General features: G+C 60.1%; 162 protein-coding genes, 1 tRNA gene, 1 other RNA gene, 4 pseudogenes and 1 riboswitch (2 of these 169 only partly in view). Of the genes and pseudogenes, 100 read left to right on the top strand and 68 right to left on the bottom strand.

What is annotated here, in order from left to right; genetic code table 11:
- The 3 genes from B3C38_RS09105 to B3C38_RS09095 form a co-directional block, all read right to left on the bottom strand.
- Positions 1–471, bottom strand: the start of a protein-coding gene (locus tag B3C38_RS09105) for a YeiH family protein (protein WP_055211841.1). The gene continues 600 nt to the left of window position 1, outside the view; 471 of the gene's 1,071 nt are visible here — the first part of the coding sequence; its start codon is at positions 469–471; the stop codon falls past the left edge of the window.
- 212 nt (positions 472–683) lie between these two features.
- The gene (locus B3C38_RS09100) at positions 684–1,571 is read right to left on the bottom strand and encodes a LysR family transcriptional regulator (protein ID WP_286726776.1); all 888 of its coding nucleotides are present in this window, start codon (positions 1,569–1,571) and stop codon (positions 684–686) included.
- A 44-nt stretch (positions 1,572–1,615) separates the two neighbouring features.
- Complete coding sequence (locus tag B3C38_RS09095) at positions 1,616–2,647, bottom strand: DHH family phosphoesterase (protein WP_018695716.1); 1,032 nt, start codon at positions 2,645–2,647, stop codon at positions 1,616–1,618.
- Between the two features lie 157 nt (positions 2,648–2,804).
- On the opposite strand from B3C38_RS09095, the gene B3C38_RS09090 reads away from it, so the two are divergent.
- The gene (locus B3C38_RS09090; RefSeq protein ID WP_286726772.1) at positions 2,805–4,847 is read left to right on the top strand and encodes a beta-L-arabinofuranosidase domain-containing protein; all 2,043 of its coding nucleotides are present in this window, start codon (positions 2,805–2,807) and stop codon (positions 4,845–4,847) included.
- Between the two features lie 363 nt (positions 4,848–5,210).
- The gene (locus tag B3C38_RS09085) at positions 5,211–7,082 is read left to right on the top strand and encodes an ABC-F family ATP-binding cassette domain-containing protein (protein ID WP_286726770.1); all 1,872 of its coding nucleotides are present in this window, start codon (positions 5,211–5,213) and stop codon (positions 7,080–7,082) included.
- A gap of 109 nt (positions 7,083–7,191) precedes the next feature.
- Here the strand turns inward: B3C38_RS09085 and B3C38_RS09080 are convergent, their stop codons facing one another.
- The 4 genes from B3C38_RS09080 to B3C38_RS09065 form a co-directional block, all read right to left on the bottom strand.
- Positions 7,192–7,971, bottom strand: coding sequence for a DUF4886 domain-containing protein (locus B3C38_RS09080; RefSeq protein WP_055211852.1), 780 nt, complete (start codon positions 7,969–7,971; stop codon positions 7,192–7,194).
- Between the two features lie 192 nt (positions 7,972–8,163).
- A complete protein-coding gene (gene nth / locus B3C38_RS09075; protein WP_032134722.1) occupies positions 8,164–8,814 on the bottom strand; it encodes an endonuclease III in 651 nt (216 codons plus the stop codon).
- Entirely contained in the window at positions 8,811–9,743 is a 933-nt protein-coding gene (locus B3C38_RS09070) for a glycosyltransferase (RefSeq protein WP_286726769.1), read from the bottom strand. Before B3C38_RS09070 ends, nth begins: the two co-directional genes overlap by 4 nt.
- Before the next feature lie 7 nt (positions 9,744–9,750).
- Entirely contained in the window at positions 9,751–12,288 is a 2,538-nt protein-coding gene (locus B3C38_RS09065) for an ATP-dependent helicase (protein ID WP_286726768.1), read from the bottom strand.
- 485 nt (positions 12,289–12,773) lie between these two features.
- Between B3C38_RS09065 and B3C38_RS09060 the strand changes: the two genes are divergently transcribed.
- The 6 genes from B3C38_RS09060 (at position 12,774) to B3C38_RS09035 (ending at position 18,630) form a co-directional block, all read left to right on the top strand.
- A complete protein-coding gene (locus B3C38_RS09060) occupies positions 12,774–13,772 on the top strand; it encodes an AAA family ATPase (protein WP_032134717.1) in 999 nt (332 codons plus the stop codon).
- 2 nt (positions 13,773–13,774) lie between these two features.
- Positions 13,775–14,659, top strand: a complete 885-nt coding sequence (locus tag B3C38_RS09055) for a DUF58 domain-containing protein (protein ID WP_217728786.1) — start codon at positions 13,775–13,777, stop codon at positions 14,657–14,659.
- Positions 14,656–15,630 (top strand): hypothetical protein, encoded by a 975-nt coding sequence (locus tag B3C38_RS09050; RefSeq protein ID WP_117507329.1) that lies wholly within the window; start codon positions 14,656–14,658, stop codon positions 15,628–15,630. Before B3C38_RS09055 ends, B3C38_RS09050 begins: the two co-directional genes overlap by 4 nt.
- A 12-nt stretch (positions 15,631–15,642) precedes the next feature.
- Positions 15,643–16,437 (top strand): tetratricopeptide repeat protein, encoded by a 795-nt coding sequence (locus tag B3C38_RS09045; protein ID WP_286726765.1) that lies wholly within the window; start codon positions 15,643–15,645, stop codon positions 16,435–16,437.
- 12 nt (positions 16,438–16,449) lie between these two features.
- Positions 16,450–17,442: a vWA domain-containing protein gene (locus B3C38_RS09040; RefSeq protein ID WP_286726763.1), complete on the top strand. Its 993-nt coding sequence runs from the start codon at positions 16,450–16,452 to the stop codon at positions 17,440–17,442.
- A gap of 162 nt (positions 17,443–17,604) precedes the next feature.
- Positions 17,605–18,630, top strand: a complete 1,026-nt coding sequence (locus B3C38_RS09035; protein WP_117507326.1) for a vWA domain-containing protein — start codon at positions 17,605–17,607, stop codon at positions 18,628–18,630.
- Positions 18,631–19,101: 471 nt separating this feature from the next.
- On the opposite strand, the gene B3C38_RS09030 is transcribed toward B3C38_RS09035, so the two are convergent.
- The 7 genes from B3C38_RS09030 to B3C38_RS09000 form a co-directional block, all read right to left on the bottom strand.
- Positions 19,102–21,162: a family 20 glycosylhydrolase gene (locus B3C38_RS09030; RefSeq protein WP_286726761.1), complete on the bottom strand. Its 2,061-nt coding sequence runs from the start codon at positions 21,160–21,162 to the stop codon at positions 19,102–19,104.
- A gap of 367 nt (positions 21,163–21,529) precedes the next feature.
- A complete protein-coding gene (locus B3C38_RS09025) occupies positions 21,530–22,687 on the bottom strand; it encodes a DUF1735 and LamG domain-containing protein (protein WP_286726759.1) in 1,158 nt (385 codons plus the stop codon).
- Positions 22,688–22,705: 18 nt separating this feature from the next.
- Positions 22,706–24,613, bottom strand: a complete 1,908-nt coding sequence (locus B3C38_RS09020; protein ID WP_286726758.1) for a glycoside hydrolase family 18 — start codon at positions 24,611–24,613, stop codon at positions 22,706–22,708.
- A 23-nt stretch (positions 24,614–24,636) separates the two neighbouring features.
- A complete protein-coding gene (locus B3C38_RS09015; protein WP_237957179.1) occupies positions 24,637–26,193 on the bottom strand; it encodes a SusD/RagB family nutrient-binding outer membrane lipoprotein in 1,557 nt (518 codons plus the stop codon).
- A gap of 12 nt (positions 26,194–26,205) precedes the next feature.
- On the bottom strand, positions 26,206–29,568 hold the full coding sequence (locus tag B3C38_RS09010; RefSeq protein ID WP_286726755.1) for a SusC/RagA family TonB-linked outer membrane protein: 3,363 nt from the start codon (positions 29,566–29,568) through the stop codon (positions 26,206–26,208).
- Positions 29,569–29,692: 124 nt separating this feature from the next.
- Positions 29,693–30,694 carry a FecR family protein gene (locus B3C38_RS09005; protein WP_055211867.1) on the bottom strand — a complete coding sequence of 334 codons (1,002 nt, stop codon included), beginning with the start codon at positions 30,692–30,694 and terminating at the stop codon, positions 29,693–29,695.
- 82 nt (positions 30,695–30,776) lie between these two features.
- Complete coding sequence (locus B3C38_RS09000) at positions 30,777–31,373, bottom strand: RNA polymerase sigma-70 factor (RefSeq protein ID WP_237957185.1); 597 nt, start codon at positions 31,371–31,373, stop codon at positions 30,777–30,779.
- Between the two features lie 383 nt (positions 31,374–31,756).
- Here B3C38_RS09000 and rnpB point away from each other — a divergent pair.
- Together rnpB and B3C38_RS08990 are read left to right on the top strand one after the other, a co-directional pair.
- Positions 31,757–32,132: RNase P RNA component class A (rnpB, locus tag B3C38_RS08995), an RNA gene on the top strand.
- 181 nt (positions 32,133–32,313) lie between these two features.
- Positions 32,314–33,789, top strand: a complete 1,476-nt coding sequence (locus B3C38_RS08990; protein WP_022333228.1) for a DHA2 family efflux MFS transporter permease subunit — start codon at positions 32,314–32,316, stop codon at positions 33,787–33,789.
- A 166-nt stretch (positions 33,790–33,955) separates the two neighbouring features.
- Here the strand turns inward: B3C38_RS08990 and B3C38_RS08985 are convergent, their stop codons facing one another.
- The gene (locus B3C38_RS08985) at positions 33,956–35,218 is read right to left on the bottom strand and encodes an anaerobic sulfatase-maturation protein (RefSeq protein ID WP_286726752.1); all 1,263 of its coding nucleotides are present in this window, start codon (positions 35,216–35,218) and stop codon (positions 33,956–33,958) included.
- 175 nt (positions 35,219–35,393) lie between these two features.
- On the opposite strand from B3C38_RS08985, the gene B3C38_RS08980 reads away from it, so the two are divergent.
- From B3C38_RS08980 to B3C38_RS08880, 21 genes are all read left to right on the top strand, one after another.
- Positions 35,394–36,518, top strand: a complete 1,125-nt coding sequence (locus B3C38_RS08980; protein WP_286726750.1) for an aldose epimerase family protein — start codon at positions 35,394–35,396, stop codon at positions 36,516–36,518.
- 187 nt (positions 36,519–36,705) lie between these two features.
- On the top strand, positions 36,706–38,229 hold the full coding sequence (locus B3C38_RS08975; RefSeq protein WP_286726749.1) for an HAL/PAL/TAL family ammonia-lyase: 1,524 nt from the start codon (positions 36,706–36,708) through the stop codon (positions 38,227–38,229).
- Between the two features lie 98 nt (positions 38,230–38,327).
- Positions 38,328–39,068, top strand: coding sequence for a 3-oxoacyl-ACP reductase FabG (gene fabG / locus B3C38_RS08970; protein WP_286726747.1), 741 nt, complete (start codon positions 38,328–38,330; stop codon positions 39,066–39,068).
- A 4-nt stretch (positions 39,069–39,072) separates the two neighbouring features.
- Positions 39,073–40,296: a beta-ketoacyl synthase N-terminal-like domain-containing protein gene (locus B3C38_RS08965; protein ID WP_276637573.1), complete on the top strand. Its 1,224-nt coding sequence runs from the start codon at positions 39,073–39,075 to the stop codon at positions 40,294–40,296.
- Positions 40,297–40,310: 14 nt separating this feature from the next.
- Positions 40,311–40,559 (top strand): phosphopantetheine-binding protein, encoded by a 249-nt coding sequence (locus tag B3C38_RS08960; protein ID WP_022333234.1) that lies wholly within the window; start codon positions 40,311–40,313, stop codon positions 40,557–40,559.
- On the top strand, positions 40,549–41,430 hold the full coding sequence (locus B3C38_RS08955) for an acyltransferase (RefSeq protein ID WP_276637571.1): 882 nt from the start codon (positions 40,549–40,551) through the stop codon (positions 41,428–41,430). Before B3C38_RS08960 ends, B3C38_RS08955 begins: the two co-directional genes overlap by 11 nt.
- The gene (locus B3C38_RS08950; RefSeq protein WP_286726832.1) at positions 41,427–42,785 is read left to right on the top strand and encodes a lipid biosynthesis B12-binding/radical SAM protein; all 1,359 of its coding nucleotides are present in this window, start codon (positions 41,427–41,429) and stop codon (positions 42,783–42,785) included. The genes B3C38_RS08955 and B3C38_RS08950 overlap by 4 nt, the downstream gene beginning before the upstream one ends.
- The gene (locus tag B3C38_RS08945) at positions 42,761–43,201 is read left to right on the top strand and encodes a hypothetical protein (RefSeq protein ID WP_022333237.1); all 441 of its coding nucleotides are present in this window, start codon (positions 42,761–42,763) and stop codon (positions 43,199–43,201) included. The genes B3C38_RS08950 and B3C38_RS08945 overlap by 25 nt, the downstream gene beginning before the upstream one ends.
- Positions 43,201–43,644, top strand: coding sequence for an acyl-CoA thioesterase (locus B3C38_RS08940; RefSeq protein WP_022333238.1), 444 nt, complete (start codon positions 43,201–43,203; stop codon positions 43,642–43,644). The genes B3C38_RS08945 and B3C38_RS08940 overlap by 1 nt, the downstream gene beginning before the upstream one ends.
- Complete coding sequence (locus B3C38_RS08935; RefSeq protein ID WP_286726744.1) at positions 43,617–45,770, top strand: phosphopantetheine-binding protein; 2,154 nt, start codon at positions 43,617–43,619, stop codon at positions 45,768–45,770. The genes B3C38_RS08940 and B3C38_RS08935 overlap by 28 nt, the downstream gene beginning before the upstream one ends.
- Complete coding sequence (locus B3C38_RS08930) at positions 45,767–46,930, top strand: beta-ketoacyl-[acyl-carrier-protein] synthase family protein (protein WP_286726743.1); 1,164 nt, start codon at positions 45,767–45,769, stop codon at positions 46,928–46,930. The genes B3C38_RS08935 and B3C38_RS08930 overlap by 4 nt, the downstream gene beginning before the upstream one ends.
- Positions 46,927–47,946, top strand: a complete 1,020-nt coding sequence (locus tag B3C38_RS08925; protein WP_022333241.1) for a beta-ketoacyl synthase chain length factor — start codon at positions 46,927–46,929, stop codon at positions 47,944–47,946. The genes B3C38_RS08930 and B3C38_RS08925 overlap by 4 nt, the downstream gene beginning before the upstream one ends.
- Positions 47,937–48,623 carry a polysaccharide deacetylase family protein gene (locus B3C38_RS08920; RefSeq protein ID WP_022333242.1) on the top strand — a complete coding sequence of 229 codons (687 nt, stop codon included), beginning with the start codon at positions 47,937–47,939 and terminating at the stop codon, positions 48,621–48,623. The genes B3C38_RS08925 and B3C38_RS08920 overlap by 10 nt, the downstream gene beginning before the upstream one ends.
- Positions 48,620–49,237: a LolA family protein gene (locus B3C38_RS08915; RefSeq protein WP_032134694.1), complete on the top strand. Its 618-nt coding sequence runs from the start codon at positions 48,620–48,622 to the stop codon at positions 49,235–49,237. Before B3C38_RS08920 ends, B3C38_RS08915 begins: the two co-directional genes overlap by 4 nt.
- A gap of 17 nt (positions 49,238–49,254) precedes the next feature.
- Positions 49,255–49,623 (top strand): beta-hydroxyacyl-ACP dehydratase, encoded by a 369-nt coding sequence (locus B3C38_RS08910; RefSeq protein ID WP_055211890.1) that lies wholly within the window; start codon positions 49,255–49,257, stop codon positions 49,621–49,623.
- A complete protein-coding gene (locus B3C38_RS08905) occupies positions 49,620–50,777 on the top strand; it encodes a DUF2062 domain-containing protein (protein WP_055211892.1) in 1,158 nt (385 codons plus the stop codon). Before B3C38_RS08910 ends, B3C38_RS08905 begins: the two co-directional genes overlap by 4 nt.
- Entirely contained in the window at positions 50,770–54,642 is a 3,873-nt protein-coding gene (locus B3C38_RS08900; protein ID WP_286726740.1) for a trifunctional MMPL family transporter/lysophospholipid acyltransferase/class I SAM-dependent methyltransferase, read from the top strand. The genes B3C38_RS08905 and B3C38_RS08900 overlap by 8 nt, the downstream gene beginning before the upstream one ends.
- A 1-nt stretch (position 54,643) precedes the next feature.
- Positions 54,644–56,140 (top strand): phytoene desaturase family protein, encoded by a 1,497-nt coding sequence (locus B3C38_RS08895; RefSeq protein WP_286726738.1) that lies wholly within the window; start codon positions 54,644–54,646, stop codon positions 56,138–56,140.
- Complete coding sequence (locus B3C38_RS08890) at positions 56,137–57,795, top strand: C45 family autoproteolytic acyltransferase/hydolase (RefSeq protein ID WP_286726737.1); 1,659 nt, start codon at positions 56,137–56,139, stop codon at positions 57,793–57,795. Before B3C38_RS08895 ends, B3C38_RS08890 begins: the two co-directional genes overlap by 4 nt.
- Positions 57,792–59,099, top strand: a complete 1,308-nt coding sequence (locus tag B3C38_RS08885; RefSeq protein ID WP_286726736.1) for a phenylacetate--CoA ligase family protein — start codon at positions 57,792–57,794, stop codon at positions 59,097–59,099. The genes B3C38_RS08890 and B3C38_RS08885 overlap by 4 nt, the downstream gene beginning before the upstream one ends.
- A gap of 9 nt (positions 59,100–59,108) precedes the next feature.
- The gene (locus B3C38_RS08880; protein ID WP_286726734.1) at positions 59,109–59,681 is read left to right on the top strand and encodes a hypothetical protein; all 573 of its coding nucleotides are present in this window, start codon (positions 59,109–59,111) and stop codon (positions 59,679–59,681) included.
- Positions 59,682–59,828: 147 nt separating this feature from the next.
- Here the strand turns inward: B3C38_RS08880 and B3C38_RS08875 are convergent, their stop codons facing one another.
- The 7 genes from B3C38_RS08875 to B3C38_RS08845 all read right to left on the bottom strand — a co-directional run bounded on the left by B3C38_RS08875 (position 59,829) and on the right by B3C38_RS08845 (position 73,217).
- Positions 59,829–61,175, bottom strand: coding sequence for a glycoside hydrolase family 140 protein (locus tag B3C38_RS08875; protein WP_286726732.1), 1,347 nt, complete (start codon positions 61,173–61,175; stop codon positions 59,829–59,831).
- A gap of 178 nt (positions 61,176–61,353) precedes the next feature.
- A complete protein-coding gene (locus tag B3C38_RS08870; RefSeq protein ID WP_286726731.1) occupies positions 61,354–61,887 on the bottom strand; it encodes a hypothetical protein in 534 nt (177 codons plus the stop codon).
- Positions 61,888–61,905: 18 nt separating this feature from the next.
- Positions 61,906–63,564, bottom strand: coding sequence for a RagB/SusD family nutrient uptake outer membrane protein (locus B3C38_RS08865; protein WP_286726730.1), 1,659 nt, complete (start codon positions 63,562–63,564; stop codon positions 61,906–61,908).
- A gap of 26 nt (positions 63,565–63,590) precedes the next feature.
- Positions 63,591–66,413 (bottom strand): SusC/RagA family TonB-linked outer membrane protein, encoded by a 2,823-nt coding sequence (locus B3C38_RS08860; protein ID WP_286726728.1) that lies wholly within the window; start codon positions 66,411–66,413, stop codon positions 63,591–63,593.
- 56 nt (positions 66,414–66,469) lie between these two features.
- Positions 66,470–68,239, bottom strand: coding sequence for a RagB/SusD family nutrient uptake outer membrane protein (locus tag B3C38_RS08855; protein ID WP_022333254.1), 1,770 nt, complete (start codon positions 68,237–68,239; stop codon positions 66,470–66,472).
- Positions 68,240–68,250: 11 nt separating this feature from the next.
- Positions 68,251–71,553, bottom strand: a complete 3,303-nt coding sequence (locus B3C38_RS08850) for a SusC/RagA family TonB-linked outer membrane protein (RefSeq protein WP_286726727.1) — start codon at positions 71,551–71,553, stop codon at positions 68,251–68,253.
- Positions 71,554–71,807: 254 nt separating this feature from the next.
- Positions 71,808–73,217 carry a cellulase family glycosylhydrolase gene (locus B3C38_RS08845; RefSeq protein ID WP_286726726.1) on the bottom strand — a complete coding sequence of 470 codons (1,410 nt, stop codon included), beginning with the start codon at positions 73,215–73,217 and terminating at the stop codon, positions 71,808–71,810.
- Between the two features lie 214 nt (positions 73,218–73,431).
- Here B3C38_RS08845 and B3C38_RS08840 point away from each other — a divergent pair, with 214 nt between their 5' ends.
- The 6 genes from B3C38_RS08840 (at position 73,432) to B3C38_RS08815 (ending at position 87,929) form a co-directional block, all read left to right on the top strand.
- The gene (locus tag B3C38_RS08840; protein ID WP_286726725.1) at positions 73,432–76,701 is read left to right on the top strand and encodes a glycoside hydrolase family 2 TIM barrel-domain containing protein; all 3,270 of its coding nucleotides are present in this window, start codon (positions 73,432–73,434) and stop codon (positions 76,699–76,701) included.
- Positions 76,702–76,704: 3 nt separating this feature from the next.
- Positions 76,705–78,714, top strand: coding sequence for a beta-galactosidase trimerization domain-containing protein (locus tag B3C38_RS08835; RefSeq protein ID WP_286726723.1), 2,010 nt, complete (start codon positions 76,705–76,707; stop codon positions 78,712–78,714).
- 45 nt (positions 78,715–78,759) lie between these two features.
- Positions 78,760–82,812, top strand: a complete 4,053-nt coding sequence (locus B3C38_RS08830; RefSeq protein WP_286726722.1) for a hybrid sensor histidine kinase/response regulator transcription factor — start codon at positions 78,760–78,762, stop codon at positions 82,810–82,812.
- Positions 82,813–83,034: 222 nt separating this feature from the next.
- On the top strand, positions 83,035–83,757 hold the full coding sequence (locus B3C38_RS08825; RefSeq protein ID WP_286726721.1) for a hypothetical protein: 723 nt from the start codon (positions 83,035–83,037) through the stop codon (positions 83,755–83,757).
- A gap of 15 nt (positions 83,758–83,772) precedes the next feature.
- Complete coding sequence (locus tag B3C38_RS08820; RefSeq protein WP_278734523.1) at positions 83,773–86,034, top strand: hypothetical protein; 2,262 nt, start codon at positions 83,773–83,775, stop codon at positions 86,032–86,034.
- A gap of 92 nt (positions 86,035–86,126) precedes the next feature.
- A complete protein-coding gene (locus B3C38_RS08815; RefSeq protein ID WP_286726720.1) occupies positions 86,127–87,929 on the top strand; it encodes a hypothetical protein in 1,803 nt (600 codons plus the stop codon).
- Positions 87,930–88,120: 191 nt separating this feature from the next.
- Here B3C38_RS08815 and B3C38_RS08810 read toward each other — a convergent pair whose 3' ends face one another.
- From B3C38_RS08810 to B3C38_RS08780, 7 genes are all read right to left on the bottom strand, one after another.
- Positions 88,121–89,755 (bottom strand): DUF6377 domain-containing protein, encoded by a 1,635-nt coding sequence (locus tag B3C38_RS08810; protein ID WP_286726719.1) that lies wholly within the window; start codon positions 89,753–89,755, stop codon positions 88,121–88,123.
- A gap of 95 nt (positions 89,756–89,850) precedes the next feature.
- On the bottom strand, positions 89,851–92,091 hold the full coding sequence (locus B3C38_RS08805) for a TIM-barrel domain-containing protein (RefSeq protein WP_286726718.1): 2,241 nt from the start codon (positions 92,089–92,091) through the stop codon (positions 89,851–89,853).
- Between the two features lie 76 nt (positions 92,092–92,167).
- Positions 92,168–93,673: a calcineurin-like phosphoesterase C-terminal domain-containing protein gene (locus tag B3C38_RS08800; protein WP_195665069.1), complete on the bottom strand. Its 1,506-nt coding sequence runs from the start codon at positions 93,671–93,673 to the stop codon at positions 92,168–92,170.
- Between the two features lie 73 nt (positions 93,674–93,746).
- Positions 93,747–95,432: a RagB/SusD family nutrient uptake outer membrane protein gene (locus tag B3C38_RS08795; RefSeq protein WP_022332254.1), complete on the bottom strand. Its 1,686-nt coding sequence runs from the start codon at positions 95,430–95,432 to the stop codon at positions 93,747–93,749.
- 19 nt (positions 95,433–95,451) lie between these two features.
- Positions 95,452–98,439 (bottom strand): SusC/RagA family TonB-linked outer membrane protein, encoded by a 2,988-nt coding sequence (locus tag B3C38_RS08790; RefSeq protein WP_286726717.1) that lies wholly within the window; start codon positions 98,437–98,439, stop codon positions 95,452–95,454.
- 42 nt (positions 98,440–98,481) lie between these two features.
- On the bottom strand, positions 98,482–100,026 hold the full coding sequence (locus B3C38_RS08785) for a BACON domain-containing protein (RefSeq protein WP_286726716.1): 1,545 nt from the start codon (positions 100,024–100,026) through the stop codon (positions 98,482–98,484).
- 30 nt (positions 100,027–100,056) lie between these two features.
- A complete protein-coding gene (locus B3C38_RS08780; protein WP_286726715.1) occupies positions 100,057–101,040 on the bottom strand; it encodes a BACON domain-containing protein in 984 nt (327 codons plus the stop codon).
- Between the two features lie 582 nt (positions 101,041–101,622).
- On the opposite strand from B3C38_RS08780, the gene B3C38_RS08775 reads away from it, so the two are divergent.
- The 11 genes from B3C38_RS08775 to B3C38_RS08725 all read left to right on the top strand — a co-directional run bounded on the left by B3C38_RS08775 (position 101,623) and on the right by B3C38_RS08725 (position 114,005).
- The gene (locus B3C38_RS08775) at positions 101,623–102,060 is read left to right on the top strand and encodes a DUF1893 domain-containing protein (RefSeq protein WP_286726714.1); all 438 of its coding nucleotides are present in this window, start codon (positions 101,623–101,625) and stop codon (positions 102,058–102,060) included.
- Positions 102,061–102,064: 4 nt separating this feature from the next.
- Complete coding sequence (locus B3C38_RS08770) at positions 102,065–103,981, top strand: TonB-dependent receptor (protein ID WP_286726713.1); 1,917 nt, start codon at positions 102,065–102,067, stop codon at positions 103,979–103,981.
- A gap of 45 nt (positions 103,982–104,026) precedes the next feature.
- Positions 104,027–104,539, top strand: coding sequence for a hypothetical protein (locus tag B3C38_RS08765; protein WP_055211930.1), 513 nt, complete (start codon positions 104,027–104,029; stop codon positions 104,537–104,539).
- 12 nt (positions 104,540–104,551) lie between these two features.
- A complete protein-coding gene (locus tag B3C38_RS08760; protein ID WP_286726712.1) occupies positions 104,552–105,520 on the top strand; it encodes a DUF362 domain-containing protein in 969 nt (322 codons plus the stop codon).
- A gap of 1 nt (position 105,521) precedes the next feature.
- Positions 105,522–106,670: an aldo/keto reductase gene (locus B3C38_RS08755; RefSeq protein WP_055201659.1), complete on the top strand. Its 1,149-nt coding sequence runs from the start codon at positions 105,522–105,524 to the stop codon at positions 106,668–106,670.
- Between the two features lies 1 nt (position 106,671).
- Positions 106,672–108,786 (top strand): Tex family protein, encoded by a 2,115-nt coding sequence (locus B3C38_RS08750; protein ID WP_286726711.1) that lies wholly within the window; start codon positions 106,672–106,674, stop codon positions 108,784–108,786.
- 166 nt (positions 108,787–108,952) lie between these two features.
- Positions 108,953–109,149: riboswitch (cobalamin riboswitch) on the top strand.
- Between the two features lie 140 nt (positions 109,150–109,289).
- A complete protein-coding gene (nrdD, locus tag B3C38_RS08745; RefSeq protein WP_286726710.1) occupies positions 109,290–111,383 on the top strand; it encodes an anaerobic ribonucleoside-triphosphate reductase in 2,094 nt (697 codons plus the stop codon).
- Positions 111,384–111,390: 7 nt separating this feature from the next.
- Positions 111,391–111,861, top strand: coding sequence for an anaerobic ribonucleoside-triphosphate reductase activating protein (gene nrdG / locus B3C38_RS08740; RefSeq protein ID WP_130064426.1), 471 nt, complete (start codon positions 111,391–111,393; stop codon positions 111,859–111,861).
- Positions 111,862–111,996: 135 nt separating this feature from the next.
- The gene (locus tag B3C38_RS08735) at positions 111,997–112,764 is read left to right on the top strand and encodes a threonine/serine ThrE exporter family protein (protein WP_117507282.1); all 768 of its coding nucleotides are present in this window, start codon (positions 111,997–111,999) and stop codon (positions 112,762–112,764) included.
- Entirely contained in the window at positions 112,761–113,264 is a 504-nt protein-coding gene (locus B3C38_RS08730) for a threonine/serine exporter family protein (protein ID WP_018695638.1), read from the top strand. Before B3C38_RS08735 ends, B3C38_RS08730 begins: the two co-directional genes overlap by 4 nt.
- Before the next feature lie 6 nt (positions 113,265–113,270).
- Positions 113,271–114,005 (top strand): DUF6064 family protein, encoded by a 735-nt coding sequence (locus tag B3C38_RS08725; RefSeq protein ID WP_286726709.1) that lies wholly within the window; start codon positions 113,271–113,273, stop codon positions 114,003–114,005.
- Positions 114,006–114,194: 189 nt separating this feature from the next.
- Here the strand turns inward: B3C38_RS08725 and B3C38_RS08720 are convergent.
- A pseudogene (locus tag B3C38_RS08720) lies at positions 114,195–115,171 on the bottom strand (nucleotidyltransferase domain-containing protein).
- Between the two features lie 454 nt (positions 115,172–115,625).
- On the opposite strand from B3C38_RS08720, the gene B3C38_RS08715 reads away from it, so the two are divergent.
- Entirely contained in the window at positions 115,626–116,240 is a 615-nt protein-coding gene (locus B3C38_RS08715; RefSeq protein ID WP_022332240.1) for a hypothetical protein, read from the top strand.
- 179 nt (positions 116,241–116,419) lie between these two features.
- Here the strand turns inward: B3C38_RS08715 and B3C38_RS08710 are convergent.
- Positions 116,420–116,490 (bottom strand) — tRNA-Cys (locus B3C38_RS08710).
- Between the two features lie 217 nt (positions 116,491–116,707).
- On the opposite strand from B3C38_RS08710, the gene dprA reads away from it, so the two are divergent.
- From dprA to B3C38_RS08675, 7 genes are all read left to right on the top strand, one after another.
- On the top strand, positions 116,708–117,811 hold the full coding sequence (gene dprA / locus B3C38_RS08705) for a DNA-processing protein DprA (protein WP_022332239.1): 1,104 nt from the start codon (positions 116,708–116,710) through the stop codon (positions 117,809–117,811).
- On the top strand, positions 117,808–118,617 hold the full coding sequence (locus B3C38_RS08700; protein WP_286726708.1) for a TatD family hydrolase: 810 nt from the start codon (positions 117,808–117,810) through the stop codon (positions 118,615–118,617). Before dprA ends, B3C38_RS08700 begins: the two co-directional genes overlap by 4 nt.
- A 17-nt stretch (positions 118,618–118,634) precedes the next feature.
- Complete coding sequence (locus B3C38_RS08695; protein ID WP_018695608.1) at positions 118,635–119,663, top strand: asparaginase; 1,029 nt, start codon at positions 118,635–118,637, stop codon at positions 119,661–119,663.
- Positions 119,664–120,030: 367 nt separating this feature from the next.
- Positions 120,031–120,768: a MotA/TolQ/ExbB proton channel family protein gene (locus tag B3C38_RS08690; protein ID WP_022332236.1), complete on the top strand. Its 738-nt coding sequence runs from the start codon at positions 120,031–120,033 to the stop codon at positions 120,766–120,768.
- Between the two features lie 32 nt (positions 120,769–120,800).
- Positions 120,801–121,220, top strand: coding sequence for a hypothetical protein (locus B3C38_RS08685; protein WP_018695606.1), 420 nt, complete (start codon positions 120,801–120,803; stop codon positions 121,218–121,220).
- Between the two features lie 9 nt (positions 121,221–121,229).
- Positions 121,230–121,835 carry an ExbD/TolR family protein gene (locus B3C38_RS08680; protein WP_022332235.1) on the top strand — a complete coding sequence of 202 codons (606 nt, stop codon included), beginning with the start codon at positions 121,230–121,232 and terminating at the stop codon, positions 121,833–121,835.
- A gap of 3 nt (positions 121,836–121,838) precedes the next feature.
- Positions 121,839–122,309 carry an ExbD/TolR family protein gene (locus B3C38_RS08675; RefSeq protein WP_022332234.1) on the top strand — a complete coding sequence of 157 codons (471 nt, stop codon included), beginning with the start codon at positions 121,839–121,841 and terminating at the stop codon, positions 122,307–122,309.
- A gap of 211 nt (positions 122,310–122,520) precedes the next feature.
- Here the strand turns inward: B3C38_RS08675 and B3C38_RS08670 are convergent, their stop codons facing one another.
- On the bottom strand, positions 122,521–123,120 hold the full coding sequence (locus tag B3C38_RS08670) for a ribonuclease HII (RefSeq protein WP_286726707.1): 600 nt from the start codon (positions 123,118–123,120) through the stop codon (positions 122,521–122,523).
- A gap of 69 nt (positions 123,121–123,189) precedes the next feature.
- On the opposite strand from B3C38_RS08670, the gene B3C38_RS08665 reads away from it, so the two are divergent.
- From B3C38_RS08665 to B3C38_RS08640, 6 genes are all read left to right on the top strand, one after another.
- Entirely contained in the window at positions 123,190–124,182 is a 993-nt protein-coding gene (locus B3C38_RS08665; RefSeq protein ID WP_286726706.1) for a hypothetical protein, read from the top strand.
- 149 nt (positions 124,183–124,331) lie between these two features.
- Positions 124,332–125,249, top strand: a complete 918-nt coding sequence (locus B3C38_RS08660; RefSeq protein WP_055211950.1) for a helix-turn-helix domain-containing protein — start codon at positions 124,332–124,334, stop codon at positions 125,247–125,249.
- A 468-nt stretch (positions 125,250–125,717) separates the two neighbouring features.
- Positions 125,718–126,599: a lipoyl synthase gene (lipA, locus tag B3C38_RS08655; protein WP_018695598.1), complete on the top strand. Its 882-nt coding sequence runs from the start codon at positions 125,718–125,720 to the stop codon at positions 126,597–126,599.
- Positions 126,488–127,702 carry a lipoyl(octanoyl) transferase LipB gene (lipB, locus tag B3C38_RS08650; RefSeq protein WP_414630902.1) on the top strand — a complete coding sequence of 405 codons (1,215 nt, stop codon included), beginning with the start codon at positions 126,488–126,490 and terminating at the stop codon, positions 127,700–127,702. Before lipA ends, lipB begins: the two co-directional genes overlap by 112 nt.
- 8 nt (positions 127,703–127,710) lie before the next feature.
- Positions 127,711–129,477: a single-stranded-DNA-specific exonuclease RecJ gene (gene recJ / locus B3C38_RS08645; RefSeq protein ID WP_055201670.1), complete on the top strand. Its 1,767-nt coding sequence runs from the start codon at positions 127,711–127,713 to the stop codon at positions 129,475–129,477.
- Between the two features lie 89 nt (positions 129,478–129,566).
- Entirely contained in the window at positions 129,567–132,716 is a 3,150-nt protein-coding gene (locus tag B3C38_RS08640) for an ATP-binding protein (protein ID WP_286726704.1), read from the top strand.
- Between the two features lie 56 nt (positions 132,717–132,772).
- On the opposite strand, the gene B3C38_RS08635 is transcribed toward B3C38_RS08640, so the two are convergent.
- A complete protein-coding gene (locus tag B3C38_RS08635) occupies positions 132,773–133,303 on the bottom strand; it encodes a nitroreductase family protein (protein ID WP_022332226.1) in 531 nt (176 codons plus the stop codon).
- Between the two features lie 226 nt (positions 133,304–133,529).
- On the opposite strand from B3C38_RS08635, the gene B3C38_RS08630 reads away from it, so the two are divergent.
- The 4 genes from B3C38_RS08630 to folE all read left to right on the top strand — a co-directional run bounded on the left by B3C38_RS08630 (position 133,530) and on the right by folE (position 136,648).
- On the top strand, positions 133,530–134,306 hold the full coding sequence (locus B3C38_RS08630; RefSeq protein WP_022332225.1) for a hypothetical protein: 777 nt from the start codon (positions 133,530–133,532) through the stop codon (positions 134,304–134,306).
- 43 nt (positions 134,307–134,349) lie between these two features.
- The gene (locus B3C38_RS08625; RefSeq protein ID WP_022332224.1) at positions 134,350–135,189 is read left to right on the top strand and encodes an HAD family hydrolase; all 840 of its coding nucleotides are present in this window, start codon (positions 134,350–134,352) and stop codon (positions 135,187–135,189) included.
- A gap of 107 nt (positions 135,190–135,296) precedes the next feature.
- Positions 135,297–135,878, top strand: coding sequence for an RdgB/HAM1 family non-canonical purine NTP pyrophosphatase (gene rdgB / locus B3C38_RS08620; RefSeq protein WP_022332223.1), 582 nt, complete (start codon positions 135,297–135,299; stop codon positions 135,876–135,878).
- 161 nt (positions 135,879–136,039) lie between these two features.
- Positions 136,040–136,648, top strand: coding sequence for a GTP cyclohydrolase I FolE (folE, locus tag B3C38_RS08615; protein ID WP_117507269.1), 609 nt, complete (start codon positions 136,040–136,042; stop codon positions 136,646–136,648).
- Between the two features lie 74 nt (positions 136,649–136,722).
- Here folE and B3C38_RS08610 read toward each other — a convergent pair whose 3' ends face one another.
- The gene (locus tag B3C38_RS08610; RefSeq protein WP_022332698.1) at positions 136,723–139,056 is read right to left on the bottom strand and encodes a PAS domain-containing protein; all 2,334 of its coding nucleotides are present in this window, start codon (positions 139,054–139,056) and stop codon (positions 136,723–136,725) included.
- 410 nt (positions 139,057–139,466) lie between these two features.
- Between B3C38_RS08610 and B3C38_RS08605 the strand changes: the two genes are divergently transcribed.
- From B3C38_RS08605 to B3C38_RS08595, 3 genes are all read left to right on the top strand, one after another.
- Entirely contained in the window at positions 139,467–140,108 is a 642-nt protein-coding gene (locus B3C38_RS08605) for a DUF4136 domain-containing protein (RefSeq protein ID WP_022332699.1), read from the top strand.
- A 25-nt stretch (positions 140,109–140,133) separates the two neighbouring features.
- Positions 140,134–140,766, top strand: a complete 633-nt coding sequence (locus B3C38_RS08600; RefSeq protein ID WP_055201676.1) for an outer membrane beta-barrel protein — start codon at positions 140,134–140,136, stop codon at positions 140,764–140,766.
- Between the two features lie 318 nt (positions 140,767–141,084).
- The gene (locus B3C38_RS08595; RefSeq protein WP_022332701.1) at positions 141,085–141,855 is read left to right on the top strand and encodes a class I SAM-dependent methyltransferase; all 771 of its coding nucleotides are present in this window, start codon (positions 141,085–141,087) and stop codon (positions 141,853–141,855) included.
- 78 nt (positions 141,856–141,933) lie between these two features.
- Here B3C38_RS08595 and B3C38_RS08590 read toward each other — a convergent pair whose 3' ends face one another.
- Complete coding sequence (locus tag B3C38_RS08590; protein WP_278808408.1) at positions 141,934–143,304, bottom strand: cellulase family glycosylhydrolase; 1,371 nt, start codon at positions 143,302–143,304, stop codon at positions 141,934–141,936.
- Positions 143,305–143,656: 352 nt separating this feature from the next.
- Here B3C38_RS08590 and B3C38_RS12615 point away from each other — a divergent pair.
- The 5 genes and pseudogenes from B3C38_RS12615 to B3C38_RS08570 form a co-directional block, all read left to right on the top strand.
- A pseudogene (locus B3C38_RS12615) lies at positions 143,657–144,910 on the top strand (glycoside hydrolase 5 family protein); the annotation flags it as partial.
- A 3-nt stretch (positions 144,911–144,913) separates the two neighbouring features.
- Complete coding sequence (locus B3C38_RS12610) at positions 144,914–145,999, top strand: glycoside hydrolase family 26 protein (protein ID WP_414630904.1); 1,086 nt, start codon at positions 144,914–144,916, stop codon at positions 145,997–145,999.
- Between the two features lie 27 nt (positions 146,000–146,026).
- The gene (locus B3C38_RS08580) at positions 146,027–147,193 is read left to right on the top strand and encodes a glycosidase related protein (RefSeq protein WP_022332704.1); all 1,167 of its coding nucleotides are present in this window, start codon (positions 146,027–146,029) and stop codon (positions 147,191–147,193) included.
- Position 147,194: 1 nt separating this feature from the next.
- Positions 147,195–148,613: an MFS transporter gene (locus tag B3C38_RS08575; RefSeq protein ID WP_022332705.1), complete on the top strand. Its 1,419-nt coding sequence runs from the start codon at positions 147,195–147,197 to the stop codon at positions 148,611–148,613.
- Positions 148,614–148,615: 2 nt separating this feature from the next.
- On the top strand, positions 148,616–149,827 hold the full coding sequence (locus B3C38_RS08570; RefSeq protein ID WP_022332706.1) for an AGE family epimerase/isomerase: 1,212 nt from the start codon (positions 148,616–148,618) through the stop codon (positions 149,825–149,827).
- A gap of 184 nt (positions 149,828–150,011) precedes the next feature.
- Here B3C38_RS08570 and B3C38_RS08565 read toward each other — a convergent pair whose 3' ends face one another.
- From B3C38_RS08565 to B3C38_RS08520, 10 genes are all read right to left on the bottom strand, one after another.
- Entirely contained in the window at positions 150,012–152,870 is a 2,859-nt protein-coding gene (locus tag B3C38_RS08565) for a glycoside hydrolase family 2 protein (protein ID WP_232045705.1), read from the bottom strand.
- 7 nt (positions 152,871–152,877) lie between these two features.
- Positions 152,878–154,542, bottom strand: a complete 1,665-nt coding sequence (locus tag B3C38_RS08560; protein ID WP_022332708.1) for a cellulase family glycosylhydrolase — start codon at positions 154,540–154,542, stop codon at positions 152,878–152,880.
- A 71-nt stretch (positions 154,543–154,613) separates the two neighbouring features.
- Positions 154,614–155,168 carry a DUF1735 domain-containing protein gene (locus B3C38_RS08555; protein ID WP_022332709.1) on the bottom strand — a complete coding sequence of 185 codons (555 nt, stop codon included), beginning with the start codon at positions 155,166–155,168 and terminating at the stop codon, positions 154,614–154,616.
- Positions 155,169–155,195: 27 nt separating this feature from the next.
- Positions 155,196–156,866, bottom strand: a complete 1,671-nt coding sequence (locus tag B3C38_RS08550) for a RagB/SusD family nutrient uptake outer membrane protein (protein ID WP_022332710.1) — start codon at positions 156,864–156,866, stop codon at positions 155,196–155,198.
- A 19-nt stretch (positions 156,867–156,885) separates the two neighbouring features.
- Complete coding sequence (locus B3C38_RS08545) at positions 156,886–159,762, bottom strand: SusC/RagA family TonB-linked outer membrane protein (protein ID WP_022332711.1); 2,877 nt, start codon at positions 159,760–159,762, stop codon at positions 156,886–156,888.
- Between the two features lie 36 nt (positions 159,763–159,798).
- A complete protein-coding gene (locus tag B3C38_RS08540; protein ID WP_022332712.1) occupies positions 159,799–161,640 on the bottom strand; it encodes a RagB/SusD family nutrient uptake outer membrane protein in 1,842 nt (613 codons plus the stop codon).
- 13 nt (positions 161,641–161,653) lie between these two features.
- Positions 161,654–164,938, bottom strand: coding sequence for a SusC/RagA family TonB-linked outer membrane protein (locus tag B3C38_RS08535; protein ID WP_022332713.1), 3,285 nt, complete (start codon positions 164,936–164,938; stop codon positions 161,654–161,656).
- A 35-nt stretch (positions 164,939–164,973) separates the two neighbouring features.
- Complete coding sequence (locus tag B3C38_RS08530; protein WP_022332714.1) at positions 164,974–166,251, bottom strand: glycoside hydrolase family 26 protein; 1,278 nt, start codon at positions 166,249–166,251, stop codon at positions 164,974–164,976.
- A 13-nt stretch (positions 166,252–166,264) separates the two neighbouring features.
- Positions 166,265–167,275, bottom strand: a complete 1,011-nt coding sequence (locus B3C38_RS08525) for a hypothetical protein (protein WP_022332715.1) — start codon at positions 167,273–167,275, stop codon at positions 166,265–166,267.
- 189 nt (positions 167,276–167,464) lie between these two features.
- Positions 167,465–168,343 carry a helix-turn-helix domain-containing protein gene (locus tag B3C38_RS08520; RefSeq protein WP_117507258.1) on the bottom strand — a complete coding sequence of 293 codons (879 nt, stop codon included), beginning with the start codon at positions 168,341–168,343 and terminating at the stop codon, positions 167,465–167,467.
- A 309-nt stretch (positions 168,344–168,652) separates the two neighbouring features.
- Between B3C38_RS08520 and B3C38_RS08515 the strand changes: the two are divergent.
- The 6 genes and pseudogenes from B3C38_RS08515 to B3C38_RS08495 all read left to right on the top strand — a co-directional run.
- A pseudogene (locus B3C38_RS08515) lies at positions 168,653–169,747 on the top strand (carboxylesterase/lipase family protein); the annotation flags it as partial.
- A 165-nt stretch (positions 169,748–169,912) separates the two neighbouring features.
- The gene (locus B3C38_RS12605) at positions 169,913–170,299 is read left to right on the top strand and encodes a carboxylesterase family protein (protein WP_390128125.1); all 387 of its coding nucleotides are present in this window, start codon (positions 169,913–169,915) and stop codon (positions 170,297–170,299) included.
- Between the two features lie 13 nt (positions 170,300–170,312).
- Positions 170,313–171,785, top strand: coding sequence for a glycoside hydrolase family 30 protein (locus B3C38_RS08510; RefSeq protein ID WP_286726691.1), 1,473 nt, complete (start codon positions 170,313–170,315; stop codon positions 171,783–171,785).
- Positions 171,773–172,927, top strand: a complete 1,155-nt coding sequence (locus tag B3C38_RS08505; protein WP_022332720.1) for an esterase — start codon at positions 171,773–171,775, stop codon at positions 172,925–172,927. The genes B3C38_RS08510 and B3C38_RS08505 overlap by 13 nt, the downstream gene beginning before the upstream one ends.
- Positions 172,928–172,948: 21 nt before the next feature.
- Positions 172,949–174,082 carry a glycoside hydrolase family 26 protein gene (locus B3C38_RS08500; RefSeq protein ID WP_022332721.1) on the top strand — a complete coding sequence of 378 codons (1,134 nt, stop codon included), beginning with the start codon at positions 172,949–172,951 and terminating at the stop codon, positions 174,080–174,082.
- 6 nt (positions 174,083–174,088) lie between these two features.
- A complete protein-coding gene (locus B3C38_RS08495; RefSeq protein ID WP_022332722.1) occupies positions 174,089–175,225 on the top strand; it encodes a glycosyl hydrolase in 1,137 nt (378 codons plus the stop codon).
- 67 nt (positions 175,226–175,292) lie between these two features.
- On the opposite strand, the gene B3C38_RS08490 is transcribed toward B3C38_RS08495, so the two are convergent.
- From B3C38_RS08490 to B3C38_RS08480, 3 genes are all read right to left on the bottom strand, one after another.
- A complete protein-coding gene (locus B3C38_RS08490) occupies positions 175,293–176,297 on the bottom strand; it encodes an aldo/keto reductase (protein ID WP_286726688.1) in 1,005 nt (334 codons plus the stop codon).
- Between the two features lie 228 nt (positions 176,298–176,525).
- Positions 176,526–179,399, bottom strand: coding sequence for a DNA polymerase I (polA, locus tag B3C38_RS08485; RefSeq protein WP_276656456.1), 2,874 nt, complete (start codon positions 179,397–179,399; stop codon positions 176,526–176,528).
- Positions 179,400–179,524: 125 nt separating this feature from the next.
- Complete coding sequence (locus tag B3C38_RS08480; RefSeq protein WP_174760541.1) at positions 179,525–179,977, bottom strand: 6-pyruvoyl trahydropterin synthase family protein; 453 nt, start codon at positions 179,975–179,977, stop codon at positions 179,525–179,527.
- A 200-nt stretch (positions 179,978–180,177) separates the two neighbouring features.
- On the opposite strand from B3C38_RS08480, the gene B3C38_RS08475 reads away from it, so the two are divergent.
- Entirely contained in the window at positions 180,178–181,176 is a 999-nt protein-coding gene (locus tag B3C38_RS08475; protein WP_276656454.1) for an AraC family transcriptional regulator, read from the top strand.
- A 93-nt stretch (positions 181,177–181,269) separates the two neighbouring features.
- Here the strand turns inward: B3C38_RS08475 and sppA are convergent, their stop codons facing one another.
- Positions 181,270–183,048: a signal peptide peptidase SppA gene (gene sppA, locus B3C38_RS08470; protein WP_276790720.1), complete on the bottom strand. Its 1,779-nt coding sequence runs from the start codon at positions 183,046–183,048 to the stop codon at positions 181,270–181,272.
- A 177-nt stretch (positions 183,049–183,225) separates the two neighbouring features.
- Between sppA and B3C38_RS08465 the strand changes: the two genes are divergently transcribed.
- The 5 genes from B3C38_RS08465 (at position 183,226) to B3C38_RS08445 (ending at position 191,088) form a co-directional block, all read left to right on the top strand.
- Entirely contained in the window at positions 183,226–184,278 is a 1,053-nt protein-coding gene (locus tag B3C38_RS08465) for an Mrp/NBP35 family ATP-binding protein (protein WP_022332728.1), read from the top strand.
- Positions 184,279–184,654: 376 nt separating this feature from the next.
- Positions 184,655–185,596 carry a quinolinate synthase NadA gene (gene nadA, locus B3C38_RS08460; RefSeq protein ID WP_286726683.1) on the top strand — a complete coding sequence of 314 codons (942 nt, stop codon included), beginning with the start codon at positions 184,655–184,657 and terminating at the stop codon, positions 185,594–185,596.
- Between the two features lie 10 nt (positions 185,597–185,606).
- The gene (locus B3C38_RS08455) at positions 185,607–187,721 is read left to right on the top strand and encodes a S46 family peptidase (protein WP_286726681.1); all 2,115 of its coding nucleotides are present in this window, start codon (positions 185,607–185,609) and stop codon (positions 187,719–187,721) included.
- A 220-nt stretch (positions 187,722–187,941) separates the two neighbouring features.
- Positions 187,942–189,984, top strand: coding sequence for a methionine--tRNA ligase (gene metG / locus B3C38_RS08450; RefSeq protein WP_286726679.1), 2,043 nt, complete (start codon positions 187,942–187,944; stop codon positions 189,982–189,984).
- 90 nt (positions 189,985–190,074) lie between these two features.
- A complete protein-coding gene (locus B3C38_RS08445) occupies positions 190,075–191,088 on the top strand; it encodes a branched-chain amino acid aminotransferase (RefSeq protein WP_022332733.1) in 1,014 nt (337 codons plus the stop codon).
- A 96-nt stretch (positions 191,089–191,184) separates the two neighbouring features.
- Here the strand turns inward: B3C38_RS08445 and mnmG are convergent, their stop codons facing one another.
- Genes mnmG through ybeY form a run of 3 tightly spaced genes read right to left on the bottom strand, consistent with a single transcriptional unit; the run spans position 191,185 to position 194,421 of the window.
- Positions 191,185–193,068: a tRNA uridine-5-carboxymethylaminomethyl(34) synthesis enzyme MnmG gene (mnmG, locus tag B3C38_RS08440; protein ID WP_022332734.1), complete on the bottom strand. Its 1,884-nt coding sequence runs from the start codon at positions 193,066–193,068 to the stop codon at positions 191,185–191,187.
- A complete protein-coding gene (locus B3C38_RS08435; protein WP_022332735.1) occupies positions 193,065–193,973 on the bottom strand; it encodes a hypothetical protein in 909 nt (302 codons plus the stop codon). The genes mnmG and B3C38_RS08435 overlap by 4 nt, the downstream gene beginning before the upstream one ends.
- 4 nt (positions 193,974–193,977) lie before the next feature.
- Complete coding sequence (gene ybeY / locus B3C38_RS08430) at positions 193,978–194,421, bottom strand: rRNA maturation RNase YbeY (protein ID WP_117507242.1); 444 nt, start codon at positions 194,419–194,421, stop codon at positions 193,978–193,980.
- 371 nt (positions 194,422–194,792) lie between these two features.
- Between ybeY and B3C38_RS08425 the strand changes: the two genes are divergently transcribed.
- Positions 194,793–195,587, top strand: a complete 795-nt coding sequence (locus tag B3C38_RS08425) for a fibronectin type III domain-containing protein (protein WP_286726677.1) — start codon at positions 194,793–194,795, stop codon at positions 195,585–195,587.
- A 314-nt stretch (positions 195,588–195,901) separates the two neighbouring features.
- Here B3C38_RS08425 and B3C38_RS08420 read toward each other — a convergent pair whose 3' ends face one another.
- Genes B3C38_RS08420 through pheS form a run of 3 tightly spaced genes read right to left on the bottom strand, consistent with a single transcriptional unit; the run spans position 195,902 to position 199,848 of the window.
- The gene (locus B3C38_RS08420) at positions 195,902–197,026 is read right to left on the bottom strand and encodes a murein hydrolase activator EnvC family protein (RefSeq protein ID WP_022332738.1); all 1,125 of its coding nucleotides are present in this window, start codon (positions 197,024–197,026) and stop codon (positions 195,902–195,904) included.
- A gap of 5 nt (positions 197,027–197,031) precedes the next feature.
- Positions 197,032–198,810, bottom strand: a complete 1,779-nt coding sequence (locus tag B3C38_RS08415; protein WP_286726676.1) for a tetratricopeptide repeat protein — start codon at positions 198,808–198,810, stop codon at positions 197,032–197,034.
- A 12-nt stretch (positions 198,811–198,822) separates the two neighbouring features.
- A complete protein-coding gene (gene pheS / locus B3C38_RS08410) occupies positions 198,823–199,848 on the bottom strand; it encodes a phenylalanine--tRNA ligase subunit alpha (RefSeq protein ID WP_055211974.1) in 1,026 nt (341 codons plus the stop codon).
- A gap of 84 nt (positions 199,849–199,932) precedes the next feature.
- Between pheS and B3C38_RS08405 the strand changes: the two genes are divergently transcribed.
- The 9 genes and pseudogenes from B3C38_RS08405 to B3C38_RS08365 all read left to right on the top strand — a co-directional run bounded on the left by B3C38_RS08405 (position 199,933) and on the right by B3C38_RS08365 (position 212,949).
- The gene (locus tag B3C38_RS08405) at positions 199,933–202,260 is read left to right on the top strand and encodes a patatin-like phospholipase family protein (RefSeq protein WP_055201691.1); all 2,328 of its coding nucleotides are present in this window, start codon (positions 199,933–199,935) and stop codon (positions 202,258–202,260) included.
- Between the two features lie 132 nt (positions 202,261–202,392).
- Positions 202,393–203,655: a phosphoglycerate kinase gene (locus tag B3C38_RS08400; RefSeq protein WP_022332742.1), complete on the top strand. Its 1,263-nt coding sequence runs from the start codon at positions 202,393–202,395 to the stop codon at positions 203,653–203,655.
- 89 nt (positions 203,656–203,744) lie between these two features.
- Positions 203,745–205,775, top strand: a pseudogene (locus B3C38_RS08395) (M13 family metallopeptidase).
- Positions 205,776–205,951: 176 nt separating this feature from the next.
- A complete protein-coding gene (locus tag B3C38_RS08390; protein WP_022332744.1) occupies positions 205,952–206,872 on the top strand; it encodes an ABC transporter ATP-binding protein in 921 nt (306 codons plus the stop codon).
- Between the two features lie 6 nt (positions 206,873–206,878).
- Positions 206,879–207,049 (top strand): hypothetical protein, encoded by a 171-nt coding sequence (locus B3C38_RS08385; RefSeq protein WP_022332745.1) that lies wholly within the window; start codon positions 206,879–206,881, stop codon positions 207,047–207,049.
- 4 nt (positions 207,050–207,053) lie between these two features.
- Positions 207,054–208,373, top strand: a complete 1,320-nt coding sequence (locus B3C38_RS08380; protein ID WP_032134602.1) for an ABC transporter permease — start codon at positions 207,054–207,056, stop codon at positions 208,371–208,373.
- Positions 208,374–208,599: 226 nt separating this feature from the next.
- Complete coding sequence (locus B3C38_RS08375; protein ID WP_022332748.1) at positions 208,600–211,089, top strand: hybrid sensor histidine kinase/response regulator; 2,490 nt, start codon at positions 208,600–208,602, stop codon at positions 211,087–211,089.
- A 2-nt stretch (positions 211,090–211,091) separates the two neighbouring features.
- The gene (locus B3C38_RS08370; RefSeq protein WP_286726670.1) at positions 211,092–212,444 is read left to right on the top strand and encodes a sigma-54-dependent transcriptional regulator; all 1,353 of its coding nucleotides are present in this window, start codon (positions 211,092–211,094) and stop codon (positions 212,442–212,444) included.
- Positions 212,445–212,682: 238 nt separating this feature from the next.
- A complete protein-coding gene (locus B3C38_RS08365; protein WP_018695547.1) occupies positions 212,683–212,949 on the top strand; it encodes a hypothetical protein in 267 nt (88 codons plus the stop codon).
- A 179-nt stretch (positions 212,950–213,128) separates the two neighbouring features.
- Here the strand turns inward: B3C38_RS08365 and B3C38_RS08360 are convergent, their stop codons facing one another.
- Positions 213,129–213,602 carry an Lrp/AsnC family transcriptional regulator gene (locus B3C38_RS08360; RefSeq protein WP_286726667.1) on the bottom strand — a complete coding sequence of 158 codons (474 nt, stop codon included), beginning with the start codon at positions 213,600–213,602 and terminating at the stop codon, positions 213,129–213,131.
- An 11-nt stretch (positions 213,603–213,613) separates the two neighbouring features.
- Positions 213,614–214,801, bottom strand: coding sequence for a glycine C-acetyltransferase (kbl, locus tag B3C38_RS08355; protein ID WP_117507238.1), 1,188 nt, complete (start codon positions 214,799–214,801; stop codon positions 213,614–213,616).
- Positions 214,802–215,141: 340 nt separating this feature from the next.
- On the opposite strand from kbl, the gene galE reads away from it, so the two are divergent.
- Positions 215,142–216,170, top strand: a complete 1,029-nt coding sequence (gene galE, locus B3C38_RS08350) for a UDP-glucose 4-epimerase GalE (protein ID WP_055211997.1) — start codon at positions 215,142–215,144, stop codon at positions 216,168–216,170.
- A gap of 85 nt (positions 216,171–216,255) precedes the next feature.
- Here galE and B3C38_RS08345 read toward each other — a convergent pair whose 3' ends face one another.
- Genes B3C38_RS08345 through B3C38_RS08335 form a run of 3 tightly spaced genes read right to left on the bottom strand, consistent with a single transcriptional unit; the run spans position 216,256 to position 218,811 of the window.
- Positions 216,256–217,914, bottom strand: coding sequence for a GIN domain-containing protein (locus B3C38_RS08345; protein WP_286726663.1), 1,659 nt, complete (start codon positions 217,912–217,914; stop codon positions 216,256–216,258).
- A 13-nt stretch (positions 217,915–217,927) separates the two neighbouring features.
- Positions 217,928–218,254, bottom strand: coding sequence for a hypothetical protein (locus B3C38_RS08340; protein WP_055212002.1), 327 nt, complete (start codon positions 218,252–218,254; stop codon positions 217,928–217,930).
- Positions 218,251–218,811, bottom strand: a complete 561-nt coding sequence (locus tag B3C38_RS08335) for an RNA polymerase sigma factor (protein ID WP_286726661.1) — start codon at positions 218,809–218,811, stop codon at positions 218,251–218,253. Before B3C38_RS08335 ends, B3C38_RS08340 begins: the two co-directional genes overlap by 4 nt.
- Before the next feature lie 207 nt (positions 218,812–219,018).
- Between B3C38_RS08335 and B3C38_RS08330 the strand changes: the two genes are divergently transcribed.
- Both B3C38_RS08330 and pth read left to right on the top strand, forming a co-directional pair.
- On the top strand, positions 219,019–219,588 hold the full coding sequence (locus B3C38_RS08330) for a 50S ribosomal protein L25/general stress protein Ctc (protein WP_286726660.1): 570 nt from the start codon (positions 219,019–219,021) through the stop codon (positions 219,586–219,588).
- Between the two features lie 10 nt (positions 219,589–219,598).
- On the top strand, positions 219,599–220,162 hold the full coding sequence (gene pth / locus B3C38_RS08325; protein ID WP_286726659.1) for an aminoacyl-tRNA hydrolase: 564 nt from the start codon (positions 219,599–219,601) through the stop codon (positions 220,160–220,162).
- Between the two features lie 283 nt (positions 220,163–220,445).
- Here the strand turns inward: pth and B3C38_RS08320 are convergent, their stop codons facing one another.
- The 8 genes from B3C38_RS08320 to rsmH are packed head-to-tail and all read right to left on the bottom strand — an operon-like array spanning position 220,446 to position 230,040.
- Positions 220,446–220,841 carry an RNA-binding S4 domain-containing protein gene (locus B3C38_RS08320; protein WP_055201792.1) on the bottom strand — a complete coding sequence of 132 codons (396 nt, stop codon included), beginning with the start codon at positions 220,839–220,841 and terminating at the stop codon, positions 220,446–220,448.
- A 7-nt stretch (positions 220,842–220,848) separates the two neighbouring features.
- Positions 220,849–222,264 (bottom strand): FtsW/RodA/SpoVE family cell cycle protein, encoded by a 1,416-nt coding sequence (locus B3C38_RS08315; protein ID WP_256166162.1) that lies wholly within the window; start codon positions 222,262–222,264, stop codon positions 220,849–220,851.
- Positions 222,265–222,268: 4 nt separating this feature from the next.
- A complete protein-coding gene (murD, locus tag B3C38_RS08310) occupies positions 222,269–223,618 on the bottom strand; it encodes a UDP-N-acetylmuramoyl-L-alanine--D-glutamate ligase (RefSeq protein ID WP_022332760.1) in 1,350 nt (449 codons plus the stop codon).
- Between the two features lie 2 nt (positions 223,619–223,620).
- Positions 223,621–224,865, bottom strand: coding sequence for a phospho-N-acetylmuramoyl-pentapeptide-transferase (gene mraY, locus B3C38_RS08305; protein ID WP_022332761.1), 1,245 nt, complete (start codon positions 224,863–224,865; stop codon positions 223,621–223,623).
- A gap of 16 nt (positions 224,866–224,881) precedes the next feature.
- The gene (locus B3C38_RS08300) at positions 224,882–226,339 is read right to left on the bottom strand and encodes a UDP-N-acetylmuramoyl-L-alanyl-D-glutamate--2,6-diaminopimelate ligase (protein WP_022332762.1); all 1,458 of its coding nucleotides are present in this window, start codon (positions 226,337–226,339) and stop codon (positions 224,882–224,884) included.
- Between the two features lies 1 nt (position 226,340).
- Positions 226,341–228,608, bottom strand: coding sequence for a penicillin-binding protein (locus tag B3C38_RS08295; RefSeq protein WP_286726651.1), 2,268 nt, complete (start codon positions 228,606–228,608; stop codon positions 226,341–226,343).
- A 6-nt stretch (positions 228,609–228,614) separates the two neighbouring features.
- Complete coding sequence (locus B3C38_RS08290; protein WP_286726650.1) at positions 228,615–229,130, bottom strand: FtsL-like putative cell division protein; 516 nt, start codon at positions 229,128–229,130, stop codon at positions 228,615–228,617.
- Between the two features lie 7 nt (positions 229,131–229,137).
- The gene (gene rsmH / locus B3C38_RS08285) at positions 229,138–230,040 is read right to left on the bottom strand and encodes a 16S rRNA (cytosine(1402)-N(4))-methyltransferase RsmH (protein WP_018695529.1); all 903 of its coding nucleotides are present in this window, start codon (positions 230,038–230,040) and stop codon (positions 229,138–229,140) included.
- Between the two features lie 93 nt (positions 230,041–230,133).
- On the opposite strand from rsmH, the gene B3C38_RS08280 reads away from it, so the two are divergent.
- Positions 230,134–230,686, top strand: partial view of an acyltransferase gene (locus tag B3C38_RS08280; protein ID WP_026318304.1) — the 5' portion only. 281 nt of this gene lie beyond the right edge of the window; the window shows 553 of its 834 coding nt (coding positions 1–553); its start codon is at positions 230,134–230,136; its stop codon lies beyond the right edge, outside the window.

The raw sequence follows: 230,686 nt of genomic DNA, 5'->3' as shown, positions 1-230,686 counted from the left end.
GGCGGTTTTGTACCCCTCGCATTTCACGACCGGCTCGGCACCCAGCACGGCCGCCGCGCCGCAGATGGCACTGCCCGTCGAGGTCATCAGCGCCGTGTCGCGGTCGATCTTCAGCAGGCGTCCCAGCAGGACGCCGCCCAGGATCGTGACCGTCACGACGACCAGGTCGACCGCGACGGCCGGAATACCCACGGCGGCCACCTCGGAGAGCGTCAGGCGGAACCCGTAGAGGATAATGCCCCAGCGCAGCACCTGCTTGGTACAGAACCTGATACCGGGCACCCACGTTTCGGGCAGTTTGTTGCGCAGGCTGTTGGCATAGAGCATGCCCAGCACGATGCCGACGATCAGCGGGCTGAACGAAAGTTTCTTTACGAGGGGGAACCCGGCGATGTAGAATGCCGCGAACGAGAACAGGACGATCAGCAGAATCCCGTGCAGGGTATTCGCCCTGTTACCTTTTTTCAACATATCCTTCGTGTTTTTTTAAGAAGCCGTTATAACTTTTCCTTTGTTTCGCCGACAAAGATCGCATCTTTTGGCGGGATATGGAACAAGAACCGGTTATCCTACATAACCATAAGTTATAACGCAAACTGCAGCCGCGCAGCGATGCCCGAAAATGGAAACGGGAACGGGATGCGGGAACAGAATACGAAAACGGGAACGGGATGCCCGCCGGGTCAGCGGTCGGCCCGGGCGAAATCGACGAACTGCCGGACAAGCCGGGCAGGTTCGGCCTCGGGATGCACGAACACGAAGTCGCGCGTGAGCGCCAGGGAGTCGACATCGACGATACGCAGCGTACCGCTGCGCAGCTCGTCCACGACCGAAATCACCGACAGGATGGCCATGGCGTCGCTGTTGCGCACGAATGCCTTGATCCCCTCGGTCGAACCGAGGCGCATCACCACGTTCAGTTCCGGGATGCGGATCCCGGCCTTGCCGAGTGCCGTCTTGATGACTTCGAGCGTCCCCGACCCGCCCTCGCGCAGCACGAGGGGAATCTGCCGTAAACAGTCGGGCGTCACGGCATCCGTCCGCGCATAGGGGCCGCCCGTACGTGCGACCAACACCAGTTCGTCGGGCGCGAAGAGCGTATAGTGCAACCCCTGCCGGCGGCTGAGGCTCTCGACCATCCCCAGGTCGATGCTGCGCCCGCACAGTGCCTGTTCGACCTGGTCGCTGTTACCCGACATCATCGAGACCCGCACGCCGGGGAAGCGCGTGGTGAAGCGGGCGAGGATCGGCGGCAGGAGGTATTGGGCGATGGTCGTGCTGGCACCGAGGCGCAGTTCGCCCTCGACCGCACTCGCGCAGAGGCTCATCTCATACTCCATGCGGCGGTAGTCGCCGGCCAGCCGTTCGGCGCAGGCCAGCAGGGTCTCGCCGGCCGGGGTCAGCTCCAGGCGGCTGCCGCGACGGACGAAGAGTTGCGTCTTATAACGGGATTCGAGCTCACCGACATGCTTGCTGACGGCGGGCTGGGAAATGAACAACTGCTCGGCAGTCCGGGTGAAACTGAGCGTCCGGGCCGCGGTGATGAAAACTTTAAGTCGGAAATCGTCCATAACTTTCGTAGGTTATCGGCGCAAGGCCACCAGCCATAGCGTCCTCAACCCAGATGCCCGTCTTGGGCGAACTCCTTTACCGACTTGATATAGTGGTCGATAGTCTCCTGCATCGAAACGAACGATTTACCTCCCGCGGCATTCTTGTGGCCGCCGCCGTTGAAGTACTTGCGGGCGAAGAGGTTGACGTCGACATCTCCGCGCGAACGTAAGCTCACGCGGATGAACTTGCGGTGGGCCAGGAACATGGCCGACATCTTCATCTTCTTGATCGTCAGCGCGTAGTTCACGAAACCCTCGCTGTCGCCCTGCTGGAACTGGAAACGGCGCATTTCGTTCTCCATCAGCGACATATAGGCCACCGTCCCGTCCTGGATGATCTCCATCTTGCGGTTGATGACATAGCCGAACAATCGTGCGCGGCCTTCGGTATAGGCGTTATAGACGTTGTTGTGTATCTCGGGGATGCTGATGCCCTTCTCGACCAGCACCGCCACGGCGCGGAACAGCTCCGGCGTGAGGAACGAGTAGGCGAAGTTGCCCGTGTCAGTCATGATGCCCACGTAGAGCGCCTCGGCCATCTGCCGCGTAATGGCATCGGTGCCGAACAGCGCTTCGATGATGCTGTATACGAGGAAACAGGTGCTCGACGAATCGGGATACGAGAACGAGAGGTCGAAATGCCCGTCGGGCGAAAGGTGGTGGTCGATCAGCACGCGGCGCGCCGTGGTGTTGGCCTCGATCGTATCGCTCAGGATTTCGAGCCGCGACACGGCGTTGAAGTCGAGGCAGAAGAGCAGGTCGGCCTCGGCGATGGCGCGCACGGCATCGCCCGCAGTGTCGTTCTTGAAGACCACGACCTGGCCGATACCCGGCATCCAGTCGAGAAAATAGGGGTATTTGTTCGGGACGATGCACGTCACCTCGTGTCCCATTCCCCGCAGCACCTCGGCCCATGCGAGCGAAGAACCCACGGCATCGCCGTCGGGATTGGTATGGGCGACAATCACGATCTTCCGGTTTGCCGGGGCGAGAAGTTCCCTGAGGGATTCGATACGCTCTTTCGATAGCTCCATTTCAGCCTTGCTTCACATTGGTGATACTGGGCAAAGGTAGCAAAAAAGAGGGAGATAACAAACCGCGCCCGCCGATGCATACTGAATTTGCACATTTGCATACACCCCGCAGCCGGGAATTTCGTTAATTTTGTTCCGGCTAACCAAAACCGTACGTATGAAAAAACTTATCCACCTGCTCCTGGCAAGCCTGCTCCTGGCAGGCCTGCTCCTGGTAACGACCGCCGCGACGGCCGCGGCACCCTATGCCAACAACCGCGCCCCGCTGCGCGAAAAGCCCTTCGTAAAACTTCCGCTGGGCGCCATCCGCGCCGAAGGATGGCTCCGCGACCAGTTGCAGCGCCAGGCCGACGGGCTGACGGGGCACCTCGATTCGGTCTACCCCGAAGTGATGGGCCCGCGCAACGGCTGGCTGGGCGGCGACGGCGACGTCTGGGAACGCGGCCCCTATTGGATCGACGGGCTGCTGCCGCTGGCCTATATCCTCGGCGACGAACGGCTGATCGAAAAGACCCGCCCCTGGGTCGAGTGGGCGCTCGGCAGCCGGCAGCCCGACGGCTATTTCGGCCCGGCGGAAGACCGTCCGTTCGAAAGCCCGGCCATACAGCGCGACAACGCCCGCGACTGGTGGCCCAAGATGGTCATGCTCAAGGTGCTGCAACAATACTACTCGGCGACGGGCGACGAGCGCGTCATCGAACTGATGAGCGCCTATTTCCGTTACCAGCTGCGCGAGCTTCCGAAGACCCCGCTGGGGCACTGGACTTTCTGGGGCGAACAGCGCGGCGGCGACAACCTGGGCATCGTCTACTGGCTTTACAACATCACGGGCGACGAATTCCTGCTGGAGCTGGGCGACCTGATCCACCGGCAGACGCTCGACTGGACGGGCATCCTCGCCGGCGGGGAGGTGATCCCGACGCCCTTCTCGCTGCACTGCGTGAACCTCGCGCAGGGGATCAAGGAGCCGGTGGTCTACTACCAGCGCAGCAACGACCCGGCGCATGTGGCGGCCGTGAAGAAAGGCTTCGAGGACATACGCCGCTACATCGGCCTGCCGACGGGGTTGTACGGGGGCGACGAGGCGCTGCACGGCGCCGCCCCGACGCAGGGTTCGGAGCTTTGCACGGCCGTGGAGATGATGTACTCGCTGGAGGAGATGGCCGAAATCACGGGCGACGTGCAGTTCGCCGACCATCTGGAGCGCGTGGCGTTCAACGCCCTGCCCACGCAGGCCACGGACGCCTATGACGCCCGCCAGTACTACCAGCAGGTCAACCAGGTGATGATTACCGACCACCGCCGCAATTTCGAGCAGAGCCACGACGGCACGGACATCCTCTACGGCCTGCTGACGGGCTATGCCTGCTGCACGTCGAACATGCACCAGGGATGGCCCAAGTTCACGCAAAACCTGTGGTATGCCACCCACGACGGCGGGCTGGCCGCGATGGTCTATTCGCCCTGCAACGTCACGGCCGAAGTGGCCGACGGCGTACGGGTGACGATCGCCGAGCGGACGCAATACCCCTTCGACGAGCAGATACGCTTCGAGATAAAGATCGACGGCCGCAAGGTGAAAACGGCCCAGTTCCCGCTCCGCCTGCGCATCCCCGGCTGGTGCGAAGGGGCGACCGTGGCGGTGAACGGTCAGGCCGTGGCAACGCCCGCCGGGGGCTCCGTGGCGGAGGTGCGCCGCACGTGGCGCACGGGCGACGTGGTGACGCTCCGCCTGCCGATGGAGGTCGCCGTCAGCCGCTGGTACGAACGCTCGGCCGTCGTCGAGCGCGGGCCGCTGGTCTACTCGCTGCGCATCGGCGAAAAATGGTCGAAAGTCCGCAACCCCGGCAAGCAGATCTACGGCCCATGGTATTACGAAGTGCGGCCGACGACCCCGTGGAACTACACGCTCTTCGAGGAGGACGTCCGCCCCGAACGCATTGCGGAGGCATTCAGGGTCGAGCGGCGCGACATCGGCGACACCTATCCGTGGACGCTGGAAAACGCCCCGGTGGAGATCAAGGCGCGCGGGCGCAGGCTCGACGAATGGGTACTCTACCAGGAGAGCGCCGGCCCCCAGCCGTACAGCACCAACGAGACCGCCAATCCCGCCGAAGAGATCACGCTGATCCCCTACGGCTGCACGACGCTGCGCATCACCGAGTTCCCCCTGACGCGCGACCTGCGCAAGAACTGGTAGTGCGCCCGAAAGGCAGGGCGGGGAAAAGATAGTGTCTGGAAACGGGTGTCCGGGAAAGCGGATGCCGCGGGGAGGGATCCGATGCCGGGGAAAGCACCGTGACGGGAACCCGCAACCCGGAAGAAGGGAGGTTGACGGAAGAAAGGGAACCGCCCGGAAAGCATGGCGCCGGGAGGGACAGCACAACGTTTCCGGGGGGAAGTCCGGCAACGAGAAACGGCGCACGAGGGGATATGACCGTCGGGCGCCGTCCTTTTTTCGGGGAGGGGCAGCCCGTTTTCCGGGGGCCGGAGCCCCTTTCCGGGACGGCGATTGGCACGGTTCGGGAATTTTGCGTAGATTTGCAAATCTAAATCACACGTTATGGCTTCTTGTCTCCAGGTGGAAAACCTCACCAAATCGTACGGCGAGCAGGTGCTCTTCGAAAATATCTCGTTCACGATCGAGGAGGGCCGGCGCGTGGCCCTCGTGGCGAAGAACGGCACGGGGAAAACCACGCTGCTGAACATCATCGCGGGGAAGGAAAGCCACGACGCGGGCAGCGTCGTGCCGCGCCGCGGCCTGAGGATCGCCTACCTGGAACAAAGCCCCGCATACCCGGCGGGCATGACCGTACTGGAAGCCTGCTTCCACTCGGAGAGCCCCGCCCTGAAGGCCATCGCGGAGTATGAGCGGGCGATCGGCGATGCGTCGGGCGAAGGGTTGCAGGAGGCAATGGCGCGGATGGATGCCCTCGAAGCGTGGGATTACGAGCAGCGCGCCAAGCGGATCCTTTCACGGCTCAGGATCCGCGACTTCGGGCAAAAAGTGGAGACCCTCTCGGGCGGGCAGCTCAAGCGCGTGGCGCTGGCCAACGTGCTGATCAGCGAATCCGACCTGCTGATCCTCGACGAGCCGACCAACCACCTCGACACCGACATGACCGAGTGGCTCGAAGAGTACCTCGCGGCGAGCAGCGCCGCGCTGCTGATGGTGACCCACGACCGGTATTTCCTCGACAGCGTGTGCAGCGACATCCTCGAAATGGAAAACCGCCGGATCTACCACTATGCGGGCAACTACTCCTATTACCTGGAAAAGAAACAGGAGCGCGAAACGGCCGACGCGGCACAGCGGGCGAGCGACATGAACCTCTACCGCCGCGAACTGGAGTGGATGCGCCGCCAGCCGCAGGCGCGGGCGACCAAGGCGCGGTCGCGCATCGACGCGTTCCGCGATCTCGAATCGCGGCTCAAAACGACGCGCCGCAGCGGCGAGGTGCGGCTCGACGTCGGGGCGTCGCGGATCGGCACCAAGATATTCGAGGCCCGCGACGTGAGCAAGCGCTTCGGCGACGTGGTGATCCTCGACAGGTTCAACTACAACTTCACCCGCTACGAAAAGCTGGGGATCGTGGGCGATAACGGCTGCGGCAAGTCGACGTTTCTCAAGTTGCTGACAGGCATCGAACGACCCGACAGCGGCGTGATCGACGTAGGTGAAACCGTACGCTTCGGCTATTACAGCCAGCAGGGGCTGGAGTTCGACGACTCGATGAGGGTGATCGACGTGGTGACGGCGATCGCCGAGCAGGTCGAACTGGGCGACGGGCGGCGGATGAGCGCCTCGCAGCTGCTGCAGCATTTCCTCTTCATGCCGGAAACGCAATACAATTACGTGGCACGCCTGAGCGGCGGCGAGCGGCGGAGGTTATACCTCTGCACGGTGCTGATGCAGAGCCCCAATTTCCTGGTGCTGGACGAGCCGACGAACGACCTGGACATCGTAACGCTGGGTATTCTGGAAGAGTACCTGCAAGCGTTCAGAGGCTGCGTGATCGTGGTGTCGCACGACCGTTATTTCGTGGACAAGGTCGCCGACCACCTGCTGGTTTTCTGCGGCGGGGGCGAGATCAGGGATTTTGCGGGAACCTACTCGGAATACGTGGCCTGGAAGCGCGAATACGAAGCGGCACGCCGCGCCGAAGCCGCACAGGCCCGCCCCAAACCGCAGGCGGCGAAAACACAGGCGGCGGAGGCTGTGCCGCGCAAGCTATCGTTCAACGAAAAGAGGGAGCTGGAGGCACTCGAAACGGAAATCCCGGTGCTCGAGGCCGAGAAAGCGGCACTCGAGGCGTCGCTCTCGTCGGGGACGCTCCCGGTGGAGGAGCTCACGGCGCAGTCACGGCGCATAGCGGAGCTGATCGCGTCGATCGACGAAAAGACGATGCGCTGGCTGGAGCTGAGCGAGCGGTGAGGGCAGGCATTCCGCCCGGCGGAACGGCCTGCGGCTGGGCAGGCGGGCGTCCGAGATCCGAAAAACCCCGCGCTTGCACAAGCGCGGGCATGAATCCGTACAAATCCGATTACCTTTTTATATTCAGCAGCGTGAGGTTTTCCAGCACGGTCTGCTGCGCCACACGCTGGATGTATTCGGCCTGTTCGGCCGGGAAGTCCAGCGTGCAGGCGGTCTGGTAGGGCTTGCCGTAGATCGTGGTGAAAATCACGTTCGCGGCCAGGTAGCTGCCCAGCGGCCCGGGGTGGAAACAATCCTGCGCATAGAGCACGTAATCGGGCCTTTCGGCACGCACCCGGCGCCATGCCATGCCCACGGGGGCACACCACGCGTCGTTGTCGTAGGCCATTTCGAGGTAGCTGGTAATCAGCCGCTCCTGCATGGTGCCGTAGCTGTTGGCGGGCGGGTACTCCGGAATCGGGAAGCGGTTGCCGTTCTTATGCCCCCACGTCATGTAGAAGATCACACGGGCATCGGGCGACGCGACGTGCACCAGGCTGTCGAGCGTACGCGCCGCAGGGTAGACTTCCCGTGCGACCTGCCGGGTCGGCATGGCCGGTGCGGAACTCTGCTCCTGGAGGATGACATAGTCCCAGCCGCCCGCGGCGATGGCGTCGAGCAGTTTCTGGTTTTTCAGGTGGCCGGAAAGGCGCTCGCCGCCCTTGAGGAAGCGCGTACAGGAGAGTTTCACCTTCTGCGTCGCGGCGATCTGCCGGACGGTGGACGGCATGTCGTTGTAATAGGTATAGCTGTTTCCGACCCACAGCACGCGCAGCGAATCGGTATCACGCGCCTGCGCAAAAAAGGGCACGAGCAGCAACAACAGGGATTTCAGGACGATCTTGGTCATAGGTCTGAGGTTTGGGTTGGGTTGATCTGTTTTTTTGTGTTCAGGATGTCCCCGTCGGCCGGATCATGCCCCGCGCGGAAGGCGGGCCGTACCGGAGGGGGGCTGTCGATCGGGCGGGGCCGTCGACCGGAGAACGAACCGTCCCGGCAAAGCCTCCCCGGGCAAATGCCCCAAAACGTCGGGGGGGGGCACCTACCCTTTCGTCCGGTGGTCGGCGGCGTATTTGCGGCACCAGGCGGCGATCCCGCATTCGCCGCACTTGGGGCTGCGCGCCATGCAGACATAACGTCCGTGGAGGATCAGCCAGTGGTGGGCGAGCGGCAGCAGGTGCGAGGGGATGTTCTTTTCGAGCGTCAGCTCGGTCTGCAACGGAGTTTTCGAATTGGTCGTCAGCCCGATACGGTTCGAAACACGGAAGACATGCGTGTCCACCGGCATCACCTCCTTCTGCCACAGCACGGCGCCAAGCACATTGGCCGTCTTGCGCCCCACGCCCGGCAGGCGCTGCATCTGCTGCAGGTCGCTCGGCACCTCGCCCCCGAACTCTTCGCACAGCATACGCGCCATGCCCGCGAGGTTGCGGGCCTTGTTGTTCGGGTAGGAGATGCTCCGGATATAGGGGTAAATCTCCTCGGCCGTGGCCTTCGCCATTTCGAACGGCGTGGGGAAGCGCTCGAACAGGGCGGGCGTAGTCATGTTGACCCGCTTGTCGGTACACTGCGCCGAAAGGATCACGGCCACGAGCAACTGGTAGGGATCCGTATAGTGCAATTCGCTCTCGGCCACGGGCATGTGCTCCGAGAACCAGGCGATAACGCCGTCGTAACGCTCTTTGGTAGTCATAGTCGTTGTTTTTTACGTCGGAACAAAATCTTCTTCACGAGGAGCCCGCAGCCTTCGGGGCAGAACAGCAGGCGCGGACAGGCAGCCACGTCGCGGCGCCACCGGGCGAGGTATTCGCCGACGGAACCGTTCCAGGAGAGTACCCACAACGCGACCGAACTGCGCCGCCGCAGGATGCGGAACCGGTTGCGGCGTGCACCGTAACGGGCATCGAACCACAGGCTTATGTCCATCAGGGAGTCGCAGAAGGCGATCCGGCGGGGATATTCCGTGCTATGGCTCACGCTCTGCGGCAGGCGGCGGTGCACCGCCGTGATGGCCGGGAGGTAGCGCACACGGCTGCAGGCCGCGAACCAGAGCCACATCGGGGCGTCGTCGGTAAGCCATTCGGGGTGCTCGTCGGGGCGCACCTCGGCATAGTAGCGGGCGATGAGGTCGCGGCGCGCCAGCGTGGCGCAGTTGGCGATGGTGAGCCGGCAAAGCAGGTGGTCGAAGTCGGTAAAGTGCTCCTCGTGATCGGGTTCGGTGAGGCCGGTGTTCTGGTAATAGTTGCTGGCGCGCGTATAGCACATCCCGCACGAGGGGTCGGACTCCAGCAGGTCGGCCTGCATCTGCAACTTGCGGGGGTCGCTCCACCAGTCGTCGCCGTCGCAGTAGGCCACGTATTTCCCGCGGCAGGCCTCGAACGTGCGGAGGTAGTTGGCACGCCAGCCCACGTTGCGCTGGCCCGTGACGAAACGCACGCGGCCGGGGTATTTCTCCGCGTATTCGCGGCAAATAGCGGCCGTGGAGTCCGTACTGCAATCGTCGCCCAGCACCAGTTCGACGTCAAATGAGGTCTCCTGCGCCAAGATGCTTTCGACAGCCTGGCGGAGGTAAGCTTCGTGGTTGTAGGTGGTCATGCAGACCGATACGAGCGGGGTTTCCATAGCCGGATCAGAGTTTGGTCAGTTTGGCGAATTTGGCCAGCAGGGTCTTTTCGCCCGCGCCATCGAAGGCCACGACCAGCTTGTGGTCGGTGGCGAGGGTCTCGATGCGCTGCACGATACCCACGCCGAACTTGGGGTGCTCGACGCGCTGCCCCACGGTATAATCGCCGCTGACGGGCATCGCCTCGCCCAGGGGCACGCCGCCGTCGGCCGCCTGCCGCACACCGATGCGGCGCATGCCGTCGATCGAGGGGCGCGGAACCTGGACGAGCGCCGGGTCGGGACGCCCCTGCGGGCGGGCGTCGCGGGGTGCCGCAGCCCGGGCGAAACGCCTTGCGGGGCCGGATTCGCCGTCGGAGGGGCGGCCGCCGAAATTGCCGCGGCCGGGGTTGCTGCCCGGCCGGCCGCCGCCATTGTTCCCGCCCGCAGCCTGCTGTTTCTGCTGGAAACGGTAGTCGAAGCGGCGGCGCAGTTCGTCGATGGCCGAAGGCGCTGCCCCGTCGGGCGAGCGGTGCGGACGGGCGTCGTCGATGTCGGAACCGAAGTCGGCCCTGACATATTTCGGGTCGATCTCGCGCAAGAAGCAACTCGGGCGCGAGAACTCCATGTTGCCCCACTTGAAACGCATCTCGGCGTAGGAGATCGTCGCCTCGACCTTGGCCCGGGTGAGCGCCACGTAGAACAGGCGCCGCTCCTCCTCCATGCCGTCGGGCGACTCGGCGGCCCGCTGCGAGGGGAAGAGGTTTTCCTCCAGCCCGACGATATACACGTATTTGTATTCCAGCCCCTTGGCCGAGTGGACGGTCATCAGCGTCACCTTGTTGCGGTCTTCGGGGTCGTCCTTGTCCATGTCGGTCACCAGCATGACGTTCTGCAACCACTCCTCGATGGTCGCCTCTTCGTCCTGCGGACGCTCCCCGTTGCGGATTTCGGCGTCGCACCGCTCCTTGAACTCCTGCATCGAATTCAGCAACTCCTCGATATTGTCCAATGCCGAGGTCGCCTCGGGGGTATTCTCGGCACGGTAGGCCGCGAGGATGCCCGAGCGGGTGGCGATCTCGAGCCCGAAGTCGTAAAGCCCCTTCTCGTTGCGGGCGAGCGACAGCGAGCGGATCATCGCCACGAAGTCCGCCACCTTGCGGGCGATGGTCTTCTGCACGGGATCGGCGGCCGGCTCGGCGACCAGCGCGTCGACCGCCTCCCACATCGAGACGCCCCGCTCGGCGGCCAGCTGCGCGATGCGCTGCACGGTCGTGTCGCCGATGCCGCGCGTCGGGTAGTTGACGATGCGTTTGAACGCCTCGTCGTCGCGCGGGTTGATGACCAGCCGGATATAGGCCAGCATGTCCTTGACCTCCTTGTGGTCGTAGAACGAACTGCCCTTGTAGATGCGGTAGGGAATGCCGCGGCGGCGGAGGTTGTCCTCCAGCACGGCCGACTGGTTGTTGGTGCGGTAGAGGATCACCGCTTCCGACCAGTCGTCGCCCGTCGAGCGGACTTTGTCGCGCAGGTCGGAGACCACTATTTCGGCCTCCTCGCGGTCGGTATAGGCCTTGAGGATGCGGATCGGCTCACCCACGTCGCCGGCCGAGAAACAGTGCTTCTCCATGCGCTTGGAGTTGCGGACGATGACCGAATTGGCCGCATCGACGATCGTGCGGGTCGAGCGGTAGTTCTGCTCAAGCTTGAAGACCTTGGCCGCAGGAAAATCCTTCTGGAAGGAGAGGATGTTCTCGATCTTGGCACCGCGGAACGAGTAGATCGACTGTGCGTCGTCGCCCACGACGCAGACCCGGGAGTGGAGCTGCGACAGGCGGCGGATGATGACGTACTGGGCGTAGTTGGTGTCCTGGTACTCGTCCACCAGGATGTATTTGAACAGCTCCTGGTAACGCGCCAGCACGTCCGGGGCGTCGCGCAGCAGGATGTTGGTCTGCAAGAGCAGGTCGTCGAAGTCCATCGCGCCGTTGCGCTTGCAGCGCTGGCAGTAGATATTGTAGACATTGCCGAACTCGGGGATCTGCGCCTGCCGGTCTTCGGCGGCATAGACCGAGTTGGCGAGGTAGGCGCCGGGCGTCACCAGGCAGTTCTTGGCGTAGGAGATACGCGACGCGATGAGGTTGGGCTTGTATTTCTCGTCCGCGAGGTTCAGTTCGCGGACGATGGTCTTGATGAGGTTCTTGCAGTCCGAGGGCTCGTAGATCGTAAACGACTCGGGAAAACCGATCTTTTCGGCGTTCTCGCGCAGGATGCGCGAAAAGACCGAGTGGAACGTACCCATGCGGATATAGCGGCTGCGGTTATCAGGGATCATCTGCGCGATGCGCTCGCGCATCTGCTGGGCGGCCTTGTTGGTGAAGGTGAGCGCCAGGATGTTGAAAGGCGCCACGCCCTGCTCGATCATATAGGCGATGCGCGCGGTCAGCACGCGCGTCTTGCCCGAACCGGCGCCGGCGATAATGAGCGACGGGCTGTCGTAGTTGACCACGGCAGCGAGCTGTGCGGGGTTCAGGCCTTGCAGTATCGGAGATTCTTTGGGTTCCATGGCTGCAAAGTTAATACTTTTTCGCAAGCCCTCTCCGAAAAGGCGCGCCTTTCTCCGAAAAGGCCGCAGGGACGGCGCCCAAGGATGGCGCACGGGGCAAACCGAAGGATGGCGCAGATGAAGGCGGGGCAAGAGGCACGTGTAAAGCGGACGGGAGCGGACGGAATGCCTGCAGGGAGGCACACGAAAAACGGAGGGGCAGGCCGGGTGGAAGGACAGAAGCCGCACGGTAAAACCGGGAGAGGAGGGAAAGGTGCCGAAACCACGTCAGAGCCCCGCCCCGGTCGTTTCGGGGGACGGGATTATGGGCAATCCGGGCGGAAATGAAAAAAATCCCGGAAAAAATAATATCTTTGCATTACTTTCGTTAAGAGGTTAAATCCGACGACAATACGGCAACGTTTGCGCCGGGCGGATGCGGAGGCTGCGGGCAAAAGATGCCGGGCGCAGGGTATGAAGCATGAAATTCAACATATAATAAAACAATGAGCGAAGTCATCAACATCAAAGAACTCAACGAGCGGATCGAACGCGAATCGGTATTCGTCGATACGCTCCGCACGGAAATGGGCAAGGTCATCGTGGGGCAGAGCCATCTGGTCGACACGCTGCTGATCGGGCTGCTGTCGAACGGACACATCCTGCTGGAAGGCGTGCCCGGACTGGCCAAGACGCTGGCCATCACCACGCTGGCAAAAGCCGTGGATGCCGGATTCTCGCGTATACAGTTCACCCCCGACCTGCTGCCGGCCGACCTGATCGGTACGCTGATCTACTCGCAGAAGAACGAGGAGTTCGTGGTCAAGAAAGGCCCCGTGTTCGCCAACTTCGTGCTGGCGGACGAGATCAACCGCTCCCCGGCCAAGGTGCAGTCGGCACTGCTCGAAGCCATGCAGGAGCGGCAGGTGACCATCGGCGACCAGACCTACCCGCTGCCGCAGCCGTTCCTGGTGCTGGCCACGCAGAACCCCCTGGAGCAGGAGGGTACCTACCCGCTGCCCGAGGCGCAGGTCGACCGATTCATGCTCAAGGCCAAGATCTCCTACCCCAAGAAGCAGGAGGAGCGCGACATCGTGCGCATGAACCTCTCAGGCGCTGGCATGCCTCAGGTCAACAAGGTTATCTCGCCCGAGGACATCATCAAGGCCCGCAAGGTCGTGGAGGACGTCTACATGGACGAGAAGATCGAGAAATACATCATCGACATCATCTTCGCCACGCGCGAGCCGGCGGAATACAACCTGCAGAAACTGCAGAACCTGATCGCATACGGAGGTTCGCCCCGTGCGTCGATCTCGCTGGCGAAGGCCGCACGCGCCTACGCCTTCATCCGCCGCCGCGGCTATGTCATCCCCGAGGACGTGCGCGCCGTCTGCCACGACGTGCTGCGCCACCGCATAGGCCTGACGTACGAGGCCGAGGCCGAAAACATCACCTCGGAAGAGATCATCACCGACATCCTCAACAACGTAATCGTACCCTAACGATGCAAGAGACAGAGAACGATATTCTGAAACGCGTCCGGAAGATCGAGATCAAGACCCGGGGTCTTTCGAACGAGATCTTCGCCGGAAAGTACCATACGGCTTTCCGCGGACGGGGCATGTCGTTTTCCGAAGTCAGGGAGTACCGTGCGGGCGACGACGTGCGCGATATAGACTGGAACGTGACGGCGCGCTCGCGCAAACCCCACATCAAGATCTACGAGGAGGAACGCGAACTGACGATGATGCTCCTGGTCGACGTCTCGGCATCGCGCATGTTCGGCACGACCGAACGCCTGAAGAAGAACATCATCACCGAGATCGCCGCCGTGCTGGCTTTTTCCGCCGCACAGAACAACGACAAGGTGGGCTGCATCTTCTTCTCGGACAAGGTCGAGAAGTTCATCCCCCCGAAGAAGGGGCGCAGCCACATCCTGATGATCATCCGCGAGCTGGTGGGATTCCGGCCCGAATCGGCCGGAACGAAGCTCTCGGAGCCGGTGCGTTTCCTGACCAACGTCAACAAGAAACGCTGCACGACCTTCATCCTCTCGGATTTCATGGACTCCTCGAAGGACAGGGCGGCGCTGGACGACGCGCTGAAGATCGCCGGCGGCAAGCACGACCTGGTGGGCATACGCGTCTACGACCCGCGTGAAACGGAGTTGCCGGACGTGGGAATCGTCGAGATGAAAGACGCCGAGAGCGGACGTAAGGTCTGGGTCGACACCTCGTCGCGCGCCGTGAGGGAGCATTACGCCGAAAAATGGCGGCAGCGCAGCGCACAGATCGAATCGACGCTCAAGCACAACCGCATCGACACGGCGATGGTCTCGACCGAGGGCGACTATGTGGCGGAACTGATAAAACTGTTCAAACAGCGATGAAACGACTTTTTGCAATAGCGCTGCTCCTCGCGGGCGCAGCGGCGCGGGCCCAGTCCGACGTGCCGCAGGTCACGGCGCACATCCAGCCCGACAGCGTCATGATCGGCGACCGTTTCGACCTGATGGTCGACGTCGAGAAAGACCTGGTGCAGGTGGTGCAGTTCCCCGAATTCGAGGACAAGCCGGGGAGCCCTATCGAACTCCACAAGGAGTATCCGGTCGACACGCTCGAACGCGACGGCCGCCACCTCAAACTCCGCAAGCGCTACACGCTGGCGGCGTTCGAGGAGGGCAAGTGGAATCTCGGCCGCCCGGCGGTGCTCTATGCCGACAAGAACATCGTCGACACGCTCTGGGCACGCGACTCGCTCTACCTGCAGGTGGCGACCTTCCAGATCGACTCGACGTCGCAGTCGATCTACGACGTGAAGCCCCAGTGGAACCTGCCGTTCCGCTTCGGGGAGGTCAGCGGCTACGCCCAATGGGGCGCGCTCGCACTCGTATTGCTGCTGGCGGCGGCCTATGCGCTGAAGCGCTACCTGGAGAGCCGCGGCAAACGCCTCGGCGACCTGTTCAGGCCGTCACCGCCCCAGCCGCCGCACGTCGTGGCGATCAAGGCGCTGGAGGCACTGCACCACCAGAAGCTGTGGCAGAACAACAAGCACAAGCAATATTATTCGGCACTGACGGACATCCTGCGCACCTACATCGCGGCACGGTGGGGCTTCGGCGCCATGGAGATGACCTCGGATGAGATCATAGAGGCGATGCGCGCGGAGGAACTGCCCGACAAGGCCCGGATGGATCTGACGGCGATCCTGCGCGACGCCGACCTGGTGAAGTTCGCCAAGGCGACGCCCGATGCGGAGCAGAACGAGGCCGACTACCTGAAAGCCTACTATTTCGTCGAGGAGACCAAGGTCGCCGAGGCGGAGGAGGAGACCGAAGGGCAGGAGCCGGTGAAAAACTAAAATGCGTGACAGATGTATAAACTCATATACACAGCGGTATTCCTCCTGTCCGCACTCGGGGCTTCGGCGCAGAACATGCCCGAACGCAGCGAGGTGCGGCGCGGCAACCGGCAATACAACAAGGGCAACTACGAGAAGAGCATCGAACGTTACGAGCGGGCGCTGGAGGCCGCACCGGAGTCGTTCGAGGCGACTTACAACCTCGGCAACGCCCTCTACAAGGCCGAGCGGTTCGACAAGGCCGAGCAGACCATGCGCAAAGCTGCGGCCGACTCGCTGCGTGCGGACGGGGAGCGTGCCGAAGCGTTCTACAACCTCGGCAACGCCCAGTTCAAGCAGCAGAAATACAAGGAGGCGCTCGAAAGCTACAAACAGTCGCTGCGGCTGAATCCTGCAGACCAGCAGGCCAAGTACAACTACGCCTACACCAAGCGCCTGTTAGACGACAACAAGGACGGCGGCGGTGGCGGCGACGACGACAAGAACCAGGACAAAGACAAAGACCAGAACCAGGATCAGCAGCAACAGGGCGGCGGACAGGACAAACAGGACGGCGACCGGCAGCAGGACGACAAGGGCCAAGAGGGCGACGACCAGGAACAGCAGGGCGACCGGCAGCAGGATCCTTCGCAGCCGGACAAGGAGGGCGAAGGCGACCAGGAGGGGCAGCAGCAGCCCGTTCCGACGGGTATCTCCCCGCAGGAGCAGGAACAGATGCTCGATGCCATCCAGGCTCAGGAAGACCGCACGCAGGACAAGCTGAAGGAGAAACAGGGCGTCGTCGTCCGGGGAACGAAAAACTGGTAAAACACAAGGACTATGCATTTTGCATCACCATACTATCTGTGGCTGCTGACGGCGCTCGTACCGATGGCCGGCTACTACGTCTGGCGGACGTTGCAGGGCGGGGCGGCGATACAGATCTCGTCGGTCGACGGTGTCGTGCGCGCCCCGAAGACCATACGTTATTACCTGCGGCACCTGCCGTTCGTGCTGCGTGCGGCGGCATTCACGCTGTTGGTCGTGGCGCTGGCGCGCCCGCAGGACGTGGAGCGGCTTTCGCACACGAACACCGAGGGCATCGACATCATGCTGGCGATCGACGTCTCGGGCTCGATGCTGGCACGCGACTTCCGGCCCGACCGCATCACGGCGGCCAAGGAGGTGGCCGGATCGTTCATCGCCGACCGCTACGGCGACCGGATCGGACTGGTGGCATTCGCGGGCGAGGCCTTCACGCAAAGCCCCCTGACCACCGACCAGGGGACGTTGCAGACCCTGCTGTCGCGCATCCGCAGCGGCCTGATCGAGGACGGCACGGCGATCGGCAACGGCCTGGCAACGGCGATCAACCGCCTGCGCGAGAGCGAGGCCAAGTCGAAGGTAATCATCCTGCTGACCGACGGCGTGAACAACCGCGGCGAGATCGCCCCGCTGACGGCGGCCGAGATCGCCAAGGCGCAGGGCATCCGCGTCTACACGATCGGCGTCGGCACCGAGGGCATGGCGCCCTACCCCGCCGTGGACATCTACGGCACGCCCACGGGCGGCACGGTGATGGCCAAGGTCGAGATCGACGAAAAGACCCTGCGGTCGATCGCCGAGATGACGGGCGGGGAGTATTTCCGCGCCACGGACAAAGCCAAGCTGAAAGCCATTTACGACCAGATCAACCAAATGGAAAAGAGCAAGGTGGAGGTTACGGAACACGTCACCTACCACGAACAGTACCTCCTGTGGGCGCTGGCGGGGCTGCTGCTGCTGTTCGCGGAGTTCCTGTTCGCAAACCTGGTGCTCAAACGGATACCCTGACGGGCACCACGCCCCGGACGCCGGCAAAGCCCTCCCTTTGCCGGAAGGAAGATTGCGGAGGGAATGTCGCTGTCCGACAGGCACCCCAGGTGCCCTAATGCAAACCCGGCGGGTCGGACAGGGACAGCAAACGGGAAACAATACGCCGGGCAGGCATTCGTTATGTTCAGATTCGCAAATCCGCAATATCTCTGGCTGCTGCTGGCAATACCGGCACTGGTACTGATCTTCTGGGCAGCGGCGGCACGCCGCCGCAAAAGGCTCGCACGCTTCGGGAACCCCGGGGTGCTGGAGGAGCTGATGCCCGAGGTTTCGACCGGGCGCACCGCACTCAAGTTCATCCTCTTCTGCACGGCCGCCGTCCTGCTCATACTGGCCGTGGCACGCCCGCAGTTCGGGTCGAAGCTCCGCGAGGAGAAGGCGCAGGGCGTGGAGATGATGCTCGTGGTCGACGTCTCGAACTCGATGCTGGCCGAGGATTTCGAACCCAACCGGCTCGAGCGCACCAAATATGCCATCAACAAACTTTTCGACGGGCTCAGGCAAGACCGCGTGGGGCTGATCGTCTTCGCGGGAGAACCGAAGGTACAGCTGCCCATCACGTCGGACTACCGCATGGCGAAGGCCTTCGCCAAGCGCATCGACCCGTCGCTGGTGTCGGTACAGGGCACGGCCATCGGCAAGGCGCTGTCACAGGCGCTGCTGTCGTTTTCGGGCGAAACGGAAGAGACACACAGCCGGGTCATCATCCTGGTGACCGACGGCGAGAACCACGAGGACGACGCCCTGGCGGTGGCCAAACGCGCCGCGGAGATGGGCATACGCATCTACACCATCGGCATCGGCACGCCCGAAGGCGCCCCGATCCAGATCGGCGGGGAGTTCATCAAGGACGAGAAGGGCGATATGGTCGTCTCGAAGCTCGACGAGAAGATGCTCTCCGAGGTGGCCCAGATCACGGGCGGCGCCTATGTGCGTTCGACCAAGCAGTCGATCGGCCTCGACGAGATCGTAAAGAGCATCAACGAAATGGAACAGACCGAGTTGTCAATGATGCGTTTCGAGGAATTCAACGAGCAGTACCAATACCTGCTCATCGCAGCGCTCGTGCTGCTGCTGGCGGAGTTCCTGCTGCTCGACCGCCGCAACCCGCTGCTGGCGCACCTCAACATTTTCCGCGAGAAGTAACCGGAAGGTTTGCGTGCGCGCAGCGACGGCCGGATTGCAGAGATAAAAGGAGGACAAGGACGCAAAGGAACAAGGATGAGCGCAAGAATAAGCCGGAACAAAGACGGAAGGGTACGCGGACGAGCGCAAAGATAAACCGGGACAAGAACGCAAGGGTACGCGGACGAGCGCAAAGATAAACCGGGACAAGAACGCAAGGGTACGCGGACGGGCGCAAGGATAAACGAACAAGGAAAACACAATCGGGAAACATAGCCGGGAAACGGGCGGCGGGATCAATAGCAAAGAACCGACCCGACATGGAAAAGGGCTGTCAGGCATATCGCTGACAGCCCTTTTTATTTACACTGCCATCCGGGGCATTTCAGGCCACGCGGTTCCCGGGAGGCCGGAAAGACTTGGCGCCCCCCTTTCCCATTGTAGCGGCAGACACATCGCGGGAAAGCATCCCGGGAATCCGCCCCAGCGGGGTTACTCCACGACAATCTCGTCGGTGAAAATCCAGCCGCCGGGATGGCCGTTGTGCAGGGCTTTCAGCCGCACGTAACGCGCCGCCGTTTGGCCCGACCAGCCGAACTCGCGGTAGCAATCCTGCTTGTATTCGAACGGGATGTCGTTTTCGACCGAGGCAAGGGGCGTATAGTGCCTGTCGTCGTCCGAAACCGAGATTTCGACCGCACGGGGCATCCAGATGTCGGCATAGAAACCCTGCATGAAACAGGCCGCGATACGTTTCACAGGCTGGCGTTCCCCGAGGTCGACGACCAGTTCGACATCCGTATCGAACCACCCCTGCCAGCGGCGATCGCCGTAGTTCCACCCGCCGCGCAACCCGTCGGTCAGCGAAGCGTCGCCCGCAGCCGGGTATTTCGGGCTGTAAGGCGTACGGTAAGCCACCTGCCTGCCTGTCGAGAGGCAATGCAGGGTATCGAGCGATTCGGGGCGGGGGCCGACGGCATTTTTCTGGTCGAAGGGGTGGTATCCGCGCTGCTGCATCCACGCCACGGCGTCGAGCACGCGGGCGTGGAAGTCGTCGAAGTCCTTACGTTCGGGGGCGCTCCACCCCACTTCGGCGATCGCCAGCAGGCGCGGCCAGATCATGTGTTCGGCATGTTCGGCTGTGGGCACGTGCTCGCACCACAGGTTGCCCTGCACGCCGAGGATCATCGGCACGACATCCGCACCCAGCGAATCGGGCGCAGGGTCGTAGGAATAGGCCTGCGCGAGGGTGAGGAACGCCGCCGCGGCGACCGGCTCGCGGGTGGGGTCGTCCTGGCAGAAATCGAGGTAGCAGTAGTTCGAGGGAGCCATCACGGCGCGGAGTCCGGCTCTGGCCGCGGCGATCCCGCCCTCGGTGCCGCGCCACGACATGACCGTGGCGCCGGGCGCGAGCCCGCCCTGGAGAATCTCGTCCCAGCCCAGCAGGCGGCGGCCCTTGGCGGCGAGGAACGTCCCGATGCGGTGCACCAGGTAGCTTTGCAGTTCATCGACGTCCTGCAGTCCCTCCCGCCGCATCCGGACGGCACATTCGGGGCAGGTGCGCCAACCCCGTTTCGAAGCCTCGTCGCCGCCGATATGGATATATTCCGAAGGGAAGAGCCCGATCACCTCGGAGAGCACGTTCTCGAGGAATTCGAACGTCTGCTCGTTGCCGATGCAGAAATCGGAGTCCGTGTAGGGTTTGCCGCTGCACGAGAGTTCGGGGTAAACGGCCAGCACCTCCTCGCTGTGCCCCGGCATCTCGATCTCGGGAATCACCTCGATATGCAGGGCACGGGCGTATTCGACCACTTCGCGGATGTCGTCCTGCGTGTAATAGCCCCCGGCGGCCGCCGGGTCGTCACGGTGGCAGTAGCGTTTGCCGCCGAAATTCCACTCCCCCCAGTCGGGATAGGGACGCCAGGCGGCGATGTCGGTCAGGGCGGGGTATTTTTTGATTTCGATGCGCCATCCAGCTCCGTCGGTCAGGTGCCAGTGGAAGCGGTTGAGCTTGTAGCGCGCCATGAGGTCGAGCTGACGTTCGACGAACTCCTTGTCGCGGAAATGGCGCGAGACGTCGAGCATGAAGCCCCGGTAACCGAAGCGCGGGGCGTCCACGATCGTGACGGCAGGAATGCGGCGGCCATGATGCCCGGCCAGCTGTGCGAGCGACTGGAGTCCGTAGAACAGCCCTGCGGCATCGGGGGCCGTGAGCGTGATCTTTGTGCGGGAGACGTCGAGACGGTAGCTTTCGGGGGCGCCGTCGCCCGTACGGAGCAGTTCGAGCGCGGGCATGTCGCCGTCGGAGGCCTCGGCAAAGGAGGCAGGGAAGAATCCGTCCGCGGCACGCTGCATCCACGCCGCGAGGTCGGCCTTGTCCTGCCCGTCGAGGTCGGTCGTGTAGAGCAGCCTGGCAGGCATACGGAAGGCACCTTCGCCCCACGTCACCTGCTGCGGAGCCGGAATGATACCCGTGGCCGGGCACCCGCCGCCGGCGCACGAAGCAAAGGCGAAAGCGGCAAGGCAAAAAGAGATAAGCGTGATTTTTTTCATAAGGTCTTTAGGTCGGGTACAACAACAAATCGGGATGAACCGGCAAAGCCGGAGGAGGGCGGAGCGAGCCGTGGCCGCAGCCGGAAGGGCGCCGCCGGAGAACAGCCAGCCAAAGGCAAACCGCAGCCGAAAACCGTCGGAGGACGGGGACAGCCGGAAGCAAGTGCAATCCGCGTCCGGAAACCGTCGGGGAACGGGGACAGCCGGAAACCGAAACCGCCGACAGACTGCCGACAGGCCGCGACGGGCCGCCATCCGGGGCGGGTTTGCAGCCCGAAGCAGGGACAGCCCGAAGCAGGAGTATGAAAAAGGCCGTGCAACCCGGCTTATGCCGGGGTCGCACGGCCCCAGTCGGTCTATAAGCGGACTAATTCCACTTGGTGTCCATCATCATCGGGTTGGAGCTGCCGCCGACGGCATCGTAACCGTGGCCCGTGAGGTCGCGCACGATATTGCCGGAACCGCTGTCGTTGGGCTCCCAGGCGTTCATGCGCCAGTAAGCGAGCAGCCCGTCGGACGTGGGATCGACATAGTTCATGTTGTTGACGATCTCGGATTGCGAGAGAGCCCGTGTCCATACACGGCACTCTGCAACGTAACCGTCCAGCGGACGGCCGCCGCCATAGGAGGCTCCCAGGTAGAAACCGCCCGAATTGTCGCTCGTCAGGTCGATGGTCTCGCCCTGCGTTTCCACGCCCGTGGCATACTGCCCGTCGATGTAGATATCCCACGAAGAACCTGTCCAGACTGCGGCGACGTGGTACCACTTCTCCTTGTCGAACGGCTTGTCGGTAGCTGCGGGCTGGTAGGAGTCGTGACAGATCTGGATGCAGTCGGGATCGACCTTCACGTCGCCGAAACGTACGCCGCAGATGCCCTCGATACCCATGATGGAGCTGATATAAGGATCGCGGGTCTGGAAGCCGAGCATGTATACGCGGGCTTCGAGCGTGAGCTGCGGAAGGGCTGCCAGGTCGGAATTCTCCTGGAACGAAGTCACCTTGTAAATGTTGCTCGATCCCAGGTAGATCGCCTTGCTGATCACCGGGGTCTTCAGCACGATGAAGAGCGTGCGGCTCGGTTCGAGCACGGTCATCCCGCCCGATACGGTCTTGATGCTCACCGGGACGCAATAGGTCACGCCCTCGGCGAACTCCGAGACGGACGACACCGTGAAGCCGATCGCCGAAGAGGTGTTGTAGCCGGCCAGGATGGTCGCTTCCGTCGAGCTGAGCGAATAGCTGTCGGCGGGCGGGATCTGGTAGTTCTTGCCGTATTTGTCGTTATAGGCGGCCAGCAGGTCGGGGCGCACTTCGAGCTGAATGTGGATGTCATGCTCGGCGACCACCGAGGCGGAGACGGTGATCGAGGTCTCGGCAGGGGGTTCGTCGATGGTCATGGATTTGTCGGGATTGCTCTGCGCATCGGTCATGTAGATCGCAGGATAGGTCTCCGCGGACTCCTGACAGCCCGTCGCCGCAGCGGCGGCGAACAACAGCGGAGCGACCAAATATTTCAGTTTCATAGTTCTCTTGTTTTAGGTTTAGTTTGCAGGGGCGAAAATCTCGGCCTCGTTCATGCTGGTCCACCCGGTCACCCGGCCGACGTATACCCGGATATAGCGGGCCTTCACGGTCTTCTTGAACCGGAATATCTTCCAGCCGTCGTCCGTGAGTTTGGGGACGAACGAAATTTCGTTGGTCAGGCTGAACCAGTTGGTGCCGTCCTCGCTGTACTGGAAATCGGTACATTCGGGGTTGGAGTCCTCGTAGTAGATATGCCAGCGGAAGCCGTTGATGTCGTAGGCCTTGTCCAGCGTGATGATGAAATTGCCGCCGTTCCCCCACGAATAGGACGCATTCGCGGCATACCAGCAGTTGGAGTCGAGTTTGCCGTCGAACATGCGGGCTTTCTGCGTATCGGAATCAAGGTTCCAGACGCCGTTGGCGCCGCTCGAAGCGGTGCCCTGGTAGCAGACGATCGTCCAGCCGGAAGCAGGTTCGATCTTCACGCCCGTGAGCGCCGTGGCATCGACGTCGATCTCCATCGCCGCCACCGTCACCAGCACGTAACGCACCAGTTTCTCCTTCGAGGTATAGATGTCTTCCGCGGGAAGTTCCACGACGATAGGGATCAGGTAGTATCCCTTCTCGATATTGGCGGAGCTTACGGTGACGGACACCTCGTCGGACATGAACGCACCGGCTGCCACGCCGAGCGTGCCGAGTGAAACACGCGCGGGGTCGATCGGCTCGTAGGAGGTGCCGTGCTTTTCGTTGTAGGCATCGACCAGCGAATTGTCGATAGCCAGCGGGAACGAAACGTCGGCAGGGGCGGGACGCGCCAGCTCGACCCGGATTTTTTCGTCCACCTCGCCCGTGATGGTACCGTCGTCCCCGACCAGGAACAGGTATTTGGACAAGCCGGTCGAGGTCAGACCGACGATCAAGTCGCCGCCGGCGGGGTTCACATCCTGGATCGCCTCGCGCATATACTTGTAAGGCATCGACGAATTGGCGTACTCATACTCCATGTGGTAGGCACCGAAACCGGCACCGAAACCCTGCGTGGGGTTGAAGCGCGCCATGCCCAGCAGCGAGTTGACACGCTGTCCGTCACGGCACGTATGCGTGACGCCGCCGTTTTTCCAATAGGATTCGAAATTCTCGGCGAAGATATACTGCTCGGGCTTCCAGCCTTTGGCATCGGCGCTGTTGAAGCGACCCTGCAAGTCGGTATAGCCGCCCGACGCATAGGCCTGTACGATACCGTAGTCGAAGCAGTCGGCCACATCGGCATGGACGGCATAGGGCACGCCGTCGATCATAAGCAGGCGTCCCGTACCCGACTTGGGGCCGACGTATTTGCTCATGGCGAGGATGAGTTTGCGGAACAGCTCGTTGTCATGTCCCACGAACGGCCCCGAAGCGCCGTAGCCGGGTTCGTAGTCAATGTCGATGCCGTCGTAGCTGTACTTGTCCATCGAGTCCTTGCAGTAGGCTTTGGCGTAGGCCTCGATGGCCTCGTCGGTATATTCGCCGCCGCCGATCTCGGTGAGGAACGGCTCGGGCATCTTGTCCGAGAAGATCGTGAAGGTCACCTTCGTGCCCTTGATCTTCTGCACGAACTCCTTGTCGGCGATCTGCTCGGGGGTCAGCGAATGCCACTGGCTCCAGATGGAGATGATATCCATCGAGTCGGGAGCACTCTGCAGGCGGGTCTGGTAGGATGCGCCGACGGCCGTCCACGAACCGTACCAGCCGAAAGCGATCTTGTGCTTGGTCTTTTTGTATTCGCGCAGGGCCTGGTAGTAGGCATTATCGCGCAGGATGGGCGACTGCTGGTCGGGATGCTGCGTAATTTCGCGCTCGGGATCCGTCCAATCCGAACAAGCGACGAAAAAGGCACCCACGATCGCAAGGGCCGCGACGTATTTCAAGAAATTTTTCATCTTTCGTGTTGTTTTTAGGTTCATTATTTCTTATCCCACCAGAGTTTCGTACCGCCGGTATCGGCTCCGCCGAGCAGTGCGGTGGCAGCCGCCACGCCGGCGGCATTGTTCGAGTACTCCGAACGCGGGAAGGTCATACGGCGCACCTGGACGTTGGTATCGACCTTGCCGCCGCTGAGGTTGTTGACGATCGGGATCACCTTGGGGTAACCTGTGCGGCGGAATTCCGACCAGGCTTCCTGCCCGTTGGGGAACATGGCGATCCACTTCTGCGTGATGATCCGTTCGAGCTTTTCCTCGTCCCCGGCGCCGGCATTCCATTTCGGGGAGACGGACGAAGGTTTCGAAGCGTTGTATTTCGTCGAGGCGGCCGAAGCGTCCTCGAATGCCTGGGGTTCGCTCGCACTCTCGGCATAGGTGGCCGCGGCGGCCGCGGTAAGACCGCGTTCGAGGAACGACAATTCGATACCCGTCTTGTAGAACGATTCATCGTCACCGCCCATCTCCCAGCCGAGCATGGCGCCTTCGGCCCGCAGGAAAGCGGCCTCGGAAGCGAGGAACCACACGACGGGCGTATCCTTGGCGACGTTGGGCACCGAAAGTCCGGTATAGTCCGCCTTCAGCATCGAGCTGAGACCGCTGCGGACACCGTGGTACTTGCCATCCTCGCAGGTTTTGAAATAGGCCGGCAGGCGCGGATCGGCGTAACCGTTCATATAAGCGTCGATGGTCGCACCCATGCGGGTATCGTTATAGGCGTTCCACACCTCTTCGAGCGGATTGTATACCTGTACCGAACCGGAACTCTTGAGCCACGCCCCGTCGTCCGAAGCGGTCATCACCCCGTCCCTGACGGCTTCCTCGGCATAGGTCCGGGCAAGCCCGGGTTCGACGAAACGGATGCGCATGGCCATGCGGAGCTTGACCGAGTTGGCCAGCTTGAGCCATTTCGCATAGTCGCCCTGGTAAACGGCGTCGACCTTCTGCAACGGCCTGGCGTCGGCGGCATTGGCCGCATACTCCTTGAGCACCACGATGGCGGCATTCAGATCCGTGAGAAGGTTTTTGTAGACGGTCTCCTGCGATTCGTAGGGGTTTTCGGTCTGGCCGAAATTCGAAACGGGGATCGGGCCGTAGATGTCGGTGGTACGCTGGAGGGCCATCACCTTGATGACCTCGGCAACGGCAAAGACGTCGTCGGTAACCTGTCCGTTCTGGTAGGCGTACTTGAGGTTGAGCCATGCAGGCATCACATTGGTGAAAGCCACCGAGAAAGGCACGTTGTTGTAGTCCGTACCGTCGAGGTCGTAAGTACAGGTATAGCTGCCGCCGTTGAAGGCCTGGATCGGGGAGAGATAGCCGCCGAAGGCGTCGCCCATCAGGTTGCAGGCGCGCTGGAACTCGTTGGCCCCCACGTCGCTGCACGGGATCACGGCATCCATTTGCATGGTGGTGATGTAGGTCTTCTTGTCGACCGACTGCACCGCATCGGGATTGGTGTTGAAGGATTCGAAGTCACCGGTACAGGCGGCAAGCGCCGCAGCGGCGAAAAATCCTATTGTATGATTGAATCGTTTCATTGGTCTGAAATTTTAGAATTGGAGTCTTACGCTGAAACCGATAGTCCGGGAGCTGGGCTGCATGAAATAGTCGAGCCCCTGGTAATAGGTACCCGTGGACGCGGTGATCTCGGGATCGAACGGCGCCTTGTTGTAGATCATCCACAGGTTGCGGCCGACGAGCGACACGGTCATGCCGATCTTGTCGTTGAACCACCTGGAAGGCAGGTCGTAGCCCAGCGTAAGTTCACGCAGGCGGACGTTGGTCATGCTGTAAACATAGTGTGAAAGCATCGAAAGCCCGTTGCCGTTGTTGGCGTAGAAGACCCTGGCATCGGGGACTTTCTGATCCTCGGAGATCCAGACACCGCCGTTTTCCCGGGCGTCGGCCGAATCCTGCGAGGCACCCCAGCGATCCATCAGGGCCTGCGTCGCCGAAACGCCCTGGCCGCCGATGCGGGCATCGAACAGCACGCCGAGGTTCACGCCCTTGTAGGAGAAGCGGTTGTTCCACCCCAGGCGGAAGCGGGCTTCGGTATTGCCGCCGTAAAGCCACGTATTGGGATCGGTGGTGACGGTATTGGTATTGGGGTCGACATAGATGCGTCCCTGATCGTCGGTCTTGAGCCCCGTCACGTAGAAGTCGCCGATCGAACCGCCTTTTTTGACCTTCATGCGGTAGCCGCCGTAGTCCATGTTCACCTCGTCGACAGTCACCAGGTTACCGGCCACGTCGCGCGTGCCTTCGGGAACCAGCTCCTTCACCTCGTTCCGGTTCATCGAGAAGTTGACATTGGTCGACCACGAGAAGTCGCGCCACTTGTTCTTGTAACCCACGACCGCTTCGATACCCCAGTTGTTGACCTTGCCGGCATTGATATATGCCCGTTTGTAGCCGGTGCTGGGCGGTGCATCGTAGCTAAAAAGCTGGTTGTAGGTGTTGGTATTGTAATAGGTCACGTCCGTCCAGATCTTGTTGCCGAGGAACTTGGCGTTCAGGCCCACTTCGAACGACTTGGTGCGCTCGGGCGTAAGGTTGACAGCCGGGGCATAGGAGTCCGACGAAACGATACCGCCCGTCTGCAAGGGCGTATTGACACCGGTAATAAACCGCTGCGGGGCGTTACCCACCTCGGCATAGGAGGCACGCACCTTGAGGAACGAAATGCCGGCTTTGGAAAGGTCGGCCATCGACGAGATGACGGCCGAAAGGCCCACCGACGGGTAGAATATGTTCATATGGGGCGTGAAGGCCAGCTGCGACGCCCACTCGTTGCGCGCCGTCACGTCGAGGTAGACCATGCCGTTATATCCCAGCTGGGCGGTGGCGTAGACGGCCTGCGTCTGGTCGTGGTAGCGGTCGGCGTAGGGTTTGGTCTGCGAATGGCTCATATCCACGTTGTAGACCGAGAACTTGTTGGCGAGGGTGGCCAGGTGGCCCTCGAAGCCTTCGCCGTCGTTCTTATCGTCGAGGATGCTCGCACCCAGGTTGAACGACAGGGAAAACTTGTCGTCGAAGAAACTCTTGTTGATCGACAGCAGGGCGTCGGCGTAGAGGTTGTTGTGGTGGATCTTGTTGTTCTGGTAGTTGCCGTATTCGGAAGCGAACAGCTTGTCGGACGAGGCATAGATCTTACGCGTATAGTTCATCACCATGTTATCGGTGCGCACGCGCCCCGTGAGGGTGATCCAGTCGGCAATGTCCCACTTGAGCGTGGCGTTGAACGTATAGCGGTGCGCCGTATTCTCGAACAGCTCGCGGTTGGTGATCCACCAGGGGTTCTCGACGCCGGTGATGAACTCCAGGGGCCAGAACTGCTTCATATAGCCCGCCGTGGCGTCGTAACGCTCGTAAACCTCGTACTTGGAGATGTCGTCGCCGCGCGGGAAGAGGTAAATGGGAATCAGCGGGTTGTGGTAGAGGCCCTGCACGAGCGGGTTACGCTTGTACTGGCGCATGTAGGAAGCGCCCAGGTCGAGCGTCAGCTTGTCCTTGATGAGCTGCGTGGTATTGCGGAAGGTAAAGTTGTACCGGTTGTAGACGTTGTTGGGGATGATGCCGCGCGAATTGAGCGAAGCGGCCGAGAAATAGGACTGGTTCACGCGCGTACCACCCGAAACCGAGATCGCATTGGTCTCCTCGAAGCCGGTCTGGAAGAAATCCGAGGGGTCGTACGAGGTCGGGGTCGAGAGCTTCGTACCCCAGCTCATGGACGGTGCCGTAGCTTCGGTGCCGTAGGTGTTCTGGAACTGCGGCATGACGAACGGCGACGAAAAGGTGGTATTGTTGGCGTAGTTCACGCGCACACGCCCCTCCTCGCCCTTTTTGGTCGTGATGACGATCACGCCGTTGGCACCCTGCGAACCGTAGAGCGCGGCCGCCGTGGCGCCCGAAAGCACCGTCATGGATTCGATGTCCTCGGGGTTGAGGTTCGAGATACCCTCGAAATCGCCGCCGTCGGGCGTTTCGTAGGTGCCCTCGGTCTGCGACGAACGCAGGTCGGGCATCGGGATACCGTCGATCACATAGAGGGCGTTGTTGTTGCCGCTGATGGACTTCACGCCGCGCATCACCACGCGCGTGGAACCGCCCACGCCCGAGGCGCTGGCGTTGATCTGAAGGCCGGCGACCTTGCCCGAAAGCGAGTTCATGAAGTTGGCGTCCTTGACCGTGTTGACGATGTCGCCCGTGACCTCCTGCACGTTGTAGGTCAGCGCTTTCTCCGACCTTTTGATGCCGAGGGCGGTAACCACCACGGCGTCGAGCACTTCGTTGTCCTCGTGCATGACCACCGACAACGGGGCGGATCCCGAGACGGGAAGCTCCTGTTTGGTATAGCCGATGAGCGAAATTTCGAGCGTGTCCCCCGGTTTGGCCTGCGGAAGCGAGAAATTGCCGTCGATGTCGGCGGCGGCACCGGTCGTCGTACCTTTGATAAGCACGGTGGCGCCGACCAGGGGCATGCCCTTATCGTCCTTTATGACTCCGGTAACGCCGCCCTGAGCGCTGTGGGGGGGGGAATTTTTAGCTTTCTTCGAGAGCACGATGTGTTTGTCCCGAAGGGTATAAGCGATGTCGGAGCCCGCGAAGAGCTTGTCCAACACGGCCTGCAGCGGTTCGTCGTGCACCGAGAGGCTCACTTTGCGGTCGGTGTCGATGTCCGACGTATTGTAGACGAACGAACAGCCCGTCTGCTGCTGGATAGCCTGGAAAACCGTGATGACCGTCGCGTCCGGGGCATCGAGGCTCACACGCGAGAGGGCTTGCTGCGTCTGTGCTGCGGCAGAGGTGGCGCCGAAGCATCCCAGGAGCAGCATCGGGATAACGAACAGACAACGGAAACATGTAGCGACAACACGTCCTCCCCTGCCTGTCGCAAGGTTAGTTTTTTTCATGGATCAGATTTTAGGTTAGTGTAATGGTTAGGTGTCGAAACAGGCCGCCGAAAAGTGCGGCATCCGGGAAAAAGAGACGTTAATTTTCCATAGGCGGATCGAAGGTTTTTAAGTTCGTATTCGGTTATCGTTCAGGGTTTGCGTAGAGTTCGATGTCGTTGCCGACGATCCTGTAATTGAATTTATAGGTCAGTTGCAATACGGACATGATGTGGTAGATGCCGTCCTCGACGCGGAAATTGCCCGAGAAACGCATGTCGCGGAGCCGGGTGTCCATGAAACGGATGTCGACGTTGTAGTAGCGCTTGAGTTCGGCGACGATCTCCCCGAAAGTGTCGTGCTCGAAACAGAAGCGGCCGTCGATCCAGTTGATCGAGCGTTCGGCCGAGGGGCAGTCGGTCAGGCGCATGGCGTGCGTCCGGGTGTCGAAGACCAGTTGCTGCGCGGGGTGCAGGCGTACCGAGGCCTGCCCGTGTCCCGAAGCAGAGGCCTTGACGGCACCTTCGAGCAGGACGGTGGTGACACGGTGGTCATTGTCGTCGTTGCGGATGTTGAAACGTGTGCCGAGGACTTCGACGTCCAGGCCGTTGGTCGACACGACGAACGGCGCCCGGCGGTCGTGCTCGACCTCGAAATAGGCTTCACCCTCCATCTTCACGCGGCGCTGGCGCGAAAAGAAGGGGGCGACGTACTCCACGCTGCTCGACGAATTGAGCCACACCTTCGTCCCGTCGGGCAGCACCACCTGCGACCGCTCGCCCAGCTGGGTGACGACGGTCACGGGCTGCGCCAGGCGCTTGGAAAGCAACACGGTCGTGAGCCCGCCGGCCAGGAGCACCGCGGCGACCACGGCCGCAGCGGCAATACGCACTGCGCTCCGGCGCAGGGAGATACGGCGTCCGGCGTGCATGCGGCGCTTGAACTGCCGGAGCGAACGTTCGACGTCAATACCGGCCGCATCGTTGATACGGTCGCTGACATACAATATATAATAAACCTGGCCGAGCATCCTGCGGTTTGCGGCCGAGCGGTCGTACCACGCCTCTACGGCCTCCGCCTGCGCCGCGTCCAGCTCGCCCTTCAGGAAGGCGACCAATACCTCTTCGTCGATTTCGAAATTTGCCATGCTGTTTGCTTGTCTATAAAGTAATACAATCCGTCAGCAAAGGATGCTAACGGAACGGCGAAAAAAAATTCAGATTTCCTTATCAGGAGAGGTCAGGCCACAGCAACAGCACGAGCAGCGGCCAGTAATCGCTGAGCTCTTCGCGCAGCAGGCGAACCGTCTGCCCGATACGGTAATTGACCGTCTGCGGGGAGACGTTGAGGCGGGCGGCTATTTCTTTGTGGGTCATACCTTCCAGGCGGTGCATACGGAAGGTCTGCCGGAATTCAGGAGGCATTTTGCGCAGAGCTTCGGTCAGCCGCTGCACCAGTTCGCCCTCGAGGTAGAAATCGGGGTCGTCGAACGTCTCTTCGTAGCGTTCGGCCAGCTGGCGGATGATGCGGTTCTTGAGCGTGTCGCGCAAGGCGCTGTTTAGCGACTTGTTCTTTACGATGGTGAACAGCAGCGATTTGAGCGGCATCTCGGGGATCAGCGAGGTGCGGTTTTCCCACACCCACATCAGGGTGTCCTGGACGAGTTCCTCGGCGCGTACCGGCGGCACGAAGCGCGTGGCGTAGGTGCAGAGCGGTTTGTAATAGCGGCGGAAAAGCGCATCGAAACATTTTTCATCCCCCGCACGGAGCAATCCGACAACCGTGCGGTTGTCGTGTATGTCGATCGTATGCGCGTTATCTGCCATCGGCCGGTATATTCTTCGGGCCCGCCGCCCCGAAGAACGGCGGAGGGACAAAGCAAAAATACAACTTTATCCAATATTTGCAAAAAAGATTCCGTACGGGGCATACGGTGTGTCCGGACGGAGTATGCCGAAAGGGAACGGGGGATACGGCGCAGGCAGCGCCGTATCCGGCGACAGGGAAAAGGCGGAAGCCGGGGACGGCGGCGTATTGCCGCCGCCTCGGGGAGCACCCTGCCGCCCGGCGGGAATGCGTCACGGCACAGGCCGGGAGCCCGGGCACGGCATGGACGCGAATACCATGGCGGCAAGCCGGGATATTCCCGGCTTATGTCCGGAAATCGCAACCGCGGAGCGGGAATCCGCCGAATTTTATTACCTTTGCGGGGCAGGCCCGCCCTGTCGCTGCCGGCCGAGGCCGGGAGAGGAAAGTCCGGGCAACACAGAGCACCGCGCAAGCTAACGACTTGATATCCGTGAGGGTATAGGAGCGTAACAGAGAACGACCGCCCGCAGGGGATTTCCGTAATCCCGGCGGGTAAGGGTGAAAAGGCGGGGTAAGAGCCCACCGCGGGGGCAGCGATGCCGCCCGGCAGTACGTCTCGCGGGTTGCAAGACCGTGTATACCGGCAATTAAGGGTTGCTCGCCCGATGCCGGGGGGTAGGTTGCTTGAGACGGCAGGAGACTGCCGCCCTAGATAAATGACAGGGGCCCGGGGTTCGCCCCGGGAACAGAACCCGGCTTACAGGGCCTGCACGTACGGGGATGCCGCCAAAAAGCGGCATCCCCTTTTTCGGGCCGCTACCGCAACGGGACGGACGGCGGGAGCGGGAGCAGTACCCGGGGAAGCAGAGAAGCCCGGGAAAGAAAAACGCAGAAGGACGGGCATTCCATGCGGCAGGCATCGGCAGCATGGCATTTTTTTTGACGTATCGCCCGCCGATGGCGACCCTCGGCGAACATATCCGGCAAAGCAACGCTTACAAATGGTGGATCCTGGGCATGATCATGCTCGGGACGTTCATGGCCGTGCTGGACGTGACGGTAGTCAACGTCGGGCTGCCGGCCATCATGTCGGCTTTCGGCATCGGCATCTCGACGGCCGAATGGGTCATCACCGCCTACATGATCACCATGACCGTCATGCTCCCCTCGGCGGGTTGGTTCGCCGACCGCTTCGGGAACAAACGCATCTATATCCTGGGGCTGGCGCTCTTCACGCTCGGGTCGTGGCTCTGCGGCAAAGCCCCGGGCGACCTGTTTCTGATCGGGGCACGCGCCCTGCAAGGCGTCGGCAGCGGCATCATCCAGTCGCTGGGACTGGCGATCGTGACCCGCGAATTCCGCCCCGAGCAGCGCGGCCTGGCGCTCGGCCTGTGGGCAATGGCCGCCGCCGCGTCGATCTCGTTCGGCCCCCTGCTGGGCGGCTACCTGGTCGACGCATACAGCTGGCACCGGATTTTCGACGTGAACGTCCCCGTGGGGGTGTTCGCCATCTTGCTGGCGCTCTTCATCCAGAAGGAGTGGAAAAGCCCGGCGCGGCACCCGTTCGACTGGCGGGGATTCGTGGCCATCGCGCTCTTCATGCCGCTGGCGATCTACGCGCTGGCGCGGGGCAACTCGCCGACCAACCACGACGGCTGGGCGTCGCCCACGGTGATCGGCTGTTTCGCCGTGGCGGCCGTGGCGCTCGCCTACTTCGTCCGCACGGAGCTGCGCAGCCCGGCGCCGCTGCTGCAATTGCGCCTGCTCGGGGAGCGCAACTTCGGGGTTTCGATGGCCGTGCTGACGCTCTTCTCGATCGGCATGCTGGGCGGCACCTACCTGCTGCCGCTCTACATGCAGCGCGGGCTGGGCTACACGGCGCTGACGGCCGGGAGCGTATTCCTGCCCGTGGGGCTCATACAAGGAGTGCTGTCGGCCGTATCGGGTTACCTCACGCGCTATGTCAAACCCCTGCTGCTCGCGGCGGCGGGCATCCTGCTGCTGGCGACGAGCTTTTGGCTGGCCAGCCGTTTCACGCTCCACACCACCCACCGGCACATCCTCTTCGTGCTCTACATCCGCGGGCTGGGCATGGGGCTCACGTTCGCCCCGCTGAACTTCTTTTCGCTGCGGAACCTCACGCAGCACGACATGGCCGCTGCGGCGGGTATCTCGAACAGCATCAAACAGTTGGCTGGAAGCGTCGGCATCGCCATCCTGACAGCCGTTTACTCGGCCCGGACGGCTTTCCATGCGGCGCACGAAACGGTATCGGCCTCCCAAACCTATGTCGAGGGGGTGACCGACGCGCTGGGCGTAGTGACATGGCTGACCCTCGCGGCCGGGCTGCCGCTGCTGTGGGTATTCCGCAAAAAACGAAAGAAAACGCCGGCAGGAAACCCGGGAGCAGCCGGGGAGGCCGGGGAAAGTTAAACCGGGAAAGCTGGGACGGCCGAACCGAAGAACCGGGTAAGCCAAGCCAACGCGCCGGGAGCCAAAACGGGAAGCCGGGAGAGGCACAAAGCCGGGAGGAGCAGAACCGGGAAGGCGGGGAAGGCCGGACAGGTGTATGCCGGGGCGCCGGATCGGCAACGGACGGCTACATCAGCCCCATGCGCCTGCGGGCGAAAGGCATGACCCAGGCCGGGGACTGTTGCCGCGCGAGCAGGTCGCGCATGTATTCCATATAGGGTTCGACGTGGCGGAAATAACGTTTCAGCCCCTCGCAGAGTGAATTCTTGGGGCTGCCGTCGGCCCCGCGGGCGAAACGGTGCTTGGGACATTCGCCCCGGCAGGCGAAATAGTAGTTGCACCGCAGACATTCGGCGGGCAGCGTGTTGCGTTTGTCCAGCCCGAATTCGCGGCGTTTCTGCGAGCGGTAGAGCTCGGCAAGGGGCGTCTCACGGATATTGCCCAGCCTGTACCCGGGGTAGACGAAATGGTCGCACGGGTAGACGTCGCCGTTGTGCTCGACGACCAGCGCGTCGCCGCACGTCTCACCCATCGAGCAGACGCCCGGCCGCACACCGCACCACTGCGCCAGCGAGGCGTCGAACAACTGCACGAAACAGCGCCCCACGTCGCTTACGACCCACTCATCGAACACATCGCACAGGAAACGCCCGTAGCCTTCGGCCGAGACCGACCAGCCGGCCAGCCGCGCCCCTTCGTGTCCGGGCGGGACGATCAGGGGACGGTGGTGTCCCGGTTTGCCGACGACGTGTTCGACGGCGGGCAGGAACTGCATGAAGCGGCTGTGCACCTCGTCGCGGAAGAAGCGGTAGATCTCCCCGCCGCGCCCCTCGCAGCACCGGTTCACGACACTCAGCGTATTGAATTCCACGCCGCTGTGCCGGAACATCCCGACCGTCCGCATCACGCGCTCGAAGGTCGGTTTGCCGCCCCTGGTCAGGCGGAAGGCGTCGTGGATATCCCCGGGCCCGTCGAGCGAGAGGCCGACCAGAAAATTGTTGGCTGCGAAAAGGTCGCACCACGCCTCGTCGACCAGCGTACCGTTGGTCTGCAACGTGTTCTCGATCCGTTTGCCGTCGGCGTACCTGCGCTGCAGCTCCATCGCCCGGCGGTAGAAATCCAGCCCCAGCAGCAACGGCTCGCCGCCGTGCCAGCAGAACTGCACGGTGTCGACCTCATTGGCCCGGATGTACTGTTTTATGCAGAGCTCCAGCAGCTGGTCGTCCATCACGGCCTGGCGGCCGCCGTACTGCACCGCCTTGTCGAGATAGTAGCAGTAGTGGCAGTCGAGGTTGCAGGCCGAGCCCGCCGGTTTGAGCATGATCGAAAAGGCCGCGGGGGCGACCTGTTTCTCCGCGTCGCGGAACGTAAATATCTGCTTCTGTTTCATGGAGCGGGCTGATGTCCCGGACAAAAATAGCAAAATCCCTCCAATATACGCCGCAAATGTCCGAAAGCGTGCCGAAACCGTACGGGCTCCGGCAAAAAACCGGGCCGCGGCGTACGTTTTTTCGCCGGAATCGTATAACTTTACGTGCTGAAAAAACTTAAAACCCCCGAAACCGATGAAAAAATCGCTTATCCTACTCGGCATGTCGCTGCTGGCTGCGTGCGGCGTGCAGAAAACGGAACTCCCGCTGCTGCCCGAAGAGGCATTCCAGACCACCGTCGACGGCAAACCAGTCGCACTCTACACGCTCCATGCAGGCGACATCACCATGCAGGTCACCAATTACGGCGCCCGCGTCGTATCGCTTTGGACGCCCGACCGCGAAGGCCGCTACGAGGACATCGTACTGGGCTACGAAAACATCGGCCGCTACACAGACAACACGGGCGAACGGTTCCTCGGCGCCGTGGTAGGCCCCTACGCCAACCGCATCGCAAAGGGGCGCTTCACGCTCGACGGCGTGGAATACACCCTGCCGGTGAACAACAACGGGCAGACGCTGCACGGCGGACTTCTGGGCGTAGACCGCGTGGTATGGGACGTGGTATCGGCCTCGGACGACAAACTCGTGCTGCATTACCTCCATCCCGACGGACAGGACGGGTTCCCGGGCAACCTGGATATCGAGATGACTTACTCGCTCACGCCCGACAACGAGTTCCGCATCGACTACAAGGCCACTACCGACAAACCGACCGTGGTGAACATGTCGAACCACCCGTTCTTCAACCTCAAGGGCGAAGGCAACGGCACGGTGCTCGACAACGTGATGACGATCAACGCCAGCCACACCACCCCGGTGGACTCGGTGCTGATCCCCACGGGCCAGATTGCCCCGGTAGAGGGTACGCCGTTCGACTTCCGTGAGCCGCACGCCATCGGCGAGCGCATCGGAGCGGAGAACGAACAGCTGCGCAACGGCGGCGGATACGACCACAACTGGGTCATCGACCGCAAGACCCCAAGCGGCATCGAGCAGGCCGCCACGGTCTGGGAACCCGCCTCGGGACGTACCATCGAGGTGCTGAGCGACCAGCCCGGACTGCAGGTTTACAGCGGCAACTTCTTCGACGGCACGAGCATCGGCAAATACGGCAAGCCGCAGCGCTACCGCGAGTCGCTGGCGCTCGAAACGCAGAAGTTCCCCGACAGCCCCAACCACGACAATTTCCCCTCGACGGTACTGCGCCCCGGGGAGACCTATACGCAGGTCTGCATCTACAAGTTCGGCGTGAAATAACACGCAGAATATGCTTTGGCGGCGGAGGGCACCCGGTGGTGCCCTCCGTCGTTTTCACGGGGCACGGATGCCGTCCGCAGCCTTAGGCACCCGGATGCATCGCCCGACGATATAAACAAAAAAACAAACTTATAAATATTTATTGAGATAGTTTTTGTAATTTTGGAGCCATAAATCGGCTCAAAAAATGCTACGTTCGAACCTAAATACCATAAACGACCAGATTTTCAACAAGACCGCAATACGGATCGACGACCAGGCGCTGCGCGAAGTGGAGGCGTGTTACCGTTTCCTGGAGAAATTCGAGCAGGGAAAGGTCATCTACGGCATCAACACGGGGTTCGGCCCCATGGCGCAGTACCGGATCGGCGACGCCGACCTGAACAGCCTCCAGTACAACATCATCCGTTCGCACAGCTGCGGCGCGGGCGAGGCGCTGCCCGACATCTGCGTGCGGGCGGCGATGCTGGCGCGGCTGCAAACGTTCCTCAACGCCAAGTCGGGCGTACACCCCGACGTGGTGCGGATACTGGCCGATTTCCTCAACAACGAAATTTACCCGCTCGTGCCGCGCCACGGCAGCGTGGGCGCAAGCGGCGACCTGGTGCAGCTGGCGCATATCGCACTGGCGCTGATCGGCGAGGCGGAGGTCTCGTTCCGGGGCGAAACCGTCCCGGCTACCGAAGCGATGGCGACATGCGGCATAACGCCCCTCAGGCTCCGCATCCGCGACGGGCTGGCGCTCACGAACGGCACGGCCGTGATGACGGGCATCGGACTGGTGAATCTGGCCCAGGCGCGCCGCCTGTTGGAATGGGCCGTGAAAGCGTCGGTGATGCTCAACGAAATCGTGGAGTCGTACGACGACTTCATGGCCGGAGCGCTCAACGAATACAAACTCCACGCGGGGCAGATCGAGATCGCCCGGCAGATGCGCGCCATATGCGCCTCGAGCCGCCGGCTGCGCAAGCGCGAAGCGGAACTTTACAGCGGCGACACGGGCGCGGCACCCACCTTCAGGCACAAGGTACAGCCCTACTACTCGCTGCGGTGCATCCCCCAGATTCTGGGGCCGGTGCTCGAAACGATCTCCCAGGCCGAGAAAATCCTCGTCGAGGAGTTCAACGCGGTGGACGACAACCCGGTGGTAGACCCCGCGGCGGGGACGATCTACCACGGCGGGAATTTCCACGGCGACTACGTGTCGCTGGAGATGGACAAGCTCAAGATCGCCGTGACGAAGATGACGATGCTCGCCGAACGGCAGCTGAACTACCTTTTCCACGACCGGATCAACGAGACGCTGCCGCCGTTCGTAAACCTCGGCAAATTGGGGCTCAACTACGGGTTGCAGGCAGCGCAGTTCACGGCGACCTCGACCACGGCCGAGTCGCAAACGCTCTCCAACCCGATGTACGTCCACTCGATCCCCAACAACAACGACAACCAGGACATCGTGAGCATGGGAACCAACGCGGCGATGCTCACGCGGCAGGTCGTGGAGAACGGCTACCAGGTCGCCGCGATCGAGATGCTGGCGCTGGTGCAGGCCGCCGACTACCTGCAATGCGCCGGGGAGCTCTCCGACGCCACGCGGCAGTTGTATGCCGACATCCGGGGCATCGTGCCGCGCTTTGCCGACGACACGCCCAAGCACAGGGAGATCGCCGCCATCGAAAATTTCCTGAAAAACAATTCCGCTTCCCTATGAAAAAGCTCCTGACCACCCTGACCGCGACATTGTGCTGTCTTTCCGGCGCTTTCGCCGCTCGCTGGGCGAGGAGTTGCAGCAAGCTATAACCGCAGAAAATGGCAAAAACGAATAAATACGCACTCGTGACCGGCGGCAGCCGGGGCATAGGCCGCGAAATCTGCCTCAAACTGGGCGGGTGCGGCTACCACGTGCTCGTCAACTACAAGTCGAACGCCGCCGAGGCCGAAAAGACCCTTGCGGGCATCCGCGCCGCAGGCGGCGACGGCGAGGCACTGCAATTCGACGTGGCCTCGGGCGAAGAGAGCACGGCGGCCATCGAGGCATGGCAGAAAGCGCACGAAGGCGCCTGCATCGAGGTGGTGGTGAACAACGCGGGCATCCGCGACGACGTGCTGATGATGTGGATGGAACCGCAGCAGTGGCACTCGGTGATCGGCACCAGCCTCGACGGGTTCTACAACGTCACGCGGCCGCTGCTCAAGGGGATGCTCGTGAACCGGTTCGGGCGCATCGTCAACATCGTCTCGCTCTCGGGCATCAAGGGGCTGCCCGGGCAGGCCAATTACGCCGCGGCCAAGGGCGGCGTGATCGCCGCGACGAAGGCGCTGGCGCAGGAGGTGGCCAAAAAGGGGGTGACGGTGAATGCCATCGCCCCGGGATTCGTGCGCACGGACATGACCGCCGACATCGACGAGGCGGAGCTCCGCAAACAGATACCCGCCGGGCGCTTCTGCGAACCGGCCGAAGTCGCCGACCTGGCGATGTTCCTCATCTCGGACGAGGCCTCCTACATCACGGGGGAGGTCATTTCGATCAACGGGGGATTATATACCTGAGACCATGGAGAAGAGAGTAGTTATCACCGGAATGGGCATCTGGGCCTGCATCGGAAAAAATACGGAAGAAGTCACGCAGTCGCTCCGCGAAGGACGCTCGGGCATCGGGCTCGACCCGGCGCGCAGGGAGCTGGGATACATCTCGTCGCTGACGGGGATCGTGGAACAACCGAACCTGAAAGGGGTGCTCGACCGCCGCAAGCGGCTGTGTCTGCCCCAGCAGGGCGAATATGCCTACATGGCCACCGCCGAGGCGATGCGCAACGCCGGAATGGACGAGGCCTACCTGGCGGCGAACGAGGTGGGAATCATCTACGGCAACGACAGCAGTGCGGCGCCGGTGATCGAGGGGATCGACATCATCCGCGCCAGGCGGAACACGGCGATGGTCGGCTCGGGCAATATTTTCCAGTCGATGAACTCGACCGTGACGATGAACCTCTCGGTGATCTTCAACCTGCGGGGCATCAACCTCACGCTCTCGGCGGCCTGCGCCAGCGGGTCGCACGCCATCGGCATGGGTTACCTGATGATCAGGCAGGGGTTGCAGGAGCGCGTGGTCTGCGGCGGCGCACAGGAGGTAAACCTCTACTCGGTGGGCAGCTTCGACGGGCTGGGGGCATTCTCGGCCCGCGAATCGGATCCCGCGGCGGCATCGCGCCCCTTCGACAAAGACCGCGACGGGCTGGTGCCGAGCGGAGGCGCGGCGACGGTGATCCTCGAAAGCCATGAATCGGCCGTCGCACGGGGCGCCGAAATCCTGGGCGAAGTGGTCGGGTACGGGTTCTCGTCGAACGGCGAGCATATCTCCGTGCCGAACGTCGACGGCCCGCGCCGTTCGCTGCTGCGGTGTCTGGAGGACGCCGGAATGCGGCCCGAAGAGATCCCCTACGTCAATGCGCACGCCACCTCGACGCCGCTGGGCGACTACAACGAGGCGGAGGCGATAGCCGGGGTATTCGCCGGATGCAACCCCTACGTGGCGTCGACCAAGTCGATGACCGGCCACGAAATGTGGATGGCCGGGGCCAGCGAAGTGGTCTACTCGATGCTGATGATGCGGCACGGGTTCATCGCCCCGAACATCAACTTCACCGAGGGCGACGAGGCCACCTCGAAGCTCAACATCCCCACCCGCAGGGTAGACACGGAGTTCGACTGTTTCCTCTCGAACTCGTTCGGCTTCGGCGGCACCAACTCGACCCTGATCGTTAAGAAATACAAATAAACCCTTTCCTAAAAATGACAGAACAGGAACTCATAGAAAAGATCGATACCGTACTGGCCGATGAATTCGAAGTCGACCGGACGACCATCACGCCCGAAGCCCCGCTGCTGGAGACGCTCGACCTGGACAGCCTCGACCTGGTGGACGTCGTGGTGATCGTCGACAAGAACTTCGGCGTAACGCTCACGGGCCCCGATTTCAAGGAGCTGAAGACCTTCCGGGACTTCTACGACCTGATTATCAGCCGGACGAATGGGAAATAACGGCAAACAGTGGAGCGGACGCTCGCGCGGCGGCGGTTTCGGGTACAATTTCTTCATCCTGCTGATGAAGGTGGCCGGAATACGCAGCGCGTATGCCTTCCTCTCGCTGGTAGTCGTCTATTTCATCCCCTTCGCACCCCGCGCCACGCGGGCCGTATGGTTCTATAACCGCCGCATCCTGGGATACGGCAGGCTGCACTCGGCGGTGAAGCTCTACGCCCACTACTATGCGCTCGGGCAGACGATCATCGACCGGGTGGCTATCGGCAGCGGCATGGAGCGGAAATACAAATTCGAATTCGAAAACTACGACGCTTTCCTGCGCGTACTCGACGGCGGGCGCGGGGCGGTGATCATCGGCGCACACGTCGGATGCTGGGGCACGGGGGCCGGGTTCTTCGGGGACTACGCCCGCAAGATGCACCTGGTGATGTACGACGCCGAATACCGGCAGATCAAAAACGTCATGGAGAAACATTGCGGGCAGGAGGGCTACAAGGTGATCGCGGTGAACGAGGGCGGCATCGAGTCGATCCTCCGCATCAAGGAGGTGCTCGACCGCAAGGAGTACGTCTGCTTCCAGGGCGACCGCTTCGTCGAGGGCAGCCCGACGGTGACGCTACCTTTCATGAGGCACGAAGCGCCGTTCCCGGCGGGGCCGTTCGCTGTCGCCGGGAAATTCCGCGCCCCGGTGGTCTTCTACTATGCCATGCGCGAACGCGGCAGGCGTTACCGCTTCATCTTCGACATCCCGGACGAGGACGGGTGCGGCACGAAGGAGGCCATACTGGGCAGCTACGTACGCTCGCTCGAGGCCGTGGTGAGACGCTACCCGCAGCAGTGGTTCAACTTCTATCGGTTTTGGTCGTGAGCGCATGCAGCATATTACTCGTATCGGCCAACCGGCACACCTCGCCCTACCCCGTTTATCCGCTCGGACTTTCGTATCTGAAAACCTACCTGGAGCGCACGATAAACGGGATACGCGTCGATATTGCGGACTGCAACCTGCTTTCCGACGCACAACTCGCGGAACGCATCCGCACGCTGGCACCCCGTTACATCGGGCTGTCGCTGCGCAATGTCGACGGGGCCAACTCGCTCGACCGGCGGGGTTTCCTGCCCCAGTACAAGGTGCTGGCAGACGTCATACGCGCGGCAAGCGACGCCCCCCTGATCATCGGCGGCGCAGGGTTCTCGATCTACCCCGAGGCCTTCATGCGGGAGCTGGGCGCCGACTACGGCATCCACGGTGAGGGCGAAGAGCCGCTCGCAGAGCTGATCGGGGCGCTGGAGCGCGGCCGGACGGAGATCGACATCCCGTCGGTCTATACCCGCGACGGACGCCGCGGAAGCGGCCGCAGGAGCTACCTGCCGTCGATCGAGGTGCAGTTCGAGCCCGAGTTGACGGGCTATTACTGGAAGCGGAGCGGGATGCTCAACATACAGACCAAGCGGGGATGCCCCTACGACTGCATCTATTGTTCGTACCCCTCGATCGACGGGCGGTGCGTGCGGACGATGGATCCCGAGGCCATCGCCGAAAATATCCTGCGCGCCAAGCGCGACTACGGGATCAGCTACCTGTTTTTCACCGACTCGGTGTTCAACATCGGCCCGGAATACAACGTCCGGCTGGCCGAGACGCTGATCCGCCGCCGCACGGATATCCGCTGGGGCGCCTACTTCTCGCCGCGAGGCATCGACGCAGAGCAGATGCGGCTGTTCCGGGCTTCGGGGCTTACGCACATCGAATTCGGCACCGAGTCATTCTGCGACCGGACGCTGGAGGCTTACGGCAAGCGTTTCACGTTCGGCGACGTCGAGCGGGCAAGCCGGCTCGCGCTGGACGAGGGTGTCTACTACGCCCACTTCCTGATCCTGGGCGGCTACGGCGACACGCGCGAAAACATGCGCGAAACAATCGAAAACTCGCGGCGGATGGAGTACACCGTCATGTTCCCCTATGCGGGCATGCGCATCTACCCGCATACGCGGCTGGCGGAGCTGGCCGCGAAAGAGGGTGTCGTCGGCCGGGACGACGACCTGCTGGGGCCGACCTACTACCTCTCGCCGGACTTCGACCTGGAACAGGTGCGGCCTGCCGCGCTGGCCACGGGCAAGGCGTGGGTTTTCCCCGACGACCCGCAGAGCGCGCTGGCGGATACGCTGCGGTTGAAACGAAATAAAAAAGGGCCTTTATGGGAGTACCTGAGAAAACCCTGATTACGGGGGAGGAGATACTGGAATACATCCCGCAGCGCCCGCCGGTCGTGATGGTCGACACCTTTTACGGCATCGACGAGCGGGGGTGCGCACGCAGCGGGCTGACCGTTACGGCGGACAACCTGTTCGTCGCGGACGGGGTGCTGGACGAGTGCGGCATCGTGGAGCACATCGCACAGTCGGCCGCCCTGAGGGCGGGTTACATGAACCGCACGATGGGCCGAAGAGTGCAGCTGGGGTACATCGGCGCCGTGAACGACCTGAAGGTGCACTTCCTGCCGCCGGTGGGCAGCAGGCTCGTCACCCAGAACATGGTCGAGCAGACGGTGATGAACGTAACGCTTCTTTCGGCACGGACGGAATGCGACGGGAAACCCGTCGCCGAGTGCCGGATGAAAATATACCTGGAAGAGTGATGGTACGCAGGAAAAAGAGCGAGGCGAGCCTCGTGAACAAGACATCGCTGCGCGTGAGGTTCAGCGAAGTGGATTCGATGCAGATCGTGTGGCACGGCGAATACGTGCGTTATTTCGAGGACGGGCGCGAGGCGTTCGGCCGCGAATTCGCAGGGCTGGGTTACATGGACATCTATGCCAGCGGCTACACGGCGCCGATCGTCGAGTTGCACCTGCAATACAGGAAACCGCTGAAAGTGAATGACACGGCCGTAGTGGAAACCCGCTATATCGCCACCGAGGCGGCGAAGGTCTGTTTCGAGTACACGATTCGCAGCGCCACCGACGGCGAAGTGGTGGCCGAAGGCAGCTCGACACAGGTGTTTCTCGACAGCCGGGGCGAACTGCAACTGCTCGCGCCGGAATTCTACCGCAAATGGAAAGAGCGATGGGAGGTGAAATAACGGTCTGGTGGGGCCCCGACGACATGGTATCGGCGCTGGGCTTCGGCACGGAGGAGAACATGGCCGCCGTACGTGCCATGAAAAGCTCGCTGGCGTCGTGGCACGACGCCACACCCGTATGCCTGATCGACCGGAAGCGGCTCGGAGCGCTGGCGGCGGAGCAGGGACTCGCGGGATATACGCCCCTGGAACGGCTCGTGCTGGCGACGCTGGGCGGGGTGGTCGCCCGCTCGGGGGTCACGCCCGCCGACAAGCGGGTGCTGATCGTCCTGGCGACGACCAAAGGGGAGATCGGGTCGCTGGGGAGCGCCCCGGAGCGATGCGACCTGAACAGGACGGCGGAAGTCGTGGGGCGTCATTTCGGCGCCGCGCACCGGCCGCTGCTGGTCTCGAACGCCTGCATCTCGGGCGTTTCGGCCATCGTCATCGCGGCACGGCTGATCCGCAGCGGCCGGTACGACCATGTCTTCGTGGCGGGATTCGACCTGCTGTGCGACTTCATCGTCAGCGGATTCAACGCCTTCAAGTCGGTGAGCCCGACGCTTTGCCGTCCCTACGATGCGGCACGCGACGGGCTGACGCTGGGCGAAGCGTGCGGCGCCGTCCTGCTGACACGCGACCGACGGCTCTCGGGCACGGGCGTGAGCGTGGCGGGAGGCGGAATTTCGAACGACGCCAACCACATATCGGCGCCTTCGCGCACTGGCGACGGGCTCTGGTACGCCATCCGCGCGGCACTCGCCGAGGCGGGAACCGGAGCCAGGGAGGTCGGGCTGGTAAACACCCACGGCACGGCGACCGCCTACAACGACGAGATGGAGAGCAAGGCGCTGCACCTGGCGGGATTGTGCGGCGTACCCTGCAACTCGCTGAAGCCCTATTTCGGACATACGCTGGGGGCTTCGGGCGTGATCGAGAGCATCGTTACGGTACGTGAGCTGTGCGAGGGCACCTGCTTCGGGGTGAAGGGCTACGCGGAGTGCGGGGTACCCTACTCGCCCGACTTAAGCGCCGCGCACCGCAAGATACAAACGGACACGGCGCTGAAAACCGCCTCGGGATTCGGGGGCTGCAACGCCGCGGTCGTATTCCGCCGCGCAGCGGGCCCCAACGCCGCGCCCGGAAATGAAACGACGGCGGGACAAGGCAGCGAACCGGACACAGGGACGCAAGGCGGGAACGACTGCCCGGAGGCAGCCCGTGCCCGAAGCGGAACGGCTATGAGCGCGAATGACCGGGGGCACGGCAAAAATGCGGTCGGGGACCGGAACCCGGACACCGGAGAAAAGGCCGGCGGCCATGCGGAAACCGGCACAGGACGACACGGCAGCGGAATCCGCTGTCACGATACGGCACACGTCGTCATTGCGCAACACCCTTCGCTGCCGTTCGACGCCTTCATCCGCGAAAGATACCGGGCGCTCGCAGACCCGAACATGAAGTTCTCGAAGATGGACGACCTGTGCAAGCTGGCCTACGTCGCCTCGTGCGAACTGCTCTCCGGACACAGGCCCGATTGCCCGGCGGAGCGCATCGGCGTGGTGATGGCCAACCGCAGCGCCTCGCTCGACAGCGACCGGCGCCACCAGGCGATTATCGACGCCGGGGACGGGTGCGGGGCTTCACCGGCGGTGTTCGTCTACACGCTGCCCAACATCATGCTGGGGCAGGTGGCGATCAAGCACGGGCTGAAGGGAGAGAGCACTTTTTTTGCGTTCCCGGACAAAAGCAGTAACTTTATCCGGGAATACGCCGCTTCGCTGATCGCCGAAGGGCGCATGGACGCCGTCCTGTGGGGCTGGTGCGAATTCGACGGCGGCAGCTACGACTGCGAACTGACATTAACCGAAAAAACGGGACAAGATACGATGGAAGATCTGGAACTGCAACTCAAACAACAAATTATCGAAGCGCTGAACCTCGAGGAGATCACCGCCGACGAGATAGCGACCGACGCGCCGCTGTTCGGCGACGGGCTGGGACTCGACTCGATCGACGCACTGGAAATCACCCTCCTGCTCGAAAAACACTACGGCATACGGCTGGCGAACCCGGCCGAAGCCAAACCGATATTCTATTCGGTAGCCACGCTGGCCGACTTTATCCGCAAGAACCGCCCGCAATGAGCATAGCCGTCTGCGGCATAGGGATCATCTCGGCCATCGGCATCGGAGCCGGGGAGACGCTCGGGAACCTGCGCACCGGACGCAGCGGAATCGGGAAGCCGACGCTTCCCGGTTCGGCTGTCGGCGTGCCCGTGGGCGAAGTGAAACGGGACAACGCGGCACTCGGGGAGCTGCTCGGCATCCCGGAGCGCGAACATCCCTCCCGCACCGCCCTGCTGGGCATGGCGGCGGCCGCACAGGCCGTAGCGGATGCGGCGATCCCCGCCGGGGCGCGCGTAGCACTCGTCTCGGGCACCTCGGTAGGCGGCATGGATTTGACGGAGAATTTCTACCGCGACTTCCGCACGGACAAGGCGAAAGGGCGGCTGCGCGACGTGGCGGGGCACGACTGTGCCGACAGCACGCAACGGATCGCCCGCTACTGCGGCATTGGAGGTTACACGGCGACGGTCAGCACGGCCTGCTCGTCGGCCGCAAACGCCATCGTCACCGGCGCCCTGCTGCTCGGGAGCGGCATGGCCGACTATGTGGTGGCCGGGGGCACGGATGCCCTCTGCCGTTTCACGCTCAACGGCTTCAACTCGCTCTCGGTGCTCGACCGGGAACCCTGCCGCCCGTTCGACGCCACGCGCGCCGGGCTGAACCTGGGCGAAGGGGCGGGTTACCTCGTCCTCACGCACGAAAGGCCCGGCATGCGCACCTACTGCCGCCTGACGGGATATGCCAATGCCAACGACGCCTATCACCAAACGGCCTCGTCGCAAACGGGCGAGGGGGCATACCGCGCCATGGCCGGGGCGCTGGCACAAAGCGGGCTGCGCTGCGTGGACTACATCAACGTCCACGGCACGGCGACCCCGAACAACGACCTCACGGAAGGCACCGCCCTGCGGCGGCTGTTCGGCGGACAGGTGCCGCCGTTCAGTTCGACGAAAGGCTATACGGGGCATGCGCTCGCCGCGGCGGGAGGCATCGAGGCCGTATTGGCGGTGCTGGCTATCACACACGGGCTGCGCTACGGCAACCCCGGATTCGCGGAGCCGATCCCGGAGCTCGGGCTGCACCCCGTAGCACGGACGCAAGAGGCCGACGTACGTTCGGTGCTCTCCAATTCGTTCGGGTTCGGCGGCAACTGCTGTTCATTAATCTTTGCCAAATGAAACTCTACGTCAACTGCATCACATCGGACGCCGGGCTGCGCCGCGACATCAAGGAGCTGATCCCCGAAATGAACCTCCGACGGAGGATGAGCCGCGTGGTGAAGTCGGGCGTCGCGGCGGGCATCGAATCGCTGCTGGAATTCGGCGACCGGGCGGCGGTCGAGGCCGTCGTCACGGCCACGGGGCTGGGGTGCATCGCCGACAGCGAGAAATTCCTCGACTCGCTGATCGCCAACGAAGAGCGGATGCTCAACCCGACGCCGTTCATCCAGTCGACGTTCAACACGGTCGGGGCTCAGATCGCCCTGCTGCGCGGGCTGCACTGCTACAACACGACCTACGCCAACCGCTGGACGAGCTTCGAGAACGCCCTGACGGATGCCGCACTGCGCATCGGCGCGGGGTTGTCGCGGGCGGTACTGGTCGGGGCGTTCGACGAGACGACGCCGTCGGTCGAAAAGGTACTGCAACGCCTCGGGATGGCACAGCAGGGCGGCTGGGGCGAATCGTCGGTATTCTTCGTGCTGACCGCCGAAGCGTTCGACACCTCGGTCGCGGCGATCACGGGGATCCGGTTCACGGACGGCACAGCCATCGGGGAAAGCGCCGGCAGTGAATTCCCGGACGGGGAAAGCGCCGGCACGGGAAGAATCCAGTCCCGGGAAGATGCCGGCACAAGGACATCGGCCGGGGGAAACGCCGGCCGTGAAATCCCGGCCGGGGGAAGTCCCGGCACGGGGACGGCCGCCGGGAACGGGGAGGAACCAGGGAATGCGATGCATAGCGGCGAGTGCCGGACGGTACGTGCGTCGATGAGCGGCGTGACGCCCCATTTCACGGCCATCGCCGAGGTGTTCCGCCGTGTGGTCGCCGGGGAGGCCGGGAATACGGGTAAGGCCGGAAATATCGGGAACGCCGGGAGCATAGAGGACACCGGGAACGCCGGGCAGAGGATCGTGCTTTACAACGATTTCCCGGGCAGCACCGTATCCGCCATCGAATTGACATGTATGTAATTATCGCCATAATCGCCGCGGGGTTCGCCCTTTTCTACTGCTCCTACCAGATCAGGCTGGGGGCGTATGTCCGCAGCCTGTGCCGCAACCGGGCGGCGGGGCGCGTCGTGGCGCTGACGTTCGACGACGGGCCCGACCCCGAGCAGACGCCGCGCGTATTGGACACGCTGCGGGCGCACGGCGTACGGGCGACCTTCTTCCTGATCGGCAGCAAGGCCGAACTGCACCCGGAGATCGTACGCCGTATGGCCGCCGAGGGGCATGCAATCGGCATTCACACGTGGAGCCACACGCCCGGCTTCCCGATGCTGCGAAGCGGGGCGATGGCGGCCGACATCCTGCGGTGCCGGGAGTCGCTGCGCGAGATAACCGGCGTGGAAACCGACCTTTTCCGGCCCCCCTACGGGGTCACGAACCCGATGGTGGCACGCGCCGTGAAACGGACGGGAAGCCGCTGCGTGGGCTGGAGCATCCGCTCGCTCGACACGCTCCGGCAGCGCAGCCGTGAGGCCGTGGCACGCCGCATCCGCCGACGGCTGGGCGACGGCAAGGTGATCCTGCTGCACGACGACCGCCCCGGTGCCGAACGGCTACTGGCGATGGTGCTGAACGACCTGCAACGCGGGGGCTACCGCACGGCGACCGTATGCGAACTGTTTAAAACCGAGAAACCATGAAGATAGCGTCACTTCTTTTCATCCCCGCCCTGCTCCTGTCGGGGCTGACGGCCCGGGCCGGGCTGCCCGCGTCGTTCAAAGAGCGGCTCGCCGAAGCCAGCCGCGAGAACAGGACTATCCAGTGCGACTTCACGCAGCGCAAACAGGTGCGCCGCATGAAGAACGAGATCGAGCTCAAAGGCCGCTTCTATTACGATAACAGTCTGGCCATGGCGCTCGACTACACCGTGCCCGAAGGCGACAAGGTGATTATCCGCAACGACCGCATCATCCTCAAAACGGCCGGGCAGGTGACCCAGACCGCGACGTCGGCCAACCCCATGCTGCAACAGGTGGCGCTGATGATCCGCGCCAGCATGACCGGCGACCTCTCGCAGTTCGGCCAGGGGTGGCAGATCGGCTACACCGAAAAGGAGGGTGTCGGGGAGGTGAAAATGGTTCCCGAGTCGAAGCGCGCCCGCAAGTACATCGACTCGATCACGCTCTGCTTCGACCTGAGGGACATGACCTTAGACCGCATGGAACTCTGCGAGACCGAGGGCGGGCATTCGGTCTACGAATTCCGCAACAAGCGTTTCAACCTCCCGGTCGACCCCGCAAGGTTCAACCCGTAACCCAGAGACCACGCCCGATGCAAGACCTGTTCACCAGCATAGACAACTACTTGGCCCAGGAGGGGCATTACGCTTTCCGCGTGCGGCTCGATGCGTCGCACCCGGTCTACCGGGGGCATTTCCCGGGGCACCCGGTGCTGCCGGGGGTCTGCACGCTGCAACTCGTACGGGAATGCCTGAACCGCGGCACGGGGCGCAGGTTCCGCTATGCAGCCATCCGCGAATGCAAGTTCCTCGGCATGGTCGTACCGCAGGCGGACGAACTGCTGGAGATCGACATCAGGCTCGCGGACGACGGCCCCGCGGCGAAGAAGCTCGTTTGCACCGTCGCCAACAACGGCAAAACGGCACTCAAACTCAAAGGAACCGTCAGCGAAGAGCTATGACCAGCGAAAAAAACGACATACTGGCGGTGATCCCGACCTACAACAACGAAAAGACCCTCGCCCGAGTCATCGGAGACGTGCGCCGCTACTGCACGGACGTGCTGGTGGTGAACGACGGGTCGACCGACTCGACGGCGGGGATAATCGCCGGGGCGGGCGTCGGGAGCATCTCCTACGCTCCGAACCGGGGCAAGGGCTACGCCCTGCGCCGGGCGCTGCGCTACGCCGCGGAGCACGGCTACCGTTACATGCTGACGATCGACTCGGACGGACAGCACTACGCCTCGGACATCCCGAAATTCGTCGAAGAGATCGCAAAGACCCCCGACGCACTGCTCGTAGGGGCCCGCAACCTGAGGTCGGACAACATGCCGGGCAAAAACACCTTCGCCAACAAATTCTCGAACTTCTGGTTCCGCGTGGAGACGGGCATCCGCCTCGACGACACGCAGTCGGGGTTCCGGCTCTACCCCGTGCGGCGGATGAAGGGGATGCGTTTCGCGACGCGCCGCTACGAGTTCGAGGTCGAAGTGCTGGTACGCGCCGCATGGCGCGGGATCGAGGTGCGCAACATCCCGGTGAGGGTTTTCTACCCCGAAAAGGCCGAGCGCGTGTCGCATTTCCGCCCGGGCAAGGATTTCACGCGCATCAGCATCCTCAACACGCTGCTCGTGCTCGGGGCGCTGCTGTTCTATTATCCCTGGCGGTTCCTGCGGTCGCTCACCCGGGAAAACATCCGGCGCTTCGTGGTCGACAACATCACCCGGTCGAAGGACTCGAACCCGCGGCTGGCCGCCTCGATCGGGCTGGGCGTCTTCTTCGGCATCGCCCCGCTGTGGGGCTACCAGATGATCGCGGCCGCCGTTACGGCGCATTTCACACACCTGAACAAAGCCGTGGCGGTTATCAGCTCGAACATCAGCATCCCGCCGATGATCCCGTTCATCCTCTACGGAAGTTACTGGACGGGGGCGCAGGTCTTGCAGCGCGACATGCCGCTCTCGCTCTCGGACATCACCCTAGAACGGGTGGCCGCAGACCTCGTACAATACATCGCGGGCAGCTTCACGATGGCCGCCGTATGCGGTGCGGCCGCGATGGCGGTCGGCTATGCCCTGCTCGTACTCTGTAAACGCACGCCCGGCCATGAATAAACTTTTCATCACCCTCTACGACTTCTTCGAACGGCGCCGCGCACTGCTCTGCACGGTGCTGGCAGTGCTGGTCGCGGCGATGGGTGCGGCGGCCCTGCAACTGCGTTTCAGCGAGAACATCACCGGCTTCTTCCCCGACGGGGAGCGGAAGGCCGCGGCGGCATTCTCGAACCTGAAGATCAAGGACAAGATCGCCGTGATGATAAATGCCCGGGAAGGTGCAGAAGGCACGGGAGCCACGGCGGAGGGGATGATGGCCTGCGCCGACCGGCTGGTGGAACTGCTCGAAGCCGATACGCTTTTCCACCGCTGGGCACAGGCCGAGGCTTCGTTCGGCAGCGAGCTGGTGGACGACATGCGGGCGTTCCTGCAAGGGCACCTGCCGCTGCTGCTCACCGAGGCGGACTATGCCCGCATGGACACGCTCCTCACGCGGCAGGGCATCGCGCGCGCGATGGAGAGCAACTACCGCAGGCTGCTGTCGCCCGTCGGCGGGTTCATCGACGAATACATCTACGACGACCCGCTGGGGCTGTCGTTCGGGGCACTGGGAAAATTACAGGAGCTGAATATCGGGGGCAATTACACGCTCTTCGACGACTACCTCTTCTCAAAGGACATGACGACGCTGATGGTCTTCATTTCGCCCCAGTACGAGAGCAGCGACACGGGCATCGGCGACCGGCTGGTGGAGCGGATCGAAGCGGTGCTGGCCGGCCTGAACGCCGAGTACGCCGCCCGGGGCATCTCGGCCGACTACTTCGGCGCCCCGGCCGTGGCCGCATACAACGCGCGGCAGATCAAGCACGACATGATGCTGACGCTGAACATCGCCATCCTCGTCATCGTGGTGTTCATCACCCTCTCGTTCCGCAACAAGCTGTCGGTGCTGCTGGCCCTGATCCCCGTGGCGCTGGGCGGATTGCTGGCGCTGGCGGTCATGTCACTCGTGTGCCACACGATCTCGGCCATAGCCGTCGGGGCGGGAACCGTCGTCATGGGCATCGCACTGAGCTACTCGATACACATTCTCTGCCATGCCAACCACTGCCACGACCCGCGGCAGATCATCCGCGACCTGGCCTACCCGCTGACGATCGGCAGCATCACGACCATCGGCGCCTTCGCCGGGCTGCTTTTCACCGACTCGCAGCTGCTGCGCGACTTCGGGCTCTTCGCTTCGCTGACACTGGTCGGAACGACGCTGTTCAGCCTCGTCCTGCTGCCCCACCTGATCCGTAAGGAGGATCGCGGGGGGGGGTCGGCCGTGCTGGAAGGCGTGGAGCGGCTCACGGGTATGCGCCCCGACCGCAACCGCATGCTGGTGGCGGCGATACTCGGGCTCACGGCGGTATGCCTCTTCTTCTTCAACCGCATCGGCTTCGACAGCGACATGATGCACCTGAACTACAACGCACCCCATCTGGCGCAGGCCGAGGAGCGTCTGGGCCGCCTGATGGACGACGACCGGGAACGTTCGAAGGTGCTCTTCCTCACGGCGGCTGACACCCCGGCCGAAGCCGTGGACAGCTACCTGCGCCTGGGACGGCAGCTCGACTCGCTGAAACAGGCCGGGAAGATCGACTCCCATGCCGGGGTGACCTCGTTCGTGGTGGACAGCGCCGAGCAGCTGCTGAGGCTGGAGCGCTGGCGAAAGTTCTGGACGCCGCAGCGCCGCGAAGTGCTGCGCGCAGGGATCCGGGAGGGCGAAAGGCGCTACGGATTCGCCGAAGGGGCCTTCGACGGCGCACTGGAACTGGCCGGAAGGGAGTACACGAAACTCGACTACTCGTCCCCGGCGGCACGGGAGGTATTCCGCGAATGGATCGACGGGCACGGCGCGACACCCATATTCCTGAGCCATGTGACATTGCCCGACAGCTGCAAGCACGAGGTTTACGCCGTGTTCTCGGCGGCGGACGACATCGTGGTCGCCGACCGGGCATTCTACGCCGGGAAAATGGCGCGGAGCGTGAACCACAACTTCTACCTGATACTCTCGATCTCGTCGATACTTGTCACCGTGGCGCTATTCCTCTGCTACGGGCGTATCGAGCTGACGCTGATGTCGCTGCTGCCGATGGGCATCAGCTGGGTCATCATCCTGGGACTGATGGCGATGTTCGGCGTGGAATTCAACATCGTGACGATCATCCTCTCGACCTTCATCTTCGGCATCGGCGACGACTTCAGCATCTTCATCATGGACGGGCTGCTGAGCGAATACAAGACCGGGCGCAGGATGCTCGACACGCACAAGACGGCGATCTTCTTTTCGGCCTTCACCGTCGTGGTGGGGCTCGGGGCGCTGATCTTCGCACGCCACCCGGCACTGCACTCGCTGGCGACGATCTCCCTATTCGGCATCGTCGCCGTGGTGCTGGTCTCCTACACGATACAACCCGTGCTGTTCCGGATGCTGATCACCTCGCAGACCGAAAAGGGCGGGGCGCCCTACACGCTGGGGAGCCTCGTGAACACGGCCTACGCATTCGGGTTGTTCGTGACGGGCTGCCAGTTGTTGCAGGCGCTGATCTTCACGCTCTGGCCGTTGCCGATGGCACGCCGCCGCAAACAGCGCATCGTGCAGTGGTCGATCCACCACATGACGCGGGGATTCCTGCGGGCGATGGTCACGACGAAGACCATACGCCTGAACGAGCCGGGCGAAAAGTTCGAAAAACCGGCGGTCGTGATCGCCAACCACCAGTCGTTCATCGACATCCTGGTGCTGCTGAGCATCTGCCCCAAGGCCGTGATGGTGACCAACGGCTGGGTATGGCGTTCGCCGGTATTCGGGCGTATCGTCCGCTACCTGGGGTTCTACCACGCGGCGGACGGATACGAACGCCTCGCCCCGGCACTGGCGCAGAAAGTGGCCGAAGGGTACAGCGTGATCGTCTTCCCCGAGGGGACGCGCTCGGCGGACGGGAAGATCGGACGCTTCCACAAGGGGGCTTTCTACCTGGCCGGGGAACTGGGGCTGGACATCTTGCCGATCTGCCTCTACGGCAACGGCATGATCTCGTCGAAAAGGCAGCCCATCTATATCAAACACGGGCTGGTGGTAAGCCGCGTGCTGCCGCGCATGGCTGCCGCCGACCCCGCGAACTGCTCGGCGCAGGCCAAGGCCGCCTGCCGCCTGATGCGCCGGGAGTACCTCGGGCTGTACGAAACCTACAACAGGCCGTGCAACCCCTATTTCCGCGACATGCTCATCAAGAGTTACACCTACAAGGGCCCCGTGCTGGAGTGGTACATGCGCGTCAAGGTGCGGCTGGAGCGGAGCTACGAGCTGTTCGACCGCATCGTGCCGCGCGATGCGGCGGTCGTAGACCTCGGGTGCGGATACGGCCCCCTGAGCTACATGCTCGCCATGCTCTGCGAGCGGCGGCGGGTCATCGGCATGGACTACGATGCGGAAAAGGTCGAGACGGCCGGACAGAGCTTCCTGCGGCGGCCGGGCATCGAGTTCATCCACGCCGACCTGCGCACGGCGGAGCTGCCCGGGGCAGACGCCTTCCTGCTGGTCGACGTGCTGCACTACATGCGCCCCGAAGAACAACGGGCGCTCATCGGGCGCTGCGCGGCACGGCTCAACGCAGGCGGACGGATCATCATCCGCGACGGCGACAGCGGCAAGGCCGAGCGGCACAAGGCCACGGCGATGACCGAGGTGTGGTCGACGAAGATCGTGGGGTTCAACAAGACCGACGGCGGGCTGCATTTCACCTCGACGCCCGAGCTGGCCCGGATCGCCCGCGAACTGGGCATGGAGATACACGCCGCGCACAAGGACACGCGCACATCGAATACGGTATACATACTGACCCGGCGGGAAACTGAGGGCCGAAAGGAGGAGTGACATGGAGGGGCAGTTCGACATAATCGTCATCGGCAGCGGCCTCGGAGGCCTGGAGTGCGGCGCCATGCTCGCCCGCGAAGGGATGGGGGTCTGCGTCACGGAACAGGCCGACGTCCCCGGGGGCTGCCTGCAATCGTTCTCCCGGCGGGGACATGCGATCGACACGGGCATGCACTACATCGGCAGCATGCAGGCCGGCGGCATCATGCGCCGTTACTTCGAATATTTCGGCATCCTCGGCTCGCTGCGCCTGCGGCCGCTCGACGAGGCATTCGACGTCGTGTCGCTGCCCGAAGCGGGCGACTACGCCTACATGCACGGTTACGAAGCCTTCGAAAAGCACCTCGGGGAATTGTTCCCGCACGAAAAGGCGGGGCTCGGCCGCTACTGCGCGAAGCTGCGCGAAATCGGCGGCAGCATCGGCATCGGGGTGCACCGCACGGGGCGGCTGTCGGACGGGGGAACGAAATACCTTGGGGCACCGGCGGCCGGATTCATCGGCGAATGCGTCGCAGACCCGCTGCTGCGCAATGTCCTCGCGGGGACGAACCCCCTCTACGGAGGCGTGCGCGAAAGCTCGACGCTCTACCACCACGCGATGGTAAACCACTCGAACATCGAGGGCGCCTGCCGCTTTACGGGCGGGACGCAGCAGATCGCCGACGCACTGGCGGCGAAGATCCGCGAGCACGGAGGGACGACGCTGGTGCGGAGCCGCGTCGTCGCCCTGCACACCGAAGGGCGGCGCGTCACGGGCGTGGAGCTGGCCGACGGGCGGATGCTGCGGGCAAAAACCGTCATCTCGGCCATCCATCCCGCGGAGACATTCCGCCTGATAGGCCCGACGCCCGTCGTCCGCAAGGCATTCCGGGAACGGATCGGCAGCCTGCCCGACTCATACGGGCTCTTCTCGGCATACCTGCTGCTGAAGCCGGGGCACTTCCCCTACATCAACCGGAACCTCTATTACTTCGCCGGGAAAGATGTCTGGAAGACGCTTTTCGACCCGGAGGCCATGCGGCCGGGGATGGTGCTGCTCAGCGCACAGGCTCCGGCCGGCGACCCGGCATGGTGCGACGTCGTAACGCTGATGACGCCCGTCGCCACCCGCCCCTGGGAGGCGTGGGAAGGCTCCGCCCCGGGACGCCGCCCCGAAGCCTACACGGCGCTGAAGGCCGCCATGACGCAGGCGACGGTCGATTTCGCCTGCGCCCGCCTTCCGGAACTGAGGGATGCCATCGCCCATACGTATGCTGCCACGCCGCTCACCTACCGCCACTACACCGGCGCACCGCACGGCGCGGCATACGGGCTGCTGAAAGACTGCCGCAGCATCATGGCGTCGCACATCCCGGCCCGCACCAAATTCGAAAACCTGCTGCTCACGGGGCAGAACCTCACGGTTCACGGCGCCATCGGCGTCACGCTGTCGGCCGCGGCGACCTGCTCGGAAATAGTGGGCACGGAATACCTCGCAAAAAAAATCGCAAACGCATGAAACGCCTCTTCAAATACACACTCATCGCACTGGCGGCGATCCTCGTCCTGCCGGCGGCATTCCTCTGCGGCCTCTATTTGACGGCCGACATGGAGCAACCAGCGGTGACGATCGACACCGCGGCCTACCGCGTCACAAACCACGGTGGCTACACCACCTGCCACGGCAGTTTCCTGCGCTGCAACCCCCACGGACTCTGGGAGCTCTATACCGCCGGGCCGCCCGAAGAGTCGGGGGCGGCGGCAGGCGCCCTCACCGCAGGGCTGATGCACTACCAGGAACAGGTTTTCGTAGACCAAATCCGCGAATTCGTCCCCTCGGAGGGCTACCTGAAATTCCTGGGCGGCATGATCCGGATATTCAACCGCAACCTGGGGCGGCACGTCCCCGAGGAGTACCGGCGCGAGATATACGCCCGGTCGCTTTACTGCTCGCACGACTTCGACGCCATCGGCACCCCCTACGAACGCCAGCTCAACTACCACGCGGCGCACGACATCGGGCACGCTATGAGCCAGTACATGCTCGTGGGATGCAGTTCGTTCGCGGCATGGGGCGGTGCGAGCGACGACGGGAAACCGGTCGTCGGGCGCAACTTCGATTTCTATATGGGCGACGACTTCGCCCGCAACAAGATCGTGACCTTCTGCCGGCCGCAGGCGGGCTATCCCTTCGCCAGCATCGGCTGGGCGGGGATGATCGGCGTGCTGTCGGGCATGAACTCCGAAGGGCTAACCGTGACGATCAATGCCGCGAAAGGGCCCGTGCCGCTCGCATCGGCGACACCCATCTCGATCCTCGCACGCGAGATCCTGCAACATGCGGCGACCATCGCAGAGGCGCTGGAGATCGCCCGCCGCCGCGACACCTTCGTCAGCGAATCGCTGCTCGTGGCCTCGGCACGCGACGGGAGGGCGGCGATCATCGAGAAAACGCCCCGCCGAACCGTGCTCTACGAGGGCGACGGGGAGTACCTCATATGCACGAACCACTACCAGTCGGAGGCGTTCGCCGACGACGGGGACAACCGCGAGAATATCGCCATGACCGACAGCCCCCATCGCTTCGCCCGGCTCGAAGAGCTCATGGCGGCGAATGCACCCCTCGGCGTCCCGGCAGCGGCCGCCATGCTGCGCGACCAGCGCGGCACGGGCGGCAAGGACATCGGCGTGGGGAACGACTGTTCGGTGAACCAGTCGATCGCCCACCACTCGGTCATATTCAAGCCGGCAACCCTGCAAATGTGGGTCTCGACCTCGCCGTGGCAGGGCGGCGCCTTTGTCTGCTACGACCTCGGGGCGATCCTGCGCAACCCCGACCCCGCCGCTGAGCTCTACGACTCGGCGCAGGAGATACCTTCCGACACGGCCTACCTGGCCCGAGACTACCCGCGCGTGGTCGCATACCGCCAACTCGGCGCCCGGATCCGCCGGGCGATGAAAGCAGGGAGGAAGGCCGACGGGGAATTGATAGAAACCTTCGCCCAAACCAATCCGCAGAATTTCCACACCTGGAAACTGCTGGGGGAATACTACCTCTCGCAGGGCGACGACGGGCGCGCGGCACAGAGCTTCGGCAAGGCGCTGGAGGCAGGGGTTCCCCGCAGGGACGAACTCCTGGCGATAGAAAGACTCAAATCGGAATGCAAGCCATGATACGAAACCCGGAAATACAATTCGCATCGGCCGATGCGATCGCGGCGTTCCAGGAGGAACGCCTGCGCGATGAGGTCGCCTACCTCTATGAAAATTCGCCTTACTACCGGCGCATGTTCGACGGCTGCGGCATGCAGCCCGGCGACATCCGCACGGCGGACGACCTGCGGCACCTGCCCGTAACCACCAAAACGGATCTGCAACTCCACCCCGGGGAGTTCGTCTGCGTGCCCCGCCACCGCATCATCGACTACGTGACCACGTCGGGAACCCTCGGCGACCCGGTGACGTTCGCCCTGACGGAAGAAGACCTGGGCCGGCTGGCCTACAACGAGGCCGTGTCGTTCACCACGGCGGGATGCACCGGGGAGGACATCCTGCAGCTGATGACAACCATCGACCGCCGCTTCATGGCCGGGCTGGCTTACTTCATGGGAGCCCGAGAGCTGGGATGCGGCGTGATTCGCGTGGGGAACGGCATCCCCGAACTGCAATGGGACACCATCCGGCGCATCGGCCCCACGGGCTGCATCGTCGTGCCGTCGTTCCTGATAAAACTCGTCGGCTATGCGCAGGAGCACGGGATCGACTACCGCCGCTCGTCGCTGCGCCGTGCGATCTGCATCGGCGAGGCGCTGCGCGACACCGACTTCAGCAACAACACGCTGGGAGCGAAAATCACCGAACTGTGGCCCGAACTGGAACTTTTCTCGACTTACGCCTCGACCGAGATGCAGACCTCGATCACCGAATGCGGGCACCACTGCGGCGGGCATGTCCCGGCCGACATGCTCCTGGTGGAGCTGCTCGACGAGCAGAACAACCCCGTGCCCGAGGGACAGGAGGGCGAGGTGGTAATCACGACGCTCGGCGTGCGGGGCATGCCGCTGCTGCGCTTCAAGACGGGCGACATCTGCATCGCCCGCACGGGACGCTGCGCCTGCGGCCGCACGACGATGCGCCTCTCGTCGGTGATCGGACGCCGGGGGCAGATGATCAAATTCAAGGGCACGACGCTATACCCGCCCGCGCTGTACGACGTGCTGGAGAACATCCCCGGCGTGAACAACTACATCATCGAGGTATTCACCGGAAGCCTCGGCACCGACCAGATCGTGCTGCGAATCGGCAGCACGCGCCGCGACGAAGCGTTCGAGAAGGAGATCAAGGACACGTTCCGCTCGAAAGTGCGCGTAGCACCCGAGGTGGTCTTCGAGCAGGTGGAGTACATTGCGAAAAAACAGATGCCCCAAATGAGCCGGAAACAAATAAAATTCGTAGATTTACGCGAACAAACCAAATAAAACCCAACCATGAAAAAATTACTGAGCATAGCCCTGTGCCTGATCGCCGTCGGCGGTTTCGCACAGAAGGGAAAGACGAAGATGGCGGCCGACTTCTACGGCGTGGATTACAGCTGCGTGAGCGTCATCGGGGCCAACGAGCAGCCGGCCGAGTTCATCAAGGCGTTCGAGGCCATCAACCGCCTCTTCCTCAGCGAACCCAAGAAATACGACGTGGCCGGGTTCACCGGCATCGACATCCTCTCGACCAGTGTCGAACAGGCCAACGAAGCGTTGGGCGGCCTGGCCGCCGAGCAGTTCATGCCCCGCAGCACGAAGGCCGACATCGCGGCGCAGCTCCCCGAAATCCTCGCCCGCTACGACAACGGCTCGGGGAACAAGGGGCTGGTGTTGATAGCCACGACGCTCGACAAGGGCAACGGCATCGGGTACTACACGGCCGTGCTGTTCGATCCCGCCACGCAGGAGGTTCTGCTCCAGATGGACATGGCCGGCAAGCCCGGCGGGTTCGGCCTGCGCAACTATTGGGCCGGCTCGGTATACAACGCCCTCAAGAAGCAGGGTAAATACCTGACCAGGTAGGGGGGGGGTACCCCGCACCGACACACCCCGCACGGCTTCGTGCGGGGTGTGTCGTCATAATAGGCAAAGAGCGCCCGGAGCGGGGACACGATCCGCACCGGCAGGAAACCCTGTACGCCGCCGGATAAAAACGCCCGGGAGGCGGACTTACCCGGCAGCCCCGAAGCGGGCTTCCGGGCATCTCCCGGGCGGCGGATATTTCATGCGCGCATCGTCGAGCACCAACACCCAGTCGTTCCCCTTGCCGCAGGTCGGGGGCGTGAAGGTCACCGTCGCACCGGCATCCCGGCGGCGGAATTCCCCGATCCGCAGCGGGCGCCCGCTGCGGACATCGTACCACCAGGCCACGATCCGCTTCCCGGAAACCCGTCCCAGGTCGACGGCAAACGGCCGTCCGCTCTCGGAATAGACCATGGCATAGGTGCCGAGGCTGTCGCGGGTAGCCGTACAACGCCCGTGCCCCCAGCCAGCATCCCCGGCGATAACGCCCTGATCGGGAATACGGCGGAAAAACGGACGGCTCTCGATAAGTTCCCGCCCATAGCACACCTGATAAGCCCCGGGCAGCGACAGGGATTCGCGCCAGCTCCGCACGGGCCCCGTGACAGGCGCATACCGGCCGGGTTCCCACATCTGCCATACGGCATGGCAGCCGTAGGTATGTCCGCAGGCTCCGGAAAAGACCTCGTGGTAGAATGCCCGCCGCACATGCAGGGCTTCGGAAGTGCCGTATTTTTCCCGGTCGAAGTCGATCGGATGTTCCTCGTAGATCGGCTCCCCGTCCAGCACGGGTTTGACGGGCCGCCGGGCATAATCGCGGGCGATGCGCTCCCAAAGGTCGAAATCGTAGGCATGGCCGTTCTGCTGCATGTTGAACGCGAGCCACGGCTCGTCGTGCAGCCAGTCGCCCGAAGAGGATTTCCCCCACGGATGGTAGGTAATCAGGCAGGCCGAATAATCCTCGCGGCCGGCGACACCGCAGGCGATGCCGCGGGCGAAGGCCCGCAATATCGGTTCGCGCCCTTCGGGAGGACGGTCGCCACCCAGTATCCAGATGATATTCCGCCGGGTGCGGTAACGCTCCCCCAGATAGCGCCCGAAAGCCTCGGCACGCCCCCCCGTTGTGAAGATCTCGGGCCCGGGGCCCCATTTGAGGCAGAACTTGTCGCCCCATGCGGGCAGCAGGCCGATGACCAGCCCCAGCGAGTCGGCCATGGCGACCACTTCGTCCACATACGTGAAATAACGCTCGTTGGGCCGGGTGAACCCCGCATCGGCAAACGGCAGGTCGCCGTAGGCATTGGGGACGCGCAGCCCGTCACGTTCCGCGAGGCAGACGGCCTGTATGACCGTGAACCCTTTCCGGGCGCGGTCTTCGAGATAGAGGCGCGCCTCTTCGCGCGTGGTACGGTGGAACAACTCCCACGCCGTGTCGCCCAGATAGAAGAACGGCCTGCCGTCGGCATATTGCAGGTAACGCCCGCCGGGATGCACGACGATGCGCCCGCGGGAGAAAGGCCGGGCGCCAAGGGGCGCAGGTGCAAGAAAGAGCGCAAAAAACAGGAACGCAAATAATTTCCCTATAAAAAACGATTTCAGGCGACGACCGGAAACAAAACGGCAGTCGGGGCCGCCTAAGGCGACCCCGTGCCGGAGTGGCGGCGAAGCCGGGTTACAGCCCCTCCTTCGAGAGCAGCTCCGACGTGTCGATACGCACCTGCGTCGTCGTGAGCTTGTCGTTGAGCGCATAACGCGTCGGGTCGGAGATAGTGACCGGCAGGGAAAAATCCTTATCGGCATTCGCCTTCAGATAGGCGATGTCGACCGTGAGGAAAAAAGTCGCATCGCGTTTCCTGTCGGGGCAGCTCACCGAGGAAGGCAGCGTGTATGCCCGGCCCGGCAGCAACACAGTCCCGTCCAGGGGAGTGCTGCCCACGGAGACGCTGACCGTGTAGGCCTGCAACTCGGCCAGCCCGGCGCGGTAGATGCCCAGGAAAATGTGCACCTTCCCCGCCTGCGTGTCAATGCGGTAATTCTTGTTGGACTGCTGCGCCGTCCCGTCGTTGGGCACAGTATAAGGGGTGTAGCCGGCCTGCGGCATATAGATCACCGCACTGCCCCAGGGCCTTTCGCTGTCGGCTTTCTGGCATGAGGCTGCGCCGCATGCGAGGAGCAGCACAGAAAAGAATATAACAATCTTTTTCATAGTTCGATATTTTTCGGTCTACCAACCCGGATTCTGGTCGAGTACCCCGCCCGATTTTACGATTTCGGCCTGCGGGATCGGATAAAGGTTCATTTTCGGGGCCTCGAAGATGCGTTTGGCCACTTCGAACGGCGTGTAGGCAAAGCCGTCGCCGCTGCGGGTCACCTTCACGCCGCGCAGGGGCCGGTTGAGCACCGTCCCGGCATCGTCCCAGCGCCGGAGATCCCAGTAGCGATGGTCTTCGAAGGCCAACTCGATGCGGCGTTCGTGTTTGATGGCCGTGCGCATGGCGGCCGCATCGCCCGGGTCGACATCGACCGGGGGCATCCCCACCCCGGAACGGGCACGCACGGCATCCACGGCGTCGCGCGCACTCATCCCGTAGCCGTGGGCGTCGTCCGGGCCGTAGGCTTCGTTCATCGCCTCGGCAAAATTAAGCAATATTTCGGCATAGCGGAAAACGATCCAGCTGCGAAGCCGTTTGTCGTCGTTGGTGAGGTTCAGGTTCTCATTCAGGAACTTGCGCAGGTAATACCCCGTGGGCGAAGCGTTCTGCCGGGCGGGGTCGTCGGCGCCGCCCGCATAGATTTCGAGCGTGCGCCCGTTCCACGTATCGCCGTTGCGCAGGACGGTGGCGTAGAAGCGCGGGTCGAGGCCGGCATAGGCATCGTCCGTATCCTCCCCCGTGGATTCATAGGCTTCCACGAGGTTCTGCGAAGGGCAGATACCCGTACCGCCGCCCTGCGTGCCGATAGGGTAATTCTTGCGTTCGAACTCGTTGGTCGCCCCCATACGCACCGCCCAGATGGTCTCGGGGCTGGTCGTGGAGGTTTCGGCGACGAACAGCCCGCCGTAATCGGGATGCAGGGAATAGATGCCCATGTTGATCACTTCGAAGGCCGCAGCGGCAGCGGCAGCCCACTTGGACTTTTCGCCCGAGGGATTGAACTGCGGGCTGGCGGCATAGAGCAACACCCTCGACTTGAGGGCCAGCGCCGCGCCGCGGGTGATCCGGCCCGACTTCTCCTCGAGGTTCTCGGCCCGCCAGTCGACGACCAGTTCGTTGCGCACCCCTTCGATCTCGCGCAGGATGAGGCCGACCACCTCGTCGAACGTGCCGCGCGGAAGATTGGCCTCCTTCTGGTCGGCATACACGCGGTCGATGAGGGGCACCCCGCCGTAACGCTTGGCAAGCTCGAAATAATAATAGGCTTTCAGCACATGCGCCTCGGCGCGCAGCCGCTGCACGTCGACGATGTCGCGGCGGTAGCTGTCCAGGCCGTTCGAAGTGAGCGTGTCGCGGTGCATACCGAGGATATACCTGTAATCCACCGACTTATCGAGGTAGTCGTGCGCCGCATAGATGCCGTTGTAATAGCTCGTATAGCAATCGTCGGGGTTGTAATAGGCGCTCCAGCTGCCTTCGTTGAACCGCTGCGTGGAACTGAACGTGGTCACGTATTGCGCCTCGTCGGAAACGGCTGCGAAGAGGTTGCCGTCGATCGCCGTGAACCCGTAGGGGATGTGTTCGTAAACGCGGTAGCCCCAGTCGAACATCTGGTAACGGCGCGTGGCCATCATCTCGTCCGTCAGGTTCAGGTCTTCCTTGGTGTCGAGCGCATCGCACCCCGCCAGGGACAGCGAACAGAGGAGGACGCCCGCGAAAAGGATTTTCATATTTTTTCGTATCATGGCAGTCGTGTTTAGAAGGTTACGGTCAGTCCCAGATTGTAGGATTTCAGCGCCGGGTGGCCGGAAAGGATTTCGGGGTCAATGTCGTAGTCGCGCATCAGCTTGCTGACGGTCAGCAGGTTGACACCGCTCAGGTAGATGCGGATCTTCGAGATGCCGGCCTTGCTCAGCGACGGCTGCGCGAAGGTGTATCCCAGTTCCACGTTGCGCAGCTTCAGAAAGTCGCCGCTGCGCTTCCAGAGTGTCGAATTGCGGTAGTTGTTGCTGTTGTCCTGCAACGAAAGGCGCGGATAGGTGGCCGTAGCCCGCGTGTCGATGCCCTGTTCGGGATAGTAGGCCCAGCGGCCTTCGGCAATCCCGTATACGTTGCCGTTGTCGCGGAACGCCACGTTCTGCAAGGGCGCATCGAGCAGGTTCACGTCACGGCCGGCCGCCCCCTGGAAGAGGGCGAAGAGGTCGAACCCCTTGTAGGACGCCGCCAGCGAGAACGAGTACTGCAACTTGGGCAGGTACGAGTCGCCGATGGCCGTCTGGTCGTTCTCGTCGATGACCGTATCGCCGTTCAGGTTCTTATACTTGATGTCGCCGGGCTGCACGGCACCGAACGTAGGCTTGGGAAGCCCCTCCCTGAGTTCGCCGCCGACGTCGAAATCGTCCCAGTCGTAGAACCCGTCGGCCACATATCCGAACAGGGCGTCGAGCCGCCGTCCCGTGCGTGCCGCGGTCGGCACGGTCACGACCTCGGCCATATAGTCGACCTTGTTGCTGTTGTAGGAGGCCATGCCCGTGAGCGCGTAATTGAAATCGCCTATGCGGTCGGCCCAGGAAAGCTGGACTTCGAAGCCCTTGTTGGTCATCCTGCCGATGTTGCGGTAAGGCGGATTGTCCACGCCCGAGGCACCGGGGATCATCCAGTCCTGGGTCACGATGCCCGATCGTTTTTCGAGGAACAGGTCGACGTTCAGGGACAACCTGTTCCACAGGCGCAGGTCGATGCCGGCGTCGTACTTCAGGCTCTTTTCGGCAAAAATACCGGGGTTCGGGAGGTAGGACAGCGCCGTTCCCCCGTGCCACGTGTGCTCGGAGTTTCCCGTATTGAGGCCGCCGCGGCCGGTATAGTAGCCCTCCCAGAGGTAACGCATCTCGCCCATCGGATCCCAGCCGTTCTTACCGACCGAAGCCCTGAGCTTGAGCAGATCGACCATGCGGCTGTCCCGCAGGAAACGCTCGCGGGAGACGATCCAGCCAAGGCCGAGCGAGGGATAGAACCCCCAGCGGTTGCCGGGCCTGTAATTGTCCGAACCGTCGGCGGCGAAGGAGAAGGTCGCCACATAGCGGTCGTCATAGGCATAGTTGACCGCCCCGTTGACGGTCATGTGACGGTATTCGACCATCTTGCCGGCAGCGCCGTTCTGCGAAAAGTCGGTCTTGTAGATATTGTAGAGTATCCCGGCCGAGGCGGAGACCACATGCCGCCCGAACGTGCCGTCGTAGCCGACCGTGGCATTGTAGTGCTGCCACGTCCACTGGTTCTGGCCGCTGTCCTCGCCACGGGTATAGGGGGTGTCGTTATCGGTGGTCTGCTGCACCCCGTCGAGCCAGCGCGAATAGTTGCGCGTGTTGCTCGCACCGTCGCGCGTCCAGCTGCTCAGCGACATCGCCTCCGAAAGGTAGAGCCCCTCCACGAGGAAATCGAGCCGCTCCCTGAGCTGGAAATTGGCCTGCAGGGTACGGTCGTGCGTGGAGTTGCGCCCCAGTGCCTTGATCGAGGCCAGGGGGTTGAAATTGTAGATCGGGGTACCCGTCCACGTCCCGTCGGGGTTGCGCACGGGATAAACCGAGCTGGGGTATTTGGCAAGGTCGTTCCACAGGTCGCCCGCGGCGCGGTTGGGGTAACGGCGGTCTTCGATCCGGCCCCCGACATCGACCTTGGCCTCCAGGAAACCGAAGAGGTTCATATCGAGGTTCGTGCGGATATTGTAGCGGTCGATGCCTGCGTTGGCCAGCGTGTCGTTGGTAGGCGTGTCGTAGATTCCCCGCTGCCCCATGTAGCCGAACAGCACGAAATAGCGGACGGTCTTGTCGCCGCCCGAGACCGACACGTCGGCATCGGTATAGGGCGTGGCCTTCTTGGTGACCTCGCGGTACCAGTCCACGTCGGGCAGTCGGGCGACCTGGTCGGCCGTGTAATAGGGTGTCCAGACGTTGCCGTTGTCGTTGCTCAGCGCCTCGTTGTAAAGCCGGGTATAGTCGCCCGTACGCAACGGTTTCTGGAGGTTCATGGGCTGCTGCACGCCGCCCCGGACATTGACCGTGACGCGCGGGCGGCCGATACGGCCGCGCTTGGTCGTGACCCAAATCACGCCGTTGGCGCCCCTCATGCCGAAGGGAGCCAGCGCCGCGGCATCCTTCAGCACCTCGATCCGGTCGATCTCGGCAGGCGAGAGAAACTGGAAATAAGCCATATTGGTCTGGAAGCCGTCAACATAGACCGGCAGCGACGAGTTGTTGTAGGTCGCCACGCCGCGGATACTGAGCGTAGCGGCATCGTAGCCGGGTTCCCCGTTGGTCTGCGACACGACGAGCCCCGGGATACGTCCGTAAAGCATGTTGTTGATATTGGCCGAGGGGATGGATACCTCGTCTCCCGTCATGGAAGAGACGGACGAAGTGACCAGCATTGCCTTCGTGCGAGCCGATGTCCCGGGGATCACATATTCCAGGGCCGCACTGTCGGGCTGTTCCGCAGCCGCGGTATCCCGGGCGGAAACCGGGCCGGCACCACCGACGGCCAGAACCGCGAGTGCCGCGCCTCCGAGAAACACACTTTTCATATGGTTGGGATTCATGTAATTCTGATTTTTTCGGTAAACGATTGTGTATGGGCGGATCAATATCCGGGGTTCTGCACCAGATAGCCCTTATTCACCTCGCTGAGCGTAAAGGGCGAAAGGGACATGCGCTCGTGCCACGTGTATTCGGGGACATAGGAGGGCTTGCGCGTGTAATTGGCGAACTCCTCGGGTTTGCGGGGGTTCCACGACACGCCGGCGGCCTGCGAGAACTCGAACTTGTACTTGGCCCCGCCGACCATCGACGCCCCCTGCTTCCAGTGGCGGGCGTGGGGATACCACTGGTTCTCCTCGTAGAATTCCACGGCCCATTCGCGGTGGATGCTCTGCCGCAGCCGCACCCGGTCGGTCTGCGTTTCATCGGGAATGCCCCCGCGCCTGCGGATGTCGTTCAGGTAGCGCAGCGCCATGGTCGGGTTGCCCTCCTCGTTGTAGGCCTCGGCGATATTGAGGTAAAACTCCGCCATGCGGTAGATCGGGAATTCGAACCATTCGCGCGAACCGGCTTCATACCAGAATTTGATGTTCTTGGCACAGCCGTCCTGCCACTTGTATTCGAGCTGCCAGTTCTGGTACAGATCCCAACGGCTGTTGCCGGTATTGTTCTTGGGGTTGACGCCGTAGAAATAGAGCGACGCCTGCGCGCGGGGTTCCAACTCTTCGGCCTTGTCGCGGTATTCGCCGGCCGGGCGCCAGTCGTCCACGCCCGCCCACGTCTGATCCGTACCGTCGGCCTTGCGGTACTGGCAGAGCTGACCGTAGCCGGTGCCGCGGTACTGCCCCAGGTCGTGGCCGGTGTGGGTCGGCATGAAGGTGTAGTTCTTGTAGATGCCGTTATCGTCGGCCTCGCGCTGCTGCTTGTAGGCCAGCAGCACCTCGCGGTTCGACGGCGTGCCGACGGCCGTGCCGTAATCCTTGATGGGGTCGCCCGTGTCGATCAGCTCGAAGCCGTTGGCCTTGCCCCAGTCGATCACCTCCTGATTGGCCAGGCGCGCCGTTTCCCAGCGCTTGGCATCGTAGCCCCCGAGCCAGATCATCTCATTGTTCGCGGGGTCGGCCATCTGCATGTAGGGGGCGTCGGCATTGAAGAGGGGACGGGCGGCGTACATCAGCGCTTCGGCCTTGACGGCCAGCGCCACGCCCTTGTTCACGCGCCCCAGCCAGTCGGCCGGCCAGCGCACGCCTTCGAGTGTCGCGGCGGCCGCGTCGCACAGCCCGACGATGAAGTCGAGGGTTTGCTGCACGGTAGAGCGGGGGCGCACGTCGACCGTGGTGAGCGTCGATTCGACCAGCGGCACGCCACCGTAGCGCTTGAGCATCTCTACGTAGCGGAAAGCCACCAGCACCTGCATTTCGGCCTTGACGATGGCTTTGTCGCGGTCGGACATGTCGGCGACCTTGTCGATGTTCTCGTACACGAGCCACGCCTTGCGGATGTAGGCGTAGTTGTTGGGGAAATAGTCGTCGGTATAACCGGCGCCGTTATTCTCGTTGTTGGCCAGCATACCCGCCACGACCTGCTTGTCCATGTATCCCCATGTCAGGCGGCAAAGGTCTTCGCCGCCCATGATGGCTTCGGTCGTCTCGTAGGGCATGATCGGGGAGTTGTTCCACACCAGTACGGGCAATCCCGAGGAGAGGATCGTGGCGTAGGCCTCGGCGATCGCCCCCTCGGCGTTCTTGGCCGTGCTGAAGACCTCGTCCTGATCCATGCCCGTCACTTCGGGCTTCTCGATGAACCAGTCCTGGCAGGACGTAAGGCCGGCCGCCAGCAACAGGCCGAGAAGCGTATAAATGGTCTTTTTCATAAGGCTGCGACTTAAAATTGGATGTTGAAACCGAAGTTATACACGCGCGTGAGCGGGTAGATGATGCCTTCGGACGTACTGCCGTCCTGCACCAGCTCGGGGTCGATGCCGTCGATCAGGTCTTTGCCGCCCCAGGTACAGAGGTTGTTGGCATTGACGAATACGCGGATCGAGCCGATATGCGCTTTGCGCATCCAGCGGGCGTTCCGGAACGTATAGGCCACCTCGACGTTCTTGAGCTTGATATGGTCGGTCGAACGGAACCAGAAGGCATTGTTCTGGTTGTTCTGGCTGTTGGCCATATTCACGGACATGCGCGGGAAGGTGATATGCTTGCCGGCGGCATGGCGTTCGGGCGTCCAGCGGCCGTTCATATAGCTCAGCGGCGTACCGTTTCCCTGGGCGAAGGGCGTGATGAGGTAGCCGTTCATGTTGAACGTCCCCTGCGCCGAACCGGTAAGGAGCGCGGATATTTCGAACCCCTTGTAGCCGAAGCTCAGGTTACTGCTGAACGCGAAGCGCGGGACGTTCGAGAAGCCCGTCGGGGTGATATCCTTGTCGTCGATGATGCCGTCGCCGTTGACGTCGATGATACGCAGGTCGCCGCCCTGGACACGGTTGCCGTCGATGGCATTGTAGGGATGGTTGGCGACCTCCTCGGGCGTATTGTAAAAGCCTTCGTTGTAATAGGCCTTGTACTGTCCGTAGGCGAAGCCCGTTTCGTTCATCCAGGCGTACATGTAGGAGGGCTCGGCCTTGTAGTCGATCTTGTTGACGGCATAGGAGACCTGTCCGCCCACTTCATACCAGAAATCCGTGCCGACGTTGTCGCGCCACGAGACCTGTATCTCGTAACCCCGGTTGCTCATGCGCCCCACATTCACGGGCGGCAGGGCGTCGCCGCTCAGGCCGATGATGCCCGGCGTGACCCCCAGTTTGGTGAGGATGTTGTTGCGCTTCTCCTCGAACAGGTCGACCGTGACGGAGAGCCGATCGCGGAACATGCGCACCTCGGCGGCGATGTTGTACGACTCCTTCTTCTCCCACGTGACGTCGGGGTTGCCTGTCGACTGTTCGTATTTGCCGGGGAAGGCCGGGTTATTGACCGAACCGTTCGATGAGCCGAAGAAATACCCGTCGAGCGGAGTGCCGTTCCAGGGGCCGTAGCTGTGGCTGCCCCAGGTACCGGGCAGGAAAAGGAAGCGGTCGCCGCCGATCTCGCTGTTGCCGGTCTGCCCGTACGAGGCGCGGAACTTGAGCCACGTGAGGATGTCGTTCTTCGGGAAGTAGGGTTCGTTCGACACGACCCAGCCTACCGAAACGGCCGGGAAAAACCCGAACCGCTTGCCGGGCGCGAAGTTCTCGGAACCGTTGTAACCCATGTTGAATTCGGCCAGGTAACGCTGGTCGTAACCGTAGGTGACACGCCCCACCACACCGTAATAGCCGCGGGGGACGTTGTACTTCAGCCCGGGCGAGGTGTAGCGTTCGCCGGTGACGAGCGCCATGGCCGTGACGGCGTGCTTGCCGAAATCGCGGCTGAAGTCGATGCCGGCCTCGACATAGACCTTGCGATTTTTGCCCCAGCCGGTCTCCTCGTAGGATTTGGCATTGTGTTCGCCGCCGTAATAGAGCAGCTCGGCCGGATCGGCGGGGTTGCGCGTGATCGAATAGACGGGCAGGTTGGGGGTGACGCGCAGCGTCTTGGTAAAATAATGGTCATACGACAACGCCCCGCGTACGGAAAGCCCTTCGACGAGGTAATCCATCCGGTGGCGGATGCGGATCGAGGTATTCAGACTGCTCTGGTTGATGCGCGCCTGTGCCTTTTCGAGCATGTAGGCGATCGAGGATTTGCCCCATGCGCCCTTGTTGCTGTCCATGATCGTACCGCCGGCATAATCGGTGATGATGCGGCCGTCGGAGACGCCCGGCGCCGAGAAGGGCGGGGCTTCGTAGATGTTGAGCATCAGGTCGCGGTAACGGCCCCACATGTCCACGCTGCTGTTGCGGTCGGTGATGATCTTCGTCTCGCGCACCTGCCCCGAGAGCGAAACATTGATCTCGGTGAGCGGGATGATGTTGAAATCGAAGTTGGTGCGGAAATTATATTTGTGGCTGCCCGAGTTAGAGGCCGCATCGCTGAACCCGAAGTCGTTGGTGAGGCTCTTCTGGTTGGAATACCCCACCGAGGTGAAGAAGGCCACCTTTTCGGTACCGCCGGAGATATTGACGCTGTACTGCTGCTGGGGCGACACCCCGGCGTCGAAAATCCGCTTCATGTAGTCCGTACTGCCGTAATAGATGGCGGGGCTGTCGAGCAGCGCCTGTTTCTGTTCGGGCGAAAGGTGTCCCATCGCCTCGACCTCGGAGGGCGTATAGTCGCGGTTATGCCGGAATTTCCACAGTTCGTCCTGCGAAAAGACCTTGATGTCATCGGGCTTGCCGTCGTTGGCGAACGCCTCGTTGCGCAGCACGGCATAGTCGTAGGAATTGACCAGGCTGGGCAGGGTCGTCGGGGAGGTGAAGCCGACATTGGCCGTGAACGAGATTTTCAGGTTGCCTTCGCGGCCGCGCTTGGTCGTCACAATGATGACGCCGTTGGCACCGCGCACGCCGTACACGGCGGTCGCCGAAGCGTCCTTGAGCACGTTGACGTTCTCCACATCGTTCGGGTCGAGCATGTTGAAGGCCGTCATGTCACGCACGATGCCGTCGATGACGATCAGCGGATTCTGGTCGCCGGCATACGTCCCCACGCCGCGCACGCGGATCGTGGACTCCTCAAAGCCGGCCTCTCCGGTCTTCTGGACGGCGGCCATACCGGCGATACGCCCTACGAGGGCATTGGAAATATTGGTCACGGGGGAGCGCATCAGCTCCTTGCCCGACAGCTGCCCGATGGCGCCGGTGACGGTCTCCTTCTTCTGGGTGCCGAAGCCGACCACCACCACATCGTCGATGCTCTGGACATTCTCCTCGAGCACGATGCGGATATCGGTCTGGGTTCCTACGGGCACCTCCCGGGTGGTATAGCCGATAAATGAAACTGTCAACGTCGCATCCTTGGCCGCCATGACCGTGAAACGCCCGTCGAGGTCGGTCACGGAGCCAGTCTGGGTTCCCCTGACGACCACTCCGGCCCCGACGACCGGCATGCCCTGCTGGTCGACGACCGTCCCGGAGACCCTGGCAGGGGAGACGTCCTGCGCACCGGCGCCGAAAGCGACCGGCAGGACGAGCAGCAGAGCCAGCCCGATCTTCGCGAATCTGCGCAGGAGCCCCGGCACATTCAAATAATGGTTCATTTTCATAGGTATTTAGGTTGTAGTTGGTTGATTGCGTCCCGCGGGGAGAATCGCCGCCGCGGGACAGGCCCGCACTGAGGTTCACCGAGAGGGCCGGATCACAAAATCGAAAAGGTCGGAGCGTCTTTTTCTTTCATAGGCTGATAGGTTTGGTTATGCTTCAGGATTTTCGTTACAACAAATTTAGGAAGACGGAACAGGGATATAAAGAACGGATTTATCATTTATTTGTCCGTTTTCATCATCCACCCTCCTGCGCTTCAATATTCGATCCGGACGACCACCGAGCGCGTGAAGTCCGGAAGCGATACGTCGGCACGGCGGGACGCGCGCACCCACTCGTCCCGCCAGGGGTCGTAGATCCGCACTTTCTTCACCCTGCGCCCGCCGAGCAGCGGTGTGAAGTCGACCTGCAGGCCGGACAGTCGCTGTGCCGGAATGCGTTCGGAGAGCTCGTGCCGCCACGTGCTCACCGTATCGCGGCACCAGGCAAGCAGCGTGTGTTCGCCCCGCAGCACATAGACCCGCAGCCCCGCCGTATCGCGGCGCACGGGTTCGAACCCTTCGCGAAGGGGGTCGACACCTTCGACGGCACGCGCGAAGCGCCCCATCTGGAACCAGGTATGCTGCTTGTCGATATGGTGATCCCAATGCCAGAGGTGCCCCGGCCCGGCGGCCCCGCTGAAAAAGGGGGCGAAGAGCACGTCGTGGAGCACGGAACCCATCGTATCTACCTTATATATAGGATGGGGGCCGGTATGCACGGGTTTCACGGCGCCCGACTCGGCCAGCAGCATCGGTTTGCGGAGGCCGTATCCGCGCAGCACGGCGATGGCATCGGAGGCCATGCTGTCGACCGGAGCGCCGCACACGGCCAGTTCGGCACCCTCGTCGATATAGCGGTGCACCTGCGCCACCTCGTTCGAAGGCAGGCGGTTGATGAATTCATAAATCGGGAAGCTCGACTCCCGGTCGAGCGAGCCGAGACTCTGCATCACCAGGTTTTTCGGGAAGATCTCCTTCACACGCGGCAGCATACGGACATTCCACGCGCGCAGGTGCTCCTCGGGCGTCTCCACGGCGTTCATTTCGTTCCACAGCTCCCAGCCGAAAACGGCGGGATGGTCGCCGTAACGCTCGCGGAAGATGCGCACGCGGCGCAGGAACTCCTCTTCCCCCCGCGGCGAGGTGATATAATCGTCGGCATCGGCAAACGGGCCGCCGTTCGAGGTATGGTACGAGGCTTTGGTGTCCCACTTGTTCACGCCCGGCCGGATATGGCGGAAACTCTCGATGCAGAACTTGATCTTGATGCCGTACCGGTCGGCGAGCTCCAGCAGGCGGTCGATGCGCACGAGCTTGGCGGTGTCCACCTCGCCGTAACGGGTTTCGATCTCGAAGAGGTTCGTATTGAGCCATACGCGGCCGAAATTGGCGCCGTTGCGGTGCATCTTCCCGAGGTAATGTTCCATGTCGGCAACCGACCCCATCGCGGCGATGTTGCATCCCACGGGGATATACGGCTGCCCGTCCGAAAGGCAGAAATAACGGGGATCCCGGGCGCTTACCTGGACGAAAGAGCGCCTGAAGGAGCGCCCGGGGCGCTTGGCCCACGCCTCCGCTACCGACACGAAGGCAAGGAGGCAGGTCAAAAGGATGAGTCGTTTCATAGGTCGTAGTCTTAGGTTTGAGCGACAGGATAAAAGTAGGGAATTCCCCGCGCACGGAATGTAACCGGTTCAGCAGATGCTAACACATTTTCGTCGGGACAGCGCAGGAGGGGCGAAAGGCCGGTTTTCTGTTAATTTTTGATAAATCCGTGCAAATCCGGCGGGTGGAGTATTCCTATATTTGTTCCATCGAAAACTCTACCTTATCCGAACTATGAAACGACTTACGGCAATCCTCCTGTGCACGCTTGCATACGGCGCCGCAACAGCCGCCGACGGATGGGACGCCCCGGCCGACCAGCACGTCAACGCCCTGCGCCGCCTGCCCGCCCGGGCCACCTCCTACTCCTACAAGACCCCGCAGGATGCATTGGCGGGAGACCGCGCCCGATCACGGATGATGCTGCTCGACGGCGTCTGGAAATTCCGTTTTGCGGAAGACGCCGCCCAAAGCCCCGAAGGGTTCTGGCAACCGGGCGCCGACCTCGGAAACTGGGACGAGATAGAGGTTCCCTCGTGCTGGGAAATGCAGGGCTACGGGTATCCGATATACACCAACATCCCCTATCCGTTCGAGTTCAGGCCGCCGTCGATCACACGCGACAACCCGACGGGATGCTACGTCCGAAAGTTCACCGTACCCCGAAGCTGGGAAGGCGACCGGGTAGTGCTGCACTTCGGGGGTGTATACTCGGGTTATTACGTCTGGGTCAACGGCACCCTGGCAGGATATTCCGAGGACAGCTGCCTGTCCTCGGAATTCGACGTCACCGGCCTGCTGCGACCGGGCGAGAACACGCTCGCCGTGAAGGTTTTCAAATGGACGGACGGCAGTTACCTCGAAGATGCCGACCACTGGCGCATGGCGGGCATACACCGCGAAGTATACCTTGCCGCAAAACCCGACGTGGCCATCGGCGACTTCGGGGTGCGGACGCTGCTCGACGGCGACATGCGCGACGCGCTGTTGCAGATACGCCCCACGATCGACCTGCGCGAGGGCACCCCGGCGGCAGGATGGCATCTGCGGGCGCAACTCTATGCCCCCGACGGGACGCCCGAAGGCCGTGAAATGGGACTACCGGTCGAAGAAATCCTGTCGGAGGCTTACCCGCAACGCGACAACGTCTACTTCGCACTGATGGAGCAGCGCATCGCGGCACCCGAAAAATGGAGCGCCGAGAACCCTGCGCTCTACACCCTCGTGCTGACCCTGCGCAACGATGACGGGCAGGTCGCCGAATCGCGCAGCTGCAAGGTCGGGTTCCGCGACGTCCGGCTCCGCGGACGCGAGATGCTGGTCAACGGCGTCCCCGTGAAACTCTACGGCGTAAACCGCCACGACCACGACCAATATACGGGAAAGACCGTCACGCGCGAAGGGGTGGAACAGGACGTAAGGCTAATGAAACTGCTGAATTTCAACTCCGTGCGTACGTCCCACTACCCCAACGACCCCTATTTCTACGAGCTGTGCGACCGCTACGGCCTTTACGTCATCGACGAAGCCAACATCGAGAGCCACGGTTCGGGCGGGAAGCTCTCGAACGACCCGGAGTGGGCCGTCCCGTTCCTGGAGCGTGTGAGCCGGATGGTCGTCCGCGACCGCAACCACCCCTCCATCGTCATGTGGTCGCTGGGCAACGAATCGGGATGCGGCCCGGCGCACGCGGCGGCGGCCGGCTGGGCCAAGGATTACGACCCCACGCGCCTGATCCACTACGAAGGGGCGCAGGGACAACCTGCGAGCCCGCTTTACATACCCCTCAGGCGCACTTCGGCGGCCGTATTCACCAGTGCCGCCCCCGCAGACGGGAAGCCAGGCACCCCGCAACAGCCGCAGGACGGCGGCAATCCGACCGATCCCGCCTACGTGGATATCGTGAGCCGCATGTATCCCACGGTCGGGGAGCTGGAGCGCATGGCCCTCAACCCGCGGATCGACCGCCCCGTGCTGATGTGCGAATACGCTCACTCGATGGGAAATTCGACCGGCGGGCTGAACGACTACTGGACGGTCATCCGCAGCCATGAGGGACTGCTGGGCGGCCATATCTGGGACTGGGCAGAGCAGGGGCTGGTCAAAAAAGACACCTGCCAACGCACTTATTGGGCCTACGGCGGGGATTTCGAACCGGCAGGGGAGCATCACGACGCGGCGTTCTGCTGCAACGGCATCGTCAACCCCGACCGTACGCTGAAGCCCGCGGCACTGGAGTGCAAATACGTATTCCAGCCCATCGGGTTCACGGCGGACGACCTTGCTGCCGGAAGGGTTGTCGTACACAACCGTAATTTCTTCTCCCCAACCGACCGCTACGACTTCACCTGGGAAATATCGACCGACAAGGGCGTATTGCAACGCGGCAGTTTCGACGTGCCGACGACGCCCGCGGGCAAGAGCGCCCCGGCCACCGTCGGGTTCCGCCCCTTCGAGCCCGAACCCGGCGCCGAATACCTGCTCCGCGTACAGGCCCGGGAAAAACGGGCGACCCCTTACGCCGGGGCCGGGCACATCGCTGCGCAAGAGCAGTTCGGACTGCCTTTCTACAAGGCTCCCGCGCATAAACCCGCCGCAGGCAGGGCGGCCGTCTCGCAGGACGGGGAGCGCATCGTGCTGAGCGCCGCGGGTGTCCGGGCGGAAATCGACCGCAGAAGCGGCTACCTGGTCTCCTATACGGTACGCGGGAAGGCATTGGTATGCGACACCCTGCGGCCGAACTTCTGGCGGGCGTCGACCGACAACGACTGGCGCGGATGGCGCGTCGGGCAGATCGCCGGATGCTGGAAAGAGATGCCCGGAAGGATCCGGACGGAAGGCATCCGCATCGACGAAGCCGGAGGGACGGTGCGCGTCGAAAAGGGGGTTCCCGACAGCGTGCGGCTGACGCTGGTTTATACGCTCGACGGCACGGGGGCGCTGGCCGTGGCATACGACCTGCAGATCGCCGGGCAGTTGCCGGAACCGCTGCGCGCGGGGCTCCGAACCCGGGTTCCCAATACACTGGAGAGGATGGCCTACTTCGGCAAAGGGCCCCAGGAAAATTACTCCGACCGCTCGTGCGGTGCTTTGCTCGGCCTCTACCGGGGTACGCCCGGGGACTTCATGCACGACTACATCACCCCGCAGGAGAACGGCAACCGCTGCGCAGTGCGTTGGCTCACGCTGACGGAGGGCAACGGGCACGGCATCCAGATCGCGGGGGACAGCCCCCTGAGCATGTCGGTATGGGACTGCACGCAGGAGGCGCTCGACAGGGCACGCCACGTCACCGAAGTGGAGCGGCTTCCGGATGCCCTGACGGTCAACATAGACTGCGTACAGGCCGGGGTCGGGGGAACCGATACATGGAGCCTGAATGCGCGCCCCTCGGAGCAGTACCGCCTGCTGGCAAAACGCTATGCCTATAAATTCACGCTACTTCCCTGCAACAACGAATCCGAAGCAATCCGCAACGGCCGGAGGCTTTGCAACAAACGATAGCCCATGAAAAAGACAATCCTGTTACTGGCGTTGGGATTCCTGTGCCAACCCCTTTACCCGCAACGCACCGAATACCCGCAGATCGGGGCGCAGGTGTTCATCGAACCGGGGCAGACCGACAAGCAGATCGACGGGTTCTTCAGGATACTCGCGCAGCACGGATTCGAAACGGCACGCATCCGGATGTTCGGGGCGCACATGCTGCGCCCGGACGGATCGTGGGATTTCACGCTTTACGACAAAGCATTCGATGCCGCCGGGAAACACGGCGTAAAACTCTTCGCCACGCTCTTCCCGCCGACCGACGAGCTGGGCGACGTGGGCGGATTCAAATTCCCCCGCTCGAAAGCCCACCTGCTGGAAATCGCCGATTACATCGAAGCCGTCGTGAGCCACTTCAGGGGGCATCCCGCCCTCGACACCTGGGTGTTGCAGAACGAACCGGGGACGGGCGGAACGGGGCCCGGGCGAAACGACCTGACCGATGAGGTTTTCGCACGCTGGAAAGCCGCGCAGAAGACTCCGGCCTACGACAACGGCTACCTGAAAGCCGACTTCACGCAAGAGCGGTTCCACACCGATTTCACGACGTGGTACCTGGGATGGATCGCATCGCAGGTCGATCGGCACGACCCTGCGCACCACAAACACATCAATCCCCACCAGCTTCTGGACAACCTCGCCGACTACGATTTCCCCGCCTACGAAGGGTTTCTGACCTCGCTGGGCGTGTCGATGCACCTGAGCTGGCACTTCGGTTATTTCACCCGGGCGCAATACCCGCTGGGAATCTCGCTCATGGCCGACATCATCCGCTCCGGAGCCGGGAAAAACCCGTTCTGGATCACCGAAATGCAGGGCGGCAACGTCACGGCCAGCGGAAGGGAGGTACTCTGCCCCACGGCGCGGGAGATCACGCAATGGCTCTGGACGGGTATCGCCGCAGGCGCCGAAGGGGTGATCTTCTGGACGCTGAACCAGCGGGCGTCGGCACTCGAAGCCGGCGAATGGGGTATGCTCGATTTCCAGGGGCGGCCGAGCGACCGCCTGACAGCGGCCTCGGAAGTCGCCCGAACGGCGAAAGCCCACAAAAGCTTTTTCCGCGAGGCCCGGCCCGTACGGAGCGGCATCACGCTCCTTTACAACACCGAATCGCTCCGCACGCAGCAAAAGAATGCGGCGGTGTCGGACGACGGCCGTTACGAAGGGCGCAAGGCCAGCGCAACCATGAAATCGCTCGCGGGGGCCTATGAAGCCATAACCGCCTGGGGCGTGGTTCCCGAAATCTGCGAAATGGGCGCATACGACTGGAGCAACCCGCAGGGAAAAACGATCGTATTGACGAACCTCGTGGCACTGCCTTCGGAGGTATGGGAACGGCTCGACGATTTCGTCCGTAAAGGCGGCCGGATGATCGCCACGGGGCTCACCGGATTCTACGACCAGAACATGCACTGCATCCTGATGGACGACTTTCCGCTGCGCAGGTGTTTCGGCGCACAGATCAGCGAGTACAAGGCCGTCGCACCCTATTTTACGATCGCATGCGACACCCCCGCCACGACCCTGCCCGCGCATCTGTGGAAAGGGATCCTCACCCCCGACAAGGCGCAGGCGATCGCCATGCACGGCGACGATGTGGTCGGCACCCGCCACCGCTACGGCAAGGGCGAGGCCGTGTGGCTTCCCTCGCTCGTCGAGCTGGGCGGCTGGCACGGCGACAACAAAGGGGTCGCGGATTTCTACGGCACCTACTGCCGCGGGCAGATCGACCGTGCCCCGCTGCACTTCTCCCGCCCGGCGGACGGGGTGCTGATGCGTCTGATGGAGTCTCCGTCGCAACGGCTGGCCGTACTGGTCAACAAACGCCCGCACGCCGTCGAAATAGGGCTTTCGCGGCCGCTGCCCGCCTCGGCGCGCCGGTTATGCGGCGAAGCGTCGCCCGAAGGCGCCTCCGTCAGGCTCGGAGCCGAAGAGTGTGCGGTTTTCCTGTGGGACAAACAGGCGGAATGATGCAAAAAACAGGTATATTTGTCGTAGCACCTTAAATTACGACCGATGAAACACCTTGCTGCCGGACTGTTGCTGTTTTGCTGGCTGCCCCTGTGGGGACAGGTCACGAACCTCCATTTCACCAACCTCTCGATTGACGCGGGACTGTCGGACAAAATGGTTTTCGCCGTGGCACAGGACAGTACGGGGCTGATGTGGTTCGGGACGGCCGAAGGGCTCAACCGCTACGACGGCTACAATTTCGAAACGTTCCGCTACAACCCCGGGGATTCGACGTCGGTCAGCGCCTCGTTCATCAACTGCATACACCTCACACGCACGGGCGAATTGTGGATCGGCACCGAGAAGGGGCTCGACCTCTACGACCCCGTGACGGAAAGTTTCGTGAAATACCATGCGGACAACGACTCGCTGCGGCTGCTCAACAACCTGCGCATCCGCTGCATCCACGACGATCCGCAAGGGGTGATGTGGGTCGGGACGCTCGAAGGGCTGATCCGCCTCGACCTGCGGAAACGCTATATCAACTATTTCGTACTGGTACCCGACGCATTCGACCGGATGGCCAACGAAATCCGCAGCATCTGCGCCGACCGGCACGGGATGTTGTGGCTCGGCACCTTCGACGGGCTCTACCGCTTCAACCCCACGGACAACAGTTTCGTCCGCTATGAAACCCGGAGCCGGAAACTGCCCAACGACACCTACAACAACCTGGTCAACGCGCTGTATATCCCGGAGAACACCCCCGACCTGCTGTACGTCGGAAGTTCCAGCGGCCTGGTCGTCCTCGACATCCGGCATCCCGAGCAGCCGCTCGGCACCCTCCGCGCGGAAGACGGCGGACTTACGGACAACGACATAAAGAGCATCCTCAGCTACGACGACACGCACCTGTTGCTCGCAACGGCCGACGGGCTCACGCTCTACGACACCCGCAGCCATCAGGCCAGCGCCTATTACAGTTCGCTGTCCGACCCGACGTCGCTGCCCAACAACTCGCTGCGCACGCTTTTCCGCGACCGGCAGAACATCGTCTGGATCGGCACCGACAGCGGACTGGCCAAACTCGATCTCAAACGCAAGAAGATCGACTGCGTCCGCCTGACCAACGACAGAAAAGGGGCCGAACGCAAAGTCATCGTCAACGACCTGCTCGGAACCCCCGACCACAGCCTGTGGCTCACCACGAACGAAGGCGTCCTGCGGTACGACAGCACGCGACGCGACGCAGGATACACGCGTTACATGGCCGACAAAGGGGTTTCGCACAGCATCGCCAAGCGGCTTATCCGCGACAGCCACGGCACCCTGTGGCTGGGAACCAACGACGGGATCGACTACTACGATGCCGCGCGCGACCGTTTCGTACGCGCCGAGCACTCGAACCAGAACTTCTCGCTCAAATACATCTACGACATCAAGGAGGACGCCGACCACGACATCGTGACCAACATCAGCAGCGGACTCTGCTTCATCACCCCGCATTACCGCCCCGACGGCGGGATCTCGCACCTGAGCTACAAGACCCGGCTCATCAGCGGCATCATCAACTCGGACAACTGCGACATCGGCTATTTCGACGTGGATGCAAAGGGCAACATCTGGTTCGCGGCCACGCAGGAGGGGCTGTTCAAATACGAAAAGCGCAACGACCGCTTCATACAGTACAAGGTGCGCACGAACGACCCCCGCAGCCTGATAAGCAACCGCATCTACACCATCCACGTAGACCGTAAGGGGAATGTGTGGACGGGCACCGACCGGGGCCTCTGCAAACTCGACCCGGCAAGCGGGCTGTTCGAGCGTTTCGACAACGACCTCGACCTCTCGCAGTCGATCCGCACGCTCACGTCGGACAGCCGCGGCCGCATCTGGGCCGCCACGACCAACAAGCTCATCATGTACGACCCGGTGCGGAAAAACAAGATCGTCTGCGACCTCAACCGGGATCTGAGGATCGACGAACTGATTTACAACAGTTTCTTCATCGACCCGCAGGGCCATATCTACATGGGCGGCGACGGGGGCTACATCCGCTACCACCCCGACGCGATCCTGCTCAACGAGGACAAGGCGCCGACGGTCGTCACATCGTTCAGCCTGTGGAACAAGGAGGTGCGCCCCGGACACCGGATCGGCAAACGCGTCGTACTGCCGCGCTCGATCCTGCACAGCGACCGGCTGCGGCTGCGGCACAACGAAAATTCGTTCCGTTTCTACTTTTCGCTGCTCAACTTCGCATCGTCGAACAACAAGTACGCCTACCGGCTGGAAGGGTACGACAAGGAGTGGCAGATGACGGGCGGCACGCAGAACTACGCCGCCTATTCGAACCTCTCGCCGGGCAGGTACCTCTTCACGGTCAGGGGCTGCAACTCCGACGGGATATGGAGCGACCGCACGGCACGGATCGAGGTGCGCATCCTGCCGCCCTGGTGGCTGAGCTGGTGGGCATACCTGATCTACGGGGTGCTGGTCGCCGTGGTGATCGTCGTAGCCTACAACCTGACGCTCACCAAAATGAAACTCCTCTCGGAACTCCGGCTCGAAAAACTCGAACGCATGAAGACCGAAGAACTGAACCAGGTCAAGATGCGTTTCTTCACCAACGTATCGCACGAATTCAAAACCCCGCTTTCGCTCATCCTGGGCCCCATAGAGAGCCTCGGGGAACAGATCCGGGACAAGCGCCAGCTGGAGCAGCTCTCGCTCATGCGGCAGAACGGCGAACGGCTGCTGCGGCTGATCGACCAGATCATGGATCTGCGCAAATTCGACAACGGGAAGATGAAACTCAACCCCAGCACGGGCGAGTTCGTGTCGTTCGTGCGCAGGATTTACGCATCGTTCGCCTACCAGGCGCAACGCCGGGGCATCGACTACGATTTCGAAACCTCCGAACCCGAGCTCACCTTCCAGTTCGACAGCGACAAAGTCGAGAAGGTGCTGTACAACCTGCTTTCCAACGCCTTCAAGTTCACGCCCGACAACGGACATATCGGCATCACGGTTTCGCTGCGCCGCAGCGACGAAGGACGGTTCGCCGCAGTCGAGGTGTCGGACACCGGGATAGGCGTCACGGAGGCCGACCGGGAACATATTTTCGAGCGGTTCTACCAGGGCAGCAACCCGTCGTTCGAGTCGATCCGAGGCACAGGCATCGGGCTGATGCTCGCTAAGGATTTCGTCGAGCTGCACGGCGGCACGCTGACCCTGGAAAGCGCCCCGGGCCGGGGCAGCGCCTTCACGTTCACGCTCCCGGTCGACCCGGCGGGGGCGGCACCCGCCAGCGGGACTGCGGAAAGGCAGCCCGAAGCGGGATCCGCCGAGCGCAACCCGAAGGTGCTCATCGTCGAGGACAACGAGGACATGCGGAATTTCCTGCGCATAAACCTCGAAGAACAGTACGAAATATACACGGCACACGACGGCAACGACGGGTGGGAGCAGATCCGAAACATCTACCCCGACCTGGTGGTTAGCGACGTGATGATGCCCGGCATGGACGGCTTCGAACTGTGCCGCCACAGCAAGGCGGAACTGCTCACCTGCCACATCCCGTTCCTGCTGCTCACGGCCAAGGGCGACGAGGAGAACCGCGCCGAGGGGTATTCGGCAGGCGCAGACGGGTATATCGCCAAGCCGTTCAGCATCAAGACGCTGCGCACGCGGGTCAACTCGCTCATCGAGCAGCGCATCAAACTGCGCGAACGATACCGCCAGAAGCTGCTCACCGACCCTTCGGAAATCCAGATCGAATCGGAAAACGACAAGTTCATCGACACGCTGGTCAAGGCTATCGAACAGAATATCGACAACTCCGAATTCGGCATACAGGAGCTGTGCGAGATTTCGCGTTACTCCTACCAGCAGGTTTACCGCAAGGTCAAGGCGCTCACCGGGGAGTCGATCAACGAATTCATCCGCACCGTGCGGCTCAAACGGGCGGCGCAATACCTCGCGCAAAGCGACACCCGCATCTCGGAGATCATGTACAGCGTAGGGTTCAACTCACACTCCTATTTTACCAAATGCTTCCGCGAGCATTTCGGGCTTTCGCCCAAGGAGTATGCCGAAAAACACCGCAGGAAATAGCCCGAACCCGCAGGGACGGAGAGGCGGCCGGACACAGATCCGGCCGCTTTTCCGTTTCCAGCCCCCGCACGGGATCAAGACGCATGGCCCCTCCGGCCGGGCAGGGAAGGCAAATGGCGGAAACGTAATAGTATTTGATAATTCCGGGATAATTTAAGTCGGGCGGGCGGACTATTTTTGTTATACCGTACCACGGGAGAAACAACCTAAACCTGATAAACTATGAAACAATCCTTACTCATTTGTGCCGCGGCGGCGCTCCTGGCCGGAAGTTCCTGCTCGGAGCAGGAACCCTTCGACGCCGCGATGCCCGTCCGGCTCAGCATCGCAGGCATCAGCCCGGGAAGCCGGGCGGCGGCGAACTACTCGGCGGACGACTACTTCGGCCTTCGGGGAATGGCGGGGGCCTCGGTAAGCGTAAAGGCCCGGACAACGACCTATATCTATGCGGACGGGACATTGGCGGGCGCCACCCCGGACGACGTGCTCTACTTCCCGGTGGACGGAAGCGCCCTGTCCTCCGTCAAGGTATACTGGCCGGAGGAGGCCGTACGCCAGGCACAGGGCGGCGCCATCGCCAAAGACCAGCGGGAGAAGGAAGCGTTCCTCGCCGCGGACTGGCTTTCGGCCGAGCTGAAGGAGGTCGCCCCAGCGCAGGCCGTCGCCCTGACACTGGGGCACGAACGGCCGAAGCTCACATTCACGCTCGCCGGCACGATGTCGGGCAGCAGGATCACGGCGCTCTCGGTCGCCGGGTACGATGCCTACTGTGACCCTCAGACCGGTGATGCCCAGTTGATTATGCTGCCGGGTAATACGGAAATAGCCCCCGAAGCCATCGGCACGGTCACCATCGGTGGCCAGGAGCGTCCCCGGAACTTCGTCGTCAAGACGATGCCGGCCCTCAAAGCGGGGGAAAACCACACGATCGAGATCAATTTCTAAATAAAAGAGCCTATCATGAAACGACATATCCTCTATCTGGCCATGCTCGCACTGGGCACGGCAGCGACAGGATGCTCCGACGACGACACCGCAAAGGAGGGCCGGACGGAGCCTACGACGGTGGAAAGCATCTCCATCCGCACCCAAATGGCCGAGGTTTCACGCGCCCAAACCGGAGACGACGACCCGACGATGGGCCCGGCATCGACCCGTGCGGGGCACACGATGACGGTGACGCTCGGCAGCGGCAGCGAACGCATGCAGGCCACGTATGAATACGACGGCGGCAAATGGATCCCCGCCGGAGAGGCGGTCGTATTCCCCAACAACAAGCGCCAGCCCGTCGGGATCATCCTCAGGAAGGAGGGCACGGCCATCCAGGACGGTACGGCGCAGGGACTTATCGACGCCGACCAGCTGGGGTGGGACAACCCCGCCCAGGTACCGCTGCGGGAGATGGCCAACGTCCCGATGCGGCACCTGAAGACCATGGTGGAATTCGAACTGGGCACGATCGCCGCCACGGCACTCACGGTCGACGGCCTCAAAGCCTGCCACGTCGGGAACGGCAACAAATGGCAGGCGATCATCGAGCCGTCGACACCCGGGTTCAGGGTTTCGGTCACGGTCAACGGCACCGTCAGCACGACGGAGGTCAGCGCGGCGGCATCCCCCACCGACGGGGTGTTCCTGGCCGATTACCGCTACACGGTACCATTGGTATTGAACGGCAGCGAACTGACGCTGGGAACCATCGGCGTGGGCAGTTGGGACGAAGGAGCCGGGGGTACGGCCCAGGGCATGACCCCGACGCATTACCGGATCGAAGGGCTGGAAAACCGCACCATCGAAGTTTACCTGGCCGGGTCGGACAGCCCCACGCAGATCACCCTCGATGCAAAGGGCGAGGCCATGCAGCAGGCCGGGGTTCCGGTCGGCATCGTCGCCAGGATCGCCTGCGACGGCACGCAATACGAGATCGGGCGGGAGGAGAGCAGCCAGATCAGCCTCCGGATCGTCGACGGGAAAGTAGCCTTCCGCGAGGCGGACGACAAGGGCTTCATCCCCGTCAACACGATCGCCGAACTGAAGATGATCGACCTCGACGACGCCAGCCGGGGGCGCAAATACCTCCAGCAGGGCAACATCGACCTGCTCGACGCCGAGTGGACGCCGATCTCGAAACTGGAGGGCATCTATGACGGCGGCAACTTCACCGTCGCCCGCCTCAGGGTTTCGCTCGGGAACGGCAATGCCGGGCTCTTCGCAGCCAACGGCGGGACGATCCGCAACGTCGTGATCGCCTCGGCCAGCGCACTCAGGGGGCAGTGGCATGCAGGCATGGTCTGCGGTGAGAACACGGGAACGATCGAGCGATGCACCAACCGCGCATCGGTGACCGACGGCGGCAGCAATACGCTGGGCGGCATCTGCGGGTACAACAACAACGGCACCGTATCGGAGTGCCTGAACACGGGCACGCTGACCATCGACGCCACCGTACCGTCGGACGGCACGGGCGGCATCGTCGGCTACTGCGGCAAAGGGACGATCACGAGCTGCGGCAACACGGGCGGCATCGGCGGCAAACCCAGCAAGACGGGCGGCATCGCGGGGCAGGCCGACGACTGCCAGATCGCCGACTGCTACAACACGGGCGACCTCGTCCTGCCGTGGGGTGCAGGCGACAACAACGGCGGCATCGCGGGGCTCACCTACAATGCCACGCTCATCACGCGCTGCTACAATACGGGCACCGTCACGGTCGAAGGGTCGCAGGCCGGGGGTATCTGCGGCCAGCTCAACGCCGGGGCGACGATCAGCTCGTGCTACAATGCGGGCAAGGTGGGCGCCAAGTGGAATTCGGGCGGCATCGCGGGTCAAAGCACCGACGCCGAGATCATCGCCTGCCACAACGACGGGCTGATAGAGAGCCAGACCTCGGGATGGGCCGGGGCAGGCGGCATCTGCGGGTTCCACAAGGGAACCATCACGGCCTGCTACCACATCGGGCAGGTGACGGGCGACAGTGCCATCGGGGCAATCGTCGGCGAGCACAATTCGGGCAACATCTCCTACTGCTACTGGAACGGCGACCTGGAAGGTATCCCGGCAGGCGGCGGAGGCAGCCAGACCGGAAATGCGAAATTCGGCGCCGCATGGCCCCAGCCCTCGACGCATGAGGCATGGCGAACCACGGCCGACACCCCGGCCGCCTATTGGCGGACGCTGGGCAGCGCGGGCGGCGGCTACCCCAAACTCGCCTGGGAAAAATAACGCGGCACGGCACCCCGGCCTTCTTGCAGGCCGGGGTGTACGGGATTTAACCTATATTTGAAAACGGAACGAAACCAACAAAAACCCGAACCATGATCAAGACACGCTTTATCGTTGCAATAGGCCTGCTGATGACACTGGCCTGCTGCTCCAACTCCGGAACCGACCAGACCCCCGACCCCAACCCGCCCACGCCGCCGACGCCACCCGCGACGGGGGATTACGTATCGGTACAAAACGGGAAAATATATGCGCCCGACGGCGGGGAGCTCTCGTTATGGGGTGTCAACTTCCAGCCCTGCCTGAGCTGGGAATACAACGACCGCCTCAAGAGGCACGGGATACCCCAAACGGCCGAGGCGCTCAGGCGCGTGGCCGAAAACAACCTCGAAGAGGTGGCCAAACTCAAAGTTTCGGTCATCCGCTGCCACCTGACACCCGCCGATTTCACCGATGCGGAGGGAAACCTGGTCGAAACGCCCTACCTGGACGTGCTGGACTACATGGTCGCCGAAGCTGCCGAACGGGGCATTTACATTACGCTGGCCCTTATCAACCACATGGGCAGCGGCTACGTGCCCAATTCGGTATTCATGACCGCCGCCCGCCAGGAGTGGGTACACGACAAGGAGGTCGTCCGGAAATCGAAAAACTACGTCCGCCAGCTGCTCACGCGCAAAAACAACTATTCGGGGACGACCTATGCGGCTGAGAAACACATCGCCCTGTGGGAGCTGATCAACGAACCCGAATCCTTCAGCTATACGGACATACAGTCCAACCCCGCCGCCTACGCCGATTTCCAGTCCTGGGCGGCCGGCAACGGGCAGCAGGACAACGACGCTTCGTATGCGCTCTTCCGGCAGGAACTTATCCGGGATTATATCGACGGCATGTACGACGTCATCCGGGAGGCCGGGGCGCAGCAGCCCGTCGTCTGGAGCCACAACTGGCACCGTTACCGCAACGGCAACCCGGATATTTTCAAAGGCGCCCTCGCCTCGAAGGCCGAAGCCGTGGCCTGCTGCAACTATCCGGGGCAGGATCTCGTGCCGCAGGACTACTGGAGCAATCCCAAAGACCTCACGTCGCAGGATTATTCGGGCTGGTTCAACCAGTATTTCGACGACGTGAATGGCTACGGGTGGATGACGCTCCCCGAATACGCCGGCAAGGCGAAGACCGTCTACGAGTTCGAGACCTTCTTCAACCAAAGCGCCTATCTCTACCCCATACAGGCGCAGTATTTCCGGGCGCTGGGCGTGCAGTGCGCCTCAATGTGGACGTATACCATGCAGGAATACGCCCCCTACCACTGCGGTTCGCATTTCCTGAGCCTCACGTGCACGCCGAAAAAAGCCGCCAGCTTCATCGTGGCGGGCGAAATCTACAAATCCACCCCGCTGGGACAAATGTATGACCGTTTGGTCAACGAACAACTGGGTAGCAACTTCGCCATCTCGAAAAGCCGCGACGTGAGCATCTTCTCCTCGCCGGAAAAATTCTACCACTCAGGCGACGTGACGCAATGGTGCCCGCTCAATGTCAGCGACGGGGTCAGGAGCATCGTCGGCGTAGGCAGTTCGCCGCTGGTGACCTACACCGGGACGGGCATCTACTTCATCGACGAGCGGGACGGCGAACTGTTCGTCACGCTGGAACCCAACCACCGATGGCTCCGGGAGCCGTGGGACAGCCGACTGCAGACGAAGGTCAGCGCGCTTGACTACGACACGCCGAACACGATGAGCATCGGGCTCAAGGCGTGGAAAGAGGGTAAATATACGCTCTACCGCATCTCAGACGGCAGGCGGCAGAAGGCAGGCGTCCTCGACGGGCTCGGCGGGATGTCGCTCACGCCCGGCGACTATGTGATCGTGCGCGGGGAAAAGTAAACGCCGGGATTGTGCCGGGCTTGCGGCAGGAGTGTGCCACCACCTTGCGGCACACTTCGTCGGGAGCCCGGCAAAGACCCGGCGGAATTCCGGCTGAGGCTCGGCAAAAGGCCGTCAGAAGCTCGGTAAAGGCTCGGTAAAGGCCGGGGAAAAAGCCCTCAGAAGCCCTTCGGGAACCCGCCACCGACCCGTCAGAGGCCGATAAGCTTGATCCGGGTCTCGAAATCGCTGCGTGAACCGAGGGCCGAATTGCGCAGCTTGGTGCGGTAGGTATAGACCGTCGCCGAAGCGCAGTTGAGGAAACCGGCGATGCGGCCGCTGTCGGTAATGCCGAGGCGCATGACGGCCAGGATACGCAGCTCGGTAGGGAGCGTCCGGTCGGCCCGCACGGGGAACCGCGCCGGCTCCTCGAGCAGCACATTGACCTGTTCGACGAAATCGGGAAAGATACCCAGGAAGGTCTCATCGAAGATCCGGTAGAAATCGCGGTAGTCGCGGTCTACGTCCGACGGGGAGCGCAGCTTGCGCATTAGCGCCTCGGAGCCTTCGGACTTTGCGGTTTTGAGCAGCTCGCCCCGGTATTCGCCGACCCGGCCGAGGTACTGCGTGGCCAGGAGCATGTAACGGAACACATAGTTGTCCTTGATCTTGTTGGCGTCGCGCAGGCAGTCGTTCAGTTGCCGGAACTGTTCGTTGCGTTCGCTGAGCTGGGCATTGACCGCGGAAAGCTGGGCGTTGGTGCGCCGCTGCCTGGCATGTTGCCGCAGGGTATGGATGAGCAGCAGCACGATGATGACGAACAGCCCCATGAAAATGTTGATCATGACGGTCAGGATACGGCTGCGCGAATTGATGCTGTAAACGACGGCCTGATTGATGATCATCTCGGCCTGGCTGGAGTGGAGGATACGGGTGTTGTAATTGCAGGCAAGCATGTCGGCCATCGTACACTGGATATAGCGCGCCGCACGCTCCATATCCTGCTGCTCGAACATCAACAGGGCCAGGTTATAGAGGGAAAGGTACTCCCTGACGGGGGTTTGCAAGTCGCAGATCGCCGCCGTGGCGAGCCAGTACTTGTGTTGTTCGACATCGCCGAGCAGATAATAGGCGTTGGCAATGTTGTAGGCGATGCGGGCCAGCGTGCGGCTATTGTATTTCGCGGGGTCGTAAAGCGGCAGCAAAACCTCCAGGGCTTCGTCATAACGGTCCAGATCCATCAGTTCGAGGGCATACATCCGCTGCCGCGTGACACGGGAGTGGCCGTCGAAACCGATCCGTGTGTGGCGGAGCCTGAAAAGCGAATCGGCATAGGCCTTCCGCCGCGCCTCCGACCCGTCGCCCGAGGCGAGCCGCCCGAAGACCACCATCTGCTGGGTATAATAGCTGGCCCGCATCCGCCGGGTGATGCCGACCGTATCGAGGGAAAGGATCCGTTCGTAGGCCTCTTCGATGTTGTTGCGGGCGATCAGCACCGAAACATCGCAGGTCGTCGAAAGGAATTTCATCTCCCGGCTGCCGGTCGCGTCGGCGTAATTGTGCATCAGCCCCGCGTAACGGGCGGCCGTGTCGATATTGTAGGTGATATAGGAATCGAACAGGCGGTTGGCCGTCTGCCACCGCAGCGTGTCGTCGCCCGCGGCGCGGAGCTCCCGGCGCAACGAATCGGCATGGCGGACGAAACGCTCCTCATAGAGATGCTTTTTCGCAATAACCCGATCCAGTTTATCGAATATCTGCTCGTTTTCGCTCTTATGGCACGCACAGAGCAGGGCTACACCGGCCATAAAAACAAGGCGGGGGGGGGAAATGTTCAGCTTTCTCATCGGCTCGACGGTTTGGATACAAATTTACAAAAAAAACGGTTCCCGCGTCCGTGGTGGACACGCGAACCGCCTCCCGGGCACCGGCTCCGGGCGGATTATCCGAAAATTTCGATCTTCACCTCCTTGCGGATGTCCGTCGACGGCACCTCTACCACCGGACACCTCAGTTGCCCGTCGAACGCAGGCTTCACCGTGCGGCCGTTGACCTTCACCCGGCGGAACTCCCCGGCGGCGGGCAGCTGGAGCCGGTAGGCGCGGCTCGGCTCCTGCCCCCGGTAGCTGCCGGCGGCGGGACGGACGGTGACGGTCGTCACATCGCCCGCACGGCGGTAGTTGAGCTCTGTGGTGGCATGGATACCGCGTTCGTAATCGCGGCTAAGCCCGTCGTCCTCGTAGAGCGTATAGGTATTGTCGGCATCGCCCGCCGAGGGGTAAACGCGCAGGACGAGCGTCGTGAGCGGCGTCGAAGCGGGGCGCGGCGTATAAGGCTGCATCGGCAGCACCCAACCGCCCCGGACGTAGAGCGGGAACTCTTCGAGCGGCTTGGCGATGCGGCATTCCTGCCCGCCGTCGAACCGTTCGTGGGTGAAATAGTCGTACCACACGTCGCCCGCCGGGAACCAGACCTTCTGCGAGGCTGTCTTGTCCGCGCCTTCGCCCGGCGAAGCGATCGGGGCGGCGAGCAGGATATCCCCGAAAAGGAACTCCTGTTCGTTTTCATACGCGCGTTCGTCGCTGCCGTAGTCGATATACATCGGCCGGTTGAGCGGCACCATCGTCGAGTGGGTCTGCCATACGCTGCTGTAAATATAGGGCATCAGCTCCGAGCGCATGTGGTACATGCGGCGCATGGCGGCCGTTTCGCGCTCGCCGCTGATCCACGGACGGCGGTCGAGCCGCGCGTCCTTGGTCGAATGTACGCGCAGAGCGGCCGAGAGGGCGCCGAACTGCGTCCAGCGCACCATCAGCTCGGGGTTCGGATCGCCGCGGAACCCGCCGATATCATGCGCCCAGTAGTAGCAGCCCGCGTTGCCGCTGGCAGCCGTGAGCTTAACCTCGAAAGCCAGCATTTCCCAGTTGGCCTGCGCGTCGCCCGAGAACTGGATCGGATGGCGATGGTCACCCCAACCCGCCCAACGGCTGTAACCGGCGCCGCGCAGCCCCCTGCGCTCGGTCTGGCGGTAGTAGAGCTCGTTGATCCACTGCAACGACGTGGAGCGGTAGCCGCGCACCTCGGGATAGAGGTAGTTCTGCTGCCAGTCGAGCCACCAGAAATCGGCGCCCATATCCTCGGTGGCATGGTGCGCATGTTTGAAAAACGTCTCCATGTATTTCCGGTCGCCGAGGTCGAAAAGCAGCGGATGGGCGGGGTCGGCCCCCATGTCCGCCATAAAGGCGGCGTACATCTCCTCGTGGGGGCGTATGCCGTCGTGGGGATGGTCGTTGAGCGACACCGTAACGCCGCGGCGGTGCACCTCGGCGATCAGCGCCCCGGGATCGGGAATGCGTTTGCGCTCCCACGTATAGCCCGTCCAGCTGCGGCTGCCGGCATGCCCGGTGCCGATCCTGGCATCGTAGGTATGCCAGCCCATGTCGAAGACGAGGTTGTCGAGCGGGAAATCGTTCTCCTCGTAGCCGTCGATGATCGAAAGGAACTCCTCCGACGTATAGTCCCAGTAACGGCAGTACCAGACGCCGTGGATGTATTTGCGGGTCATGGGAACGCGGCCGCTGATGGCGCCCAGGTCGGCAAGGGCGGCCTTGTAGTCGTTGCCGTAGACGAAACAGTACTGATCCTGCACATGGCTTTTCGTATCGCGCGGGCAAAGCCAGCCGTCGACCAGCAGGTCGGAGCGTTCGTCGTCGATCACGTACCAGCCGTCGCGGCTCAGCAGGCCGTCCTGCATGGGGATCTCCCCGGTAACGCGGTCGAGCGTCTCGACCGGGCCGCCGAGGTTGTTGCGGAAAATACAGCGGTTGGTGAACTTCTTCTCCTTGCCGTTGAGCTTGTAGTAGGCCGCAAAGTTATGCAGCCCGAACGGGAATCCGTCGTGTTCGTAGACGATGCGCAGGGCCGAGGTGGAGATCTCGTAGCGGTTCCCGCCCAGCTCCCGCACCCTGAACTCCGACGCGGGGAGCAGGCTGCCCCGGTCGTAAGCGAAATAGGTAGGGTCGTCGATGAATTTGCCGTCGTGTGCGAATTCGAGTCGGAACAGCGTCGGGGTAATGAGCGTCAGGCGGTTCTCACCGAAAACGAGCGGGTTGCCCGAAGGCTGTGCGACGGCGGAAAACCCGCCGCACAGGAAGAGCAGAAAAATCAGAAAAGGATGTTTCATGATCGGGATATGGTTGAAAAATTCTCCGCACCGTCGGAACGGGCAGTGCGGAGAAACGTGTTTGCGAAAAATGGGTCTATTCGTTGCGGATGCTCTCGGTATATACGTTCCCGTAGGGGTCGGAAGCCCTCACCGTGACCGTTCCCCAAGACTCCGACGCGGGTTTGTAGTAGAACATGTGGTCGTTCTGGGATTCGGGTTCGGCCGTCGGACGGTGCTCGGGTTTGGTGTCGCCGAACATGAAATCGTAGGCGCGGCGATCCATTTCGTACCTGAGGTTCGAATCGGACGGAAGCGTTACCCAGCCGGCATTATCCTCCTGCACCTCGACCGTCCAGGTGGTATGCCAGTTGAAGATGTTTAGGATGAGGCCGTCGCGGTATTTTTCGGAAACCGCCTCGCCGGGGCCATAGAGGTACATCTGGTATTCGCGCGGGAAAGCAGTGCCCTTATAGTACCAGTTCCTGATCCGGTTGCCCTCGATCTCATAGACGGCGTAACCGCGGGGGCTGCCGTCGTTGCACAGCTCCTCGCCGTTCCAGTAGGCACCCATCACCGCTCCGAGCGTATTCTCCTCGATGGTTTCGGAAATCGTGGTCGTATAGTTGTTGTGCGAGTGTCCCGAAAGTATCCGGACATTATAGCCGTCGAGCAGGGCGTAAAGCTCCTTGTAATCGGCGACATGGCTCGTGGGACGGTTGCGGCGCGAAGTGGCGATATGCAGGCCGATGATGATGAGCTTGTCCTTGGGGACATATTTCAGATCCTGCTCCAGCCATGCCATCTGTTCGTCCGTGATGTCAGCGGTATAAGAGGACGAGCCGGTGTAGAGCACGTCGTCGAGCACGATGAAATGACAGTCGCCGATGTTGTAGGAGTAGTACGTGGGACCGAACGCCGCCTCGAAGCTGGCATCGGCATCGGCATCGACGGTTATGGCTTTATTGTGATCGTGGTTGCCGATGACCTGGAAAACGGGCACGCCGATCTTTCGGATACGCTGCTTGTAAACCTCGTGGAAGGGCATGTTGTCCCAGACCAGGTCGCCCAGCGAAATGCCGTAAACGGGGGCCTCCAGTTCCTGCTGCACGTAAGGGATCAGCAGGGGCAACACCTCCTCGTCGAGCATCGTCACCTCGTCGTCGCGGCCGATCTGCACGTCGGCCAGCGCCAGCAGGGTGAAACGCTCTTTTTTGCCCGTGCGTTCGAGCTTGAAGCTGCGCTGCACGACGTCGTTGTCGCCCATGGCGATCTTCTTATAGATCTTCGGCATGCCGTTCTCCACCGGAATTTCGTATTCGGCGGGGACGGAGACGAATACGAACGGGGCGTTCCGCTTCACACGCATCTGGTAGATGCCCTGGGCGTCGGTGGTCGTCACCGTGACGCCGTCGCTCACGACCACGCCCTCGATCGGGCCGGCACCGTCGGTGACACGGCCCACGAGGTTCATGCCGGGCTCGGGGGTGATGTCCACCTTTTCGTAGAGGCCGCCGAGAATCTGGGCGCCTTCGTCCTCGCTGCAAGCCACGAAGCCGGTGGCCAGCAGGAAGACCAACAGATATTTGATGTATTTTATCATTTTTTCGGTTTTTTAAAATTCATATCTTGCCCCGGGGCCCCGGACAGGCGGGATCCCCCGGGATCGCCGGGGATCAGTAACCGGGGTTCTGCTCGATCAGGTTGTTGGCCGAGATCGCCGAGTTGGGGATCGGGAACAGGTTTTTGTTCTTGTCGTTGAGCGGCGTATGATCCCACCAGGATTCCGTCACGAACTTGTCCCAGCGGATCAGATCCGTACGGCGGCGTCCTTCGCCCAGGAATTCGATCATCCATTCGTCGAGCATACGGTATTCGTCGAGGTTGTCGGCCGTCACGGGGTTGGGATCCGCGCCGCCCTCGAAGTTGCGCCCGCGAACCTGGTTGATCAGGCCGGCAGCCGTCTTCTTGTCACCGGCACGCAGCTCGCACTCGGCAAGCATGTAGTAGATCTCCGAGAGGCGGATGACCGGGCAATCGGGATTCCAGCGCAGCAGCTTGTCGTCGAGGTTGGGCTGCGGCGCCTTCACCAGGCGTACGCCCGAATTCTCCTCGCCGTCGGCCATCGTCGAGGTAAGCTCGGCGACGGAATTGTATTTGGTGCCCACTTCCGAGAAACGGGCGACCTGGTCGACCAAGTTGATCACCTTGCCGCTATACTCCTTCTGCCCCAGGCACTGCTGGGAAGGGTTGTTGGGGTTGGTCTGGTCGCCGACGAGGAACATGCCTTCGTATTTGCGGCTACCCAGGTAACGGTAGGGCTTTTTACGCAAGTCCTTGTCGTTGAATTTCTGGTAGGGATTGCCCAGTTTCCACTGCGTGTAGTAGCGTCCCTGGGGATCGAGCGACGGCGTGAGCATGAAACCGTTGTAGCCTGCGGTCTCGATACCGAAATATTCGTAGGATGAATAATGGTAGAAATATTTGAAATACCAGTTCCACTCGACTTTGGAGTTCTCCGAAGGCACCGTCCAGATCACCTCGGGCGAGGTGTTGTTGTCGAAACAGTGGGGGCCGTACCAGGTCTTGTCCAGCTCGTAGGTGCCGTAGACACCGCCGATGATGTCGCGGCAAATCTCTGCGCACTCGTCGAAATGCTCCTCGCCGATGTAGGCCACCGCATTGAAATAGAGCTGGGCCAGCAGCGCCGCGGCGGCAGCCTGCTTGATGTAACCGTCTTCGGAAGCCCCGAGCGTCGTTTTCTTCGACAGGGCGGGAATGGCGTCCTTGAGCAGGGTTTCGATATGGGCGTAGGTCTCGCGCGCCGTGCTGCGGGCGCACAGGTCGTCGTCCACCGAGTAGTAAATGGGCATGCCGCCGAAATAGTCGAGGCCGCGCATGTAGAAGTAGGCCGTGATGGCATTCAGCTGGTTGATGTGGTCGGCCTTGACGGCGTCGTTGAGCCCGATGGCGTTGTAATCGACCCCCTGGAGGTCGGACTTGGCTTCCAGGGCACGCGAAATACCCCCGGTCGTACCGTCGTAGGTATTGACGACGAAGCGGTCGTCGGGCGACCAGGTGTGGTAATGCAGGCGGTAGTACTCGCCGCTGTTATACCAGTCGCTGCCGCGCTTGGGGCACACCATCTCGTCGGTGGTCAGCTCCTGGAGGTACCACCGGTCGGCACCGATGTACCATTTCCAGTGGGTGAAGGGACGGCAAAGCACGGCATAGGTGCTTTCGGGCGAGGTGAAGAACGTATCGGGGGTGACTTCCGAGTAGAACTTCTCGTCGAGGTCGCAGGAAGGCGCGCAGAGGGCGGCAGCCCCGACCGTCACGGCAATTATATGTTTCAGTTTCATAATGGTTCTCGGTTTGGAATTAGAAGTTTAACTGCACGCCCAGCGTAAAACGGGTCGTCTGCGGGTACATCGTCGAGGTGTCGTTGACATACTCGAAACCGGGGTACAGGCCGTTGATGTTGACCTCGGGATTGAGGCCGTTGTAGTCGGTGAATACGGCCACGTCGCGGATGGTCAGGTAAAGTTTCGCAGACTGGATATAACGCGTCCATTTCCGCAGGTTGAACGTATACCCGAGGTTGATGGCGTCGATCTTGAGGAACGAGCCGTCGTCGAGCCAGTAGTCGCAGAGGATCTTCTCGTCCTTGATGTTACGGTTGCGCGTGTAGGCCGACTTGAGGACGTTGAGCTGCGAATCGTTGGCCAGGCCGTAGTACATGTTCACCTGGCTGAAGACATCGTACCCGAGCCAGCTGCGCAGGAAGATCGACAGATCCCAGTTCTTGTACTTGAACGTGTGATCCCACGAGAGGATGACCTTGGGGATCGCATTACCCACGAAATGTTTGTTCTCGGCCACGAGGTTCGACGTGCTGCCGTCGGTGGCCGGCACGATCTCGTTGTTCTTGTCGTAGATCAGCCACTTGCCGTTCTCGTCGAGCCCGGCGTACTTGTAGATGAAGTACTGCCCCAGCTCGAGGCCGTTCTGCAGGCGGACGGCCGTACCCGGGTTGCCCGGCGAGGGGAACTTCACTTCGTCGAGGAAGAACCCGTCGTCGCCCATGCTCTTGATCTTGGTCTTGTTATGCGACAGACGCAGGGTCGACGTATAGCGGAAATTCTTGCTGCGGACGATGTCCCCGCCCAGTTCGAACTCCCAACCCCTGTTCTCGAGGCTGCCGATGTTCTTCATCACCTCGTCGTGTACCATCGGAGGCATCGGGGCGTTGGCCAAATAGAGCATGTCGTCGACCTGGCGGAAGTAGAGGTCGAACTTACCCCAGAGGCGGTCGTTGAAAAGCGAGAAGTCGAGACCGAAGTTGAGCTCGGATTTCTCCTCCCACTTCAGGTCGGGGTTGATATTGCGGATCGAACCGTAACCGGGCTGCCAGACCCCGTTGGTGGGCCACATGTCGTTGGCTTTGTACATGCGGGTCGTGTAGCCGTTCCCGAAGCCGTTGTTACCCGTGACGCCGTAACCCAGGCGCACCTTGAGGTCGCTGATCCAGCCGACGTCGCGCATGAACGCTTCGTTCGAGAGACGCCAGCCGCCCGAAACGGCCCAGAAATTACCCCAGCGGTTGTTCACGCCGAACTTCGAGGAACCCTCGCGGCGGAAGCTCACCGTAGCCATGTAACGGTCTTTATACGAATAGTTGGCACGCCCGAACATCGAGAGCAGGCGCTCGCGGGGATCCTTGTTCGAATCCATCGAGGCACGGCCGTCCGTGAGGTACGAACCCACGCCCATGTCCCACGGGCCGACGCCGTCGACCGGGAAGTCGTAGTTCGACATGCTGAAATCCTCGCCGCCCGCCTGCCAGAAGCTGTAACCGGCCACGACGTCGAGCGTATGGTCTTCGCGGAATACGCGGTGGTAGTTGGCATAGGCCTCGACCGAAACGCGGTTGTCCTTGCTGAACTTGTGCGACGCACCGCCGCGGCGGCTGTTGTCGATCGACTCCTTGTGGTCATGCGAAACGTAGGTATATTCCTGGTACTGGCGTTTGTCGATACCCACGGTTCCCTGCAGCGAGAGGCCCTTCATCAGGTTGATCTTCACAGTGGCGTCAGCCAGCAGCCACTGGTCTTTGCCGTTCTTCGTGCGCAGCATGATGTCGGCCACGGGATTGAAGGTCGTGCCGGAGATGCCGTTGCCGACCACGTTGTACTTGGAAGGGTTGGCCGGGTCGTAAAGCGGAATGGTGGGATTGAGGCCGAAGGCCATCTTGAAGATGCCCGACGAGTTGCGGTTGTCGCGCTCGGCCTCGCGGAACTGGGCGTTGGCGCGCACCTCGACCACGCCGTCGAAGAGGTTGAACCGGGCGTTGACACGTCCCGAATAGTCCTTGCGGTTGTCGCCGATGACGATACCCTTCTGGTTCTGGGCCATGAACGAAGTATAGACCTGGGCCACCTCCGTACCGCCGGCAATGCTCACCGTATGGCGCTGCGAAAAGGGCGCATCATTGGTCAGTTCCTTATACCAGTCGGTATCGGCGCCGTAGTCCTCGCCCAGGCCGTACTCGATATACTCGCTCGACGAGAGCAGCTCGGGGTACTTGCGGACGGTCTCGAACGAGAACTCGCCCGTATAGTTGGCCGTCACACTGCCCTGCTTGGCGCGTTTGGTCGTGATGAGGATCACACCGCCGGCGGCACGCGTACCGTAGATCGCACCCGCCGAAGCATCCTTCAGCACGTCGATCGACTCGATGTCCTCCTGGTTCAAAGCCCGCATGTCACCGCCCGGGATGCCGTCGATAACCACGAGCGGGCTCTGGCTGGCATTGACCGACGCGATGCCGCGCAGCTGGAAATCATTGCTGCTGTTGGGGCTGGCGCTGCCCGAGATGGTAAGTCCCGGAACCTTGCCCTGGAGCGCCGTGGCGATGGTCGAACCTCCCATGCCGGCCGTCAGGTCATCGCCCTTGATCGAGGTGATGGACGAAGTCACCGACTTCTTTTCCATCGTACCGTAACCGATCACCACGACGTCCTTGAGTACCTGGCTGTCGTCTTCCATGACGATGTCGATGACCGAACGCGCCCCGACATTCACGGTCTGCTCGGCATAGCCGATGAACGAGAATTTCAGCTGGCTGTCTGCCGCGGCATTGATCGTGTAACTTCCGTCGATGCCCGTGGTCGTACCCGTCGTCGTGCCGACCACCACCACGGTGGCACCGATCAGCGGCTCACCGGCCGTGTCGGTCACCTTGCCGCTCACCTGATTGCGGCTTTGCGCCTGTGAGGACAACGCAGACGCCGTCAGCACCAGGCAGAACACGAAACGCAGAAAATACCCTGCATAGGATTTCCCCGTATCTGCAAATCTGTTTTTCATATCTTTTTCTCTCTTGTTTTTCATTGATTTGTCACCGCAGGACTATTCGGCTGCGATTTTCGTCATCTTGACATTGTCGAGGTACCAGCGGTAATAACCCGATAATCCCTGCTGGGTGGAGCGGATGACGACCTGGGTTTCACCCGTAATCCCGTAAAGCTTCACCCCCATAGGTGTCCATTCCCAATGCTCTCCGGGCGTCATCGGTTCGCTCTCTTTTCCCTGATCGCCGTTTATGCTGCCGGGGCCCTTGAGAATGGCGACTGTGACGGTTACCGCGTCGGGCTTGCCCGTACCGTCGCCGCCGATATTCGATGCGGCCACGAACGTCAGTTCAATATCAGTGGCCTGCCCCTCGGGAATCGCAAGAGCCGGCAGGATGATTCCGGTCTGCTTGTCGCCTGCACCCATTTTGAGATAATCCGAGCAGGCGTAAATCGTCCGTACACCGGGATTGAAATCGGTCAGCCCGGCATCGGAAAACGCTTTGTCTACTACGTATTGACCGTTCACCTTCGAGTAGATATTGACCGCTCCATTCTGCGTATGTTCGCCCACGCAGTCGGTACCGTTGAACTTCGAAGTCCAGTCGAACGGCTCGTCATAATAAACATAGCCGACCTCCTTGCCGTCGTCGTCGAAGAGCGAGTTCTTCGCATTCTGGGCGACCCGAACAACGGTCTCCAGGCCGGTGAGCGAGGTCAGTATCTTCACCTCTCCGTTGCGGGGCGCACCCGTGGTGTTCTCGCCCACGGTGAGCGTCACCTCGGTCTGGCCCGCATCGCCCGAAGCCGGGCTGGGCGTCAGCCAGCCGTCGGACTCCGCCGTCCATGCCTCGGCCGCCGTGACGGTGAAGGTAAGCGGCGTGCGATCCTCGTCGGCAAATCCGAACTTATTGACGGAAAAGCTGTTGACGGAAACCTTCAGTCCTTCGAGATTCTGGGTGACGGTGACGGTCGCCGTTTTCGAATCGGCCGTAACGGTGAACGTACCCGTACGTACTCCATCGGTCGTATTCTGGGCGATATCCAGGTCGATGCTCTCGTCTCCGGGAGCACCCGAAGTCTTGACAGGGGAGATCCACTTGCTGTCGTCGGCGACGGATATTTCCCAGTCGCAGTTGGTGGAGATGAAGATCGCAGCCTTCTCGCCGGTTTCGAGCAGACCCGATTTCACGACGGTGATCTTCGCCGGCGTAACGGAAAGTGCATCGACCTTGAGTTTCTGCGTCACGGCTATCGTACGACGCGTGCCGCCGTCGCCTTCGAAGATGATGAAACCGGTGCGATCCTCGCCCGTATTGTTCTCGTCGATGGAGAGGAAAATACGCACGCGGCCGCGGTCGCCTTCGGTATGGGTGAGGTGGATCCACTCCTCGACATAGGTGGCCCGCCACGAGCGGTTCGTACCCAATTCGAAATTGACCATTTCCCCTTCGGTGGTGAGGCCCGTGTATTCGACTTCGATCTCCTGGCGGGTAACCGAGAGGAACGCGTCGGGATCAGCGTCGTCGCACCCCGCAAAACCGAGGCCCGAGACGAGCAGCAGGGCGGATGCGGCCCTGAATAACATATGCTTGAAATTCATGTTGGTTCTGTTTATGATTATGGACACCTGTTAGTCGCGGGGAGCCTTGACCATCTTAATGTTGTCGAGGTACCAGCGGTGATAGCCCGACACACCGAACTGGGTGGAGCGGATAACGATCCGCGAGCGGTCAGTAACGCCGTAGAGCGTGGCTTTCATGCTCACCCACTGGTTCCACGAGCTAACGCTCGACATGGAAAGCGACGCGCTCTGTTTCACAGAGGGGCTGTCGACCGTTCCGGGGCCTTCGTAAACCTCGACGGTCACCGCCGTGTCGTCGATACCGCGCAGCGTTATGCCGCTGCCCGTACCGTCAATCGAAACGACCGGAGCCGCGTCGAACGTCAGGGTAATCGTGGACGACTTGCCTTTCTGGATATATTTGCCCATGTCGATGGCCAGGCCGTTCTGCTGATCCTTCTTACCCATCTTGAAGTAGTGCTTGGCCATGTAGAAGGCATTGCCGCCGTAATTGTACTCGCTGTACCCCATCTGCGTAAATTTGAGCTTGGCCGCAGCATGGTTGCGCACGGCCTGCGTGGAGCCCTGGTCGGGGAACTGCACCTGATCCTGGCCGCCGAACTGCTCGCACCACGAAAGGTCGTCGTCGAGATAAACATGGTCGATTTCCAGCCCGTCGTCGGTATCGGGGGCAAGCGTCTGGGTCACGGTTACGGTTTCGGAAAGCCCGCCGCTCACGACGGCGAGGTGCCCCACACGGATAGCTTCCGTCTCGTTGGGCTTGACATCAAGGACGACCGACACACGGCCTTTCCCGGTAGGTTTGTCGACCGAAAGCCAATCCGCATCGGAGGTAATGGCATACCCCCGGTTGGCCAGCACATCCAGCGTCGCTTTCGACCCCGTACTCAGCGTACCGGTTCGGATAACCTCTACGCTGACTTTACTTACGGTGAGTCTGGCTGCCGCATCTTCCGCTTTGTCCTCGACACAGGACGGAAAACAACAGGCACAACCCATCAGAAGCAACAAGTGTAAAAATGTTTTCTTCATAGATTAGCAGGTTTAGTTTGTGATATTATGGATTAGGATTTTTAAAAAAAATTACAAATCGCAAGTCGGGAACACTGCGCAGCAACAAAAGTATCCATTTTAAAGGGGCAGGTAAAGAGCAACGACCGATAATATAGAAATTAAAATTTCTTATCTTATTGATAATAATTATTTTATAAATACACCATACAGAATGTTATATAGATTCGGGAAGGCCGAAACCGGCATAAACGAGGCGATTCAGCACCGGTTTCAGGCCGGATCGAAGCACGGATTCCGCAGTTTCCGTCTTTTTTTCGGATTTCGCATCGAAACAAATCGAAACAAAACGATACATCCGCCGATCCGGCAGCCGGGAATCCGGCGACGGCCACCGGACAAGGGGAGAATAAAACAAGGAAGCGGGGATAACCGGGACACAAAAGCAGGCCGGAACCGGACGCGGCGGGCGCACGGTAAAAATGGTAGCATGAACCGTAATCGGGGTAACAGATAGTAGGTCAGGACATATTATCTTTGCATCGTGGAAACGGCCGTTTCCCCGAAAGGCGGGGAGCGAAGGGACTTGCGACACGAACGAACATGACAAAAGAACAAAAAACACAGGCTATCGAATTGTTATTCGCAGAAAATTGCTCGTGCGTAATCCGCAACGGGGATTCGATGCGGATATTCCGCGAACGGGGCGTGGCCGACCTCTTCCGGCTGCTGCGCGAAGAGCCGCAACTGCTGCGGGGCGCTTTCATCGCAGACAAGGTCGTCGGCAAAGGCGCCGCGGCGCTGATGGTGCTGGGCGGCGTGGAGGGGCTTTTCGCCGACGTGGTGAGCCGCCCGGCATTGGAGCTGCTCGCCGGAGCCGGCATCGCGGTGGAATACACGGTCGTAGTGCCCAACATCGTGAACCGCGCCGGGACGGGCACCTGCCCCGTGGAACAGCTTTGCGCCGGGGCGGCGTCGGCCGCCGAGTGCCTGCCGCTGATCGAAGGGTTCATGCAGAAAATGAAGGAACGACATGGATAGGCTAATGAAAAAATTGGGTTTGCTGGCGCTCTGCACGGGGCTGTCATTCGCGGTACACGCCGTGACGCCGCAGGCGGAAGCCCCGGCGGAGCAAAACGTGAAGATCGACTCGGTCGTCGTGACGGGGGCGCGCTATGCGTCGGACATCCGCCACCTGCCGATGACCGTGTCGGTGGTCGGCCGGGAGAAGATCGAACAAAGCTTGCAGCCTTCGCTGCTGCCGACCCTGACCGAGCAGGTTCCGGGGCTGTTCACCACCGCACGCGGGATCATGGGCTACGGCGTGTCGGACGGCGCCGCGGGAGGCATCTCCCTGCGCGGGCTGAGCGGAGGCTCGGGGCGGCTGATGGTGCTCATCGACGGGCACCCGCAGTACATGGGGCTGATGGGGCACCCGATCGCCGATGCCTACCAGTCGCTGATGGCCGAACGGGTCGAAGTGCTGCGCGGCCCGGCATCGGTGCTCTACGGTTCGAATGCGATGGGCGGCGTGGTGAACATCGTCACCCGCGGGATGCGCGAGCAGGGCGTGAAGACTTATGCCGACATCGGCTACGGCTCCTATAACACGTTGCAGACGGAGGCGACGAACCGCATCCGCAAGGGACGTTTCACGTCGGTGGTCAGCGGCTCGTACAACCGCACCGACGGACACCGCGCCGACATGGGATTCGAGCAGTACGGCGGTTATGCCAAGCTGGGCTATGAGATTTCGCAGGCGTGGAACGTGCGGGCCGACGTCAATGTGACGCACTTCAACGCCTCGCAGCCCGGGACGGTGACCAACCCGATGGCCGATGCCGACCAACGCATCACACGCGGCATGACTTCGCTCTCCGTGGAGAACAACTACGGCCGGACTTCCGGGGCCCTGAGCCTCTTCTACAACTGGGGCCGCCACCGGATCAACGACGGCTACACGGTCGATCCCAACGACACGAACAATCCGAAAGATTACCGTTTCAACTCACGGGACGACATGATGGGCGTATCGTGGTACCAGAGCGCCCGGCTTTTCAGGGGCAACCGGCTGACCGTCGGCGCGGACTACTACCGCTTCGGAGGCGAGGCGTGGAACAGATACGTCGGGGGAGACCGCAAGGGCGAGCGCTCCGACATCGCCGACAAGTCGCAGGACGAGGTGGCCGGCTACGTCGATTTCCGGCAGGACATCGGGGGCTGGCTGACCTTCGACGCCGGGCTGCGCGTCGACCACCATTCGCACATCGGGACGGAGTGGATCCCGCAGGCGGGGCTTTCGTTCCACCTGCCGCACACCATCGAGCTGAAAGCTTCGGCCTCGAAGGGTTTCCGCTACCCCACCATCCGCGAGATGTATATGTTCCCGCCGCAGAACCCCGACCTGAAACCCGAGCGGATGTGGAACTACGAGGTGGCCTATTCGCAGCGGCTGCTCGGCGGGCGGCTCACCTACGGCATCAACCTCTTCTACATAGACGGCGAAAACCTGATCGTCGCCGTGCCGCGCGAGGGGACGACGCCGCTGAATATGAACACCGGGAAGATCGACAACGCCGGCGTCGAGGCACAGGCCGCCTACCGCATTTCGGAGGCCTGGTCGGTCGCCGCCAATTACAGTTACCTGCACATGGAGAACCCCGTGATCGCCGCACCGGAGCACAAGCTCTACACCGAGGCCGGGTTTGCCCGGGGCCGCTGGTCGGTGACTACGGGCGTACAGTACGTCGCGGGGCTCTACACTTCGGTAAAGGCCAACGGCCGGGGCACGGAGAACACCGAGGATTTCGTGCTGTGGAACCTGCGGGCGTCGCTGCGCGTGAGCCGCTGCCTCACGCTGTTCGCCCGGGGCGAAAACCTGCTGGCGCAGCGCTACGAGATAAACGCCGGATACCCCATGCCGCGGGCGACCTTCATCGGCGGCATACGCCTGGATTTTTAAATACGGGCGGAAAACACTATTTTTGACACAATCAATAACGACAATATGGAAACAACGGCTGTAAAACTCTATTCGACGGGCTACCGCGAGGCGAAGACCTACCTCGCGGCGGCGCTCTTCGTGGCAGGCAACATCGTCCTGCCCCAAATCTGCCACCTCGTGCCGCAGGGCGGCCTGCGGTGGCTGCCGATCTATTTCTTCACGCTGGTCGGCGCCTACAAATACGGCTGGCGGGTGGGCCTGCTGACCGCCCTGCTCTCGCCGGCGGTGAACTCGGCGCTGTTCGGCATGCCCGCAGCGGCGATGCTGCCCGTGATCCTGCTCAAATCGGTACTGCTGGCCGTCGCCGCAAGCCTCGCAGCACGGCGGGCGGGGCGCGTGACGCTGCCCCTGCTGGCGGGCGTCGTCCTCTTTTACCAGCTGTTCGGCTCGCTGGGCGAATGGGCCTGGACGGGCTCGGCGAAAGCCGCCCTGCAGGACATCCGCATCGGGCTCCCCGGTATGCTGGCACAGGTATTTGCAGGATACGCGGTGCTCAGGTACCTATTACGTAATTAACAATCCCGAGACATGACAAAAATGTATATGGTTTCGTTATTGTCGATCCTGCCTTTCACGGCCCCGGCCTGCGGATCAGCACAGGGCGGCGGAGAAGCGCCCGAGGCACCCAAGGTCTATTTCGTGCGGGACATCACGCCGGAGAATATGGTGCGCCTGTACGAGGCGCTGGAGCGTCCGGCGACGGGCAAGGTGGCCGTGAAACTCTCGACAGGGGAACCCGGCGGGCACAACTTCCTCAAGCCGGAGCTTATCAAGGATCTGGTGCAGAAGGTGGACGGCACGATCGTCGAATGCAATACCGCCTACGGCGGCGGACGCGCCAGCACGGAAAACCACCTGAAGGCCGCCGCCGACCACGGCTTCACGGCCATCGCCCCGGTGGACATCATGGATGCCGAAGGCGAGGTAAGCTTGCCCGTGAAGGGCGGCAGGCACCTCAGGGAGAACTTCGTGGGGTCGCACTACCCCGCCTATGATTTCACGGTGGTGCTCTCGCACTTCAAGGGGCACGCCATGGGCGGCTTCGGCGGTGCGGTGAAGAACATCTCGATCGGCATCGCCTCGTCGGCGGGCAAGGCGTGGATACATTCGGCCGGGAAGACCAAGAATGCCGCCCAGATGTGGGGCAACCTGCCCGCGCAGGACGATTTTCTGGAGTCGATGGCCGAGGCAGCCAAGTCGGTGGCAGACCATTGCGGGGAAAAGATACTCTACATCAACGTGATGAACAACCTGTCGGTGGACTGCGACTGCGACGCGCACCCCGAAGACCCGAAGATGGGCGACATCGGCATCCTGGCCTCGACCGACCCGGTGGCGCTGGACAAGGCGTGCGTCGACCTGGTTTACGCATCGCCCGACCCGGGCAAGGTGCACCTGATCGAACGCATGGAGTCGCGCCACGGCATCCACACGCTGGAACACGGCGAAGCGATCGGGCTGGGCTCGCAGCAATACGAACTCGTGGAACTGGAATAGGATGGAGTACCGCATACTGGGGCGCACCGGACTGAAAGTCGGCGCCATCGCACTGGGTTGCGAGGGGTTCGCGGACAAGACGGCCGAAGAGGTGCGCGCCGATTTCGATTTCGCCATCCGCAACGGCATCAACTTCCTCGACCTTTACGCCTCGAACCCCGAGCTGCGCAGCAACATCGGCGCAGCGCTGGCGGGCAGGCGCGAGAAGTTCGTCATACAGGGGCACCTCTGCTCGGTATGGGAAGAGGGGCAGTACCTGCGCACGCGCGATCCGGAGAAATCGCTGGCGGCGTTCGAAGACCTGCTCGCACGGCTGGGAACGGACTATGTGGAGATCGGGATGATCCACTACGTGGACGCCGAGGCCGACCTGCGCGAGGTGCTCGACGGCCCGATCATGCGCCTGGCGCAACGGCTCAGGTCGGAAGGGCGCATCCGCCACATCGGCCTGAGCAGCCACAACCCCGTGGTCGCGCACATGGCGGCCCGGACGGGGCTCATCGACGTGCTGATGTTCTCGGTGAACCCCTGTTACGACCTGCTGCCGCCGAGCGACGACGTGGATACGCTCTGGGCGGACGAGAGTTACGCGCGGGAGCTGCACAACATCGACCCCGAACGGCAACGGCTCTACGAATTCTGCGAACGCGAAGGGATCGCCATCGACGTGATGAAGGCCTACGGCGGAGGCGACCTGCTGAGCGACGCCAACTCGCCCTTCGGACGCCCGATGACCCCGGTACAATGCCTCGAATATGCCCTGACGCGCCCCGGCGTAGCGGCCGTAATGGCCGGCTGCCGCAGCCGCGCCGAGATCGAAGCGGCACTGGCCTGGTGTTCGGCCACGGCCGCGGAACGCGACTACACGGGGGCGCTGGCCGGGCTGGACAAATTCTCGTGGGAAGGGCACTGCATGTACTGCGGGCACTGCGCCCCGTGTTCGGTGGGGATCGACATCGCCGGTGTGAACAAATACTACAACCTGACCCTGGCACAGCACGAGATACCGGAGACGGTGCGCGAACATTACAGGCTCCTGCCGCACCACGCCTCGGAGTGCATCGCCTGCGGCCGCTGCGAACGGAACTGCCCGTTCGGCGTCGACATCATCGGCCACATGCGGCTGGCGGCGGCGAAATTCGGATATTAGAATGACGGAACGAATCATAGCACAAAGACTCGGGATCGGCCTCCCGCAGGTGCAGGGCACGGTACGCCTACTGCGCGAAGGCGCCACGATCCCCTTCATCAGCCGCTACCGCAAGGAAGCGACCGGCTCGCTCGACGAATTGCAGGTCGGAGCGATCAAGGAACAACTGGACAGGCTCACCGAGCTGGAAGCCCGCAGGCAGACCGTCCTGACGACCATCGAGGGGCAGGGCAAACTGACCGGGGAGCTCCGCAAACGGATCGAAGAGTGCTGGGACGCAGTGGAGCTGGAGGACATCTACCTGCCCTACAAACCCAAGCGCCGCACACGCGCCACGGCGGCCCGCGAACGGGGGCTGGAACCGCTGGCCGACATCGTCATGGCACAACGGGCACACGACCTTCTGCGTCAGGCGCAACGCTTCGTCACGGCCGGGGTAGCGACCCCCGAAGAGGCTATTGCAGGAGCCTGCGACATCGTCGCCGAGAGGATATCCGAGGACGAACAGGCCCGCAACACCGTGCGGCGCACGATGGGACGCGAAGGGGCGGTGCACTCGAAGCTCGTGAAGGGCAAGGAGGCGGAGGGGGCGAAGTATTCGGACTACTTCGACGCCGCGTCGCCGCTGCGCAGCATCTCGTCGCACCGGTTCCTGGCCATGCGTCGCGGCGAAGACGAGGGGATCCTGCGCATCTCGGTCGACGCCGACACGGAGCGCATCACCGAAGCGCTCTGCCGCCGGTTCATACGTCCCGGATCGGCTACGCGCACATATATGGAGGCCGCCGTGGCCGACTCGCTCAAGCGGCTCATCCGACCGTCGATAGAGACCGAGCTGCTCGCGGCCGCCAAGGAGAAGGCCGACGACGAGGCGATCGGGGTATTCGCCGAAAACCTGCGGCAGCTGCTCCTTTCGGCGCCGCTGGGGCAGAAGCGCGTGATTGCCATCGACCCCGGATTCCGCACGGGCTGCAAAGTCGTCGTCCTGGACTCGCAGGGCAACCTCGTGCACAATACGACCATCTACCCGCACCCGCCGCAGGGCCGCTATGCCGAAGCGGCGGAAACGCTGCGGGCGCTGGCGGGGAAATACAGGGCCGAGGCCTTCGCAATCGGCGACGGTACGGCGGGGCGCGAAACCGAGCAGCTGGTGCGCGGCCTGGGACTGGACGGAGCCGTGGAGATATTCATGGTCAGCGAGGACGGCGCATCGGTCTACTCGGCGTCGGCCGCGGCGCGCGAGGAGTTTCCCGATTACGACGTGACGGTGCGCGGCTCGGTGAGCATCGGCCGAAGGCTGATCGACCCGCTCTCGGAGCTGGTGAAAATCGACCCCAAGTCGATCGGCGTCGGGCAATACCAGCACAGCGTCGACCAGGGGAAACTCAAGGCCAGGCTCAACACGGTGGTCGAAAGCTGCGTGAACAGGGTCGGGGTGAACATCAACACCGCCTCGAAGCACATCCTCACCTATATTTCCGGGCTGGGGCCGGCGCTGGCGGAGAACATCGTGGCGTACCGCGCCGCGAACGGCGATTTCAAGAGCCGTAAAGAATTGCTCAGGGTGCCGAGGCTGGGCGCCAAGGCCTACGAACAGGCGGCGGGATTCCTGCGGGTAGTAGGCGGGAATAACCCACTGGACAACAGCGCCGTGCACCCCGAATCGTATCATATCGTCGAGCGGATGGCCGCCGACGCGGGCACGACGGTCGACAGGCTGCTGGCCGACAAGGAGCTGCGCAAGGCGATAAAACCCGAAAGATACGTGGACGGACAGGTGGGGCTTCCGACCGTGACGGACATCGTCGAAGCGCTGGACAAGCGCGGCCTCGACCCGCGCGAACAGTTGCAGGCCTTCTCGTTCGACCCCGGCGTGCACACGATCGGCGACCTGCGCGAAGGGATGACGCTGCCGGGCATCGTCACCAACATCACGGCCTTCGGAGCTTTCGTCGACATCGGGATCAAGCAGGACGGGCTGGTGCACATTTCGCAGATGGCCGACCGCTACGTCGCCTCGCCGGCGGAGGTCGTGCACCTGGGACAGCAGGTCGAGGTGCGGGTCACCGGGATCGACACCGCCCGCGGGCGGATTTCGCTCTCGATGCGCAAATAAAGCGGGGAGCGAACGGGCGCGGACAGGCAGGAGGTTTGATGCTCACCGGGTTGCGGACGGGCGTCCCGGAAAAGGAAATGCAGGGCCGGAATGGCCCTGCATTTTTTGTTTACAATTTGTTCATTAATTGCCCGCACGCATATTTGCGATCCGGGAAAGTATGTCTACATTTGTTCCGGAGCAAGGTTCCCCGCCGGCGGCTGCCGGCACGGGATCAAAAGGGAACTCCTGTGAGAATCAGGGGCTATTCCCGTAGCTGTAAGCCTTGATTGCGTTCCGCACTCTCTTGAGCCACTGTCCCCCGGGACGGGAAGGCGTGCGGATGGGGCGAGCCAGAAGACCTGCCTTGCGAGCTGCGACATCCGCCTTCGGGATTTAGGGCGGTGCCCGGAACAGATTTTACACCGGACAATTCAGGGGTAAGGACATGGCTGTCCTGCGTACTGCGCAGGCGGGGATGCCGCCTCCGTACGGCAAGACTTACAAACAAATACAGATACATTATGGGCATTTCGGAAATTTACATCGTCAAGCGCGACGGCAAGCGCGCCCCCTTTTCGCTCGAGAAGATCAAACGCGCGATCAGCAAGGCATTCCTTTCGGTAGGCGGATACGCCACCGACGACGACCTCACGTCGGTACTCAGCCGCGTACATATCTCCGACGGCATGAATGTCGAGGAGATACAGAACCAGGTCGAAGTGGCGCTCATGGCCGAACGCTATTTCGCCGTGGCCAAGAGCTACATGCTCTACCGCCAGAAGCACACAGAGGATCGCGAAGACCGCGAAAAACTCGAATTCCTGATCAACTACTGCGATGCCTCGAACCCCGCGACGGGTTCGAAATACGATGCCAACGCCAACGTCGAGAACAAGAACATCGCCACGCTGATCGGCGAACTGCCCAAACAGAACTTCATCCGGCTCAACCGCCGGCTGCTGACCGACCGCATCAAGGAGATGTACGGCAAGGAACTCTCGGACAAATACCTCCGCCTGCTGAAAGACCACTTCATCTACAAGAACGACGAAACGTCGATGGCCAACTACTGCGCTTCGATCACGATGTACCCGTGGCTGCTGAACGGCACGCTCTCGGTGGGCGGCAACTCGACGCGCCCGACCAACCTCAAGTCGTTCTGCGGCGGCTTCGTCAACATGGTCTTCATCGTGTCGTCGATGCTCTCGGGCGCCTGCGCCACGCCGGAATTCCTGATGTATATGAACTATTTCATCGAACAGGAGTACGGAGAAGATTACTACAAGCGGGCGGACGAGGTGGTCGACCTCTCGAAAAAGCACAGGACGATCGACAAGATGATTACGGACTGTTTCGAACAGATCGTCTACTCGATCAACCAGCCCACGGGGGCGCGTAACTTCCAGGCCGTGTTCTGGAACGTGGCCTATTACGACCGCTACTATTTCGAAAGCTTGTTCGGCGAATTCGTATTCCCCGACGGGACGAAGCCGCACTGGGAATCGCTGTCGTGGCTGCAAAAGCGTTTCATGACGTGGTTCAACCGCGAGCGCACGAAGACCGTGCTGACCTTCCCGGTCGAGACGATGGCCCTGCTGACCAGGGACGGTGACGTGATGGACAAGGAGTGGGGCGACATCACGGCGCAGATGTACTCCGAGGGGCACTCGTTCTTCACCTATATCAGCGACAACGCCGACTCGCTGTCGTCGTGCTGCCGCCTGCGCAACGAGATACAGGACAACGGGTTCAGCTACACGCTCGGCGCCGGCGGCGTATCGACCGGTTCGAAGAGCGTGCTGACGATCAACCTCAACCGCTGCATCCAGTATGCCGTGAAGAACGGCATGCACTACCAGACCTACCTCGAAGAGATCGTCGACCTGGTGCACAAAGTGCAGACGGCCTACAACGAGAACCTCAAGGATTTGCAGGCCAAGGGGATGCTGCCCCTGTTCGACGCAGGCTATATCAACCTCGCGCGCCAGTACCTCACGATCGGTGTTAACGGGCTGGTCGAGGCGGCCGAGTTCCTGGGCATCCCGATCAACGACAACGACGACTACGTCGATTTCGTACAGGGTGTACTGGGGCTGATCGAGCGCTACAACAAGAAGTACCGTTCGAAGGAGCTCATGTTCAACTGCGAGATGATCCCGGCCGAGAACGTGGGCGTGAAACACGCCAAATGGGATCGCGAGGACGGCTACGTCGTACCGCGCGACTGTTACAACTCCTATTTCTATGTCGTCGAGGACGAATCGCTGAACGTGATCGACAAGTTCCGACTCCACGGCCGCCGTTACATCGCCCACCTCACGGGCGGTTCGGCACTACACATGAACCTCGAAGATCACCTTTCGAAGGAGCAGTACCGCCACCTGCTGCGCGTAGCGGCTGCCGAGGGATGCAACTATTTCACGTTCAACATCCCCAACACGGTATGCAACGAGTGCGGGCACATCGACAAGCGCTACCTGAAGGAGTGCCCCGAGTGCCACGGCGACAACCTGGACTACCTGACCCGCGTGATCGGCTACATGAAACGGGTGTCGAACTTCTCGGCCGCGCGCCAGAAGGAGGCCGCACACCGCTATTACGCCAAAGCGGAGTAAACGGACGATGGTCAGATACCATAATTTCGACATCGTATTCGCGGAAATACCCTGCGAAACGACGCTGGCGATCAACATCACCAACTGCCCCAACCGCTGCCGCGGGTGCCACAGCCCGCACTTGCAGGCCGACATGGGGCGGGTGCTCGACGAGGCGGAGCTGTGCGGGATACTCGCCCGCTACGGGCGCTCGGTGACCTGCGTCTGTTTCATGGGCGGGGACGCCGCACCGCACGAGATCGCCGCGCTGGCCGACGTCGTGCGGCGGAAATTCCCGATGCTGCACACAGGCTGGTATTCGGGACGCGCCCGGCTGCCGGAGGGAGTGCGGCCGCAGTCGTTCGACTACATCAAGCTGGGAGGCTGGGTCGAGGAGCTGGGGCCGCTGACGTCGCCGACGACCAACCAGCGCCTTTACAGGGTCGGAGCGGACGGCACCATGCAAGACATCACGGAGCTGTTTCAGCGCAGGCCGTAGGTATTTCAAGGGCGCTCCGGGCAGGCTGCCCGACACCCGGGAAACCCGGCACGGCGACCGTACGGGCATCACGGTGTAATTTTTTCGGCCCCAACAATGGCGGTTTGCCCGAAATGGACTATTTTTGCCCTCGTTATGAAGACCAGACAAGAGCTGACGGAAATCCTCGACTTCATTGCGGAATATGCGACTTACCTGCTCGGATCGGGCGTGCACACCTCGCGCGTGATCCGCAACTCGCAGCGTATCGGAGCCTCGCAGGGGGTCGACCTCCAGTTGTCGAGCTTCCAGAAAAGCACGATCATCACCGCCCACGACGAAGAGAGCGGCGAGGCCATCACCCGCGTAGTGAAGATCCCGGCGCTGCCGATCAGCTTCGAGCGCAACTCCGACCTGAGCGCCCTGAGCTGGGATGCGCTGGACGAAAGGCTTCCACTCTCCGAAATCCGGCGTCGCTACGACGAGCTGACTGCAAAACCGCGCATAGACCCAATCTTCGTCCTGCTGACCGTGGGGCTGGCCAACGCCTCGTTCTGCCGGCTGTTCGGGGGCGACTGGATCGCCATGAGCATCGTCTTCACCTCGACGCTCGTGGGTTTCGCCGCCAAACAGCGTATGCAGGCACACGGCGTGAACCACTTCCTGATCTTCATCATCTCGGCGTTCATGGCGTCGCTGTGCGCCTCGGCAGCCCTGAGGTTCGACTGTTCGGCGGAAACGGCGCTCGCGACGAGCGTCCTGTTCCTCGTACCGGGAGTACCGCTCATCAATGGCGTGATCGACATCGTCGAGGGGCACATCCTGATCGGGTGCAGCCGCCTGATCAACGCCCTGCTGCTTATCATCTGCATCGCCATCGGCCTGTCGGCGACATTGTTAATGGTTAAGGACGGTTTGCTATGATCGCTGCGGACATCCTTCTCGACGGGCTCTTTGCGGCCATCGCGGCCATCGGTTTCGGCGCCGTTTCCGACCCGCCGATGCGGGCTTTTCCCCGTATCGCCCTGCTGGCGGCCATGGGGCACGCCCTGCGGTTCTGCCTGATGCACTACTTTTCGGTCGACATCGCCACGGCCTCGCTGTTCGCCTCGATCAGCATCGGGTTCGGCAGCCTGTGGCTGGGGCGCGGCATCCGCTGCCCGATGACGGCCCTCTACATCCCCGCCCTGCTGCCGATGGTTCCCGGCATCTATGCCTACAAGACCGTCTTTTCGCTCATCATGTTCCTGCAATCGCTCAACGACCCGGGGGAGGGGTTGCAATACATGCAGCAATTCTTCCTCAACGCAACCGTATCGCTGAGCGTGATCGCACTGCTGGCAGCGGGGGCTACGCTGCCCATCTTCGTATTCAACCACCAGGCATTCTCGCTCACGCGGCGCCGCAAGCATACCGACAAATAACGATCCATGGAAATCTTCTGGAACACCATCGCCTCCTATAACGCCGCGACATGGCCCGTACAGATCCTACTGACGCTGGTTGCGGCCACACTGACGCTGCTGCTCTACCTGCGCCCGACGCCCGGGGTACGTATCGCCATGAAGACCTTTATGGCGCTGCTCAATTTCTGGATCGCTGGTGTCTATTACCTCTTATACGGCGAACAACGCGAGCACAACGACATGCTGGCGCTCTTCTGGGCGATCATGGGGTGCATCTGGGTATACGACCTGGTCGTGAAACACGCTTCGCTCCAACGCACGCACAACCATACAGGCTTCGCGCTGCTGCTGTTCGCCATGCCGCTCGTCTACCCGCTCTTTTCGCTGGCGCTGGGGCGTACGTTCCCGATGATCACCACGCCCGTGATGCCGTGTTCGGTCGCCGTATTCACCATCGGGCTGATGCTGGCCTTTTCGGAGCGGATCAACATCGTGCTGGCCATGTTCCTCTGCCACTGGGCGCTGATCGGGCTCTCGAAGGTCTACTTCTTCGGCATCCCCGAGGACTACCTCCTGGCATGCAGCATCGTGCCGGCACTCTACATCTTCTTCCGCGAATATATCCTCAGTAACGAGGGCCGGCCGACAAAGCCTTCGCCCCGGGTACTGAACGCACTGCTGGTGGTATTGTGCATCATCATCGGCGCCTCCTTCGCCTTCACGATGCTGCACCAGCTCAACCTCTTTACGGATGTCTGACAGCCGAAGGAAATCCGCCGCACGAACTGTTCCGACCAAACTTTCCAAACGGTAGCTGCATGTGCCTGAAAGCAGAACGCAGGATTTACCGTGTGCCTAACGGCAAGGTTGTGTTTTCGTAAACGAAACAGGGGCTTGCGGGATTGTCAGTGATCCCGCAAACCCTTGTTCGTTCGGATGATTGGCCGCTTATTGCCGTTCGCTCAACTCTTTATAAAGCTCCAGCCGCAAGCCGCAGTAGTTTTCGATGATATGGCCCATTTTTTCGACGCGTTGCAGGTGCATTTCCAATTCCTGCGGCGCAACATCGAAACCAATGTCGTAGCGTGCCTTTACCAGAAAACTCTTCAGACGCGGCAGCGTGAAGATATTTTCGATATGGTTATCGTCTAAAACCAGCATCAGCTGCGTCGAGAGCGTCCGCATCCGTTCGTGCATCACGACCGGATCGTGAATATCGAACTCCAGCCCGTGATAAACATAATAGAGCGTATGATAAAAGAGACCGCAGCCTGCGCCATGAACAAAGCCGCCAGACGCATATTGCGGCTCTCGCTGAAGGCGTCCTGCGCCTGTTCGATCAATTCGTTGCCCAGCATCCGGAACGTATCGAAATGAAATTTGGCGTCCGCATAGGCTGCGGCAAAGTTGATCGGGTGTTTCGGGCGGCGGAAATGGCAGTGGTCGCTGCAATAGAGCAATTCGCCCTCGGAGTGTGCAAAATAGAGGAATGGTGTTTTATTCGACTCGACATAGCTCAAAGGCATAATGTAGAGGTTGATATAGGTGATCTCGCGCCTGCTGTACGGCACTTTGTAACGCAGGATGCGTTTTGCCTGAATCCAATTGTATTCGGGCGTTTCCCGCACGACCATCAGCAAGTCATAGGTCATGGCGTCGCTATGGCGTGTGCCGCCGACCAATTTCCCGAAAAGCAGAATATATTCGGGGTTGAAATAATCTTCCGTCAGGCTTTGGACGATCCGGGCGGCTTCGGCAGGATTGTAGAGTTTTTCCGTTGGTTGTTCGGGTTGCGGTTCTGGCTTTGGAGCAAGTTGCCCGGTCGGCTGTTCCGGAGAGGGTACGGGCTGTTGTTCGGCTTGGGTGTTTTCGGAGGTTATGCGTTGTGCCGGGTTTTCCTGCACGGGGTTTTGATTCGTTTCCATGTTGTTTAGTATTACGGATTTGACAATAGTGGGGCTGTCCTTATCGTGCGCTGGGCACAACAAAGAGAATAACGGTTTAGTTAGCAGTTACTTGCTAATCCGGCGGGTGGAAATGGAAACAAATCGAGAGGTTGCATGGCGGGAACCGCCTGCGGCTGGCCTTGCGGCGTGCCTGTACCGGAGTACGGACATGATGCATTGTTCGCATAAAGATAAAAATATGCGCAGCTGCGAACAATACATCACTCTTTTACAAGCTCAGCAAAGTGCCGTTCGCGGGTCGCTAAACCCCAACGGCTCTGCGCATACCTTTAATATGGTTGCTTTGCTGGCTACCACGTAAAAGAATTTTATAACATATTGTTCGCAGGGGCAAAGGTAGGAATTTATTTTTAGACCATACTCTTATATTAGTCATATATTATTATCTTTACAGGAAGAAAAACAATACTTTATGAATGATAATTCCAAATACGGTGTATTTATTATTGAATTTTTACGTGCAGATGATTGTGCGGATGGAGAAATATTAAGTCAAATATTAGAACTGTCCAACATTGACGTAATTTACAAATGGGCCAACAATAAAATACATTTAGCCGAATTGTTACAAGAATTTAAGAAGAGTAAGTTCAGGTATTTACACATTTCATGTCATGCCAACGAAACCAGCCTTGAGATTAATGGAGATGAAATCACTAATAGTGAATTCGAGTCTATTTCAAAAGACGTTTTGAAAAATAGACGAATATTTTTATCCGCTTGTAAGGCCGCAAATAGAGATTTAGCGGCGAGATTAGTGTCAAAAAACAATGCATATTCCTTATTGGGAGTACCGATTAATTTGAGATTTGATAAATCTGCGCTATTTTGGCCTTGTTTTTACCACCTCATTAATGAAATAGACGCTTCCAAAATGCGAAGGGAGGACATTGTTGAAACAGTAAAAAAATGTGTCAACCTTTTTAATATTCCTGTAAATTATTACGCCAAAAGCAATTATCCAAATAAATTAAGACGATTTAAAATACGGGTAGGACATACAGACAATAGATTGATTAACATATAAACTCTCGCTTATTCGCACAGGCAACAGATAATATGGCTTTAATCTTGAACGCTTTATAATAGTCGAATATGAAAAGCAATCAACAGGTATCGCTATATAATTGATCGAATTTGCATAACAAATGTATGACAACTTAAAATAAAAACACCGTTGCAATTGCTTGCAACGGTGTTTTGGTGAGGTCTGAAGCGGATTCGAACCGCTGTACAAGGTTTTGCAGACCTTTGCCTAGCCACTCGGCCATCAGACCATTGTTCCCCGACAGGTTCCTGTTCGGCTTTCATTCCGTAACTACAAGTCCGTTGCTTCCGGATTGCATGCCGCGCCGGAAACATCCGGTTTATTTTCAAGCGCATCGGGAGTGCAAATATACAAACATTTCTAAAATCTGCAAAACTTCGACCCAACTTTGCGCTATTTCCCAAAAATATTTACCTTTACAAGATAATAAACGACATTTTGCGGTTATGACCATCGAGGATATCGCCTTGCAGATGACCCCGGGCATCGGCGTGAAAGGCGCCGTGCACCTGCTCGGAATATTCGGCGACGCACGGGGCATTTTCGCGGCGGCACCGGAGGAGCTGGCTATGAAAGCCGTTTTGCGGGAAGACATTATCCGGAATATCGTCCACCGCAAAGGCTTCGCCGCCGCAGAAAAGGAACTCGGCTACTGCCGCCGCAATTCGATCGCCGCGATCGCTTCGACCGACCCCGAATTCCCGGTATTGCTGCGGGAAATACCCGATTATCCCCATGTACTATACCTGAAAGGCAACGCCGCCGCCCTCTCGGCACGCTGCGTCGCGATGGTCGGCACCCGCCGGGCAACACCCTACGGGCAGACGATGTGCAACAGGCTGGTGGAGGGGCTCGCGGCACAGGTTCCGGAGCTCTGCATCGTGAGCGGGCTGGCCTTCGGCATCGACGTCGCGGCACACCGGGCAGCCCTGGCCGCAGGGGTACGAACCGTCGCGGTACTGGCGAACCCGCTCCCCGGCGTCATGCCGGCACAACACACGGCCGTGGCGCGCGACATCCTCGACCACGGCGGGGCACTGGTCACGGAGCTCCACTCGCAGACGCGGCAGAACGGCACGGCATACCTGGCCCGCAACCGGATCATCGCAGGGTTGGGTGCCGGCTGCGTGGTCGTAGAGTCGCCCGACAGCGGCGGGTCGCTCGCCACGGCGCATTGCGCCGACGGCTACGACCGTTCGGTAATGGCCGTACCGGGACGCGCCACGGACGGCATGTCGTCGGGGACGAACCACCTGATCCGCAACCGCAAGGCGCAACTCGTAATGACCGCCGACGATATTGTCCGCGAACTGATGTGGGATCTCGGCCCGGAACCGGCAGCATTCCGGGAAAAACCGTCCACGCCGGAGCTTACGCCCGACGAAGCTGGGTTGCTGGGCTGTTTCCGCACGGACGACCCGCTGGCGGTGGAAACCCTCGCGGAACTGAGCGGACTGGATCCGGGTGAACTGGCTGCCCTGCTCGTAGGGCTGGAACTGGCGGGAGCCGTACGGCAACTGCCCGGCAACCGATATATGAAAACACGATGAAACTGACGGATACACATTCACACCTGTACGATACGGCGTTCGACGACGACCGCGAAGAGGCACTGGCCCGCGCCGCGGCGGCGGGCGTGGAACACCTGCTGCTCCCGGGCATAGACTCCGAAAGCCACGGGGCGCTGTTCGACCTCTGCCGCCGCCACCCAGGGCAATGCGTCCCGATGATGGGACTGCACCCCACCTCGGTGAACGACAACCCGCATTGGCGCGAGGAGCTGGCACTCGCCGAACGTTACCTCACGGCCCCGCCCGAGGGCATCGCACGTTTCTGCGCCGTGGGCGAGATCGGGCTGGACTACTACTGGAGCGGCGAGTTCGTCGCCGAACAGGTCGAGGCTTTCGTTTCGCAATGCCGCCTGGCCGCACGGCTCGGCCTTCCGGTGGCGATCCACACCCGTGCGGCATGGGACGACATGTGCCGGATCGTCGGGGAGGAGGCGAAGGCCGCGGCGGAGGCGGGGCTACGGCTGCGGGGCGTGTTCCACGCCTTTTCGGAGGATGCCGTCACCTACCGGAAACTGAAAGCCTGCGGCGATTTCGCCTTCGGAATCGGCGGCGTGGTGACTTTCAGGAAGAGCAAGCTGGCCGATACGGTGCGCGAAATGGAACTGGACGACATCGTACTCGAAACCGACTGCCCGTACCTGACACCCGCACCCCACCGCGGCGAGCGCAACGAGTCGGCCTACGTACGGTTCGTGTGCGAGAAAGTCGCGGAACTGAAAGGGCTGCCCCCCGGCGAAGTGGCGGCCGCAACGACGGCGAACGCCAAACGTATTTTCGGAATATAACACCATAAGACCATACGATGAAATCTTCGATCCTGATCATCTATACGGGCGGTACCATCGGCATGAAGAACGATGCCGAAACCGGCGCCCTGGTGCCTTTCGACTTCAGCGGCATCTACGATGAATTCCCTTCGCTCAAGCGGCTCAACGTGGACATCGACGTGCTGACGATGGATCCCGTGATCGACTCGTCGAACGTCACCCCGGCAAACTGGGCGGCGCTGGCCGAGCTGATCCGCGACAACTACACCCGCTACGACGGGTTCGTCGTACTGCACGGCACGGACACCATGTCCTACACCGCATCGGCATTGAGTTTCATGCTCGAAAACCTGGCCAAGCCCGTGGTTTTCACCGGCAGCCAGATCCCGATCGGCGTGCTGCGCACGGACGGCCGCGAAAACCTCATCACGGCCATCGAGATCGCGGGGGCGCACATCGGCGGACGCCCCGAGGTACCCGAAGTGTCGCTCTATTTCCAGAACCGGCTGTTCCGCGCCAACCGTACCACCAAGCGCAGCGCCGAGGCGCTGAGCGCCTTCCGTTCCTACAACTACCCGCCCCTTGCCGAGGTGGGAGTCAACATCGCCTATAACCTCGCGGCGATCCTCCACCCGACGGAAATCTCGCCGGAACTGCGCATCGCCACCCGCCTGGCCGACGGAATCGAAGTCATCAAGCTTTTCCCGGGGCTGGGCGAAAATATCCTGCGGGCGATGCTCTCGGCTCCGGGGCTGCGGGCCGTGGTGCTGGAGACATTCGGCGCGGGCAACGCCCCGACCAACGAATGGTTCATCCGCGTACTGAAAGAGGCGATCGACCGCGGGGTCATCATCCTCAACATCACGCAGTGCGGCGGGGGCAAGGTTTCGATGGAACTTTACGAAACCGGGCTGAGGCTGCAGAAGATCGGCGTCCTGTGCGGCCACGACATGACCACCGAGGCGGCCGTCACGAAGCTGATGTACGTGCTCGGACTGGGGCTTTCCGACGAACAGACCCGCGCATTGTTGCGGCGCCCTCTGCGAGGCGAATTTACAGCCTAAGACGTTGCACGGAACGATTTTTTTTTCTATATTTCGCACTGCTAACGTACCTTATCGGGTCGCCAAAGAGGGGCAACACGAAGAGGAATAGAGGCATAACTCGCTGGCAAACAAATGTTTGGGTCAATTCGGAGTGAAATTTCCGGAATTTGCCTGTACTTGCAAAGCCGGCAGGGGAAAGCCATGGATCGGGGTAAAAAGATGCCGCAAGGATACGGAAAGGATAAAAAAAATATTTTTTTAGGATTTTTTTAATCCCGGGAGAATTGACGAAATACGATGGAAAGCGGAAGAACGTATTGTGAAATACCTAAAAACACAACAATAAAAAACAACTAAACAAATTTAATTTTATCTAATCACAACTATGAAAAAACTTTTTTTGATTCTGTCAGTGGCCCTGTTCGCATTGGGTACTGTTAACGCTTTCGCGCAGGAGGCTGCTGCAGCTGCCGAAACCCAACTCGCCGGCGATAGCCTGCACCACGTGATGATGCAGAAGTTCCTCGAGGGTGGTTGGGCATGGATGCTCCCGATCCTTATCTTCCTGATTATCGGTCTGGCCGTTGCCATCGAGCGTATCCTCTATCTCTCGCTGTCGACGATCAACTCGAAGAAACTCATCACCAAGGTTGAAGAAGCCCTGAAGAACGGCGGCATCGAAGCTGCCAAGGAAGTTTGCCGCAACACGCGCGGCCCGATCGCTTCGATCTACTACCAGGGTCTCGACCGTTACGATCAGGGTCTGGATTCGGTCGAGAAGGCTGTCGTTTCCTACGGTTCGGTTCAGACCGGCCAGATGGAGTCGGGCCTGACGTGGATCGGCCTGTTCATCGCCCTTTCGCCTATGTTGGGCTTCATGGGTACCGTTGTCGGCATGATCGCGGCGTTCGACGCCATCCAGGCTGCCGGCGATATCAGCCCGACCCTCGTTGCAGGCGGTATCAAGGTCGCCCTTCTGACGACCCTCATGGGTCTTATCGCTGCGGTTATTCTTCAGCTGTTCTACAACTATATCGTTTCGAAGATCGACTCGCTGGTAAACGATATGGAGGATTCGTCCATCACGCTGATGGATATCCTGACGGCTTACAGCAAGAAATAATCCCAACGATTTAAAAAGAGTTAAAGGCAATTATGAAAAAGATTTTAAATATCATATTGGGTATTCTGCTGGCCGTGATGGCGGTACTGGGAATATACGCAATTGCTACGGGTGGCTCCGAGGCGGCTATCAGCCTGAACCTCATCTGGTGCTATTTCCTGCTGGCTCTTGCGGTGTTCACAGCTATCTTCTGCGCGGTCTTCGGCATGATCCAGAACCCAGCGGGAATCAAGGGCACGATTATTTCGCTCGCGCTGATCATCGTGATCGTGGGCGTGGCTTACTTCGTGGCTTCGGGACATGACATCCAGATCCCCGACCTCGCCAACGGCGGGTTTTTCTCCCAAGGTGAAACCGTCCTGACCGACACCAGCATCCTGGTAACGTACGTTGCCCTGGTCGCTGCGTTCGTGACGGCTATCGCAACCGAAATTTACGGCGCTTTCAAATAACAACGAACAATGGCAGGAAATAAAAGACAAATACAGGAGATCAACGCCGGCTCAATGGCCGACATCGCCTTCCTGCTGCTGATTTTCTTCCTTGTGGCCACAACGATGAATGTCGACACCGGTCTGGTGCGTATGCTTCCGCCGATGCCCCCCGAAAACCAAAAGCAGGAGGACATCAAGGTCAAGGAGCGCAACCTCTTCCTGGTGCTCATCTCGGGCAGCGGCAACATCATGGCCGGGCCCTCGGGCAAACAGGAGATCATCGACCTGAGACAACTCAAGGACAAGACGAAGGAATTCATCCTCAACCCGATGGACGACGAGAACCTCCCGGAGAAAACCGAAAAGGAAATCGAGTTGGCCGACGGCAGCAAGTGGGTATATCCTGAAAGCCAGGGCGTTGTTTCGTTACAGACCACCCGTGATACGGGCTATCAGTCCTACATCATGGTGCAGAACGAACTCACACGCGCTTTCAACGAGGTACGTGACGAAGTCGCCATGAAGAAATTCGGAGCAAAATTCTCGGAGCTTTCCGAGGATCAGCGCAATGCAGTATCCAAAGCAGTACCTCTGAAGATTTCGGAGGCCGAACCGCGTAATATAAAGAAGTAAGTTATGGCAGTAATGAAAAAGAAGGGCAATAAAGGTTTGCCCCCTATCTCGACAGCATCGCTTCCTGACGTGATCTTCATGATCCTCTTCTTCTTCATGGTGTCGACCACCATGCGCGACCAGGAACTGCTCGTGAGGTACAAACTCCCCGAGGCAACCGAAGTGCAAAAGCTCGAGAAGAAATCGCTCGTAAGCTACATCCACATCGGACAGCCTTCGCTGGTGATGCAGGCCAAATTCGGTACTGCACCCCGTATCCAGCTGAACGACTCATACAAAACGACCAAGGATATTTTGGATTTCGTAGCCGCAGAGCGCGATAAGCTCAGCGAGGCCGACCGTGCCTCGATGACGATCTGCCTCAAGGCCGACCAGACAACCAAGATGGGTATCGTAACCGACGTGAAGCAGGAACTTCGTCGTGCCAATGCACTGAAAGTCTCCTACGCCGCTTCCAAGTCGCTGGGATACTAAATCCCGAGTCATATCGAAAAAGGGCTGAAGTCGGACTTCAGCCCTTTTTTTATGTGCCATACCGATAGTTATACGGCCTCCAGCATCTTCAAACGGATGCCCGCCACTGCAAGACGGCAGGGTAAATTCGGGCCGGGGATTTAAGCGCGGGAGATGATCGTATCCGATCACCACGGGATTTCCCGGCAACACGCGGAAAGACAATCCCCGCTCAGAATTGCAACTCCAACTGACCGATCCCGTGGCTGAACGACAGGCGGTGGTGGGGCGTAAGTCCGTATTCACGGATTGCGAGCCGATGCTCGCGGGTCGGGTACCCCTTGTTCTTTTTCCAGCCATACTGCGGGTATTCCTCCGCGAGGCGCAACATGTACTCGTCCCGATGGGTCTTGGCCAGCACCGAGGCTGCGGCGATGTCGGCATATTTGCCGTCGCCCTTGACGATGCAACGGTAGGGTAATTCAAGACGTGTCCGGAAACGGTTGCCGTCGATCGCAAGGAATCCGGGCGGCGGATCGAGGCGGGCGACAGCCAGCGACATTCCCTCGAACGAAGCGTTCAGGATGTTGATCTCGTCGATCCGGGCTGCGGAAACGGCCTCGACGGCCCAGGCCACGGCTTCACGCTCGATGATCAGGCGGAGCCTGTCCCGGTTCCGCTCGGTCATCTGCTTCGAATCGTTGAGCAACGGGTCGTGAAAATCGGGCGGAAGGATCACCGCAGCGGCGAATACCGGCCCGGCCAAACACCCCCGGCCGGCCTCGTCGCAACCGGCCTCCCGAAACTCGTATTGGTACTGGTTTTCTAACATCGTACCACAAAGTTACGCATTATTCCGGCTTTTTTCGCTAATTTTGCCCGAGGAAAAAAGCCTTCCGACATGAAAATCGACATCGCCCGGCAGCCGCTCGTACCGGCCTTCATGACCCTCTTCGCACTCGCCGTCGCGGCCATGTGTGCTGGAATCCCCGTGTCCGATACCAGTGGAGCGGTGCGCGATGCGCTCCCGCTTCTGGGCGGCCAACTCGCCCGGTTTCAGGCGGCATATCCGGTATGGTCGAAGTTTGCCGCCGGGTTCATGCTGCTCTTCGCCGGAATGTGTACGGGACGGATTTCGATCCGCTACAACCTCTATACGGTGGGCACCTGCCTCCCGATTCCCCTCTATGCCATCGTCGCCTGCGGGATCGCAACAGGCGGGAATTATCTCGCAGGGTTCGCAGCGTCGATGCTGCTTGCACTGGCAACGAAAAATTACTGCCGTGCCTTCTGCAACGGGTACGGGTTCGACGCCATCTTCCGTGCCTCACTCTACCTGGGACTGATGCCGCTGGTATATGCCCCCGGCTTGCCGATGCTGCTGCTCCTGCCGCTGGCCGTACTGCTTTTCCGGCGTACCTTGCGGGAAGTCGCGGTAGCAACGGCCGGACTGCTGCTGCCGGTCTTCACGGCCTGCTATGTCAGCTGGGGCACCGGGGCGGAATTCACGGCTCCCCTGATCAAATTGGGGCAATCCGCCATCGAAGGTATGCCGCTGCATCTCTTTCTGGATATTTCCCTCCCCGCACTCGTCATGGCAGGCGGGATCGTGCTGCTCGACCTGACAGCGCTTTTCTTTTTCCTGGCCGACATCTATGCCGCAGGCACCAAACCCCGCTTCATCCTCTTTTATAATATAGGTATACTGATATTGACTCTGGCTGTGCTATGCAGCCCCGCCGCAACACCCGAGGCACTCGCCCTGCTCGCTGTCCCGTCGGCCATACTGATCCCGGTATTTTTTGTCCGCATACACAGGGGAATAGCATTGCCCGTATACCTGATTTTTCTGGCGGCAGCCTTCGCTGGAATATTTTTACAATATTATATTTAGTCATTATTATGGTATCTTTAGTCTTATTTGCCTGTTTGTGCCTTTTTAGACTATTCATTATTTTATAAAACAAATATTAAATTGTATTTTTGAAATGAGCAATCGGTGACGCAACTCATTGTTCAAAAAAACTTAAAATACGATTTGGTATGAAGAATTCATTAAATTCGTCGGCCCAGCAGCCGATGATTGTGAAGTACGTAGAAGCCCTTCACAACGGAATCCAGTCTCAGGCGCTTTCACGTTACGCAATCGGTTACATCCTCCGAGGCACGAAGTATATTTACGACGGGGATAAGCGCCAGACCCTTACGCGCGGAGACGTATTCTACCTCGGCATCGGGCATCACTATATCGAGAACTTCCCGGAAAACGGACAACCCTTCGAGCAAGTGCTCTTTTATTATACGCCGGCTGACCTCCAGCGGATACTGCTGCACCTGAACATCACCTACGGACTGAACATTTCGAACGAACATTCGTGCGAAAACTGCCGCAACCGTTCGCACGTCTCTATGCCTGCCTGGAATTCGATCCGCAACTTTTTCATCAACACCAACAACTACCTGCGCGACGAGGATTTCCACCGCGACGAGACGGCCGAGAACATCAAAATGACCGAATTGATCTACCTCATCGCCTCGCACGAAGACTGCTGCCTGAAGAGCAAACTGCTGAGCAACGTCGACGCGGCCAAGGAGAATTTCGAACAGATCGTCTACGACCACATCTTCAAGGATATTTCGATCGAAGAACTTTCGAAGCTGACGAACCGTTCGCTCACCTCGTTCAAAAAGGAATTCCGGCGCCATTTCATGATGCCGCCCCACAAATGGTACATCCGCCAGCGCCTGATGCATTCGCGTCTGCTGTTGATTTCGACTTCGAAGTCGATTTCGGAAATCGGCAATGCCTGTACATTCCCCAATACGTCGCACTTTATTAAACTTTTCAAAAAGGAGTACCAGATGACGCCGGCCGCTTACCGGAACCGCCACATCACTTCGCTCGCTCCCGAGGCGCAGCCCGCCGCTAAGGAAACCGAGGAAATCCGCGAGGCGTTATAGTTCGCAACTTACAAAACCGTTAGTATTTTAAAATTTTTAATTATAATTTAAAAGATTTTTTTCGGTTAGGTTAAAAAAATGTTACAAAAGATTTGGAAGATTGTGATTTTCCATTTATCTTTGTATAACAAAACGTGGGATTCTCCCACTCTCATTAACCTAACTAACCTAACCAGAGGGGTTTGCTACTGCCAGGCAGCAAACCCCTTTCTCTGTGCAAAAAAGTCCTCCGGCAGTATCCGATATTGAATAATTGCGATTTTCGAGGCCGCATTTTTTATTTTTTTAATTGCATACTGCGAATACCGCCGCCGGCGAAACCCGAAAACAGCCCGGGGAAAGGCCCGGAGCAGGCAAACCCGCGAAGAGGCGTATCAGGAACGAGATGCCGAAAGAAAATAGGGCATTCATAGGAATTATCAATTATTTTTTCGTATTTTTGCATCAATTGGAAAATAATGAACTTAAATGCCGAAGTTTTATGACAAGGTAGATGTACTGAAAAAACCAGGATGGTTGAAGATCCGGCTCCACCGCACCCCGGAATATGCCGAGGTACAGCAAATAGTCGACAAACATGCGTTGCATACGATTTGCAGCAGCGGCATGTGTCCGAACAAGGCCGAATGCTGGAGCCGCAGAACCGCAACCTTCATGATCCTGGGAGACATCTGCACCCGAGGCTGTCGCTTCTGTGCAACGAAAACAGGACACCCCCTTGCCCCCGACGCCGAGGAACCCCGACGGGTCGCCGAAAGCGTCGCACTGATGAAACTGAGGTATGTCGTCGTTACTTCTGTGACGCGTGACGACCTGCCGGACGGCGGTGCCGCACACTGGGCCCAAACCGTCCGCGCCATCCGCACACAGAATCCCGACGCCGTAATTGAGCTCCTTATTCCCGATCTCGACGCACAGCCCGCCCCGCTGGACGTGGTCGTCGCATCGAAGCCCGATATAATCGGGCACAACATCGAAACCGTCGAGCGGCTGACCCCGGTGGTGCGTTCCAAGGCAAAGTACCGTACGAGCCTGGAAACCCTGCGCTACCTGAGCGCACAGGGTGTCGCAACGAAAAGCGGACTGATGGTCGGACTTGGCGAGAGCGATGATGAAGTATTACAAACCCTGCACGACCTGCGCGACGCAGGCGTGGGGATCGTAACACTCGGTCAGTACCTTCGTCCCACTCTGGAGCACTACCCCGTTGCGGCGTATATCACTCCTGAAAAATTCGAATGGTACAGACTGAAAGCGCTGGAAATGGGCTTCAGCTACTGCGCGAGCGCACCGTTAGTCCGCTCGTCGTACATGGCGGAAGAGGCCCTGAAGAGCGTCAAAAGTTTGTAGCGATGGAAGCCTCCTGCCGGGATCTCGGACTGATGGACTACAAAACCTGCTGGGAATTGCAGCAGGGCTTGTTCGACGCCCTGGTAGCCCGCAAGGCAGCCTGCAAAGGCGCAACGAAACAGGCGGCGGCACCCCTGGCGGCAAACGCCGGCACTGCGGAAGCAAGTAAGGCATCCGCGTGGGAGCCGGCACAGCGATCGGCAGAGGCAATGCCCAGCAAGGCGGGAACGCAACCCGGCAAAGGGCCGGAATCCCCAACGGGCAGCGTATCCGCAGCAGAGGGCGTCGAACCGTCAGGCGTCACCGGAGATGGCTCCGCCAGCGCAGGCACTATCCTTTTGGTGGAACACCCGCCGGTATACACACTCGGCAAAAGCGGCCATGCCGAAAACCTGCTGATAGGCCGCGAAGCGCTCGAAGCGATGGGCGCACAGTTCTTTCACATCGACAGAGGGGGCGACATCACTTTCCACGGCCCGGGGCAGCTGGTCTGCTATCCGATCCTCGACCTCGAATGTCTGGGCATCGGGCTGAGGGACTACATCGGGGCACTGGAAGAGGCCGTCATCCGTACCGTGGCGGTATACGGCATCACCGCCGGCCGCATGGCAGGCGCCTCGGGGGTCTGGATCGGCCCCGGAATCGGCGGGGAAACAGGGAGCCGGACAACCGCCTGCCGCGGAGATAACGGCGGCGGCAACTGCAACATCGGCGGTAACTGCGGCAACAAAAGCGTCGGCGGCAAAAGCGGCGACAGCGGCGAAAACCGCAACGAGGCAGGAACCTGCGATAGCGGCAGAATCTGCGATAGCGGCAGAATCTGCGATAGCGAAATCGGCGTCGGTGACCGCGCATTCGGAAAGGTGCCGCGCAAGATTTGCGCAATAGGCGTCCGGTCGTCACGTTATATCACCATGCACGGGTTCGCGCTGAATGTCACGACCGACCTCGGGTGGTTCACGCGCATCAACCCCTGCGGGTTTACCGACCGGGGAGTGACCTCGATCGAACGGGAAACGGGTCGCAAGGCCCCGATGGGCGAAGTAAAGTCGCTCGTTGTCAAATTTTTAAGTGAGATATTAAATGTTAGAATATATAAATAGTAAATCGTATGCCTATAGAAAAACGATGGGTAGTGAAACCGCAGGGCGATTCCGAGGCGGTGGCGAAGCTCGCTGCCGTGCTCAGGATTTCTCCCGTGCTGGCGAACCTGCTCGTACAGAGAGGCATAGACACCGTAGAAAAGGCGGACAAGTTCTTTAAACCCAGTCTCGCCGACCTCCACGACCCGTTCCTGATGAAGGACATGGACAAGGCGGTCGAGCGGGTCGAGCAGGCCGTTCGTAACAATGAGAAAATCATGGTTTACGGCGACTACGACGTGGACGGCTGTACGGCCGTTGCACTGGTGTACAAGTTCCTGCGCCAGATCGGGCATAAAAACCTGATGTTCTACATCCCCGACCGCTATACCGAAGGTTACGGTATCTCGGTCAAGGGTATCGACCTGGCAGCCCGCAAGGGCGTGGGTCTTATCATCGCCTTGGACTGCGGTATCAAAGCCACGGAAAAGGTAGTCTATGCAAAGACGAAGGGCGTGGATTTCATCATCTGCGACCATCACCTCCCGGCCGAGGAAATTCCCCGTGCCGTAGCTGTCCTGGATCCCAAGCGGGTCGATTGTTCCTATCCGTTCGACGAATTGTCGGGCTGCGGCGTAGGCTTCAAGCTCGTGCAGGCCTATGCGCAGAAAAACCGGATCCCGTTCGAACAGATCAGCCCGCTGTTAGACCTGCTGGTCGTGAGCATCGCTTCGGATATCGTACCCCTGGTGGGCGAAAACCGTATCCTTGCCCATTTCGGGTTGAAAGACCTCAACCGCGAACCGTCGAAAGGATTGCTGTCGATCATCAAGATCTGCGGCCTGGACAAGCACAACATCACCATCGACGACATCGTCTTCAAGATCGGGCCGCGTATCAACGCCGCCGGACGTATGCGGATGGACGAGAACGACGAAAACGCCTCGCCCTCGGGCGGGCATGCGGCTGTCGAGTTGCTGATCGAAGGCAACGAAAGCATCGCCGCGGAGTTCGGGAACGTCATCGACGCCTACAACCAGGATCGCAAGTCGATCGACCGTTCGGTGACGCAGGAAGCGCACGATTTTATCGAGCGCAACCCCGCAATGAAAGAGCTGAAGAGCACGGTGATCTACAATCCCAAGTGGATGAAGGGCATCGTGGGAATCGTCGCCTCGCGCCTGATCGAGACCTACTACCGGCCGACGGTGGTGCTGACGATGAGCAACGGCTTCGTGACGGGGTCGGCACGCTCGGTACCGGGCTTCGACCTTTACCAGGCCGTGGAGTCGTGCTCGGATCTGCTGGAGAACTTCGGCGGGCATATGTATGCCGCCGGGCTGACGATGCGACCCGAGAACGTCGAGGAATTCACGCGCAGGTTCAACGCCTATGTCGAGGAGAACATCGACCCGCAGATGCTCATGCCGCAGGTGGATATCGACAGCGAACTGCTCTTCTCGGACATCACCCCCGCGTTCCGCAAAGACCTCAACCGCTTCCAGCCTTTCGGCCCCGGCAACACCGCCCCGGTCTTCGCGACCTACGGCGTAAGCAACCACGGCGACGCCAAACTGGTCGGCATGGAGTGCGAGCACCTGCGCATGGATTTGATCCAGCGGCAGAAACCCAACACGAAGATCCAGTCGATCGCCTTCCAGCAACCCACGCATTACGAATGGGTGCGCTCGGGACGCCCGATCGACGTATGCTACCAGATCGTAGAGAACCACTACCGGGGGACGGTAACCACCCAACTCCGCATCAAGGACATCAAACCGGTCATGAACCGATAACTTTACATAAGAAGGGAGGGGGCTGTCTTCCGGCAGCCCCCTCCCGCTATTTTTGCGTCATGCACTACTCCCTTGCGTCCCTTTTTCCCATGAACATCCCGACCACCCGGCTCGGCCTCCGGCCCCGGCCCTTCATATGGGTCTTACTTTTAGGCTGCATTTTAGCATACCCCCTCGCACCGGCCGTCAGCAGCCCTTCCGGCGACAAGCGCGATTATATACTGGTCATCAACACCTATGCGGAATCGACCCCGTGGAGCAGAGGCATTATTACCGACATCACGGCGCGCGTCGAGCAGATCGAAAACCTGGAACTCTACACCGAGCATATAAACCTGCTGTTGGTAGATTCCCCTCGGGAAATCGAGACCTTCGAGACGAACCTCCTGCGAGAATACGGCAAAAAACCACCCCGGGCCCTGGTGCTGATCGGAACCCCTACGGCGCTGCTGCGCAATTTCATTAACAGCATATGGAAAGGCATTCCGACCATCGTATGCGCAGAACAGGATTTTGTCGGGCCGGATAAATATTACCAGAAAAGGCTTCCCATTCCGGCCTCGGAACAGGTACCTCTGCGGACACTGGCAGACCGGGACAATCTGACCCTGCTTTATTCGCCGGCCTATCTCGACCAGAGTATCGACCTGATGAAGCGCATACTGCCCGGCATGGATCGGCTCATATTCATAGACGACGCACGCTACGTCAACCGGCAAACGGAACACGACCTCGCGGAACTGCTCGACTCGAAGTACGGCGGCATAAAATACACGGTTTATTCGGCCGATGAGATCGGGATAGACCAACTGCTCGATTCGCTGAGTACGGTCGACGTAAAACGCACCGGCGTGCTCTTCTCCTCGTGGCATTACCTGAAGAACATGTCCGGGCGCAACGAAATCATGACCAACCCGTTCAAGATCATCGCCAGTTCGTCCGTACCGTTGTTCTCGCTGCGTCCGACGGGACTCAAGAGCAGCGGCATGATCGGAGGTTACGTATACGACGAAAACGAATATTCCGACAGGCTGATAGCTACCGTAAACGCAGTGCTGGAGGGCAAGCAGCCGCGCGACATTCCCTTTTACACCCCCGTCCGGGTACAACCCGTCTTCAACTATCCGGTACTGCTCCGGCACAACATCTCCCCGAACACCTGCCCGACGAACACTCTGTTTTTCGACAAACCTGCCTCGTTCATGGAGCGGTATAAAACATGGATCGGCGTCTGCGGCGGTATTTTCCTGTTATTCCTCATCTTCCAGCAATGGAGGATCGCCGTCCTGCGCAAAGTCGACGCAGCCCACCAGAAGGAGCGGGAAACCCAGGCCACATATTCGCACCTGTTCAACAACATGCCGATCCTGTATATGCAGGAACGGGCCGTGTTCGACGCACAGGGAACGGCCATAGACACTGTTTACGTCGATGTGAATGCCTATTTTGAACGTTCTTTCTACCGCCGGGACGAAGTGATCGGCAAATCCGGGGCGACGGTTTTTCCCGAGTCGCAGTCCCAGTTCATGCCGATCATCGACATCGTCCTGAAGGAAAAGCGGAGCATCACCTTCCCGTATTACCATAAACCGGTGGATATCTTCTACGAAGTCGTCATCTGCCCTTCGTACCGAAAGGACACGGTCGACATTTTCTGCATCGACAGCACGGCCCTGCACAACGCCCAGAAAAAGGTGGATTCGGTGAACCGGAAACTCGCATTGGCGCTCAACGTGGCCAACATCATCCCCTGGAAGTGGGATCTTACGAACCACACTATCCTGTGCGACCTCAACAAGGCGGCCAAGATGGCCGCCGGAATGTCGCTGGCAAACAACGCCTCGCTTGCGGTGGACGAGGAGTGCTACTTCTCGAAAGTCCACAAGGAAGACCGGGAACACGTCCGCGCAGCTTACAGGAACCTGATCGAAGGGCATACGGAGAAGGTCTGCGAAGAGTTCCGCGTCGTATCCAACGAGAGCGGGCACTGGCACATGGAGTGGGTCGAGGCACAGGCCACGGTCGAAACCCGCGACTGCGATGGCAGGCCGCTGTCGCTGGTGGGGACATCGCTCGTGATCTCCGAACGCAAACAGATGGAGCAGGAGCTGCTCACCGCACGCGACCGTGCCGAAGAGTCGAACCGCCTGAAATCGGCATTCCTGGCCAACATGAGCCACGAGATACGCACGCCGCTCAATGCCATCGTCGGGTTTTCGGGCATCCTTGCCTCGACGGACGAAGAGCAGGAAAAGCAGGAATACATGTCGATCATCGAAAGCAACAATACGTTGCTGCTGCAACTCATCAGCGATATCCTCGACCTTTCGAAGATCGAGGCCGGGACGCTCGAATTCGTCCATACGGATTTCGAACTGAACGAGCTGATGCGCGAGAAAGAGAACGTCATGAGGCTGAAAACCGACCAGAACGTGGAGCTGGTATTCGAACAGCGGTATGAAACCTGCCACGTCCGCACCGACCGCAACCGCCTTTCGCAGCTGATGATAAACCTGCTGACGAACGCCGCGAAATTCACGCACCGGGGATCGATCCGCTTCGGCTACGAACTCCGTGCCGGACAACTCTATTTCTGGGTTGCGGACACCGGCTGCGGTATCCCCGCCGAACGGAAGGACGCGGTCTTCGAGCGCTTCGTCAAACTCAACTCGTTCAAGCAGGGCACAGGGCTCGGGCTTTCCATCTGCCGGACGATCGTAGAGCATTTGGAAGGAAATATCGGTGTTGAATCGGAAGAGGGCAAAGGTTCGACCTTCTGGTTCACGCTTCCGTACGTCCCCGGCAAACAGGAACCGGCGAAGATCCCGGCACAGATGCTGCAGACCGTCCCGACGGTCGAGAAGGACAAACTGGTAATCCTCATCGCCGAGGACAACGAAAGCAATTACCGTCTTTTCGAGTCGATCCTGCGGCACGAATACAAACTCCTGCACGCCTGGAACGGCCGCGAAGCGGTCGATTTATTCAACCGGTACACCCCGCACCTGGTGCTCATGGACATCAACATGCCCGAGATGGACGGCTACGAAGCCACGGCTCAGATCCGCAAACAGTCGGCCGACGTGCCAATCATCGCCGTGACGGCTTTCGCCTTCGCATCCGACGAACAGAAGGTACTCTCGAGCGGATTCGACGGCTACATGCCCAAGCCGATCAACGCCCGGCAACTCAAAACACAGGTACTCGACATGCTTCGCAAGCGCATGACGCTGATTTAAATGGAAAAGGAAGCCCCGTCGGGAGCTTCCTTTTTCATCGGTGCCCGTATCCGTTCTTACTCCAGGCGGATGATCCGCGCATCGTCGTCCGACCCGGGCAGCGGGGCGGGGGTGAAGTCGGAATACCCCGCCGCAACGGCGCAGAGGGGTTGGCAGTCCGCCGGGATGGGCAGGAAGCTGCGCAGGTAGCCAGCGGCAGTCTCCCCGCCGGGCTCGTCCTTGCGGCGCGGGCGGCCGTTGATGTGCACCCAGCACGAAGCCAGTCCTTCGTCGACACACGCCAGTTGCAGGATGGTCGCCGAGATCGCGGCGTTCTCCCGCCACAGGTCGCTTTTCGTGGTATCGCCCAGCACGACGATCGCCAGCGGGGCACCCTTCATGAACGCCGAACCGTAATCGCGCATGTCGGCCATGCGGGCCACCAGGGCAGGGTCGTCGACCACCACCAGGTGCGTCGTACGGGTATTGCGCGCCGATGGCGCCGACAGAGTCTCGTGCAGGATGCGGTCTACGACCTCACGCGGCACCGCACGCTCCGAGAATTTGCGGATGCTGCGGCGTTTTTCGATCAACTCTTTGAATTCCATCTGTTTTTATATTTTGTGTTTTCGGCCTCTCTTTTGCAAAAATAGTGAAAAAAAACTATCTTTGTTAAATTGATAATATTTCAGCAGGATTCGCAATCCGATATACCGAACTATTATTTACCGAACCAAACGTTCACCGCATCCAGGCAAAGGAATGCAACAAAATCAGCCATACATTCCATACAGCACTCCCAACCGGGAAGCACAGAAATACCTATTACTTAAAATGATGAAAATAAAAAATATAATCCTCTCGTTTCTATTAGGTATTTTCACCGTCGCATGCAGCGGAGCAGGCGAAGTTGCCGACGAAGGATACATGGGTTCCGGCTATACAAAGGAGGAATTAGACGCAAAGGGAGTCAATACCCAGCATCTGTTCGTATTTACGGAGGAGCGTGCTACTTACAATGGCCGGACATTCTCGATAAACATACCCATTGACTCGCTTATCGAGATATTCGGACCTTGCGAGAGAATCCTTTACGGAAAAGATTACAATACAGGATACAACCGCTATTTCTGGGACACGATAGGCTTTACAGCTTTAGTCTCCCCCGAAAAAGAAGTAATGGAGTTCAATCTGCATTGGGATTACCTGCCTAAAGAAAAGGAATACGACTATGACGATCCGGATCCGGCCGATGTTCCGGCAAAATTTTTCAAAGGAAAGATACTGTTGAACGGGATTCCACTCGACAATACGTCGGATTACGCAGATTATTGCAATAATAAAGAGATACAAAGTCTGTTGCTTAAATTAGCAAGGAAGAAGGGGATCAAAAGAAACTTCCATCAATGTTTATATCATTTCGTAGACAATGGAAGTATTAATCGGTACCATCACTCTTATCATAAGCTCTACTTTTTCGATTATACGACATTCGAAAACAATCCTTTTTTCTCATACAGGGTGAAAGTAGTAACCAAAACCGGACAGATACATGAATTCGGAATGCAGTACGCTGTCTACACCAATCCAAACTCCATAGATATCTTTTGACCTATTCATTTATACATATTTGATCTTCAAAACTTTGAAAACGATGGAATTCAGATTCACCATAGCCCTTATCTACGATTTCGACGGCACGCTCGCCCCCGGCAACATGCAGGAGTACGACTTCATACCCGCCGTGGGCAAAAGCAACAAGGAATTCTGGACGGAGGCCAACACGCTGGCCGAAGAACAGGATGCCGACATGGTACTGACCTATATGGCACGCATGTTACAGGAAGCCAAGTCGAAAGGGCTGTCGCTGCGGCGCGAGGCATTTCAGGATTCGGGACGCCGCGTGACGCTTTACAAGGGCGTGAAGGAGTGGTTTGCGCGGATCAACGCCTACGGCGCCGCACACGGGATAAGAATCCTGCACTACATCAACTCGTCAGGGATGAAGGAGATCATCGAAGGAACTCAGATCGCACACGAGTTCCGGAAGATCTATGCCTGCTCGTTTCTCTACGACGTCGACGGCATCGCCTACTGGCCCGCCGTGGCGGTCAACTACACCAACAAGACGCAGTTCATCTTCAAGATCAACAAAGGCGTCGAATCGGTGTTCGACAGCAAGATGGTGAATCGTTACATCCCCGAAAACGAACGTCCCGTGCCGTTCAAGCACATGATCTACGTGGGCGACGGGACGACCGACATCCCCTGCATGCGGCTGGTGAAAAATTCCGGCGGACATTCGATCGCGGTCTACAACCCCGACCAGAAGGGTGCCCGCAAGGAGATGGCCTCGCTGATCCACGACAACCGCGTAAGCCACGTCTGCCCGGCCGACTACTCCGAAGGCTCGGACATGGACATCCTGGTCAAAACCATCATCGACAAGATCGACCTGGACGACAGGCTCGAAAAACTCGAAGTCGTGAAATAACCCGGCCAGCGGGACGGGAAGCGGATATGCCCGGGACGCCCCCGGAGACGGGCAGCGAGGAAAGCCGGGCATCCCGACGAAAGATTCAAGCATCGGAAAAAGAGAATATGGACATTATTTTCGCAACCAACAACGCACACAAGCTCACCGAGGTACAGGCCGTACTGGGGCCCGGATACAAGTTGCTGACACCCCGCGACTGCGGCGTGACGGAGGAGATCCCCGAGGAACAGGATACCCTCGAAGGCAACGCCTCGCAGAAGGCGCATTACCTGCACGAACGCACCGGAATGGATTGCTTCGCCGACGACACGGGGCTCGAAGTCGAAGCGCTGGGCGGGGCCCCGGGCGTACACTCGGCACGCTACGCCACCGACGGGCACGACTTCGCGGCCAACAACCGGCTGCTGCTGAAAAACCTCAAAGGGCAGGCCAACCGCCGGGCACGGTTCCGCACGGTGATATCGCTGCTCCTGGACGGCGAAGAGCACCTTTTCGAAGGGATCGTCGAGGGGCGCATCATCGACCGGGAAACGGGGCACGAGGGATTCGGGTTCGACCCGCTGTTCATCCCCGACGGATACGACCGAACCTTCGCGCAGATGACCACCGGGGAGAAAAACGAAGTGTCGCACCGTGCTCGTGCCGTACGCAAACTCGCCGCGTACTTGCATTCCGTCGAGAAATAAGCGTCTTTACGAAAAACAGGCGGCGCCCCGGCAATGTCCGAATAAATTCGGCATTGCGCCCGGCTTGCATCGTCTTTAACCCTGTTTTAGACAGGCGGCGCCTCGGCAAATTGCAAGTAAACTTGCTTTTGCCCTCGGCTTGCACTATCTTTGCCGTTCCTATGGAAGAGAGAAATTACAACAAGGAGGAGCGTTTCGACGCCAAGGCCATCGAAGGGCTGAAGCACCACTACACCGAAATACTGCGGTTGCTGGGCGAGGATCCCGCACGCGAAGGGTTGCAAAAGACCCCCGAACGGGTGGCCAAGGCAATGTCGTTCCTGACGAAAGGCTATGACGAAAACCCGTTGGAGATCATTCGCTCGGCGACGTTCCGCGAAGAGTACAAGCAGATGGTGCTGGTGAAGGACATCGAACTTTATTCGCTCTGCGAGCATCATATGCTACCGTTCTACGGCAAGGCGCATGTCGCCTACATCCCCAACGGCCATATCACGGGGCTTTCCAAAATAGCCCGTGTGGTGGAGTGCTTCGCCCGCCGCCTGCAGGTACAGGAGAGGCTGACGGTGCAGATCCGCGACTGCATCCAGGAGGCGCTGAACCCCATGGGCGTGGCCGTCGTGATCGAAGCGAGCCACATGTGCATGCAGATGCGCGGCATCGAAAAGCAACAGTCGGCGACGACGACCTCGGCCTTCACCGGGATTTTCCTCTCCGACCACCGCACGCGCGAAGAGTTCATGACCCTGATCTCGCACCGGTACCGGTAGACCCGCCGCACGATAAAACGGAACGTCCCGCAGCGCACGGCTTGCGGGACGTTCCGTTTCCGGGGGCGACCCGGTTATGATTTGCCCTTACCCTTGAACTCCACCAGAGCGGCATTCAGCGCCCGGTGGAGCGAATACTGCGAGAGTGGTTTGACGAGAAATTCGTTGCACCCCGCATTGCGGGCGCTCTCGATCTCGCTGCCGGATGAATAGGCCGACATGGCAATGATGGGGACGTCCGCCGAAACGCTGCGGATACGCCGCGTAGCCTCAAGGCCGTCCATCACGGGCATGCGGATGTCCATCAGCACGGCATCGGGCTGTACCGTCCCGAACATGTCCACAGCCTCGGCTCCCGTATGGGCACGCACGAGGCTGAAGCGGCGGCTGAGGACGGCTTCGATGAGTCTGAAATTGGTGTCCGAATCCTCGGCGACCAGCAGCACCCACGACTTGCCGTCGTCCCGGCCCGGGGCGGCGCAAAGCTGCTCGTCGTTTTTGCTGCCGTCCCGGTGGACGACGGGGATCGAGAAATGGAACCGCGTGCCCTTCCCGGGTTCGGAATCCACGCCGATCGTTCCGTCGAGTTTTTCGACGATCATCTTCGAAATGGCCAGCCCGAGTCCCGTGCCGGACACGAAATCGTTGAGTTTGACGAACCGGTCGAAGATATTGCGCGCCTTCTCGGGCGGTATGCCCATGCCCGTATCCTGGACGAAGAACTCCACACACCCGTCCTTCAGGTCGAACCCGAAGCGGATCTCCCCCTCTTCGGTAAACTTGCCGGCGTTGTTCAGCAGGTTGGAAATAACCTGTGCCAGGCGGTTCTGGTCGCAGACGATCTCCACGTTCGCGACCCGTTCTTCGAAGACCAGTTCCACGCCCGGCTTGACGCGGGGTTTGTGGACTTCCAGCTCCGAGCGGCAGAGGTCGTTAAGGTTCATCGGCCTGAAGCGGAATTCGAGCGTCCCGGCTTCGATCTTCGAAATGTCGAGGATATCGTTTATCAGTTGCAGCAGCAGCTCGGAATTGACGTCGATGATATCGATGAACTGTTGTTTCTCCTCCTCGGTTTCCACCTCGCCGATGAGCTTGGCAAAACCCACGATGGCATTGAGCGGCGTGCGAATCTCGTGGCTCATGTTGGCCAGGAAAGCAGATTTGAGACGGTCGGACTCCTCGGCGCGGATACGCGCCTCGACGATCTCCAGTTCGGCATTCTTCATGTCGGTGATGTCCCACGAGACGCCGATGATGAGCGGAAGGCGGTTTTCGACCGGCACCAGCGACTTGGAAGTATTGACGATACGGGTCTCGCCCGTGGCCGAGACGTACTCCTCGATGAAGGTCTGGCGTTCGCCCGTACGCAGCAGCGTCAGGTCGTCCTGCCGGAAATGCTCCGCATCCTTCGGGCTGGGGAAAATCTCGTAATCGGTATGCCCGAGCGCCCTGGAGGCCGGAATCCGCGAATATTCCTCGAACGCCCGGTTCCAGTAGAGGTAGCGGAACTCGTTGCCCGGGTCTTTCACAAACAGATAGACCGGAATGTTGTTGAGGATGCACTCCAGGATGGAGTTCATCTCCTTGACCTTGTTCTCGTGTTCGATGCGCTGCGTCACGTCCCGGCCGAAGAACCAGACGATCTCGCGCTCCTGAAAATAGTCGTAGATGATGTAGGCCACGATGTCCCACGCCACGATACGTCCCTGCTCGTTCTTGAAGCGGACGGTGTATTTATGCGAGCCGTTATCGCGGCGTATTTTCGCCAGCCGGGCTTCCCACTGCAAACGGGAACCTTCGTACGACCAGAAATCGTAAACCTTGTGTTGCGAAAGGTCGCCTTCGACATCGTGCCGCACCCTGAACTGCTCGTTGGCATATTCCATCGTACCGTCCAGGCTGCAGGCGTAGATCTCCTCGTCGACATTGTTCAGTGCATATTTGACCATCTCCAGTTCATGCTTGGCAGCTTCGGCCTCGGTGATGTCACGGCAGATGCAGAGGGCATGCTCCCCGTCGAGCGGGAAAATCCGGTTTTCGTAGTTGCGGGTTCGGCCGTCGAGCGTAATGTCGTGGTGGGACGAAGAGCCGCACCCCGTCGCAAAAACATTGTCGAGGTTGTTCTTCACATTGCGGCAGGCCGCAGGCGAAAGCATCGTGCGGATGTTCTGCCCGGCGAGCTCTCCGCCCGGAACCCCGACATGGTTGGTCTCATCCGCGGAAACCAGTTCGACCAGCGTCCCGTCGCGATCGAGCACGGTCAGCATGTCGGGTATCGAATCGAGAATCTTACAGGCATAACGCTCCCGGAACCGGCTCCCGGAACCCTTCGGCGTATCGAGTTGTGCTTCGAGCTCTTCGATCCTGCGGAGAAGCTCCTCACGGGAACAGTTATCGTATCGGCTCATACCTTGTGATCATTATGCATAGATAGTTACAAAAGTAATATATTTTCCGAATGACGAACCATTTTCCGACCGAAATCGGCGCCGCACCCCAAACGATTACGACCGGCACGGCAACAATCCCGTTCGGAAGGATGACTTCAGGCCGCAATGCGGCGCGATTACCTTTCAAAAATGGCGCAGGAAAAGCCCGCAAAGACGCTCTTTCAGCCCGAGGATGTATCGAGAGATCCTTTAAGGGCCGTTTCACACAGGAGTAAATTCCTGTGCCCGACCATAAAACACTCCGCCGGCACCCTCCCGTATCGCAAAACCGCTTTTTTATACCCCGATCGGGTTTCCATGCGCGAAAAGGGTGTGGAAGGAACGAATTTTGAACATGCTCCGAGACAGCAAACTAAAAAATCAAAATCATGACCGTCAAAAAATTACGTTACCTCGCATACGCACTCGTTGCAGTTGCGTTTTGCGCGTGCCAGAAAGAGCCCTCGACATCGGGCCTCCACAAAGACTATCTGGTCTACACCGCTTACGACACCGAAGCCGACTTCGGTGCGCTGGACACCTACTACCTCCCCGACAGCATCCTGCTGATCGGCGCAGCAGACAAGACGGAATACTGGAAAGACGACAATGCGCTGGAGATCGTCAACACGGTCGCCGGCCGCATGAACGCCGCCGGCTACACCCGCACCGATGACAAGGAGGCGGCCAATGTCGGACTGCAATTGAGCTACGTGCAGAAAGTGACCTATTTCGTGGGTTACGACTATCCCTACTGGTGGTGGTATTACCCCTACTACTGGACGCCCGGATACTGGGGTGACTGGCTGGGATGGCACTATCCCTACCGCGTATATTACGGTTATACGGCCGGTTCGCTGCTGATCGAGATGCTGGATCTGGAAGCCGACCAGCAGAGCGGCAAGAAACTTCCCGTCATCTGGGACAGCTACATCGGCGGCCTGCTCACCTCGTCGGAAAGCCTCAACCAGCAGCGCACGGTGGACGCCGTAGAACAGGCGTTCGACCAGTCGCCTTATCTGAAAAAATAATTTAACCGTAAAAACACGTCCGATTATGAAAACATCGAAATACCAGGTTCTAAAAACCATCGCACTCTGTGTCGTCCTGCTCGCCGCCGCGCGCACGGGCAAAGCACAGGTCTTCCCGAACAGCTACATCAACGTCGACTGGCAGGTAGGCGTGCCCCTGGGCAGCAGCCTGGCCGACAAAGCCTCGGGCTGGGGCATGAACTTCGAAGGCGGCTATTTCATCACGCCGGCCATCGCCGTGGGCCCGTTCATCTCTTACCAGACCAACCTCGAAACGATCCCGCGCCAGACACTCGACCTGGGCAACGGTTCGGCCCTCACGGTCAACCAGAAGCACTCCGTATTCCAGTTGCCGTTCGGCGTCACCAGCCGTTACACCTGGCTTACGGACAGCGTATTCCAGCCTTATGCGGGCCTGAAGCTGGGTGCCAACTACGCCGAACTTTCGTCCTATTACTACGTCGTCAAGCAGTACAACGACACGTGGGGATTCTTCCTCTCGCCCGAAATCGGCGTGAGCATCTTCCCGCGCCCCGACTACCGTTTCGGGTTCCATGTGGCACTCTATTACAGCTATGCCACCAACAGCGGCGATGTCCTGACTTACTCGGTCAACAATCTCAATAATTTCGGCATACGCGTCGGTATATCATTCTGATGCAGAGTGGGAAAGCGCCTCTTGTGGAGTGCCCCGGTTCCTGAAAAGGGATCGGGGTTCCCTTTTCCCGGGAGCTCTTTCCCAGACGGATTTGCTGGTTCGGGAAATTGTACCTACCTTTACAACGACTAAAACCATTGGATGTTTAATTTGGATTCGGCATTGTAGGAATCCGTACCTCACCACGGATTCCGTCCCATTCTTCCCTCCCGGGGGGCATTCTGCCCGGGCGGATATTCATTTTGCCTTATTTTTTTAAATTCGCCATGCACGGGATTTCCCAATCCATCCCGCGCGCGGCCTCAACTACAAACAACCATGGAACAGGAAAATAAACAGATCTTCGATTTCGATTTAAAAATGATCGCCGATTTCTTCAGGGAACTCGACAGGCAGGGGCCCGGCGGCGTGGAGCAGACGCTCCGCGCCCTGGAATTCGTACCCGACAGGCCGGGGATGCGGATCGCCGACATCGGATGCGGCACCGGCGGACAGACCGTCACGATCGCCCGGAACAGGGATTGTACGATAACGGCCGTCGACCTGCTGCCGGAGCTGTTGGAAGAATTCCGCGCCCGGATAAAAAAGGCCGGGCTGGAAAACCGCGTCACGGCCATACAGGGCTCGATGGACGCACTGCCCTTCAGCCCCGGGGAATTCGACGTGATCTGGGCCGAAGGCTCGATCTACAACATCGGATTCGAACGCGGGCTGAGGGAGTGGCGGCAGTACCTCAAACCGGGCGGCATAATCGCCGTGACCGAGTGCTCGTGGCTCTCGGGCGCACGCCTGGCGTCGAAATTCATCTCGGACTATTTCCCCGACATCGACAGCCCGTCGGGGAAAGTGCGGATCCTCGAAGAGGCGGGATATGCACCGCTGGCGCATTTCGCGCTGCCCGAGCATTGCTGGACGGAAAACTACTTCGCCCATGCAAGCGCACGCATCCCGGGATTCCTCAAGCAATACGGGCACAGTGAAAAAGCACTCCTGCTGGCCGAAATGCAGAAAAACGAGATCGCCCATTACGAAAAATACAAAGCGTACTACGGTTACGTCTTCTACATCGGCCAAAAACCGGAAGAGTAATCCCTCGTCCTGAAAGGCAGAATCCCGCTTCCTTCGGGGAAGCGGGATTCGTTTTTCCGGTTCGGGGAAAATACCCGGTCATTCCATCGAGGTGTAGACGAGCATCGTCTCGGGGGCCAGGCTGATCCGGCTTCCGGGCGCAAGCGCCACCCCGCGCTCCACGGGAAGCAACCGTTCGCCCCCGAGCCTGAGCCGCCCCGGGGCGTAGACATAAAGCGCGAGATCGGAAAGTCCGGGCTGAGGATTTTCCAGCGTCAACTCCACCGTCCGCTCCGAATCCGTATTGACCACAGCCAACGTCACGCCCTTCTCGGTGCGTCCGAACATCGAACGGACTCCGCCGACGCCCGACACTCCGGAGGCGAGAATCTGCGCACCTTGCGGAAAATAGCGGCACAGCAGCGACATGGCATAGTACCAGGGGCGGATCCGTTCCTTGCCGGCGCCGTAGCGCTCTTCGCCGAGGATGTTCCAAAACCCCCATATTTTCAGTTTCCCGGGTTCGTTCATGTGCATCGCATCGTCGAGCATCCAGACCACGCAGCCCGAATAGCCGCATGCGGCCGTTTGCATGACGGCATCGGCAACGTCGATACCGTACATGTGGTCGAAGACGAACATCTGCGAATCGCCGGGCGATGCATCGGGGTCGGCAGCAATCCGCCGCTCGTTCTCGGCGGCATAGGCGGCATCGCGTTCGTCGATGAATTTCAACCCCAGCTCGCCGAGGATCATCTTCGTCCCCGCAGGAGCCGCAGCACGGTAAGCCGAAATCATCGCCGAATACTCCCCCGTATTGACCTGGGCCTTGGAAGGATACGTATGGATGTCGTAAAGCCCCACGGCGTCGCCGAGATCCCGGACGGAATTACTTACCCAGTGTGTTTCGAGGGTCGTCCATACCGCCGCGTCGGGAGCGACCAGCTTCACCCGGCCGGCCATGCCGTGCCGCCGCAGGGAAGCATCCATGGCGCGTGCGGCGCGGAGCCAGAGGGCATAGTCGCCCCGGGTCGAAGCCCACGAGCCGTTAGGTTCGTTGACGATATTGTAGTAACGGATGCAATCGTAACCGCACTCTTCGACCAAGTAGCGCACCATCTCTCCGCTGCTGTCGATCAGCGCCTGGTCGACGGTCTGCGCCTGCCGATCGACCAAGCTTCCGCCCCAGTCGCCGAGCAATACCGTCACGCCATGCGTATTGCAGAACCCGAGAATCATGTGCAAATCCTCCATGTTCCGCGACGGGTCGAACCGCCCGTCCGTGAGATACGACCGGATACCGCCCATCACGCGGATGAAACGGGGCTGCATGTACTCCAGCCTGTCGGTAAGGCGTTTTCGGTCGGCCGCAGAAAACCGGCCGTCGACGTCATGCACCTCGTAAGGATCCCACTGGACGCCGTTGCCGATATAGGCGTCGTCGATCACCCTGCCGCTCAATGTCAGCACGCCCCGAGCAGGCGACGTCCCCTCCGGCGGGGAAGCGTTGCCCCGCGCACAGGCCCATGCGGTTCCAGCCGCACAAACAACTGCAAATAAAGCATATCGCACAATTCTTTTTTCCATCGTCCGGATATTTTCGGTTACGAAGATAAAGATAAGCCGCCCAAAGCTTTCGCATGTAATACTTTTTTAACCGAAACAGATCGTTTGCCGACAATCGGCACAAGCACTACCGGGAAGCAACCCCGGAAGTTACATAAAAAACAAAAAAGTATAAATATCTGTTAAAATACTACTCTTTTCACAGTCGCCTCCGTTCGTATATTTGCATAACTGAAAACCGACTAAACCCGAATCCATGAAACACCTGCTTACGCCGCTGCTCGGAGCCCTTACGCTAAGCTTGTCCGGATGTCAGGACAAGCCCCAGCCCCAGTTCATCCGTGTGGAAAACGGACGTTTCGTCGGCGGAAGCGCCAATTCAGGCTATTTCGTCGGAGCCAACTTTTGGTACGGGGCTCTGCTGGCCACCGAAGGGCCGGGGCGCGACCGTGACCGCCTGTGCCGCGAACTCGACAGGCTGAAGGCATCGGGTATCGGCAACCTGCGTGTCCTGGTCGGGTCGGAAGGCAACACGGGAGTCATATCGAAAGTCGAACCGATCCTGCAAACCGCACCCGGAGTTTACGACGACCGCGCACTCGACGGGCTGGATTTCCTGATGTCCGAACTGGGAAAGCGGGACATGCAGGCAGTGCTCTACCTCACCAATGCCTGGGAATGGAGCGGCGGATACAGCCAGTACCTCGAATGGAGCGGCCGGGGCACCTATCCCGTTCCGGGACTGGCCGGATGGGACACCTTCATGGCTTACGTGCGGCAGTTCCACGAAGCAGAGGCCACCGACAGTTGTAAAATACTGTTGGAAAAACACATACGCCACATCGTCACCCGTACGAACCGTTATACGGGACGCCCCTACCGGGAAGACCCGGCCATCTTCTCCTGGCAGATCGCCAACGAGCCGCGGGCCTTCTCGGATGACAACAAGGAACGCTTCTTCGCCTGGGTCGCCCGCACGGCGAAACTCATCAAGCAACTCGACCCCAACCACATGGTTTCGACCGGCAGCGAAGGGGAAATGGGATGCGAAGGGGACATCGGGCTATGGCGGCGCATCCACGCCCTGCCGGAGATCGACTACGCCAACATACACATCTGGCCCTACAACTGGCGGTGGATCAGCCAGGAAAATGTCGGGGGAGACCTCACGGCGGCCTGCGAAAAAACGACCGAATACATCCGCCGCCATGCGGAAATCGCACGGGAGCTGGGCAAACCGCTCGTCATCGAGGAGTTCGGCTACCCGCGCGACAGCTTCGCCTTCGAGCCCGGCTCGCCTACGACGGCCCGCGACGCCTACTACCGCCATATCTTCGAGCAGGTCATACGCAGTGCAGCGGCCGGCGACATCGTGGCAGGATGCAATTTCTGGGGCTGGGGCGGCGCGGCACGCCCCGTACACCTCAGCTGGCAAGCCGGCGACGATTACTGCGGCGACCCGGCACAGGAAGAGCAGGGGCTTAATTCGGTCTTCGACAACGACCATACTACCTTGCGGGAGATCACGGCGGCAAATCGCACGCTGGGCCTCCATGCACAAGCGCTTACGGCGACACCCGGCAACGGAACCCCGGCGGCCCTGCTCCGGCTCCTGCGGGAAACATCCGCCCGGAACCGGCTGTTGTTCGGGCAGCAGGACTTCCCCTTTTACGGCTGCGACTGGGCCTACCGGCCCGGCTGTTGCGACGTGAAGGCATGCTGTGGGGATTATCCGGCCGTGCTGGGCTGCGACCTCGGGGAAATCGAGCTCGGGACGGGGCATAATCTCGACGGCGTACCCTTCGACACGATGCGCCGCGAAATTGTCCGGCAATACGAACGCGGCGGGCTGACGACCGTCAGCTGGCATCCCCGCAACCCGTTAACAGGCGGCGACGCATGGGATGTGAGCGACCCCGGCACCGTACGTTCGGTACTGCCGGGCGGCAGAAACCATGCGAAATTCCTCGGATGGGTGGATCTTGCGGCCGATTTTCTCAACTCCCTGTCCACGAACGACGGCACGACCGTTCCGGTGTTGTTTCGTCCCTGGCACGAGCACACCGGGAGCTGGTTCTGGTGGGGACAACGGCTCTGTTCGACCGCCGAATACGAAGCACTTTGGAAAATGACCGTCGAACGCATGCGCGACAGGGGCGTACGTATGCTCACCGTCTATTCGCCCAACCCGTGCGTCACAGGACTGGAATACCTCGAGCGTTATCCGGGGGATGCATGGGTCGACATACTGGGGCTGGATGCCTACCACAGCAGCGATGCCGGGGCATTCGTCACGCGGCTCGGGGCATCGCTCGGGATCATGGATCAGATCGCCCGAGACCACCGGAAACCCTATGCCGTATCGGAAACCGGCATGGAGGGTATTCCGCGTGCCGACTGGTGGACGGGGGTACTGATGCAGGGCATCGGGGAGCAGCGTCCCGCATACGTACTGGTATGGAGGAATGCCTTACAGACGCTAAAACCCGGGCATTTTTACGCACCCTATCCCGGACAGGTCTCGCAGGCCAACTTCAACCGGTTCTATGCTTCGCCACGGACGTTATTCGCGGCCGATGCAGCCAACGCCTTTCAATAACAAACAATATAGACTCAATTTTCGACAATGACCAACTTTGAGGAAACGATGCATCGGTTGCAGTTGCAGCACGAGCAGCTCCTGACACGCAAAAATATGCCAACCGATGCCTACAACGGTATCTTCACCCGATACCGCCATCCGATACTCACGGCAGCGCACACGCCGCTTTTCTGGCGCTACGACCTCGACCCTGCGACCAATCCCTACTGCATGGAACGGATAGGGATAAATGCCGTGATGAACTCGGGAGCCATCAAATTCGGCGGCAAATACCTCCTGGTGGTTCGCGTGGAAGGTGCCGACCGCAAATCGTTTTTCGCCGTGGCGGAGTCGCCTAACGGCATCGACAATTTCCGTTTCCGGGACTATCCCGTCACCATGCCCGAATACGGGGAACCGGCAACCAACATTTACGACATGCGTCTGACGGCACACGAGGACGGCTGGATCTACGGGATTTTCTGCGTCGAACGGAAAGACCCGGCAGCGGCTCCGGGCGACCTGTCGTCCGCCGTTGCAGCGGCTGGCATCGCACGCACGAAAAATCTGGTGGACTGGGAGCGGCTCCCCGACCTGAAAAGCTCCAGCCAGCAGCGCAACGTGGTTCTACACCCGGAATTCGTGGACGGGAAATATGCCCTCTACACCCGGCCGCAGGACGGGTTTATCGACACGGGCAACGGCGGCGGCATCGGCTGGGCGCTCATCGACGACATCACGCACGCCCAAGTCACGGGCGAGTCGATCATCAACCGGCGTTACTACCATACGATCAAAGAGACGAAAAACGGCGAAGGCCCCCATCCGATCAAAACACCCCGGGGATGGCTGCACCTGGCACACGGCGTACGAACCTGCGCCGCGGGGCTGCGCTATGTGCTCTACCTCTACATGACCGAGCTCGAACGCCCCTGGATACCCCTGGCCGAGCCCGCGGGCATGCTGCTCGGCCCCCTCGGCGAAGAACGCACGGGCGATGTGTCGAACGTGCTTTTCTCGAACGGCTGGATCGCCGATCCCGACGGACGGGTCTGCATCTATTACGCCTCGTGCGATACCCGCATGCATGTAGCGACCTCGACCGTCGGGCAGCTGGTCGACTACTGCCTGCACACGCCTGCCGACGGATTTACGACCGGGCACAGCGTCGAAACGCTCAAAAAACTCATCGACAAAAACCTCAAACGCTAAAATGGCAGCTGCACGGTCGGAAAAAATCGGGTACGGGCTGGGCGACATGTCGTCGAGCATGTTCTGGAAAATATTCTCCTATTATCTTCCGTTTTTCTACTCCAACATTTTCGGGTTGAGCCTGGAACATGCCGCCGTACTGTTGCTCGTCACCAAACTCTGGGACGCGGTATCCGATCCCGTCATGGGCCTGATCGCCGACCGTACGACCTCCCGCTGGGGACGTTACCGACCTTACCTGCTCTGGGTCGCCGTTCCTTTCGCCGTGGCCGGCATCCTCACCTTTACGACACCCACGTGGAGCTATTCGGCCAAACTGATATGGGCCTACGCCACCTACTTGCTGATGATGACCGTCTACACCGCCATCAACGTCCCCTATGGGGCGATGCTGGGCGTGGTGACCGACGATTCGCGCGAACGGACGGTATTCTCCTCCTACCGGATGTTTTTCGCCTACGGGGGCAGCTTCCTGGCACTGGCGATTTTCGAACCCCTGTGCGACCTCTTCACCCCCGACACCGGGGACATGGACGCCGCGCGGGCCGTCGCCGCGCAGGCCGACGGATGGCAGGCGGCCATGATCGTCGTCGGGACAATCTGCGCGCTGCTTTTCCTGCTCTGCTTCCGCCTGACGCGCGAACGCGTCGCCCCGGTCGAAAGCCCGTCTGCGGGCGGACAGTCGATTCTGTCCGACATGAAATCGCTCGCCGGCAACGGGCCGTGGTGGATACTGCTGGGCGTGGCGGTGGCCGCGCTGCTCTTCAACTCGATCCGCGGCGGGGCGGCAGCTTATTACTTCAAGGATTTCATCGGGGAGGACAACCTGTTGGGCGGCAGTATGATACTCTCCTGCGGAGCGTTCCTCGCCATCGGCGAAATCGCCAACATGCTCGGGGTCGTACTGGCCGTACCCATCTCGCTGCGTATCGGTAAGCGGATGACCTACATCTGGGCCATGGCCGTATCGGGCCTGTTGAGCATCGTCTTCTTTTTCATGCCGACCACCGTTGCCGGATGCTGGGCGATGGTCGTACTGCAAATCGTGATTTCAGCCGCAGCCGGCATCACCTTCCCGTTACTCTGGAGCATGTATGCCGACGTGGCGGACTATTCGGAGCTGAAGCACGGCCACGGTTCGACGGGGCTGATATTCTCGTCGTCATCGATGGCCCAGAAATTCGGCGGCGCATTCGGCAGTGCACTGATCCTCTGGCTGCTGGCTTCCTACGGATACGACACCTCGGGCGCCGCGGTGCAGAACGGCGAGGCAATCTTCGGACTGCGGATGCTGATGAGCTGGCTGCCGGCGGCAGGGTGCGCGCTGGCCGTGCTGCTGGTTGCAATCTATCCGCTCAACGAAACCCGCATAAGCGAAATCGGAGAAAAACTGGCCCTGCGCAGGGCCGCAAACAAATGAACATGAACCGCGAACAACAATTCAAGCGCGAGCTCACCGAAGAGCTCCGCAATAATATCCTCCCGTTCTGGGCGCGGCAAATGGTTGACCCGGGAGGAGGATTTTTCGGCCGCATGACCGGAACGGGCGAACTGATAGCCAACGCCGGGCGGAGTGCAATCCTTTGCGGCCGCATCCTGTGGACTTTCTCGGCAGCCTACCGGACATCGGGTTGCGAGCAATACCTGGCAACAGCCACAGCCGCACGGGACTACCTGCTCGACAAATTCCTCGACAAAACCTACGGCGGCGTCTACTGGTCGGTGGACGCTGCGGGCAACCCTGCAGACACGAAAAAACAATTTTACGCCCTCGGGTTCGCCATCTACGGACTGAGCGAATACGCCCGGGCGACAGGCGACGAGCGGGCGCTTCGGGAGGCAATCGGACTCTTCCGGGCTATCGAAGAGCACTCCTACGACGCCGTTAACAACGGCTATGAAGAGGCGGCGGCCCGCGACTGGTCACCGATCGACGACGTGCGCCTGAGCGACAAGGACGCCAACGAGAAAAAGACGATGAATACCCACCTCCACATCCTGGAGGCCTATACCAACCTGCTCCGCATCTGGCCCGACGAGGGGCTGCGCAGGCAGACCCGCAACCTGCTGGAAATCTTCCTCTCGCGGATCGTGCAGCCGCAAAACGGCCACTTGGGACTATTTTTCGACGACCGATGGCAGTTGAAAAGCGCCGGTTGCTTCTCCTACGGCCACGACATCGAGGCTTCGTGGCTGCTGCTCGAAACCGCAGCGACGCTCGGCGACGAAGCATTGTACGAGCGCACCCGCACCAGCTGCTACGCCATCGCCAATGCGGCCCTCGAAGGCTATATGGGTGACTGGAGCATGATTTACGAACGGCACCCCGACGGCACCCGGAATCTCGAACGTCATTGGTGGGTGCAGGCGGAGTGCGTCATCGGGCTTTTCTATCTCTACCGGCTCCACGGCCGCAAGGAGGCCCTGGAGCCCGCCCTGAAAACATGGGATTACATCAAGACACACCTCATCGACCGCACGGGAGGCGAATGGTGGTGGAGCATTCTCCCCGACGGCAGCGTCAACCGAACGGACGACAAGGCCGGATTCTGGAAATGCCCCTATCACAACGGCCGCATGTGCATGGAGATCGCCGCGCATATTCCGGACAACGAAACCTCTTCCGCACGATAAAAACAGGGCTTTGCAGTGCCCGAGGGAGTTTTCTCATGTAGCCGGGGGCACGACCGGACTTCTCCGCCTTACGGCACGCCGGCTGCTCCGCAAGCATCCCCGACCTTCGGTTCGGAGCGACAGGCAGGCACAAAAAAGGAGCCGTGAAACATCAGTTTCACGGCTCCTTTCGCATTTGCGGTATTCAGAGTTCCAACAATGTATGCCGTTCCAGATTATAACCCTCGGCCGAAAGAACGGCTCCGCCGCATGAAACGTATTCGGCTTCGACCGTCCGTTTTTCACCCGGAAGCAAATGGATATACCCTTCGGAAATATAGGCCGGGAGGATCGCTTCGCCCGTCCGCCCGTCGCGGACGTTGAATTTCACCGCAAGGGCGGTTGTGGCCGAGGGATTCGACACTTCAAATCGCACCGTCGTGGCACGTCCGTCGTCCTGCCGCGCTACGCGGCGCGCCCGGAGCCGAACCTGTGCCAACCGGTTCAACGCCGTGAAATCCCGGCCGGGACTGCGCAGGTAATCGTTCACGCTAACCCGCCTGCCACCGACATACAGTTCGAGCCGCACCATGTAGCAGTCCCGGTTCTCGGGTAGGGCGGCCGACATGGCCGGCGTCACGGCATTGGCGGCAATTTCCTCCAGCACAACACGCTGCCGGCCGAGGCGTTTTCCGGCCGGTGTGTAGTATGTCGCAATCACCCGGCCGTGCGTAAGGGCGTCGCGGGTCGTATTGACAACCAACACCTGTCCGTCATGAGGGTTCATCTGCACGTGCAGCGATTCGCAGGCCTTGCGGCAGCCGTAGAAGGAGCCGTGGGTCTCGAAATCCCACGAATAGGTCTGCCATTCGAGGCTGGGCCATGCAGGATGGCTCATCCACAGCAGCACGCCCGAAGTGGAGTTCCACATACGGCTGTTCCACGCTTCGAGCATGGCCCGGTGGCTATCATAGTTGATCAGCTGCACCTTGCGGCAGAAATCATCGAGCGATTCGGCCTTCCCGTAGAGTGCATCGACAGCCCCGCAGTACTCCGGCAGCCCGAAATGCAGGTCATGGTAGTACCACGTATCGCTGATAGGCCACCTGTCCGCCTCGGGAATGAACTTGCGCATCGACTCGGCGGTCGGCACCGACGGAGTTCCCAACTCGGTGGAGAACCCGAAGGCATGGCGGAGGAAATATTCCGACTCATCGGCCAGGTAATGCCACGGGCCGCTCGTGCGCAGGTTCATATAGCGGGAATTGGGACTGTAAAAGCGTGTGCCGTCCTCCCGGGCTATCAGCGCGGCCAACCGCGGTTCGAGCGTCGGGGTAGCATAGCCTTCGTTGCGCGGACACCACACGGCCAGCGACGGATGGTTGCGGAAACGACGCACCGTCTCACGGGCATTGGCCATGAATAACTCCTCATCGTTGACATTCTGGTTATATCCCTCGGTCGAGAGCCAAAAGTCGTTCCACACCAGCAAACCGTATTCGTCGCAAAGCGTATAGAAAAGCTCCTCGGTCGATTCGCCCGTCCAGTTGCGCACCATGTTGAAACCCTCCTCGCGGTGGAGGCGGAAAGCGGGTTCAAGCCGTTCGCGCGAAACCCGTTTCATCCCGTCGTCCATGCCCCAGTTACCGCCGCGGCAGAAGATCCGCACCCCGTTGCACCGAAGTACCAGAAACGGCGCGGCACCGTCTTTTTCGATGCGGCGCAAGCGCGAAACATCGACCCCCGCCTTCAGGGCCGGGACAACGACCCCGTCACCCGCCGAACGGCGATGGAAGCTGTCGAAAGGCATTTCACCACCGCACAGGTCGTTCGTCGGGGCGAAGTCGATGCGCAACTCCTCCCCGGAAGGCGTATCCACGCTCAACTCATAGGTAAGTTCCCGGATGCCGAAACGAACCTGCTCCGCATCGGAACGGACTCCGTCCTGCTCGACCGCCAACTGCAACGTATAGAGTTCCTGCGGCCCGTAGCCGTTGGGCCACCACAGGCGGGGCTCCTCAATCCGCAGGGCCGGGCACTCGGCCGGCGTGCAGTTCACCGTGCGGGTCTCCCCGGCAGCGAGATCGACCGGCAGCGAGAAACCGATACCGCCGTCCAAAGTGCCGCGCAGCACCGCCCGGCATGGTTCGTCAGCGTGGTTCGTAACCTCTGCACGGATCGTCAGGTCGGCATACGACGTATCGGGCAACGGCAGGTCGGTGATTACCTGCGGGTCGGCAAGCGTCACATCGCCTGTAAATTCGAGCGTCACATCCTGCCAGATGCCGATATTACGGTCGCGGATGCCGGGAATCCAGTCCCAGCCTTCGGAACTGATGAAAGTCGGCCCGTCGAGGCACAACTGTCCTCCGTTGGGGCCCCGCCCCGCGGCTTTCGACTGCTCGTGGGGAATCCCCGGGTTGTGCGGCGGGCGGATCTTCACGGCAAGGACGTTTTCGGCCGAGAAAAACCCGGTCACATCGAACACGCCCCGGGTAAACGCCCCGTCGACCGTACCTGCCTTCCGGCCGTTCAGCCACACGTCGGCGCGGTAGTTGATTCCATCGAAACGCAGCCAGACACGGTGTCCCGCGACGTCCCGCGGCTGTGGGAAACGTATCCGGTACCACCACTCCGTGCGGCAGAGGCTATCGGGGATGGAGAGGTTGTTGAGCCCGTAATAGGGGTCGGGGTAAACGCCCGCTTCGACCAGCGAAGTCAGCACCGTTCCGGGAACGACGGCATTGTACCAGGCCGAAGTATCGTAGGCGGAATCGAAAAGCGAACCGTCGCTTCCGACCAACCGATCCGTTTGGGCCAGTTCCCAGCCGTCGGAGAGCACCCACGAATCCGCGCCGGACGGCACCAGACGGGCTTGGGCAGGTCGCTTCGGTTTACGCACGGCCTGTTGGGGCGGTGTCGCGGAGTGCGGCAATTCGGACTGCGGCTGCGGGCTCACGAGCCCGAAATTGGTAGGATTGAGGGGCGCAGCCTGCTGGGCCGGGGCCTCCCCGCCCGCAGCGATGCCCAGCGTCAGCATCATGGCAATTGTTTTAAGACGCATAAACCGGTCATTTAACGGATTCGGGAGTAAAGATGTAGATCCGCTCGGCATATGGCGCGAGCGTGATTTTTTCGAGTACAAAACGCCCTGGGGTCGGAAGGTTGCCCTGCGCCGTGCTAATGCACGTCGCGGGATCGAACGCTTCGACCGCATAGCTGCCATTACAACCCAGATTGACGGTGAGTCCCGCCTCCCTGATGTGCTCGGCAGAATTGTTATAAAGGTAAACATAGACCACGTCGCCACACCGGATGCCCATTGCTTCTGCCGGGTTGCACGCTACGGTCATCTGTTCGAAAGAGCCCTTGCCGTCGGCGAGCATCCGGTCGGATATTTGCCGCACTCCCCTGAAATAGGCCATCATACCGCGGTTCTCGAAATACTCCCACCACCAGCTCATCGGCGTCAGAGGCGTGGGCGAGAAAATGCCGTACCAAAGTCCCCGGCGGAAATCGCGATCCATATCCGCGCCAAAATCATCGAAGTTCTTCGACCAGTCCCACTCATAGCCGAACTCGCCGATAACGTAGGGTTTGCCGAAACGGTTTTCATAGCGGAGTATCTCGGCCGGAATAATGCCCGTATTGCAATAGATATGCTTCTGGTTGACGTCGATCCCAGGCACCGAATTGAGCCCTTCGAGATCCCGGTGGGAAATCGACGTGGTGACGGGGTGTCCGTAAGGGTCGATACTTTTCAGGTACCTGGCCATGCGGGCATGCCAGGCGACTATCTCTTCGGCCGGGATCGGGTTCTTCGCATCGCGGAACTGGATGTTGTCGATCTCGTTGAAGAACTCCCACATACCGATCGCCGGACTGTAACCCCAGCGTGCGACGATATAGCGCAGGCGGTTCATGTAGCGGCGGGCCTGCGGCTCCCCGGTGAAAAACGCCCGGTCGGCATGCACGGCACCCTGTCCCATGCAGAGCATCGCGTGTATCCCCAGCCGTTCGCAAAGCCCGACGAAATGGTCGAGACGGGCGATGGCGCTGGGATTATAGTATGCATCGGATGCCTCGTAGCGTATGTTGTTGAAATGGTCTTGCTGGTCGATCGGGAAATTGAATCCGCACATCCAAACGCGAATAAAATTACCACCGTTGCGGGCGAAGAGCGGCAGCATGTAGTCGTAGTTATATTTGTCGTGCTGTTCGTGCAGGGCCTTGAAAAAGCGCGAATCGTCGTTGGCACGCGATTCCCAGCAGATGTTTTCAGCAACACCCCGGAACGGCGTTCCGTCGTCGTAAATCAACGTCCAGTAATCGCGCACATGCAGAATACCCCGGGAATCCGCGGCAGGGCCGACATCGAGGTGTACGGTTTTCGAGCGGGAGGTTTCACGGCCCTGTTCGCTCAGGCGGAAGCGGCAGGCATAGCGTCCCTCTTCCTGAGGCGTGAAACGGGCTTCCCAGCGCGACTCGGCACCCGACGCCCCCTCGACCCAGTAACAAGGCAGCATACGTTCGGCGCCCGAAGGCGTGGTAATCAGCATGTCGAGAGCAACCTGCTCCTGCAGATAGGCATTGTCGTAACGGGCCGTCAAGCGGATCGTGAAATCGGTACGCTCGTAAAGGCCGGGCCTGGGCGCAGTGCATTCCACGGAACGGATCTGCGCCCGTATCCCGGCCGCGGAGAGGAGTACAAAGAGGATCAGAATGGCTTTTTTCATAGGTCGTCATGATTTTGAGAAACGATATGCCTCTCCGACAAGAGGCATATCGTTCTCACAGGTTAAGATGTTTAGAGCAAGGCCTTCAGGGCATCGACATTCACGATAACGGCGGTTTTGGTCGCCGCATCGGAAAGTTCGTATGCCGACGGATTCCGGATTCCGACGGAAAGCACCAGTTTCTTGCCGGCGTATTCGCTCCTCGAAATCGCCAGCACGGGAATATCGAGGTAGAATGTCCCACCGGTTTTCCCGTCTGGCACCACGACCGTCGAAGGCAGCGAATAAAGTCCCTCGGGCATGGCTTCGCCGCCGAATGCGGACACGGCGGCCGCCGTGTCCTCCGCAGAAGTGTAGACATCGACGGTATACCCTTTCTTATCGGAGAGCTTTCCCGAGCGTATGACACCCAGGATTATTCGAACCGTACCGTTTTCAACACGGAAATTGTAGGTATAGTCACCACCGCCCGAAGGTACGGCATAGGAGTTGTTCAGGCCGCCGGTCGAAACGGCCTGGGGCATATATACTTTACCGAATCCGTAATCGGCGTCGCCGTCGCCCTCGCAGGCTGCAAAGGCACATGTGCAAAGAAATGCGATGAGCAGGATCAACTTGTTTTTCATAATTCATTGTTCTTTTGCATCCCGGAACTAATAACCGGGGTTCTGTTCGAGCGTATGATTCGAATTTTCAACCTCGGAACGGGTGAAAGGCATATAATAGTTGCGTTCGAGGAAAGTGCGCGTAGCCACTTCGGTCTGCGTATACGACCACTTGCCTTCTCCTGTTTTCGTTACCTTCACACCGCGGACGGGTTTGTTGAGTACCTCCATCGCATCCTTCCACCGCAGCAGATCCCAGTAACGATGATCCTCGAAGGCCAGTTCGATGCGGCGTTCGTGCTTAACGGCCTCGCGGAATTCGTCGCGGGTCGCCGCCGTGACAATCGGAAGCTGCAGACTGGCACGGTCGCGCACCAGTTGCAGGGCATCGAGCGCCGTGAGCGCATAGTCGCCGGGAGCCTGGTCGGGGCCATAGGCCTCATTCATCGCTTCGGCATAGTTGAGCAGCACCTCGGCATAGCGGTAGGACACCCAGTTATGCTGCACCTTGGCGCCCTGCGTCAGGTCGAGGTTGTCGGTCAGGAACTTTTTAAGGTAATATCCCGTCTTGCTTGCATTCGGGGCGGACATGTCGTGCCTACCGCCCGGTGACTGGTCGATCACATGACCGTTCCAGGTGCTGCCGTTGGTCACGACGCTTGCCGCCAGACGCGGGTCGCGGTTGGCATAGGGATCCCCGGCAACGGGATCGCCGACCCACTCATAGGCCTCGACCAAGTTCTGCGTCGGCGTCACGCCCGACGCACCGCCCGGCGTAGCGATCGGATAGTTGTTGCTCTCCATCGCATTGGACTGTTCGCGGCGTACGACATAGATGGTTTCCGGGCTGGAAAGGCTGCGGTTACCTTGGAAATAAGCCCCGTAATCGCTGTCGAGGGAGTAGTTCAAATCCGGGTTGCTGATAATATCGTAGGCAGCCGCGGCGGCTTTTTTCCACTTCTCGACATCGTTGTCGGGATTGTGGAGCGGCGAGGCGGCATAGAGCAGCACACGCGCCTTGATGGCCAGCGCGGCGCCCAGCGTAAAGCGGCCGTTGCGCTCGGAGAAACTCGCCCAGTCGACAGCCAGTTTTCCCTTATGGTCATCGATCTCCTTGACAATGTACTCGACTATCTGGTCGTAGGAGGAACGCGGGATGAACTTGTTCGCGGCATACTGGCTCTCGACGATGGGAACGCCGCCGTACTGCTTGATCAGTTCGGCATAGTAATAAGCCCGTGCGATGTGCGCTTCGGCCTGGTACCAGTGCAGCGAGGCCAAGTCCCGTTCATAGTTGGGGCGGTCGTTGATCGTATCGCGGTTCATGCCCACCATGTACTCGCCTTTGCCGTTGGCTGTGTAGTCAAGGAAAAAATTGGCGGCACGGATCCCTTCGTAGCAGTCGGTATAAAGATTCGAAATCGGGTTGAGGTTGGCGTTGATGACCCCCTTGTTGAAATAGCTGGCATTGCACTGCACTTTGGTTTGCTGTGCCTCGTCGGTCGCCGCTGCGAAAAGATTGGAGTCGAGCGTAGTATAACCGGAAGCAATCGGGGTGTAGAAAGCATTGCCGAATTTCCACAACGTACCGAGTGTCGTCTCGATCGACTCCCCCGTTTCGTTCTGGTCGAGACTGGTGTCGAGGAAATCGCTGCATCCGGCACCGGCCGCGACAGCAGCCGACAGCAGGAACGTCTTGGATATGAGTCTGAATTTCATAATGGCTTCGATAGTTTAATTAGAAAGTAAGGCTTACACCGATGTTATAGGACTTAAGCACCGGATAACGGTAGGAGAGCAACTCGGGATCCAGGTCGTAATCCGACATCAGTTTGCTGACGGTAAACGGGTTGGTTACATTCAGGTAGATCCGGAAGTTGGAGATACCCGCCGCGCGGAATTTGGCGTGGTGCCTGAAGTTATAACCCACCTCGATATTGCGCACGCGCATGAAGTTACGGCTCTTCACCCAAAACGAACTCAGCTGGTAGTTGTTTTCGTTGCTTTGGGTAGTCAGGCGCGGATAGGTCGCCGTGGCCCGGGTATCTATCCCTTGTTCGGGATAGTAGGCCCAGGCACCGCGGGCGATGGGGTAAACATTGCCGTTGTCAACGAAGGCCCGGGTTTGTACCGCATTGTCGAGCAGATTGAACGATGCGCCGGCGATACCCTGCAACAGGAAGCTGAAATCGAAACCCCGGTAGTTGAAGGCGGCACCGAGCGAGTACGTCCACTCCGGATAGGGCGATTTGCCGACCTTGGTCACGTCGTTCTGGTCGACAAAACCGCTCCGATCCAGGTCGCGGTACTTGATGTCACCCGGCTGCACCGCGCCGAACATCGGCTGCGGCAGGTCGGCCTTGAGCGAACCGTCGGCATTGAAATCGTCCACATCGTAAAAACCGTCGGCGACCAACCCGATCAGCGTCCCGTACGGACGACCCGTCTGGGCGTTGTAGCTGTACGCCGGAGCCACCTCGGCCATGTAATCGATTTTGTTGCGGTTAAACGACACCGACCCGTTGATGCTGTATCCCCAGTTGGCGCGCTGGTCGTTCCACACGGCGGAGAGCTCGACCCCTTTGTTGGTCATCTTGCCGATGTTGTCGAAATAATAATTTTTGCCGTAATAGCCCATCATCGAATTATCGAGGGTAAGGATGTCAGTGCGTTTATCGATGAAGGCATCGGCCGACAGATGCAGTTTCCCGAAAAGTTCGGCGTCGATACCGACGTTGTACTTGCTGCTTTTTTCGGCATGCACGCCGGCGTTCGCAAGGAACATGTGCACCAGCGAACTCTGCCAGACTCCTTCGCCGGAGCCCATGTAAAAGGAGCCGACATAGGAATTGGTGTAATAGTCCTTGAACAGATAGCGTCCATTGGAAGAGTAGTTCGACAATACGCCGGTAGCACCCGAATCGGCGAAGCCGCTACGGCCGTACGAAAGACGCAGCTTAAGCAGGTCGACGACCTTGGAATCCTTCAGGAAAGCCTCGTTGGAAAGCACCCAGGCTGCGGAAACAGAAGGGTAGAACGCCCACTGGTTGCCTTTGGCATAGGCATCGTTACCAAAATAGGAGAACCCGAACTCGGCGACATAGCGGTCGTCATAGCTGTAATTGATGCGGCCGTTGAGATTCGCATAGTGGTACTTATAGGAAAAATAGCCGTCGCCGTTATAGCCCGATATGTGGAAATTCACGGCACCGTCGAGGGCGTGGCGGCCGAACGTACGGTTGTAGCCCAGCGAAATCTGGCCCTGCTTCCAGTCCTCCATGCCGTCCGAGCCGTAGCCGCTGGCCTGCAGCGATGTATCTTCGTCGGTGGTAGTACGCTCGCCGTTGTGATAGCGGGCGTAGTTACGGGTCTTCGAATAGCCGCTCTTGGTATAGGTGTTAAACGAGAAGGCTTCGCGCAGGTAGAGCCCCTCGGTGATGAAATCGAGTTTCTCGACCAGTTGGAAATTGCCCTGCAATACGCGCGACTGGGTCTGGCGCCACCCCAGGGCATTGAGCGACGCCACGGGATTGCTGTTGTAGACCGAAGTTCCGGAATAGTGCGTCCGCTCGGCATCGTCCCATATCTCGTAAATGTTCGAGGGATAGCGTGCCATGTTATAGAACAGGTCGTCGGTCGCGATATTGGGCCGCTTGCCACGCTCGATCCGCCCGCCCAGGTCGACACGCGCCTCGATGAACTTGAAGATCGTAAAGTCGAGGTTCGCACGCAGATTGTAGCGCTCGTAGGTACGGTTCGACCGGGAATCGCTGTTCTTCACATCGTAAAGACCCTGCTGATTGAGGTAATCCAACATCACGTTGTAGCGGGCGACCTCGGTACCGCCGCGAAAGGAGACATCGCCGTCGATGGTATAACCGGCATTGCGCAATGCCTCGTCGTACCAATCGACATCGGTACCCGTCCCATTCCGGTAAGCCTCCAGTTGCTCGTCGTTATAGGCAGGCGACCAACGCCCCTGGTCGTTGCTGACGGCCTGGTTGTAAAGCGACGCATAACCGTACGAATCGAGCGGCTTGGCGAGGGTCGTGGCCTGCTGAAGCCCGAAACGCACCGAGGCGCTGACGGTTGCCGGGGCAATCCTGCCGCGTTTGGTTTCAATCCAAATCACGCCGTTGGCACCCCGTTCGCCGAAAACGGACAACGCAGCACCGTCCTTGAGGATCGACACGCGTTCGACCTCCGCCGGCGAGAGGTAGGCAATATAGCTGGCATTCACTTCGAAGCCGTCGACAAAGATTTTAGCCGTATTGTAACCGGCATTACCATACGACCCGATACCGCGGATCAGCCAGCTGGCCGTATCGTTACCCGGCTCGCCCGACCCCTGAAAAAGTGTCAGACCCGAAAACTGCCCGGCAAAACTGTTGGTCAGGTTGGGTGCGGTCGTCTTGCCGAGGGAAACCCCGTCGACGGTCGAAACGGCCCCCGTTGTGCGAGCCTGGGATGTCCCGAAGAATGCCCCCGGAACCGCAGGCTCCGCCGCGTAAGCCGAATCGGCAGGCGCCGGCTCCTGGATCGTCCCGGCGGCCGTTGCGGCGGTCAGCGAAACGACTCCCGTAAGAAGCAATGGTATAATGATGAATTTATTCATAATCGTATTTGTTTTTAGCGGAAAAACCTGCGGAAATTAGTAGCCGGGGTTCTGCACCAGCGTGCCTTTATTGATCTCCGACTGCGGAATGGGTTCGAGATACATTTTCGGATTCCAGTACGAGGTGTAAACCACTGCATCCCAGTATGATTCGAGGCCAGAAGCGAGGTTGAAGCTGCCCGAATGGCTCTCCTTGATCTTGAACTGCAACTCGTGCATGTTGCCACCGATGATACCGTTACCGATATTCTCGTCCTTCCAGTGCTTGACATCATAATACCGGTTGTTCTCGCGGTACAGCTCGATGGCACGCTCCCGGCGGATAATCTTGCGCAGGGCATCCTGGTCGGTCTCGGTGACCTTCGGCAGGCCCGCCCGGTTATGCACCTTGTTCAGATTCTCGAGCGCCTTGGCGGCAATGCCCTTCTCATTATAGGCTTCGGCAAGGTTGAGGTAAGTTTCTGCCAGGCGGAAGAGCGGGAACTCGAACCAGACGCGCGTTCCGGCCTTATAGTAAAATTTGACCGGCGCGGCGCACCCCTTCCCGGCCTCGATGGCGGCCGGGAAATTGGTCTTCTTGCCGGCATTCGACACCTGACGGCCCCAGTTGTTGGCCGACCAGCTCGAATGGCCCGGGTTATTGAAGGCGTCGAAGCCTACGAACATATTATCGGCCTTGGCGCGCGGCTCGATGTCCCCGATATTCTGAATCCACTCCGAAGCATCCCGCGGAGCGGCTTCGTTCACACCAGGCCAGTTCGTGAATTCCGATCCGTCGGCTTTGTAATAGAGCTTCAGAAAGTTGGTCAATACACCGCTCACATCGGTATCCCAACGGTTGTTCGTCCAAACCGGAGAGTAGTTATTGTAGTAGAAGATGGCGCTTCCGGGCCACGTCCACTGACCGGTCTCGTCGCATTTGTAGGCCAGCAGCACCTCCCGGTTGGCAGGCGTCGAAGTTGCCGTAGCATAGTCTTCGAAGGCCTTGGGGTTAGGGTTGCCCTCACCGGCACCGCCGGTATTGAGCAGGGCGTAGTTATTGGCGGCAGCCCAGGTCAGCACGGCCTCGTTGGCCTCGATGGCATCCTGCCAACGGTCGTCCGACTTTGAGCCGAAACACACCAGGTCGTCATGTCCTCCGCTCAGGTAGGGAGTCGCCGAGTTGAAAAGCGGCCGGGCTGCGAACAGCAGCGTACGGGCCTTGATGGCCAGCACGGCGCCGCGCGTCATCCGCCCCTGGTCGGCAGCACCCCAGTCGCCTTCGGGAAGCCCGTCGTAGGCCTGCTGGCATAGTTCGAGAATATACTCCAGCGTCTCTTGGAGCGATGCCCGGCCGGCGAAAACCCCCGGGTCGGCAGGATTGGAAAACGACCCGCGGACGATGGGAAGGCCCCCGTAGCGGTAAAACATGCCCATGTAACGGTAGGCCACCAGCGCCGTAGCTTCGGCCTTGACGTAATTCTTCTCCTGGTCACTCATGTCGGGAACCCGGTCGATATTCTCCCGCACGGTGAAGCAGTGGCGGATATACGCCCAGTTGTTACCGAAGTGGTCGGAGCCGGCATCCGAGCCGTCCGTCCCGTTCACGTCGAGCCCCGACTGGGAGATCGTATAGGTTCCGTGCCACGAATAGCCGCGCGAAATCTCGCCGCTGATGGCTCCCAAGGTGCCGTGACCGACGCCCCAACCGCCGGGAAGACCGTGGATCAGGGCTTCGCGGTAACAGGTCATCAGGGCACTCTTGGCATTTTTAGCCGACCCGTAAACCTCGTTCAGGTCGACCGTTCCGGTCGTGTCCGGCATCTGCAGGAAGGTATCCTGGCAGGCGGAAAGGCCCAGCGATGCCGATATCAGTAAAGTAACGATTATCTTTTTCATAGTTCGGTGCGGATTAGAATTTCAGGTTTATACCGAAGCTGAAAACGCTCGTCAGCGGATAGATATAGGTGCTTCCGTCGGTAGTTTCGGGGTCGATGCCAATATCCGTCAGTTCGTTCTTGAATGTATAGACATTGTTGGCATTGAAGTAGACGCGCAAGGCACGGATACGGCTGCGAGCCAGCCGGCCGCGCGTCATATCGAACGTATAGCCCAATTCGATATTCTTGATCTTGAAGAAATTGCTCGACTTCATCCAGAAATCGCTCGTCAGGTAATTGTTGTCGCTGCTCGTCGTATCGAACGTCATCCGCGGGAAGGTGATCTTCTTGCCGGCAGCATAACGCTCGGCAGTCCAACGGCCGTCGTACATCCATTTCCAGGCGTTGCCCGCCCGCTTGAAGAACGGCATCGTGTAGCCGCTGTTCAGGTAATAGGAGCCGTTGGCCGTACCGATGAAGAGCACGCGCAGGTCGAAGCCTTTCCACCCGACCGACGCTTTGACGTTGAAATGGTACTCGGGATAGTTGGGATAACCGATCGGCGCGATGTCCTTATTGTCGATCAGGCCGTCGCCGTTGAGGTCTACGTAACGGATGTCTCCCAGCGTAGCCCGGTTGGCCGTATAGGTATTGTAGGGACGATTGGCAAGCTCCTCGTTGGTATTGAAAAAGCCGTCGCTGACCAGTCCGAAGCGTTGTCCGATCGAGAATCCGGTCTGGTTCATCCAGGGATAGGGATTCTCGGCTTCGGCCTTGTAGACGATCTTGTTGCGCGAATAGCTCACGTCGCCGCTGAGCGAATAACGCCAGTTGCCGATCTGGTCTTCCCACGAAAGGAGGAGTTCATAGCCTTGGTTTTTGGTAATACCGACATTTACCGGGGGAACCTTGTCGGAACTTACGCCGTAGATGATCGGAATGGTTCCCAGCGTGGTGAGGATGTTGCGGCGGTCTTCGCGGAACCAGTCAGCCACCAGCGAGAGGCGATTGCGGAAGAACCGCGCCTCGATACCCACGTCGTATTTCTTGGCCCGCTCCCAGGTAATGTCGGGATTGCCGATCACCCCTTCCGTAGCGCCGACCCAATAGGGATTCTGCGACGAACCGTCGGAGTTGCCCAGCCAGTAGCCGCCCTGATTGAGGTTATAAGTATTCGGCAGGTAGTAGAACCGCCGATTGCCTCCCAACTGGTCGTTACCGACCTCGCCATACGACGCGCGGATTTTGAGGAACGTCAGAATGTCGTTCTCGGGGAAGAATTTTTCCGAAGTGGGAACCCAACCGATCGAATAGGCCGGGAACCAGCCGAAACGGCGTCCCCTGGCAAACTGTTCGGTTCCGTTATAACCTACGTTGACCTCGGCCATGTAACGATCCTTATAGTTGTAGGTCACACGACCCACGAAGCCCATGACGCCCGAAGCCACATTGTACGAATCGCCCGGCATGGTATAGCGGGAAGCCTTGGCGAGCACCAGCCCGGAAACATTATGCCCGTTGAAACTGCCATGCCAGTCGATGCCCGCATCGAGGTAAAGCTTGTTCCAGTTGCTGTATCCCCACGACTCGAAGGAACCGGCACCCATGCCGCCGCCGAAGAAATCGAGCACGGTCGGGTCATTGGGATTGCGCTGCACCGAGTAGGTCGGGATCGAGGGTTTATATTTGACGATACGGTTGTAGTTGTCCTGGTAATTGACCGTGCCGTAGATACGCAGGCCATCCAGCAGGTAGTCCATCGTATGTTCCAACTTGATGGTATTGTCGAGCAACGAGTTGAAAATACTGTTCGTCCCAGCCGTCAGCAGGCTTACGATAGCGTTCTGCGAACCGAGCTGGCTGCCCGTCTTCACGGCCAGGGGATTCTGTTCGGAACCCGCCGTGCCGGCAAACCCGTTTACCAGGCGGCCGTCGATCATACCCGGAGAGATGAAGGGGTTGCCCTCGTAAATATACTGCATGATGCTTTTGTAACGCGACGACAGGTCATAGGGGTCGCTTCCGCTGCCCAGTCCCTGCGTTTCACCGAACTGCCCCGCCGTATTGATCGAGATCTTCCAGTTCTTGGCCACCGAGATGTCGAAATTCGACCGGAAATTATAGCGGTTGAACTTCGAACCCGTATTGGCGTCATGGTAGTGCACGTCCCGCGTGATGCCGGCCTGCGAGAAATAGCCGAACGATACGAAATACTTTACGCGTTGTGTGCCGCCCGCCACGTTGAGGTTGACCTGCATCTGAGGGGCATTGCGGTCGAACATCTCCTTATACAGGTCGCGGTTGGCATAGTAAAGTGCGGGTTGCTTCTTGAGCAGCTCCCGTTTTTCGGCCGAAAGGTTTGTCTTGGCATCGACCTCTACGGGCGTATAATCGCGGTTGTTCTTGAACTTCCAGAGATCGTAATCGTCGAAAATGTAGGTTGAAAGGCTCTCCGTTCCTGCGAAGCTGCGCTGCTCGTTGCGGATGGCTTCGTTGCGCAGCAGGGCATACTCATAGGAAGAGGTGCCCTTCTGGAAATTCGAAGCCCGCGTAAAGCCGTAGTTCATCGAAAAATTCACTGTCGGGGCTCCCGTGTTGCCGCGTCGCGTAGTGACGATAATCACACCGTTGGCACCGCGGATACCGTAAACGGCAGTCGAAGACGCATCCTTGAGGACACTGATACCCTGGATTTCATTGGCGTCCATCGCATTGAGCTCGGACATGGCCTGCTCGGAAGGTTGCTCCACGCCGTCGATGACGATGAGCGGGCTGGCCGATCCGTAGGTCGAGATACCCCGGATGCGGATGTTCGCAGCGTTATGCCCCGGTTCGCCCGAAGTCTGCAGCCCGCTTACACCGGGCGTGTTGCCGATCAGCGCATTGGAGATGTTCGCCACGGGCGTGGCCACCAAATCCGTACCCTTCACCTGGGAAATCGAACCCGTGACATTCACCTTTTTCTGGACAGCATAAGCCGTAACCACCACCTCTTCCGCAAGAAGCGACTGCTCCTGCAAGGTAATGTCCACCACGCTTTGCGCGCCGATTCTGACCGTTTGGGATGCGTAGCCGATAAATGAAAATTCGAGCTCATCCCCGGTCGACACCTTGACCGAATACTGGCCGTCGGCCATCGACGTAGTACCGCCCGCGGTACCCTTCACGATGATCGTAACTCCCGGCAAACCGGTTCCCTTCTCATCTTTTACGGTTCCGGAGACAACCCGGGACTGCGCCGCCGCCCATTGCGGAAGGGCACTGCTCAGGACAATCAGCAAACCGTACAGCAGGGACGTTTTGAAGAATTTTACCATAAGATTAAAGTTGTTTTAGGTTTTGCAGTTTGATATCATTCGACGACGACCCCCTCGGCCTGCCGGTACATCGCAGGGAGATCGGAGCTGAACAAGGATCGAGGACGGTCGTACATAATCTTGAAATCCGCCTCCGATACATGCCCCGGATAGACCGAGTAATAATGTTTATCGGATTCGTCGGAGACATACTTGTTACGCCACATGACCACCATCGAAACACGTTGGGTAGTCAGCGGGGCAAGGATACATTGTGTCCAGTAATCGGCCTTAGTGAAGGATTCCTGACCCGTTTCGGTGACGCCGCAGGGCTTCAACTTTTCACGGGAAAATTGCGTCAACGCCTTCAGGTTCGAAGTAAAGGCCGCCGTGTTGAGCCCGTGGTAGCAATCCATACCGATGAAGTCAACCCATTCGTCGCCCGGCCAGCGGAACGACAGACGTCCCCGCGCATCGGAATATTCCGAGTCCATCTGGGGTGAGATCGCATAGATGAGATTGTGCACCCCCCTGGTATCGCGGAGGTATCGCACGGTCATCCGCCAGAAATCAATGAACTCCTGCTCGGTCGTGCATTTCGAACCCCACCAGGGCCACTCCTGGGTGTGTTCGTGATAAGGGCGGAAAATAAAGGGAACCAAATTCCCGTCGGCACCTTTGAGATTGAGCGCAAAGTCTGCCAGCCGGTCGAGCCATTGCCGGTAAAGGGCATGCTGAGGGCTTTGCGGATCGAGAATCGCCCGAACGACACCCGTGTTGCCGTTGTCCCACGAATCCCCGCCCGTGAGCGGATTGTTCAGGTGGCAGCAGGCAACGATTACCTCGCCGCGGCCGTAGGCTTCGAGCATGACACGCCGGCGGATGGCATTCTCCTTCCGGTCGCTCTCATAGTCGGAGCGATTGTCCATGATAGGCGCCAGGTCGACGCTGAAGACAGCAGGATAGTCCCCGCAAACAGCCCTGGTATCCGAACCGCCCGGCACATCGTACCAGTAACGGCCGTACCACAGATCGTCGTGGTGTCCGAACATGAATCCCCTGGAAGCGACCGCCCACAGGTTCGAATAGAGTGCTTTGGTCTGATCCGTCGCCTGCGGGTCGACGATTTTCAGCCGGGTCGGTTCGTCCGGATCGGGATTGGGATTGGGATCGGGCTTCGGTTCATCGTCATCGGGATTATCATCGCCCCCGCCCGGAGCCGTGGAGGGAGGGGGCGGAATTTCGACGTCTCCGCCGCCGCACGAGACGGGAACAATACAGCACAAGGCAATGCAGCAGAATGCCTTTGCAAACAACAGGAATAAGCGGTTCATGGCGATCCCCGGGTTACTGCTGGCGCTTTTTCATCTTTACGATGAACCGCTGCGGATTCTGCACATACTTGTCGAAATCCGAATAGTCCGACCAACCCGGCATGGGGGTTCCGGCAACGGGAAACTCCAGGCCCTGGTTCATGATCTGACAAGAGAAGGACTTTCCGCTCTGCTCGTAGGTCAATGTCGTGGGCTCGCTGTAGAAAGTCGCCGTATGGGCCGTGCCGTCGGAGGCCGTGAAGGTAACCAGCCCCGTCTTTCCGTCTTTCCGCCACGTGCTCTCCCCTTCGGGAATGCAGCGGTAGAATTTTTTCAGGTCATGGCCCCCGTTCGAATTCCATTTGAAATCGGCATATTTGCCATCGGGGCCGGCATCGTTGTAACAGGTGCCGTAGGTGTCGCCCGTCTGCGAATCGACGCCCGTAAGCGTGATGGTCAACACGTTGTCATCCTCGACCATCGGCTTGTAACCGCCGTTCCAGTTCCAGTGTTTCCACATCAGCGACTGGCAGTAGCATCCGTCGTTGCTGCCGCCGAAAAACCACAGGGCGAAGGCGTTGCCGTTCTCATACTGCGATTCGTCATGGTTATTGACGTCGTAGTCCATGTCGTAAACCCCTTCGAAGGGCTCCACGAAGGGGTCGTAGGAGACCGTATAGGTTCGGGTTTCACCCGTTTCGGCCGTCACCACGATGTCGCAGGAACCCGAGCTCAAATCGATCGTCGAGCCGGCCTGAACCGAGGCCTTCGCATTGTATTGCAAGGTGATTTCTTCGACTTTGACTTTAGTCATGTCGGCTATTCCGCCCGTGACCAGTTGGAAACGGATCGTACCGGTTTCGTCGTGGCGCCAGTCGTCGGTAATGACCGCTTCCCCGACCTGGCTCTCCACGCGAAAGCCCAACGGCGTACGTTCGCGTAACCAGGGATCGACCATATCGGGGCCGGACGAATCGTTTTCGTAGCATCCGGCAAGAAGAGTCCCCGACACGGCACACAGGAAAAGAAGGATAGATTTTTGCATGGGATTTTGGTTGTTAGGTTAGTTTGCCATGTCCGGCCGCGAACCGCTCCGGCAGTCGGATTCCGCCGGAAAAAGGTCGCACCATTCACTAATGCAAATTTATACAAAACCCACACGCCCGTTTAATACGTTTTTAACCAAATCCGATGCATATAGCACCTTAACGGAACATTTCCGGGCCCGACGGTATCAGACGTAAATCTTTTTCGGAATGAACAAGATACGGAACTTATGAGGCGGCATGCCTTTCTTGCGTTTGAAAATGCGGTTGAAGTTAGCCATGTTGTTGAATCCGCAGCAGTAAGCGATCTCGGCGATGGTCATATCGGTGTCTATCAGCATGCGCGCCACGTGCCCCAGGCGGATCTCGGTCAGCGTATCGACGAAGCTCTGCCCGGTGACTTTCTTGATGAAACGGCTGAATGCCACGTCGGACATGCTGACCACGGACGCGACTTCGGAGAGGGAGATCTGCCGGTTGAAATTCTGGTTCATATAGGCGAAAACCGTCTCCAGGCGTGCTGAGTGGGACTTCATTTTCTTCTGGATAAAGGTCGTGTCCGAAAGCAGGCGGCGCTCCTGGCAAAGGGAGAGGCTGTTGAGAATCATCAGCATGTCCAGCACGGGCTTCATGCCGCCCGACGACCCCTGTTCGTACAATTCACGGATGCGGGGAGCGAGCAACTCGGTCGTCTCGCGGGAAAAAAGCACGCCCCGGCGGGCCTCATCGAAAAGCTGTTTGAGCGCTCCCATCGGATTGCGGTTCAGGAACTTGTCATCGAGCAAATCAGGACTGAACTGGAGCGTTATTTCATGGATTTCCTCCGATTTGCAGCGATCCGTAAACCAGGCATGGGGCGTATCGCCGCTCACCAGCACCAGTTCCATATCCCCGATCGTCCCCACATGGTTGCCGATTACGCGCGAAGCTCCCGCGGCATTGATTACCAGATTGAGTTCCATCTCCTTGTGCGTGTGGAGGGGGAAGTCGAAGCAGCTCTTCTTCCGCGAAAAAATCATGAAACAGTCGTTGTCGGTGAGCGGTGTGCTCTCGCGCAGTATTTCCATATGTCGGACTTTTAAGAGGGTTCCGGTTACAAAATTAAATAATTCTCACAATTCGCAAAAAAACACTAAATTTACCAACACCTATATATTATATATAAAACCGGTCATGAATTCATAATTCATTAATTCATAATCTAATGCAACTCTCTTTTTTAACGACGCAAGCCGTCCGGCAATCCAGAAACCGCAAAATAAGATTATATTCAATTAAAATAGTACAAGAAAATAGTATTCTTAATATGTAATTTTGAAAACCGGCCGATCCGTTTGTGTTTTTCTGCCGACCCACTTATATTATTTTAACCAAAAATGAACCCTTCCTCTTCCATTTCCCGGAGAACCCAGGTTCTCGTCACGGCCATCTGCCTGCTTGCAGCAGCTTATGCGCAAGCCAAAAACAGACCCCCCGCCGCATCGGAGCAGCAGCTCTTCATCGGCGAAGGAATCGCCGAAGCCGACACCGAATACGGCCCCGTCCGGGGATTCCTCCTGCGCAACATCTACTCCTTCCGTGGCATTCCCTACGGAGACGACACCGGCGGCAAAAACCGCTTCATGCCGCCGCAACCGCCGCACGCATGGCAGGAAATCCGGCCTGCGGTAGCTTTCGGGGCCTCATCACCTCAACCCTTCTACGACCGGCGGCCCGAATCCTACTCGATGTTTGTCGACCATTGGAACTACGACCTGATGGGCGAAGACTGCCTGCGGCTCAACATCTGGACGCCGGGCCTTGCCGACGGCAAACGCCGTCCGGTACTAGTATGGCTCCACGGCGGGGGTTTCACGCAGGGTAACGGCATCGAACAGGACAGCTACGACGGGGAGAATATCGCCCGCTACGGCGACATTGTGTTCTGCTCGGTAAATCATCGCCTCGGAGCGTTGGGTTTTTCCGACCTGGCCGGCGCCGGCGGTGAAAAGTACCGCCACTCGGGCAACGCCGGGATGCTGGACATCGTGGCGGCTTTGAAATGGATACAGGCCAATATCGCGAACTTCGGCGGCGACCCTTCGAACGTCACCGTCATGGGCCAGTCCGGCGGCGGTTCGAAGGTCTGCCTGTTGTGCGCAATGCCCGCAGCCAAAGGACTGTTCCACAAAGCAGTAGCCTTAAGCGGCAATACCGTAAAAGCCAACAATGCCGACTATGCCGAACGGCTGGGCAATGCCATCCTGCACGAAGCCGGGCTGGATACCTCGCAGGTCGACTCGCTCCAGTCGGTTCCCTGGGAACAATACCTGGAACTGGCGAACCGGGCGCGGCAGCGGATGGCGGCCGAAGACCCGGGCTCCCGAAGCGGATTCGCTCCCGTGGCCGACGGCATAGACATCCCGAAGGGTATCTTCTTCGAGGGGGAAAACCGCACGACGGGCTCGGACGTCCCGCTGCTGCTCTGCTCGACGTTCCACGAATGGAACCCCGACCGGGACAACCCGGAACTGGAAAGCATCTCTTTCGAAGGGGTCATAGAGCGGCTCACGCCCCAATACGGAGCGCGTACCGCCAGAATCGTCCGTGCATATGCCGAAGCATTCCTGGCCTGCCGTCCCATCGAAATCTGGGCGATGATTGCCTCGAACCGGCAGGGAATAATACAGACGGCCAACGCCAAATGCAATCAGCAGTCGCCGGTCTACATGGCGTGGTTCGGCTGGGAATCGCCGCTTTTCAACGGACGCCACCGGGCTTTCCATTGCATAGACATCGGGTTCTGGCTGCTCAACACCGACCGCATGGTCACACATACGGGCGGCGGCAGCGCCCCCCGCAAGCTCTCCCGCAAAATGGCCGACGCCCTGCTGCAATTCATGCGCACGGGTAACCCCAACTGCCGCGCCCTGCCCCGCTGGCCGCGCTACACGCCCCAACGGGGTGAATTGATAATCCTCGACTCGAAATGCAGGGCAGCCGAAGACCCCGACCGCTCAGCTCGCAACACCTTCAACGACTAAAACCATGCGTATCATGCTAAAAAAACTCCTGGCCCTGTCCCTCGCCGCCGGACTTGCCGTCCCGGCCGCGGCACAGACCATCCGCTCTTACATCACATGCCCTGACCGGTCGGAACTTTTCGCCCAGCAGAAGCATGCCGCCGAATTTTCGACCCAACGGCAGGAAAACAGAAACTACATCATAATCGACCCCCGGCAGAGCTACCAGCGAATCGACGGCTTCGGCTACGCCCTCACGGGCGGCAGTGCCGAACACCTGATGAAGATGTCGCCCGAGGCCCGCAAGTCGTTGCTGAAGGAGCTCTTCGACCCACAGCAAGGCATCGGCATAAGCTGCATCCGGCTGACGCTCGGCGCCTCCGACCTCAACAGCTTCGTCTTTTCCTACGACGACATGCCCGCCGGCAAGGAAGATTTCGAACTCAAACAATTCTCACTGGCACAAGACCTCCACGACGTGGTTCCGGTCATGCGGGAGATCCTGGCCATCAACCCCGACATCCAGATACTTTCCTCGCCCTGGTCGGCGCCGGCATGGATGAAAACCAATGCCGACGTGCGCGGCGGGCAGCTTCGCAAGGAGTGTTACGGAGTCTATGCCGACTATTTCGTACGTTATGTGGAAGCGATGCGCGATCACGGGATCGACATCGACGCCGTTACCGTGCAGAACGAACCCCTCAACTCGCGCAACACCCCCAGTATGTACTGGTTTGCCTTTGAACAGGCCGATTTCATCAAAAATTATCTGGGCCCCAAATTCCGGGAAGCAGGGTTGTCTACCGGCATCGTAGTCTTCGACCACAACTGCGACCGGCCGGACTACGCACTGGCTGTTTACAACGACCCGGAGGCCGCAAAATATGTCACGGGAGCTGCTTTCCATCACTACCGCGGCGACCTGAGCGCCATGAGCTACGTCCACGAAGCGCGTCCGGACAAGGAGATTTATTTCACCGAACAGATGACCACCGAACGTCCCGGACAACGGCAAATCGCAATCGCCCCGGCCGTCGAGCGGCTCATAGTCGGCATCATGCGCAACTGGAGCCGCAACGTGGTGCTGTGGAACCTCGCGGCCGATCCCCTCAATGACCCGCACATGGACAACGGCGGCTGCTCGATGTGCCAGGGCGCGCTGACCATCGACAAGGATTCGGTATCGCGCAACCTGGCCTATTACGTCATTGCCCACGCATCGAAATTCGTGCGCCCGGGCTCCGTGCGCATCGCCTCGACCGCTCCCGGCGACAGGAGCGTTTCCATCTGCGAAGACGAGCAGCGGCCCAATGTATTCCGCACGAACGTCGCCGAGCATGCCGGCGTGGCTGCCAACGTGGCGTTCCGCACCCCCGACGGGCGAATCGTGCTCGTTGCAGCCAATGACTCCTGGTCGCGGCGCAGTATTCGTATCCAATACAACGGACGTTTCGCGGAACTCGAACTCGAACCGGGAGCAGCCGGTACTTTCGTATGGGACGAATAGCGAAATGGCTCGCAGCAGCGGCGCTGCTGCTGGCCGGCCTTCCGGGCCAGGCGCAGGAAAAAAACCCTTTCTCGACCGAAGGCTGGTGGAAACCGGCCGAACCGCCCTTCTCCCCCGCCGTTCACGACGACGCCTCAATTACCTTCCGGTTGCGGGCGCCCCGCGCACACGAGGTCACACTGCTTCTGGGAGAGTGGGAGGTATCCGAAATCCCCATGCAGCGCAACGGCAACGGAGTCTGGAGCGTCACGGTCGGCCCCCTGGAGCCATGCGTCTACCAATATATATTCCGTATCGACGGCTTCGAAACCATCGACCCCGAGAACCCCGCTGTCAAGGCCGGAACCACGGTCTACGGCAGCGTCGTGGAGATCCCCGGTGCTGAAAACCGCCGTTTCGACGAAGCATACCGCCCCGGAGGGGAAATACACACCCTGAATTACCGGTCAACCCCTCTGGGTCGTATGCGGACATTGCGGGTTTACGTCCCCGAAGCTGCCGTCAGGCATCCCCGGCAAAAATTCCCGGTACTCTACCTGCGCCACGGGGGCGGGGACAACGAAAACAGTTGGGTTACGGACGGACGGGCCGCAACGATACTAGACAACCTGATTGCCGAAAACAAAGCCGTCCCGATGTACGTCGTGATGACCAACGGCCTGACCGACGGTTCATGGGCCGGAGGCAGCACCCCCGAGGGCATCGCCACATTGGAAAAAGAGCTGCTGGAAGATGTCATTCCCCTGGTCGAAAGGCGCTACCGGGTACATACCGACAAACGGCACCGCGCTATCGCCGGACTGTCGATGGGCGGCGGCCAGGCCTATGTGATCGGGCTGCGCAACCTCGACCGCTTTTGCGCCATCGGGCAGTTCAGTGCCGGCATACTCAGCGACGGACAGTTCGATTACGAACGCTATGTGCCCGGCGTAATCGGCGAGCCGCAACGCATCAACCGTAAACTGGAACTGCTGTGGATTTCATGCGGTACGAAAGACCCGCGATACCAGGGACACCTCGACACCGTGGACGACCTTCGCCGCCGTGGCGTACACTACGAATTCCACGAAGGCCCCTGGGGCCACGAATGGCAGTTCTGGCGACTTCAGCTGCATGATTTCGCACAGCGCATCTTCAAATAAAGACAACTTAAAACCACTGAAATGAAACGACTGCTTATTTGCCTTCTCCTGCTCCCGCTCTGCGGGACGGCCTTCGCAGGCGGCAAACGCCTGAAAGCGCCGGAAAAAACCGTTCTGCAAATGGTCGACCCCCAGGCGACACCGGAAACCAAAGCGCTTTACGCCAACCTCTGGTGCATCGGATTCCGCGGCGTAATGTTCGGCCACCACGATTATCCCTCCTACGGCATCGGCTGGCGGGGCGACCCGGATCGCTCGGACGTGAAAGACATAGTAGGCTCGCATCCGGCCGTCTACAGCCTCGACATGGCAGGTGTCGACGAGCGAAAGATCGAACTCCTCCGCGAAGCCCATAAACGCGGCGGCATCAGTATGCTGGTGTGGCACCAGAACAATCCCCTGACCGAAGGCCCCGGGAAAAAATACCCCGACGGCACGGCCTGGGACAACACCAAGGTCGTGGATCAGATACTCACCGAAGGCTCGGCGATGAACGTCAAGTACAAAGCCCGTCTGGACGATGTCGCCGAAGCATTGAAGAAGATGGTCGACGACGATGGCCGCCCCATCCCGGTGATCTTCCGTCCGCTGCACGAACACACCCAGACCTGGAACTGGTGGGGCCGCTCGGCCACGACCGACTCCGAATTCATCGCCTTCTGGCGCTTCATCGTCAGTTACCTGCGCGACACGAAAGGGATCCACAACGTAATATACGCCATTTCCCCGCAAATGGACGAAGTATACGACGATCCCGTGGGGCGTATACTTTTCCGCTGGCCGGGGGACGAATGGGTCGACTTGGTGGGCATCGACTGCTACCACGGCCGTAACCGCAAGGCATTCGAGTCGAACGTAAAGGCACTCGCCGAGGTGTCGGAGCGCGTGCACAAGCCCGTCGGTGTGACCGAAACCGGGCTGGAAAACGACCACAACGCCGACTATTGGACGCACGATGTATTGCCTGCGCTCCGCAACCGTCCCTGTTGCATGGTCGTGGCATGGCGCAACGACAATCCCCGCCACGCCTACGGGCCTTATCCTTCCGATTCGACGGCGGCCGACTTCAAGCTATTCTTTGACGATGCGCAGACTATTTTTGAAAACGACCTGCCCGACATGTACCGCATGCCCAAGGGCGTAACCGTAAAATAACGACCCATGCTGCGATTACTCATGTCCCTTATGGCCGCGTCCCTGCTGGGCGGATGCGCTTCGGACAATCTGAAAATCTCCCCGGTCAACCCCGACGCGTCGCAGGAAGCACGCCAGCTGCTCGAATTCCTATATTCCATCCGCGGCCGGTATACCCTCGCCGGGCAGCATAATTTCATCAGCGACCCCGGGCGTTACGACAGTGTCGTTTTCGCAATGACGGGCAAACACCCCGTGGTCTGGGGAAGCGATTTCAGTTTCAATGCACAAGGCGACAACGTCCGCGACTACCACCACTGCGGCCCGATGAACCTCACCTCGCCCTGGGGTGAGTGCCTTCCGAACAATAAATCGACCGAAGAACTGCGGCAGGGGCTCGTCGAAGAGATCAAGGCCCGGCACGCCGAAGGCAGGATCATCACCCTGATGTGGCACTGCTGCTTCCCTGCGGAATGCAACGACTGCAACGGTTCGTCGATTTGGACATGGAAGAACCGTCCCCCGCAACTGGTATGGGAGGAACTGACCACAGAAGGCACGCGCCTCAACCTGCAATGGAAGGCACAGATGAACACGGTCATTCCCTATCTCAGGCAACTGCGCGACGCCCGGATTCCGATCCTCTGGCGACCCTACCACGAGATGAACGGCGTCTGGTTCTGGTGGTGCGCCAAACCCGGCGAAAACGGATTCAAAAAGCTGTGGATCATGACCTACGACTACCTGACCCGGGTGCACGGGCTCGACAACCTGCTCTGGGTATGGAACACGAATGCCCCGCGGGACAAGCAGGGTGACGAAGCCGGCCCCTATGCCGACTACTATCCCGGTTCGGAATATGTCGACATATTGGCGGCAGACGTCTATCACCGCGACTACAAACAGTCGCACCACGACGACCTGAAAGCCCTGGCCGGCGGAAAACCGATCGCCCTTGGCGAAGTGGGGCAGCTGCCCGATCCGGAGAGTTACCACAACCAGCCCGACTGGACGTGGTTCATGGTCTGGGGGTATTTCATCAACAGCCAGAAAAGCGGCAAGTTGGATTCCGTCGCCGCGGTGCGGCATATCTACGACGATCCGCGCACGCTGACACTCGACCGAATCGACTTCTCAGACGGAACCTACCGGTTGCGACAATAACAGAAAGCTAAAAACACGAAGATCCGCAGTCCTGGGGGACTGCGGATCTTTTCATCCGTGCAGGGCGCTATTCCCGCGACAGGGCGTCGATTCTCGCCAGTTCGTCGTCGGAGAAGGAGGCGTACTCCAGGGCCCGGAGGTTATCTTCGATCTGGGCGACGGAGCTTGCCCCGATAATGACCGACGTGACACGTTTGTCGCGCAGCAGCCATGCCAAAGCCATCTCGGCAAGGGTCTGGCCGCGCTGCCGGGCGATTTCATGCAGGCCGCGGATCCGTTCCGACATCCTCTCCGTCAGCACGTCGCGCCGCAGCGAACCCTCCGCCGCCATGCGCGAGCCTTCAGGAATCCCGTTCAGGTAACGGTCGGTCAGCAGCCCCTGCGCCAGAGGCGAAAAGGCCACGAACCCGGCTCCGGCCTCGGCATTGAGCGTCAGGATACCCGACGTATCGGGTTCGCGGTCGAACAGGTTGTAGCGATCCTGGAAAAGCAGGCAGGGTACGTCGCGCTGGGCCAGGTAGCGGAAAGCGAAACGTGCCGCGGCCAGCGGGTAGCGCGACAGCCCGACATAGAGCGCCTTGCCTGCGCGGACGATGTCGACCAAAGCCTGGAGGGTCTCTTCGAGCGGGGTCTCGGGATCGTAGCGATGCGAGTAGAAGATGTCCACATAATCGAGCTTCATGCGCCGCAGGCTCTGGTCGAGGCTTGCCATGAGGTATTTGCGCGAGCCCCAGTTGCCGTAGGGCCCCGGCCACATGTCGTAACCCGCCTTGGTCGAAATGAAGAGTTCGTCGCGGTAGGGTCGGAACGACTGCTCCATCAAACGGCCGAAGTTCTCCTCGGCCGTACCGTAGGCGGGGCCGTAGTTGTTCGCCAAATCGAAATGGACGATTCCCCGGTCGAACGCGTAATGGGCCATCTGCCGCACATTGGAGAAGGTCTGCCCGCTGCCGAAATTGTGCCACATGCCGAGCGAAAAGGCGGGCAGCAGCACACCGCTGCGTCCCGCACGCCGGTAGGTCATGCCATCTTCGTAACGCGACGCGGCCGGCTGGTAAATAGGTTCGATCATAGCTGTCAGTTTATTTCAGTATCAAAACAAAAAATCCGGGAACATTCTATTTTCCTGCCGCCTCCCCGTGGGACGCCGGAGCAGGACAAGCGTCCGCAAAAGCGCCGGGGCAGCACCGAAGAAGGAGGCGGCGGTGGCATCGGATATAACGGATACAAGGCATTAACAGGGAGTCTGCATATCCGATGCCGTCCGTTACTATATCTTGCAAACGGACTCAGGACGCGGTCAATGCGCCTCGAGCCAGTTGTCGCCCACGCCGTAGTCGACCACCAGGCGCACCTTGAGGGCGGCGGCGGATTCCATGCATTCGGTGACGATGGCCGCGACGCGCTCCTGTTCGGAACGGAGCATGTCGACGACCAATTCGTCGTGTACCTGAAGGATCACCTTCGACCGGATGCCTTCGGCCGCGAAACGGCGGTGGACATTGATCATGGCGATCTTCATGATGTCGGCCGCGGATCCTTGGATCGGGGCGTTCACGGCATTGCGCTCGGCCAGGCCGCGCGCCACGGCGTTGTGCGAGGAGATGTCGTTGAGATAGCGGCGGCGGCCGAAGATCGTCGAGACGAATCCCTCCTCCTTGGCCTTGGCGACCACATTGTCCATATACTCCTTGACCTTGGGGTAAGATTCGAAATAACCGTCGATAATGTCCTTGGCCTCCTTACGCGGGATTTCGAGCCGCTGGCTCAGGCCGAAGGCCGAAATGCCGTAGATGATGCCGAAATTGGCCGTCTTGGCACGGCGGCGCTCCTCGGAGGTCACTTCGTCGAGGGTTTTGTTGAAAAGCTTGGCGGCCGTCGCGGCATGGATATCCTCGCCGTGGGCGAAGGCCGCGATCAGCGATTCGTCGCCCGAAAGGTGCGCCATCAGGCGCAGCTCGACCTGGCTGTAATCGGCCGAGAGCAGCAGGTGGTCGGAATCGGAGGGAATGAACGCCCTGCGGATGCGGCGCCCCATCTCTTCGCGCACGGGGATGTTCTGCAAGTTGGGATTGGTGGACGAAAGGCGCCCGGTAGCCGTGACCGCCTGGTTGAAGGAGGTATGGATACGCCCCGTCGTCCGGTTGACCAGCTGGGGAAGCGCCTCGACATAGGTCGAAAGCAATTTTTTGACACCCCGGTATTCGAGGATCAGGTCGACGATGCGGTGTTTGCGGGCGAAGGTCTGCAAATAATCCTCGTCGGTGCAGAACTGCTTGGTCTTGGTCATCTTGGGCTTTTCGGCGATGCGCATCTTGGCGAAAAGCACCTCGCCCAGCTGGCGTGCCGAGTTGATGTTGAGCGTCGATTCGCCGGCTTCGGCACGGATCGCGGCTTCCAGTTCGGCCAGCCTGCGGCTCAGTTCGACGGAGTATTCGGCCAGCGCCCCGGAGTCGATCCGCACGCCCGCCATCTCGATGTCGGCCAGCACGGCGATCATGGGCTCCTCGACCTCGAAATAGAGGTGTTGCAGCCCGATCTTCTCGACCTGAGGGTAGAGCACGTGTTTGAGTTGCAGGGTGACGTCGGCATCTTCGGCGGCGTACTCCTTGACGCGCTCGACGTTCACCAGATCCATCGTCAGCTGCTTGGAACCCTTGCCGATCAGCGTTTCGATCTCGATAGGCTTGTAGTTGAGGTATTTTTCCGACAGGGCGTTCATGTTGTGGCGCGACTCGGGATCGAGCAGGTAATGCAGGATCATCGTGTCGTACTTGCGGCCGCGGATATCGAGTCCCAGGCGCCGGAGCACCATCAGGTCGAACTTGATGTTTTGGCCGATCTTGGCAATCCCTTCGTCTTCGAACAGCGGCCGCACGATCTGCGTATATTCCGCCGTATTCTCCTCCTTGAAGGGAATGTACCACGCTTCGAACGGCTTTACGGCCAGCGACATGCCGACGATGCGGTCGTTGAAGATATCGAACCCCGTGGTCTCGGTGTCGAAACAGAATTCGCCGTATTTCCCGACCTCGGCAACCACTTCGCGCAACTGGGAGGCATTCTCCACAAGGCGGTAATCGTGGGGCGTGGTCTGCGCCGTCTTGAACTGCATGGCATCGGCTTCGGCCTGAAGCTCGGCGACGGGAACCTCGGCGGCGGGCATCTCGACCACCGGGTCGCCGAAGAGATTGCCCTGTCCGACCAGCGCCGCGCGTTTGGCGGCGGCGGACTTGGCCCGTGCCATCTCCGCAAGCTGGGTCTGCGCCTCCTGGCGGGGGCCTTCGGGTTGCTCCTCGGGGGGCGCAAGGTTCGTAAGGTCGTTCATAAAGGCCTTGAAATCCAATTCGGCAAAGAGGGCCTTGAGTTCGTCGATATGGGGTTCGCAGACCGTGAGGTCTTCTTCGCGGAACGGGATGGGCACGTCGAGGCAGATGGTGGTCAGGGTCTTGGCAAGGCGCAGCTTGTCGCCCCACTCGGCGATCTTCTCGCCCTGTTTGCCCTTGATCTTCGAGACGTTGTCGAGGATATTTTCCACCGTTCCCCACTCCTGCACGAGTTTGCAGGCGCTCTTCTCGCCGATCCCCGGCACACCCGGGATATTGTCCGAAGCATCGCCCCACAGTGCGAGGATGTCGCGCACGAGGCTGGGGTCGTCGATGCCGTATTTCCCGCGGATCGCCTCCCGGTCGACGATCTCGATGCTGCCCTCGGCGCCCTTTTGCTTGTAAATCTTGCAATTGTCACGTACCAGCTGGCCGTAGTCCTTGTCGGGCGTGACCATGAAGACCTCGTAACCCGCCTCGACGCCTTTTTGCGACAGCGTGCCAATCACGTCGTCTGCCTCGTAACCCTCGACTTCGAGGATCGGGATGCACATGGCTTCCAGCACCCGTTTGACATAGGGGACGGAGAGGAGGATGTCCTCGGGCGTCTCGGAGCGGTTGGCCTTGTACTCGGGAAATATCTCCCGGCGGAAGCTGCCTCCCTTGGGGTCGAACGCCACGCCCAGCAGGTCGGGCCGCTCACGCTTCTGGATGTCGCGCAGGAACTTTACGAAGCCGAATACCACGGAGGTATTCATACCGGCCCGGTTGCGCATGGGACGACCCAGAAAGGCATAGTAATACTTGAATATCAACGCATAGGCGTCGACGAGAAACAGTTTTTTCATATATTCAATGTTGCGTCAATAATAGTTCCCTTTCGGTATTTGCCGTGCGCCTATCCCTTGCGCACCGGATGCTGTCCGGTAAAAATGGCGGGGTATGTCGTTCCGGCGGAACCGCCGGGCGGAAATCAGCGGTTGTCCTCGGCGAACCACTCGGCGAATGAGGTTGCGGTCTCATGCAGGCGGAGCGAATGCAGCTCCACTCCCCGAGGCAGGCGGCGTGCGATACGTGCCGCGAAATCGCCGAGCATATTTTCGCACGTCGGCTGGTAATCCACCGTGACGATGTTGCCGAAACGTTCGGCCAGCACCGCCCGCAGGGGAGCGTCGCGGCGTGTCGCCCGCAGTACGAGCGCATGGTCGAAACGGGAGACGACCTCCTCGTTGACAATGCTTTTCAGGACACCGAAGTCCATCACCATCCCACACTTGGGGTTCGTGTCATCGTCCGCAGGGCACCCTTTCACGGTCACGAACAACCGGTAGGAATGCCCGTGAATCTCACGGCACGGCCCGTCGTACCCGTCGAGGGCATGCGCGGCCTCGAACGAAAACTCCTTTGTCAATCTGATCACTGCCATATCCGCAAAGATATTCATTAAATGCGAAAGGAGAAAAGGTTTTCCGCACTTTTCACCTGCAGGATGCCTTTACGCCCCGTCCCGAATCGGAAAACGGAGGTGCGGGAAACCCCGGCCGCGTATCCTTCCCACAAAACCCGCCCCGGTTTTGATTTGTCCTTATTAATTTGTATATTTGTTACAATAAGCCTCATTACCCGATGAAACGTGTCCTGAATGATCTCACTCCGTTGCCAGGCAACGATCTGTTCATCACACAGTATTGGTTTGACAAACAGACCGATCCGCCCCTTCATTTCCATGAGGATTACATGCTCAGCCTGACCCTGAACGTAAAGGGGACACGTGTCACCGGACAATCGGTCGACAATTTCACGGAAAAAGACCTTATCATCATTTTCCCGCGCGTACCGCACTGTTACAAACGCGACGAAGCCTTTGCGGAGACCAATTGCGAGGCCGTCGCCGTGCAGTTCAGCCGCGACATGCCCAACTGGCAGATATTCGAAACGGAATCCATGCTCCCCATCCGGAAAATGCTGAGCCAGCCGGTCGCCGGGCTCTGGTTCGCCGAAAGCGTCGTAGACCGCGTCCGCGACAGGTTACTGCAACTGCCCGGGCTGCGGGGATTCGCATCGGCGTCGCTTTTCCTGAACATACTCAACGATTTGGCCACGGCTGGGCCGGACGAAACGGGGCCGATAGGTGCCCCGTACTACGAAATGCAACCCGACGGCAATGCCCGGATCAACAGGATCGTACAGTTCGTGGAGAACAATTACCAGCGTAAGATTTCGCTCGAAGACATCGGTGAAGAAGTAGGCATGTCCGCGACTTCGGTCTGCCGTTTTTTCAAAAAGTACACCCACCAGAACCTGTGGAACTACCTCAACGGCTTCCGCATCGTGCGCGCCGCGCAGATGATCGTCGAGACCGACGACCCGATCGCCGAGATCGGTATGCGCTGCGGGTTCTACAACATCTCGAATTTCAACCGCGCCTTCCGCGAACGCATCGGCTCCCCGCCGGGCGACTACCGGCGTAAGTTCGGGTCGACGGTCATTTCGCCCGACGCGAAACAGGTCGAGGAGATAGGCCGCAAGCTGGATGAAATGCGCTGCGGGCAGGATTCGGCGGGGGGGGGCCGGCGGCCAAAGTCCCTGCCAAAGGCTGACAAACCCCTTTTCCGGCACGATTGACGTGTTTTTGGACACACAGTCCGTCCCGCCCTGCAAACAGAAAAAGCGACCTCCGCAGAGGCCGCTTTTTATCGTTCCGACATCCGACGGGGATTAGCGCAGTTCGAGTTTGAAGGGATAGTACATGACGATCCCCTGCTGCGAAGTCGCCTCCTGCACCTGTTTGTATTCCTTCATCATGACTCCCAGTTCCGAACGGGTCATGGCTTCGCGGATGCCGACGTTGAGCGACGAGATGAACGCCGCGAAACCCGTCGGTTGCTCGATCACCTCCGTCACCCGGAAATTGTCACCCAACCCGGCCTTGTCCGCAGCGATGGCGATGGCCGTCTTCAGGCCTCCGTACGTGTCGATCAGGCCGATGCCGAGGGCGTTGTCGCCCGACCATACACGGCCGCCGGCGATGTTGAGCACCTTCTCGACAGGCAGGTTGCGCCCCTGCGCCACGAGGTTCGTGAACGTAGTGTACACCTTATCCACTCCGCGCATGATCGAAGCCCTTTCGGCAGGCGTCAGAGGCGAGGTCATGCCCATGCCTGCCGAGGTATTGCTCTTCACGGCGTCGAACGTAATGCCCAGCTTGTTCTTCAGGGCGTCGATGGTATTGAGGTACATGCCGAAGACGCCGATGGAACCCGTCAGGGTCAGTTTGTCGGCCACAATGACATCGGCCGGGCATGAAATGTAGTATCCGCCGCTGGCCGCATAGGAACCCATCGAGACGATGACGGGTTTCTCGGCCTTGAGCAGCTCCATTTCGCGCCAGATGACATCCGAAGCCAATGCGCTGCCGCCCGGGGAATTCACGCGCAGCACCACGGCTTTGACCTTTTCGTCGGCACGCACGCCGGCCAGCGTCGCAGCCAGCGTATTGCCGTAAATCTCGCGGCCGAAGCCCTCGCCGTCGACGATCGCACCGTCGGCGTATACGATAGCAACCTGGTCGGCCGAAATATTCTTGAGGTCGGCACTGACCTGCGACGCATATTCGCCCAGGGTGACGAAATTGTATTGGCCGTCGGAATCGGACTGCACGCCCAGTTCGGCAAAGACGTCGTTCATCTGGTCTTCGTAGAGCAGGCTATCCACGAACCCGTGTTCGAGGGCATCCTCGGGCAACGAGACCTCCAGTTTGTCGGTGATCCGGTTCAGGGTTTCCAAGTCGATGCCGCGTGCCTCGGCCACCGAACCCGCGATGGTATTCCACATCGAATTGACCAGTTCCTGCATCTGTTCGCGGTTAGCGTCCGACATTTTGGGAAGTATATAAGGCTCGACGGCGCTCTTGTACTTGCAGGCCGTGGGGCGGAAAACCTCGGCTTTGACATCGAGCTTGTCGAGCAACCCCTTGTAGAACGCCAAATTGAACGAAAGGCCCGACCAGTCCATCCCTCCTTCGGGCTGCATGTAAATCTTGTCGGCCGCCGAAGCGAGGTAATACTGCCCCTGCGAGTAGGTTTCGTTATAGGCGACGACGAACTTGCCGCTCTGCTTGAAATCGACGATCGCCTCGCGCAGCTCTTCAAGCAGGGCTGAACCCGCCACGCCTCCGTTGCCGTTCATACGCAGGTAAATACCCTTGATCCGCGGATCGTCCTTCGCCGCCTCGAGCGCACGCAGCGCCTTCATCAGCGGAAGCATGCGCGTAGACTGGAGCGTCGCGAAATCGAAGCCGGCGAAAGGATCGCTCGACGGGGCATCGGTCAACACCTCCGAAAAATCGAGCTTGAGGATCGACTCGGGGTGTACGGCCACGCTTTTCTCCATCGAACCGGCAATGCCGAGCAGGATGAAAATCCAAAGGAAGACTACCAGTACCGATCCCACGACAAACGCGAGGATGGCAGCCAGGAAAGTTTTGATAAAATTCATAACGAAGTTATTTTTTGTTTGTCCTAATTTTGTTCCGATTCCGGTTTTCTTTCGCAAATATACAGAAATTATATGAAAAACAAATAAAATTTATCGTTTTTCGATAAAAAAGAAGGGTAACCTATATTTATTCTGTAAAATATACGTTATCTTTGCAAGGAAAGTCACTACACAAATATGGAAGAAAAAATCAGACATCTGCTCGCGTCGCTCGTTCATCCCGAAACGGGGCAGGATATCGTCAGCAGCGGTTTTATCGAGCATATCGCCTCGGCAGCCGGAAAAATCACCGTCGTACTCCGCTTCGCCAAGGCCCGCGACCCGTTCGCAGTGAAAATCAAAAACCAGGCCGAGGAACTGCTCAAACGCGAATTCCCCGGGGAAACGGTACTGGTAGTCATCAAGGAGGGCGGCGCCGCCCCGCGTCCCGAACCCAAGCTGAAGACGACTACGGGCGGCATCGCCAAGGTCATTGCCGTAGCATCGGGAAAGGGCGGGGTAGGCAAATCGACCGTCACGGCCAACCTCGCGGTCGCCCTGCGAAACATGGGATTCCGCGTAGGCATCCTCGACGCCGACATATACGGGCCTTCGCAGCCCAAGATGTTCGGAGTGGAAGGCTACCTGCCCGACGCCGTGCAGGAAGAGGGCGCAGACCACATCGTCCCTGCGGAGCCGATGGACATCCGGCTGATGTCGATCGGGTTCTTCATCAAACCTACCGACGCCCTGCTGTGGCGCGGAGCCATGGCCGTCAGCGCCCTGAAACAGATGATCCACCAGACCAAATGGGGGACGCTCGACTTCCTGCTGGCCGACCTGCCCCCCGGTACGGGCGACGTACACCTCTCGATCATCGGGGAGCTGAAGATCGATTCCGCGGTGATCGTCTCGACGCCCCAGCAGGTCGCCGTAGCCGACGTCGTGCGCGGCGTGGAGATGTTCTGCAACGAAAACGTCAACATCCCCGTGGCGGGAATCATCGAAAACATGGCCTGGTTCACCCCCGAGGAACTGCCCGAAAACCGCTACTACCTCTTCGGCAAAGGCGGTGCACGCCGGTTCGCCGAAGAAAAAGGTGTGGATTTCCTCGGTGAAATACCTATCGTACAGTCGATTATGGAAGGATCCGACGAAGGAAAGCCTGCTATGGGGATAGATCCGCGCGTCGAAAAATGGTACCGCGGAATCGCGGAAAAGATTGTCGAAAAGGTGATGAAATCGTGTTAGGAAACGTGTTGATAAACGGCGATAACTAATGATAACTTTCCGGTCGGAAGAGTTGCAAATTCCGGAAAGGGCGGGCATATACAAGATTTTCCGGAAACCAAAAAAAGTTATGGGAAATTATAGTCAGCCCCGAACCCCGGAAAACGGAACAGATTGTTCACAACAAACGGCTGTCGAAATGTTGACAACGGTTTTTGACAATTGTTGATTATAATTTCATATCTTTGAATACGAACCGGTTGTAACGAAGAATAGGTAAAAGCATGGGAATAAAATGTTGAAAGATATTTTCCAGGGAAACTTGTGAACAGTATCAACAGCTATTATTTCTATTCTTATTTCTTATTAAATTTAAATTAAAAAGTAAAAATAAAAAATGAAGGTTGATAACTCCGCGCAAATCCGAAATCGGATCGAGGAACTGAAACGCGAGAAACATGCCGTCATACTGGCCCATTACTATACGCTGCCCGAAGTACAGGAGGTGGCCGACTTTCTGGGCGATTCGCTCGCGCTGTCGGTCAGGGCGCAGTCGGTCGATGCGGAAATCATCCTGTTCGCCGGCGTGCATTTCATGGCCGAGACCGCCAAGGTGCTCTGCCCCGGCAAAAAAGTGCTCATACCTTGTCCCGAGGCGGGGTGCTCGCTGGCCGAATCGTGCGACGCCCGCGACTTTGCGGCCTTCAAGGCCAGGTACCCGGGGCATACGGTGGTTTCGTACGTCAACACGACCGTCGGGGTCAAGGCGCTGACCGATATCTGCTGCACTTCGTCGAATGCCCTGAAGGTCGTGGAGTCGATCCCGGCCGACCGCCCCGTCATCTTCGCGCCCGACCGCAACCTGGGCGCTTACATCAGGAAGCTGACCGGCCGCGAGAATATGGTGATCTGGGACGGGGCGTGCCATGTCCACGAGGAGTTTTCGCTCGAAAAACTGCTCCGGCTCAAAAAGGAGCATCCGGCGGCCCGGGTCGTCGTGCATCCCGAATGCCGGGCCTATATCATCGAGGTGGCCGATTTCGTGGGGTCGACGGCTGCGATCCTCGACTATTGCGGCCGCAGCGGGGCCGATGAGTTCATCGTCGTCACCGAATCGGGCATCCTCGCCGAGATGAAGAGGCGCTATCCGGACAAGACCTTTATCCCGGCGCCCCCGGACGACGAGACGTGCGGCTGCAACAACTGCAAGTACATGAAGATGGTGACGCTGGAAAACATCTGCGAATGCCTCGAGCGGGAGGCCCCGGAGATCGTCCTCGACGAAGAGGTGCGCCGCAAGGCCGAGCGTTCGATCCTGAACATGATCAACATCAAATAATCGTTTATATATGAAGAAACTGTTTTTACTTCTTGCAGCGGCGTGCGTGTCGCTGACCGCGGCGGCAGACGAAGGCATGTGGATGCTGCCTTATCTGCAGAAAATGAATATCCGGGACATGAAGGCGCGCGGATGCAAACTTTCGGCCGAGGATATTTACAGCATCAATAAATCTTCGCTCAAGGATGCGATCGTCATTTTCGGCGGCGGCTGCACGGGCGAGATCGTTTCGCCCGACGGCCTGCTGTTCACCAACCACCACTGCGGCTACGGGTCGATACAATCCCTGTCGTCGGTCGAACACGACTACCTGAAGAACGGCTTTTGGGCCATGTCGCGGCAGGAGGAGATTCCTGCCCCGGGGCTCAAGGTGCGTTTCATCCGTTCGATCAGCGATGTGACTGCGGATATTCTGGGCAACGTGCCTTCCACGGCCGGGCAGCAGGAGTACGAACGGATCACCTCGGAGAATATCGCCGGCCTGACCGCTTCGCTGCAGGAGGCCAACCCCGGCATGGTGGTCGAGGTCAAGCCCTTCTTCGAAGGGAACCAGTATTTTGCCTTTGTGATCGAGGTCTATACCGACGTGCGCCTGGTGGGAACGCCCCCTACGTCGATCGGCAAGTTCGGCGGAGATACCGACAATTGGATGTGGCCGCGCCATACAGGCGATTTCTCGGTGTTTCGCGTCTATGCCGGACAGGATAACAGGCCGGCGGATTATTCGCCCAAAAACCGTCCTTACAAGGCCGAGAAGTTCCTCAAGATTTCGCTCGACGGTTACAAGGAGGGGGATTTCGCCATGATCATGGGGTTCCCGGGTTCCACGCAGCGTTATATGACTTCGTATGAGATCGACGACATGCTGAACGTTTCGAATCCCAACCGGATCTTTATCCGCGGCGAGCGCCAGACGATCCTGAAGGAGGACATGGCTGCCAGCGACAAGGTACGTATCCAGTATGCTTCGAAATACGCCACGTCGTCGAACTACTGGAAGAATTCGATCGGCAAGTCTCGCGGCATCCTCAAACTGGGTGTTAAGGAGCGCAAGCAGCAGCAGGAAGCTGCCTTCCAGGCGTGGGCCGAGAAGAATACGCTGCCCGAGGAAGGGTATATTGACGCGCTGCCGAAAATCCGAGAAGCGATCGAGGGGCTGGCCGGCATCGACGATAACTGCCAGTATCTGGAAGAGGCTTTCCTGCGTGCGGTCGAAATACTGACCCCCGCAAAAATGTTCGACGGGCGGACGGAGATAAAGGATCCCGAAGAGGCCCGAAAGGCGATGGCCGGTTGGTATAAGGATTACAACGCCCCGACCGACCGGAAGGTGGCCAAGCGCATGCTGAAGATCGCCCGCGAGCACATGACCGACCTGCCGTCGTTCTATACGGAGATCGTGGATAAGGAATTCAACGGCGATACGGATGCCTATGTGGATTATATTTTCGATAATTCGCTCTTTACATCGCAGGAAAAGGTCGATGAGCTGATCGGTTCGTTTTCTGCCGATAAATATGCCGCCGACCCCATTGCCCCGTTTGTGAAATCGGTGTGGGAGAAGTATAATGCGCTTTCTCAGGCACGCAAGCCGATCGTGGAGAAATATTACGAGGGAAGCCGTAAATACGTGGCGGGGCTGATGCTCCAAAACCCGAAAAAGGCGTGGGCTTCGGATGCCAACTTCACGCTGCGCCTGACCTATGGCCGCGTGCTGCCCTATTCGCCTGCCGACGGCATCGAATACAACTACTATACGGCGCTCAAGGGCGTAATGGAGAAGGAAAATCCGCAGAACCCCACGGAGTTTACCGTGCCCGAAAAACTCAAGGAACTTTATGCGGCGCGCGATTTCGGCCGTTATGCCAATGCCGAAGGCGAACTTCCGGTGGCGTTCCTTGCCGACTGCGATATTACGGGCGGCAATTCGGGTTCGCCCGTGATGAATGCCAGGGGTGCACTGCTCGGGCTGGCTTTCGACGGCAACTGGGAAGCCATGTCGGGCGATGTGGCTTTCGAGCCCGATCTGCAGCGCACGATATCGGTCGACATCCGCTACGTGCTGTTCATCATCGACAAGTACGCGGGCGCAGGATGGCTGCTCGACGAGCTGGTGTTCGAATAACGATTCCGACCGCCGATAATTAGGAAATATGCCCCGGACTACGCCGGGGCATATTTTTTATCCCGTAGCCGGAGGCAGACCGATTCGCTCCCGTGGTTTACGTTTTGTTTTCTTGCGGCAGGGTGTCCTTGTAGTTTGTAAACAAATAATGGGGCTTTGCTTTTTCTTTCCCTAAAAATTACTAATTTTGACAGAAATTAGTAATACTGTATATCTCAATATGGCAAAAGAGTTCAAGCGTTACCTCGTTACATCGGCTCTCCCCTATGCCAACGGCCCGGTGCATATCGGCCATCTGGCGGGAGTTTATATACCTTCGGATATTTACACGCGTTACCTGCGGCTGAAGGGCTGCGACGTGATTTCGGTCTGCGGATCGGACGAGCACGGCGTGCCCATCACCATAAAGGCCCGCAAGGAGGGGGTGACCCCGCAGCAGATCGTGGATCGTTACCATAACCTGATCAAAAAGTCGTTCGAGGGGTTGGGAATGTCGTTCGATATCTATTCGCGGACATCGTCGGCGACCCATGCCGCGACCGCGTCGGAATTTTTCCGCAAACTTTACGACGAGGGGAAATTCATCGAGAAGACCTCCATGCAGTATTACGACGAGGAGGCGCAGACGTTCCTTGCCGACCGTTATATCGTCGGTACTTGTCCCAAATGCGGGAACGAGCGTGCCTACGGCGACCAGTGCGAGAAATGCGGGTCTACCCTCTCGCCCGACGAGCTGATCGACCCGCATAGCGCCGTGTCGGGGTCGGTTCCGGTCAAAAGGGAGACGAAACACTGGTATCTCCCGCTGGATCAATACGAAGGTTTCCTCCGCGAGTGGATACTCGATGGGCATAAGGAGTGGAAGACGAATGTCTACGGACAGTGCAAGAGCTGGCTCGACGGCGGATTGCAGCCCCGTGCCGTGAGCCGTGACCTCGACTGGGGCATCCCCGTGCCCGTGGAGGGTGCCGAAGGGAAGGTGCTCTATGTGTGGTTCGACGCTCCGATCGGTTACATATCCGCCACGAAAGACCTTACGCCCGATTGGGAAAGGTACTGGAAGTCGGAAGACACCAAGATGGTGCATTTCATCGGCAAGGATAATATCGTGTTCCACTGCATCGTCTTCCCCTCGATGCTCAAGGCGCACGGGGGGTATATACTGCCCGAGAACGTGCCGGCCAACGAGTTCCTGAACCTTGAGGGCGATAAGATTTCGACCTCGCGCAACTGGGCGGTGTGGCTGCATGAATACCTGGAGGAGTTCCCCGGAAAGGAGGACGTATTGCGCTATGTGCTGTGTGCCAATGCCCCCGAAACCAAGGATAACGACTTTACATGGAAGGATTTCCAGGCCCGCAACAACAATGAGCTGGTCGCTGTGCTGGGAAATTTCGTCAACCGTGCGCTGGTGCTTACGCAGAAATATTACGGCGGCGAGGTTCCTGCCTGCGGAGAGATGAATGATTATGACCGTCAGACAGTTGCGGAGGTAACTGCCGTGAAGGGTTCGCTCGAGGCCAATATCGAGAACTACCGTTTCCGCGAAGCCCTGAAGGATGCTATGAACATTGCGCGTATCGGCAACAAGTATCTGGCGGACACCGAGCCGTGGAAAGTCATCAAAACCGATCCCGGGCGCGTGAAAACGATTCTCAACATCGCGTTGCAGATTACGGCCAATACGGCGATTGCCATCGAGCCTTTCATGCCTTTCTCGGCGTCGAAGATCCTGAAGATGCTCGCCGTGGAGAAATTCGGATGGGAGCGCCTCGGGGCGATGGATCTGATCGCTGCCGGGCATAAGATCGGCGAGGCGTCGTTGCTCTTCGAGAAGATCGAGGACGACGTGATCCAGCGCCAGTTGGACAAGCTTGCGGCGACGAAAGAGGCCAACCTGGCTGCTGAAAATTCGCAAAATATTGAACCTCAGAAAGATACGATACTGTTTGACGATTTCCAGAAAATGGATATCCGGGTTTCTACGATCCTTGCGGCGGAAAAGGTCGCCAAGACGAAGAAATTGCTGAAATTGACGGTGGACACGGGGATCGACCAGCGGACGATTGTTTCTGGAATTGCGGAATATTTTACGCCCGAAGAGCTGATAGGGCGCAGGGTGCTGGTTCTTGTGAACCTTGCTCCCCGTGAACTGAAAGGGATCTTGTCGCAGGGCATGATCCTCATGGCCGAAGATGCTTCGGGAAAATTGCTGCTGCTGGGCCCCGACGGAAATACGAATAACGGTGCTATCGTAGGATAATACGGTCTATGGATCAATTGGCGGTTTGCTTTTATCCGTTTTCCTTTGCTGTATGGGGATAATTTAGAAAAACCTTTAAATTTTACTATAATGGAAAATATTGATTGGAGTGCCTTGGGTTTCGACTATCACAAGACCGACGTCAACGTCCGTTATTATTTTACGGATGGTAAATGGAGTGATATGGAGGTTACGAGCGACGAGTACATCAAGATGCACATGTCGGCTTCGTGCCTGCATTATGGCATCGAACTTTTCGAAGGGCTCAAGGCCTTTCGCGGGGTCGATGGGAAAGTCCGCCTGTTCCGTGTCGAGGACAATGCCCGCCGCCTCCGGTCTTCGGCCGAACGTCTTTGCCTTCCGCTGCCGACCGTCGAAATGGTCGTCAATGCCTGCGTCGAGGTCGTTCGGCGGAATGAAGCTTATATTCCCCCCTACGGTACAGGGGCCTCGCTCTATCTGCGTCCGGTGATGTTCGGAACGACGGCCGGCCTGGGGGTCAAACCTGCAAAAGACGCCTTGCTGATTGTTTACTGTTCGCCTGTGGGTGCTTATTTCAAGGAGGGAATCAAGCCGATCCTGGTTGCCATCGACCGTGAACAGGATCGTGCTGCTCCACGTGGAACAGGCGATGTGAAGGTCGGCGGAAATTATGCGGCCAGCCTTTTGTCGGGTGAAAAGGGTCATAAAATGGGTTATTCGAATATCATGTACCTCGATGCGGCGGAGCATAAATACATCGAAGAGTGCGGAGCATGCAATTTCTTCGGCATCAAGGATGGCAAATACATCACTCCGAAATCCCCTTCGGTGCTTCCGTCGATTACCAATATGAGTCTCCGCCAGTTGGCCCGCGATATGGGGCTTGAGGTCGAAGACCGAAAAATCCCGGTCGAAGAACTTGCTTCTTTCGAGGAGTGCGGAGGCTGCGGAACGGCTGCCGTGATCTCCCCTATCGGCACTATCTATGACATGCAGACGGAAAAAACCTACTCATATGGTGATAAGGTTGGTAAAGTTTCTATGGAATTATACACCCGATTGCAGGATATTCAGTACGGACGGGCTGAGGATAAATACAATTGGTGTACGATTGTCTTGTAGAATACGAACATATTGTTAAGAGGCCGCTTTATAGCGGCCTCTTTTGTTTTTTTTGTGTTAAGGGTTTTGTATATATGTTCCACGTGGAACACTACCCTATCTTCCGAATTTTACTAAAAGAACATTTACGTCTGCGGGAGAAACTCCGGGTATGCGAGAGGCTTGCCCGATGTTTTCAGGCCGAATTCGGGATAGTTTTTGCCGGGCCTCGATAGTCAGGGAATTCATCGAGTGAAAGTCGAAATCCGCGGGAATTCGTATGTTTTCGAGCCGATGTAGCTTTTCTGCAATGAATTTTTCGCGCTCAATATACCCTTTATATTTGATTTGGATTTCTGCCTCTTCGATCACCTCTTCCTCCATCCGGTTCGTTTCGATGAATTTTCGGAGCTTCGGCAGGACGGCTTGCAGCGAATCGAACGAAACATTATTCCGCATTAGTATGTCGTAAAGCTTCCTTCCCTGTGATAAAGGTTCGGAATTTATTGCTTTTAAATAGTCGTTAATTTCGGCTGCTTTGATGCTCTGTTGGCGAGTGAAAGAAATAAGCGATTCTACGAGCGTATTTTTTTTGACGAAATAGTCATATTTTTTTTGGGTAATAAGCCCGATTTTATATCCGATAGGAGTAAGCCGGATGTCCGCATTGTCCTGCCGGAGCAGGATGCGGTATTCTGCACGCGAGGTGAACATGCGGTAGGGCTCGTCCACCCCTTTGGTCACAAGGTCGTCTATCAACACTCCGATATAGGCTTCGTCGCGCTGCAATACGACGGCCTCCTCCCCTTTCAGCATCCGGTGTGCATTGATCCCTGCCATCAACCCCTGGGCTGCGGCCTCTTCGTATCCGGTCGTCCCGTTGACCTGCCCGGCGAAATAAAGGGCGGAAACGAGTTTTGTTTCGAGCGAATGGTGCAGTTGCGTGGGTGGGAAATAGTCGTATTCGATGGCATAGCCCGGGCGATAGATGTGCAGGTCTTCGAATCCCCGGATTTTATGCAGTGCTTCCAACTGTATTTCCCAGGGCAGCGACGAAGAAAAGCCGTTGAGGTAGTATTCGTTGGTGCTGCGTCCTTCGGGTTCGAGGAAGAGCTGGTGCTGGTCTTTGTCGGCGAATGTACGCAGTTTGTCTTCGATGCTCGGGCAGTAGCGCGGCCCGATTCCCGTTATCGTCCCGTTGAACAGCGGCGAGCGGTCGAACCCTGTGCGCAGGATGTCGTGCACCTCGGCCGACGTGTAGACCAAAAAACAAGGGAGTTGGTTTTTAACCGGTTGTGTGTCAGGTGAAAAGGAGAATTTGGCCGGGTTTTCGTCTCCGTATTGCGGTTCGAGTATTTCGAAGTCGATCGTGCGGGCATCGAGGCGTGCGGGTGTCCCGGTTTTCATACGCCCGGTTTCGAATCCGATTGCGCGCAGGGATTCCGTGATCCCGTGCGAAGCGGCGTCCCCTGCCCTGCCGCCCTCGGCGTGCGATGTGCCGCAGTGCATCAGCCCGTCGAGGAACGTGCCGGCGGTAAGTATGACGGCTTTACAAGCGAATTCGATGCCCATGCGTGTCCGTACGCCCGTCACGCGTGGTTTAGGTGCAGAGGTATCGAACAGCAGTTCGGTGGCGGCGTCCTGCCAGATGTAAAGGTTCAGCGTGTTTTCGAGCGTATGGCGCCACTCCTCCGAGAAACGGGTTTTGTCGCATTGTGCACGGGGACTCCACATGGCCGCACCCTTCGAACGGTTGAGCATCCGAAATTGGATAGCGGTGAGGTCGGTAATGCGTCCCATCTGTCCTCCCAAAGCATCTATCTCTCTGACTATCTGTCCCTTGGCTACTCCACCGACAGCCGGGTTGCACGACATGGAGGCCATTTTGGACATGTCCATCGTGAGCAGCAGCGTGCGCGACCCCAGGCGTGCGGCAGCCGAGGCCGCTTCACAGCCGGCATGTCCGCCTCCGATGACGATTATATCGTAGTCGAGTGTCATTCTTCTGGTTTGTTTTCTGTCTGCAGATCGACGCTGCCGCTGTTCCTCCCGGCGATCAGGGCCTTGTAATCAGGCTCGTCCCAATCGATTTCGTCTCCGTCGGGCGACTCCGTGAAATCCCATTCGATAAGATCCATTTCGCGGACTGTTTCAGGCGGGGCATAAAGACCGAGGTACCGGGGATTTTCCGGCTCCTCTCCGCTGAACGCGAAAACGGCGATTTTGCGCACGGGATCCACGATGTAGACGTCTACCTGCTGTATATCCAGATAACCCGCCGTTGTCCGGAAGCAGTAGTGCGTGGGGTCGATGCGCTCGAAAGCGTCGATGATCGAAGGAAAAGGGCCGTCCATCATTTGCCGGACGAACAGCGATTCGGTGATCCATATCGGATACCAGTAGAGCATGTCCACGTAATACTTGCCCCGGTAGGAACATATCGGAATCCATGCCCGGGGACACTCCTGCAGCGAATAGACCGGGAGCGGTTCGGGATGCTGCTCCTTGAGTAATTCAAGGTATTGCGCGAAACTATCCCTGTTCCAATCGTTGTAACCGGGTGTCGTGCACGAGGCGAGCAGGCGGTAGGACTCCGATTCCCGGTTCATTTCGATATATGCCCTGCAATGCGAGGTGCGGTCGTGTTCGGGATCGTAAACCGATGATTGGTAAAGGAACGTCGTGTCGTTCTCCACGAAAGGCCCGTGCCGTTCGAAATTCCGGGCTTCCGGGTTTGCTTCGGGGATGGAATCGCACACAGGGGCGACGGCCGTTTCGGCGACGGCGGAATCGGCGGCAGGCAAGGCTGCCGTAACGTTGTTATCCGTGTTGTCATTCGCTGTCCTGCGTCCCAGGCAGCCGGCGGACAGTAATCCGATAAGAAGAATCAACAGTCGTGTTTTCATGGATTCAGGTATTATTCTCCGGGTTCTCCCAGAATTTAAGGTATTTATCCTCCTTGCGATGCATCTGCGCGTTGGTGCGGGGCGTCTTGTCGCCCTGGCCGCAGAGGTGCAGCACGCCGTGTACGACGACCCTGCGCATTTCCTGGAGCGTCGTGCAGCCGTATTGCCGGGCATTGTCGGCTACGGTCTCGACGTCGATGAAAATGTCGCCCGAAACGATGCGTTCGCCTTTGCGGTCGCTGTAATCGAACGTAATGACGTCGGTGAAATAGTCGTGCCCGAGCCACTGGCGGTTCATCTCCAGGAGCCGTTGCGCCGAGCAAAAAATGTAGCTCACATCGCCCAGCGTATACCCTTCCGCTTCGGCCACTTCGCGCAGCCATGCCGCCGTCAGGCGTTTCTGCGGCAGCCGGAAGGTACAATCGTCGTTATAGTATCGTATTGCCATGTTTGAAGGACGGCCCGAGGCCGTAATCAGTCTGTAAATCTTTGCAAAAGTACAAAAATAATACAGATGAAAACGTCCCGGCGGGCTTTTTCTCGTTGTCCGTGTCCGGGTGGCATTCCGAAGCTGCATCTGCCTTCCCCGCAGGGAAATTCCGGAAAATTAAAAAAAATATTTTTTCAGAAAGGGAGCGGTTTTAGTTACGGATCGTAACTTTTATTTCCGACCCGGGGATACATTGCCGCCATGTCCTGGTTTTTTGTTTCATATTGTTCTGATATACAATTTCTTATTGATATATCGGGGCGAATAACGATACGGAAAAACCGTTATATTTGCCTCGTCACGAAGTATTAACCCAAAAATCTCTCAAAATGAAAATCTTCAAAATGCTTACCGCGCTTGCGGCTTTTTTTGCCGTGGCGTTGTTTTCGGGATGTGATGACGACAAAGGATCCGAACCCGATCCGCAGCCTGTGAAACTCGCTTCGCCCGGGATTGTCTTCAAGGACGTCAAACCCACGTCGTTCGCGGCCTCGTGGACGGCCGTGGAGCATGCTGCGGCTTTCGGTTATAAACTGCTGACGACTGAAGGAGGACAGGAGGTCGTCGTGGCTGAGATCGCTTCGTATGATGCCGTGGAAGTCTCTTTTTCGGGGCTAAAACCCGCTACGGAATATACGCTCGAAGTCGTTGCGCTGGCCGGAGACGCCCCCGGATATACCGATTCGGATCCGGCAAAGGCTTCGACGACGACAGCCGACGAACCGGTCGTCGTGACGTCGCCGTGGGTCGATGTCGAGTTTTCTTACGAGACGGTCGGCGGAAAGGGGACGTTGCGTGTCGCCAACAAAGCCAATGTCAAGTGTGCGCATTTTTATTCGAGTACCGAGACGGTGAATGTCATCGGCGACGGGTATGATGACGAAAAGACGCTGATCGGTTATATCCTGATGAATTACGAGGACGGTGTGCCGGGCGTTTATATGGACACGGCCGGGCACAAGTTCAATAACAACGGCGCCGGGTTCAAGGCCGGGGACAAGCTCTTCTACTATGTCGTGGGCGTGGATGCGGCCGATAAACCGGGCGACCTGAACTGGTTTTGGGTCGAAATCCCCGCCAACATAGGCGACCCGGTGATTATCCTCGATTCGCCGGAGGTCTGACGACTTTCCGGAATAATTGGTAAGCGGGATCCTGTTTTTGCGGGATCCCGCTGTTGTATTCCGTTCTGGCCAGATACAGGGCTGCGGAAAAGGTTTTTTTGATCCGGAAAAGGTCGACGGGAGAGCTGGCCAGGTTTAGAGCGGGATTTCTGCCCGCCGTTGCCAAAAATATTTGATGGGATTTATCCTTCGCCCGAAACGGTTTTTCGGCGTGGCGTGTCCGGGGTTACCGTTCGGAAGGATTCCCGATCCGGTATTTATTGTCGGTGTTTATCGTTCGGAAGGGTTCCCGGTTCGGTGTTTATCGCCGGGGTTTACCGTTTGAAACAGTTTTCGGCGCGGAGCTTCTCGCCGGGGTTCGGCGGGTAGATGCCGAATACCAGTTTGTACTCGGTTTCCATCGTCATGATGTTGACCGACGAGCCGATGGTGCCCAACTGTTCGTTTCTTGCCACTTTCTGGCCCTTTTCAACGCATATCGACCCCATGTTGGCATAGGAGGTTATATATTCGCCGTGAGCCACGAAAACGTCGTATTTGTTCGTGATGCGGTTGCGCTTGATTTCGACGACCTTTCCGTCGTAGATCGAAATGACGTGCGCACCCTTGGGGCCGGAGATCTCGGCCATGTTTTCCTTGTAGCGTTTTACGGAACCGGCCGTGACGGGAAGCCTCAGCCCCGTGGTCTTGGTCGAGAACGACGCACCCTCGGTATTGCCTTTGGTGAGTTTGCGCAGCTCGCTGATGGCCACGTCGAGCTGCTGTTCCTGCGACAGTTTGCGTTGCAGGGCCTGTTTCTCCTTTTGCGACATCTGGCGAATATTGGCCCGGGCGTTGCGCGAATCGCGCTGGAGCTTCTGTTTCTGGGCGGTGAGGTTCTGCGTCACCGAGTCCAACGAGCGTTTGCGGCGGTCGAGCTGCGCCTTCTCGTGGGCGACCTGTTCCGAAAGTGCGGCGATGTCGTGCAGTTTGCGTTCGCGCATCGAAGCCACTTCACGCAGGTTGGTGATCTTTTTCGCGACGTCGGTGAAGTCGCGCGACGAAAAAATGTAGGTCAGGTAGTTGTTGTGCTTATAGTTGCGGTAGGCCTCGCGTACCATCTCGGCATACTGCGTGCGGTTGCGCTCCAGGGCCGAGCTGAGATCGCCGGCGACGCTGTCCGTACGGGATATCTCCTTGCGAAGCAGGCGCGCCTGCTTCTCGGTCTCTTCGAGCAGTTGGTTGCGGGAGTCGAGCTGGCGCGCCAGGCGGCGAACCCGTTCCTCGGTGGCGGCGCGGCCTTCCTGTATCTTCGAGATCGCGCGTTCCTCGTCGGCAATCCTCTTTTCCAGGGCGGCGATGACCCGTTTCTGCTCTTCGATGGCATCGCGGCCCCCCTGCGCCGCAGCGGTAAAGGCGGCGAACAGGAAAAGGAGGGTCAGTATGCGGGCGGGCTTCATCACGGTCACTCTTTTTCGGCTTTGCCCTGTTCCATGCGGCGGGTGATCTGGTCGGCGTCGTAGCCCTTTTCGAGTCCCTTGCGCCAGTATATTTCGGCCATGAACTGTTCGCCCATGGCATGCAGGATATCCCCGTAATGAACCAGCAGCGCCGCACTCTCCTGCCCGTCGAGGGCGATGGCCTGCTGCATCACCTTCTTGGCCTCGGCCGTGCGTCCCAGCTTGAAGAGCACCCAGGCATGGGTGTCCAGGTATGTGGGGTTGTTGTCCGTGAGGGCGATGGCGCGGCTCGACATCGTGAGCGCCTTTTCGAGTTCACGCCCTTCGAGCGAGAGGAAATAGGCGTAGTTGTTGAGTACCATGGCGTTATCCGGATCGTAGCGCAGGCTGTGGTCGTAGGCTTTGTAGCACTGCTTCATATCCGCCCGGAACGAACCTTTTCGGACAGCCCGGGCGAAATCGTCGTCGATGTCCTGTTCGCCGGCGGTGGCTTTCTGGTGCCAGGTGTCGCCGATAAATCCCCAGATCACGCTGCGCAGCGAATCTGTCCGGGCATAGCCCAGCGATTGTTTGTAGGCTTTGATCGCCTGGGGGTATTGTTTGGAATAATTCAGCGTATGCCCTTTCGAGAGGTGGAAATCGACCTGCCCGGGAAAGAGCTCCAGGGCGCGCCCGATATAGCGGTTCACCGAATCGGGATGCTGAAGATAGCTCTCGATGTCGATCACCGAACGGAAATACTCCTCGACGGGCGGCTGGTCGTCGAGGTGGAGCTTGTAGAGCGCCAGCGCCTGTTCCAGCTCGCCCGAGGCGATCAGGTGTTTGGCATAAAGTTCCACGACGCGCCTGTCCTGCGGGTAGCGGACGGCAAGCGTCGAGGCCAGCGTATTGAGCTGGGGGTAATATTCGCGGTAGAAACGCATGTCGGAGGTGAAGATCCCGAAACGCTTGATCTTCGTGTCGAGCGGCATCTTGTCCGACTCGAAAAGCCGCTGCGTAACGTCCAGCACCGCCCGGTAATCGTGTCGGCCGTTGTAGAAATCGGCCAGCGACATGAGCGTCCCCACGTCGGTCGAGTCGATCTGCAATGCCCGGTCGTATTCGGCCTTGGCCAGCGAATCCTTGCCCAGAATGCCGTAGAGGTCGGCCAGCACGACGTGGTGTTCGGCCTCGTAAGGCACCGCTTCGATCATGGCCTCGGCCTCTTCGACGGCCTTGTCCATCTGGCGCGTAGCGACCAGCAGCTGCCGTTTCATGGTGCTCAGCACCGGGATGCGGCCGAAGCGCACTTCGGCCGAGTCGAGCGTGGCGATGGCCGAGAAGGGCTGCTGCGCCTGCTCGTAGAGGGCGGCCAGGATCCGGTAGTTGTCGGGGTTCTGCGGCTCGTCGCTGCGCAGGCGGCGGTAGACGGCCAGCGCCTCGTCGTAACGGCGGGCGTAGATGAGTGCCTGCCCGAGGAACTGGTGGTACCACTTGTTGGCGGTGTCGAGCCGGAAGGCCGTGCGTGCCAGATCCACCGCCTCGTCGGGCGTGGAATACATGCCGTTGGCGGCCATTTCGTAATAGGCCGGTGCGAAGGTCGAGTCGTTGCGGATGGCCTCGGCGAAAAATTCCCGCGCCCGGACGGTGTCTCGGGCAATGGCATTCTGTTTGATGCCTTCGGTATAGAGCCACACGCTGCGCAGCGAATCGGGATAGCCGGGCACGCCGGCGGGGCCTTTCCCGGCGGCGAAGGCCGAAAGGAAGAGCACGCAGAGTACCGTGATCGCTGTCAAACGTTTCATGGGCCCGGTGTTTTAGAGTGCCGTGTCGAACTGGTGGAGGAAACGCACGTCGTTCTCGAAATAGAGGCGCAGGTCTTTCACGCCGTATTTGAGCATTGCGATGCGTTCAATACCCATGCCGAAGGCGAAGCCCGAGTATTTTTCGGGGTCTATGCCGTTTGCCTGGAGTACGTTGGGGTCTACCATGCCGCAGCCCATGATTTCGAGCCAGCCGGTGCCCTTGCACACCGGGCATCCCTTGCCCCCGCAGAGGTTGCACGATACGTCGACCTCGGCCGAAGGTTCGGTGAAGGGGAAGTACGACGGGCGCATGCGGATGACGGCCTGCTCGCCGAAGACCTCCTTGGCGAAGTAGAGCAGCGACTGTTTCATGTCGGCGAACGACACCCCTTCGTCGATGTAGAGGCCCTCGATCTGGTGGAAGATGCAGTGTGCGCGGTACGAAATGGCTTCGTTGCGGAACACGCGGCCGGGGCAGATGACGCGGATGGGCGGTTTCTGGCGCTCCATGGTGCGTACCTGGATCGACGAGGTATGCGTGCGCAGCAGGATGTCGGGATCCTTTTCGATGAAGAACGTGTCCTGCATGTCGCGCGCCGGATGTTCGGGCGGGAAGTTGAGCGCCGAGAAGACGTGCCAGTCATCCTCGATCTCGGGCCCGTCGGCGACGGTGTAGCCCAGCCGCGAGAAGACCTCGACGATCTGGTTCTTGACGATCGAGATCGGGTGGCGCGACCCCAACTGTTCGGCCGAACCGGGACGGGTCATGTCTTCGGTCGCAGCGCCGTCGTCGGCGATTGCGTCCTGAAGTTGCTCGCGCAGGGCGTTTATGCGGTCGAGGGCCGTGACCTTGAGTTTGTTGAGCTGCTGCCCCATTTCGCGCTTGAGCTCCGGGGCCACCGTCTTGAACTCTTCCATCAGGGCGTTCAGTTCGCCCTTCTTGCCGAGGACTTTGATGCGGAACTCCTCGATCTCGGCCGCTGCCTTCGGTTTGAACTCTTCGACACGTCGGAGAAGTTCATTGATTTTGTCGGTCATATTTTGATTGTTTACGCTTTTTCCGTATTTTTACCCGTCTTATTACGTTAAGTATAACGTGCAAAGTTATAAAAAAATTGAGATATGTTGCGTAAAACCCTCTCATTTATCTCGGTGCTGTTGCTCGCTGCGACGGTCGCCGGGGCGCAGAACCCCGACGACGGGACTGCACGTCCCCGCTCGGTGGGCGTCGTGATGAGCGGCGGCGGCGCAAAGGGACTCTACCATATAGGCGTGCTCGAAGCCCTCGAGGAGAACGGCGTGCCGATCGATTACGTGGCGGGCACCTCGATGGGCTCGATCATCGCGGCCATGTATGCCGCGGGCTACTCCCCTGCCCAGATGCGGGAGATTGTCGCTTCGGGCGTGGTCAAGGAGTGGGTGTCGGGGCGTATCGACCCCCGCTATACCCCCTACTACCGGCAGATCGGCCACAACCCGTCGTTTATCAGCGTGCGCCTGAACCTGGGTAATTCGGGCAAGCGTTTCCGTGTGACGAACCTGATTTCTTCGACGCCGATCGAGATGGCGCTTACGGAGCTGTTCGCGCCGGCCTCGGCGGCTGCCGGCGGCGACTTCGACCGTCTGATGGTGCCTTTCCTCTGCGTGTCGAGCGATATGAACGCCCGCGAGCCGGTGGTGATGCGCAACGGCGACCTGTGCGAAGCCGTGCGCTCGTCGATGTCCATCCCGCTGGTGTTCAAACCGATGAAAGTCGATTCGATGCTGCTCTACGACGGCGGTATTTACGACAACTTCCCGTGGCGTCCGCTCGACGTGGGGTTCCGTCCCGACCTGATCGTGGGCAGTATCTGCACGGCGGGCAATACCCCGCCGGGCGAGGACATCAACATCCTCGACCAGGCTTTCATGCTGGCGATGCACGATACGGATTACGACCTGCCCAAAGGGCGCAGCGTCACGGTTCGCCGTGCCGTGGATGTCAACATGCTCGATTTCGACAGCGCCGTGGCCGTGATGGATGCCGGTTATGAAGATGCGATGGCCGTCATGCCGCAGATCCTGGAGCGGGTTTCCGAACGCTGGTCACCCCGGCGCTATGCCGAGCGGCGCGAGGAGTTCCGCGCCAAATGCCCGCCGCTGGTCTTCAACGACTATAAGCTCGAAGGGCTCTCCTCGGCGCCCGAGGCCTATATCCGCGACTTCGTGAAGGTAGACCGCCGAACCCCCGGGCGCCAGCGCCCGATGGGTTTTTCCGAATTGCGCGACAACCTCTACGCGGTGCTTGCGGACGGCGATTTCACGATGGATTTCCCGCACGTGGCATACGACACCGTGACGGAGCGCTATTCGTTCCGGGCAAAGTTCCATACCAAACCCAACTTCAAGATCACGATCGGCGGCAACGTCTCCTCGACGGCTTTCAACCAGGCCTACATCGGCGTCAATTACCAGACGATCGGCCGTGTGGGGCAGCAGTTGGGCGCCGACCTCTACCTCGGGCCGATCTATACGTGGGGTACGATCGGAGGGCGCACGGATTTCTACATGTGGAAACCCGTGTTCCTGGATTACTCCTACAATTTCGCCGTGCGGAATTTCCGCCACGGTTCATTCGGCAACATCACCAAAATCGACAACACGCGGCAGGTCAAGAACAGCGAAAGTTTCTTCTCGGTGGCCGCCGGAATGCCCCTCGCCCACCGCGGCGTCTTCCTGATCCGCGCCAACGGCGGGCATGTCAATTACCGGTACGATTCCGACGAGCTTTTCGCCGACGATACCGACCATTCGCGCTATTCGTTCTTCGGGATCAAGGCCGAGCTGGCGCGTAATACGCTCGACAAGTTCCTCTATCCCCGCCGGGGTTCCGACCTGAAACTGTCGGGCATCTTCGTCACGGGGCGCGATAAATACGAGCCGTTCGATGCCGAAAAGTTCCTGTCGCGGACGTCCCGCCAGTGGGTCGGGGCGCGGCTTACGTGGGACAAGTATTTCGACATGCCGGGCTGCAGCTGGTTTTCGCTGGGGCTGAACGTCGACGGCGTGATCACGAACCATCCCGAGTTCACGACCGAGGGGGCCACGGTGATGTCGATGCCGGCTTACGAGCCGGTGCCTCACGCGCAGATGATTTACATGCCCGACTTCCGGGGCAAGCGGTTCGCGGCGGGCGGCGTGATGCCGACTTTCGACCTGATGCCCAACTTCTTCCTGCGCACGGGTTTCTACGCCATGTTCCGCGAGAAACGCAGTTTCGTACCCGGGGTGTCGGGCCCGGTGGAAGATAAGCGCTGGCACTATATCGCCGAGGCGTCGCTGGTCTACCATACGCCGATCGGCCCGGTCAGCCTGGCCCTGACCAAATACGACCTGCGCAACTGGAAGAACATGTACCTGACGTTCAATTTCGGGTACGCGATCTTCGCGCCCAAGGGGACGTTCTATTAGCGTGCCGTGGCGCCGGGCGCATTATTTTTTCTGTTATCGGAATAACACTTTTTTAAATTATTTTCATAAATTTGCCCCGGTAATGCGTATTTGAAAGATCAATTCAACAAAATAATTCAAAATCAAAGAGCTATGTTCGCAATCGACAATTACGATTTCAAAGGCAAGCGCGCGATCATCCGCGTGGATTTCAACGTGCCCCTCAACGAGAAGGGCGAGGTAACGGACGATACCCGCATCCGTGCGGCGATCCCCACCATCAAGAAGGTGCTCGAAAAGGGCGGCTCGGTCATCCTGATGTCGCACCTGGGGCGTCCCAAGAAGAATCCCGATCCCAAGTTCTCGCTGGAGCAGATCGTCCCCGCCATCGAGAAACGCCTGGGCGTGAAGGTGATGTTTGCCGGCGACTGCATGGGCGAGAAGGCCGCCGAGATGGCTGCAAACCTCAAGCCCGGCGAGGTGATGCTGCTCGAAAACCTGCGTTTCTATGCCGAGGAGGAGGGCAAGCCCCGCGGCCTGGCCGAAGACGCTACCGACGAGGAGAAGAAGGCTGCCAAGAAGGCATTGAAAGAGGGCCCGCAGAAAGAGTTCGTCAAGCGGCTCGCTTCGTATGCCGATTGCTACATCAACGATGCGTTCGGTACGGCGCACCGCGCACACGCTTCGACGGCGCTGATCGCCGATTATTTCCCCAACGACAAGATGTTCGGCTATGTGATGGAGAACGAGCTGAAGGCCATCGACGGCATCATGCTCAACCCGCAGCGCCCGTTCTGCGCCATCCTGGGCGGTTCGAAGGTCTCGACCAAGATCACCGTCATCGAGAATCTCCTGGAGAAGGTGGACGTCCTCATCCTGGGCGGCGGTATGACCTATACCTTCGCGGCTGCGGAGGGCGGTAAGGTCGGCAATTCGATTTGTGAGCCCGACCAGTTCCAGACGGCACTCGATATCCTGGCCAAAGCCAAGCAGAAGGGTGTGAAGGTCGTGATGTCGCCCGACGCGCTGATCGCCGACGCATTCTCGGCCGATGCCAACACCGATGTGGCTCCCGCCAACAATATTCCCGACGGCTGGGAAGGCGTCGACATCGCCGAGGAAGGCAAGAAGGTGTTCCGCGAGGAGATCCTCAAGTGCAAGACGATCCTCTGGAACGGCCCCGTGGGCGTGTTCGAGATTGACAAGTTCGCAACCGGTTCGCGCGCCGTGGCCGAGGCTATCGCCGAGGCTACCTCGAAGGGTGCCTACTCGCTCATCGGCGGCGGCGATTCGGTGGCGTGCATCAACAAGTTCGGCCTGGCGGACAAGGTTTCGTATGTTTCGACCGGCGGCGGCGCCCTGCTCGAATACATGGAAGGCAAGGTGCTTCCGGGTGTGGCGGCGATCCGCAAATAAGCCGACATTCCGATCCAGATCCGAAATAAAGACAAGGGGTGTTCCGGCATGGTCGGACACCCCTGTCGTCACTAAAAAACCCGAACACAATGAAAAAAATCATTCTTTTCGCTGCAACAATAGCTTGTATGGCAAGTTGTCAGAATACATCCAAAACCCCGGCCATCGACCTGGCCAACTTCGACCTTTCGGTAGCCCCGAACGCCGACTTCTACGAGTACGCCACGGGCGGCTGGTAGAAAAACAACCCCCTCAAACCGGAATATTCGCGCTACGGTTCGTTCGATATCCTGCGTGACAACAACGAGAAGCGTATCAACGAGCTTTTCTCGGAGATGACCAAGATGAAGGCCGAGCCCGGCAGCATCGAGCAGAAGATCTCCGACCTCTATAAGATGGGGCTCGATTCGGTACGCCTGAACGCCGAGGGCGCAGCTCCGGTGAAGGACGCCGTCGGGGAGATCCTCGCTATCGGCGACCGTGCACAGCTGACCGGTGCCATTGCCGGACTCCACACGGCGATCGCCAACCCCTTCTTTTCCGTGGGTGTGCAGGCTGACTTGATGAACAGCGATATCAATGCCCTTTATATCTCGCAGTCGGGCCTCACGATGGGCGACCGCGATTACTACCTCGACCCCGAGAACGAGAATATCCGGACGGCCTACAAGGAGTATCTGGGCAAGCTTTTCCGTCTTGCAGGCATTCCTGAGGCCGACATCGAGAAAGCCGTGGCCGGTGTGATGAACATCGAGACGAAACTGGCCGAGAAGTCGTGGTCGAACACCGAGCTGCGCGACATACCGGCACAGTACAACCCCACGGCGAAGGCCGAGTTCGAGAAGACCTACGATGCCATAGACTGGCCCGCTTACTATAAAGCCATGGGCATCGGCGACTTCGACACGATCATCGTGACGACGAAATCGTCGATCGCCAACGCCAACGACCTGATGAAGAACGCTCCGCTGGAGGATATCCGTTACTACCTCGCGGCGCAGTACCTGGACGATGCCGCGTCGTACCTGAGCGACGATTTCCAGCAGGCATCGTTCGATTTCTACGGCAAGGCGATGGCCGGCCAGCAGGAGATGAAACCACGCTGGAAGCGAGCCATGTCGGTGCCCAACGGCATCCTTTCCGAGGCTGTGGGCGAGATGTATGTCGCCAAATATTTCCCCGCAAAGGACAAGGAGCGTATGCTCGGGCTGGTGAAGAACCTGCAGACGGCGCTCGGGCAGCATATCGCGGCGCTGGACTGGATGTCGGACGCCACGAAGGCCAAGGCTCAGGAAAAACTGGCGGCCTTCACGGTGAAGATCGGTTACCCGGACAAGTGGAAGGACTATTCGACGCTGGCGATCGACCCCTCGAAGAGCTATTTCGAGAACATCGTGAATGCCAGCCTCTGGTATACGGCCGACAATATTTCGAAGCTCGGCAAGCCTGTCGATAAGGACGAGTGGCACATGTCGCCCCAGACGGTGAACGCCTACTACAACCCGACGACCAACGAGATCTGCTTCCCGGCAGCCATCCTCCAGCCGCCGTTCTACAACCCCGAGGCTGACGACGCCGTGAACTACGGTGCCATCGGCGTGGTGATCGGCCACGAGATGACCCACGGGTTCGACGACCAGGGCCGCAACTTCGACAAGGACGGCAACATGAACAACTGGTGGACGGAGGAGGACGCTGCTGCGTTCAAGGCCAAGACCGACATCCTCGTAAAGCAGTTCGACGCGATCGAGGTGCTGCCCGCCAAGGACGGCCAGCCTGCGATTATGGCCAACGGCTCCCTCAGCCTGGGCGAGAACATCGCCGACCAGGGCGGCCTGCGCGTTTCCCATACGGCGTTCCGTAACTCGCTGAACGGCACCGAGCCCGCGCCGATCGACGGATTCACCGCCGACCAGCGGTTCTACCTGGCTTACGCTACGCTGTGGGCGCAGAATATCCGCGACGAGGAGATCGCACGTCTTACGAAGCTCGACGTACACTCGCTGGGCAAATGGCGTGTGAACGCCACGCTGCGTAATCTGCAGGATTTCTACGATGCGTTCAGTATGACCGACGGGGAGATGTTCATGCCCGAGGAGGAGCGCGTGGTTATCTGGTAGGCGGGTGCCGCCCCGATCGATATGCCGGCGGCAGGGTAATCCCTGCCGCCTTTTTGTTTCCCTGCCGGGCGGGTTGCTATGTTGATTATATCGAAAAACGATAAATATTTTTTGATATTCAAAAATTGTTGTTATATTTGTCGCCGAACAAACCCTAAAAATAACTCTCAGCGACCATGGATTTACTCACAGTAGAACATGTCACCAAGCAATACGCCGGGCACAAGGCCCTCGACGACGTATCGCTCGCAATCCCCCGAGGTTCGGTCTACGGGTTGCTTGGCCCCAACGGGGCCGGCAAGACGACGCTGATCCGCATCATCAACCGCATCACGGCGCCCGACAGCGGCCGCGTGTTGTTCGGTGACCGCGAGATCACGCCTGCGGATGTTTACCGTATCGGTTACCTGCCCGAGGAACGTGGCCTTTACAAGAAGATGAAGGTCGGCGAACAGGCCGTTTTCTTCGCACGCCTGAAAGGGCTTTCGCGCCGCGAAGCCGTCGTGCGGCTCAAGCAGTGGTTCGTGAAGTTCGGTATCCAGGACTGGTGGGACAAGAAGATCGAGGAGCTCTCGAAGGGCATGGCCCAGAAGGTGCAGTTTATCGTCACGGTGCTGCACGAACCCGAACTGCTGATCTTCGACGAGCCTTTCTCGGGCTTCGACCCGATCAATGCCAACCTCCTGAAGGAGGAGATCCTCGCCCTGCGCGACAAGGGCTCCACGATCATCTTCTCGACGCACAACATGTCGTCCGTGGAGGAGATCTGCGACCACATCACGCTGATCAACAAGTCGCGCAACATCCTCTCGGGGTGTGTCGACGACATACGCCGCAGGCACGGGGCAAACATCTTCGAAGTGGCCTACCGGGGCGATGAGGCGGCGCTGCGCCGTGCCGTCGAAGGCCGCTGCGAGATACTCGAAGGTTCGCAGGACAAGTCGGTATACGCTACGCTCAAACTCCATGTCGGGCGCGACGAGGAGGTGCGCGCAGTGATCGCCGCCGTGAACGACGCCGTCGAGCTGCGCTCGTTCCAGGAGATCATCCCGTCGATGAACGACATATTCATCCGCGCCGTCAGCGGGAACCTTTAGCCGGCCATGAACAGCAAGATCGTCAGCTCCGTCTTCGTCGTCGCGGCACTGGGCATCCTCTTTTACGACGTCTGTGCCGGGGAGCGGGTTGCGCCGCGGGCCTACATCTGCGTGGGGCTGCTCGTCGCGGCGCAGCTAATCAATCTCTTCGGGAACAAAACTCATAAAAACAAGTAAAACCATGTCACAAGTAGGTATCATCATAGGACGCGAATTCAACGAGCGCGTCCGTAAAAAATCCTTCATCATCACCACGCTGCTGATGCCGCTGCTGATGGTCGGCCTGATGTTCGCCCCGATGCTCATCATGAAGTATTCGGGCGGCGACGAGAAACATATCGCCGTGATCGACGAGAGCGGGCTGATAGCCCCCAGGCTGCAAAGCGGCAAGGAGCTGATATTCGAGCCCACCGACCTTTCGACCGAGGCCGCGCGTAAGGAATTGACCGACAAGTTCGGCGTGCTCTACATCGGTTCGGACATCCTCACCAACCCCAACAACGTGAAACTGTATGCCAATTCGTCGTCGTCGCTGTCGGTCGAAAGCAACATCACGGGGCAGATCGAGGATATCATAGAGGCCGAGAAACTCAAATCGTATAACATCGAAAACCTGTCGCAGATACTTCAGGAGGTGAAGACCCGCGTCGGTATGCAGACTTTCCGCAACGACGAGTCGCAGGAAGAGGAGGCGCACGCCAAATCGTCGGTGGTAGCCACGGGGACGGGCTTCGTGCTGGGCATGATCCTCTACATGTTCCTGCTGATCTACGGTTCGATGGTCATGCAGTCTGTGATCGAGGAGAAGAACAGCCGCGTGCTGGAGGTGATGGTTTCGTCGGTGAGGCCCTTCGACCTGATGCTGGGCAAGATACTCGGCGTGGCGTCGGTTGCCGTCGTGCAGGTGCTGATCTGGGGCGCGCTGTGCGTCGTAGGGGCGCTTGCGGTGGCGCAGATGATGCCCCCCGAAATGATGGAGGGCGTGCAGGCCATGCAACAGGGGGTTCCCGGCGCAGCGGCTGCGATCGACGTGAACCCGGAGATGTTGCAGGTGATAGCGGCCATTACGGACTTCGGCTTTATCCTCCGCATCTTCGCCTACCTGCTGCTGTTCGTCTTCGGCGGTTACCTGTTCTACTCGGCGATGTTCGCCGCGGTGGGATCGGCCGTGGACAGCATCCAGGACGCGCAGCAGTTGCAGACACCGATCACGATCCCGATCATCCTCGCCCTGCTGGTGATGATATCGGTCGTGAACGATCCCAACTCGCAGATGGCCTTCTGGTTCTCGATGATCCCCTTCACGTCGCCCGTGGTGATGATGGCGCGTATCCCTTACGGCATTCCCCTGTGGGAGATAATACTCTCGCTGGTGATCCTCTACGCCTCGTTCACGGCGATGGTGTGGTTTGCGGCGAAGATCTACCGTGTGGGTATCTTCATGTACGGTAAAAAGCCGACGTTCAAGGAACTTTACAAGTGGATGCGGTATAAGTATTAGTCCGCACCGCGAAACGTGGAATGACCGGGCCGTACGATGTCGTGCGGCCCGGTTTTGTTTTTATGGATCCGGACTGTCCGGCCTTATGCGGGAGCGGCTTGTCCGGGATCGGTGTTGTGCGCGGGACGTCGCGGAGCGGATGGGCGGCCGCACCGTGCCGCCCGGGCGTGCGGGAGCGAAATCGGCAGGTGCCGGGATTTTCCCGGTTTTTACTATCTTTGGGGGTATGAAAGAGTCGAAATTCGTCAAAACCAAGATCGTCGCGGGCTATGTCATCCTGATTGCCGTCTGCGTCCTTTCAGTCGGGTATGTTTACCGTGCGGTGGTGCGTTTTTCGACCTCCGACGGCAGTTATTCGCTGCTGCACACCAAGCGCAATGTCGTGGGACAAACCCTCTACCACCTCTACCAGGCCGAGAGTTACGGCCAGCTGATGATCGCCGGATACAAGTCTTACGAGGCGCGGTACAAACGCGAATTGCGCACCGTGCGCGGCTATATCGACTCGTTGCGCATCCTGACCGGGGAGCAGGATTCGCTCCAGACGATGCGCCTGGACAGCATCGTGAGGCTGTTGGGCGACAAGGAACGGCGGACGATGAACCTGCGGCGGACGATCCGTTCGGCGGCTACGGCCAGTCTGCTGGACAAGAATATCCGCGAGCTGATCGGCCCGGCGGACAGTGTGGACAGCGTGGCGGTTTTGCGCGACAGCGTGTCGGTGCGTACGGTGGTGCAGGATACGCTGTCCGTGGCGGTGCCGCGGCGCAAGCGCAATTTCTTCCGCCGTTTCGCCGACCTGTTCAGTCCTCCCAAAGAGGATTCGAGCATCGTGATCTCTCACCGTGAGCGGGTCGTCGATTCGCTCCCCGCGACGGCCGTGAAGGATACGATCGCCATCGTCCTCAGGACGTTGCAGGATCGGGTGACCAGCGACCGCATCGGCATTTACGACCGGGCGTGGGATGAAGGGATGCGCCTCCGCTACAGCAACGAACTGGTGAATACGAAGATCTACCGCCTCATCATGGATTTCGAAGCCGAGGATACGGCGTTCCTGCTGGGCAAGATCGACCAGACGGAGGCTATCCGCCGCCGGTCGTCGTACGTGCTGGGCGGTATCGCCATCGTCGCCGTCGTGCTGATGCTGCTGTTCGTGGGTATCCTGCTGCGTGATATCAACCGCAGCACCCGCTACCGGAGGGCGCTCGAGCGGGCCAACCGCGACAACGAGGCGCTGCTGGCAGCGCGTGAGAAGCTGATGCTGGCCATCACGCACGACATCAAGGCGCCGCTGGGATCGGTGATGGGGTATATCGACCTGCTTTCGCGCCTCACCACGGGCAAACGCGAGGGACTTTACCTGCACAATATGAAGGAGTCGTCGGAGCACCTGCTGGCGCTGGTCAACAGCCTGCTGGACTTCTACCGGCTCGATATCAACAAGGTCGACGTCGACAACGTGGCGTTCTGCCCGGCACAACTGTTCGAGACGATCCGCGAGGGGTTTGCGGCCATGGCCGATGCAAAGGGCATCGCCCTTGTGCTCGAAGCCGGGCCGGGGGCCGGGGACGAGGTGACGGGCGATCCTTTCCGGATCCGCCAGATTGCAGACAACCTGATATCCAATGCGCTGAAATTTACGGACGAGGGCAGTGTGACGATCCGGGCCGACGTCGTGGACGGACGGCTGGTATTCTCCGTGCGCGACACCGGGCGGGGCATCGGCCGCGAGGAGAAAGAACGCATTTTCCAGGAGTTCGTGCGCCTGCGTTCGGCGCAGGGCGTCGACGGGTTCGGGCTGGGGCTTTCGATCGTCGACCGTCTGGTAAAACTGCTCGGCGGCAGCATTTCGCTCGAAAGCCGCCTGGGCGAGGGCAGTAAGTTCATCGTCTCGGTACCGGTAGGCCGCAGCAGCGGGAAGAAACCCGACGGCCCGCAGCAGCCTGCCCGCACGGCCGCCCGCCCGGACTTGAAGGTACTGCTGATCGACGACGACCCGCTGCAACTGGAGATGACTGCCGGGATGTGCCGCCAGGCCGGGGTGGCTGCCGAGTGCTGCCAGTATCCCGAATATGCCGCCAAACTGGTGGCCGAAGGGGTGTTCGACGCTGTTTTTACCGATATACAGATGCCGTCGGCTGACGGGTTTAGCGTATTGGCCGCGGTGCGCGGGGTCGACTCTGCAATTCCCGTGGTGGCCGTTTCGGCGCGCGGGGAGATGGATGCCGGGGATTTCTCGGCACGCGGGTTCGCGGGATGCCTGCGCAAGCCGTTTACGGCGAATGAACTGGTTGCCGTGCTGAACACCGTCTGCGGCGCGGATGCCGCGGTGCCGCCCGCCGGGGGCGGGGTTTCCGCGGCCGGGGCGGAACAGGCGGACGGAGTGGATTTCAGCGCCCTGACTGCCTATGCGGGTGACGACACGGCGGCGGCACGGGGAATTCTGGAATCCTTCGCGGAGCAGGGCGCGACCAACTGTGCCCTGCTGGAGCGGGCGTTGGACGACGGCGATGCGGCGGCACTGAAAGCCGTGGCGCACAAGATGGCGCCGATCTTCACGATGCTCGGGGCCGTGCAGGTGGCGGCGGCGCTGCGGACGGCGGAAAACTGGGAAGGCCCCCTGACCGACACGTTAGGCCGGGAGGTACGCACGGCGGCAGAAAATATCCGCGCGATTATCGCGGAAGCGCAAAAAAAGGTATCTTTGTCGTGAATATGGAACGGATTCTGATCGTAGACGACGACATCACCTTCGGCCTGATGCTCAAGACCTGGCTCTCGAAAAAAGGGTTCGGGACACAGACCGCAGCCAGTGCGGCGGCAGCCCGGACGGCTCTTGCGGAAGGAGGCTACTCGCTCGTGCTGAGCGATATGCGGTTGCCCGACGAGGACGGAATCGCCCTTTTGCAGTGGATGTCGGGGCAGCGGATCGAAGTGCCCGTGATCGTGATGACGAGCTATGCCGAGATCCAGAACGCCGTGCGCTGCATGAAACTCGGCGCCCGCGACTACGTCGCCAAGCCCGTCAATCCCGACGAATTGCTGAAAAAGATCCGCGAGGCGCTTGATGCCCCGGCGCCCGTAGGCGATGTCCCCCCGGTAACGCCGGAAAAGGCGCCGGAGACTTCCCGGGCTGCGGGCGGGGATATGCCCAACTATATCGAGGGGCAGAGCGATGCCGCGCGGCAGCTCTACGAATATGTGCGGCTCGTCGCGCCGACGAACATGTCGGTATTGGTGAACGGTGCCAGCGGCACGGGCAAGGAGCATGTGGCGCAGCTGATCCACCGCCAGAGCAAGCGTGCCGGAAAGCCGTTCGTAGCGGTCGATTGCGGCGCCATTCCGCGCGACCTGGCTGCTTCGGAGTTTTTCGGCCATGTCAAGGGGTCGTTCACGGGGGCTGTCGGCGATAAGACGGGCGCCTTCGAAGCGGCCAGCGGCGGCACGCTCTTTCTGGACGAGGTGGGGAACCTTACTTATGAAACCCAGGTGCAGTTGTTGCGGGCCTTGCAGGAGCGCCGCATCCGTCCCGTGGGCAGTAACCGTGAAGTTGCGGTCGACATCCGGCTGGTCGCTGCGACCAACGAAAACCTTGAAGCGGCAATTGCGCGCGGGACGTTCCGGGCCGACCTCTACCACCGGATCAACGAATTTACGCTCCGTATGCCCGAAGTGAGGCAGATGCGCGAGGATATCATGCTGTATGCCGATTTTTTCCTCGACCAGGCCAACCGCCAGCTGGACAAGCATATCGTCGGGTTCGACGGCGAAGCCGCTGCGGCCATGGTGCGTTATGACTGGCCGGGAAACCTGCGGCAGATGAAGAACACGGTGATGTCGGCGACGCTGCTCTGCCGGGGCGATTATATCTCCTGCCGCGAACTGCCGGCCGAAATCGCCGGGGTTTCCGGTGCGGCTGCGGTGCCGTTGCGCAACCCGGCCGGCGAGGAGGAGCAGATACGCCGCGCCCTGTCCATGGCCGGGGGAAACAAGTCGCAGGCCGCCAAACTGCTCGGCATCGACCGCAAAACCCTTTACAACAAATTGCACCTATACGGGATCGAGTGATGCGCCTGCGTGTGGAATTTTTCCACATACCTGTGGCGCGATTCCACACTTTTCCACATACCGCCGATTGTGGTACGTTTTGTTAACCGCTGTAATTCAGCGGTTTTTCGTTTTCTGTCCGCATGGCACGCCTCTTGGACTTTCCAAAGTCAGAAAGGTCGACGGGACAAATTACGAACCTGAAGAAATGAAGTGGAACCTTAAATCATTAAGAGCTATGAAAAAGACAATTGTAACGATGGCAGCTTTGATGCTGATGGCTGGGGGCGCATTCGCATGCGCACAGCAGCCCGAGAAGAAGGACGCCTCCGCGGCGACCGAAGCTACGGCTCCCGCAACGGAGTCCCCGGCTACCGATGAACAGGAGAAATCGGAGTCCGGCGATGCGGAAAAGACTGATTCGACTGCCGGAGAATCAGCCAAGGAGGAGAATAAGGTTGAGAGTACAAGCACAAGTGAGGGCAACTCCTCCTCCGCATCGGAAGCTTCGGATTCCGCTAAGTAAACTTGCGGGATAATCATCAGTTAAACAATTGTTTGCCGGGGTACCCTGCCTGTATGGGCGGGGTACTTTCTTTGTGCGTCCGGGGCCGGGGACAGCGGCCTGTGCCCCGGCATGTACGGACACAAAGGCGGAAACCGGGATTTCCGGCCTCCGCCTTTGCGAAAGGGGCGTCGTGCGGACTACTCCTCGACGAAGTCGATGTTCACCTGGCGCTGGAACGCCTCCTGCAACGAGATCTGCGTTTCGGTCGAGGCGACGCCCTGGATACGCAGGATACCGTCGAAAATCGTACGCATGAGGTGCTCGTTGTCCACGCAGTAGAGTTTCACGAGGATGTTGCCCGATCCGGTGATGAAATGTGCCTCCACGATTTCGGGGATCTCCTTGAGCTGTTCCACGGTCTGCTTGAGCAGCTGCGGGTCTTTGAGCGTGATGCTGATGTGGGCGCAGACGTCGAAGCCCATCATCTTGGGGTCTACGATCAGGCGGCTGCCCAGGATCACGCCCGAATCGTCGAGCTTGCGGATGCGCTGGTGGATCGCAGCACCCGAAATACCGCATTCGCGGGCGATCTCGAGAAAGGGCATGCGCGCATTTTTGATCAGGTATTTGAGGATCTTGCGGTCGATTGCGTCTAATGAGGTCTTAGGCATATGAGGATTGGTTATTTAATGACATTCAATTCTTTGCCGACCTTGGTGAAGGCTGCGATGCAACGATCCAGCTGGTCGGTGGTATGGCCTGCCGATACCTGTACGCGGATGCGGGCCTGGCCTTTCGGCACGACGGGATAGTAGAATCCCGTGACGAATACGCCCTCGTCCTGCAGCCTGGCGGCGAAGTCCTGCGACAGCTTGGCGTCGTAGAGCATCACGGCGCAGATGGCCGACTGGGTGGGTTTGATGTCGAAGCCTGCGGCCATCATCCCCTCGCGGAAGTGCTCGACGTTGGCGACCAGCAGGTCGTGCAGTTCATTGCTCTCGGCGAGCATCCGGAACATCTCGATCCCGGCACCTACGACAGCGGGGGGCAGCGAGTTGGAGAAGAGGTAGGGGCGCGAACGCTGGCGCAGCATGTCGATGATCTCCCTGCGGCCGGTGGTGAAGCCGCCTACGGCACCGCCGAAGGCCTTGCCCAGCGTGCCGGTCAGGATGTCGACCTGGCCGCGCCGGTCGTAGAGTTCCGTGATGCCGCGGCCGGTTTTGCCCAGCACGCCTGCCGAGTGGCACTCGTCGACCATGACCAGAGCGTCGTATTTCTCGGCCAGGGCGCATATTTTGTCGAGCGGGGCGGCATTGCCGTCCATCGAGAATACGCCGTCGGTGCAGATGATGCGGAAACGCTGTGCCTGCGCCTTCTTGAGACACTCCTCCAGGTCGGCCATGTCGGCATTGGCGTAACGGTAACGTACGGCTTTGCAGAGACGCACGCCGTCGATGATCGAGGCGTGGTTCAGGGCGTCGGAGATGATGGCGTCCTGCTCGCCGAAGAGCGGTTCGAAGACACCCCCGTTGGCATCGAAACAGGCGGCGTAGAGAATCGTGTCCTCCGTGCCGAAATAGTCGGCAATGGCCTTTTCGAGCTCCTTGTGGATGTCCTGGCATCCGCAGATGAAGCGCACCGACGACATGCCGTAGCCGCGGCTGTCCATGGCTTTTTTCGCCGCCTCGACCAGGCGCGGGTTGTCCGAAAGCCCAAGGTAGTTGTTGGCGCAGAAGTTTAGCACCTTACGACCTGCAACTTCGATCTCCGCACGTTGCGGCGAAGTAATGACCCGTTCGCTCTTGTAGAGCCCTGCAGCCTTGATTTCAGCAAGTTCTTGCTGCAGATGTTCTTTGATTTTTCCGTACATATCCGTTAATGTTTTGATGAATTTCCGGTGTGTGAGGTGTCAATCTGTTAGCAAATATACGATTAATTTTCGAAAACAGCCACCGCCCTCCCGCTTTTTTCCATGTCGGGGTTACAATTTGTTAGCTTCCGTGGCCGGGACGGACTTTCCCCTGCCCCCGGCAGGCCGTCGGGCGATCCCCGGGTACGGCGTCCCGCCGCATGTCCCGGCCGCAGCCGCAGGGCAGGCCGGAAGCCCTCCGGGAAAGGATTTTCCGGCGGCGGCCGAGGTTTTCGGGGCTAATTGGCGGACGAGCGTATTTTTTTGATATATTTGTAGTTCGAATAAAAACCGTCAACTTATGAAAAAATCGTGTGTTTTGGTCAGCGGCGGCGCCGGTTATATCGGTTCGCACACCGCCGTGGAATTGATCGGTGCGGGGTACGACGTGGTGATCGTCGACAATCTCTCGAACAGCGACATGGATGCAGTCGAGGGCGTGCGCAGGATCACGGGCGTCGACGTCCCGTTCGAAAAGGCCGACTGCTGCGACCGCGACGCCTTTGCCCGGGTGTTCGAAAAATACGACTTCGATTCGGTAATCCATTTCGCGGCGTCGAAGGCCGTGGGCGAATCGGTGAGCAAACCGTTGGAATATTACCGCAACAACCTCATGTCGTTCATGAACGTCATCGGCCTGATGCGCGAGTACGGGCGGCAGAACATCGTCTTCTCGTCGTCGTGCACCGTCTACGGTGAGGCCGACGTGCTGCCCGTCACGGAGCAGACGCCCCGCAAGCCCGCCACGTCGCCCTACGGCAACACCAAGCAGATGTGCGAGGATATCCTGCGCGACTCGCTGGCCGCCTACGAGGGGCTGAAAGGTATCGCGCTGCGTTATTTCAACCCGATCGGGGCGCACCCGTCGGCGCTGATCGGCGAGCTGCCGCGCGGCGTGCCGCAGAACCTGGTGCCTTACATCACGCAGACTGCCGCAGGCATCCGCGAATGCCTGTCGGTGTTCGGGGACGACTACCCGACGCCCGACGGCTCGAACATCCGCGACTATATCGACGTGGTAGATCTGGCGAAGGCGCATGTGGCGGCGATCCGGCGCATGATCGAGGACAGGAACAAGGCACGGTACGAGGTCTTCAACATCGGCACGGGGCGCGGGGTTTCGGTGCTGGAGCTGGTTCGCAAGTTCGAAGAGGTGAACAATCTGAAACTCAACTATAAGATCGTCGGCCGCCGTGCGGGCGACATCGTGGCCATCTGGGCCGATCCGTCGTATGCCAACAACGAACTGGGCTGGCGGGCCGAGCGCTCGCTCGACGAGACACTCGCGGCAGCCTGGAAATGGGAGAAGCATATCCGCGGCATCGAATAGCACAATGCACTGCTGCAAACCCGAAAGGGACGGATCCGCACTGGATTCCGTCCCTTTCCCGTAAATACGCTTATGGTGTTTGTATTTACTTTCTGCGCCGTATGTTGTCGGTGAGCGATTCGACCCTGCAAGGGCCGTCGTACGTTATCCGGGCGGCTGTCGAGGCGTTTATCCGCAGGGTGCCCGAGCACCACACGTCGGCCTTGGCATAGTTCGATACGGTCAGGTCATAGTCGGCGACCTGCAGCTCGGGGGCGCTGAACACGGCTCCGGATGATACCCTTACCGCGGCGCTGGCGACCTGTGCCGACCCTTTCAGGTTGATCTTGCCGTAACTGCCGACTTCCGCCTCGAGCGAATTCCCGCTGAACGTGCCGCTGAACGAGCCGCCGCTGCTGACGGTCAGTTTCGTCTGCCGGCTGTTCACCGTCACTGCGCCGGAGAACTTGGCGTAGCTGTCGACGCTCAGCGTCAGTGCATCCGAGATCAGCGTACTGCTGACACTGGCGCCGCTGCTGATCTTGAGCGTCAGGACGGAAGCTTTGATGTCGTTCGAGAACTTGGCGTAGCTCCCGACTGTGACTTGGCAGTTGTTGCGGCAGTCGACGGGCGCCTGTGCCGACCCGTAGCTCGAAACCCGCAGCTCGCAGTCGTTGCAGTGTACCGAGCCCGAGAATTTGCCATAGCTCGACACGTTGAGCTGGGTGGTGCCCGGGGTGTCGATGTCGGCGATGACCGATCCGTAGCTCGAAACGGAAACCGCGACCGAGGGCCCTTTCAGCGGCAGCTTGCAGGTCACCTTGCCATAGGAGCCGGCCGATATCTGGCGCAGGGCGGCCGACGCGGGAACGACGACCGAGACCGAAATGTTCTCCGTATTATTGGCGTTGACGCGGAATTTCAGCGTCCCGCCGTCGCGCTCGAGCACCAGGTAGTCGATCACATTGTCGTCGGCCGTCACGCTGATGGTTCGGGCCGTGGGGCTGACCGTGACGTCGAAGAACGCCGCGGCCGAAATGCCCGTGTAGTCGCCCGCCTTGCCCCAGTCCTGCGTCACCATGCGCCCGCTGCCTTTCAGCCGCGTGTTCTGGTTGCGGCGGCGGTCGACGGCGGCACGTTTGATGTTGGTGCCGATTTCGCCCTCCGTGTTGTAGAGGCGGCGGATCTGCTCGGCAGTGAGCACAGCGGCGAATTTGTCCACGTAGTCGCGTTTGACCTGCGCCGTGGCGGCGATGTTCGAGAGCTTGGTTTTGAGCCCCTGCCGTTGTGCGGCCTCGTCCGTTCCCGCCGCCGGGGTGTTGACGGCCTTGTCGAGCGCCTCGCGGTAGGCTTTGTAGAGCGGTTCGAATTCCTTGCGCTGGCGCGAGGTAAGCCCCAGTTCGCGCACGACCTGCTCGCGAGCGGCCTTGTTCAGCTCTTCGATCGACTGGTTGGCGACGGCGGCCGTTTCGGCGGCGTCGATGGCGGCGCGCGCTTCGGCAATGGCGCGGTCGATCTCGCGGTCGGAGGCGCCGACGGCCCTGCGGGCCTCGGCCATGGCACGGTCGATCTGGCGGTCAGTGGCGTTTACGGCGCGGCGCGCTTCGGACAAGGCACGGGAAACCTCCCGGTCGGCCGCGTTGCCGGCCGTGTTGACGATAGCCCGGGCTTCGGCCAAAAGCTGTTTCAGTTCGTCACCGGCCGGCGCGGCCTTGCCTGCGAGGGCGAAGAGGAGCGCGCAAAGAAAAGTGAGGAGTTGTTTCATAGCGCATGGATTTTTAAAGTTGCTGGTTGTAGAGTATGTCGTCGTAGTTCTCCGCCGCAGCCTGTTGCAGGGTTTCGGTCGGGGCCGTGGCGAGCATCTGCTCGATGTCCGGCAGCGGGGCCTCGGCGCGGTGGCTGAGGTGTCCGGAGAGGAGGATGCCCGTTGCCAGGAGGGCTGCCGCGACACCTATCCCCGCCGCCAGGTAAAGCCGGCGGGTGCGGGCAGCGGGTGCGGGCCGTGCCGCCGTATTGCGCAGGATGCGTTCGTGCAACGCTTCGAGGCGATGCTCAGGCAGGTCGTAAGGCAGCCGCCTGCCGATATTTCCGAATTCGTGGTTCATAGTTCCCGTGTTAGTTTCTCTTTCAGTTTCTGTACCGCATGGTGGTAATTGACCTTGAGCGTCTCTTCGCGCTGCCCCAGTACGCGGGCGATCTGTCCGTAGGGCATCCGGTCGTAGTAGCGGAGGTTGAAGACCAGCCGTTGCTTGAGCGGCAGCTCCAGGATCGCCTGCTGGAAACGTACCAGCGTCCGGTCGGCATCCTCGCCGCACTCCTCCGCCACGCGGCTTGCCAGGATGCGGCTCACGTCGTCGAGCGAGGAGAAGAGCCCCGGCCTGCGCCGCCGCAGCATCGTCAGTGCGGTGTTCGTGGCGATGCGGTAGAGCCATGCCCCCAGTTCCCCGGCTCCGCCCCGGAAGGTGCCGATCTTGTCGTAGGCGCGGATGAAGGTTTCCTGTACCACGTCTTCGGCATCCTCGTGGACGACGACCAGCCGTCGTGCGTGCCAGTAAAGCGGCCGCAGGTATGTCCCGACCAGACGGTCGAACGCCCCGCGCCGGGTGGCGGGATTGCGTAGCGCCGAGAGTTCTTCTGCGGGTATGTCGCGGGTCGCTTCCATGAGGGTTTGTCTGTAAGACGCGTTAAAGTTGCAAAAGTTAAATCCCAAACCGAAATTTTTTTGCCCGGAAACGAATTTTTTACGGTTGATTTTCGATTCTTGATATTTTACCTTATCTTTGCGATCCGAAACAGGCGGAATTGGGGCGCGGCTTGCGTGGCCGGGCTGAGAACCGCCGGTGGTAACACATTAAAAAACAAACGTATTATGAAAACTATCTCTGTAAAAGCCGTTAAGCGTGATGAGTACGGCAAGAAAGCGGCCAAGGCCGTACGCCGCGAGGGTATGGTACCCTGCATACTGTCGGGCAACGGCGAGTCGGTTTCCTTCTCGGTAGACCCCCGCGAGATCAAGGCCCTGATCTACACCCCCAACTCCTACATCGTCGAGTTCGATTTCGACGGCAAGAAAGAGCAGGCCGTGCTGCGTGAGGCGCAGTTCCACCCCGTCCGAGAGCAGATCCTCCACCTTGATTTCTATCGCATTGCCGAGGGTAAACCCGTATCCATCGCCATTCCGGTACGCCTGACGGGTAACGCCGAAGGTGTGAAGGTCGGCGGTAAGCTGACGCTGTCGGCCCGCAAGCTCGTCGTGAGCGCGCTGGTCGAGAACCTGCCCGACGAACTGGTCGTGGATGTAACCGAACTGGGTGTCGGCAAGACCATCTTCGTAGGCGACCTGGCATTCGAGAACCTGAAATTCGTCACTCCGGCTTCGACGGCCGTCTGCGCAGTGCGCGTAACCCGTGCATCGCGCGGTGCGGCGGCACAAGCCTAATTGGTAGCGTATGAAATACCTTATTGTTGGGCTGGGAAATATCGGCGCCGAATATGCCGGAACCCGGCACAACATCGGATTCAAAGTGTTGGACGCCCTCGCCGAGGCGTCCAACGCTGTTTTTACGACGGCGCGTTACGGCGATGTGGCCGAGCTGAAGCATAAGGGGCGTACGCTGATCCTGCTGAAGCCCTCGACCTACATGAACCTTTCGGGCAAAGCCGTCCGTTACTGGATGGAGGCCGAGAAGATCGCCCCGGAAAACCTGCTGGTCGTATCGGACGACATCGCGCTGCCGTTCGGCACGCTGCGTATGCGTGCCCGGGGCAGTGCCGGGGGGCATAACGGGCTGAAGAACATCGCCGAACTGCTGGGAACGGAGGACTACGCCCGGATGCGCTTCGGCGTGGGCGGGGATTTCCCCAAGGGCCACCAGGTCGACTATGTGCTGGGGGAGTGGTCGGACGAGGAGCGCAAGGCGCTGCCCGAGCGGCTCAAGGTGTTCGGCGACGCGATCCTTTCGTTCACGACGATCGGGTTGGAACGGACGATGAATTTCTTCAACAAGAAGTAAATAAACGGTTGAAAAAGAGCCGATGGGCTCGAAATAAAAAACGGACGGAAATCGTGCTTGCATGATGATCCGTCCGTTTTGGCGTTTTATCTCCCGCAGGGATTCTCAAGTGTTCGTCAGTTCCGCCGCAGAAATCACGCCCCGTGCCATGGGCGTAGCGAAGGCGTAATTCCGACCGGACGGTTCGGGGCTTCGTGCCTACGCAAGGCCCCGAGAACGAGGCTGCTGCGGACGCCGCCGCGAAGGTCGGGAGTTCGTATGGGGAGGCGCAGGACATACTGGCCTACTCGTCCCCGTCGTAGTAGATTCCGTCCATCAGCCCGTCCAGTTCGCGGCGCTCCTTTTTGGTCGGGCGCCCCGTACCGCGGTCGCGGAAGACGAAGATAGTTTCGCGCGGGCTGCTGAGCTTGTCCAGCTCCTCCTGCGGGGTGATGTTGAGGCAGTACAGGGGGACGTTCTTGGCCGGCTGGCGGCTCGACACGAAGTCGAGCACCCGGTAGGAGTAGGTCACCTGCATCTTGCGCACGGCGATCACGTCGCCGATCTTCACTTCGCGCGAGGGTTTGGCGGCGGAGCCGTTTACCGTGACTTTGTTGTTGCGGATGGCATCCGCGGCGTCGCTGCGGGTTTTGAACACCCGCACCGCCCAAAGGTATTTGTCGAGTCTTATGTCGTCCATGGCCATGTTATTTTTCGTAAATGGATTCGCTGCGGGGCGTATCGTGCGACTGTTCGTCGTTCTGGCGGCTGACGCTGAGGATCATGCCCAGCGCGATGGTGGTGAAGATGGTCGACGAACCGCCGCGCGAGATCAGCGGCAGCGTCTGCCCCGTTTCGGGGATCAGGTTGACGGTCACCATGATATGCAGCAGCGCCTGGCAGGTTATCAGCAGGGCGAGCCCAAGTACCAGCAGCCCTGGGAATGCTGTCCCGCAGCGGCGGAATATTTCGATGCCCCGGAAGAATATCCACAGGTAGAGCATCAGCAGGGCCAGTGCCAGTACGATGCCGTATTCCTCGACGAAGAAGGCGTAGGCGTAGTCGCTTTCGGGATGGATCATCTCGACGCGCATGGCGCTCTGTCCGGCGCCTTCGCCGAAGACCCCGCCGTTATGGATGGCGATCATCGACCGCTCGGTGTCGGTGAGGTGCTCGATCGGTTTTTCGGTCTGCGAGCGCGTCCAGAGGTGGATCCATGTCGAGACGCGCCCTTCGGCCGTCTCGCTGCGCCCGAGGTTGAGCGTCATGATGAAGACGATGCCGATGCAGGCCAGCCCGATGAGTTTCACCAGTTCGCCCAGGCGGACGCGCCCGATGAGCATCATGACCCACGAGGCCATGAAAACCAGTACGGCCGAGGAGGTGTGGGCCGGGAAGATCACCGCGCACGAGACCACGACGGGCATCAGGATCGGCCATGTCCCCTCGCGCCAGATGCGGCGCTGTTCGCGCGACGAACGCCACGTCCAGAATTTGAGCGACGGGACGATGCGTATCTTGTCGATCTTCGACTGCCGTCCGGCCAGTTGCCGGGCCAGGAACAACACCGTGGCCACCTTCAGCGCCTCGGAGGGCTGGAACTGGAACGGCCCGAGGGGTATCCAGCGGGCGGCGCCGTTGGTCGTGGCGCCGATGAAATAGACGGCGACGGTGAGTGCTACCGAAAGGAAATAGACGGGGCGGGAGAACAGGTTGTAAATCCGGCAGTTGATCTTCTGCACGGCGACCATGATGATGAGGCTGACGACGAGGATGATGAGTTGCTGGCGCAGGAAATGGGCTGTGGTACGCGCCGTGTGGGCGTCGTAGGCCATCTTGGCCGTCGACGAGTAGACCACCAGCACGGAAATCACCGCCAGCGCCGCGACGATGATCCACAGGACGCGGTCGCCGGTAAAGAGCCGGAACTTGTGTTTTTCGGGGGCTTCGGGGGTTTCGCAGGCGCTCTCCCCGGTATCGGTGCCGCGCACGCCGCGGCGTCGGGGCGCGTCCTGCGCCCCGGTCTTCCCGTCCGCTGCGCGGGGGGATTTCCCGGGCGCTTCCGTCCAGGGCTCCTGCGCCGGCCCTTCGTCCTGCGTGTATTTCCGTTCGCCGAGCTTCATCGTGCTATGCCTTTTCGTTTACCCACGCCTTGAACAACTCGCCGCGGTTTTCGTAGTTTTTGAAGAGGTCGAAACTCGCGCAGGCGGGCGAGAGCAGCACCGCGTCGCCGGGCTGTGCGGCGGCTTTGGCGGCCTCCATCGCGGCGTCGAGCGAGCCGGTGGAGACCACTTCGGGCACCACACCCGTGAACTCTTCGATCAGCTTGGTGTTGTCCGCGCCCATGCAGACGAGCGTATGTACCTTCGCACGGGCGAAAGCCTTCAGCGGTTCGTAGTCGTTGCCTTTGTCCGTGCCCCCGGCGATCCATACCACGGGGCGTGTCATGCTTTCGAGCGCATAGTATACCGAGTCGACATTGGTGGCCTTGGAATCGTTGATCCACAGTACGCCGTTGGCTTCCCGGACGGGTTCGAGGCGGTGGCAGACGGGGGCGAAGCCGTAGATCGAGCGGCGGATCGAGGCCGGCGCGACGCCTGCCGCAAGGGTCGCAAGAGCCGCGGCCATGGCGTTATAGGCATTGTGCAGCCCTTTGAGCTGCATCTTGGCCGTGTCGATCTCGACCGAGGCCTTCCCGACGGCCGCCGTGAATTTGCCGTCGCAGAGGAAGGCGTCGCCGGCACCGCTCGCCACGGCATTCTTTGCGGCGAAGGGAAGTTGCTTCATGCGCAGGTCGTACCTGGGAAGCTGCTGCCAGATCACCTCGTCGTCGCCCGAATAGACGAAATAATCGCGCGAGTTCTGGTTCTGCGTGATGCGCATCTTCGAATCGACGTAGTTTTGGAAACAGTGTCCGTAGCGGTCGAGGTGGTCGGGCGTGATGTTCATCAGCACGCCGATATGGGCGCGGAATTTATACATGCCGTCCAACTGGAAAGAGCTGAGCTCCAGCACGTACCAGTCGTAGTTGCCCGTGGCCACGGAGTAGGCGAAACTCTCGCCGATGTTGCCGCCCAGGGCGGCGTTCATCCCGGCGTCGCGCATGATCTTGTAGATGAGCGACGTGGTGGTGGTTTTGCCGTTCGAGCCGGTGATGCAGATGCATTTCGACCGGCCCAGGTAACGGCCCGCGAACTCCATTTCCGAAATGACGGGAATGCCTGCCGCACGGATTTTCCGCACTATGGGGGCCGTTTCGGGGATCCCTGGCGACTTGACGACCTCGTGTGCCGCAAGGATGCGTTCCTCGGTGTGGCCGCCTTCCTCGTAGGGAACCTGCCACTCGTCGAGCTTGGCTTTGTAGCGGTCGGCGATCTTCCCCATATCGGAGAGGAATACGTCGAACTCTTTCTTTTTGGCGAGGATCGCGGAGCCGTAACCGCTGATGCCTCCGCCCAGGACTGCTATCTTTTTCATGATTACCGGATCTTTAACGTTACCAGGGTGATGGCGGCCAGCAGCAGCGAGATGATCCAGAAGCGGAGCACGATCTTGGTTTCGAACTGCCCTTTTTTCTGGAAATGATGGTGTACGGGGGCCATCAGCAACAGGCGCTGCCCTTCGCCGTATTTGCGTTTGGTGTATTTGAAGTAGCCGACCTGCATCATCACCGAGAAACTCTCGACCAGGAACACGCCGCACAGCAGCGGCAGCAGCAGTTCCTTGCGGATGCAGAGGGCGAAGACGGCGATGATGCCGCCGATCGACAGGGAGCCGGTGTCCCCCATGAAGATCTGCGCCGGGAAGGAGTTGTACCACAGGAAGCCGACCAGCGCGCCCGCGAAGGCCGCCGCGAAGACGACCAGCTCTCCGCTGTCGGGGATATACATGATGTTGAGGTAGTCGGCGTAGACGATATGTCCCGAGAGGTAAGCCAGCACGCCGAGTACGGCCACGATCGGGACGGAGACGCCCGTGGCCAGCCCGTCGAGGCCGTCGGTGAGGTTGGCGCCGTTCGAGACGGCCGTGACGACGAAGATCGCTACCAGCACGTAGAGCAGCCAGGTCGTGGCGCTGTCCTCGCCCGTGAGCCATCCGTAGTCGAATTCGTTGTTCTTGACGAAGGGGATGGTGGTTTTGGTGGTCTTGGTGCTTTCCGAGCTCAGGACGACGTTCCGCTGCACGCTTTCGATCACCGATCCGTCGGGGTTCAGATAGACGGTCTGCACGGGCTGCGTGACCTTCTCGCGGACGATGATCTGGGGCGAAAGCCACATCGTCGTGCCGACGATGATGCCCAGCCCGACCTGGCCCACGATCTTGAAGCGGCCCTTGAGCCCCTCCTTGTTGTGGCGGAAGACCTTGATGTAGTCGTCCAGCCCGCCGATCAGCCCCAGCCAGACGGTCGAGACGATCATCAGCTGGATGTAAATGTTGTCGAGCCGTCCGAAGAGCAGGATCGGGACGAGGATCGCCAGCAGGATGATGACGCCGCCCATCGTGGGGGTGCCGCGTTTCTGGAGCTGTCCCTCGAGCCCGAGGTCGCGGATGTCCTCGCCGATCTGCTTGCGGCGCAGGAAGTCGATGATCTTGCGGCCGAAGATGATGACGATCAGCAGCGCGAGGATGATGGCCGCCGCCGCGCGGAACGAAATATACTGGAACATACCCGAGCCCGGGATGTCGTAATATTCGCCTAAATACTTGAAAATGTGATAGAACATGTCGTATGTCGGGTTTTTAGTTTCTGAGTGTGCCGAAGGCCTTGCCGACCTCCTCCTTGTCGTCGAAGTGGTGTTTTACGTCGCCGATGATCTGATAGGTTTCGTGCCCTTTGCCCGCGATGAGCAGGATGTCGCCCGGCCGGGAGAGCATTGCGGCGGTGCGGATGGCCTCGGCACGGTCGACGATGCGCAGGAACCGGGCGCCGGGGTCGAGGCCGGCGGCCATCTCGTCGAGGATCGCCCCGGGCGACTCGTGGCGCGGGTTGTCCGAGGTGAAGATGGCCGTATCGGCGTATTTCACCGCGATCTGCGCCATCTCGGGCCGTTTGGTGCGGTCGCGGTCGCCGCCGCAGCCGCAGACGACGATCAATTGTTGCGCCGGGGTGCGGATCTCCTGGATGGTCTGGATGACGTTTTCCAGTGCGTCGGGCGTATGCGCATAGTCGACGATGGCCGTGGTTCCATTCTCCGCCCGCACGAATTCGAAGCGCCCGCTCACGGCATGGAGCATGCTCATCGCGCGCAGCACTTCGGCGCGGTCGAGTCCCAGCAGCACCGCGGCGCCGTAGACGGCCAGCAGGTTATAGGCGTTGAAGCGTCCTACGAGCCCAACCCATACTTCCTGCCCGTCGATGCGCAGCAGCATGCCGTCGACGTGCATCTCGACGATCTTGCAGCGGAAATCGGCCATCGTGCGCAGCGAATAGGTGTGTACCCCGGCTGCGGTGTTTTGCACCATGACGCGGCCGTTCTTGTCGTCGGCGTTCGTCAGGGCGAAGGCATCCTTGGCGAGGGAGTCGAAGAAGAGTTTTTTGGCGCGGATGTATTCGGCGAAGGTCTTGTGGTAGTCGAGGTGGTCGTGGGTGATGTTCGAGAAGATGCCGCCCGCGAAATGCAGTCCCCGCGTGCGTTGCTGCACGATGGCATGCGACGAACACTCCATGAAGCAGTATTCGCACCCTTCGTCGGCCATCTCGCGCATCATGGCGTTCAGCCGCACGGGGTCGGGCGTGGTATGGGTTGCCTCGACGATGCGTTCGCCGACCTTGTAGACGACCGTCGAGATCAGCCCGGCCTTGTAGCCCAGTGCCCGCACCAGGTCGTAGAGCAATGTCGCGGTCGTGGTCTTGCCGTTGGTGCCGGTGATGCCCACGAGTTTCAGTTCGCGGCTCGGATGGCCGTAGAAGGCTGCGGCCATGTCGGCCAGCGCTCCCGCGGCGTCGGGGACGACGACGTAGGCCACCCCGTCGGCCGTCTCTGCAGGCAACTGCTCGCAGACGACGGCCGAGGCGCCTTTTGCGACGGCGTCGGGGATGAAGTCGTGCCCGTCGGACTGCGTGCCGCGGGTGGCGAAAAAACAGTCGCTCCGCGTCACGGCCCGCGAATCGTAGGCCAGGGCGGCCACCGTCGTGGAACCGTCGCCGTGCAGCGCCGTGACGGGCGTATCTTTGAGTAGGTCTTTCAGTGTTTTCATCTTATTTCAGTGTTATGCCGACCGTCGAGCCAGGCGTGATGCGGGCTCCGGCGGGGATACTTTGCTGTGTTACGGCGCCCGCGCCCGAAAAACGGACTTTCAGCCCGCGACTTTCGAGTACGAACAGTGCATCCTTGAGCCCCATGCCGCGCACGTCGGGCATCGTTCCTGTTTCGGGCGGGAGGCTCGTGATGATTACGTTCGAGAGGCTGTCGACCCGGGCGCGCCCCCAGCCCGTACGCTGGTCGAACGAGGCGCGGGGCGAGAACTTGTCGGCCACGCGGCGGATCTGGGCGATGTCGCCGCCCTTGACGTGCCCCGGGTAGCAGCGGCCGCCGTGCCGTTCCACGCGGCCGTACCAGTCGCGGTTGCGGTTGTAAATGTAATCGACCATCCGTTTGACCACGGGGCCCGCCAGCGGCCCGCCGTAGTAGGCTTTGCCCGGTTGCGCCCGGGTTTCGATGGTCGTCAGCACCGTATAGCGGGGATTGTCGGCCGGGAAATAGGCGACCATCGAACCGAGGTAATAGCGTCCCTCGCGGCTGCGGGCGTCGGTGATCTGCGCCGTGCCGGTCTTGGCGGCCACGCGCAGGCGCGTGGAATCCTTGAAATAGAGGCTTGCGGTACCTTGCGTGCAGACCAGTTCGAGGCAGCGTTGCACCTCGCGCAACGCCGCGCGCGAGCAGATCGACGAAGCGATGGTCTGTGTCTCGAACCGCTCCTCGACGCGGTCACCGCGCCGCAGTTCGCGGATCAGCACGGGCGAGATCATCTTCCCGCCGTTGGCGATGGCGTTGTAGAACGTGATCATCTGGATCGGCGCCAGCCGCACGCGGTAGCCGTAGCTCATCTTGACGAGCATGACGCCCGGGTCGGGTACTTTCCAGTCGGCAGTGATCGACGGGGCGCGTTCGCCGAGCCGTTCCAGCCCGACGGTCTTGCCCAGGTGGAGCTTCTCGTGCAGGAAGTCGCTGTATTCCTGCTTCTTGCCCGTGATGCCGTAGCGATCCCAGATCGCCTTGGCGAAATAGACGTTCGACGACGAGGCTACGGCGCGGCGGAAGCCGATGACGTGGTCGCCCCGGTGCGAGTCGCGGATATTCCTGGCCGGGCCGACCGTCACGGGGTCGCCGTTGTGCGTGTCGTAGGTCGTCTCGGGCGACATGCCGGCGTCATCGAGCAGCGTGAGCATCGTCGCCAGCTTGAAAGTCGATCCGGGCTCCATGCTGCGTCCCAGCGCGTAGTTCTCCCTTTCGTAATAGCTGCCGCCCGAGGAACCCGAGCGGCCCAGGTTGGCCATGGCGAGTATCTCGCCGGTCTCCACCTCCATGACGATGGTCGTGCCCCAGATGGCGTTCTGGGCTTCCAACTGGCGCCGCAGCGCTTTGTCGGCCACGTCCTGCAGGTCGAGGTCGAGTGTCGTCACGATGTCGTACCCGTCCACCGGGTCTTCATGCCCGGCTCCCGCCACGCGGCCGTAGAAGCCCCGGGCGATGCGCTGCCGCAGCGCCTTGCCGTCCCGTCCCGCGAGTTCCTCACGGTAGGCCTCCTCGATGCCGTAATTGCCCTTGTCGCCCGTGAGCCCGATCGTACGGCGCGCCAGTTCGCCCTGCGGGTAGATGCGCTGGTCGCGTTCGACGAGGCGGTAGACCATGCCCATGTTCCAGTTCAGCATCGGGTAACGCCGCAGGGTCTCCCATTCGGCATAGTCCACCTCGCGGGGGAAGATGTTGACGGGTGTGTGGTCGCGGATCGTGTCGTAGATTTTCCGGGTGACGTACTCTTCGCCCCGCAGGCGATCCATCATGCGCGACAGCCACCCTTCGGAGCGCAGGTAGGAGGTGTCGCGGCAGTTGACCAGCCGGTAGCGGCGGGCGTGCTCCTCGCGGAAGCGGCGGGCGTATTCCGAGGCGGGTTTGTCCTTGAAGAAGGCGGAGAGCAGCTTGGCGAGCGAGTCGCTCTGTTCGCGGAAGGTCTTGAGCGAATCGAGGCCGGGCGAGGCGAAGTCGAAGGCCGCCTGGTAGCGGAAGATCGAGGTCGCCAGCGGTGCCCCGTTGCGCGAGAGGATGCTGCCCCGCTGGGCCGGGATGGTCTCTTCGGTGAAGATGCGGCTGGCGAGCCGGTCGGCGTTGTAGGCCACTTCGGCGCTGAAAAGCTGTACCCAGACCAGGCGTGCGAACACGGTGAGCCCCGCGAGTATGAACAGCACGTAAAGCAGCCGTACCCGCAGCAGAATGTCGCTTTTGATCTTCGAACGCTCCTGTTTCATCGCCGTTTAGTTTTCGATGATTTCGCCCGGGGCGGAGGGGTCGCTCAGGTCGATGCCGCGTTCGCGCAGCCGCTCGACGATGGCCGAGTGGGTCGTACGGCTGTAACGCTGCTCCTGCAGGCGGATCGACCGTTCGCGCAGGATCTGGACTTCGCGTTCGAGGCGCGTGTATTTCATGTCGAGGTGCAGCGCCGTGAACATGACGGCGATGCTCAGGAAGAACATGCCCGCGATCGAGAGCATGTAGGGGTAATATTTCGATACGCCTTCGCGTACGAGGATCGTGCCCGAAAAAAGCTGCCAGAAGGTACTGGCCTTGCGGCGGCGCTCCCTGCGTTCGCGCTCCTCGGCTTCGGCCTTCTCTTCTGCCTCGCGCTCCAGGTCGGCGCGGATCTCCTCCTCGGCCTCGCCCCGTTCGATGCGCAGTACCTCGCGCCGCACGCGGCGGGCGAATTCCGCTTCCTGTGCGCGCTGCGCCTCCTCTTCGGGGGTTATGGGGTCGAATTCGTGGTCGGGATACATGGCCGGGTCATCGTTTTACGGCGGCGCGCAGCTTCGCCGAGCGCGACCGGGGGTTGCGTTCCAGTTCTTCGTCCGAGGGGACGACCGCCTTGCGCGTGAGGATTTCGAACGGCGTGAGGGCGCGGCCGTAGAAATCCTTTTCCACCTCGCCCGCGAAATTGCCGCTGCGCAGGAAATTCTTTACCAGCCGGTCTTCGAGCGAGTGGTAGGAGATGACGACCAGCCGGCCGCCCGGGCGCAATACCCTGAGGCTCTGTTCGAGCGCCATCTTGAGCGCCTCCATCTCGCCGTTGACCTCGATGCGGAGCGCCTGGAAGAGCTTGGTCAGGAATTTCGACTCGTCTTTCTTCGGCGTGCAGGGACGGACGGCCTCGACCAGCTGCGCCGTGGTTTGAATCGGCGCCGTTTCCCGCGCCCGGACGATGCAGTTGGCGACCTTCCACGGGGTGTCCAGTTCGCCCCAGTCCCCCAGCAGCTGCGTGAGCGTCTGGGCCGGGTAGCTGTTGACGACCTTCGCCGCCGTCAGCCCGCCCCGCTGGTTCATGCGCATGTCCAGCGGCGCCTCGCCCCGGAACGAAAAACCCCGTTCCACGGCGTCGAAATGGTGCGACGAGACTCCCAGGTCGGCCAGTATGCCGTCCGTCTCGGTCACCCCGCGCAGCCTGAGGGCTCCGCGCAGGAAACGGAAATTGCTCTCGACATAGCGGAACCGGGCGTCATCGGGGGCGTTCGCGAGCGTATCGCGATCCTGGTCGAAGGCATAGAGCCGCCCTTCGGGCCCCAACTCTTCGAGGATACGGCGCGAGTGGCCGCCCCCGCCGAAAGTGAGGTCGACGTAGGTGCCTGCGGGGTCGATGCCGAGCAGGCCGACGGACTCTTCCAGAAGGACAGGTGTATGGTACTGAGACATATTCGTTGCCGATGAGGTCGATTTGGGTGTAAAGTTAGGGATTTTTCGAAAAACAATACCTATATTTGCGGATATAATTTTTTGAACGTCCCTATGCCCAGAATAGATATCGGAGCGGTACTCGCCGAGAAAGCCCCGCGGTTGGCCCGCTGGGTTCCCGGGTTCGTCCTCCGCTGGCTCCGCCGTACGATCCATGAGCCGGAAATCAATTACATCCTCGAGCATTACTGGAACCTGCCGCCGCAGGAGTTCATCCGTGCCTGTTTCCGCGAATGGCAGGTGACCTATTCGGTCGAAGGGCTCGAAAAACTCGATCCCAAAGGCCGTTACCTTTTCGCATCGAACCACCCGTTCGGGGGGATGGACGGCATGATGCTGGCCGACAAGCTGATCGACCGCTTCGGCGATGCGCGCGTGGTGGTCAACGACCTGCTGATGCACCTCGAACCCCTCCGCCCGCTGTGGATCCCGGTCAACAAGCACGGTTCGCAGAACAGCCTTTACGCCCGCAAGTTCGACGAGGAGTTCTTCGGTGAGCTGCCCATCCTCACCTTCCCCGCCGGGCTGTGTTCGCGCTGCATCGGGGGCGAGGTGACCGACCTGCCGTGGAAGACCAATTTCCTGAAGAAAGCCTATGCCTCGCAAC

The sequence above is a fragment of the Alistipes sp. UBA1686 genome (genome assembly GCF_002320215.1).
GTDB lineage: Bacteria > Bacteroidota > Bacteroidia > Bacteroidales > Rikenellaceae > Alistipes > Alistipes onderdonkii.
Note: the sequence above shows the minus strand (reverse complement) of the source record. Positions and strands in the feature narration are given on the sequence as shown.

Bases quoted from the DNA above. Each gene is read 5' to 3' on its own strand.
- B3C38_RS09100 (WP_286726776.1), bottom strand. From the start codon at position 1,571: ATGGACGATTTCCGACTTAAAGTTTTCATCACCGCGGCCCGGACGCTC.
- B3C38_RS09095 (WP_018695716.1), bottom strand. From the start codon at position 2,647: ATGGAGCTATCGAAAGAGCGTATCGAATCCCTCAGGGAACTTCTCGCC.
- B3C38_RS09090 (WP_286726772.1), top strand. From the start codon at position 2,805: ATGAAAAAACTTATCCACCTGCTCCTGGCAAGCCTGCTCCTGGCAGGC.
- B3C38_RS09085 (WP_286726770.1), top strand. From the start codon at position 5,211: ATGGCTTCTTGTCTCCAGGTGGAAAACCTCACCAAATCGTACGGCGAG.
- B3C38_RS09080 (WP_055211852.1), bottom strand. From the start codon at position 7,971: ATGACCAAGATCGTCCTGAAATCCCTGTTGTTGCTGCTCGTGCCCTTT.
- nth (WP_032134722.1), bottom strand. From the start codon at position 8,814: ATGACTACCAAAGAGCGTTACGACGGCGTTATCGCCTGGTTCTCGGAG.
- B3C38_RS09070 (WP_286726769.1), bottom strand. From the start codon at position 9,743: ATGGAAACCCCGCTCGTATCGGTCTGCATGACCACCTACAACCACGAA.
- B3C38_RS09065 (WP_286726768.1), bottom strand. From the start codon at position 12,288: ATGGAACCCAAAGAATCTCCGATACTGCAAGGCCTGAACCCCGCACAG.
- B3C38_RS09060 (WP_032134717.1), top strand. From the start codon at position 12,774: ATGAGCGAAGTCATCAACATCAAAGAACTCAACGAGCGGATCGAACGC.
- B3C38_RS09055 (WP_217728786.1), top strand. From the start codon at position 13,775: ATGCAAGAGACAGAGAACGATATTCTGAAACGCGTCCGGAAGATCGAG.
- B3C38_RS09050 (WP_117507329.1), top strand. From the start codon at position 14,656: ATGAAACGACTTTTTGCAATAGCGCTGCTCCTCGCGGGCGCAGCGGCG.
- B3C38_RS09045 (WP_286726765.1), top strand. From the start codon at position 15,643: ATGTATAAACTCATATACACAGCGGTATTCCTCCTGTCCGCACTCGGG.
- B3C38_RS09040 (WP_286726763.1), top strand. From the start codon at position 16,450: ATGCATTTTGCATCACCATACTATCTGTGGCTGCTGACGGCGCTCGTA.
- B3C38_RS09035 (WP_117507326.1), top strand. From the start codon at position 17,605: ATGTTCAGATTCGCAAATCCGCAATATCTCTGGCTGCTGCTGGCAATA.
- B3C38_RS09030 (WP_286726761.1), bottom strand. From the start codon at position 21,162: ATGAAAAAAATCACGCTTATCTCTTTTTGCCTTGCCGCTTTCGCCTTT.
- B3C38_RS09025 (WP_286726759.1), bottom strand. From the start codon at position 22,687: ATGAAACTGAAATATTTGGTCGCTCCGCTGTTGTTCGCCGCCGCTGCG.
- B3C38_RS09020 (WP_286726758.1), bottom strand. From the start codon at position 24,613: ATGAAAAATTTCTTGAAATACGTCGCGGCCCTTGCGATCGTGGGTGCC.
- B3C38_RS09015 (WP_237957179.1), bottom strand. From the start codon at position 26,193: ATGAAACGATTCAATCATACAATAGGATTTTTCGCCGCTGCGGCGCTT.
- B3C38_RS09010 (WP_286726755.1), bottom strand. From the start codon at position 29,568: ATGAAAAAAACTAACCTTGCGACAGGCAGGGGAGGACGTGTTGTCGCT.
- B3C38_RS09005 (WP_055211867.1), bottom strand. From the start codon at position 30,694: ATGGCAAATTTCGAAATCGACGAAGAGGTATTGGTCGCCTTCCTGAAG.
- B3C38_RS09000 (WP_237957185.1), bottom strand. From the start codon at position 31,373: ATGGCAGATAACGCGCATACGATCGACATACACGACAACCGCACGGTT.
- B3C38_RS08990 (WP_022333228.1), top strand. From the start codon at position 32,314: ATGGCGACCCTCGGCGAACATATCCGGCAAAGCAACGCTTACAAATGG.
- B3C38_RS08985 (WP_286726752.1), bottom strand. From the start codon at position 35,218: ATGAAACAGAAGCAGATATTTACGTTCCGCGACGCGGAGAAACAGGTC.
- B3C38_RS08980 (WP_286726750.1), top strand. From the start codon at position 35,394: ATGAAAAAATCGCTTATCCTACTCGGCATGTCGCTGCTGGCTGCGTGC.
- B3C38_RS08975 (WP_286726749.1), top strand. From the start codon at position 36,706: ATGCTACGTTCGAACCTAAATACCATAAACGACCAGATTTTCAACAAG.
- fabG (WP_286726747.1), top strand. From the start codon at position 38,328: ATGGCAAAAACGAATAAATACGCACTCGTGACCGGCGGCAGCCGGGGC.
- B3C38_RS08965 (WP_276637573.1), top strand. From the start codon at position 39,073: ATGGAGAAGAGAGTAGTTATCACCGGAATGGGCATCTGGGCCTGCATC.
- B3C38_RS08960 (WP_022333234.1), top strand. From the start codon at position 40,311: ATGACAGAACAGGAACTCATAGAAAAGATCGATACCGTACTGGCCGAT.
- B3C38_RS08955 (WP_276637571.1), top strand. From the start codon at position 40,549: ATGGGAAATAACGGCAAACAGTGGAGCGGACGCTCGCGCGGCGGCGGT.
- B3C38_RS08945 (WP_022333237.1), top strand. From the start codon at position 42,761: ATGGGAGTACCTGAGAAAACCCTGATTACGGGGGAGGAGATACTGGAA.
- B3C38_RS08940 (WP_022333238.1), top strand. From the start codon at position 43,201: ATGGTACGCAGGAAAAAGAGCGAGGCGAGCCTCGTGAACAAGACATCG.
- B3C38_RS08935 (WP_286726744.1), top strand. From the start codon at position 43,617: ATGGAAAGAGCGATGGGAGGTGAAATAACGGTCTGGTGGGGCCCCGAC.
- B3C38_RS08930 (WP_286726743.1), top strand. From the start codon at position 45,767: ATGAGCATAGCCGTCTGCGGCATAGGGATCATCTCGGCCATCGGCATC.
- B3C38_RS08925 (WP_022333241.1), top strand. From the start codon at position 46,927: ATGAAACTCTACGTCAACTGCATCACATCGGACGCCGGGCTGCGCCGC.
- B3C38_RS08920 (WP_022333242.1), top strand. From the start codon at position 47,937: ATGTATGTAATTATCGCCATAATCGCCGCGGGGTTCGCCCTTTTCTAC.
- B3C38_RS08915 (WP_032134694.1), top strand. From the start codon at position 48,620: ATGAAGATAGCGTCACTTCTTTTCATCCCCGCCCTGCTCCTGTCGGGG.
- B3C38_RS08910 (WP_055211890.1), top strand. From the start codon at position 49,255: ATGCAAGACCTGTTCACCAGCATAGACAACTACTTGGCCCAGGAGGGG.
- B3C38_RS08905 (WP_055211892.1), top strand. From the start codon at position 49,620: ATGACCAGCGAAAAAAACGACATACTGGCGGTGATCCCGACCTACAAC.
- B3C38_RS08900 (WP_286726740.1), top strand. From the start codon at position 50,770: ATGAATAAACTTTTCATCACCCTCTACGACTTCTTCGAACGGCGCCGC.
- B3C38_RS08895 (WP_286726738.1), top strand. From the start codon at position 54,644: ATGGAGGGGCAGTTCGACATAATCGTCATCGGCAGCGGCCTCGGAGGC.
- B3C38_RS08890 (WP_286726737.1), top strand. From the start codon at position 56,137: ATGAAACGCCTCTTCAAATACACACTCATCGCACTGGCGGCGATCCTC.
- B3C38_RS08885 (WP_286726736.1), top strand. From the start codon at position 57,792: ATGATACGAAACCCGGAAATACAATTCGCATCGGCCGATGCGATCGCG.
- B3C38_RS08880 (WP_286726734.1), top strand. From the start codon at position 59,109: ATGAAAAAATTACTGAGCATAGCCCTGTGCCTGATCGCCGTCGGCGGT.
- B3C38_RS08870 (WP_286726731.1), bottom strand. From the start codon at position 61,887: ATGAAAAAGATTGTTATATTCTTTTCTGTGCTGCTCCTCGCATGCGGC.
- B3C38_RS08865 (WP_286726730.1), bottom strand. From the start codon at position 63,564: ATGAAAATCCTTTTCGCGGGCGTCCTCCTCTGTTCGCTGTCCCTGGCG.
- B3C38_RS08860 (WP_286726728.1), bottom strand. From the start codon at position 66,413: ATGAAAAGTGTGTTTCTCGGAGGCGCGGCACTCGCGGTTCTGGCCGTC.
- B3C38_RS08855 (WP_022333254.1), bottom strand. From the start codon at position 68,239: ATGAAAAAGACCATTTATACGCTTCTCGGCCTGTTGCTGGCGGCCGGC.
- B3C38_RS08850 (WP_286726727.1), bottom strand. From the start codon at position 71,553: ATGAAAATGAACCATTATTTGAATGTGCCGGGGCTCCTGCGCAGATTC.
- B3C38_RS08845 (WP_286726726.1), bottom strand. From the start codon at position 73,217: ATGAAACGACTCATCCTTTTGACCTGCCTCCTTGCCTTCGTGTCGGTA.
- B3C38_RS08840 (WP_286726725.1), top strand. From the start codon at position 73,432: ATGAAACGACTTACGGCAATCCTCCTGTGCACGCTTGCATACGGCGCC.
- B3C38_RS08835 (WP_286726723.1), top strand. From the start codon at position 76,705: ATGAAAAAGACAATCCTGTTACTGGCGTTGGGATTCCTGTGCCAACCC.
- B3C38_RS08830 (WP_286726722.1), top strand. From the start codon at position 78,760: ATGAAACACCTTGCTGCCGGACTGTTGCTGTTTTGCTGGCTGCCCCTG.
- B3C38_RS08825 (WP_286726721.1), top strand. From the start codon at position 83,035: ATGAAACAATCCTTACTCATTTGTGCCGCGGCGGCGCTCCTGGCCGGA.
- B3C38_RS08820 (WP_278734523.1), top strand. From the start codon at position 83,773: ATGAAACGACATATCCTCTATCTGGCCATGCTCGCACTGGGCACGGCA.
- B3C38_RS08815 (WP_286726720.1), top strand. From the start codon at position 86,127: ATGATCAAGACACGCTTTATCGTTGCAATAGGCCTGCTGATGACACTG.
- B3C38_RS08810 (WP_286726719.1), bottom strand. From the start codon at position 89,755: ATGAGAAAGCTGAACATTTCCCCCCCCCGCCTTGTTTTTATGGCCGGT.
- B3C38_RS08805 (WP_286726718.1), bottom strand. From the start codon at position 92,091: ATGAAACATCCTTTTCTGATTTTTCTGCTCTTCCTGTGCGGCGGGTTT.
- B3C38_RS08800 (WP_195665069.1), bottom strand. From the start codon at position 93,673: ATGATAAAATACATCAAATATCTGTTGGTCTTCCTGCTGGCCACCGGC.
- B3C38_RS08795 (WP_022332254.1), bottom strand. From the start codon at position 95,432: ATGAAACTGAAACATATAATTGCCGTGACGGTCGGGGCTGCCGCCCTC.
- B3C38_RS08790 (WP_286726717.1), bottom strand. From the start codon at position 98,439: ATGAAAAACAGATTTGCAGATACGGGGAAATCCTATGCAGGGTATTTT.
- B3C38_RS08785 (WP_286726716.1), bottom strand. From the start codon at position 100,026: ATGAATTTCAAGCATATGTTATTCAGGGCCGCATCCGCCCTGCTGCTC.
- B3C38_RS08780 (WP_286726715.1), bottom strand. From the start codon at position 101,040: ATGAAGAAAACATTTTTACACTTGTTGCTTCTGATGGGTTGTGCCTGT.
- B3C38_RS08775 (WP_286726714.1), top strand. From the start codon at position 101,623: ATGACAAAAGAACAAAAAACACAGGCTATCGAATTGTTATTCGCAGAA.
- B3C38_RS08770 (WP_286726713.1), top strand. From the start codon at position 102,065: ATGAAAAAATTGGGTTTGCTGGCGCTCTGCACGGGGCTGTCATTCGCG.
- B3C38_RS08765 (WP_055211930.1), top strand. From the start codon at position 104,027: ATGGAAACAACGGCTGTAAAACTCTATTCGACGGGCTACCGCGAGGCG.
- B3C38_RS08760 (WP_286726712.1), top strand. From the start codon at position 104,552: ATGACAAAAATGTATATGGTTTCGTTATTGTCGATCCTGCCTTTCACG.
- B3C38_RS08755 (WP_055201659.1), top strand. From the start codon at position 105,522: ATGGAGTACCGCATACTGGGGCGCACCGGACTGAAAGTCGGCGCCATC.
- B3C38_RS08750 (WP_286726711.1), top strand. From the start codon at position 106,672: ATGACGGAACGAATCATAGCACAAAGACTCGGGATCGGCCTCCCGCAG.
- nrdD (WP_286726710.1), top strand. From the start codon at position 109,290: ATGGGCATTTCGGAAATTTACATCGTCAAGCGCGACGGCAAGCGCGCC.
- nrdG (WP_130064426.1), top strand. From the start codon at position 111,391: ATGGTCAGATACCATAATTTCGACATCGTATTCGCGGAAATACCCTGC.
- B3C38_RS08735 (WP_117507282.1), top strand. From the start codon at position 111,997: ATGAAGACCAGACAAGAGCTGACGGAAATCCTCGACTTCATTGCGGAA.
- B3C38_RS08730 (WP_018695638.1), top strand. From the start codon at position 112,761: ATGATCGCTGCGGACATCCTTCTCGACGGGCTCTTTGCGGCCATCGCG.
- B3C38_RS08725 (WP_286726709.1), top strand. From the start codon at position 113,271: ATGGAAATCTTCTGGAACACCATCGCCTCCTATAACGCCGCGACATGG.
- B3C38_RS08715 (WP_022332240.1), top strand. From the start codon at position 115,626: ATGAATGATAATTCCAAATACGGTGTATTTATTATTGAATTTTTACGT.
- dprA (WP_022332239.1), top strand. From the start codon at position 116,708: ATGACCATCGAGGATATCGCCTTGCAGATGACCCCGGGCATCGGCGTG.
- B3C38_RS08700 (WP_286726708.1), top strand. From the start codon at position 117,808: ATGAAACTGACGGATACACATTCACACCTGTACGATACGGCGTTCGAC.
- B3C38_RS08695 (WP_018695608.1), top strand. From the start codon at position 118,635: ATGAAATCTTCGATCCTGATCATCTATACGGGCGGTACCATCGGCATG.
- B3C38_RS08690 (WP_022332236.1), top strand. From the start codon at position 120,031: ATGAAAAAACTTTTTTTGATTCTGTCAGTGGCCCTGTTCGCATTGGGT.
- B3C38_RS08685 (WP_018695606.1), top strand. From the start codon at position 120,801: ATGAAAAAGATTTTAAATATCATATTGGGTATTCTGCTGGCCGTGATG.
- B3C38_RS08680 (WP_022332235.1), top strand. From the start codon at position 121,230: ATGGCAGGAAATAAAAGACAAATACAGGAGATCAACGCCGGCTCAATG.
- B3C38_RS08675 (WP_022332234.1), top strand. From the start codon at position 121,839: ATGGCAGTAATGAAAAAGAAGGGCAATAAAGGTTTGCCCCCTATCTCG.
- B3C38_RS08670 (WP_286726707.1), bottom strand. From the start codon at position 123,120: ATGTTAGAAAACCAGTACCAATACGAGTTTCGGGAGGCCGGTTGCGAC.
- B3C38_RS08665 (WP_286726706.1), top strand. From the start codon at position 123,190: ATGAAAATCGACATCGCCCGGCAGCCGCTCGTACCGGCCTTCATGACC.
- B3C38_RS08660 (WP_055211950.1), top strand. From the start codon at position 124,332: ATGAAGAATTCATTAAATTCGTCGGCCCAGCAGCCGATGATTGTGAAG.
- lipA (WP_018695598.1), top strand. From the start codon at position 125,718: ATGCCGAAGTTTTATGACAAGGTAGATGTACTGAAAAAACCAGGATGG.
- lipB (WP_414630902.1), top strand. From the start codon at position 126,488: ATGGTACAGACTGAAAGCGCTGGAAATGGGCTTCAGCTACTGCGCGAG.
- recJ (WP_055201670.1), top strand. From the start codon at position 127,711: ATGCCTATAGAAAAACGATGGGTAGTGAAACCGCAGGGCGATTCCGAG.
- B3C38_RS08640 (WP_286726704.1), top strand. From the start codon at position 129,567: ATGAACATCCCGACCACCCGGCTCGGCCTCCGGCCCCGGCCCTTCATA.
- B3C38_RS08635 (WP_022332226.1), bottom strand. From the start codon at position 133,303: ATGGAATTCAAAGAGTTGATCGAAAAACGCCGCAGCATCCGCAAATTC.
- B3C38_RS08630 (WP_022332225.1), top strand. From the start codon at position 133,530: ATGATGAAAATAAAAAATATAATCCTCTCGTTTCTATTAGGTATTTTC.
- B3C38_RS08625 (WP_022332224.1), top strand. From the start codon at position 134,350: ATGGAATTCAGATTCACCATAGCCCTTATCTACGATTTCGACGGCACG.
- rdgB (WP_022332223.1), top strand. From the start codon at position 135,297: ATGGACATTATTTTCGCAACCAACAACGCACACAAGCTCACCGAGGTA.
- folE (WP_117507269.1), top strand. From the start codon at position 136,040: ATGGAAGAGAGAAATTACAACAAGGAGGAGCGTTTCGACGCCAAGGCC.
- B3C38_RS08610 (WP_022332698.1), bottom strand. From the start codon at position 139,056: ATGAGCCGATACGATAACTGTTCCCGTGAGGAGCTTCTCCGCAGGATC.
- B3C38_RS08605 (WP_022332699.1), top strand. From the start codon at position 139,467: ATGACCGTCAAAAAATTACGTTACCTCGCATACGCACTCGTTGCAGTT.
- B3C38_RS08600 (WP_055201676.1), top strand. From the start codon at position 140,134: ATGAAAACATCGAAATACCAGGTTCTAAAAACCATCGCACTCTGTGTC.
- B3C38_RS08595 (WP_022332701.1), top strand. From the start codon at position 141,085: ATGGAACAGGAAAATAAACAGATCTTCGATTTCGATTTAAAAATGATC.
- B3C38_RS08580 (WP_022332704.1), top strand. From the start codon at position 146,027: ATGACCAACTTTGAGGAAACGATGCATCGGTTGCAGTTGCAGCACGAG.
- B3C38_RS08575 (WP_022332705.1), top strand. From the start codon at position 147,195: ATGGCAGCTGCACGGTCGGAAAAAATCGGGTACGGGCTGGGCGACATG.
- B3C38_RS08570 (WP_022332706.1), top strand. From the start codon at position 148,616: ATGAACCGCGAACAACAATTCAAGCGCGAGCTCACCGAAGAGCTCCGC.
- B3C38_RS08565 (WP_232045705.1), bottom strand. From the start codon at position 152,870: ATGCGTCTTAAAACAATTGCCATGATGCTGACGCTGGGCATCGCTGCG.
- B3C38_RS08560 (WP_022332708.1), bottom strand. From the start codon at position 154,542: ATGAAAAAAGCCATTCTGATCCTCTTTGTACTCCTCTCCGCGGCCGGG.
- B3C38_RS08555 (WP_022332709.1), bottom strand. From the start codon at position 155,168: ATGAAAAACAAGTTGATCCTGCTCATCGCATTTCTTTGCACATGTGCC.
- B3C38_RS08550 (WP_022332710.1), bottom strand. From the start codon at position 156,866: ATGAAATTCAGACTCATATCCAAGACGTTCCTGCTGTCGGCTGCTGTC.
- B3C38_RS08545 (WP_022332711.1), bottom strand. From the start codon at position 159,762: ATGAATAAATTCATCATTATACCATTGCTTCTTACGGGAGTCGTTTCG.
- B3C38_RS08540 (WP_022332712.1), bottom strand. From the start codon at position 161,640: ATGAAAAAGATAATCGTTACTTTACTGATATCGGCATCGCTGGGCCTT.
- B3C38_RS08535 (WP_022332713.1), bottom strand. From the start codon at position 164,938: ATGGTAAAATTCTTCAAAACGTCCCTGCTGTACGGTTTGCTGATTGTC.
- B3C38_RS08530 (WP_022332714.1), bottom strand. From the start codon at position 166,251: ATGAACCGCTTATTCCTGTTGTTTGCAAAGGCATTCTGCTGCATTGCC.
- B3C38_RS08525 (WP_022332715.1), bottom strand. From the start codon at position 167,275: ATGCAAAAATCTATCCTTCTTTTCCTGTGTGCCGTGTCGGGGACTCTT.
- B3C38_RS08520 (WP_117507258.1), bottom strand. From the start codon at position 168,343: ATGGAAATACTGCGCGAGAGCACACCGCTCACCGACAACGACTGTTTC.
- B3C38_RS12605 (WP_390128125.1), top strand. From the start codon at position 169,913: ATGATTGCCTCGAACCGGCAGGGAATAATACAGACGGCCAACGCCAAA.
- B3C38_RS08510 (WP_286726691.1), top strand. From the start codon at position 170,313: ATGCTAAAAAAACTCCTGGCCCTGTCCCTCGCCGCCGGACTTGCCGTC.
- B3C38_RS08505 (WP_022332720.1), top strand. From the start codon at position 171,773: ATGGGACGAATAGCGAAATGGCTCGCAGCAGCGGCGCTGCTGCTGGCC.
- B3C38_RS08500 (WP_022332721.1), top strand. From the start codon at position 172,949: ATGAAACGACTGCTTATTTGCCTTCTCCTGCTCCCGCTCTGCGGGACG.
- B3C38_RS08495 (WP_022332722.1), top strand. From the start codon at position 174,089: ATGCTGCGATTACTCATGTCCCTTATGGCCGCGTCCCTGCTGGGCGGA.
- B3C38_RS08490 (WP_286726688.1), bottom strand. From the start codon at position 176,297: ATGATCGAACCTATTTACCAGCCGGCCGCGTCGCGTTACGAAGATGGC.
- polA (WP_276656456.1), bottom strand. From the start codon at position 179,399: ATGAAAAAACTGTTTCTCGTCGACGCCTATGCGTTGATATTCAAGTAT.
- B3C38_RS08480 (WP_174760541.1), bottom strand. From the start codon at position 179,977: ATGGCAGTGATCAGATTGACAAAGGAGTTTTCGTTCGAGGCCGCGCAT.
- B3C38_RS08475 (WP_276656454.1), top strand. From the start codon at position 180,178: ATGAAACGTGTCCTGAATGATCTCACTCCGTTGCCAGGCAACGATCTG.
- sppA (WP_276790720.1), bottom strand. From the start codon at position 183,048: ATGAATTTTATCAAAACTTTCCTGGCTGCCATCCTCGCGTTTGTCGTG.
- B3C38_RS08465 (WP_022332728.1), top strand. From the start codon at position 183,226: ATGGAAGAAAAAATCAGACATCTGCTCGCGTCGCTCGTTCATCCCGAA.
- nadA (WP_286726683.1), top strand. From the start codon at position 184,655: ATGAAGGTTGATAACTCCGCGCAAATCCGAAATCGGATCGAGGAACTG.
- B3C38_RS08455 (WP_286726681.1), top strand. From the start codon at position 185,607: ATGAAGAAACTGTTTTTACTTCTTGCAGCGGCGTGCGTGTCGCTGACC.
- metG (WP_286726679.1), top strand. From the start codon at position 187,942: ATGGCAAAAGAGTTCAAGCGTTACCTCGTTACATCGGCTCTCCCCTAT.
- B3C38_RS08445 (WP_022332733.1), top strand. From the start codon at position 190,075: ATGGAAAATATTGATTGGAGTGCCTTGGGTTTCGACTATCACAAGACC.
- mnmG (WP_022332734.1), bottom strand. From the start codon at position 193,068: ATGACACTCGACTACGATATAATCGTCATCGGAGGCGGACATGCCGGC.
- B3C38_RS08435 (WP_022332735.1), bottom strand. From the start codon at position 193,973: ATGAAAACACGACTGTTGATTCTTCTTATCGGATTACTGTCCGCCGGC.
- ybeY (WP_117507242.1), bottom strand. From the start codon at position 194,421: ATGGCAATACGATACTATAACGACGATTGTACCTTCCGGCTGCCGCAG.
- B3C38_RS08425 (WP_286726677.1), top strand. From the start codon at position 194,793: ATGAAAATCTTCAAAATGCTTACCGCGCTTGCGGCTTTTTTTGCCGTG.
- B3C38_RS08420 (WP_022332738.1), bottom strand. From the start codon at position 197,026: ATGAAGCCCGCCCGCATACTGACCCTCCTTTTCCTGTTCGCCGCCTTT.
- B3C38_RS08415 (WP_286726676.1), bottom strand. From the start codon at position 198,810: ATGAAACGTTTGACAGCGATCACGGTACTCTGCGTGCTCTTCCTTTCG.
- pheS (WP_055211974.1), bottom strand. From the start codon at position 199,848: ATGACCGACAAAATCAATGAACTTCTCCGACGTGTCGAAGAGTTCAAA.
- B3C38_RS08405 (WP_055201691.1), top strand. From the start codon at position 199,933: ATGTTGCGTAAAACCCTCTCATTTATCTCGGTGCTGTTGCTCGCTGCG.
- B3C38_RS08400 (WP_022332742.1), top strand. From the start codon at position 202,393: ATGTTCGCAATCGACAATTACGATTTCAAAGGCAAGCGCGCGATCATC.
- B3C38_RS08390 (WP_022332744.1), top strand. From the start codon at position 205,952: ATGGATTTACTCACAGTAGAACATGTCACCAAGCAATACGCCGGGCAC.
- B3C38_RS08385 (WP_022332745.1), top strand. From the start codon at position 206,879: ATGAACAGCAAGATCGTCAGCTCCGTCTTCGTCGTCGCGGCACTGGGC.
- B3C38_RS08380 (WP_032134602.1), top strand. From the start codon at position 207,054: ATGTCACAAGTAGGTATCATCATAGGACGCGAATTCAACGAGCGCGTC.
- B3C38_RS08375 (WP_022332748.1), top strand. From the start codon at position 208,600: ATGAAAGAGTCGAAATTCGTCAAAACCAAGATCGTCGCGGGCTATGTC.
- B3C38_RS08370 (WP_286726670.1), top strand. From the start codon at position 211,092: ATGGAACGGATTCTGATCGTAGACGACGACATCACCTTCGGCCTGATG.
- B3C38_RS08365 (WP_018695547.1), top strand. From the start codon at position 212,683: ATGGCAGCTTTGATGCTGATGGCTGGGGGCGCATTCGCATGCGCACAG.
- B3C38_RS08360 (WP_286726667.1), bottom strand. From the start codon at position 213,602: ATGCCTAAGACCTCATTAGACGCAATCGACCGCAAGATCCTCAAATAC.
- kbl (WP_117507238.1), bottom strand. From the start codon at position 214,801: ATGTACGGAAAAATCAAAGAACATCTGCAGCAAGAACTTGCTGAAATC.
- galE (WP_055211997.1), top strand. From the start codon at position 215,142: ATGAAAAAATCGTGTGTTTTGGTCAGCGGCGGCGCCGGTTATATCGGT.
- B3C38_RS08345 (WP_286726663.1), bottom strand. From the start codon at position 217,914: ATGAAACAACTCCTCACTTTTCTTTGCGCGCTCCTCTTCGCCCTCGCA.
- B3C38_RS08340 (WP_055212002.1), bottom strand. From the start codon at position 218,254: ATGAACCACGAATTCGGAAATATCGGCAGGCGGCTGCCTTACGACCTG.
- B3C38_RS08335 (WP_286726661.1), bottom strand. From the start codon at position 218,811: ATGGAAGCGACCCGCGACATACCCGCAGAAGAACTCTCGGCGCTACGC.
- B3C38_RS08330 (WP_286726660.1), top strand. From the start codon at position 219,019: ATGAAAACTATCTCTGTAAAAGCCGTTAAGCGTGATGAGTACGGCAAG.
- pth (WP_286726659.1), top strand. From the start codon at position 219,599: ATGAAATACCTTATTGTTGGGCTGGGAAATATCGGCGCCGAATATGCC.
- B3C38_RS08320 (WP_055201792.1), bottom strand. From the start codon at position 220,841: ATGGACGACATAAGACTCGACAAATACCTTTGGGCGGTGCGGGTGTTC.
- B3C38_RS08315 (WP_256166162.1), bottom strand. From the start codon at position 222,264: ATGAAGCTCGGCGAACGGAAATACACGCAGGACGAAGGGCCGGCGCAG.
- murD (WP_022332760.1), bottom strand. From the start codon at position 223,618: ATGAAAAAGATAGCAGTCCTGGGCGGAGGCATCAGCGGTTACGGCTCC.
- mraY (WP_022332761.1), bottom strand. From the start codon at position 224,865: ATGTTCTATCACATTTTCAAGTATTTAGGCGAATATTACGACATCCCG.
- B3C38_RS08300 (WP_022332762.1), bottom strand. From the start codon at position 226,339: ATGAAAACACTGAAAGACCTACTCAAAGATACGCCCGTCACGGCGCTG.
- B3C38_RS08295 (WP_286726651.1), bottom strand. From the start codon at position 228,608: ATGAAACAGGAGCGTTCGAAGATCAAAAGCGACATTCTGCTGCGGGTA.
- B3C38_RS08290 (WP_286726650.1), bottom strand. From the start codon at position 229,130: ATGTATCCCGACCACGAATTCGACCCCATAACCCCCGAAGAGGAGGCG.
- rsmH (WP_018695529.1), bottom strand. From the start codon at position 230,040: ATGTCTCAGTACCATACACCTGTCCTTCTGGAAGAGTCCGTCGGCCTG.